193 protein-coding genes and 1 riboswitch (1 of these 194 running past the window's edge) are annotated in these 222,051 nt (G+C 60.8%); of the genes, 82 read left to right on the top strand and 111 right to left on the bottom strand.

Annotated features, from left to right (window positions below):
• The 4 genes from VHE12_05300 to VHE12_05285 form a co-directional block, all read right to left on the bottom strand.
• Positions 1–497, bottom strand: a 497-nt coding sequence (locus VHE12_05300; GenBank protein ID HVZ80205.1) for a hypothetical protein, incomplete at its 3' end; no start/stop codon positions are given.
• Between the two features lie 128 nt (positions 498–625).
• Complete coding sequence (locus VHE12_05295; protein HVZ80204.1) at positions 626–1,357, bottom strand: HAD family hydrolase; 732 nt, start codon at positions 1,355–1,357, stop codon at positions 626–628.
• Between the two features lie 219 nt (positions 1,358–1,576).
• Positions 1,577–1,951: a hypothetical protein gene (locus VHE12_05290; GenBank protein ID HVZ80203.1), complete on the bottom strand. Its 375-nt coding sequence runs from the start codon at positions 1,949–1,951 to the stop codon at positions 1,577–1,579.
• Between the two features lie 483 nt (positions 1,952–2,434).
• Positions 2,435–4,042: an FAD-dependent thymidylate synthase gene (locus tag VHE12_05285; protein HVZ80202.1), complete on the bottom strand. Its 1,608-nt coding sequence runs from the start codon at positions 4,040–4,042 to the stop codon at positions 2,435–2,437.
• Positions 4,043–4,269: 227 nt separating this feature from the next.
• On the opposite strand from VHE12_05285, the gene VHE12_05280 reads away from it, so the two are divergent.
• The 6 genes from VHE12_05280 to VHE12_05255 all read left to right on the top strand — a co-directional run bounded on the left by VHE12_05280 (position 4,270) and on the right by VHE12_05255 (position 12,979).
• Positions 4,270–5,964, top strand: coding sequence for a DUF2723 domain-containing protein (locus VHE12_05280; protein HVZ80201.1), 1,695 nt, complete (start codon positions 4,270–4,272; stop codon positions 5,962–5,964).
• A 68-nt stretch (positions 5,965–6,032) separates the two neighbouring features.
• A complete protein-coding gene (locus tag VHE12_05275; GenBank protein ID HVZ80200.1) occupies positions 6,033–7,460 on the top strand; it encodes a magnesium chelatase in 1,428 nt (475 codons plus the stop codon).
• Positions 7,461–7,602: 142 nt separating this feature from the next.
• Positions 7,603–9,351 (top strand): hypothetical protein, encoded by a 1,749-nt coding sequence (locus VHE12_05270; GenBank protein HVZ80199.1) that lies wholly within the window; start codon positions 7,603–7,605, stop codon positions 9,349–9,351.
• Between the two features lie 79 nt (positions 9,352–9,430).
• Positions 9,431–10,303: a DUF2167 domain-containing protein gene (locus tag VHE12_05265; protein HVZ80198.1), complete on the top strand. Its 873-nt coding sequence runs from the start codon at positions 9,431–9,433 to the stop codon at positions 10,301–10,303.
• Positions 10,304–10,338: 35 nt separating this feature from the next.
• Positions 10,339–11,226, top strand: a complete 888-nt coding sequence (locus tag VHE12_05260) for a DUF202 domain-containing protein (GenBank protein HVZ80197.1) — start codon at positions 10,339–10,341, stop codon at positions 11,224–11,226.
• A 31-nt stretch (positions 11,227–11,257) separates the two neighbouring features.
• Complete coding sequence (locus VHE12_05255; GenBank protein ID HVZ80196.1) at positions 11,258–12,979, top strand: ATP-binding protein; 1,722 nt, start codon at positions 11,258–11,260, stop codon at positions 12,977–12,979.
• Here the strand turns inward: VHE12_05255 and VHE12_05250 are convergent.
• Positions 12,959–15,112: a hypothetical protein gene (locus VHE12_05250; protein ID HVZ80195.1), complete on the bottom strand. Its 2,154-nt coding sequence runs from the start codon at positions 15,110–15,112 to the stop codon at positions 12,959–12,961. The genes VHE12_05255 and VHE12_05250 overlap by 21 nt on opposite strands.
• Positions 15,113–15,203: 91 nt before the next feature.
• Here VHE12_05250 and VHE12_05245 point away from each other — a divergent pair, with 91 nt between their 5' ends.
• From VHE12_05245 to VHE12_05225, 5 genes are all read left to right on the top strand, one after another.
• Positions 15,204–16,427 carry an MFS transporter gene (locus VHE12_05245; protein HVZ80194.1) on the top strand — a complete coding sequence of 408 codons (1,224 nt, stop codon included), beginning with the start codon at positions 15,204–15,206 and terminating at the stop codon, positions 16,425–16,427.
• Between the two features lie 145 nt (positions 16,428–16,572).
• Positions 16,573–18,417, top strand: a complete 1,845-nt coding sequence (locus VHE12_05240) for a carbon starvation protein A (protein ID HVZ80193.1) — start codon at positions 16,573–16,575, stop codon at positions 18,415–18,417.
• Positions 18,418–18,437: 20 nt separating this feature from the next.
• Positions 18,438–18,995 carry a hypothetical protein gene (locus tag VHE12_05235; protein HVZ80192.1) on the top strand — a complete coding sequence of 186 codons (558 nt, stop codon included), beginning with the start codon at positions 18,438–18,440 and terminating at the stop codon, positions 18,993–18,995.
• Between the two features lie 50 nt (positions 18,996–19,045).
• Entirely contained in the window at positions 19,046–19,786 is a 741-nt protein-coding gene (locus VHE12_05230; protein HVZ80191.1) for a methyltransferase domain-containing protein, read from the top strand.
• Between the two features lie 19 nt (positions 19,787–19,805).
• A complete protein-coding gene (locus VHE12_05225) occupies positions 19,806–20,792 on the top strand; it encodes an aldo/keto reductase (protein ID HVZ80190.1) in 987 nt (328 codons plus the stop codon).
• 6 nt (positions 20,793–20,798) lie between these two features.
• Here VHE12_05225 and VHE12_05220 read toward each other — a convergent pair whose 3' ends face one another.
• On the bottom strand, positions 20,799–21,290 hold the full coding sequence (locus VHE12_05220) for a FliG C-terminal domain-containing protein (GenBank protein ID HVZ80189.1): 492 nt from the start codon (positions 21,288–21,290) through the stop codon (positions 20,799–20,801).
• A gap of 191 nt (positions 21,291–21,481) precedes the next feature.
• Here VHE12_05220 and VHE12_05215 point away from each other — a divergent pair, with 191 nt between their 5' ends.
• Positions 21,482–21,640: a hypothetical protein gene (locus VHE12_05215; protein ID HVZ80188.1), complete on the top strand. Its 159-nt coding sequence runs from the start codon at positions 21,482–21,484 to the stop codon at positions 21,638–21,640.
• Between the two features lie 73 nt (positions 21,641–21,713).
• Here VHE12_05215 and VHE12_05210 read toward each other — a convergent pair whose 3' ends face one another.
• The 3 genes from VHE12_05210 to VHE12_05200 form a co-directional block, all read right to left on the bottom strand.
• Positions 21,714–22,676, bottom strand: a complete 963-nt coding sequence (locus VHE12_05210; protein ID HVZ80187.1) for an acyl-CoA desaturase — start codon at positions 22,674–22,676, stop codon at positions 21,714–21,716.
• A 348-nt stretch (positions 22,677–23,024) separates the two neighbouring features.
• A complete protein-coding gene (locus VHE12_05205) occupies positions 23,025–24,335 on the bottom strand; it encodes an FAD-dependent oxidoreductase (protein HVZ80186.1) in 1,311 nt (436 codons plus the stop codon).
• A 161-nt stretch (positions 24,336–24,496) separates the two neighbouring features.
• A complete protein-coding gene (locus VHE12_05200) occupies positions 24,497–25,423 on the bottom strand; it encodes an EamA family transporter (GenBank protein ID HVZ80185.1) in 927 nt (308 codons plus the stop codon).
• 57 nt (positions 25,424–25,480) lie between these two features.
• Here VHE12_05200 and VHE12_05195 point away from each other — a divergent pair, with 57 nt between their 5' ends.
• Positions 25,481–26,446: a PAS domain-containing protein gene (locus tag VHE12_05195; GenBank protein HVZ80184.1), complete on the top strand. Its 966-nt coding sequence runs from the start codon at positions 25,481–25,483 to the stop codon at positions 26,444–26,446.
• A gap of 303 nt (positions 26,447–26,749) precedes the next feature.
• Here VHE12_05195 and VHE12_05190 read toward each other — a convergent pair whose 3' ends face one another.
• A complete protein-coding gene (locus VHE12_05190) occupies positions 26,750–27,439 on the bottom strand; it encodes a DUF6498-containing protein (protein ID HVZ80183.1) in 690 nt (229 codons plus the stop codon).
• 152 nt (positions 27,440–27,591) lie between these two features.
• On the opposite strand from VHE12_05190, the gene VHE12_05185 reads away from it, so the two are divergent.
• Positions 27,592–28,935 carry a hypothetical protein gene (locus tag VHE12_05185; GenBank protein HVZ80182.1) on the top strand — a complete coding sequence of 448 codons (1,344 nt, stop codon included), beginning with the start codon at positions 27,592–27,594 and terminating at the stop codon, positions 28,933–28,935.
• Between the two features lie 23 nt (positions 28,936–28,958).
• On the opposite strand, the gene VHE12_05180 is transcribed toward VHE12_05185, so the two are convergent.
• The 7 genes from VHE12_05180 to VHE12_05150 all read right to left on the bottom strand — a co-directional run bounded on the left by VHE12_05180 (position 28,959) and on the right by VHE12_05150 (position 36,983).
• Entirely contained in the window at positions 28,959–29,690 is a 732-nt protein-coding gene (locus tag VHE12_05180; protein ID HVZ80181.1) for a succinate dehydrogenase/fumarate reductase iron-sulfur subunit, read from the bottom strand.
• A 1-nt stretch (position 29,691) separates the two neighbouring features.
• Positions 29,692–31,569, bottom strand: coding sequence for a fumarate reductase/succinate dehydrogenase flavoprotein subunit (locus VHE12_05175; protein ID HVZ80180.1), 1,878 nt, complete (start codon positions 31,567–31,569; stop codon positions 29,692–29,694).
• A 22-nt stretch (positions 31,570–31,591) separates the two neighbouring features.
• Positions 31,592–32,413 carry a succinate dehydrogenase gene (locus VHE12_05170; protein HVZ80179.1) on the bottom strand — a complete coding sequence of 274 codons (822 nt, stop codon included), beginning with the start codon at positions 32,411–32,413 and terminating at the stop codon, positions 31,592–31,594.
• 95 nt (positions 32,414–32,508) lie between these two features.
• Positions 32,509–33,498, bottom strand: a complete 990-nt coding sequence (locus VHE12_05165) for an NAD(P)/FAD-dependent oxidoreductase (protein HVZ80178.1) — start codon at positions 33,496–33,498, stop codon at positions 32,509–32,511.
• Between the two features lie 162 nt (positions 33,499–33,660).
• The gene (locus VHE12_05160) at positions 33,661–34,089 is read right to left on the bottom strand and encodes a 4Fe-4S binding protein (protein HVZ80177.1); all 429 of its coding nucleotides are present in this window, start codon (positions 34,087–34,089) and stop codon (positions 33,661–33,663) included.
• A 133-nt stretch (positions 34,090–34,222) separates the two neighbouring features.
• Positions 34,223–35,116 (bottom strand): 2-oxoacid:ferredoxin oxidoreductase subunit beta, encoded by an 894-nt coding sequence (locus VHE12_05155; GenBank protein ID HVZ80176.1) that lies wholly within the window; start codon positions 35,114–35,116, stop codon positions 34,223–34,225.
• 43 nt (positions 35,117–35,159) lie between these two features.
• A complete protein-coding gene (locus tag VHE12_05150; protein ID HVZ80175.1) occupies positions 35,160–36,983 on the bottom strand; it encodes a 2-oxoacid:acceptor oxidoreductase subunit alpha in 1,824 nt (607 codons plus the stop codon).
• Between the two features lie 408 nt (positions 36,984–37,391).
• Here VHE12_05150 and VHE12_05145 point away from each other — a divergent pair, with 408 nt between their 5' ends.
• Positions 37,392–38,915 (top strand): hypothetical protein, encoded by a 1,524-nt coding sequence (locus VHE12_05145; GenBank protein ID HVZ80174.1) that lies wholly within the window; start codon positions 37,392–37,394, stop codon positions 38,913–38,915.
• Positions 38,916–38,923: 8 nt separating this feature from the next.
• On the opposite strand, the gene VHE12_05140 is transcribed toward VHE12_05145, so the two are convergent.
• The 20 genes from VHE12_05140 to VHE12_05045 form a co-directional block, all read right to left on the bottom strand.
• Positions 38,924–39,385, bottom strand: a complete 462-nt coding sequence (locus tag VHE12_05140; protein ID HVZ80173.1) for a prepilin-type N-terminal cleavage/methylation domain-containing protein — start codon at positions 39,383–39,385, stop codon at positions 38,924–38,926.
• A 105-nt stretch (positions 39,386–39,490) separates the two neighbouring features.
• The gene (locus tag VHE12_05135; protein ID HVZ80172.1) at positions 39,491–39,796 is read right to left on the bottom strand and encodes an MTH1187 family thiamine-binding protein; all 306 of its coding nucleotides are present in this window, start codon (positions 39,794–39,796) and stop codon (positions 39,491–39,493) included.
• A gap of 29 nt (positions 39,797–39,825) precedes the next feature.
• Entirely contained in the window at positions 39,826–40,593 is a 768-nt protein-coding gene (locus VHE12_05130) for a hypothetical protein (GenBank protein HVZ80171.1), read from the bottom strand.
• A gap of 85 nt (positions 40,594–40,678) precedes the next feature.
• Positions 40,679–42,103 (bottom strand): NADH-quinone oxidoreductase subunit N, encoded by a 1,425-nt coding sequence (locus tag VHE12_05125; GenBank protein ID HVZ80170.1) that lies wholly within the window; start codon positions 42,101–42,103, stop codon positions 40,679–40,681.
• Positions 42,104–42,114: 11 nt separating this feature from the next.
• Entirely contained in the window at positions 42,115–43,641 is a 1,527-nt protein-coding gene (locus VHE12_05120; protein HVZ80169.1) for an NADH-quinone oxidoreductase subunit M, read from the bottom strand.
• Between the two features lie 40 nt (positions 43,642–43,681).
• Positions 43,682–45,661 (bottom strand): NADH-quinone oxidoreductase subunit L, encoded by a 1,980-nt coding sequence (gene nuoL, locus VHE12_05115; protein HVZ80168.1) that lies wholly within the window; start codon positions 45,659–45,661, stop codon positions 43,682–43,684.
• A 3-nt stretch (positions 45,662–45,664) separates the two neighbouring features.
• The gene (gene nuoK, locus VHE12_05110; GenBank protein HVZ80167.1) at positions 45,665–45,979 is read right to left on the bottom strand and encodes an NADH-quinone oxidoreductase subunit NuoK; all 315 of its coding nucleotides are present in this window, start codon (positions 45,977–45,979) and stop codon (positions 45,665–45,667) included.
• 2 nt (positions 45,980–45,981) lie between these two features.
• Positions 45,982–46,485: an NADH-quinone oxidoreductase subunit J gene (locus tag VHE12_05105; protein ID HVZ80166.1), complete on the bottom strand. Its 504-nt coding sequence runs from the start codon at positions 46,483–46,485 to the stop codon at positions 45,982–45,984.
• Positions 46,486–46,625: 140 nt separating this feature from the next.
• A complete protein-coding gene (locus VHE12_05100) occupies positions 46,626–47,171 on the bottom strand; it encodes an NADH-quinone oxidoreductase subunit I (GenBank protein HVZ80165.1) in 546 nt (181 codons plus the stop codon).
• Between the two features lie 95 nt (positions 47,172–47,266).
• On the bottom strand, positions 47,267–48,571 hold the full coding sequence (locus tag VHE12_05095) for a complex I subunit 1 family protein (GenBank protein ID HVZ80164.1): 1,305 nt from the start codon (positions 48,569–48,571) through the stop codon (positions 47,267–47,269).
• A complete protein-coding gene (locus VHE12_05090; GenBank protein HVZ80163.1) occupies positions 48,564–50,192 on the bottom strand; it encodes a 2Fe-2S iron-sulfur cluster-binding protein in 1,629 nt (542 codons plus the stop codon). The genes VHE12_05095 and VHE12_05090 overlap by 8 nt, the downstream gene beginning before the upstream one ends.
• Complete coding sequence (nuoF, locus tag VHE12_05085; protein ID HVZ80162.1) at positions 50,192–51,469, bottom strand: NADH-quinone oxidoreductase subunit NuoF; 1,278 nt, start codon at positions 51,467–51,469, stop codon at positions 50,192–50,194. Before nuoF ends, VHE12_05090 begins: the two co-directional genes overlap by 1 nt.
• 2 nt (positions 51,470–51,471) lie before the next feature.
• A complete protein-coding gene (locus VHE12_05080; GenBank protein ID HVZ80161.1) occupies positions 51,472–51,951 on the bottom strand; it encodes an NAD(P)H-dependent oxidoreductase subunit E in 480 nt (159 codons plus the stop codon).
• Positions 51,952–52,068: 117 nt separating this feature from the next.
• On the bottom strand, positions 52,069–53,316 hold the full coding sequence (gene nuoD, locus VHE12_05075; protein ID HVZ80160.1) for an NADH dehydrogenase (quinone) subunit D: 1,248 nt from the start codon (positions 53,314–53,316) through the stop codon (positions 52,069–52,071).
• Between the two features lie 43 nt (positions 53,317–53,359).
• On the bottom strand, positions 53,360–53,881 hold the full coding sequence (locus VHE12_05070; GenBank protein HVZ80159.1) for an NADH-quinone oxidoreductase subunit C: 522 nt from the start codon (positions 53,879–53,881) through the stop codon (positions 53,360–53,362).
• Positions 53,882–53,947: 66 nt separating this feature from the next.
• Positions 53,948–54,451, bottom strand: coding sequence for an NADH-quinone oxidoreductase subunit B family protein (locus VHE12_05065; GenBank protein ID HVZ80158.1), 504 nt, complete (start codon positions 54,449–54,451; stop codon positions 53,948–53,950).
• Positions 54,442–54,819 carry an NADH-quinone oxidoreductase subunit A gene (locus VHE12_05060; GenBank protein HVZ80157.1) on the bottom strand — a complete coding sequence of 126 codons (378 nt, stop codon included), beginning with the start codon at positions 54,817–54,819 and terminating at the stop codon, positions 54,442–54,444. Before VHE12_05060 ends, VHE12_05065 begins: the two co-directional genes overlap by 10 nt.
• Before the next feature lie 279 nt (positions 54,820–55,098).
• Positions 55,099–55,668, bottom strand: coding sequence for a porin family protein (locus VHE12_05055; GenBank protein ID HVZ80156.1), 570 nt, complete (start codon positions 55,666–55,668; stop codon positions 55,099–55,101).
• A gap of 127 nt (positions 55,669–55,795) precedes the next feature.
• Positions 55,796–57,229, bottom strand: coding sequence for an NADP-dependent phosphogluconate dehydrogenase (gene gndA, locus VHE12_05050; GenBank protein HVZ80155.1), 1,434 nt, complete (start codon positions 57,227–57,229; stop codon positions 55,796–55,798).
• Positions 57,230–57,317: 88 nt separating this feature from the next.
• Positions 57,318–58,154, bottom strand: coding sequence for a DUF1259 domain-containing protein (locus VHE12_05045; protein HVZ80154.1), 837 nt, complete (start codon positions 58,152–58,154; stop codon positions 57,318–57,320).
• A gap of 165 nt (positions 58,155–58,319) precedes the next feature.
• Between VHE12_05045 and VHE12_05040 the strand changes: the two genes are divergently transcribed.
• The 3 genes from VHE12_05040 to VHE12_05030 all read left to right on the top strand — a co-directional run bounded on the left by VHE12_05040 (position 58,320) and on the right by VHE12_05030 (position 62,356).
• Positions 58,320–60,098 carry an ABC transporter permease subunit gene (locus tag VHE12_05040; protein HVZ80153.1) on the top strand — a complete coding sequence of 593 codons (1,779 nt, stop codon included), beginning with the start codon at positions 58,320–58,322 and terminating at the stop codon, positions 60,096–60,098.
• A gap of 13 nt (positions 60,099–60,111) precedes the next feature.
• Complete coding sequence (locus tag VHE12_05035) at positions 60,112–61,581, top strand: ATP-binding cassette domain-containing protein (GenBank protein ID HVZ80152.1); 1,470 nt, start codon at positions 60,112–60,114, stop codon at positions 61,579–61,581.
• Positions 61,582–61,684: 103 nt separating this feature from the next.
• Positions 61,685–62,356 (top strand): VTT domain-containing protein, encoded by a 672-nt coding sequence (locus VHE12_05030; protein HVZ80151.1) that lies wholly within the window; start codon positions 61,685–61,687, stop codon positions 62,354–62,356.
• A gap of 14 nt (positions 62,357–62,370) precedes the next feature.
• Here the strand turns inward: VHE12_05030 and VHE12_05025 are convergent, their stop codons facing one another.
• The 6 genes from VHE12_05025 to VHE12_05000 form a co-directional block, all read right to left on the bottom strand.
• Positions 62,371–62,721 carry a 4a-hydroxytetrahydrobiopterin dehydratase gene (locus VHE12_05025; protein ID HVZ80150.1) on the bottom strand — a complete coding sequence of 117 codons (351 nt, stop codon included), beginning with the start codon at positions 62,719–62,721 and terminating at the stop codon, positions 62,371–62,373.
• A 33-nt stretch (positions 62,722–62,754) separates the two neighbouring features.
• Positions 62,755–64,566 (bottom strand): PorV/PorQ family protein, encoded by a 1,812-nt coding sequence (locus tag VHE12_05020; protein HVZ80149.1) that lies wholly within the window; start codon positions 64,564–64,566, stop codon positions 62,755–62,757.
• A 137-nt stretch (positions 64,567–64,703) separates the two neighbouring features.
• On the bottom strand, positions 64,704–71,270 hold the full coding sequence (locus VHE12_05015) for a fibronectin type III domain-containing protein (protein HVZ80148.1): 6,567 nt from the start codon (positions 71,268–71,270) through the stop codon (positions 64,704–64,706).
• Between the two features lie 69 nt (positions 71,271–71,339).
• On the bottom strand, positions 71,340–72,428 hold the full coding sequence (locus VHE12_05010; GenBank protein HVZ80147.1) for a type II secretion system protein: 1,089 nt from the start codon (positions 72,426–72,428) through the stop codon (positions 71,340–71,342).
• Between the two features lie 8 nt (positions 72,429–72,436).
• Positions 72,437–76,063, bottom strand: a complete 3,627-nt coding sequence (locus VHE12_05005; protein HVZ80146.1) for a type II secretion system protein — start codon at positions 76,061–76,063, stop codon at positions 72,437–72,439.
• Positions 76,064–76,082: 19 nt separating this feature from the next.
• Positions 76,083–77,933 carry a hypothetical protein gene (locus VHE12_05000; GenBank protein ID HVZ80145.1) on the bottom strand — a complete coding sequence of 617 codons (1,851 nt, stop codon included), beginning with the start codon at positions 77,931–77,933 and terminating at the stop codon, positions 76,083–76,085.
• Here VHE12_05000 and VHE12_04995 point away from each other — a divergent pair.
• Positions 77,926–78,249 carry a hypothetical protein gene (locus VHE12_04995; protein ID HVZ80144.1) on the top strand — a complete coding sequence of 108 codons (324 nt, stop codon included), beginning with the start codon at positions 77,926–77,928 and terminating at the stop codon, positions 78,247–78,249. The two genes, VHE12_05000 and VHE12_04995, sit on opposite strands and share 8 nt — an antisense overlap.
• A gap of 22 nt (positions 78,250–78,271) precedes the next feature.
• Here the strand turns inward: VHE12_04995 and xth are convergent, their stop codons facing one another.
• On the bottom strand, positions 78,272–79,132 hold the full coding sequence (gene xth / locus VHE12_04990) for an exodeoxyribonuclease III (GenBank protein HVZ80143.1): 861 nt from the start codon (positions 79,130–79,132) through the stop codon (positions 78,272–78,274).
• A gap of 13 nt (positions 79,133–79,145) precedes the next feature.
• On the bottom strand, positions 79,146–79,451 hold the full coding sequence (locus tag VHE12_04985; GenBank protein ID HVZ80142.1) for a Dabb family protein: 306 nt from the start codon (positions 79,449–79,451) through the stop codon (positions 79,146–79,148).
• Positions 79,452–79,605: 154 nt separating this feature from the next.
• Between VHE12_04985 and VHE12_04980 the strand changes: the two genes are divergently transcribed.
• Positions 79,606–80,415, top strand: coding sequence for an enoyl-ACP reductase (locus VHE12_04980; protein ID HVZ80141.1), 810 nt, complete (start codon positions 79,606–79,608; stop codon positions 80,413–80,415).
• Between the two features lie 3 nt (positions 80,416–80,418).
• On the opposite strand, the gene VHE12_04975 is transcribed toward VHE12_04980, so the two are convergent.
• The 3 genes from VHE12_04975 to radC form a co-directional block, all read right to left on the bottom strand.
• Positions 80,419–80,802, bottom strand: coding sequence for a hypothetical protein (locus VHE12_04975; protein ID HVZ80140.1), 384 nt, complete (start codon positions 80,800–80,802; stop codon positions 80,419–80,421).
• Positions 80,789–81,328, bottom strand: coding sequence for an ORF6N domain-containing protein (locus tag VHE12_04970; protein ID HVZ80139.1), 540 nt, complete (start codon positions 81,326–81,328; stop codon positions 80,789–80,791). The genes VHE12_04975 and VHE12_04970 overlap by 14 nt, the downstream gene beginning before the upstream one ends.
• A gap of 71 nt (positions 81,329–81,399) precedes the next feature.
• A complete protein-coding gene (gene radC / locus VHE12_04965) occupies positions 81,400–82,128 on the bottom strand; it encodes a DNA repair protein RadC (GenBank protein ID HVZ80138.1) in 729 nt (242 codons plus the stop codon).
• An 89-nt stretch (positions 82,129–82,217) separates the two neighbouring features.
• On the opposite strand from radC, the gene lexA reads away from it, so the two are divergent.
• Both lexA and VHE12_04955 read left to right on the top strand, forming a co-directional pair.
• On the top strand, positions 82,218–82,835 hold the full coding sequence (lexA, locus tag VHE12_04960; GenBank protein HVZ80137.1) for a transcriptional repressor LexA: 618 nt from the start codon (positions 82,218–82,220) through the stop codon (positions 82,833–82,835).
• A 78-nt stretch (positions 82,836–82,913) separates the two neighbouring features.
• Entirely contained in the window at positions 82,914–83,891 is a 978-nt protein-coding gene (locus VHE12_04955) for a radical SAM protein (GenBank protein ID HVZ80136.1), read from the top strand.
• 55 nt (positions 83,892–83,946) lie between these two features.
• Here the strand turns inward: VHE12_04955 and VHE12_04950 are convergent, their stop codons facing one another.
• The 4 genes from VHE12_04950 to VHE12_04935 form a co-directional block, all read right to left on the bottom strand.
• Positions 83,947–84,531: an NYN domain-containing protein gene (locus tag VHE12_04950; protein HVZ80135.1), complete on the bottom strand. Its 585-nt coding sequence runs from the start codon at positions 84,529–84,531 to the stop codon at positions 83,947–83,949.
• Between the two features lie 142 nt (positions 84,532–84,673).
• Positions 84,674–85,231 (bottom strand): NUDIX hydrolase, encoded by a 558-nt coding sequence (locus VHE12_04945; GenBank protein ID HVZ80134.1) that lies wholly within the window; start codon positions 85,229–85,231, stop codon positions 84,674–84,676.
• Complete coding sequence (locus VHE12_04940; protein ID HVZ80133.1) at positions 85,228–86,349, bottom strand: aldo/keto reductase; 1,122 nt, start codon at positions 86,347–86,349, stop codon at positions 85,228–85,230. The genes VHE12_04945 and VHE12_04940 overlap by 4 nt, the downstream gene beginning before the upstream one ends.
• Before the next feature lie 102 nt (positions 86,350–86,451).
• Positions 86,452–87,552: an AI-2E family transporter gene (locus tag VHE12_04935; GenBank protein ID HVZ80132.1), complete on the bottom strand. Its 1,101-nt coding sequence runs from the start codon at positions 87,550–87,552 to the stop codon at positions 86,452–86,454.
• A gap of 126 nt (positions 87,553–87,678) precedes the next feature.
• On the opposite strand from VHE12_04935, the gene VHE12_04930 reads away from it, so the two are divergent.
• The 3 genes from VHE12_04930 (at position 87,679) to VHE12_04920 (ending at position 89,543) form a co-directional block, all read left to right on the top strand.
• The gene (locus VHE12_04930; GenBank protein ID HVZ80131.1) at positions 87,679–88,287 is read left to right on the top strand and encodes a rhodanese-like domain-containing protein; all 609 of its coding nucleotides are present in this window, start codon (positions 87,679–87,681) and stop codon (positions 88,285–88,287) included.
• Entirely contained in the window at positions 88,284–88,826 is a 543-nt protein-coding gene (locus VHE12_04925; protein ID HVZ80130.1) for a DoxX family protein, read from the top strand. The genes VHE12_04930 and VHE12_04925 overlap by 4 nt, the downstream gene beginning before the upstream one ends.
• A 147-nt stretch (positions 88,827–88,973) precedes the next feature.
• Positions 88,974–89,543, top strand: coding sequence for a hypothetical protein (locus VHE12_04920; GenBank protein HVZ80129.1), 570 nt, complete (start codon positions 88,974–88,976; stop codon positions 89,541–89,543).
• A 9-nt stretch (positions 89,544–89,552) separates the two neighbouring features.
• Here VHE12_04920 and VHE12_04915 read toward each other — a convergent pair whose 3' ends face one another.
• Together VHE12_04915 and VHE12_04910 are read right to left on the bottom strand one after the other, a co-directional pair.
• The gene (locus VHE12_04915; protein HVZ80128.1) at positions 89,553–91,004 is read right to left on the bottom strand and encodes a tetratricopeptide repeat protein; all 1,452 of its coding nucleotides are present in this window, start codon (positions 91,002–91,004) and stop codon (positions 89,553–89,555) included.
• Positions 91,004–92,161: a tetratricopeptide repeat protein gene (locus tag VHE12_04910; protein HVZ80127.1), complete on the bottom strand. Its 1,158-nt coding sequence runs from the start codon at positions 92,159–92,161 to the stop codon at positions 91,004–91,006. Before VHE12_04910 ends, VHE12_04915 begins: the two co-directional genes overlap by 1 nt.
• Before the next feature lie 186 nt (positions 92,162–92,347).
• On the opposite strand from VHE12_04910, the gene VHE12_04905 reads away from it, so the two are divergent.
• Positions 92,348–93,304 (top strand): cytochrome P460 family protein, encoded by a 957-nt coding sequence (locus tag VHE12_04905; protein ID HVZ80126.1) that lies wholly within the window; start codon positions 92,348–92,350, stop codon positions 93,302–93,304.
• A gap of 6 nt (positions 93,305–93,310) precedes the next feature.
• On the opposite strand, the gene VHE12_04900 is transcribed toward VHE12_04905, so the two are convergent.
• The 9 genes from VHE12_04900 to VHE12_04860 form a co-directional block, all read right to left on the bottom strand.
• The gene (locus VHE12_04900; protein HVZ80125.1) at positions 93,311–98,083 is read right to left on the bottom strand and encodes a PAS domain S-box protein; all 4,773 of its coding nucleotides are present in this window, start codon (positions 98,081–98,083) and stop codon (positions 93,311–93,313) included.
• Positions 98,084–98,247: 164 nt separating this feature from the next.
• Positions 98,248–99,072, bottom strand: a complete 825-nt coding sequence (locus VHE12_04895) for an ABC transporter substrate-binding protein (protein HVZ80124.1) — start codon at positions 99,070–99,072, stop codon at positions 98,248–98,250.
• A 55-nt stretch (positions 99,073–99,127) separates the two neighbouring features.
• The gene (locus tag VHE12_04890; GenBank protein ID HVZ80123.1) at positions 99,128–99,775 is read right to left on the bottom strand and encodes a class I SAM-dependent methyltransferase; all 648 of its coding nucleotides are present in this window, start codon (positions 99,773–99,775) and stop codon (positions 99,128–99,130) included.
• Complete coding sequence (locus VHE12_04885; protein HVZ80122.1) at positions 99,772–100,617, bottom strand: alpha/beta hydrolase; 846 nt, start codon at positions 100,615–100,617, stop codon at positions 99,772–99,774. Before VHE12_04885 ends, VHE12_04890 begins: the two co-directional genes overlap by 4 nt.
• Positions 100,614–101,003: a metallopeptidase family protein gene (locus VHE12_04880; GenBank protein ID HVZ80121.1), complete on the bottom strand. Its 390-nt coding sequence runs from the start codon at positions 101,001–101,003 to the stop codon at positions 100,614–100,616. The genes VHE12_04885 and VHE12_04880 overlap by 4 nt, the downstream gene beginning before the upstream one ends.
• 9 nt (positions 101,004–101,012) lie before the next feature.
• Entirely contained in the window at positions 101,013–101,426 is a 414-nt protein-coding gene (mscL, locus tag VHE12_04875; GenBank protein HVZ80120.1) for a large-conductance mechanosensitive channel protein MscL, read from the bottom strand.
• An 18-nt stretch (positions 101,427–101,444) separates the two neighbouring features.
• Entirely contained in the window at positions 101,445–102,305 is an 861-nt protein-coding gene (locus VHE12_04870) for a DUF3078 domain-containing protein (protein HVZ80119.1), read from the bottom strand.
• An 88-nt stretch (positions 102,306–102,393) separates the two neighbouring features.
• On the bottom strand, positions 102,394–104,454 hold the full coding sequence (locus tag VHE12_04865) for a thioredoxin domain-containing protein (GenBank protein ID HVZ80118.1): 2,061 nt from the start codon (positions 104,452–104,454) through the stop codon (positions 102,394–102,396).
• A gap of 237 nt (positions 104,455–104,691) precedes the next feature.
• The gene (locus VHE12_04860; GenBank protein ID HVZ80117.1) at positions 104,692–105,150 is read right to left on the bottom strand and encodes a tRNA (cytidine(34)-2'-O)-methyltransferase; all 459 of its coding nucleotides are present in this window, start codon (positions 105,148–105,150) and stop codon (positions 104,692–104,694) included.
• Between the two features lie 57 nt (positions 105,151–105,207).
• Here VHE12_04860 and VHE12_04855 point away from each other — a divergent pair, with 57 nt between their 5' ends.
• The 7 genes from VHE12_04855 (at position 105,208) to VHE12_04825 (ending at position 118,567) form a co-directional block, all read left to right on the top strand.
• Positions 105,208–107,355 (top strand): hypothetical protein, encoded by a 2,148-nt coding sequence (locus tag VHE12_04855; GenBank protein ID HVZ80116.1) that lies wholly within the window; start codon positions 105,208–105,210, stop codon positions 107,353–107,355.
• A gap of 35 nt (positions 107,356–107,390) precedes the next feature.
• Positions 107,391–109,436 (top strand): hypothetical protein, encoded by a 2,046-nt coding sequence (locus tag VHE12_04850; GenBank protein HVZ80115.1) that lies wholly within the window; start codon positions 107,391–107,393, stop codon positions 109,434–109,436.
• Positions 109,433–111,538 (top strand): glycosyltransferase family 39 protein, encoded by a 2,106-nt coding sequence (locus VHE12_04845; protein ID HVZ80114.1) that lies wholly within the window; start codon positions 109,433–109,435, stop codon positions 111,536–111,538. The genes VHE12_04850 and VHE12_04845 overlap by 4 nt, the downstream gene beginning before the upstream one ends.
• On the top strand, positions 111,535–113,670 hold the full coding sequence (locus tag VHE12_04840; GenBank protein HVZ80113.1) for a glycosyltransferase family 39 protein: 2,136 nt from the start codon (positions 111,535–111,537) through the stop codon (positions 113,668–113,670). The genes VHE12_04845 and VHE12_04840 overlap by 4 nt, the downstream gene beginning before the upstream one ends.
• 66 nt (positions 113,671–113,736) lie before the next feature.
• A complete protein-coding gene (locus VHE12_04835; protein ID HVZ80112.1) occupies positions 113,737–116,031 on the top strand; it encodes a hypothetical protein in 2,295 nt (764 codons plus the stop codon).
• Entirely contained in the window at positions 116,028–118,163 is a 2,136-nt protein-coding gene (locus tag VHE12_04830; GenBank protein ID HVZ80111.1) for a glycosyltransferase family 39 protein, read from the top strand. Before VHE12_04835 ends, VHE12_04830 begins: the two co-directional genes overlap by 4 nt.
• Before the next feature lie 44 nt (positions 118,164–118,207).
• The gene (locus VHE12_04825; protein ID HVZ80110.1) at positions 118,208–118,567 is read left to right on the top strand and encodes a four helix bundle protein; all 360 of its coding nucleotides are present in this window, start codon (positions 118,208–118,210) and stop codon (positions 118,565–118,567) included.
• Here VHE12_04825 and VHE12_04820 read toward each other — a convergent pair.
• From VHE12_04820 to rffA, 3 genes are read right to left on the bottom strand one after another with little or no spacing between them, the layout of a single operon-like run.
• Complete coding sequence (locus VHE12_04820) at positions 118,564–119,337, bottom strand: sulfotransferase (GenBank protein ID HVZ80109.1); 774 nt, start codon at positions 119,335–119,337, stop codon at positions 118,564–118,566. The genes VHE12_04825 and VHE12_04820 overlap by 4 nt on opposite strands.
• Positions 119,309–120,262 (bottom strand): glycosyltransferase family 2 protein, encoded by a 954-nt coding sequence (locus VHE12_04815; protein ID HVZ80108.1) that lies wholly within the window; start codon positions 120,260–120,262, stop codon positions 119,309–119,311. Before VHE12_04815 ends, VHE12_04820 begins: the two co-directional genes overlap by 29 nt.
• Entirely contained in the window at positions 120,259–121,401 is a 1,143-nt protein-coding gene (gene rffA / locus VHE12_04810; protein ID HVZ80107.1) for a dTDP-4-amino-4,6-dideoxygalactose transaminase, read from the bottom strand. The genes VHE12_04815 and rffA overlap by 4 nt, the downstream gene beginning before the upstream one ends.
• Positions 121,402–121,487: 86 nt before the next feature.
• On the opposite strand from rffA, the gene VHE12_04805 reads away from it, so the two are divergent.
• Genes VHE12_04805 through VHE12_04785 form a run of 5 tightly spaced genes read left to right on the top strand, consistent with a single transcriptional unit; the run spans position 121,488 to position 127,607 of the window.
• Positions 121,488–122,054: a methyltransferase domain-containing protein gene (locus VHE12_04805; protein HVZ80106.1), complete on the top strand. Its 567-nt coding sequence runs from the start codon at positions 121,488–121,490 to the stop codon at positions 122,052–122,054.
• On the top strand, positions 122,051–123,298 hold the full coding sequence (locus VHE12_04800) for a DegT/DnrJ/EryC1/StrS family aminotransferase (protein HVZ80105.1): 1,248 nt from the start codon (positions 122,051–122,053) through the stop codon (positions 123,296–123,298). Before VHE12_04805 ends, VHE12_04800 begins: the two co-directional genes overlap by 4 nt.
• Positions 123,295–124,893, top strand: a complete 1,599-nt coding sequence (locus VHE12_04795) for a GMC oxidoreductase (protein ID HVZ80104.1) — start codon at positions 123,295–123,297, stop codon at positions 124,891–124,893. Before VHE12_04800 ends, VHE12_04795 begins: the two co-directional genes overlap by 4 nt.
• A gap of 3 nt (positions 124,894–124,896) precedes the next feature.
• Positions 124,897–125,562, top strand: a complete 666-nt coding sequence (locus VHE12_04790) for a class I SAM-dependent methyltransferase (protein ID HVZ80103.1) — start codon at positions 124,897–124,899, stop codon at positions 125,560–125,562.
• Positions 125,559–127,607 carry a hypothetical protein gene (locus VHE12_04785; GenBank protein ID HVZ80102.1) on the top strand — a complete coding sequence of 683 codons (2,049 nt, stop codon included), beginning with the start codon at positions 125,559–125,561 and terminating at the stop codon, positions 127,605–127,607. Before VHE12_04790 ends, VHE12_04785 begins: the two co-directional genes overlap by 4 nt.
• On the opposite strand, the gene VHE12_04780 is transcribed toward VHE12_04785, so the two are convergent.
• From VHE12_04780 to VHE12_04770, 3 genes are read right to left on the bottom strand one after another with little or no spacing between them, the layout of a single operon-like run.
• Positions 127,593–130,925 carry a UvrD-helicase domain-containing protein gene (locus tag VHE12_04780; protein HVZ80101.1) on the bottom strand — a complete coding sequence of 1,111 codons (3,333 nt, stop codon included), beginning with the start codon at positions 130,923–130,925 and terminating at the stop codon, positions 127,593–127,595. The two genes, VHE12_04785 and VHE12_04780, sit on opposite strands and share 15 nt — an antisense overlap.
• Before the next feature lie 18 nt (positions 130,926–130,943).
• A complete protein-coding gene (locus VHE12_04775; GenBank protein HVZ80100.1) occupies positions 130,944–131,732 on the bottom strand; it encodes a hypothetical protein in 789 nt (262 codons plus the stop codon).
• A complete protein-coding gene (locus VHE12_04770) occupies positions 131,729–134,971 on the bottom strand; it encodes a PD-(D/E)XK nuclease family protein (GenBank protein ID HVZ80099.1) in 3,243 nt (1,080 codons plus the stop codon). The genes VHE12_04775 and VHE12_04770 overlap by 4 nt, the downstream gene beginning before the upstream one ends.
• A gap of 186 nt (positions 134,972–135,157) precedes the next feature.
• Here VHE12_04770 and ispH point away from each other — a divergent pair, with 186 nt between their 5' ends.
• Together ispH and VHE12_04760 are read left to right on the top strand one after the other, a co-directional pair.
• Positions 135,158–136,000: a 4-hydroxy-3-methylbut-2-enyl diphosphate reductase gene (gene ispH / locus VHE12_04765; GenBank protein ID HVZ80098.1), complete on the top strand. Its 843-nt coding sequence runs from the start codon at positions 135,158–135,160 to the stop codon at positions 135,998–136,000.
• Positions 136,001–136,059: 59 nt separating this feature from the next.
• Positions 136,060–136,371 carry a ribonuclease E inhibitor RraB gene (locus VHE12_04760; GenBank protein ID HVZ80097.1) on the top strand — a complete coding sequence of 104 codons (312 nt, stop codon included), beginning with the start codon at positions 136,060–136,062 and terminating at the stop codon, positions 136,369–136,371.
• Here VHE12_04760 and VHE12_04755 read toward each other — a convergent pair whose 3' ends face one another.
• The 4 genes from VHE12_04755 to VHE12_04740 form a co-directional block, all read right to left on the bottom strand.
• On the bottom strand, positions 136,372–137,568 hold the full coding sequence (locus VHE12_04755; GenBank protein ID HVZ80096.1) for a PQQ-dependent sugar dehydrogenase: 1,197 nt from the start codon (positions 137,566–137,568) through the stop codon (positions 136,372–136,374).
• 15 nt (positions 137,569–137,583) lie between these two features.
• Positions 137,584–137,805 (bottom strand): hypothetical protein, encoded by a 222-nt coding sequence (locus tag VHE12_04750; GenBank protein HVZ80095.1) that lies wholly within the window; start codon positions 137,803–137,805, stop codon positions 137,584–137,586.
• Positions 137,802–138,764 carry an NADPH:quinone reductase gene (locus VHE12_04745; GenBank protein ID HVZ80094.1) on the bottom strand — a complete coding sequence of 321 codons (963 nt, stop codon included), beginning with the start codon at positions 138,762–138,764 and terminating at the stop codon, positions 137,802–137,804. Before VHE12_04745 ends, VHE12_04750 begins: the two co-directional genes overlap by 4 nt.
• An 87-nt stretch (positions 138,765–138,851) precedes the next feature.
• Positions 138,852–139,262: a hypothetical protein gene (locus VHE12_04740; protein ID HVZ80093.1), complete on the bottom strand. Its 411-nt coding sequence runs from the start codon at positions 139,260–139,262 to the stop codon at positions 138,852–138,854.
• 337 nt (positions 139,263–139,599) lie between these two features.
• Between VHE12_04740 and VHE12_04735 the strand changes: the two genes are divergently transcribed.
• Positions 139,600–141,123, top strand: a complete 1,524-nt coding sequence (locus VHE12_04735) for a HEAT repeat domain-containing protein (GenBank protein HVZ80092.1) — start codon at positions 139,600–139,602, stop codon at positions 141,121–141,123.
• Between the two features lie 309 nt (positions 141,124–141,432).
• On the opposite strand, the gene VHE12_04730 is transcribed toward VHE12_04735, so the two are convergent.
• Positions 141,433–142,434: a PD-(D/E)XK nuclease family protein gene (locus VHE12_04730; protein HVZ80091.1), complete on the bottom strand. Its 1,002-nt coding sequence runs from the start codon at positions 142,432–142,434 to the stop codon at positions 141,433–141,435.
• Positions 142,435–142,538: 104 nt separating this feature from the next.
• Between VHE12_04730 and VHE12_04725 the strand changes: the two genes are divergently transcribed.
• Positions 142,539–144,275, top strand: a complete 1,737-nt coding sequence (locus VHE12_04725) for a M3 family oligoendopeptidase (protein ID HVZ80090.1) — start codon at positions 142,539–142,541, stop codon at positions 144,273–144,275.
• A 16-nt stretch (positions 144,276–144,291) separates the two neighbouring features.
• Here VHE12_04725 and VHE12_04720 read toward each other — a convergent pair whose 3' ends face one another.
• From VHE12_04720 to VHE12_04690, 7 genes are all read right to left on the bottom strand, one after another.
• On the bottom strand, positions 144,292–145,035 hold the full coding sequence (locus VHE12_04720) for a phosphatase PAP2 family protein (GenBank protein ID HVZ80089.1): 744 nt from the start codon (positions 145,033–145,035) through the stop codon (positions 144,292–144,294).
• Positions 145,029–145,565 carry a DUF6691 family protein gene (locus VHE12_04715; protein ID HVZ80088.1) on the bottom strand — a complete coding sequence of 179 codons (537 nt, stop codon included), beginning with the start codon at positions 145,563–145,565 and terminating at the stop codon, positions 145,029–145,031. The genes VHE12_04720 and VHE12_04715 overlap by 7 nt, the downstream gene beginning before the upstream one ends.
• Positions 145,565–146,092, bottom strand: coding sequence for a YeeE/YedE thiosulfate transporter family protein (locus tag VHE12_04710; protein ID HVZ80087.1), 528 nt, complete (start codon positions 146,090–146,092; stop codon positions 145,565–145,567). Before VHE12_04710 ends, VHE12_04715 begins: the two co-directional genes overlap by 1 nt.
• A gap of 67 nt (positions 146,093–146,159) precedes the next feature.
• Positions 146,160–147,071 carry a phosphoribosylaminoimidazolesuccinocarboxamide synthase gene (locus VHE12_04705; protein HVZ80086.1) on the bottom strand — a complete coding sequence of 304 codons (912 nt, stop codon included), beginning with the start codon at positions 147,069–147,071 and terminating at the stop codon, positions 146,160–146,162.
• A gap of 14 nt (positions 147,072–147,085) precedes the next feature.
• Positions 147,086–148,042: an ADP-glyceromanno-heptose 6-epimerase gene (gene rfaD / locus VHE12_04700; protein HVZ80085.1), complete on the bottom strand. Its 957-nt coding sequence runs from the start codon at positions 148,040–148,042 to the stop codon at positions 147,086–147,088.
• 102 nt (positions 148,043–148,144) lie between these two features.
• Complete coding sequence (gene thiO, locus VHE12_04695; protein HVZ80084.1) at positions 148,145–149,284, bottom strand: glycine oxidase ThiO; 1,140 nt, start codon at positions 149,282–149,284, stop codon at positions 148,145–148,147.
• Positions 149,285–149,420: 136 nt separating this feature from the next.
• Positions 149,421–150,056: an SgcJ/EcaC family oxidoreductase gene (locus VHE12_04690; protein HVZ80083.1), complete on the bottom strand. Its 636-nt coding sequence runs from the start codon at positions 150,054–150,056 to the stop codon at positions 149,421–149,423.
• A gap of 196 nt (positions 150,057–150,252) precedes the next feature.
• Here VHE12_04690 and VHE12_04685 point away from each other — a divergent pair, with 196 nt between their 5' ends.
• The 4 genes from VHE12_04685 to VHE12_04670 are packed head-to-tail and all read left to right on the top strand — an operon-like array spanning position 150,253 to position 154,119.
• The gene (locus VHE12_04685; GenBank protein HVZ80082.1) at positions 150,253–152,148 is read left to right on the top strand and encodes a beta-galactosidase; all 1,896 of its coding nucleotides are present in this window, start codon (positions 150,253–150,255) and stop codon (positions 152,146–152,148) included.
• 8 nt (positions 152,149–152,156) lie between these two features.
• The gene (locus VHE12_04680) at positions 152,157–152,591 is read left to right on the top strand and encodes an SAM-dependent methyltransferase (GenBank protein HVZ80081.1); all 435 of its coding nucleotides are present in this window, start codon (positions 152,157–152,159) and stop codon (positions 152,589–152,591) included.
• Positions 152,591–153,175, top strand: coding sequence for a YdeI/OmpD-associated family protein (locus VHE12_04675; protein HVZ80080.1), 585 nt, complete (start codon positions 152,591–152,593; stop codon positions 153,173–153,175). The genes VHE12_04680 and VHE12_04675 overlap by 1 nt, the downstream gene beginning before the upstream one ends.
• A gap of 5 nt (positions 153,176–153,180) precedes the next feature.
• Positions 153,181–154,119, top strand: coding sequence for a methyltransferase domain-containing protein (locus tag VHE12_04670; GenBank protein HVZ80079.1), 939 nt, complete (start codon positions 153,181–153,183; stop codon positions 154,117–154,119).
• An 11-nt stretch (positions 154,120–154,130) separates the two neighbouring features.
• Here VHE12_04670 and VHE12_04665 read toward each other — a convergent pair whose 3' ends face one another.
• The 7 genes from VHE12_04665 to VHE12_04635 all read right to left on the bottom strand — a co-directional run bounded on the left by VHE12_04665 (position 154,131) and on the right by VHE12_04635 (position 163,879).
• A complete protein-coding gene (locus VHE12_04665) occupies positions 154,131–154,490 on the bottom strand; it encodes a nuclear transport factor 2 family protein (GenBank protein HVZ80078.1) in 360 nt (119 codons plus the stop codon).
• A 9-nt stretch (positions 154,491–154,499) separates the two neighbouring features.
• Positions 154,500–156,125 (bottom strand): SulP family inorganic anion transporter, encoded by a 1,626-nt coding sequence (locus VHE12_04660; protein HVZ80077.1) that lies wholly within the window; start codon positions 156,123–156,125, stop codon positions 154,500–154,502.
• 67 nt (positions 156,126–156,192) lie between these two features.
• Positions 156,193–157,914 carry a glycosyltransferase family 39 protein gene (locus tag VHE12_04655; protein HVZ80076.1) on the bottom strand — a complete coding sequence of 574 codons (1,722 nt, stop codon included), beginning with the start codon at positions 157,912–157,914 and terminating at the stop codon, positions 156,193–156,195.
• A gap of 384 nt (positions 157,915–158,298) precedes the next feature.
• Positions 158,299–159,501, bottom strand: a complete 1,203-nt coding sequence (locus VHE12_04650) for an HD domain-containing phosphohydrolase (GenBank protein ID HVZ80075.1) — start codon at positions 159,499–159,501, stop codon at positions 158,299–158,301.
• Between the two features lie 132 nt (positions 159,502–159,633).
• Positions 159,634–160,044 (bottom strand): thioesterase family protein, encoded by a 411-nt coding sequence (locus VHE12_04645; GenBank protein HVZ80074.1) that lies wholly within the window; start codon positions 160,042–160,044, stop codon positions 159,634–159,636.
• A 3-nt stretch (positions 160,045–160,047) separates the two neighbouring features.
• Positions 160,048–160,821: a DUF1186 domain-containing protein gene (locus VHE12_04640; protein ID HVZ80073.1), complete on the bottom strand. Its 774-nt coding sequence runs from the start codon at positions 160,819–160,821 to the stop codon at positions 160,048–160,050.
• A gap of 58 nt (positions 160,822–160,879) precedes the next feature.
• Entirely contained in the window at positions 160,880–163,879 is a 3,000-nt protein-coding gene (locus VHE12_04635; GenBank protein ID HVZ80072.1) for a DEAD/DEAH box helicase, read from the bottom strand.
• A 113-nt stretch (positions 163,880–163,992) separates the two neighbouring features.
• On the opposite strand from VHE12_04635, the gene VHE12_04630 reads away from it, so the two are divergent.
• Both VHE12_04630 and VHE12_04625 read left to right on the top strand, forming a co-directional pair.
• Positions 163,993–166,371, top strand: coding sequence for a hypothetical protein (locus VHE12_04630; protein HVZ80071.1), 2,379 nt, complete (start codon positions 163,993–163,995; stop codon positions 166,369–166,371).
• Positions 166,372–166,624: 253 nt separating this feature from the next.
• Positions 166,625–166,813 (top strand): hypothetical protein, encoded by a 189-nt coding sequence (locus VHE12_04625; protein ID HVZ80070.1) that lies wholly within the window; start codon positions 166,625–166,627, stop codon positions 166,811–166,813.
• A 77-nt stretch (positions 166,814–166,890) separates the two neighbouring features.
• On the opposite strand, the gene dnaN is transcribed toward VHE12_04625, so the two are convergent.
• Both dnaN and dnaA read right to left on the bottom strand, forming a co-directional pair.
• Complete coding sequence (gene dnaN / locus VHE12_04620) at positions 166,891–168,009, bottom strand: DNA polymerase III subunit beta (protein HVZ80069.1); 1,119 nt, start codon at positions 168,007–168,009, stop codon at positions 166,891–166,893.
• 388 nt (positions 168,010–168,397) lie between these two features.
• A complete protein-coding gene (gene dnaA, locus VHE12_04615; protein HVZ80068.1) occupies positions 168,398–169,786 on the bottom strand; it encodes a chromosomal replication initiator protein DnaA in 1,389 nt (462 codons plus the stop codon).
• 657 nt (positions 169,787–170,443) lie between these two features.
• Here dnaA and VHE12_04610 point away from each other — a divergent pair.
• Together VHE12_04610 and VHE12_04605 are read left to right on the top strand one after the other, a co-directional pair.
• Entirely contained in the window at positions 170,444–171,241 is a 798-nt protein-coding gene (locus VHE12_04610) for an ABC transporter ATP-binding protein (protein ID HVZ80067.1), read from the top strand.
• Positions 171,238–172,251, top strand: a complete 1,014-nt coding sequence (locus tag VHE12_04605; protein HVZ80066.1) for an iron ABC transporter permease — start codon at positions 171,238–171,240, stop codon at positions 172,249–172,251. Before VHE12_04610 ends, VHE12_04605 begins: the two co-directional genes overlap by 4 nt.
• Here VHE12_04605 and VHE12_04600 read toward each other — a convergent pair.
• Both VHE12_04600 and VHE12_04595 read right to left on the bottom strand, forming a co-directional pair.
• Complete coding sequence (locus VHE12_04600) at positions 172,248–173,168, bottom strand: cobalamin-binding protein (GenBank protein ID HVZ80065.1); 921 nt, start codon at positions 173,166–173,168, stop codon at positions 172,248–172,250. The two genes, VHE12_04605 and VHE12_04600, sit on opposite strands and share 4 nt — an antisense overlap.
• Complete coding sequence (locus VHE12_04595; protein ID HVZ80064.1) at positions 173,168–173,359, bottom strand: cysteine-rich CWC family protein; 192 nt, start codon at positions 173,357–173,359, stop codon at positions 173,168–173,170. Before VHE12_04595 ends, VHE12_04600 begins: the two co-directional genes overlap by 1 nt.
• Before the next feature lie 24 nt (positions 173,360–173,383).
• Between VHE12_04595 and VHE12_04590 the strand changes: the two genes are divergently transcribed.
• Together VHE12_04590 and VHE12_04585 are read left to right on the top strand one after the other, a co-directional pair.
• Complete coding sequence (locus VHE12_04590) at positions 173,384–174,265, top strand: helical backbone metal receptor (GenBank protein ID HVZ80063.1); 882 nt, start codon at positions 173,384–173,386, stop codon at positions 174,263–174,265.
• Between the two features lie 42 nt (positions 174,266–174,307).
• Positions 174,308–174,476, top strand: a riboswitch (cobalamin riboswitch).
• A gap of 92 nt (positions 174,477–174,568) precedes the next feature.
• A complete protein-coding gene (locus VHE12_04585) occupies positions 174,569–176,536 on the top strand; it encodes a TonB-dependent receptor (GenBank protein ID HVZ80062.1) in 1,968 nt (655 codons plus the stop codon).
• A 39-nt stretch (positions 176,537–176,575) separates the two neighbouring features.
• Here the strand turns inward: VHE12_04585 and VHE12_04580 are convergent, their stop codons facing one another.
• The 6 genes from VHE12_04580 to VHE12_04555 form a co-directional block, all read right to left on the bottom strand.
• Positions 176,576–176,968 carry a CbiX/SirB N-terminal domain-containing protein gene (locus tag VHE12_04580; protein HVZ80061.1) on the bottom strand — a complete coding sequence of 131 codons (393 nt, stop codon included), beginning with the start codon at positions 176,966–176,968 and terminating at the stop codon, positions 176,576–176,578.
• Positions 176,968–177,714, bottom strand: coding sequence for an adenosylcobinamide-GDP ribazoletransferase (locus tag VHE12_04575; protein ID HVZ80060.1), 747 nt, complete (start codon positions 177,712–177,714; stop codon positions 176,968–176,970). The genes VHE12_04580 and VHE12_04575 overlap by 1 nt, the downstream gene beginning before the upstream one ends.
• Position 177,715: 1 nt before the next feature.
• Complete coding sequence (locus tag VHE12_04570) at positions 177,716–178,258, bottom strand: TIGR00730 family Rossman fold protein (GenBank protein HVZ80059.1); 543 nt, start codon at positions 178,256–178,258, stop codon at positions 177,716–177,718.
• A 9-nt stretch (positions 178,259–178,267) separates the two neighbouring features.
• Positions 178,268–179,356 (bottom strand): nicotinate-nucleotide--dimethylbenzimidazole phosphoribosyltransferase, encoded by a 1,089-nt coding sequence (cobT, locus tag VHE12_04565; protein HVZ80058.1) that lies wholly within the window; start codon positions 179,354–179,356, stop codon positions 178,268–178,270.
• Positions 179,357–179,442: 86 nt separating this feature from the next.
• Positions 179,443–179,973: a bifunctional adenosylcobinamide kinase/adenosylcobinamide-phosphate guanylyltransferase gene (gene cobU, locus VHE12_04560; protein ID HVZ80057.1), complete on the bottom strand. Its 531-nt coding sequence runs from the start codon at positions 179,971–179,973 to the stop codon at positions 179,443–179,445.
• Positions 179,974–180,034: 61 nt separating this feature from the next.
• Positions 180,035–180,652 (bottom strand): hypothetical protein, encoded by a 618-nt coding sequence (locus VHE12_04555; GenBank protein ID HVZ80056.1) that lies wholly within the window; start codon positions 180,650–180,652, stop codon positions 180,035–180,037.
• Between the two features lie 432 nt (positions 180,653–181,084).
• Here VHE12_04555 and rpmH point away from each other — a divergent pair, with 432 nt between their 5' ends.
• The 6 genes from rpmH (at position 181,085) to mnmE (ending at position 186,219) form a co-directional block, all read left to right on the top strand.
• Positions 181,085–181,222: a 50S ribosomal protein L34 gene (rpmH, locus tag VHE12_04550; GenBank protein ID HVZ80055.1), complete on the top strand. Its 138-nt coding sequence runs from the start codon at positions 181,085–181,087 to the stop codon at positions 181,220–181,222.
• Between the two features lie 30 nt (positions 181,223–181,252).
• Positions 181,253–181,618 (top strand): ribonuclease P protein component, encoded by a 366-nt coding sequence (rnpA, locus tag VHE12_04545; GenBank protein ID HVZ80054.1) that lies wholly within the window; start codon positions 181,253–181,255, stop codon positions 181,616–181,618.
• Between the two features lie 2 nt (positions 181,619–181,620).
• Positions 181,621–181,842 carry a membrane protein insertion efficiency factor YidD gene (gene yidD / locus VHE12_04540; GenBank protein ID HVZ80053.1) on the top strand — a complete coding sequence of 74 codons (222 nt, stop codon included), beginning with the start codon at positions 181,621–181,623 and terminating at the stop codon, positions 181,840–181,842.
• A gap of 16 nt (positions 181,843–181,858) precedes the next feature.
• Positions 181,859–183,592 (top strand): membrane protein insertase YidC, encoded by a 1,734-nt coding sequence (gene yidC / locus VHE12_04535; protein ID HVZ80052.1) that lies wholly within the window; start codon positions 181,859–181,861, stop codon positions 183,590–183,592.
• On the top strand, positions 183,589–184,752 hold the full coding sequence (gene jag / locus VHE12_04530) for an RNA-binding cell elongation regulator Jag/EloR (protein ID HVZ80051.1): 1,164 nt from the start codon (positions 183,589–183,591) through the stop codon (positions 184,750–184,752). Before yidC ends, jag begins: the two co-directional genes overlap by 4 nt.
• Positions 184,753–184,851: 99 nt before the next feature.
• Entirely contained in the window at positions 184,852–186,219 is a 1,368-nt protein-coding gene (mnmE, locus tag VHE12_04525; GenBank protein HVZ80050.1) for a tRNA uridine-5-carboxymethylaminomethyl(34) synthesis GTPase MnmE, read from the top strand.
• A 72-nt stretch (positions 186,220–186,291) separates the two neighbouring features.
• Here the strand turns inward: mnmE and VHE12_04520 are convergent, their stop codons facing one another.
• Together VHE12_04520 and VHE12_04515 are read right to left on the bottom strand one after the other, a co-directional pair.
• Positions 186,292–187,281, bottom strand: coding sequence for a GGDEF domain-containing protein (locus VHE12_04520; protein HVZ80049.1), 990 nt, complete (start codon positions 187,279–187,281; stop codon positions 186,292–186,294).
• 115 nt (positions 187,282–187,396) lie between these two features.
• On the bottom strand, positions 187,397–188,104 hold the full coding sequence (locus VHE12_04515) for a histidine phosphatase family protein (protein ID HVZ80048.1): 708 nt from the start codon (positions 188,102–188,104) through the stop codon (positions 187,397–187,399).
• 248 nt (positions 188,105–188,352) lie between these two features.
• Here VHE12_04515 and mnmG point away from each other — a divergent pair, with 248 nt between their 5' ends.
• From mnmG to VHE12_04475, 8 genes are all read left to right on the top strand, one after another.
• Positions 188,353–190,257, top strand: a complete 1,905-nt coding sequence (gene mnmG, locus VHE12_04510; GenBank protein HVZ80047.1) for a tRNA uridine-5-carboxymethylaminomethyl(34) synthesis enzyme MnmG — start codon at positions 188,353–188,355, stop codon at positions 190,255–190,257.
• Positions 190,254–190,982 carry a 16S rRNA (guanine(527)-N(7))-methyltransferase RsmG gene (gene rsmG, locus VHE12_04505; GenBank protein HVZ80046.1) on the top strand — a complete coding sequence of 243 codons (729 nt, stop codon included), beginning with the start codon at positions 190,254–190,256 and terminating at the stop codon, positions 190,980–190,982. The genes mnmG and rsmG overlap by 4 nt, the downstream gene beginning before the upstream one ends.
• 250 nt (positions 190,983–191,232) lie before the next feature.
• Positions 191,233–192,345, top strand: coding sequence for a DNA replication/repair protein RecF (gene recF / locus VHE12_04500; GenBank protein ID HVZ80045.1), 1,113 nt, complete (start codon positions 191,233–191,235; stop codon positions 192,343–192,345).
• A gap of 82 nt (positions 192,346–192,427) precedes the next feature.
• Positions 192,428–192,754, top strand: a complete 327-nt coding sequence (locus tag VHE12_04495) for a DciA family protein (GenBank protein ID HVZ80044.1) — start codon at positions 192,428–192,430, stop codon at positions 192,752–192,754.
• A 9-nt stretch (positions 192,755–192,763) separates the two neighbouring features.
• A complete protein-coding gene (locus VHE12_04490; protein ID HVZ80043.1) occupies positions 192,764–193,444 on the top strand; it encodes a hypothetical protein in 681 nt (226 codons plus the stop codon).
• A 36-nt stretch (positions 193,445–193,480) separates the two neighbouring features.
• Positions 193,481–196,069 (top strand): DNA topoisomerase (ATP-hydrolyzing) subunit B, encoded by a 2,589-nt coding sequence (gene gyrB, locus VHE12_04485; GenBank protein ID HVZ80042.1) that lies wholly within the window; start codon positions 193,481–193,483, stop codon positions 196,067–196,069.
• A gap of 25 nt (positions 196,070–196,094) precedes the next feature.
• Positions 196,095–198,671 (top strand): DNA gyrase subunit A, encoded by a 2,577-nt coding sequence (gene gyrA / locus VHE12_04480; protein ID HVZ80041.1) that lies wholly within the window; start codon positions 196,095–196,097, stop codon positions 198,669–198,671.
• An 82-nt stretch (positions 198,672–198,753) separates the two neighbouring features.
• Positions 198,754–201,918: an ATP-binding protein gene (locus VHE12_04475; GenBank protein HVZ80040.1), complete on the top strand. Its 3,165-nt coding sequence runs from the start codon at positions 198,754–198,756 to the stop codon at positions 201,916–201,918.
• Positions 201,919–201,975: 57 nt separating this feature from the next.
• Here VHE12_04475 and VHE12_04470 read toward each other — a convergent pair whose 3' ends face one another.
• Positions 201,976–203,271, bottom strand: a complete 1,296-nt coding sequence (locus VHE12_04470) for a CapA family protein (protein HVZ80039.1) — start codon at positions 203,269–203,271, stop codon at positions 201,976–201,978.
• Between the two features lie 34 nt (positions 203,272–203,305).
• On the opposite strand from VHE12_04470, the gene VHE12_04465 reads away from it, so the two are divergent.
• The 4 genes from VHE12_04465 (at position 203,306) to VHE12_04450 (ending at position 207,417) form a co-directional block, all read left to right on the top strand.
• On the top strand, positions 203,306–204,367 hold the full coding sequence (locus VHE12_04465; GenBank protein ID HVZ80038.1) for a lysylphosphatidylglycerol synthase transmembrane domain-containing protein: 1,062 nt from the start codon (positions 203,306–203,308) through the stop codon (positions 204,365–204,367).
• A 243-nt stretch (positions 204,368–204,610) separates the two neighbouring features.
• Positions 204,611–205,462, top strand: a complete 852-nt coding sequence (locus VHE12_04460) for an RNA polymerase sigma factor RpoD/SigA (GenBank protein HVZ80037.1) — start codon at positions 204,611–204,613, stop codon at positions 205,460–205,462.
• Positions 205,463–205,511: 49 nt separating this feature from the next.
• Complete coding sequence (locus VHE12_04455; protein ID HVZ80036.1) at positions 205,512–205,832, top strand: MerR family transcriptional regulator; 321 nt, start codon at positions 205,512–205,514, stop codon at positions 205,830–205,832.
• Positions 205,833–205,884: 52 nt separating this feature from the next.
• Complete coding sequence (locus VHE12_04450) at positions 205,885–207,417, top strand: DegQ family serine endoprotease (GenBank protein ID HVZ80035.1); 1,533 nt, start codon at positions 205,885–205,887, stop codon at positions 207,415–207,417.
• Positions 207,418–207,478: 61 nt separating this feature from the next.
• On the opposite strand, the gene VHE12_04445 is transcribed toward VHE12_04450, so the two are convergent.
• From VHE12_04445 to VHE12_04430, 4 genes are read right to left on the bottom strand one after another with little or no spacing between them, the layout of a single operon-like run.
• A complete protein-coding gene (locus tag VHE12_04445; GenBank protein ID HVZ80034.1) occupies positions 207,479–207,892 on the bottom strand; it encodes a vitamin K epoxide reductase family protein in 414 nt (137 codons plus the stop codon).
• Positions 207,889–208,860: a membrane bound O-acyl transferase family-domain-containing protein gene (locus VHE12_04440; GenBank protein HVZ80033.1), complete on the bottom strand. Its 972-nt coding sequence runs from the start codon at positions 208,858–208,860 to the stop codon at positions 207,889–207,891. The genes VHE12_04445 and VHE12_04440 overlap by 4 nt, the downstream gene beginning before the upstream one ends.
• Positions 208,861–208,862: 2 nt before the next feature.
• Positions 208,863–209,267, bottom strand: coding sequence for a hypothetical protein (locus tag VHE12_04435; protein HVZ80032.1), 405 nt, complete (start codon positions 209,265–209,267; stop codon positions 208,863–208,865).
• A complete protein-coding gene (locus VHE12_04430) occupies positions 209,264–209,794 on the bottom strand; it encodes a ferritin-like domain-containing protein (protein HVZ80031.1) in 531 nt (176 codons plus the stop codon). The genes VHE12_04435 and VHE12_04430 overlap by 4 nt, the downstream gene beginning before the upstream one ends.
• 97 nt (positions 209,795–209,891) lie before the next feature.
• Between VHE12_04430 and VHE12_04425 the strand changes: the two genes are divergently transcribed.
• Genes VHE12_04425 through VHE12_04410 form a run of 4 tightly spaced genes read left to right on the top strand, consistent with a single transcriptional unit; the run spans position 209,892 to position 212,354 of the window.
• Positions 209,892–210,293 (top strand): hypothetical protein, encoded by a 402-nt coding sequence (locus tag VHE12_04425; protein ID HVZ80030.1) that lies wholly within the window; start codon positions 209,892–209,894, stop codon positions 210,291–210,293.
• Entirely contained in the window at positions 210,290–210,976 is a 687-nt protein-coding gene (locus VHE12_04420) for a TetR family transcriptional regulator (GenBank protein ID HVZ80029.1), read from the top strand. Before VHE12_04425 ends, VHE12_04420 begins: the two co-directional genes overlap by 4 nt.
• Positions 210,977–210,986: 10 nt before the next feature.
• Positions 210,987–211,892, top strand: coding sequence for a TIGR01777 family oxidoreductase (locus VHE12_04415; protein ID HVZ80028.1), 906 nt, complete (start codon positions 210,987–210,989; stop codon positions 211,890–211,892).
• 18 nt (positions 211,893–211,910) lie between these two features.
• A complete protein-coding gene (locus VHE12_04410) occupies positions 211,911–212,354 on the top strand; it encodes a hypothetical protein (GenBank protein HVZ80027.1) in 444 nt (147 codons plus the stop codon).
• Here VHE12_04410 and VHE12_04405 read toward each other — a convergent pair.
• Positions 212,296–212,910 (bottom strand): class I SAM-dependent methyltransferase, encoded by a 615-nt coding sequence (locus VHE12_04405; protein ID HVZ80026.1) that lies wholly within the window; start codon positions 212,908–212,910, stop codon positions 212,296–212,298. The genes VHE12_04410 and VHE12_04405 overlap by 59 nt on opposite strands.
• 231 nt (positions 212,911–213,141) lie before the next feature.
• On the opposite strand from VHE12_04405, the gene VHE12_04400 reads away from it, so the two are divergent.
• Genes VHE12_04400 through VHE12_04375 form a run of 6 tightly spaced genes read left to right on the top strand, consistent with a single transcriptional unit; the run spans position 213,142 to position 217,553 of the window.
• On the top strand, positions 213,142–213,633 hold the full coding sequence (locus VHE12_04400; protein ID HVZ80025.1) for a glycosyltransferase: 492 nt from the start codon (positions 213,142–213,144) through the stop codon (positions 213,631–213,633).
• A gap of 11 nt (positions 213,634–213,644) precedes the next feature.
• A complete protein-coding gene (locus tag VHE12_04395) occupies positions 213,645–214,949 on the top strand; it encodes a polysaccharide deacetylase family protein (protein HVZ80024.1) in 1,305 nt (434 codons plus the stop codon).
• Positions 214,939–215,724 (top strand): glycosyltransferase family 2 protein, encoded by a 786-nt coding sequence (locus VHE12_04390; GenBank protein HVZ80023.1) that lies wholly within the window; start codon positions 214,939–214,941, stop codon positions 215,722–215,724. Before VHE12_04395 ends, VHE12_04390 begins: the two co-directional genes overlap by 11 nt.
• A gap of 2 nt (positions 215,725–215,726) precedes the next feature.
• Positions 215,727–216,041: a thiosulfate sulfurtransferase GlpE gene (glpE, locus tag VHE12_04385; GenBank protein ID HVZ80022.1), complete on the top strand. Its 315-nt coding sequence runs from the start codon at positions 215,727–215,729 to the stop codon at positions 216,039–216,041.
• A gap of 11 nt (positions 216,042–216,052) precedes the next feature.
• The gene (locus VHE12_04380) at positions 216,053–216,535 is read left to right on the top strand and encodes an EVE domain-containing protein (protein ID HVZ80021.1); all 483 of its coding nucleotides are present in this window, start codon (positions 216,053–216,055) and stop codon (positions 216,533–216,535) included.
• 10 nt (positions 216,536–216,545) lie between these two features.
• Positions 216,546–217,553, top strand: a complete 1,008-nt coding sequence (locus VHE12_04375) for a YncE family protein (GenBank protein ID HVZ80020.1) — start codon at positions 216,546–216,548, stop codon at positions 217,551–217,553.
• Here the strand turns inward: VHE12_04375 and VHE12_04370 are convergent.
• Genes VHE12_04370 through VHE12_04360 form a run of 3 tightly spaced genes read right to left on the bottom strand, consistent with a single transcriptional unit; the run spans position 217,550 to position 218,990 of the window.
• Positions 217,550–218,182 carry a DUF2238 domain-containing protein gene (locus tag VHE12_04370; protein ID HVZ80019.1) on the bottom strand — a complete coding sequence of 211 codons (633 nt, stop codon included), beginning with the start codon at positions 218,180–218,182 and terminating at the stop codon, positions 217,550–217,552. The two genes, VHE12_04375 and VHE12_04370, sit on opposite strands and share 4 nt — an antisense overlap.
• Positions 218,183–218,216: 34 nt before the next feature.
• Entirely contained in the window at positions 218,217–218,426 is a 210-nt protein-coding gene (locus tag VHE12_04365; GenBank protein ID HVZ80018.1) for a hypothetical protein, read from the bottom strand.
• A 9-nt stretch (positions 218,427–218,435) separates the two neighbouring features.
• Complete coding sequence (locus VHE12_04360) at positions 218,436–218,990, bottom strand: DNA polymerase ligase N-terminal domain-containing protein (protein ID HVZ80017.1); 555 nt, start codon at positions 218,988–218,990, stop codon at positions 218,436–218,438.
• A gap of 148 nt (positions 218,991–219,138) precedes the next feature.
• On the opposite strand from VHE12_04360, the gene VHE12_04355 reads away from it, so the two are divergent.
• Positions 219,139–219,486, top strand: coding sequence for a hypothetical protein (locus VHE12_04355; protein HVZ80016.1), 348 nt, complete (start codon positions 219,139–219,141; stop codon positions 219,484–219,486).
• 76 nt (positions 219,487–219,562) lie between these two features.
• The gene (locus VHE12_04350) at positions 219,563–219,913 is read left to right on the top strand and encodes a hypothetical protein (protein HVZ80015.1); all 351 of its coding nucleotides are present in this window, start codon (positions 219,563–219,565) and stop codon (positions 219,911–219,913) included.
• Between the two features lie 94 nt (positions 219,914–220,007).
• On the opposite strand, the gene leuD is transcribed toward VHE12_04350, so the two are convergent.
• Positions 220,008–220,610: a 3-isopropylmalate dehydratase small subunit gene (leuD, locus tag VHE12_04345; protein ID HVZ80014.1), complete on the bottom strand. Its 603-nt coding sequence runs from the start codon at positions 220,608–220,610 to the stop codon at positions 220,008–220,010.
• Between the two features lie 122 nt (positions 220,611–220,732).
• Positions 220,733–222,051: the 3' portion of a 3-isopropylmalate dehydratase large subunit gene (gene leuC, locus VHE12_04340; protein ID HVZ80013.1), read on the bottom strand. Its footprint extends 88 nt past the window's final position; 1,319 of the gene's 1,407 nt are visible here — the last part of the coding sequence; the start codon falls outside the window, past its right edge — the gene reads right to left on this strand; it ends in the stop codon at positions 220,733–220,735.

Raw genomic sequence — 222,051 nt, 5'->3', positions numbered from 1 at the left:
GCCGTCACGGTGGAAGTGTCCGTAGGGGTCCCCGTCGCGATCGGCGTCCCGGTAGCGGTCGAGGTCAAAGTTGAAGTCGGCGTAAAGGAAGCGGTGGAACTGTGGGTGGCTGTCCCAGTAGCGGTCGAGGTACCCGTGTGGGTCGGGCTGAAGGTGGAGGTCGTTGTGGACGTGGGCGTAAAGCTAGGGGTCGTAGTGGATGTATCGGAGGGTGTAAAGCTGTTGGTCGGGGTCCCGGTCGCCGTGGACGTGAAGGTGGAGGTCGGAGTGCCCGTAAAGGTGGGGGTCAGGCTGGCCGTTGGCGTGGCGGTGACCGTGGAACTGTTCGTGGAGGTCGCGGTCGAGGTCAAGGTGGAAGTAAAAACGAGGGTGGCCGTCGGGGTCGCCGAAGGGGGCGGGGGCGGCATGGTCGGCATCTGGGGCCCCACATGAGGGCAACCCGCCAGGAAGGCGGCAGCGCCAATGAGTATTAAATAAGCGTAAAGGATCCGAGGCATCGTGTCCCCTGGTCGAAAGCCGGCAAACCTAAATACAGGGGAAAGGCGGAAATGTTACCGGGGGCAGGGGTATTTAAAGTGAAGGAAACCCAGGAAATGGCCCCAAAGACGGGCCAAGACCGGTCCCCCTAAGGATGGGGGATGGTCTCCAGGATGGCTTGAAGGACCTTTTCGGTCTGGGTCAGGTCTTGAAAGACGAAGTCCGGCTTTTCGGCGGCCAGTTCCTCCACCTTATAGGGACCGGTCGCCACGGCGATGACCCGCACATGCAGGTGCCGACCGCAATGGATATCGTTGGGGGTGTCCCCGATGAGCACGATCTCCTTGGCGGTGAAATGGTGCCCTTTGTGATGTTTGGCGGCGTCCACCGCCCGCTGCGGTAGTTCGGAGCGCTGGCGGGCATTCTCCCCGAAGGCCCCGAACCCGAAATAGTGGTTCAGGCCATGGACGCCCAGTTTGATGCGGGCCCCTTCCTCGAAATTGCCGGTCAAAAGCCCCAAAAGCATTTCGGGATGTTTGTGCAAGGCTTCCAAAAGTTCCCGGATGCCCGGCTTCAAGGAAACATATTCGGGATTTTCGGTCGCCACTTTCTTCAACAAACCGAGATAGGTCGTGCGGATCTTGGGTAAAAGGCCCTCGATCTCGCTTTCGGGGACCCCGTTCTGTCCCAGGATCTCATGGATGATCTGGGTGTCCGTCTTGCCGCCGGGACGGTATTTGGAGGTGTCGATCGCGCGGGGCCGGCCGATCTCCCGGAAGGCCGCTTCCATGGCGTCCTTGAAGGGGTTCTCCCAGGCCTTGCGGACCGTGGTCAGGATGGTGCCGTCGATGTCGAAGAGGACGAGCCGGGAAGGTTTCATGGGGAGGATTTTAGCCGCGAATCAGCGCAAATCAACGCAGAAGAAAAAGACGATTTAGCCACAGATGCATGGGATGCACATAGATAGATCAAAAATGGATTTTCTTTTTAGCCATCTGTGTTTATCTGCGTTCATCCGTAGCAAATTGGATTTTTCTTTTTTTGGGGCTTTAAGGTTATCCCATGAATCCCATGCATCTGTGGCTAAATGGGGTTTGGTTTATTTGAGAACGGTGCCATCGGTGAAGGCGATCATGGTAGGGATCCAGACCTGCCGCAGGTCCTCCAACTTGGCCTTTTTGAGTTTTTCGAATGCTTCCGGCTTGAGCCGGTCGGTGGGGACGTTCCAATTGACCCCGATCACTTGGCCCGGTTCGATGGCGGCAGTGGTCTCGATGGAGATATCGGCGACCACTTCATGGAACTGGGTGGTAAAGCGCAGGGTCCCCCGCACGCCGTGGATCTCCTTGCCCATTTGGTTCTTCAACTCGCACTTGAGGGTGATCTTCTGGGACTTGTTATCGAAGATCCCGGTCACGTCGTTCACCACGTCGGTACTTTTCTCATAGACGTAGAAGCGAAGAGCCTTCTGCATCGCCGTTTCGTTGGAAGTGGCAGGGGGTGCTGTTTTCTTGGTTTTCTTTGCGAAGCTAGGAACAGCTAAAATCAAAGAACAAAAAATAAAAACAAAAACATTGATTCGATTGAAGGTCATGGATTTTTTGACTCCAATCCGCAATTTGCACACCTTCTTCCCAATAACGCTCCAACACTTAACGATTGTTGGCCCTTTAAAAAAAACCCAACATGAAAGTTTTTTCCACATTTCGGGCACTTCATATACCGGAAAGACCAAAAACAATAAAACCCATAGACGAAAAGTGGGAAAAAGATCAAAACTTCTATTAACTTATAAATTACTGGGTTTTGACCTTCTAAAAATTTGGATGTAATCACCGACAAGGGAACCAATATCCAAAAAATTAATATCCGAATCGAAAGAGAATGGATCTTCCTATAAACAACCGTTGAATAATTTTCATTCATCTGAGTTCACCCGAAATCAAAAACAGACGTTTTAAATGACCCTCTGATACTCGGTCAGGTCCTTCTTCCACACCACCACCCCGCAGAAGCGCTCGCCTTCGGGGCATTTGGGCAGGGTGCCCGCGAATGCGCGGAGCGAACAAGGCGGCAGGAGCCATTTACCGATACGGGGCTGGACTTCCCGCACCTGCTTGGCTTCGTCCACCGAGGCCTGCCAGATCTCCTCCTGGGCGTTGTAGCAGAGCCGCATGGCGTGTTTGTGATGCAGGTTCAGCAGGTCCGCCGACTCGGTGAAACGCACCGAGACCGCGTTGGGCAATAGATAAGAAGCGAACTCATCCGGGACCCCCATCTTTCTCAGCTTTCCGATGGCTTCCCAGCTTTGGTCCATGACCTGGGCAAAACGGGCCTTCAAAGCCTTGTCCTGCTCGAAAAGGATGGGCACCAGGTAATCGGGCTCATCGAGGGTCAAGGCGTGCAGGATGGGCCGGGAGGCCGGGGTCATGCGGTGGCGCTGGTCCTGCGAATCAGCGGTGTGGGTGATCTTCTTGCGGAACGTGTAATGGGGATGGAACAGGGCCCGGGAGAGCTTGCTGTGGGTGGTGACGTTGAGCGTCTCGCCCAGGTAGCGGTTCTTGGAGGGGTCCAGGGCCAAGAGGATCGCCTCATCGTCCGATAACTGGCCGGAGGGCACGCCGAACACTTCCCGGACCGCCGAGGCCAGCATCTTTTCTCCGCCATGGGAATAGTCCACCAATTTGGAAGTGTAGCCCTCCAAGGACGCGTCGAACTCCTGCCGATAGGCCTTCTGGGTGGCGGCGGTGGCCCGGAAGCCCTCGAAGATCTGGGCCTCGGCCGTGGAATCGAAATCCATCGGGTTTTCCATGATGGCTTGGTACTCCGGGGAGACCTTGAGCACTTCCTCCACCATCTTCCCCACCACCAGCTTTTGCTCGAGCGGCGCGTCGAAGGTCTGGCAAAGGCGCCAATAGCGCAAGAGGGTGAGCCCGGAGACCGTGTGGTAGAGATAAGCGAAGGTCGCCACTGGCAACACATAGCGGGCCACTTCCTGCGATTTCTTCTGGACCGCGGTCAGCACCTTCTTGGACCGGGGGTCGCCGCCCTTGAACCGGGCCAGGTATTCCCTTTCCACCAGGGGCTTCAGGGCTTCGGTCAATTCCTCATAAGCCTTGGTCTGCAGGGTCAAACAATCCCGGTAGACCTTCTCGGCTTCGGGGGACATGGGGGGCACAGCCATCTGGTCCGGGTGGACCGTCACGTAACGCTGGGACACTTGTTCGGAGTTATAGAAGGGATGGCTGTGCAGGAAGCTCCAGATGAATTGCCGGGACACGTTCTCCAGGGCGAATTGGAAGTGGGCGTGCTGGAGGGTGGTGTGGTGCCCCGCCTTGTAGATGGAGCGGGCCAGGTCGTCACGCCGCTGGCGGCGCTCCGCTTGCTTGATCTCGTCCAACCCCTCGCCCGCCACCTGTTCGGTGGTCACGATGCCCTTGCTTGAATAGCAGGTGCGGGCGGTGGCCACCGCGTTGTCGAAGGGCTTCTCGAAGGCGTTGACCAGGGTGACCTTGGGGGCGGCGGAGAGGAAGGTGTCTTGGGCGATCCGGACCAATTCGGGCATGGGGACTCTTGGGGTTTTTTCGTGGGAGAAGGAAGGCGTGGGTTCATTCTAACTGAACGTCCCGCGGCGATGGAAGGACCCGGTCTATAATGGCCCCACTTTATCCTGCGAGGTGATCGTTGGGGTCCTCCAAGCCTGGGAGCCATCCGCCCCTTTCACCCTCTCCTCCCCTCCTCGTTCTTTGCGGCTTTTTTCTTCTTTATCTCACCACGCTTTGTCCCACCTTCATGGACGATGATTCCGCCGAAACCATCACCGCCGGGACCCTATTGGGCATCCAACACCCGCCCGGTTACGCCCTGGACACCCTTTGGGTCAGGCTTTTCGCCTTCCTTCCATTGGGCGGTGCCGCCTTCCGGGTGAACCTGGGTTCGGCTTTCCTGGGGGCGTTGGGGGTCTTCCTTTTCTTCCTTCTTTCACGGCGGGTGCTCGGGTTCCTGGACCCGGGCAAGGCCGGGTCCCTGCGGATCTGGATCCTCCCCGCTTCCCTTTTCGCGTCCTTCTGCCTGGGCTTCTCCCATACCCAATGGGAAAAAGCCTTAGGCGCCAAAGGGGGTATTTATTTGATCCAAGAGGTCCTGCTCTTGGGGATCCTCTATGTTCGCCTGTCCGTCCCGGGCCCCAAGGGGTTCCTGCTCGCCTGCCTGTTGTCCGGCATGGGTTTGGCGAACCATTGGGAGACCCAAGTGCTCTTCCTGCCCCTGCTGGCGGTCTTCTTTTGGCCCTTGGGCCCCGCCGACAGGACAGCCCTTCCCAAGGAATGGGCGCCGTACGGACCGCCTTTCCTGTTCCTAGGGCTTTCCCCTTTGCTCCTGCTCCCATTGCGCGCGCACTTGGATCCCTTGCCCGACCTGGGGCATCCCGACCATTGGGACCGGTTCCTTAAATGCATTTTTCGGGGCTACACCTTCGGCCGCGAACCCGGCCTCTTGGGTTCTCTTTGGGATATCGCGCGCGGCACCGGCTCGTGGGCGGTCTTGGGGTCGGTCTGGACCAGGATCTGGAAGGAACAGGTCTCTTATATACCTGTCCATTTCTGGAACAATCCGGGCCCGCTCGCCCTTGCCTTCGGGGTCCTAGCGATCCTTGGGGCCGGGAGAGCGGGTGCGCGAAAGATCCTGGTGCTGGTGTTCTTGCCCTTGGTCCCATTGCTGGCCGTCTTCACGGTCGCCCTTTGGGTCCCACTGAACGTCCCTCACGCCTGGCTGATGGACAATTACCTCTTACCGGCGGACGCCTTGGTCTGTTTATTGGCGGCCATGGGACTTGGGATCCTGGATCGCTTGAAGGAAGGCCCGACCAAACCCCACATCCTTTGGTTCTTCGCTTTGTTGGTCCTTTTCAACGGCGCCACGGCCTATCGGCTCATGAATGAAACGAAGCAGACCTTGCGTTACGACTACGGGACGAACCTCCTGCGTTCCCTTCCCAAGGCCTCCCTTTTCTTCGCCGAGGGCGACGAGGATTATTTCCCGCTTTACTACCTCCAGCTCGTGGAAGGACGCCGGCCGGATGTCCGGATGATCCCTTCCTTCACTCTTTTCGAGACCTGGGGCTGGGACCAGCTCGAGCGCTCCCATCCCGAACTGGGCCTGGGGTCCCGTGAAGGGGTACCGGACGACCCCTACCATCGCATCGAGACCGCCCTCGGGCGGTTGGTCTCCAAAGGCCGGGACCGGATCCCCATCGGCTACTCCTATTTCAGCGGGGCTTTCCACCATTACTACCTCCAGGGTCAAGGGACCGCGAAAGCGTTGCCATCCGGGAACCTCCTGCTTCTTGAAACCCGGGCCCTCCAGGGAGTGGATCTTTTGGCGCCCGGGGGCTTGCGGCTCCGCCATTTCACCGATTGCCCCTCCAACGCCCATCCTTCCTTGACGGGTATCTGGCGCGTCTACCGGGCCGTGGGCGTCGCTCCCTAAGCGGCCCTTGCTTCCTTTCTTTTGGGGACCGTAAGATTAGGGCTTAGTTCCCAAAACAAGGAAAGACCATGCCCTCCAAGCCCATTAATTTGAAGGAACTCCGCGCCTCCGGCTACCCCGACCGCACGGTCAAGGAAGAGATCGAGGCGAACCTCCTGGCCAAGCTGAAGAAGGGCGAACCCCTCTTCCCCGGCATCCACGGCTTCGAGGAGACCGTCGTTCCCCAGCTCATCAACGCCGTCCTTTCCCACCACGACATCGTACTTTTGGGGGAAAAGGGACAGGCCAAGAGCCGCCTCATGCGCTCACTGGTGAACTTCCTGGACGAGGAGATCCCGGTCGTGAAGGGATGCGAGATCCACGACCACCCTTACCACCCCATCTGCGCCTCCTGCCGTAAGAAGCTGGCCGAGCACGGGGAGAACCTGGAGATCGCCTGGATCGGCCGTGAGGCCCGCTACGGGGAGCGCCTTTCGCCCGGCACCAAGATCGCCGACTTGATCGGTGACCTGGACCCGGCCAAGGTGGCCGCCGGGAACCCGCTGGCGAGCGAGGAAGCCATCCATTTCGGCCTCATCCCCCGCATGAACCGTGGCATCTTCGCCGTGAACGAACTACCCGACCTGGAATACCTGGTGCAGGTCGCCCTCTTCAATATCCTGGAAGAACGCGACATCCAGGTGCGGGGTTATCCCATCCGCTTCGACCTGGACCTGTTGCTCCTTTTCACCGCGAACCCCGAGGAATACACCCGCGCGGGCAAGATCATCACCCAGTTGAAGGACCGCATCGGGGCCGAGATCAGGACCCACTACCCCTTGACCCGGGAACTGGGCCTTCAGGTCATCCATCAGGAAGCCCGCATGCCGAAGGATGGGGACGCGAAGCTGGTGGTCCCCGCCTTTATGGAAGAGATCATCGAGCAGATCACCATGGAAGCGCGTAAGAGCCCCTATGTGAACCAGAAATCGGGGGTTTCGGCCCGTCTTTCCATCGCCAACTTCGAGACCATGGTGGCCAATTCCCGCCGCCGGGCGGTGGTCTTGGGCGAGGCCGAGGCCGTCCCCCGCATCTCGGACCTGAACTATCTCTATACCTCCTCCGCGGGCAAGATCGACCTGGACCCGTTCCGGGAAGAGACCGTCACCGAGCGGCAGGTCTTCGAGAAGATCATGGATAAGGCCATCCTGACCGTCTTCAAGGAGCACATGGAGAAGGACCATCTGGAGCTGACCATCCCCGACATGTCGGGTGAGAAGCACATCCGGGTTTCGGACCTGACCCCCGCGGGCGACTACAAGAAGATGATCTCCCAGATGCCGCAGATCTGGGAGCCGGTCCAGCACCTGGCCGAGGGCAAGAGCGAGACCTATCAGGCTTCCTGCGTGGAATTCGTGCTGGAAGGCCTGCATTTGTCAGGCAAGCTCACCCGCAACAAGGTGGGGGAGATGATGGACTACCAGACTTCCGCCGCCCCGAAGAAGAAACCTGTCTAACCACAGAGAGCACGGAGAGCACAGAGAAAGGCCTTCTTTTGTTCACAAACTCCTTTTCTAAACGGACGATACGATCAAATTCTTTCACTCAAAATGGTTTCCTCTGCGATCTCTGTGCCCTCTGTGGTGAAAGGGCCTTAACTTGATAACCCACGACTATTCCGAATGGCACGAGCCCGAGGAACCGCCCTTCACCATGCAGGACCTGGTGAACGCGGTGAAAGAGCTCATGATGCGCTACCACGTCACCTTCGACGAGGCCCTGCGCCACCTGCAGGAGAAAGGCATCCCCTACAACCAGTTCCTCAAGACCAGCGGCCTCACCGACCTGGTGGAGGGCTACCTGAAGGAGATCGAGCGCCTGAAGAAAGAGATCCTCGAGAAATACCGGTTGGACAACGTCCTCAACCGGCTCGAGCAGGAGATCCGCCGCAAATCCGCCGAGCTGGAACAACAGGTCGCGCGCCTCAAGGATAAGGACATCGCCAAACGCCTGGACGAGGCCCTGGACAGCCGAAACCCTTCCCAGCTCTACAACCTGGACTGGCAGTTGTCCCGCCTCAAGAACAAGAACGCCGAGATCGCCCGGGACCTGCTCCAAGAACTGAACCTGCTCTGGCAAAAGATGGCCGAGCTGGAGGACCTTTACCAAAAACACACCTTCACCGGCCAACAGGACCCGAACCCCGAGGAGTCCCGCCGCCTGAAGGAACGCCTGGAGACCCTGGACCGGTTGGAACAGCAGTTGAAGGACGCCCTGGAGCACGGCGATCTCTTCAATATGGAAGCGGAGACCCTCAAGGACATCCTGGGCGAGGAAGCGGCCCAGGCGCTCCAGGCGAAACGGGACGAGCTCAAGAAGCAGTTCAACGAAGCCATCCAGGCCACCGGCGACGTGGACTACGACGAGGACAACGACATTTATAAGATCACGCCCGGGGCCGCCCGTAAGATCGGCGAGAAGACCCTAAGGGAGGTTTTCTCCCGCCTCTTCACCGACGGGATGGGCCGCCACCACGCCACCTACACCGGCGACGGCAACGTGGAGATGACCCCCACCCGCCCCTATGAGTTCGGCGATTCCCTGACCTCGCTGGACCTGTCCGGGAGCCTGCTCAATTCCGCCATCCGCCAGATGGGCACACCGGAGAGGATGAAGGACGGCCGCATCAGGATCGACAGCCGGGATTTCCAGGTCCACCAGACCAAGGGCGCCGCGGCCTCGGCCATCGTCATGCTGATCGACCAGTCGGGCTCCATGAGCCGCTATGGGCGTTTCTACAACACCAAGAAGCTGGCCCTGGCGCTGGATTCCCTCATCCACACCGAATATCCCGAGGACAAGCTCTACTTCGTGTGCTTCTCCACCTTCGCCAAACAGATCCCCGTGGGGGCCATCCCCGAGCTCGCCCCCAAGCCCATTTCCATCATGGGCGGCGCGGTCAACATGCGGGTCGATTTCTCCAAAGGACTCACCCAACGGGACCGGGATTCCATCCCCCAGCATTTCACCAACTTGCAGAAGGGCCTGGAACTAGCCCGGGTGCTCTTGGCCAACGCTGAAACGAGGAACAAGAGCATCCTCTTGATCACCGACGGCGCCCCCACCGCTTTTTACGAGGGCTCCCATCTTTACCTCACCTATCCGCCCAACGAACGGACCTATCAAAGGACCTTGCGGGAAGTCCGGGCCGTGACCGACGAGGGCATCACCATCAACACCTTCATGATGGGCAACGAGGTGGATATGGGCTATTTCGGCGAGGGGGATTTCCTGGAGGCCATGCATAAGATCAACCAGGGCCGGCTCATCTTCCCCGCCCCCGAGAAGCTGACCCAATATGTGCTCCGGGATTTCCTGGACCACAAGCGCAAGATCATCCAGATTTAACCTTCCCGGGCGGCTTATTTCCTTGGAGCCCGAAAAGCTCCCTTCCTATACTGGCTCCATCCCATTCGAAAGGTATTCCATGAAATCCTTCCTGGCCGCCCTATCCCTTTGCTTCCTCCTTTCCGCCCCCCTGCGCGCCGAACTCCATCCCCTGCAAGGTCCCGCCACCGGCCGGATCGGCGACATGGCCGATATCAAGGTTCCGGAAGGCTACGAGTTCTTCCCCAAGGACGACATGAAGGAATTCATGGAAAAGACCCACAACCTCTATTCCGGCGACGAGCTGGGTGTCCTCTACACCAAGGATGAGAACGGCTTCATGGCGCTCTTCACGTTCGAGGACACGGGCTACATCAAGGATGCCGCCAACGAGAAATTGGACCCGGACGCCATGTGGAAGCAGATGGTCGAGAACGAGAAGGACGCCAATGAGGAACGCAAGAAAAAGGGTTGGGAGGAGATGCACCTGGTCAAATGGGCCGAAGAGCCCCATTACAACCCGGACACCCAGCGCCTGGAATGGGCCGAAGTGATCGAGGAAAAGGGCCAGCAATTCGTCAACTTCAACACCCGCATCCTGGGCCGCAAGGGCGTCATGCGGGTCATCGTGGTGCCCCATGGGGAGGATTGGCAGGCCATGCTGGGTCCCTTGAACCATACGCTGGATGGCTTCGATTACACCAGCGGCAACAAATACTCCGAGTGGAAGACCGGGGACAAGGTGGCCGAGTTCGGGCTGGCCGCGCTGGTCGTGGGCGCCGCCGGGGCGGTCGCCGCCAAGACGGGGCTCCTGGGCAAGCTGGGCGGCTTCTTCGCCCTACTGGTCGCCAAGCTGGGCAAGCTGCTGATCGTGGCCTTGGCCGCGGTCGGGGCCTTCTTCAAGAAGATTTTCGGCGGCGGCAAGGGCAAGGATAACGACCAAAACCCGCCGCCCCCGCCGCCCCAGGTCTAGGTCCGGATCCTTAGAATTTTTCCTCCAGGCCGGCCATGAGCCATTTCCAGATCTTCGTCGTGCTCGCGTCGGCCATCTATCTGGCCGAGTGCCTGGTCTATGCCGGGGAGGCGGGCTGGATCCTGCTGGGTTGGGGCAAGGCCTTCACCCTTCACCGGGGACCGGGCCTGCGCTCGCGCAACCCTTGGCCGGCGGGCTTCTGCTATCGTTTCCCACCGTCCTCGCCTGTTCCCAACGGTCCCTCCCGGCTATCCCTCCCCGAGGCCAAGGACCGCTACCAGGATTTCCTGGCCTTCGACCGGACCCTTAAGTCCTGGTCCCGCATCCTGATCGGGCTGGGCGCCACCGCCTTCCTGCTGTTCGTCCTGCGGAAAGGTTTCTGGCTGGCCTGGGGCCTCTGGGCCTTCGCCTTCCTCTTCGTTCACCTGACCCTGGTCGTCGTCTTCTGGCGTGGGTTCGGAAAGCTCTATCCGGAAAAGAAATGGGCGCGCATCCGAAAGACCCTTCTTTGCGCCGTCTCACCCTGGCTCTCCTCCCGGGCCATGGACCTCCTGGCCGACCCGCTCTTCGATCATTTCCATCCACTGGTGGCGGGGAAACTGCTTTTGGCGGACCGGGACTTCGAGGGTTGGGCCCGGCGTTGGGTGCTGGAACTTCGCTATCCACCGGCCCTGGCGGGCGTGGCGGAGGTGCCCCTCCTTCTGGAAAAGGACCGGGAAGGGGAGGAACGGACGATCGTTCAGTGGCTTCAGGAATGCGGCCTTGAAACCGTCGGCTTATGGGCGCCGATGGCCCCCACGGGCCCCCAGGACCGGAGCTATTGCCCCCGTTGCGAGGTGGCGTACCGGTCCCTGGAAGGTTCCTGCAAGGATTGCGGCCGCGACCTGGTTCCTTTTGGGGATGCCCATTCCGGGGTAGGATAAGGACGCCTCTTTATCCCCCGAAGGACCCGCCTTGAGACCCACGCTTCGGCTGAAACTTTACGCCGGCTTCGGCATCCTCCTGGTCTTCATCTTTGCCATTGGGACCCTTTGTTATTCAAGCCTCAACCGCATGTTGGACGACGACCGTAGGGTGGACCATTCGGAGAACGTCATCTCCAAGATCGAGGCCTTTGAGATCAACCTCAAACGGGCCCAGGCGGATTACCGGGCCTATCTTCTCTCGGACCACTCCACGCTCCTTCAATTGGCCGAGTCCGAGATGAACCTGGCCTATAAGGACGCCTTGGAACTCCAAAAGATGACCGAGGATAACCCCAGCGAAAAGCAACGTTTCGAGACCCTCATGCCCCTTTTGCAACAGCGTCTGCAGAACTTCGAGGCCAACCGGAGCCTTTGCCTCTCCGGCCATTTTGAAAAGGCGGTGGAGCAATTCAAGGCTCTGCATCCCGTCCAGGCGATGGACCCCATCGACCACTTGACCGCCCAGACGATCGCGGAGGAAGAGAACCTCCTCATAAAACGGAGGGATTCGGAGACGAGCTCCTCCCACATGACCTCGATGATCGTTGTGGCGGGCGGTGTGGCCGCCACCCTTTTCGCCATCCTCGCCCTCTTCGCCATCGGCCAGGAGATCAAGAAACGCGAAGCCGCCCAGGAGTTGCTCCAGCTCAACGAACACCGCCTTTTCCAGTTCCTGGAGGCCATCCCCCTGGGCATCTTCGTGCTGGACGCCAAGGGGAAACCCTTCTACGCCAACCAGAAGGCCCGGGAGCTCCTGGGCAAGGGCATCGTGGCCTTCTCCGAATCCAAGGACCTTTCCACCATTTATTCCTCCTTCGTGGCAGGGACCGAGGATCCCTATCCCAATGAAAAGAGCCCGGTGGTCCGGGCCCTTAACGGAGAGCGTAGTTCGGTCGAGGATATGGAGATCCATCATCCCGATGGACGGATCATTCCCATCCAGGTCTGGGGCACGCCCGTCACCGACCTGAAGGGCAACGTGAACTTCGCCCTGGCGGTCTTCAGCGACATCACGGAGCGCAAGCAGGTGGAGGAGATGAAACAAAGCCTCATCTCGGTGGCGTCCCATCAGTTGAAGACGCCGGTGGCGCAGATCAACGGCTACATCGAGAACCTGTTGGACGGCCTGGCCGGGGAGTTGTCGGCTTCCCAGAAGGATTACCTCATGGACATGCGGGAGATCGGCGTGGCCAACTTCCGTCTCATCAGCGACTTCCTGAACCTCTCCAAGATCCAGCGGGGACTGCTGGACCCCTCGCTGGAGCGGGCCAGTTGGTCCACCATCGTGGAGTTCGGCCTGCGGGACTACAAGGAGATCATCTCCCGCAAGGGATTGGAACTGCGGCTGGAGGGACTGGAGAAGGACGTCTTCGTCATGGCCGACATGGACAAGACGGTGGAGGCCCTGCGGAACCTCATCAGCAACGCCGTGAAATTCACCGATAGGGGCTCCATCACCCTGCGGGTGGAAGTGAAGGCCCCCTGGGGGACACTGAGGGTCGCCGACACGGGCCCGGGCATCAGCGAGGCCGCCATGAAACAGATGTTCAGCCAGAAACGCATCCTGGGCGAGGAGGCGGGCCGGGCCGGCGCCGGGATCGGCCTTTACATCGTCAAACGCTTCCTGGATGTGCAGGGCGGGTCGATCGCCGTGGAGACCGAGAAGGGCAAGGGCACCTGTTTCGCCCTTTCACTTCCCCTGGCTCCCTGAGGTCCCGCGGTCCTTTCCCTCAAGGCCCGTCGGTCGGCGTTCTCCCCCGGCTTCCCCTTCCGCCGCCTCCCGTTCCGCGACCAAGGCCAGGGCCTCGGCGGTAGGACAAAGGTTCAAGGGCGCCCGCTCCGCCTCCTGAAAGGCCCATCGGGCTTCCTCAAGTTTCCCAAGCCTCAAAAGAAGGGCCCCGAGCCTGTAATAAAGATGGGCCGCGGGATAACCCTGGACGGACCGGCGGAGGGCGGTCTCCAACTCCCGGGGCGGGTGGCCCAAGAAATAATAGAACAGGCTCGCCATCCTTTCCCAAAAGCAGGAGACCAGATAGGGATCCCGGAGCACCAGGGGATAATGCCGGAAGGCCTCCTCAAGGACTTTTCCAGCCGGTTCGTTCTCCGTGGCGAGGAAACGGGCCCTCTCGATATCGTCGAAGCAGACGGAGGCGGCCAACCATCCTTCGATCCGGGGGCGGTCCTTCTCCCCCAAGGGCAGGAGCATCAAGGCGCTCGGCCCTCCCCCGGAACGCTCCTTCCCCAGGACATACCATCGGGCGTCGGGAAAGCCCGCGTCCAGGAAAGGCCGGTAGTGGAGGTTCGTCAAGGCCGCGGCCCAACGGGCCTTCCCGACGGACGTCGACGTTCCCGCGTTGCCCAGGGAGGAAGCGGCCCGGATGAAGGAAAGGTCGAAGGAATCGTCGGGACAAAAATCGGGGAACAGCACCCCCGGACCCTGTTCCTTCACTTGCTCCCGCAGGATCCGGTAAGCCCGGTATCGTTCGATGGATTTTCCCGTCCCACGAAAAAGATCGGGCCGGTCATCGATGTTCCGGTAGGGAAGGTTCAGCTGCCTCCAATCCATCCCCCCCGAGACGGCGAGGAAGGACAATAACAAGGGGACCCGCCATCCCGTGGGAAAGGTCACCAAAAAGGATCGAAGACCCAGGGCTGCCGCCCAAAGCACCCATGGAAGGATGGAGACCACCCGGTAGGGTTCCATGTTCATGCTCAAGTATCCGGGGGCCAAGAAGAGGAAAAAGACCGCCAGGAAGAGGTACAACCAGGCGCGGCGCGCCCGGTAAAGGACGGCCAAACCCGTCAGGAAAAGGGCCCCCAGGAGGGGATTGAAATAGCCCCCTTCCCCATCGCCCCCAAAAAGGATCCGCAGGTATCCGCCGAGTGAATCCAGGACCTGCCAGGAACCATCCGGACCTTTCCAAAAACCGACGCTCAGGATATGGCCACCGACCCTGCCCTGCGTCCATTCCCAGGCCAAGGGCACGACCGCCAAAGCCCCGGCCGCCAGGAAAATGGATCTTTCCTCGGCCGCTCTTTTCGACCGGCCCGAGACGAGGAGGAACCCGATCACCAGGGCCAAGGAGACGGGGGCAAAGGACGGGAAAGTCCAATAGCCCGACGCCGTCCAAAAACCCAGGATCACCGCCCAAACCCGTCGGTCCGGTCCCACGGTCTTCGAATATTTTCCCAGGAAATAAACGGCCATGCATTCCCAGGCCGGAAGCCAGACCCCCCAGATGCCGGTACGGCCCAGATAAAGCGGCCAATAGCTCACGGCCAGGAGGGATCCCAACAACCACCCTTGTCCACGTGTGGTCCAGATACGCAAAGCCGGAACGGCCGCGATCGGGATGAGAAGTGAGGACATGGCCGCTGGGAACCAGGTCGTCAGGAAGGAATCATGGCTGATGCGCCAAACAGCCGCGCAGGCCCAGATCCAGGGTGCCGGGATCTGCCCTCCGAAAAAACCCTTCCAGACGCCCATTTGCCCGAAATGCTCGGCCAGGTAGCCTCCCGTTTCCTCATCCGAACTGGGCCAGGCGGCCAATGTATCCAACCGCCAAAAACGGAGGAGGACCGCCACGGCCAACAGCAGGGCCGGGACCCACGATGGAAAAAAGAACTCCTCCCGGACCAGGGTCTTTCCATCCGGAACGGACCGGGAAGCCCTCCCCAAGAGGAAAAGAAAGGGAAGGACGATGCCGCCCAGGACCAGGGCCCAGGGCCACGGCCCGGAAAGGGTCCGATGGCCCAAAAGGAAGAAAGCGAGGATGAAGAGAGCCGCCGGGAGCCCGTCCAGGGGCGCGGGGAAAGGTCGGATTTTCTTCCTTTGAAAGGCCATAACGTTCAGTCTAAATGAACCCCTGGTATAAAAAAAGGAACGAAGGGCTGGAAGCCTCCGGCGATCGATCGGTTCCTGGTAAAATCCCCGGATGAAAGATCCATACCCCTCCGGCGGTATATGGTTGGCCGTCTTCGTGGCGGCCCTGGGTTACTTCGTCGACGCCTACGACATCATGCTTTTCTCCATCGTCCGCAACCAAAGCCTCGACGGGCTCGGCATCCCCGCGGACCAGGCCCTGGAAGTGGGCGTGCGGCTCTTGAACTGGCAGTTGGCGGGTTTCCTCCTGGGCGGTCTCTTCTGGGGCATCCTGGGCGATAAGAAGGGCCGGCTTTCCGTCCTTTTCGGTTCCATCATCCTTTATTCCGTCGCCAACATCGCCAACGGCTTCGTCCACGGCGTTGAAAGTTATTCCTTCTGGCGCTTCCTCGCCGGGGTCGGCCTCTCGGGGGAACTGGGCGCGGGCGTCACCCTGGTCAGCGAGCTGATGCCCCGGGAAAAACGGGGCTGGGGTACCACCCTCATCACCACCGTGGGGGTCACGGGCGTGCTGGTGGCCGCCTTGGTGGGCCAGCGTTTCGATTGGCGCACCGCCTATTTTGTGGGCGGGGGCATGGGACTGGTCCTGTTGGTGCTCCGGCTGGGAGTGCGGGAGTCGGGGCTTTTCCTGGCCCTGGAGAAGAAGACGGGCGCCTCGAAAGGGGATTTCTTCCAGTTCTTCCGATATCCCCGTAAGGGCTTGATCTTCCTAAGCCTCATCCTCGCCACCTTCCCGGTCTGGTTCATCGCGGGAGTGCTTCTGACCTTCTGTCCCGAGATCGGGAAGGGCATGGGGATGACGGAACTTCCCTCGCCCGGGCGGGCCATTTTCTTCGCCTACCTGGGACTCCCCCTGGGGGATCTCGCGAGCGGGACCTTGAGCCAGTTGTTCCAGAACCGCAAGAAGGTCATCGCCTCCTTCCTGGTCCTCAACGCCCTCTCCGTCACCTCCACCCTGCTCTGGGGCGGCACCTCCCTCACCGTCTTCTATGCCCTTTGCGGCTGCATGGGCTTCTCGGCGGGTTTCTGGGCGGTGGCCGTCACCTCGGCCGCCGAGCAGTTCGGGACCAACCTGCGGGCCACCGTGGCCACCTCCGGCCCCAACTTCGTGCGGGGATTGACGATCCCCGTGACCTTGGCCTTCAAGGCCCTCATCCCGGTCTGGGGCGTCCTGGGCAGTGCGTCGGCCCTCGCGGCCCTTGTCCTGGCGGCCGCCTTCTTCGGCCTGAGCAACTTGAAGGAGACCTACGGCATCGACCTGGATTACATGGATTGAGGCCCACCCTACTCCTTTACCCTGAAGTCTTGGGATCCGGCGATAAGGACCCCGAGTCGGCCTTTTTCCCTTCTTCTATTTTCTTGGTGAACTTGGTGCCCTTGGTGGTGAAAATGCTTTTACTCCATACCCGAGAGGAGTTTTCATGAACGTCCTGCCCCTCATCCTGACCGCCCTTCTGGTCATGATCATCGCCTACCGCTACTACAGCTACTTCCTGGCCACCAAGGTGGTGGTGCTCGACGACCGGCGCGCCACCCCCGCCCATCTGCTGAACGACGGGCACAACTACCACCCCACCAACAAATGGGTCCTGATGGGCCACCACTTCGCCGCTATCGCGGGGGCGGGCCCCCTCATTGGCCCGGTCCTGGCCGCCCAGTTCGGCTTCGTGCCCAGCTTCATCTGGCTGCTGGCGGGCGTCTGCCTGGCCGGCGCCGTGCATGATTTCATGATCCTGGCCGCTTCCATCCGCAGGAAAGGCCGCTCGCTCGTGGATATCCTCCGCCACGAGATCAGCCCCCTCTCGTCCGTGATGGGCGCCATCGCCATCTTCATCATCGTCATCCTGGCCCTGGCGGGCCTGGGGATGGCCGTCGTGAACGCCCTGAAGGCCAGTCCCTGGGGCGTCTTCTCCATCGCGGCCACCATTCCCATCGCCTTCCTGGTGGGCTTTTGGATGCGCAAAGGCCCCTCGGCCATCGTCCCGGCCAGCATCGTGGGGGTAGCCCTGGTCTTCTTCGCCGTGGTCTTCGGGGACCATATCCCCGGTTCCCCCCTCGCCCCCTACTTCACCTTCTCCCGGGAAGGCGTCATCGGGGCCCTGGCGATCTACGGTTTCCTGGCTTCCGTGCTCCCCGTCTGGATGCTCCTCACTCCCCGGGACTACCTGAGCTCTTATATGAAGGTGGGGACCATCGCCTTGCTGGTGCTGGGGATCATCGTCGTGGCCCCGGACCTGCATATGCCCGCCTTCGGCTATGTGGACGGCGGAGGGCCCATCATCCCGGGCAAGCTCTTCCCCTTCGTTTTCATCACCATCGCCTGCGGGGCCATCTCGGGTTTCCACGCCCTGGTCTCCTCGGGCACCACCCCCAAGATGCTCGATAAGGAATCGGACGCGCGGGTGATCGGCTATGGCTCCATGCTCATGGAGGGCCTGGTCGGCATCGTGGCGCTCCTGTCCACCAGCGCCCTTTTCCCCGGCGACTACTACGCCATCAACCTGCCCGCCGACAAGTTCGCCGCCCTGGGACTGACCCCCGTGAACCTGCAGGCCCTGTCCCAGGCGGTCGGCGAGAACGTGGCGGGCCGGCCCGGCGGGGCCGTGTCCCTGGCCCTCGGTTTCGCCCAGATCTTCAGCGGCTTCCCCGGCTTGGAGCGGCTCATGGGCTACTTCTACCATTTCATGATCATGTTCGAGGCCCTCTTCATCCTCACCACCATCGACGCGGGTACCCGCGTGGCGCGTTTCCTGGTGCAGGAATTCTTCGGGCGCTTCTACAAGCCCCTGGAGGACACCAACTGGATGCCCGGGACCGTCCTTTCCACCGCTTTGGTCGTCTTCCTTTGGGCCTGGCTCATCTGGGGCGGATCGGTCGCCACCATCTGGCCCATGTTCGGCACCGCCAACCAGCTCTTGGCCTCCATCGCCCTGGCCGCCTCCACCAGTGCCCTCATCAATTCGGGCCGCACCCATTACATCTGGGCGACCTTGGTGCCCATGCTTTTCGTGGCGGTCACCACCCTCTCGGCCTGCTGGCTGAACATCACCGATAACTTCCTGCCCTTGGCGGCCGCCCATCCGGACAAGGCCTTCCAGGCCTACGCCAACGTGGCCGCGACGGTCATCATCATGGTCTGCGCGGTGGTGGTGCTGTGGGAATCGGGCCATCGCTGGTACCAGATCCTGGCCTTGAAAAAACACCCCAAGGCCGTCCACGACAAGGCCCACAAGGGCCATGAATTGCCGGATTATGGATGTTGTTGAGATATCTTAAGGAGGATTCGATGAAAACATGCCTGAGGCTGTCCGCCGCCCTTCTTCTGGGCCTTTTCCTTTGTCTCCCCGCCCGATCGGATGCCGCCACCTCGCTGGCATGGCACCGCCACACCACCGACTATTACCTGGTGGCCCTCCCCCAAGGTTGGGAGGTCAACGAGAACATGAAGATGGGCCTTTACGCCATTTCCCTCGTCTCGGTCAGGCCCTTGAAGCCCAACGATGTTTTCCGGGAGAACGTCAACGTGGTGACCGAGAACGTGGACCCTTCCTTCGACTTGACGGAATACGTCAATACCAACGTCACCGGCATGAAAAAGGCCCTCAACCAGTTCCAGCTCATCAATTCCGGCGAGTTGCAAGGGGCCTATACCCCCTGCCGCTACATGACCTATACCCAGGTGGCGGAACAATACAACGGGACCCTCAAGGCCGTCGTGTTCTTCTACCTGTCGCATGGAAAGGCTTACTCCATGACCTGCACCTCGACCCAGGAGAGTTTCGCGGCTTGGTTCCCCACCTTCGTGCAGATCGGAAAGAGCTTCAATTTCCCCAAGGCCCAATGACGCCGGGTCACGAGGGCCTTTTCCGCTGATCCGTCATCCGGGAGTCCCAAATGCGGGAATGGCATGACAAATTCTTTGCCGGAACCTACACCCGGATCCTGGCGCATACCTTCACGAAACACGCCACCCGGGAGCAGGCCCGCGGCATCAAACACCTCCTGGGCCTGCGGAAGGGCCAAAAGGTCTTGGACCTGCCCTGCGGACAAGGACGGGTGACCTTGGCCCTGGCCCGGATGGGCATCCGGGCCATCGGCGTGGATCGCCAACCTCATTACATTCGCCGGGCCAAAACTTTGGGACACCGGGCCCACCTCAAGGCGGAGTTTCAGGTGGGCGATATGCGGGAAACGTCTTTTCAGGGCGAATTCGACGCCGCCTTCAATTGGTTCGGCAGTTTCGGTTATTTTAACGCCCGGCAGAACAAGAAGGTCCTGGCGAATTTCTTCCGGGCCCTGAAGCCCGGCGGTCGATTTGTCCTGCAGTGCCCCAATAAGGACTGGATCAAGCGGAACTTCAAGCCGGTCATGGAAGCCACCATCGCGGGCATCCGGATGACCCAAAGGAACCGTTGGGAAGCCAAGGACCGGAGCATCCGGACTTATTGGACTTTCCAATCGAAGACCAAGACCGATCGCTATGTCTCGGTCATGCATCAATACGATAAAAAGGATCTGGCCCGCTTGCTAAAAAGCGTCGGCTTCCGAAAAATAAGATTCTTCGGAGGCCTTTCGGGCAAGCCCCTCCACGAGGACTCCGCCGGGATCATCGCGGTCGCGGCCAAACCCAAGTGACTGGAATTGAAGGCGGAAAATGAAAAAACGCAAACTAGGCTCCCAGGGTCTCCAGGTTTCCGAACTCGGGTTGGGATGCATGGGCATGAGCTATGCTTACCATCCGGTCGAGGAGGCGGATTCCCTCAAGGTCCTGGACCGGGCTTTGGAACTGGGCATCAATTTCTTCGACACCGCCGAAGCCTATGGGCCTTTCAAGAACGAGGAACTCCTGGCGAAAGCCTTCAAGGGCCGCCGCGACAGGCTGGTCCTGGCCACCAAGGTGGCCTGGAAAGAGGGGAAGGCCGGGCCTGAGAACCTGGATGGTTCCCCCGCCGCCCTCCAAAAGGCGGTCGAGGGATGCCTTTCCAGGCTCCAGACCCCTGTCATCGACCTTCTTTATCTCCACCGGGCCGACCCCAAGGTCCCCATCGAGGAATCGGTCGGCGCCATGGCCCAATTGGTGAAGCAAGGCAAGGTCCGCTACCTGGGGTTGAGCGAGGTGGGACCCAATACGATCCGAAAAGCCCACGCGGTCCATCCCATCACCTGTCTGCAGAGCGAGTATTCCCTTTGGGAGACGGCCATTGAGGATGGGATCCTGCCGGTCCTGCGGGAATTGGGCATGGGCCTGGTACCCTTCAGCCCGGTGGGCCGGGGATTCTTGACCGGGGCCATCAAGAGTTATGAGGATCTGGGGCCCAATGATATGCGGCGTAACCTGCCGCGGTTCCAGGGCGAGAACTTCAAGGAGAACATCAAGCTGGTGGAGGAAGTGACGAAGCTGGCCAAGACCAGGGGGGCCACCGCCACCCAGGCCGCCTTAGCTTGGCTCATGAACCAGGGGGAGGACATTGTTCCCATCCCCGGCACGACCCAGGTGAAGCATTTGGAGGAGAATGTGGCGGCCTGTGACATCCCCTTCACTTCCGAGGACTTCAGGGCCATTGATGGGATCTTGGAAAAATTCCGGGTTTCCGGGAACCGCTACAATGAATCCATGGCGAAGATGGTGAATAAGGACTGATATCCCTTAGATCCTGTCCAAAATATCCTTCTTCCAAACCTCCAACCCCTCGACCTTCTTGAACAAGGTCCCTGTTTCCTGGCTCTGCTTCTTCCAATCCTCCAATTCCGCGCTGCTCTCCTTCACATGAAGGACGACGGCCCCATGGGCTTCCAGCTTCTTGATGATGCTCATCATCTCAAGCCGGGCCGTGCGGATGGCGGCCTCGCTGACGCCCAATTTCAGGAAGTAATGCACGTCGTCCTGGATCATCTCCCAGCTCTTCTTGGACATGGCCTTTTGGAGGTTCTTGAGGGCGGGGGTCTTGTAACCCATCATGGCCTGGGCCAGGACCTTGGCGTCCACCTCCCGCAGGATGGCCTGGAGGGTCATAGGCTCGAGCTTCTCGCAGAGTTCTTCCAGGATGGGCTCGGCGTTGGGCACATAGTAAACGCCTAATTTATGCTCGACGGCTTCCAGTCTCTCAAGGATCTCGTTCAATTCCGGTTGGTCCGCCATGGGCGCCTCCTGGGGTGGGCTTCCTGCATTATCCCCCCAACATCGGGAAAGAACGCCCTTTTTCCATGAGCCAGGTCATTGGAATCCCGCTCCCACCGTCTTACCTTAGAGGTGCTTCGGTCTCACCAAGTCTTCAAGGGGTGGACGGGATGGAAAAAAAGGAATGGTTCCACTGGGAAAGGCGGCACGAAATGAAAAGCGGAGCTTTCTACGGGTTGGGCATCATCGGTTCGGCGGTCTATTTCATCCAGCACAGCGACGGTTTTTGGATGGGCTGCCTAGGCGTCCTGAAGGCTTTGGTCTGGCCCGCCCTGGTGGTCTATAAGGTCCTGGGATTGCTCGGTCTCTGAACCGGCCTTAGCACAAATAAAAAAGCCTTGGAGGGAAAACCCTCCAAGGCTTTTGTTTTTTTACCCTGCCCTCTCAGGCTTTGGCGGTCTTCTGGAAAAGCTCCTTGGGGTGCTTCTGGATGTCCCAGACCAGCCCCACCCACGAGAACATCTTCAGGATGTAATGGGACATGTCGATCTCCCACCAATAGATGCCCTGGCTCTCGGCATAGGGGAACTTGTGGTGGTTGTTGTGCCACCCTTCGCCCATGGTGATCAAGGACAGCCAAAAGTTGTTCTTGCTGTCGTCCCCCGTCTCGAAGCGCTTCTTGCCGAAAACATGGGACAGCGAATTGATGGTGAAGGTGCCGTGGTAGAGCAGGGTGGTGGAGGTGAAGAAGCCCCAGGCCAGCATCTGCATGCCGTTGGTGTGGAGACCGGGCGCGGCGTGTTCCAGGAAGGCCCCGAAGAAGAAGATCAAGGTGGCCAGGACGAAAGGCGCGATGCCGTGGTGTTTGTTGATGAATTTCAGTTCGGGATACTTGACCAGGTCCTTGACCGCCTCCTCATTGGTGGGTGCGTAGCGCTTGCAGAGGATCCAGCCCCAATGGGACCACCAGAAACCCCGTAAACCGGGGGAATGGATGTCCTCGGGGGTGTCCGAATACTTGTGGTGGTGTCGGTGATGGGCGGCCCACCAAAGCGGGCCTTGCTGGCCGCAGGAAGTGCCCCAAAGGGCCATGACGAACTGGAACCAGCGGCTGGTCTTATAGGACCGGTGCGAGAAATAACGGTGGTAGATGCCCGTGATGGCGAACATGCGGAAGTAGTACATGAAGAAACACATGGCGACGGCCGCCCAGCTGATGCCGGTCAACCAGGCCAGAAGGCCCACTACGTGGACCCCGAAAAAGGGGATGCTTCCCCCCCAGTCGATCTTCTCTTCCTTGGTGAAGGTGCGCAGGAAATTGCGGTGGTAATCGGTGATGGGGGCGGTTTGAACGGGGGTGAGATTGGGGATGCCTTCGATGTTCGGATGGACTTCAGTTGGTTGCATTGAGACGGATACCTCTTCTTTTTTAGGATCGCATTGGGACGGCCCGAGACCATCCAAGGCCATGGACCGAACGACTGTCTTCAAGAACAGTTCTGGGGGACCCGTCCCCGTTCTTTCAGGAACTTCCGACGTTCATACGTCGGGGACCGGGTGCGGGAGGAATGCGGACCGCCCGCCTAGGAGGGATGATCTTCTGTTTCCCTGCCGTAATTATACCTTTGCTTTTTTGCGGAGGTCACCCCAAAAAAGCGCGGGCACTTACCTGCCTTGGGAATGATCGGGACAAAGAGCGGTCTTTTCCAGCCCCCGCATCCTGTGGAAAAAAGCCATTCCCCACCATGACTGGTGTCACAATTCGATCCCGAAGAGGCGGCCCACCTGCAAGGCCGAGCGGACCGCATCCTCCAGGGCGCCTTGGCCGAAATAGCTCCCGCAAAAATACGTGTGGTTGCGGCCGTTGAGGCCTTCCAACTCCGATCGGGTGCGCAGGGCCTCCAGGGTCGGGACCGGATGGGTGAAATAGGCCTCTTTCAGGGCATGTTTTTCCGGGATAGGGCGCACGCGGTTGAGGGTGATGAAATACTGCTCCCGGCAGGTGAGGCCCATCAGCCGGTTCAAGTGCCCCGTCACGGCCACCGGTTCGGATTTGGTGGTCTCGATCTCCCGGATGTAGTTCCAGGCCGCCCAGGACCGGCGGGAAGGGGGGAGGATCTCGTCGTCGGTGTGCAACAGGACGTGGTTCTTCTGGTAGCGCCAGGGGGACAAGAGCCTCTGCTCGTCCTCGGTGGGCTCGTGCAACAACCCCAGGGCTTCATCGGCATGACAGGCCAGGACCACCTTGTCGAAAACACTTTCCTTCCCGTCCCGGCCCCGCAGGATCACCTGCCCCTTGGGGTCGGCCTCATGGTCGGCGGTCTCCCCCGGGAAATGGATGGGGAACTTCCGCTTGATCCCCTCCACGGGCTCGGCGACCTTGACCCGGAATTTAAGCTTGTTCAAAAGCGCCGTGATGAACCGGGAGCTTCCCTTTTCGATGCGGCGCCATTGGTGCCTTTGGTGGGGAAGGTGGGCCGGCAAGCGGTCGGCGAAAAGTCCCGCGGGCATGTCCTCCATGGCCTTGACCGAAAGACCCCAGATGGAGGCACCCAGCGGCAGGACATAGTCCCGGAGGAACCCCGGCGAGTAACGGTTCTCCCGAAGGTAGGCGCCCAGGACCGCCCCTTCCAACCTTCCTCTTTCCAGGTCCCGGTGGATCCTGGAATGGAACCAGGCCCTTTCCCGGAGGAATTCGAGGAAAGCGGGGCTGGCCCATTGGTGGAGCCGGGTGAAATAGCCCGGCCAGCCGGTGAGGGCGTATTGATAGCGGGTCTTTTCATCGAAGAAGGCGAAGGACCATTCCGAAGAAGCGGTGGGAACCTCCAAAAGCTGGAGGAGCCGGACGAAGTTGGGGTTCTCCCGCAACCGGAAACCGAGGAAACCCAGGTCGAGCAACAGGCCCTTGTCCGGTCCACCGGGGATGGTCCAGGTGAAGCAGTGGCCGCCGGCCTGCGGCGCTTTTTCGAAGACCGTGACCTGGTGCCGGCGCTGGAGGAGATAGGCGGCCGTGAGCCCCGCGGGCCCGGCACCCACCACCGCGATGTTCAAGCTGTTGTCGCCCATGGTCTCCATCGAGGGACAGTTCGTGGTTTTTGGTCTTTCGACCCTTCCCCATCAACCCAAAAGCCCTTAGCTTCTGAACTATAGTACAAGGGCCGATCCGCCGATGGGCCGGGATGGTTGACCTGATTCTAGCCCATCGGCGCGCGCGACGGACCAAATGGTCACGGGCCTTTGCGGGATCCCCAGACGACGAGGGTGACCGCCGCGACGATGCAACCCGCCGCCAAAAAGAGGCCTCCGGTCAGCGTTTCTCCTCCGAGGGACCAACCCAGGAAGACCGCGATCACGGGATTCACGAAGGCGTAGGTGGAAGCCAGTTCCGGAGTGGCCTTTTGGAGGACCCAGATATAGGACGTGAACCCGACCAAGGATCCGATGAAGGTCAGGTAGATCCAGGCTTCCCAGGAAACTTGACTGATCCCGGAAAGATGGAACCCTCCGAACTCCCCCAAGAGGAGCGAAACAACGATCTGTCCCGCTCCGCCCAGGATCATTTCCAATGAGGTCCCCATGAGGGGTGAGGCCGGTAGGTCCGCCTTGCGGGCGTAAAGGGAGCCGATGGCCCAAGCCAGCGAGGTCCCGACCAGTCCCAAGGCCCCCCAAGGATCGACCTCGAAGGACCCATGGTGCCTTCCCGAGACCAATAAGACGATGCCCAGGAACCCCAGGAACAGGCCCGACCAAGTCGCCACGGATGGTTGGGTGCCCTTCGGGCCCAGGACCAATAGAAAGGCGATCCAAAGGGGGACCGTCCCCACCAGGAGGGCGGTCATGCCGGAGGGCACCCAGCGTTCCAACCAGCAAACCCCGCCGTTGGCCACCGTGATGAGGAGGAACCCCACGATCCCCGCGGAGCGCCATTGGCGAAGAGGGGGCGTTGGAACGCCGCGCAGGCTCATGAAAAGGAAAAGAAGGCCGCCTGAGACCAGGAACCGCGCCCCTGCCATTCCGAAAGGGGGCAGTGTGCGGATGGCGAAACGGATGGCCAGGTAGGTGGAGCCCCAGACCACATAAACCAGCCCCAAGGCCAGCCAGACATCCCAGGACAGGCTTTTCTTTGATGTTGGAGGGGTTCGGCGGGCTGGCATAAGATGAAAACCATCCGTTCGACCGTTTTAAGGGCTCAAGAAGGGGCAAAACCTACCATGAACGAACTACAACAAGCTACACCCCAGGTCAAAAAGAACGTATTCCTGATCCGTCTTCTATTGGCTTCCATCCTCCTGTGCCTTGGCTATTTCTACCTGATGGACCATTTGGACCATAAAAGCCTGGTCTTGGCCTATGGCATCGTCCTGGGGCTCAGTTTCGTACCCCTCCACCTGATCCAGGAAGACCGTTTTGAGAAGGTCCGCTTCCAATACATCGTTTTTTCCATGGATCTGGTGTTCCTTTTGGCCGGCCTTTACCTGTTCGACCATTGGGAAACCAACCTGATGATCCTCATTTTCCTCACCTTTTTCATGTCCGCCTTGAGCCAGTCGGTGGGGCGCAGCCTGGTGGTGGCCATGGCGGTGGTCGGCCTTTACGTTTATTTGATCTATTACAAGAGCGATGATTTCAATTACCTCGACCCCCTTCTTCTGCTTTCCTGCGCTCTTCTTTTCGTTGTTTCCATCCATTCCGGCTATCTGGCCTACCGGTCGGTCCAGGAGGAGCGGGAGATCATCCAATTGGCCCGGAAAGCGGCCCTTTTGAGCGAAAAAGTACGGGAAGGGGACCAAGCCGCCCTGGAATACGCCGCGACCCTCAAGAACGTCCTCGATAGCCTCCCCATCGGGGCCATCGCAGTCTCCGTGGAGGGAAATGTCCTTTTCGTGAACGCCCGCGTGGGCAAGATCCTGGACCTGAACCCCAAGGGCCTGGTGAACGCCCTGGTGACCGCCAAGGGGCAGCCCTTGGGCCCGATCGGGGAAAAAATGGCCGATTCCCTGAAAACCCGGAGGGAGTTGAAGCGGGAATACCTGGATGCCGAATGGAACGGACACGCAAAACGTTTTCGTTTGGACAGTTCTTCGGGCTCGACCCCTTCGGGAAAGGTCTGGGGAACCCTTTTCCTCCTGCAGGAAGTGCAGCATCCGGCGGAAGGGGCACGACCGGCTGCCGGCTAAAAACTTTTTCTGGCCGACGGCCGGTCGAAGTTATCCACAAAAACCTTTTCCCATTCTCAAGATCGTTCTCGGAACACGTGCCGGAGCGTGGCCCGCTTTATGCGTTGTAAAAATTCCGACGATCGGGCTTTCTTCTTGCCGGAAGATCCTTCCGGGAGAAAGATATGGATAGGTCGCACCGCCTATCAGAGTACGGGCCACTCTCACAACTTGATCGGGTGAGCCCCTGATCTCCGGATTACCGGAGCGTGCGACCACTTCACGATGAAAGCCCGGGCCGAAAGGTCCCGGGCTTTTTCTTTTTTAGGCCGGGTCCGCCGCCGGGTGTCCCGCGAAATTTTTACGGGTGTGGGCGCCCAGGTCCACGAAAGTCTTCAGGGCCACCATCAGGAAAAAAGCGGGTTTATCCATGTGCAGGGCCATGGACAGGAACCCGCCGAACAATAGGGTCATGTGCATCACGATCACCCGGCGGTAGGGCGCGGACATCATCCCCACCGGGTCCTGGTCCATTCGCTGGGACGACGGCGCCAGTCCGAAGTCCTGGTCCATTTTGGGCTTGAGATAGTTCAGGAAGAACGAGATGCCGTGGCTCAGGAAGAGGGCGAGGAAAGGAATCCAAAGGTTGGCCCCGATCAGGATATGGTCCACGTAATCCTTGACGCTGTGGACCTCGATCCCACGGCCCTTACCGAACAATGCCATCAAGAAGATGAAGTGTCCCGCCATGAACCCACCGAAATGGACGCAAAAGAACGGGACCAGGAAGAGGGCGAAGATCTTCGCTTCCAGGGCCATGCGCAGGATGTGCCAGAAACCGATGATGGCCGTCTCCGACCAGTAGAGCATCATGAGAAGGAAAAGATCCCAGCTCCAGAAGAGGACCCCTAGGAGCGGGATCAGGTTGGCAGCCAGGAGGAAAAGAGTGGAAGGGTCCCGTAAGGCACCGGGATGCCAGTGGGGAAGCCAGGGAGAAGCGCCGGTTCTTTCCAAATGAGGGCTCCTGGGGACCGGAAAGCCCGTCCGACCGTCCAAAAGAAGGGGCCGTTCGGGGATCCTATCCGGTCGGACGGCCGGATTATATCACCCCCACCCCAAAGCGGTTACAATGCGGCCATGGAGCGCCACCCACGAGGAAACGACGCATGAAAAGGTCCCTGATCCTCCTGTTCCTTTTCCTTCCGGCTTCCCTGGCCTGGGGCCAGTGCCGTCCCACGGGCGCACGGGTCTGCGTGGCCGGGGACGACATCACCCAGGTCTGGGTCAATGGGGCCTACCTGGGCCAACGCGAATTCTGCGACGGGCGGTCGGGTTGCGGCCCCGGCAAGCTCTGCCTCCCCATGGACCTGGACCTGATCCAGGGGCCCCTCATCTGCCTGACCCTCCGCACCGAGAACAACAACCCCACCCGGGTCTATACCTCGTGGGAACTGGAGGTCGACTGCGAGGGGCGGCCGCCTTTCGTCATGAACAGCTCCGATCCGGTCAAATCCCAGATCCGGCTCTACTGGGACCCGAACGGAGGCGGTTCCTGCGGAGCCGGGGCTGCACCCCTATCCGACGAGAGCGGGCACAGTTGGATGCTGTTCCAATACGACCCGGCCTCGAATCCCTTTTCCCGCACCGGGGTGCCGATCTCCGCCAATACCTATACCGCCGCCCAGATCCGAAGCGCCCAGACCGGCGACCTGCTCCCCTATCTCTCTTACGACACCTCAGCGAACGGCTCGGGCCCCTCCCAAGGTTGCGGGGTCCTCTATTGGCGCCAAGTGGCCGCACCTCCCCATTTCCTGCCGACCTATTCCCCGACCCCTTATCTGACGCCCACGCCTACCCGATCCACGACCCCGACCCCCACCGCCACCCGCTCCCCCACGCCTTTCATTCCTTGGACCCCGACCCGCACCTGGACCCGTTGGCCCACCTTCACCCCCTGGCCCCGGCTCGTGCCGACGGCCACCCCTTGGGCCCTTCCGACCCGCGCCCAAGCCTGGCCCACCTTGCCCCCCATGGTCATGCCCGCTCCGCGTCCGACCGATACGCCGATCCCCCTGCCGGCCGTCCCGGTCTATGCCCCACCCGTCTCCCTGCCGCGGGCCGCGGTTCCGACCCCCATGCCCCGGGTCCAGGCCGTCCCGACCCAGGTCCCCGTTCAAGCGCCCCAAGCCCGTCCGCAAGGCATGCCGCGCGGCCTCCCGCCGGCGGAAAGGACCGAGACCCTGGTCTTCAGCACCTTCCCGGCCGCTTTCCTGGTGACCTTCGACACCGGGCCAGGTCATTACCAGTTGGAAGTGGTGGACGCCAAACTGAAGGCGGTCGAGGTCATTTATGACCATAAGGTGACGAACGAACAGAACGCCTGGGTGGAGTGGGATGGGAAGAACAAGATGCGATACGACATGCCGGTGGGACAGTACTACGTGGTCTACTTCAAGGACAGGAAGCCCATCAAGACGCTCCCCATCGCCAAGACCAATCCCCCGCGCTAAGAAGGGCCCGGGCGGGCCCCCCCTTATTTCCCGAAGACCTTGGAGAGCAGGATCCTCAAGGGGTCGTAATAGCGGTCCACGACCCTTTCCTTCAGCGGGATGATGGCGTTGTCCGTGATGTGGATGGACTCGGGGCAGACCTCGGTGCAGCATTTGGTGATGTTGCAGTAGCCCAGACCGTGTTCGCCCTTGAGGAGCGGCACCCGGTCGGCCCCGTCGATGGGATGCATCTCGAGGGAAGCCACCCGCACGAAAAAGCGGGGCCCGGCGAACTTGCCCATCTTGTCGTGGTCGCGCAGCACATGGCAGGTATCCTGACAAAGGAAGCACTCGATGCACTTGCGGAATTCCTGCACCCGGTCCACATCCTCCTGCTCCCAATGCCAATCGGCCCCTTCCTTGGGAGTGAAAGGCGGGATGGTCTTGTTGACCTGGTAGTTGTAGGAGACGTCCGTGGCCAGGTCCTTCAGGATCGGGAAGGTCTTCATGGGGGTGATGGTGACGGTCTCCCCCTCTTTGAACTCGTTCATGCGGGTCATGCACATGAGGCGGGGCTTTCCGTTGACCTCGGCGGAACAGGACCCGCACTTGCCAGCCTTGCAGTTCCAGCGGCAGGCCAGGTCGGAGGATTGGGTGGCCTGGATCTTATGGACCACGTCGAGGACCACCATCCCCTCTTCGACCTCGACGTTGTAGTCCTTCAATTGGCCGCCGTTCGAATCGCCCCGGTAGACCTTGATGTTCACTTGGCCCATGTCAGCCCTCCCCGCGGAGTTGCTTGAGGATCTCGGGTTTGAAGAAATGCCCATCCACCAGTTCCTTTTCCAGTTCGGCGGGCATCTGGGGCAGGTCCTCCTGGACCACCTCCATCTTGCCGCCCTTCTGCCGGACCAGGACCCGTTTCTTGGCGAAATCCTTGGAATAACCGGTGTAATCCGTGCGGGTATGGCCCCCGCGGGACTCCTTGCGTTCCTTCGCTGCCCGGGTGATGGCCTCGGCCACTGCCAGCATGTTGCGAAGGTCCAACGCCACGTGCCAACCGGGGTTGAACATCCGGTTCCCCTCGGCGGAGACCTTGTCTAAGCGGGCCTTGAGGCCTTCCAGGTCCTTCAGGCACTGCTCGAGCAGGCCTTCCTCCCGGTACATCCCGGCCCCCTTTTCCATCGTGTGCTGGAGGTCGGCCAGGATCTTGTAGGACACCTCACCGCCCTGGGGATTATCAAAAGGTTTGTTCATTTCTTTGTTCAAGGCCGAAAGCTGGGACTCGTCCACCTTGGGCAGGTCCTTCAGTTTCTTGGCATAGGCCGCCGCGTGCTCCCCGGCCAGTTTGCCGAAGACCACTAGGTCGGAGAGGGAGTTACCGCCCAGCCGGTTGGAGCCGTGCATGCCGGCGGCGCATTCGCCGCTGGCGAAGAGCCCCGGCACATTGGTGGCCTGGGTGTCCGGGTCCACCTTGAGCCCCCCCATCATGTAATGGCAGGTCGGGGCGATCTCCATGGGGACCTTGGTGATATCCACATCGGCCAGCTGTTTGAACTGATGGTACATGGAGGGAAGCTTCTTCTTGATGTCCTCGGGCGTGCGGCGGGAGGCGATGTCCAGGAAAACCCCGCCGTGTTCCCCGCCCCGGCCTTCCTTGATCTCGGTCCAAAGGGCTCGGGCCACCACATCGCGGCTCATGAGCTCGGGGGGCTTGCGTTCCTTGACCCCTTCCTCTTTCTGTCCCTCCACCACGACCTTTTGGAACCAGGCGTCGGCCTCCGCCTCCGTGTCGGCGTACTTGCCCTGGTACTTGGGGGGGATGTACTTGAACATGAAGCGCTCGCCCTTGTTGTTCTTGAGCACGCCGCCCTCGCCCCGCACGCCCTCGGTGATGAGGATGCCCCGTACCGAAGGGGGCCAGCACATGCCCGTCGGGTGGAACTGGATATACTCCATGTCGGCCAATTCCGCCCCCGCCAGGTAGCCGAGCGCGAACCCGTCGGCGGTGCATTCCCAGGAGTTGGAATTGACGAAATAGATCTTCCCGATGCCGCCGGTGGCCAGGATGACCGATTTGGCGCGGAAGAGGACCGGGCGGCCCGTCTCGCGGAAATAGCCGAAGGCCCCGGCGATCCTCTCGCCGTCCTTGACGAGGGAATAAATGGTGCATTCCATGTGCACGTCGATGCCCGAGTGCACACCCTTGTCCTGCAGGGTGCGGATGAGCTCAAGTCCCGTGCGGTCGCCCACGTGGGCCAGGCGCTTATAGGTGTGCCCGCCGAAATGACGGACGTTCATGTTGCCCTTGCCGTCGGTGGTACGGTCGAACACCGCGCCCCACTTCTCCAGTTCCCGGACGCGGTCCGGGGCCTGTTGGGCGTGGATCTGGGCCATACGCCAATGGTTGCCCAGGTTCCCGCCGATCATGGTGTCCGTGAAGTGCTGTTGCCAGGAATCGCGAGGGTCCACCGTGGCCAAAGCCGCCGCGATGCCGCCTTCGGCCATGACCGTATGGGCCTTGCCCAGGAGGGACTTGCAGACCAACCCGGTCTTGCAGCCCGCCGCCGACGCCTCGATGGCGGCCCGGAGGCCCGCGCCGCCGGCCCCAATGACCAGCACGTCGTAATCAAAGGATTGATAGTTGTCGCTCATGGTCCCGCTCCGCTCCGTTCTTTTAGAAGATCCTGTAGTCGTGCCAGACGCCCATCGCGCACAGGCGGATGTAAAGGTCGGTGAAACCCACCCAGATCATGGAGACCAGGGCCCACTGCATATGGCGCTCGTTCAACTTGGTCACCACGCGCCAGAGGAGGAACCGCACCGGGTGGTTCTTCTTCACGCCGAGGAAATCGAGCCCGCCGCCCACCAGATGCCGGAAGGCGTGACAGCCGAGGGTATAGCCCCCCAGCAGGTAGGCGTTCAGGCACATGACGATCGTTCCCACCCCGAAACCGAATTGGTGGGGCCCGGGCAGGGATTCGTTCGTGATCGGGTTCACCCCCAGGGTGGGCCAGATCATGGCCAGGATGGCGTCCCCGGTCAGGATGAAGATGAAGATCAAGGCGACATAGAAAAAATAACGGTGGAGGTTCTGGAAAAGGAAGAAGCGAGTCTCGCCCCCGTATTTCACGCAGGGTTCCCCGACGGCGCAGCCCGGCGGGTCCATGAAGATGGAGCGGTAATAGGCCTTACGGTAGTAGTAACAGGTGCCCCGGAAGCCCGCGGGGGCCCAAAGGACCAGGAGGGCCGGAGTGGCCAGCCAGGCCGGCAGCCGGTGGAGCCAGGCAGGGTTGAAGAAGGGCGAGAACATGGGGGAAAGGTAGGGCCCCCATTCGTAGAGATGTTTTCCATCGGCCCCATAAGGGTTCAAGGCGGCCCAGGTGGCGTAGATCGTGAACCCGCCGAAGAGACACTGATAGAAGAGGGGTTCCAGCCACCAGGGATCCTTCCTGAGGGTGTAGAGGAACCCACGTTTAGTGCGGACATCGACGGACATGGACGACTCCTTGGACCGATTTCACAACAGCCTATAAAAGGACAGATTTTTTCGGGAGGTCAAAAATATCCCAATTTATTGACGCCGAACCGCTCCTACCACTTCAGGTTGGAGCTGTGACCCGGCTCGGCCTTTTCGTTGGGATTGATGTAGGTCTTGGCGAAATTGACCGCGGTTGCTCCCTCGGCGAAGCCGGTGGCGATGAGGTCCAACTTGCCCGGATGGGTCACGATGTCCCCCGCCGCGTAAATGCCCGGGATGTTGGTCTCCATCTTCTGGTTCACGGGGATCTTGTTCTTCTCCATCTGGATGCCCCAGTCCTTGAGGAACCCCAGGGAGGCCTGGAAACCGAAATTGAGGATGACGAAATCGACCGGCAAGGATTCGTCCTGGTTCGTGTGGTTCTCGTAGATCACGGCCTCTTCGACCTTGCCGTTGCCCTTAACCGTGCGAAGCTCGTACCAGAGCTTGATATCGACCTTGGAGGCCTTGAGCTTCCGCACCGATTCCTCGTGGGCGCGGAACTCGTCGCGACGGTGGATCAGGGTGACCTTGGAGCAGATGGGCTCCAGCATCAAGGCCCAGTCCAGTGCCGAATCGCCGCCGCCCACCACCACGGCCCGCTTGCCCTTGAAAGGTTCCAGGGAAAGGACGCCGTATTGGACGCCTTTGCCCTCATAGGGAACCAACTCCGGGTTCGGATGCTTCTTGGGGGTGAAGGACCCCATGCCCAGGGTGAGGACCACCGCCTTGGCGTGGTGTTGGGTGCCCTTGTCGGTCGTGAGCTCGAAGATCTTGTCCTCACGCTTCTTGAGCCCGGTGATCTTCTCGCCCAGGCCCAAGGGGGGGCGGAAACGCATCAATTGTTCTTCCAGGTCCTGCACCAGTTTCTTGCCGGACACCCGGGGGAATCCCGCCACGTCGAAGATGTCCTTCTCGGGATACATGGCGGAGACCTGTCCGCCCAGCTGCTCGAGGGAATCCACGATCTTGAACTTCATGCCGCGCAAGCCGGCATAGAAACCGCCGAACATGCCGGCGGGCCCCCCTCCGATGATGATGACATCGAATATCTCTTCCGACATGGCGACCTCCTAGTGGGTCGAAACGATTGGGCCCTCGCGGGTGGAGACTTTAGACGGGACGGACCGTGACCTCTATGACTTCCCGCATAAAACCCTTGGGAACAAAAAAAGAAAACGGACCGACGGTCCGTTTCCTGGGGGTAAGGCTTGGATCGGCCTGGTTCAGCGGTTCGGCTGGTAGCTCATCAACTCCGCGGGTCTCTCCACCGTGATGCTTCCCTTGATGCAGACCGTCTCGCAGAGCTTGCAGCTGACGCATTTTTTCTCGTCCACCACCGCGATCTTGAAGAATTCGGGATGATCGGTGCGGGGTTGCATGGAGATGCAATCGAAGGGACAGATATCGACACAAAACTCGCAGGCCGTGCAAAGGTCGGCCTCCACCTTCGCCTTGGGGATGGCGAGGGGCTTGATCTTCGGGACCACGACCCCGACGGCGTCCACGATGGCCTCGACGGGACAATGGATGCCGCAGACCCCGCAATCGATGCAAAGGTCCGGATCAATGTGGAACATGGACTTCTTAACGCCCGCAATGGCTTCCGTGGGGCACTTGACCTCGCAGAGGGTGCATCCGATGCAATTTTGCAAAATGGTGTGTGGCAAAGTTTCCCTCAGGAAGCCCGAACTGGAACGGGAGGCATTTTACCCACGCATCACCAAAAAAGAAAAGCCCTTCTTCCGGCCGGAAGAAGGGCTTTGTTGTCGCGTTTAAACTTTTTTCTTAAACGTACTCTTCGATCAACTTCTTGCGCACGTCGGCGCTCAAACCCAGCTTCTGGATCGTGGCCAAACCCTTGCCCTGAAGGGCCGGGTCCGCCGCGTCAATGGAAGGCTTGGGATTCGGGTTCTTGTAGAAGAGCCCGATGGGGATCTGGGCGCCCCACTCCTTGGAGCGCTCCATGGCGGAGTTCCAATCGGTGGCGTTATGGCCTTTGTCCTCCAGCTTGTACACGCGTTCCTTGAACCAGCCGAAGGTGTTCTGCTTGTTGAAGGTAACGCAAGGCGAGAACACGTCGATCAAGGCGAAGCCCGGATACTGGATGGCCTGGGTGTAGAGGCTCTTCAAGTGGTTGATGTCGCCGGAGAACCCGCGCGCCACGAACCCGCAGCCGGCGGCCAGCGCCAGGGCGATCGGGTTCAACTGCCCCTCGGGATTGCCGTGGGGGGTCGACTTGGTCTTCATGCCGGTCTCGGAGGTCGGCGAGGTCTGTCCGGTGGTCAACCCGTAGATCTCGTTGTCCATCACGATATAGGTCAGGTTCACGTTACGGCGCATGGCGTGGATGAAGTGCCCTTGGCCGATCCCATAGCCGTCGCCGTCGCCGCCGCAGGCGATGACGGTCATCTCGTGGTTGGCCATCTTGGTTCCCGTGGCCACCGGCAGCGAACGCCCATGCAGGGAGTGCATACCGTAGGACTTGAAGAACCCGGGCAGGTTGGAGGAACACCCGATGCCGGAGACCACCATCAAGCGTTCGTTGGGGATGCCCAACTCGCCGCAAGCGCGCTGCAACACCGTTAGGACTCCGTAGTCCCCGCAACCCGGACACCAATCGGGCGGGACTTCCGGCTTATAGAGTTTCGCATCTCGGGGGGTGGCTACCGCTGTCGACATATTTTCCTCCTCAGGTTGGCCCCTAGGGGCTTGGGTTGATCGATCAGTGAGCGGACGAAGTGGAAAGAACGCCGGGACCCGGCGGGTGCGGCGTGCGCCATCCAGGCTCCAAGGACTCGGCCTCGACGACCTTCTTGCCCTTCAGGCATTCCTTGATGCCGGCGACCACGTGCTTCGGCTCGTAGGGTTCGCCGTCGTACTTCAGGACCTTGCCGGTGGCGGTGATACCCGTCTCGGCCCGCAGGTGCCGGGCGAATTGCCCGCCCTTGTTCATCTCGACAACGATGATGTTCTTCTTGCCCTTCAAGAGCTCGGTGACTTCCTTCTCTTGGAAGGGCACCAGGAACTTGATGGAAAGGTGGTTGCACTTGATCCCTTCCTTGTTCAGGCGCTCGACCGCCTCGTTCACCACGCCCCAGGTGGAGCCGTAGGTCACAATGGTGGTGTCCGCATCGGCGGGGCCTTCCAGTTTGGGCTTGGGCAAGGCGGCCAGAACACCCGCCATCTTGCGTTCGCGCTTGTCGACCACGCGCTTGCGGGTGACCGGATCGGTGTAGACATCGGAGATGGTCACACCGTCGTCGTCATGCTCATCGGTGGCGGAGACGTAAAGGTGGTTGGGAATGCCGGGGATCGCCCGGGGGGACACGCCCGAAGGGGTGTCCTTATAACGGAAGTAATCTTTTCCCTTGCCGTCGTCCTCGAAGATCATCTCACCGCGGTCGATCTTGAACTCGCGGTCCAGGAAGGACGTCTCCAGAGTCATGTGGCCTTCGCTCATCAGGAGGTCGGAGAGGTAGAGCACCGGCATCTGGAATTTCTCGGCCAGGTTGAAGGCCTCTTCCATGCTGGTGTAGCAGTCCCCAATGGAGGTGGGGGCCATGATGATGCGCTGGAAATCGCCTTGGGAAGCGCCGATGGCCTGGTTCAGGTCGCCTTGCTCCTGCTTGGTCGGCAAGCCCGTCGAGGGCCCGCCGCGCATGACGTTGATCATCACCAAGGGGATCTCCATGATGGAGGCCATGCCGATGGCTTCGGTCATCAGGGCGAACCCGCCGCCGGAGGTGGCGCACATCGCGCGAACGCCCATCTGGGCCGCGCCGATGGTCATGTTGGCCACGCCGATCTCATCCTCGACCTGGCGCACGCAGATGCCGAGCGAAGGCCCGTGGGCCCCCATCCAGTGCAGCACGCCCGAGGCCGGGCTCATAGGATAGGCGCAATAGACCTTAAGGCCCGCGTTGGCCGCGCCCAGCGCGATCATGTTGTTGCCGTGGACCATGGCCAGCTTGGCGTCGGTCTTGCCCAGCGGCTTGGCGATCTTCTTATAGGTCTTCACCGCGAAATCGTAGCCGGCCTTGGCCGCGTCCACATTGGCCTTGACCACTTGGGGCTTCTTCTTGAAGGTGTGTTCGAAGACGGAGGCAAGGGATTCGAATTCGAGGCCCAGGAGACCGGTCAGAGCGCCGAGGGCGACGGTGTTCTGCATGATGGGGAGGGCGTCCTTGCCCGCCAGATCGAAGACCGGGAGGGGGCAGAGTTGCACGCCCTCGGGGGCTTTGCCGGGCTTCACCTTATCGCCGTTGTAGATGCAGATGCCGCCGGGAGCCAGTTCCTGCAGGTGGCGGTCCATGGAATCCTGGTTCAGGGCGATCATGGCGCTGACCTGGTCGTTCAGATTGTTGATTTTCTTGGTCGAGATGCGCAGGCGGATCCAGGAATGCCCGCCGCGGATCAGGGATTGATAGCTGGTGTAGACGTAGACATGGAGACCTTGGCGGGCGCTGGTCAGGGCCAAGTTGTCCGCAGTGGAAGCGCCGCCATCACCGGCCGCGCCGCCGATCCCTACCATGATTTCATTTTCCATTGAAAAACATCCTCCTTCTAAGATTTATGAATCGAAACGAACCGCCATTGGGCCGAAAAGCCGGGGACTATTTAGGAAGACAACAAAAGGAGCGGTTCAGGCCGAGCATGATACCGTTTCCGTCCGCACCATCGCAACCCCTTTGCACCGGTTCAATGCTAAAAATCATATTGCTCGGCGCAAAAAACGGAGGATGACAACGCCGGAATTTTCCAGGACCGACCCCACTATCGGTGGGGGGTTAAAACGTGAAATGCCACTACGAAAAAGTCGGGTGAACGATTTTGGGTGTCCGGCCGGTCAAAATCCCGGGGAGGACCGGATGCTTTTCTAGAAGCGGCCGATCGACCGTCCCGGCATCCTTTTGGAATAGGGTCGGCTTGGGAGGCTCCTATAATGGTCCTGCCTATGCGGAAATTTTCCTATCTTTCCTTTGCGCTCACTTTCCTACTGGCCGGGGCCTCCCCGCCCCGCACCTTTGCCTCGGAGACCCGGGTCAATGCGGTGGGCGGTTTGAACCTGGTGCTGGACGACGAGACAGCGGACCTTTCTCCCTTCAATTTGGGGAATCCCGCCGGCCTGGCCCTGCTTCCTTCTCAAAGCCGGTTCGACGCCTCGGGGGCCCTTTCCTTGGACACTCCCGCATCCGACGCCGCGGCCCAGGTCGAGACTTACGGTACCTTCTCCCATATCGGCTCCAACTTCCCCGCTTCCAATCTCCTTTCCAACAGCGCCTCTCCCTTCACCTACCAGGGCCTCCTTCTTTTCCCGGCCAAGGACCGGGCGGTCCAATTGAGCGGCGACCTGCTCCACACCACCCATCAAACCGATTCGGGCGCTTATGACACCTCTGCGGACCGGGTCCGCGGAACCGGCCGCATGGCCGCGGACCTGGATCCCTTGGTCTTGGGCACCGGGATCGATGCCGCCCAGGTCCAAAAATCGCTGACGAACCTTTACGGCCCTGGTCCCGACGGCCAAGCCGACAGCAGCCTACTTGTTTCCACTTCGGGATTGCTGCTGGACCTCCCTCTGGACCGGTCCAAGGAGCCCTCCCGGCTCCGGATCGGCGGCCTCTTCGGGACCCAGATCGCCCCATCCCAACAGAAGGAAACGATCACGGGGAATTCGGGCGGGACCCCCGTGGACCTCACCGTAACCATCAGCGTCCCCACTTACTTGAACTTCGGGCCCGATCTTTATCTGATGGTCCCGGGTTCCTTCCAGGCCTGTTTGCTGACCCGCGTGACCCACACCGAGTTGGATTACCAATTGGATTCCGGCAGCGGCCTTTTGATCCCTTCCATCGCCGAATATCACCTGGAGACGGACGATAGCCTGGCGGTCTTCGGCGGCATCAAAGGAAAGTTCCCACTGCCCGGGTCCCTCCGTCAAAAGCTGACCCTGAACATGGGAGCTTACAGCCTAGTGGGGAGCGCCCGGGCCAAACAGACCGACCCGGCCGGGGCGGAGGTCCAAACGACCGACGAATCCGACGTCCAATTCGGACTGGGAGCCGGCCTGGAGAACGCCGATGAATTCACCTTGGGGTTCCAGGCGGCCTTGGACACCCGGTCCGGCTCCTACGCACCCGTTTCTGGGACGGGCTATTCCCTGGACTATCTGGCCTATACCTTCGGCCTTGGCGGGGAAAAATGGCTGAATGAGCACTGGGCTCTGCGGGGAGGATTGAACTTCGAGGATGACTACAACGGGGGCGGAGAGGACGTCGTCAAGGTGCATTACAAGGTGCCACCCGGCACCCGGATCGTGGCCACCACCCTGACCATGGGAGCGAGCTTCAAGCAGGGAGCCTTCCGGTGGGACTTGGCCTTCTGGATGGGTCAGCCCTCGACCTACGACAGCCCGAACCCCAATGATTTCACCACCCAAGCCGGGGTGCAGGGCACCCTTTCGGTCCTGTTCAACTAGGAGGGACCTTACTCGAACCCGTAGAAGGAATAAGGGAGATACCGGGAATCCTTCACCGTGCTGTTCACGTAGACCCCCCCATTGGTGCTGTCATAAAGCCATCCTGTGCTGCTCCCAATAGGCGTACCGCTGTTGGCCGTCATGGCCACATTCGCTCCCGCCGGGTTGATAGCATTGGCGACGAAATGCCCCGTGACCTTCACCGGGTTCACGTTATCGAGGTATTGGCTGAAGGCGAAGGACACATAGGTGTTCAAGGTGGTCGGCCAGATGCCTTTTTGATCCCCGTAATAGATCATCATGGCCGAATGGATGCTGTTGAGGTTCCCCTTGGTCTGGCCTTCCCGGGACTTTTCGACCATTTCCCCGAACCGGGGGATCGCGATGGCGGCCAGGATGCCGATGACGGCCACGACGATCATCAATTCGACCAGCGTGAATCCGGCGGTCTTCCCGCGCCCTTGACCCATAGCTCACCTCGTGACCTTCTAAAGCCCCCCGACAAGGAGGCTTGACCCGCGGCTATTTTATCGCAAGAAGACCCGGGAAGGTGGCTTTCGGAAAAGACCCGGCTTTCAGCCCTTTTTCAGTTTCGCCCGGACGCTCTTCACCTTATCGGCCATGGTCTGGGACCTATCGGTCCGGGTGCCGAACTTGAGGGTGGTGGTGATGCGGGGGGCGCCCATCCGGTGGATCTCCTGGTGGCACCTTTTCACCGCGGCGAAGACCTTGTCCCATTCGCCCTCGATATTGGTGCCGTAAGCATGGAGCTGGATCTTGAGCCCGGCTTTCTTGAGGACCTTCTCGCAGGCGGCCACGTATTCGGAGACCGAGACCCCGACGCCCAGGGGAACGACGCAAAGATCGGCGATGACTTTCATTGAAGCCTCCTCTTTCTTTTTCCTTCCGGTTATTTGTTCACGTCCCATTGTAGGAAATCCCCCACGACAAAACCCAGACTGGTACTGCCGTTGGAAACCGTCGGCGTCTGATTTTGGATATCAATGAACTCGTTATAGGTGTAACCGGTATCGGGGTAGGGTGTCACCGGATCGATCGAAACCGGCGAGTCTTGATCGGGTGGCAAAGAATAGGTCGTGATAAAAGGAGCATGGCGAATATAGACATGGTCCGAATTGCCTTCCGTGGCCCAACTGGCGTAAGTAACGGCCCCACTCCCATCCGCGAGAACCGAAATATCGCCCGGAGCGGTCTGGGTTGCGGAAGTGGTCACACCCATCGCGATACAGGTCAGGGTGTAAGTTTCCCCGAGCTCATAAGTAAAGGTGTCTTGGCTGTGGTATTGCGCATAACCAACCCCTCCATAAGACACCGGCTTATCATAAGGCACCGTAACCGGCGAACTCAGATTGGAACCCGTCAGGATAACGACGGCGTCCGTGACCGGTGAATTGTTGACCAATAGGTCCAAATAGACGTCCCGCGTAAGTCCAACGGTGTAACCATAATCGATACGCCCCACAAGTCCGTCATACCAAAAGACGGCCGGAGTCGAGGTTGCCGTGGGTGTTTGCGTGGGAGTGGCGGAAACCGTTGAACTTGGGGCCGGAGTCATAGTCCCGGTAGGCGTGCCGGTTGGGGTGGAAGTGAACGTCAAGGCGTTGTCGGGCGTGACAGGGGTTTGAGTGTCCGAACAGGAAGATAGCCAAAGCGACATTGAGACGCAGGATAAGAAAACCAGGGATACAATCTGTCTTTTCATAGGACCCTTTAAAAACACCGTCCATACCTAGACCCATGGATCAAAAAGGCATCCTCAACAAACCCGCCACCAGGACCCCGAGCCCACAGAGGACCAGCGAAAGTCGCAGTCCCCAGGTCACCGGCAGGGCCCCTTCCTTCCCTTCCCCGGTCCGGGTGTAAAGGACGCCGACCACCTTCAAATAATAGTAGGCCGAAAGGAAGCTGTTCAAGACGCCCAGGATGACCAGTCCGGTCATCCCATGGTCGACCGCGGTCTTGAAGAGGAAATACTTCCCGAAGAACCCGGCGGTGGGCGTCATTCCGGCGAGCGAGAACATAAAGAACGCCATCACCAATCCCAGGATGGGATCGCGGAAGCCGAGCCCCCGGAGGTCGTTGAAGGCGACCTCCTTTTCCCCTTTTCCCGAGGCCCAAGCCAGCCAACCGAAGGCCCCGCCCGTCATGAGCGTATAAGCGAGAAGGTAGAAGGCCACACCGCGCTCGATCTCGTTGGCGGGGGCGACGGCCGCGACCGACAAGCCCACCATCAGGTAACCCGCATGGGCGACGCTGGAGAATCCGAGCATGCGCTTGACGCTGGATTGGGCCAAGGCGCCCAAGTTCCCCCAGGTCATGGTGAGGACCGCCAGCACCGCGAAAGCGCCGATCCAGGGGCCCGGCAGGCCGAAGGCCTCGGTGAAAAGGCGGGCCATGGCCCCGAAAGCCGCGGCCTTGATGCCCGTGGAAAGGAAGGCGGAAACGGGTGCGGGGGATCCATCATAAACATCGGGCGCCCAGCCATGGAACGGCACCAAACCCGTTTTGAACCCCAGGCCCACCAGGAGGAACGCCACCCCCAGGTAGGTCCAAGGGGAGGAGGCTCCCCCCTGGTCCATGAAGTGGCGAAGGTCCGGGAAATGGGTCATCCCGGACGCTCCATAAAGGACTGCGATGCCGTAGAGAAGGAACCCCGACGCGAAGACGCCGAGCAGGAAATACTTCAAGGCAGCCTCGGTGGATCCTTCCTTGACCCGCAAATAACCGGCCAGGATGTAGCCCGCCAACGACATGAACTCGATCCCGACGAAGAAGGTGAGGAAGTCGGCGGCCAGGATGAGGGTGAACATCCCCGCCAACGCCAGGAGCAGGAGCGCATAGAACTCGCCTGTCACGGCCTTCTCGCGGACCAGGTAAGAGGCGGAAAAAACACAGGCCAGCAGGGTCGAGAGGGTGCAGATCCCCATCAAGGTCAGTGAATAGAGGTCGACCACCACCGTCCCCTGGAACAAGGCCCCCGCCATGGGGCGCGTCAATTGGGCCAGGATATCCCAGAGGGAAAGCACCAAAAGGGTCCCGCAGGCGAGGGGCATGGCCTTACGCCCCTCCTCGCCCCCCAATACTTCCAGGAGCAAGAGCCCCAAGGCTCCCCCGCTCACGATCCAAAGGGGAAGAAGGGCGGTCCATTCGATGGGTAGGGCTTGCATTCAGGCCTCGGTCACTTTTTGTTCTTCTCTTTTTCCAATGTTTCCTGCCGGTGGCGCTGTTCGGCGGCGAAATCGGTCATCCGCGGGGGAGGCTTGAGCTTTTCGATGACCTTCATCTGCAGGGTCTTCTCTGCCGGGGCGATGAAGAGATTGGGATTCAGCCCCACCCAAAGGGCGGCCAGGCAAAGGGGCAGGAGGGCCAGGATCTCGCTCCAGGAAAGGTCGGAGACCTTCTGGTTCGGCTTCTTGGACAGGGGGCCCAGGAAGACCCGTCCATAGAAATGGAAGAGGAACCAGGCGGTCAGCACGAACCCGCCGATGGCCAGCACGGCCAAGAGGGGCCAGGCTTTATAGGTCGAAAGGAGGATCAGCACTTCCCCGGGGAACCCGGCGAAGGCCGGTAGGCCCGCCACCGACAGGAGGGTCCAAAGGAAGGTGAAGGCCAGGAAGGGCGCCACCTTGGCCAGGCCCCCGAACTCCTCGGCCTCATGGCTTTCGCGGCGGGTCCAGAGGGCCCCGATCAAAAGGAAGAAGGCGGTCATGGCCACTCCATGGCCGATCATCTCGATGAGCCCGCCCTGTAGGCCCATCAGCGAATAGGTGAAAACCCCGAGCAGGACCAGACCCATGTGGGAAAGGGAGGAGTAAGCGGCCATGCGCTTGAAGTCGGTCTGCAGGACCGCCATGAGAGCCCCATGGAGCACCCCGGCCAGGGCCAGCACCATGATCCAGGGCGCGAAATCCCTGGCCGCGACCGGGAAGAGCGGGATGCAGAAGCGGAGCAAACCATAGACCCCCAGCTTGACCATGACCCCCGAGAGAAGGGCGGTGGCGCCCGCCGGGGCCTCGGTATAGGCGTCGGGTAGCCAGGCGTGGAACGGGAAAAGCGGGACCTTGATCAGGAAAGCCATCGAGAAGGCCAGGAAGCACCAGAACTGGACGTCCTCGGGGAAGGTGTGTTCGAAAAGCTTGGTGTAATCGAAGCTATGGGCTTCGTGGGTGGCGTAGATCAGGGCCACCAGCATCAGGAGGGATCCCAGCATGGTGAAAAGGACGAACTTCAGGGTCGCCCGGCCCCGGTTCGGCCCGCCCCAGATCCCCATGAGGAAGAAGACCGGCACCAGCATGAGCTCCCAGAAGAGATAGAAGAGGAAAAGGTCGGTGGAAGCCAGGGTCCCGATCATGGCCGACTCCAGCACCAGGACCGAGGCCAGGTAACCCCGCAGGTTGATGCGGATCCAACCCCAGCTGGCCAAAAGCACCCAGGGGGTCAGGAAGGTGGTCAGGAGGATGAGCCAGAGGGACAGGCCGTCCATCCCCAGGCTGTAATGGATCCCCAGGGAAGGGAGCAGGTCCTTCTGCTCCTCGAATTGGAACCCGCCATCCGCCGGGTTGAAGCCCTGGACCAGGGAAAGGGAGAACACGAAGGTCGTGAAGGAGGCCAGGAAGGCCAAGGCCTTCGAGGCCCTTTCCTGGGGGAAAAGGGCGGCAAGACCGGCGCCCACCAGGGGTAGCGCGATGAGGATGGAGAGGATCAAAGCAAAGCCTTTCTAAAGCCGGGAATCTCCCGGGCCTTCGTTAATGCGTCATCCAATAGATCAGCAAGGCGGCGCCCAGGGCCACATAGGCCAGGTAAGCGCGGACCAACCCGGTCTGGGATCTCTGGACCCAGCGTGCGAGACCGGCGGCGGCACCGGTCAGGGCCTGCACCAGGCCGTTGACCAGGATGGTCTCCACCAAACGGTCCGAGACCCAGCTCGCCAGGGCTTTCACGCCTTTGACCGCCGAAGCCTCGTAGATCTCGTCCACGTAGTATTTCTTCTCCAGGGTCTGGGCCCCGCCGGGGATCAGCTTCAAGAGGATCGGGCTGATCTTGTGCTTCAAGCCATAGACGAACCAGGCGAAAAGGACGCCGCCGACGGCCACCGCCCAGGAAACGATCATGAAGAGGGGCTCCATGCTCTTGGGGAGGCTGGTCGGTTCCACCGTGGAAAGATGGAAGATGGGCTCAAGGAACTGTCCCAGGCTGTCACCGCCTCCGATGGCCTGCGGCATGCCGATCCAGCCCGACACCAGCGACCCGGCCCCCAGGATGAGGAGAGGCACCGTCATGATCCGGGGCGATTCATGGACATGGTCGAAGATCTTCTTGTCCCCCCGATAGTTCCCGAAGAAGACCAGCACCACCAGGCGGGTCATATAGAAGGAGGTCAGGAAAGCCGTCAGGAGCCCGATGCCGTAGAGCACCTGGGGTAGGAAGGGCAACACGGAGTTAGGAACGGCCAGGGCGTTCCACAGGATGGCGTCCTTGCTGTTGAACCCACCGCAGAAAGGCACGATCCCCGAGATGGCCATCCAGCCCAGGAGGAATCCCACGCTGGTCAGGGGCACGTGTTTCAAGAGCCCCCCCATCTTGCGGATGTCCTGTTCCCCGCCGAGGGCGTGGATGACGGACCCGGCCCCCAGGAAGAGGCAGGCCTTGAAGAACCCATGGGTGATGAGGTGGAAGACCCCGGCACCGTAGGCGCTGACCCCCGCGCCCAGGAACATATAGCCCAACTGGGAGATGGTGGAATAGGCCAGGACCTTCTTGATGTCCTGCTGGACCACCGCCAGGGTGGCCGCCAAAAGGGCGGTCAGGACGCCGATGACGGCCACCACCGTGGAGGCCCAGGGCGCCAGCACGAAGAGGAAGCTCAGGCGGGCCACCAGGTAGATCCCGGCGGTCACCATGGTGGCCGCGTGGATGAGGGCGGAGACCGGCGTGGGGCCCGCCATGGCATCGGGCAGCCAAACATAAAGGGGGATCTGGGCCGACTTGCCGGTCGCCCCGAAGAAGAAGCAGAGGCAGATGAGGGTGGCCGAAAGCTCGTTGATGCTGTGCTTGCCCATCTGAAGGTCGGCGAAATTCACGGTCCCGGTCAGGGTGAAGAGCAGCAGGATGCCCAGCAGGAACCCGGCGTCCCCGATGCGGTTGTAGATGATCGCCTTCTTGCCCGCGTCGGCCTTGGCCATGTCCTCGAACCAGAAGCCGATCAATAGATAGGAACAGAACCCGACCCCTTCCCAGCCCAGGAACATCAGGATCAGGTTCTGGGCCGTGACCAACACCAGCATGGAGAAAAGGAACAGGTTCATGTAGGTGAAGAACCGGCCGAAACCCGCGTCCCCTTTCATGTATCCGATGGAATAGAGGTGGATGAGGCTGGAGACCAGGGTGATGAAGACCGTCATGGTGATGGAGAGGGCGTCCAGGTGGAACTTCAAGAAGACTTGGAAGTCGGTCGATTCGATCCAGGTCCCCAGGTTCTGGGCCAGGATGGTGCCCGGTCCGCCGTCCTTGAAGTGGAGGTAGGCGGTCCAGGCGAAGCAAAAGGAAAGGATGGCCGAACCGCAGGACAGGGTGGCGTAAAGGGCTTCCGGAAAGGGGCGGCCCCGGCGCGCGGCGACGAGCACCAACAGGCCGTTCAGCACCCCTCCGAAAAGAGGCGCGGCGAAGATGAGCCAGATCCAATCGTATTGGATCAGGTTCACGGCTTGGATGGTCTCGATGCCCATGGCCTATCCCTTCAAGCTCTTGAAGATGTCCAGATCGACCGATTCTTTCAGGCGGTAGAGGGCGATGACGATGGCCAAGCCCACGCAGGCCTCGGCGGCGGCGATCGCCACCACGAACAGCACGAAAAGATGCCCCGTCATGTCCCCGTGGACACGGGAAAAGGTCACCAGTGCCAGGTTCGCGGCGTTCAGCATGAGCTCCAGGCTCATGAGGACGATGAAGAGGTTCTTGCGGGCCAGCACCCCGGCGGCCCCGATGGCGAAAAGGACCGCCGAGAGCGCCAGGTAGTGGGCCGGAGTGATGGGTGATAGGTCCATGGTCACAACTTCCTTTTCGAGAGCACTAGGGCACCGACGATGGCGGTCAAAAGCACGAAGGAAAGCATCTCAAAGGGGAAAAGATATTCGCTGAAAAGCTTGGCCCCCACGGCCGAGATGCTCCCAAAACCGGGTTCCAGGGACGCCATCATGGGTTTCCAAGAGGGTGCCAAGCCCATCCAAATGGGCCCCACCACCAGGACCAAAAGGGCGGCCAAGGCCGCCAGGAAACTCCCGGCCCGCGCCTTCATGGGCTCCAATTCCTCCTTGCGCAGGTTCAAGAGCATGATGACGAAAATGACCAGCACCATGATGCCGCCCGCATAGACCAGCACCTGCAGGATGGCGGCCAGGGACGCCGACAGCATGGCGTAGAGCCCCGACAAGGCCGCGAAGGCCGCCACCATGGCGATGGCGGAAGCGATCGGGTTGGTCCGGGTGACGACCAATAGGGCCGTCCCGACCAACACCGCGGCCAGGAAATAAAAAAGAACGCTTTCGATCACCCGATCCACCTTAAAGCAAAGTCTTTTGCCGCAAATGAGCGCAGATCTTCGCAAATAAATCCTAAGTCTTTAAGCCTTTAATCCATTCCTTGCCTTCATCAGCGCTCATTCGCGCTGATTTGCGGCCAGGACTTTGTTTCTCAGGGCCTCGCGTGCGGCCCGTGGGTCCACTGGACGGGACGGGGCGGATTATAGTCCGCCACCACGTCCTTATTATCGTGATCCATCAGGAATTCCTTGTGGTACACCAGGCTGTCGCGGGTGTAGCCCGCCACGGTCACCTCGGGGATGTCCATGCGGATGGCGTCCAGGGGGCAGGCCTCCACACAATAGCCGCAATAGACACAGCGCAGCATGTCGATGTCGAACTTCGCCGGGAACTTCTCGATGTTCGGGTCCGGCGACTCTTCCGCCAGGATATGGATGCACTCGGCCGGACAGGCGGTGGCGCAAAGCATGCAGGCGGTGCAACGGGGTTCGCCGTCCTCGCGCTTCATGAGCCGGTGCCGGCCCCGGGTGGTCGGGGGCAGGTCCTTCTTTTCCTCCGGGAAGGACACCACCGGCATGTCCTTTGGTTGGAGGAGATTGTGCAGGACATGGCCCAGCGTGAGCCAAAGGCCCTTGACCACTTCCACCACATAGATCTTTTCGGCGCCCTTCATCCCGGGCCTAGGAACAACCTTCATCGGCTCACCTTTTTGCCGTCATTGCGAGGAATGACCGCCGAATAGGCGGTCGTCAATGACGAAGCAACCTCAGTTTTAATAAAGCTTCAGGCCTTTTACTTTTGCGTCAGTACGATCACGCCCGTCACCAACAGGTTCAGCAAAGCCAGGGGCAACATCACCTTCCAACCCAAGTTCATCAATTGGTCATAACGGAACCGGGGCAAGGTCCAGCGCACCCACACGAAAAGCCAGCAAAAGAAGAGGACCTTCAGGGTGAGGCTTAAGAGCTGCAAAAGGGCCACCAGGATGCCCGTAAAGTCGGGTGAAAGGTCCTGGCCCGCGCCCCAGATCCAGAAACCCAAAGCCGCCACCGCCGCCAGGAAACCCAGCGCCGCCAGAATGAAGGGTTCGGCCCTTTGGACGCCCTGGTAGAGATGCTTTTGTTGCTCCGCCCTCTTATAGAGGAGATACCCGGCGGTCCCTTTGAGCAGGGCCACGGTCCCGCAAAGAAGCCCCAAGGTCAAGTGCGGGTCCTGGCGCAGGGTCTCGGTGGAGGCGAAGGGCACTTGGTAGCCGCCCAGAAAGAGCGTGGCGATCACGAAGGCCGCCACCACCATGTTGCAGTATTCGGCCATGAAGAAGAGGGCGAATTTCACGCTGGAATATTCCACATGGTAACCCGCCACCAGCTCCGATTCCCCTTCCGCCAGGTCAAAAGGATTGCGGTTCGTTTCGGCGAAGGAGGCTACCAAGAAGAGGAGAAAACCGACCGGTTGTAGGAAGATCCCCCAGTTGGGGATGGGCAAGGTCGCGCCCCAGGCGGCGAGGGAATGCCCCTGGGTCTCCACGATCGAACCCAAGCGCACGTCCTGATAGACCATCAAGAGTCCGACCATGGCGAGCCCCATCGAAAGTTCATAGGAGATCATCTGGGCCGAGGAACGAAGCCCGCCCATCAGCGAGAATTTATTATTGGAGGACCAACCCGCCAGGATGATGCCGAAGACCCCCATGCTGGTGATGGAAAGCACGAAAAGAACGCCTACGTTCAGGTCCGCCGCCTCGAACTGCACCGGCCGGCCGTTGAAGGTCATGGGGGCCGCCAGGGGCACCACCAGCAGCGGCAGCAGGCTCATGGTCATGGACCAGAAAGGCGCCATGAAGAAGTAGAGCCTGTTCACGCCGGCGGGCACGATGTTCTCTTTCATCAAGAGCTTCACCACGTCGGCGAAGTTGTGGATCATGCCGAAAAGGCGGATCCCCAGGATGTTCGCGCGGTTGGGCCCGATGCGGTCCTGAATGATGGCGCTTCCCTTTCGTTCCAGCCAGATGAAGACCGGGATGAATTGAAGGGGGATGAGCCAAGCGACCACGGTCATCACCGCGATATTGATGAGGGTGAAGGTCTGGTTATCCAAGGACCACCTTCCCGCACACGTTCGGCTGGGCCTTGACGCCCTGGAAGGGCTCGGCCGCCATGGGTTTTAGGTCCAGTACTTTGCCCGTTGCGGGGATGCCGTTGAAGGTCAGCCCCTTGAGCAACTCCACTTCCTTGGCCATGGCATTGAAGATCGAGGCGGTGTCCGGATAATCGAACCCTTCCACCTTCAGGGCCTTCGCCAGCTTGGCCATCCAGAGGGAAGCCTCGATGATGTCCGCGTTCTCCGGTTCGATGGCCTGCCGGACCCGTTGCAAGCGGCTGGTGGCGTTCACGAAGGTCCCGTTCTTCTCGATGAAGGTGCGCATGGGGAACACCATGGACCCCTTCTCGGCCACCTTGGTTTTGTGGACCGTCAACACGATCAGGGCCTTCACCTTTCCATAGACCTGGTTCGCCCGGGCCTCGTCCTGTCCGAAGGGATTGTTGTGCATCATGATCACGACCTTGATCTCGCCCTTCTCGATGCGGGAAAGCAGGTCGGCTCCCTCAGGGTCTATGCCAAGCAAGGCCAAACCCTGGGAATTGGGGGTTTTATCGGCCAATTTCAGGATGTTATCGCCCTCGCCCTTCTTGCCCCAGAAGGGGGCGGCGAGGTTCTTGGGGTTGAAGCGCTTCTCAAAGAGTTTCTTCATCATATAGAGGTCTTCCAAGGCCGCGAAGGGGGAGGCGATCCCCGCCACCTCGTCCTTGTTCAGGCCTTCCAGGATATGGGCCAACTGGGCGATGCCCTCGTTCAAGTTCGCGGTGGAATGGCCCAGGCGTACCTCTTCCTGCCGGTTCTTCTGGTAATAGTCGAAGGAGAAACGGCCCTCGTCGCAGATCCAGGTCTTGTTGAGTTCGGCGTTCTCGCGCGGCATGAAACGGTAGATGCGGCCCTTGTTGTGCTCGACCGTGATGTTGCAGCCCCGCGCGCAGGAATGGCAGACGGATTCGGTTTTCTTCAGGAACCAGACCCGTTGCTTGAAGCGGAACTCCTTCAAGGTCAGGGCCCCCACGGGGCAAACGTCGGTCACGTTGCCGGAATAGGCGTTGTCCAATCTCACGCCCGGGAAGATGTCGAGCTTGGATTCATGGCCGCGGTTCACGATGCCGAGCTCGGAGGTCTTGGGGACCTCGTCCACGAAACGGATACAGCGGGTGCAAAGCACGCAGCGTTCCTGGTCCAGGATGATGTGTTCGCCGATGTCCTCGGCCTTGCCGCCCTTGAAATAGCGGGGTACGCCCCGGCGGAAGTCGTAGAGGCCGTATTCCATGTATTGGTTCTGGAGCTTGCACTCCCCCGCCTTGTCGCAGACCGGGCAATCCAGGGGATGGTCCAGCAGGAGCATCTCGATGGCGCTCTTCTGGGCCTGCTTGGCCTTGGGGGAAAGCGTATGGACAACCATGCCCTCGGCCACCTTGGTGTTGCAGCCCACCGTCAGCATGGGGCCCTTGGGCCCCTCGATCTCCACCATGCAGGTACGGCAGTTGCCCGCCACCGGCAGGTAAGGGTGATAACAGAAATGCTCCAGCTTCATGTCATTATCGAGCACCGCCTGCAGGACGTTGGTGCCGTCCTTGACCTCGAGTTGTTTGCCGTCGATGGTGATCTTGGGCATCAGGACACCGCCTCGGGCACGGACACGGAAGCGGGTTTGCAGTACTTCTCGAAATCGCCGCGGAATTTCTTGAGGAAGCTACGCACCGGCATGGCGAGGGCCGCCGAGAGGACGCAGATGGTCTTCCCTTCCATGTTGTCCGCGATCTCCAGCATCAGTTCCAGTTCCTTGGTGGTGGCTTCCCCGTCCAGGATCTTCCGCATCAGGCGGTCCTCCCAAGCGGTCCCTTCCCGGCAGGGCGTGCATTGCCCGCAGGACTCGTGGGAGTAGAAGTGGGTCAGGTTCTTCAGCACTTTCGTCATATCGACCGTATCGTTCATGATGATGGCGCACCCGGTGCCGAACATCGTCTTGTGGTCCCGCATGCTCTCATAGGTCAGGGTCAGGTCCTGGCATTCCTCGGCGGTGAGGACCGGGCAGGAGGACCCGCCGGGGATGACGGCCTTGAGCTTTCCCTTCACGCCCTTACCGTAGTTGTTGATGAAATCCATCATGGGCAACCCGAAGGGCATTTCCCAGTAGCCGGTTTGGTTCACATGGCCCGAGAGACCGAAGACGTGGGTGCCGGTGGATTCCTTGGTGCCGATGGCCGCATAGGCCGCCGCGCCGTTCTCGACGATCCAGGGGACCGACGAGAGGGTCTTCACGTTGTTGATGATGGTCGGGCAACCGAAGAGCCCCACCACCGCCGGGAAGGGCGGTTTGATGCGGGGTTTGCCGGGCTTTCCCTCGAGGGATTCCAAGAGCCCCGTTTCCTCGCCGCAGATGTAGGCCCCCGCGCCGCGATGAACGTAGATCTCCAGGTCGAACCCGGAACCTTGGATGTTCTTGCCCAGGTAACCCGCTTGCTTGGCCTCGTCGATGGCCGCGTTCAGGCGTTGGATCTGTTCGTAGAACTCACCCCTTACATATATGTAAGCCGTGTGGCTGTTGATGGCGTAACAGGCACAGAGAATCCCCTCCAGGAGGAGATGCGGGTCGTAATACATCATGTAACGGTCGGAAAAGGTCCCGGGCTCCCCTTCGTCGGCGTTGACCGCCAGATAGATGGGCTTTCCCGTGTTCTGGGGCACGAAGGACCACTTCATCCCAGCCGGGAACCCGGCCCCGCCCCTACCTTTAAGGCCTGACGCCTTCACTTCTTCGATGATCTCGGCGGGCTTTTTGGCGAAAAGGTTCTTCAGGGACGCGTAGCCGCCCGTGGCCAGGTAGCCCTTGAGGGTATGGCCGTCCTTCACATTGAAACGCTTGGTCAATTGGGGCTGGAAATCGGCCATGGTTATTTCTTCCTCAGTTCATCGATGAGCTTTTCGGTCTTTTCCGGCGTCAGGTTCTCGTGGTATTCGTCGTTCACCCGCATGCAGGGCCCGGTGTGGCAGGAGGCCAGGCATTCGACCCTCTGATAGCTGAACTGCCCGTCCTGGGTGGTCTCCCCGTCCTTCAGGGAAAGCTTCGTCTCGATGGTCTTCTTGATCTCCTCGGACCCAGCCAGGAGGCAGGAGATGGTCTGGCAGACCTGGAGGTGGTATTTGCCCGGTTTCTGTTTCTGGTACATGGTGTAGAAATTGGCCGTTTCCAATACTTGGGCGGGCGAGCAACCCACCAGGTCCGCCACCGCACGCATGGCGTCGGTGGAGATGAAGCCGAATTCCCGCTGGGCGAGCCAAAGGGCGGGCAAAAGCGCGGCCCGGCGCACGGGATAGCGCGCGGCGATCGCCTCGAACTCTTGTTTGACCTCAGGTTTGAATTGAACCGGCATCGGATCCTCTTTTTTCACCGCGAAGAAGCGAAGTCCGCGAAGAAAATCATTTAATTTTCCATTCCTACTTTGGCTTACGTCTTATTTCGCCCTCTTCGCATCTTCGCGATAAAGCCTTTATCTATCCAATTCCCCGGCGATGATGTTGATCGATCCCAGGTTCGCCACGGCGTCGGCCACCATCCGTCCCTCGATCATCTCGTGGAAGGCGGCGAAATTCATGAAGCAGGGCGGTCGGCACTTCACCCGGTAGGGATTCTTGCCGCCGTCGGAAACGATATAGAAGCCCAGTTCCCCGTTGGCCGCTTCGGTGAAGTCATAGACCTCGCCGGCGGGCGGCAGGATGCCGTGCATGATGATCTTGAAGTGGTTCATCAAGCCTTCGATGTTGCCGTAGGTCTGCTGTTTCGGGGGCAGGGCCACCCGCTTGTCGTCGGTCATGACGGGGCCCTTGGGGATCTTCTTCAAGGCCTGTTCGATGATGGAGGCCGATTCCTCGATCTCCAAGAGTCGCACGAAGATGCGGTCGTAGATATCGCCCGTGGTGCCCACCGGCACGTCGAATTTGTAGTCCTCATAATGGTAATAGGGTTCGGCCTTGCGCAGGTCGTACTCGACCCCGCTCGCCCGGAGCGTCGGCCCCGTCCAGCCATAAGCGATGGCCATTTCTTTCGGGACAATGCAGAGGCCCTGCGTGCGGTCGAGGAAGATGCGGTTCTTCCCGATGAGCTTCTGGATCTCCCCTGTGTTGTGGCGGATGTCCTTGAGGACGGCCTTCACGTCGTCGGCGAAAGAGGGGTAAAGGTCACGGGCCAGGCCGCCGATACGAAGATAGCTGGAGGTAAGCCGCGCCCCGCAGAGCTTCTCGAGGATGTCATAGACCTTCTCGCGGGCGTTGAAGGAATACCAGAAATTGGTCAGGGCCCCGATGTCCACCAGGTTCGCCCCCGCGCAGACCAGGTGGTCGATGATGCGGTTGAGCTCGCAGGTGATGAGACGCACCGCCATGGCCCGCTCGGGGATAGTGATGTCCAGCATCTTCTCCATGGCCTTGCAATAGCCCACGTTGTTCATGATGGCCGACACGTAATTGAGCCGGTCGGTATAGGGAATGACCTGCTGGTAGGTATGGACCTCGCAGTCCTTCTCGAAACCCCGGTGCAGGTAGCCCATTTCGGTGACCGCCGCCACGATGGTTTCGCCGTCCAACGCGCAGAGGGCCCGCAAAGTGCCGTGGGTGGCCGGGTGGCTGGGGCCCAGGTTCACATAGACCAGGTCCTTCTTGCGCTTCCCTTCGGACGACTCCAAACCGGCGGAGCTTTCCGGTGTTTTGGGAAGCAAGGTTTTTGTGTCCAAGTCGCTCATGCTATTCTTTATGCCCTTCGTGTCTTCGTGGTTCGATTCCCGCTTATTCGTAGCCCTTTTCTTTTAACCGCACGTCCATCTCGTCCATCAGGGATTCGTTGGCCGACAGCCATTGCCGCCGCGTGATGGGATAGTCCTTGCGAAGCGGATGCCCCACGAACTCATGGTGGTTCAAGAGCCGCTTGAGGTTCGGGTGGCCGGAAAAACGGATGCCCATCTGGTCGAAGGCTTCCCGTTCCAGCCAATCGGCGTTCTTATAGAGGCCGCTGATCGAGGGAACGACCGCGTCATCCTCGGGAGCGGTCACCTTCAATTGGAAACGGTGCCCGTGGGTCAGGGATTTCAGGATGTAAGCCACCCCAAAGCGGTCCCCGGTACGCTCAGGCATTAGAGAGTAATCGATGGAGACTAGGTCGATAAGCATGTCGAAGGCCAGGTCCTTTTTATCGCGCAGGGTCTTCACCACGTCCGCGATGGCCTTTCGATCGATCAATACCTCTAAAACCCCGTAGCGATCCGTTGAAGCCTTGACGGCCCCCGAATGCTTCTCTTCGATTTTTTTCAAGATCTCGGTTTGTTCCACGTTTTGCCTTGCTCTGTGATCTCTGTGCCCTCTGTGGTTCGAATGCCTTTAATAATTGAAATGCGGTTCTTTCGCTTGGAACTGTGCGGGCGGCGTGGTCTTGGGGTTCTCGATCTTGTGCTGGAGCTTCATCACCGCGTCCAGGATGGCCTCGGGGCGCGGGGGGCAACCGGAGATATAGACGTCCACGGGAATGATCTGATCGATGCCCTGGACCGTGCAGTAGTTGTTATAGAAACCGCCGGCCGAAGCGCAGACCCCCATGGAGATGACCCACTTGGGCTCGCACATCTGCTCATAGATCTGCTTAAGGATAGGCGCCTGCTTGAAGGTGACGGTCCCGGCCACTAGGAGCAGGTCCGATTGGCGCGGTGAGAAGCGGACCAGTTCGGCCCCGAAGCGGGCCAGGTCGAAGACCGAGGACACCACGCCCATGAACTCGATGGCGCAACAGGCGGTGCCGAAGGGCATGGGCCAAAGGGAGTTCTTCTGCCCCCAGGCGACCACGGCGTCACGGCGGGTGGTGAAAGCGGGAAATGTTTCTACTCCCATTCCAAGGCTCCTCTCTTGAGCAGGTAGAACCAACCAAAGGCCAGCACGAAAAGGAAGGCCAGCATGGTGAGGAAGCCGCCCCAGGCCAGTTTCTGGAACAGGACCGCCCAGGGAAAAAGGAACACCACCTCCACGTCAAAGACCAGGAAGCACATGGCCACCAGGTAGAACTTCACGTGGAAAGGGTGCCTCGCGTCGCCCGACAGGGCGGGCGTTTGGATGCCACACTCATACGAGGAAAGCTTGGTGGCGTTGTCCTTGCGGGGGCCCAAGAGGGCCGAAAGGAGGTACATGGCGGCGGGCACGGCCAAGGCCAGGAGCAGCCCCAAAGCGATGGGGAGTAGGATCTCGATCTGGTCGAAGCTCATGCCGACCTCTTGAAGGGGAAATACCGGCGGGAAGGACGGGGGCGAAAGGCCGGAATAGGCCGAATTATAGGTATTTTTGGGACTTTAACGCAATGTGAAATATTTCACAAACTCAGGTTTTACACCGGCATTCAAGGGGTTCCTAAACCCCCAAAAGGCCTTTTGGCAAATTTAGATGTGAAATCTTTCACAAGCCCTAGAAGGTCCCCAGCCACCCCCACAACATCTGGAAATAAAAAAGGCCCGGGGGATATCCCCGGGCCTTTCTGGATCGCCTTCTTACATGAAGGAATAACCCGCCAAGAAGGTCAGGGTCCCGTTCTGCACATTGACGTTCTGGGACACGTTCTGGAGGCCCAGTTCATAACGGGCGCTCACGAGGAACTTATCGATGTCCAACTCGACCCCGCCCACAAGACCGATGTCCGAGCTGTTGAGGTTCGGGATGTCGTTGCCCCCGTTGTCCTTGGCCAACATGTTCCAGCTGAACGCCGGGCCCAGAAGAAGAGCCGGGTTCAGGACCGGCGTCCCCAGGGAGAGCTTGGCGAGGATCGGAACCTCGATGTAGTCCAATTGGGTGGTGGTGCTGGTGCCTGAAATGGCATTCCCCTTTTGTTCATAGAGGATCTCGGGACGAACGGCGAAGGATTGGCCGAAGTTCAGGCAAAGGAACCCGCCGCCCACGAACCCCAATTTGGAATCGTTGGCACTGCTGACCATGCTCAGGTCGCTTCCGACCAGGTTCGCGAAATTGGCTCCCGCTTCCAAACCGATATTGAAATTCTGCGCCGACGCGGCCCCCGCCAGGGTCGCCAAGCCTAAAGCCAAAACCAGGGTCTTGATCTTCATGATGCCTCCCTCTTCTCGACAGTTTGGGACCTCGGGGCCGATGGCCCGAAGGGATCCTTCCTTAAGACGCACCCATCCTCGACCGGGTTCCGCCTCTTTTTCAAGCCGGAACGGCCAAAAAGGCCTGTTATTTCGTCTTGGAAAGCCAGTCGGTATGCAGGAACCCTCGTTCCGGATGGTCCACCCGCTCGTAGGTGTGGGACCCGAAGAAATCCCGCTGGGCCTGGGTCAAGTTCTGTGGCAGGTCCGCGGTGCGGTAGGCGTCGAAATAGGCCAGGCTCGCGCTCATGGCGGGCGTCGGGATGCCGTTCGCCACCGCCACCTGGACCACCTTGCGCCAATTGGCCTGAGTGGATTCGACCTGCTTCTTGAAGGACTCGTCCAGCAGGAGCGACCCCAGGTTCGGGTTGCGCTCATAGGCCTTCATGATCTCGTCCAGCAACTTGGCGCGGATGATGCACCCGCCCTTCCAAATGCGGGCCATCTCGCCCAGGTTCACGTTCCACTTGTATTCGTCCGAAGCGGCCTTGATGAGGCGCATGCCCTGGGTATAGGAACAGACCTTGGAGTCATAGAGGGCGTCCCGCACCGCATTGATGAGCTCTTTCTTATCGCCCGAGTAGGAAACAGCAGGGCCCTTGATCTGCTTGGACACCGCCACGCGCTCTTCCTTGATGCTCGACATGCCACGGCCGTCCAAGGACGCCACGATGGTGGGGATCTGGACCCCCAGATCGAGGGCGATCTGGGCCGTCCATTTGCCCGTTCCCTTTTGCCCCGCCTTATCCAGGATCATGTCGACCAGCGGTTTGCCCGTCTCGTCGTCCTTCACGGTGAAGACCTTGGCGGTCAATTCGATGAGGAAGGAATCGAGGATGCCCTTGTTCCATTCGGCGAAGATGTCGGCCAATTCGGAGGCCTTGAGTCCCAGGACCTTGCGCAGGATGTCGTAGCTCTCGGCGATCAACTGCATGTCGCCGTACTCGATGCCGTTGTGGACCATCTTCACGAAATGGCCCGCCCCGTCGGGACCGCAATGGGTCACGCAAGGGCCCGAGTTGGTCTTGGCCGAGATGGCCTCGAAGATGGGCTTCACGAACTCATAGGCCTTGGGGGAGCCGCCCGGCATGATGGAAGGCCCGAACCGCGCGCCTTCCTCGCCGCCCGACACGCCCGCGCCGAAGAAATAAAAGCCTTCCTTGGTCAGCTCGGCCTCGCGGCGCTGGGTGTCCTTGAACCAGGAATTCCCGCCGTCGATGATGATGTCGCCCTTGGAGAGCAGGGGCTTGAGGAGCTTGATGGCGTCGTCCACCGGATCGCCCGCCTTCACCATGAGCATCACCCGGCGGGGGGATTTGAGGGCCTTCACGAAATCCTCGAGGCTATGGGCCCCGATGAACTTCTTGCCGGCGTTGCGCTTCATGAAGGGGGTCACCCGGTCGCTGCGCAGGTTGCAGACGGCCACCGAGAAGCCGTGGTCCTCGATGTTCATGGCCAGGTTCTCGCCCATCACCGCGATGCCCAGCACGCCGAAATCGGCCTGCGTCAATTGGTCCGCCATGGAAGCCTCCTCGTTCGGATTTTTCGGAGCGCATTCTAACATGGACCCTGCGTTTAGTTAGGAAGGGACGTCAGGTCGCAACGGAACTTTAGGGGGCCGACACGCCGGATGCAAAGCCGGGATCTTTCAAAAGACTCGCCAGGCTCTTTATCGCCTTCTTTTCATCGTTCAAACACCAAAAATCGATCCAAACCCCGGGCCTTTCATCGTTGCGGCGCGTCACGGTCGTGACCTGGAAGCCCTTTTGGGAAAGGGCCTTCACCCATTCGTCGGCCTTTTGCGGCAAGGCTTGGAATTCGCCCCACAGGACCAGGTCGTTCCCTTCCTTCTGGAGAGTGACCCGCAGTTCCAAGGGGAAGTCTCCCCATTGATAAAGAAGGTCCTCTCCCTCTTCCTGGCCTGCCCCCAAGGCCGCCCTTGCATCGGCCCAAGGGTCCTTCTGGGCGGTGGGACGCGGGGACGGAGTGCCGAGGGTCATGGGTGTGCCGGTCGAATCCAAGACCAGCTTCAGGCGCCAAGCCAGTTCCTTGGGGGGACCCAAGCCCCCCAGGCGCAGGCACCGGACCTCCGGGGAGGCCTGGGGAAAAGGGGAATAGAGGCCGATCACCTTCAGGCCGTTGCGCGCGGCCTGGGCCAGGACCCGGCCCGTCTCCGATTCGAGGATGAAAAGGCAGGCCTCCATCCGGAGGCCTTTGTCCTCCTGGCTGAAGGAGACCCTGGAGATCAGCATTCCCCTGGCGTCCAGGGGGACCCCTTGGACCAGGATATTCAGGTCCGTCCGTGGGAACTCGAACCAGGTCCCGTTCCCCACGGTCATGCCGGGACGCCCCAAGGTGCTTTCCAACCCGGCCCAGGGGGACGCGGCGAAAACGGACGGCCGAAGGGCGAACAAGAGGGTCAGCAAGAGGAGAACTTGAGGGGTCATGGGGGCATTCTATACCCCGCTTCCGTCGGGCCTTTCCCGAAAACTTTTTACTTTGTGGCCTTTTCGCCGGGGCCTATCATTGGCCCAAGCGGCGTGGATCCCCCATCGCGTAAGGGCCCAGGCCCCCACGTCCTCCTTCCCACCAGCCCCTGAAAGCGACGCTCGATGGCTATCAAAAACTTCCTGGGCGACCAGGCCCCGAAACAGCTCCGCAAGGTCTGGGGCGAGGCCACTTCCTTCCTCTCCTTCTACCAGAAGATCTGGTGGGTGGACCTGGTCCTGCTTTTCGGGCTCATCGGCCTCCTCCTGGGCATCATGACCGTGGCTTCCGAGTGGACCGGCATCCACCGGGCCGCCATCGAGATCGACCTCTCCCCCTGGGCGCTGCCCAAATACACCTTCTTCTCCCTTTGCCGGGGCCTGCTGGCCTATTCCCTCTCTTTCGTCTTCACCCTGGCCTACGGCTACTGGGCCGCCAAGGACCGCATGGCCGAGAAGGTGCTCATCCCGCTGTTGGACATCCTGCAGAGCATCCCGGTGCTGGGCTTCATGCCCGGCCTGGTCCTCGCCCTGGCCGCCCTTTTCCCGAACAGCAATATCGGCCTGGAGCTGGCTGCGGTCCTCATGATCTTCACCGGCCAAGTCTGGAACATGACCTTCAGCTTCTACCAGTCGCTTCGTTCCATCCCCCAGTACCTGCTGGAAGCGGCCGCCGTCTACCGCTTCGACGCGGTCACCCGGGCCCTGAAGCTGGAGATCCCCTTCTCGGCCATGGGGCTCATCTGGAACAGCATGATGAGCATGGCCGGGGGCTGGTTCTTCCTGACGGTCTCCGAGGCCTTCCAGCTGGGGGACAAGGACTTCCGGCTTCCCGGGCTGGGTTCCTACATGAGCGTGGCCGCCGACAAAGGGGACAACGTGGCCCGCCTCTGGGGCGTGGTGGCCATGGTCGTCATGATCACGGCCCTGGACCAATTGCTGTGGCGGCCCCTGGTGGTCTGGGGGCAAAAGTTCCGGGTGGAGGAGGGCGGGGCCGAGGAAACCATGCGGTCCTGGTTCCTGGACCTGCTCAACCAGTCCCAAGTGCTGCGGCGTCTGGGGCGTTTTTTCAGGCCCAGGCCCGAGGGAACGGAAACCGAGTCCCCCGTCCCGGCCGCCCGACCGGCCGCGCGGCCCGCCGGATCCCCCAACCCCTTCACCCGTATCGTCTCGACCCTTTGCTTCCTTCTATTGCTCGGGGCCATGCTCTTCGGCGCCTTCAAGGTCGTGGAGCTCTTCTCACGGGTGCGCCTGGACCAATGGATCCTTATCATCGAGGAGGCCCTCGCCACGCTCGCCCGGGTCATGGCGGCGGTAGGCCTTTCGGCCCTTTGGACGGTCCCCGTGGGCCTTTGGATCGGACTTTCCCCCCGGCTCTCGCGCGTTAGCCAGCCCTTCGTGCAGGTGGCCGCCTCTTTCCCCGCGCCCATGCTCTTCTCTTATCTATTGGTGGCCATGGCCTTCCTGGGCATCCCGCTCAACTGGGGCAGCGTCGCCCTCATGATCCTGGGCGCCCAATGGTACATCCTCTTCAACGTCATCGCCGGGGCCATGGCCATCCCCTCGGACCTCCTGGAAGCCTCCCGCATGTACCGTATCTCGGGCTGGCAGCGCTTCACCAAGGTGCTCCTGCCCGGCATCTTCCCCTACCTGGTGACCGGCATGGTCACCTCCGCCGGCGGGACCTGGAACGCTTCCATCGTCGCCGAATACGTGACCGACAAGGGCAAGACCCTCACCGCCTTCGGGCTCGGGTCCCAGATCAGCGAGGCGGCCTCCCGGGCCGACTTCCCCATGCTGGCGGCCAGCGTCGTGATGATGTCCCTCATGGTGGTGGTCTTCAACCGCCTGGTCTGGAAGAGGTTGTATCGGCTGGCCGAGGGGAAGTATTCTTTGAGCAAGTGACGGAGGGAACGGGATGGCGGCGGAAACGGCGACGGCGAACGGCCAAAAACTGATCGAGCTCAAGGGCGTCTGCCAGGAGTTCAAGCTCCCCAGCGGCAAGGAACTGAACGTCCTTCAGAACATCAGCCTTTGCATCGAAAAGCGCGAGGTGGTGGCGCTCCTGGGCCCCTCCGGTTGCGGCAAATCGACCATCCTGCGCATCCTGGCCGGCCTCATCGCCCCCACCAAGGGCGAGGTCTTCTACCACGATCAGCCGCTCCACGAGCTCAATACGGGTGTTTCCATCGTGTTCCAGAGCTTCGCCCTCTTCCCCTGGATGACGGTGGCGGAGAACATCCAGACCGCCCTCGAATCCCGCGGCTTCCCCGCCGCCGACATCGAGGAGCGGGCCCAGAAAGCCATCCAGATGGTGGGCCTGGCGGGCTTCGAGGAGACCTATCCCCGGGAACTTTCCGGCGGTATGAAGCAGCGGGTCGGCATGGCCCGCGCCCTTTCGGTGGACCCCGAGATCCTTTTCATGGACGAGCCCTTCAGCCACGTGGACGCCCTCACCGCCGAGTCCCTCCGGGCCGAGGTCATCGACATCTGGGCCTCCCACGACAAGAACCCCTCCTCCATCCTCCTGGTCAGCCACGACATCCCCGAGGTCGTCTATATGGCCGACCGCATCGTGGTGCTGGGCGCCCATCCGGGCCGGGTGCTCAAGATCGTGGAGAACAAACTGCCCCGTCCCCGCGATTACCGGTCCCCCGAGTTCATGAAGATGGTGGACCAACTGCACGAGGTCATCACGGGCCACGAGATCCCCGACGCCCCCGAACCCGTGCTGGCCCCCAACGAGGTCCCGCCGCCCGAGCCCATCCCCGACACCCTGCCCAGCATCATGGTGGGCTTGCTCGAATACCTGGATGCCCGCGAAGGGAAGGAGGACGTCTTCCGCATCGCCGCCGAGACCGACAAGGAGTTCGGGGAGGTCATCAAGATCGTGAAAGCCCTCGAGCTGCTCGACTTCGTCGATACGCCCAAGCGTCAGGTGGTGTTGACCGCCGATGGGAAGCGCTTCGTCAAGGCCACCTCGCAGGAGCGCCAGACCATCTGGAAGGAACAACTGCTGAAGCTGGGCCTCTTCAAGCAGGTCAACGACATGCTGTCCAAGCATCCCCGCGCCAGGCTGGACGAGGAGCTGGTGAAGGAGGTCATCATCCTCAACCTGCCGTCCGAGAACTACGAGAGGACCTTCGAGAACTTCGTCCATTGGTCCCGGTTCGGGAACCTTTTCGCTTACGACGAGGAGACCCAGAAGGTCTTCTACCCCCGCAAGCGGGCCTATAAACCCAAGCCCAGGTCCGCCACTACCGACACCCCGGCCGAATCCGCCCCGGACACTCCCGCGGAGGCCGCCGCTCCCGGATCCCCTGCCTCCCCGGCTCCGGCCGAGCCGGAGAAGACGGAAGGCCAAGAACCGGGCGCCGAGAAAAAATAAGTTTTCATCAAAAAAGCCTTACTCCGCGCGCTCGGTGCCCCCTGGGGTTCGAATTCCTTTCGTGCTAGATTGTCGCGGCTTTCATCCCCGTTAAAGGAACCCCATGGACCTGCACGCCTATCTCGACCATATCCTGCACCTGAACCAATACCTCCCCGAATTGGTCCAAACCTACGGCACCCTCATTTACGCCATCCTCTTCGCCGTCATCTTCTGCGAGACCGGGTTCGTGGTGACGCCATTCCTCCCCGGGGACTCGCTCCTCTTCACCGTCGGTGCCCTCTGCGGGAGCGCCCAATTGAACATCGGTTTTTCCTGGGCGCTATTGACCGCCGCGTCCCTGATGGGCGACCACAGCAACTATTGGATCGGCCGTTTTTTCGGGCCCAATGTCTTTGGGAAGTTCGTGAACAAAAAGTATTTGGACAAGACCCACGAGATCTATGAGAAGCATGGGGTGCAGACCCTTGTTCTCTTCCAGTTCGCCCCCATCTTCCGCACCTTCGCGCCTTTCGTAGCGGGTATCGGGCACATGACCTACGCCAAGTTCTTCCGCTACAACCTCATCGGGGTCCTGCTTTGGACCACCATCTGCCTGGGCGCGGGTTATCTCTTGGGGAACCTGGAATTCTTCCAGAAGCATTTCGAGCTGGTGATCTTGGTGATCATCTTCGTGTCGCTCATCCCCACCTTCCTGCAGGTGGCCAAGGCCTTCATGGGCACCCGAGGCGGCACAAGCAGGTCCCAAGCCGGGGCCAAGAAGCGGAAGAAATAAGGGAAAATCGCGGCTTATTTTTCGAGGAGCTTTTCGATCTTGGCCGCGCAGATGAAGTCGTTCTCGGAAAGACCCTGGATGGCGTGGGTGCTGTAGCGCACCCGGCACTGCTTATAGGAGACCTCCAGGTCTGGGTGGTGGTCCTCCCGATGGGCGATGAAGGCCACCGCGTTCACGAAGGCCATGGTCTCGTGGAAATTGTTGAACTTGAAGGTCTTGGCGATCTCTTCCTTATCCCCCGCCTTTTCCCAGCCCGGCGATTGGGCCAGGTAACCCTCCACCATCACCCGGTTCAGGGGCTTCATGCCGCCCTCGCAAGGGACACATTTCTTCTGGGATAGGTCTTGGGAAGGTTCAGGGCTCAAGGGGCACCTCGTTCTGCGGGGAGAGAACCCCGGTCAGGGATTGGCGGAATTGGTCTGGACGACCTTTTCGCTTTCCTTGCCGTCGGCCTTCACGGAGGTCACCCCAAAGGTATAGGACTGCCCCGCTTTCAAGGGCCCCAAGGTGGCGGAGGTGCCTTCCACGGGTTTGGAGGTCAGGAGGCGGAATTCCTTCCCGTCCTTCGAGACATAGACCTTGTATTGGATCCCTTCCCCGGCACTATCCCAGCTCAAGCGCACCTTGGCGCCCTTCGGCTCCAGGATCAGATGGGCGGGCGGTGGCGGCAAGGCGGCCGCTTCGGCGGCTTTCTTCAGGTCGCTATAGAGGACGGTCAGGAGAGCCGCGGGGCTCTCGTTGCCCGCTTGGCCCTGGGCGGTCACCAGGAACCGATAAGTCTTGTCCGGGTCGACCTTCTTGAGGGTGACCTTGGGGTCCACCATCAATTGGGGGTTCAACTTTTTCCCGGGTTTGCCCTCGGCATCGGCCAAGTAAAGGTTGTAGCCGGCCACTTCGCTGGAGAGGGCCCGATCCCAGACAATATCGAACCCGACCTGGTTCAGGACCGCCTTCAGGCCCGTTGGGGCCGAAAGCTGGGCGGCCGGGGGCGGGGTGGAGACCGCCGAGGCGATGGAGGCCTGGGGCATGGCCGAAAGGGTGATCAGGCCGCTTTCGCGGCCCGCCGGGCTCACCGAAGCCAGCCCGAAGGTATAGGTCTCGCCATTGGTCAAATGGCTCAATTTGACACTGGTCTCCGAGGCGCTCAAGGGATGCTTGGTCACGCGCACCAGGCTCGTGGCGTTGGGCTTGCGCACATAGATGTTGTAACCCGAGATCGATCCGGACGGGGCGGGTTTCCAGTTGAGGGAAACGAACCCGTCCCCGGGATTGGCCGTGGCCCCCAAGGGCGCCGCCAGATTTTCCCCCTCGGCCCCGAACCGCACGATGAGGGAAATGCGATGGCTGTCCCCCACCGTGCCCAAGGGCGCGTAGGCGTAATCCACCTCGAAGGCGTCCAGGCTGAAGCCGGTCCCCGCCGTCCAATGCTGTTGGTAGGCATCGCCGGTGTAGCCCGCCCGAAGGGCGAAGACGTTCTCCAGCCAGAACTCGGCTCCCACCGAACCCGAATACATCGAGGCGTTCAGGTCATAGGCATTGTCCAATGCCAGGGTCAAGCTGTCGTGCGGCTCGTCCAACACCTTGTAGGCGAGCCCCAAACGGCCGGTCAGGGGCAAAGGGTCCCCCTCGGAAATGAACTCAACCTGGGTCCCTAGGTTGAAGAGCCCGAGGCCGATATGGAACTGCGGAATGGGGGAGATCAGGACGCCCAGGTCGCCCCCGAAAGCGCTGGCGTTGTAACCCGCCAGGTTGCGTAGGATGAACTTGCCCGTCAACCCGAAGGCCACGATGTCCTTCACCCGGTAGGCCGCGGAAAGGGAGAAGGCGTTGTCCCCCGCCGAGACCGCCGGCGCCAGGCCCAGGGTACTGTCGAAGCTGGGGGAACCCAGGTTCACCACCGCCGCGCCCAACCCGAGTGTGTCCTCCCCTGCCTGGATGGGGAAAGCCACCCCGCCGAAGTTATAACCGATATCGCTCAGGTAGATCATGCGCAGATAGCCCACTTCGGGCTGTTTAAGGAGGGCGAGGCCGGCCGGGTTCCACGTGAGCGCGTTCACGTCGTCGGCGACCGCCGTGAAGGCGCCGCCCATGCCCTGGCTGCGGGCGCCCGAATCGATCTTGAGGAAATCGGCACCGCTGGTGAGGTTCTGGGCGGAGGCATCAACGACCATCAACCGCCAAGACGCCAAGGCGCCAAGAACGACTTTCATGAAAAAGGACCGGAAGAAAGGATCTTTCCGTTTTACGGACAAAACAACCGTTCCTTGGTTCGCGACTAGATCCGAGATCGTATCCATCCCCCGGGATATCGCCTTTCTGGGCGGCTTGGCGGTTTGGTGGTTCATCATCACTTCACCACGATCACTTTCCGTACCAGGTGGATGCCCGGGCCCTTGATCTCGATGAGGTAAAGGCCGGAAGCGACCGTTCGGCCATTACGGTCCTTCGCATCCCAGCTTAGGTTCACCTGGGTCCCGGCCACGGCGGTGGCGTAAAGGGCCCGGATGGGATTGCCCGAAATATTATAGATATCCAATTCGACGGGCCCGCTTTGGGGCGCGATGAAGTAGATCCCCAAGGTCTGCCCGGTGTTGGGCAGGACCACGTTGGCGTCGAAAGCCATCACACCGGTCGTGACCGGCGGTGGTCCCGACGCGGGCGTATTGGTCGTGACGGAAGCATGGTTCGAATTGGGGCTCGTATTTGAGGCCGCTCCCGACGGGACCAATCCATAAACGGCCTGGACCACATAGTAATAAGTGGTACTGGGAGCCAACCCTGCGTCGGTGAAAGTCGTCACGGGACCCAAGGCGCTGGGCGGACTGGCCACCTGGGTCAGGGGCGATCCAAAGGTGGTCTGGAAGGAACTTGACCGGTAGACATTGAAGGCGGTCACCGGATAACCCAGGTCGTTGGGGACCGTCCAGACCAATTGAACGCTGGAAGTGCTCAGAGCCGTGGCGGTAAGCCCCGTAGGCGGATTGATGTTGTTCGGGTCTGTGATGGCCGGGGCGGCCCCGGCTAGGGTCACGCTGTGGTCCGCCGACTGCTGACCGCTGGCATCTATGACGGTCAGGGAAACCGTAACCGTCGCAGGGTCCGTAAGCCCACTGTCCAGGTACCAGGTCTGGCTGGCAGGAAGGGTCACGGGGGTCCCGTTGACGTCCAAAATATAGAAGGAAACAGGCAGAGAGCCCGACACAGCAGCGGAAGCGGGCCAGTCGATGAGAACTTCCTGGCTCCCGGCCGTGAGCAGGATGGTCGCGGGAGCGGTAGGCGGGTTGGAAATACCGTCGGTAACGGCGTTGGAGGCGGCGCTCATGTGCCCCTTATTGTCCAGAGCGACCACACTGTAGCTATAAAGGGTCCCCAAGACGCCCGTCGTATCGGTCACCGGTGAGCTCGGCCCGCCGGGGATCAGGACGGAAACCCCCGTGGAAACAACGGTCCTCAGGATATCGAATTCGGTCACAGGCCAAGAAGGCGACCCGGCCGGGGTAAAGTTCAAGGTCACCCCCGTGGAGGAGGACAAGTGGCTGGTGACGGTCGGCGCAAAAGCTTGATAGGGAAACCCGGTCACTGGAGCGGAGAAAGCCCCCAAGGTGCCGTTCGAATTGACCGCCGCAACTGCGTAAACCACAGTCTGGCCATCATTGGATGCGTTATTGTCCACATAGGTCGTGACAGCGCCTCCCAAGGTCGCCAAGGCCGAAGGAGCCCCCGGCAAGACCGCCTGGGTCAGGACATAGTTCGAGATCGTGATGGACCCTTGGGGGGGCGAGGGACTCCAGGACAAGGAAACCTGGTCCACTCCATCGACGGCCAGGAAGGTGGCCGGGGCCGTCGGCGGCGCCGAGGGGACGCCGAAGACCGTGGCGCTGTTGGCCGACACCGTGGTCGCCGAGGCCGCGACGATGAAATAAGCGTAGCTGACCCCGTTGGACAGGGATGTTTCAGTGACCGACTCGGTCGCACCGGACGGCAGTTGTGTGCCGATGGTCGTGAAGGCGGCCCCGCCAACGGACTGAACGATCCTATAAGAAACGACCGTGGCGGCACCTGAAATGGTCACCGAATCGGTCCAATTCAAGATCACCTGCGCGTTCCCCGCCTGGAGGGTCAAATCGCTGGCGGGATTGACCTTGGCCGAGACGGGACTTCCCGAGAATGCCGTGAAATTACCGGCATGGACCCCTGTCGTGACACCCGAATTGTCCACCGCGTTCACGACGTAGGTATAGGTAACCCCTGAGTTGGAAAGTCCCGTAACCAAATAACTATTAAGGGTTGCGGGGGCGGACCCCACATAAGTGGTGGTAGGCCCTGCGGTAACGGAATAAACATTGTAAGCACCGATGGGAAGCGTCCCAGGAACAGCCGGATTCCAGGTCAAGAGCAACTGGGTGTCACCAACGGACACGTTGGGACTCAAGGGGGCTCCGGGCGGAGCCAGGGGAACGGCTGTCACCGGCGCAGTGGCCGTGCTCAAGTGGCCTTGGTTGTCCCCCGTCCTGATCGTATAAGCGTAAGTCACCCCATTGGTCAGGCCACTGTCATTGAGGACCGTGGCCGGACTGATCACCGTCACCGGCGCCAGGGTGACTCCGTTGGCGGTCCGGGAAACGGCATAGAAGGACACGGGGTAGCTGGTGGCAACGGCCGACGTCCAGGTCAGGGTCACGGAACCTGTGGCGGGGACCGCCGCCGGCGAAGTCGGCGTGTTGGGTTGGTAATAGGCCGTCACCGCCACGGCATTGACCGTGGACTTGAAGGATTCCTGGGGCACGTTATTGGTCGCCGTGATCAAGTAATAGTAAGGCGTCACATCGGACACCGTCGTGTCGGAATAATTGAAGGTCCCGGACCCTACGGTGACCAAAGCCGTATAGGAGAGGGTGGAGGCGTTGCTGGAGGACCGATAGACCGTATAAGCCGTCACCCCTTGGGCACTCTCATTGGGATCGGCCCAGGCGAGGTCCACCTGCAAGGCCGAGGGACCGATGCCCGAAGCCGCCGTCACGCTGACCGGGGCCGAGGGCAAGGAACTGAAGGAGCGGATATTCGACTCGGGTCCGAGGCCCGTGGGGTTCACTGCCACGATCTTGTAATCATAGACCTGGCCCGGGTTAATGGCCGTGGTCGTGGTCACCGGACTACCCGCCACGCTGGCCGGGAAGGAGGCGGTGTTGATCCAGTTCCCCGACCCTTGGATCTCCCGGTAGATCAGGTATTGGGTCACACTACCCGAAGGGACCGGGGCCGTCCAATTGAAGATCCGGGAAACGCCATCATTCGCCAAGGCCACCGGACCAAGGACGGGAGCGCCCGGGTAGGTCAGTTGGCTGACCGGACTGGTCAAGGCACCGGACCCGAAGGGGTTCACGGTCTGGAGCCAATAGAAGAAGGTCGTGCCCGCCGATTGGCCGGCCAAAACCTGGGAGACCGCCGAAGCCGCCAAGGAGGTCGTGACCGCCGTGGACGAACTATTGGTCGTGTTGACCAAAAGATTGACGCCGGTCGCGTTGGGATCTTGGGAAGTCACGGTCACCGACGACCAGGAAACGGTGATGTCGTTGGAGGTATTGATCCCGGAGACGATCAAACCGGCGGGGATCAAGGGCGTCAGCCCGGTGGTCACGGAGGACGACGCCAGGCTTTCCCCGCCGGGAATGCCCGGTCCGCCGCCCGGGTTGGTGGCCGTCACGTAATAAACGTAAGTCGCTCCCCGGGACAGGCCGGTCGAATCGGTGAAGGAGTTCACCGTGGAAACGGCGGAGCCCGCCACGGTCGTCGTGGGTCCCGCCAGATTTATCCGATAGATGGTGTATTGGGAGACCTTCTCCGAGGCCGGACGGGCCGTCCAGTTCACGGTGACGTTGCTGGTGGTTGGGGCCGCACTGACACCCGTCGGCGGGTTGGGAGGGAGTTGTATTCCGGTAACCGGCCGAGTTCCTAGTCCTCCCGGATCCAAACCCCGAATTCCATAAAACAGGGTCGTTCCCGCTGAAGAAAGGGGCTGCGGATCGGTATATGGGGGGGCAAAACTAAATGTAACAGATGCAAAAAAACTTAAGCTCGTCGAAGTGACTCCACGACTTAGATTGTAATTCGTCACGTTCGCATTCGAGCTGTTCACAGTCGCGTCCCAGGCCAGGTTCACATTGAACGAAACCCCCGTTTGCTGGACCGTCACGGCAAAACTCTGGGGCGCCAAGGGCAACAGGGCCGAGGTGACCGCGTTGGAAAGGCCGCCTTCCACCGCGTTCTGGTCCACCGCCGAGACCTGGTAAACATAGTTGGTCCCCTGAAGCAAGGGTCCGGGATCCACATAGGTCATGGCCGCGGCCGCGGTGGTCACCGCCGAGGCGATGGAAACCGGCGATCCAACCCCCTGGACCCCCCGGTAGATGCTGTAGCTCGTGACGGTTTCCCCCGCGCTATTGGCGACCGCGGTCCAGGTCAGGGTCACACCGGCCGAGGCCCCGGCCTGGGCCAGACCCGTCGGGGTATTGGGCCCCACCGTGCCGGTGACCGGCCCGACCACGTTGGAAAGCACCCCTGCCCCGTCGAAGGCCTTCACATTGAAGACATAGAAGTGCCCGGCGGTCACCACGCTGTCGTTGTAGGAAAGGGTCGGCGCGGCAATGGTCACAAAACTGCCTCCCGAACCGTCCGGCAGTATCTGCAATTGATACGCAGTGGCCGGTCCCGTCAACATTTGGGCGGGATCGGGAGCGTTCCAGGAAACATGGAGGACCGGTGTAGCACCCGGTGTCAGGACCACGGCCAACCCGGTAGGCGGGTTGCCCGGCGGCTCCCCGGAGGCCTGGGCCGTTTCATTGGTCAAACCCCCGATGTGGGGCGACAAGGGGGCCGCTGTCGAGGGTGGATATTGGGTATCGAAAGCGGCTACTTGATAATAATAGGTCGTGCCACTGGTCGCCAGGGAAGGGCTGGTAAAGCTGGTGGCCGAGGCCCCGGTCACCGTGGCCAACAATGTTTCCGCACCCGAGAGTCCCATGAAGACCTGATAACCGCTCACCGGGTAAGAACCCGCCACGGAGACGGGCGCGGTCCATCTCAGTTGGATGGTGGTCCCGCCGGTCAGGGCGGTCACCGCAGTGGCCAAACCCGGGTTGGTATAGGGGATGATGTTCGAGACGGTCACGGGCGGCGACTGGGCGATGGCGTTGGTGGTCACGATGGTGTAATCGTAAGAATTGGGGTTATTGGAGACCGTCGTGTCGGTGAAATTGAGGATGCCGTTGGAACCCAGGACCGTCAGGGGCGCGAAGGCCCCGCTGCCGCTGGGGCTGCGCCGGGAAATGATGTAGCCGTTGGCCCCTTCGGTGACGACCTGGCTCCAGCTCAGGTCCACATTATTCCCCCCGCTATTGATGTATGCGGTGACCGAAGCGGCAAAAGGCGTCGGGGCGGGCGGCACGCCCAGGGTGCCGATGACGGCCCCGGATGAATCGATCGGGGGCGTGATCCCGTCCACCGTGCCGGCATCCAGGATCTTGAAGTTCCAGGCACTGAAGGTCTTATCGGTGGCGGTGACATTGATGGTCAGGGTCACGCTGGCATTGACCGCCAGGGTGGAAGGGGCGCTGTAAAGGATGGTCCCGGGCCCGCCGGCCGAGGCCTGGGCAATGGGCGTGGCCGAACCGGAGCTGGCCGTGATGCTGCCGATGCTCCAATATTGGGAGGAAGGGGCGGGACTATTGGGAACTTGGATATCCACGCTGGTCACGCCGGCCGAGTATTGGTTCTTGATGACGTATTTCAGGACCGTAACACTGCTATCGGGGACCACGGTAACCGCGGAATCGAAAAAGCCTCTCACGGGGAGATTGTTCTTGTCCGAATAAGGAATGATGACGGAGGAAAGGGCGGAAAGACTGCTGCCGGCGGTCTTGTACACCATGAACATGGTGTTGGAAGAATCGGCCAGGGGTTCGGCCCAGACCCTTACGATGACCTTCCCATTGGTCATGAAATCCGGGAAGGTGACAGGACCGCTAACATAGGTCACCGCATCAAGAGCCGTAAGGCCGCTGATATTGCCCACATACCCTTCATAAACCGTGTCCCCGGGACCCGGGTTGTCATAATCCGAAAGGGTCCCATCATAGTTCACGATGATCCGCGCATGCGCTTCGGGAAAAGAAGAAAGGTTCAAGGTGTTGAACTGTAGGTTCGAAAAAATATCCGCGCCTCCATGGGCGTAACCACCGCTCAATCCCGTGATGGCGTAGGACGCCGAACCCGCCGGTCCGGTCAGGTAGGGGATGGTGACCGATTGGTTCGAGGATTGGGTCAACCCGGCCGTGTTGGTGGTATCGACCAAAAGGTCCGAGGTCGGTGGATAGGAAGCCGGCGAATTGTCCCCATTGGCGTCCTTGGCATAAAGGGTCACGCTCAACCCCTTCACCTTGAAGGAGGTCCCGGGCGTGATGCTCACGGGATAATTGTTGTTGGCCGTGACCGTGGGGTTGCTCAGCAGGATCTGCTCTGAATCGTTACCGGCCCCAAAGGTGATGGACACCGCCAGGGTGCCAGCCGTGAAATTCAAGGGGCCTATCCCGGTGACCGATTGGCCCCCACTTTTGAAGATGGCCTGGGGATCCGAGACCAGGGCGGTACCGGTCTTGACCAGGCTGAAAGTGACCGGCCCGGTGAAAGACGGATCGACGGCGTTGGCGTTATCCGCGTCGCGCACTTCGACGTTCAAGGTCACGGAGCCGCCCACGCTATAGGTCACCCCGGCGTTCGGGGTTGGCGCAGGAAAAGCGAAATAAGGGGAATAGGCCAAGGAGCGGGCCGGGAGGAGAAACAAGAACCCAAGGAGCAGGAGAGCGAATGCCCGTTCACCGCTAAAAGACCATTTTTTATCGCGAACGTGAAAGCGCATGTCATCCTTAAGAACATTAATGGATCAGGGAAGGACGCCCCCCATTCCCCGCGATGGCCAGGAACCGCCCTACCAGACATCCTTCGTATTATGAATGGTCGTCAAGTCGTTCCACACGATCCGCGGGGCGTTCCCTTTGGCGACGGTCAAATAGCGGGTCAAGACTTGCACCCCAGCGCCTTTGCCCATGATGCCTACCTCGAATCCCCCAGGATAATTACCGGAAGCGGTCGCGTAAATAGGGACCGTCGGCGGCGGTTTGTCCTTCCAACTGGAATTATTACCACAGATGCCATAGAGGAACCCCCCGCTCAAAATACCCGAGGGGGTCTTGGTCAGGTAATTACATCCATTGGATTGGGCGATGATGGTAGCTCCGGCGACGCCGAATCCTCCTGCGGTGGTCAGGTTATAGAAGGCGTTCGCCGGGTTCGATTGGGCCGGATCCCAAGCCCAGGTGATGGGACCTCCCGAAAAATTACCCGCGTTGGCGATCCAGGAGATCGCACGGCTCTTGAGGGTGGAATCCCCGATATTGCTCAATTCGTAGAAATCAGCGTATTGAATGCTTTTCCATTCCACCAGGCCGTAGGATTGGACACCCGTCAAGGGATGGGTGCTGGTGGTCAGGTAATAGTAATAGAAGCGGTAAACATCGATCAAGAGCGTCGCGGGTAGGCTTCCGTTACTGGCACCATAGGTGATACTGGCCCCCTTCACGGTCAGGGGCGCGACATAGGACTGGGTCCCAAAAGTGGCCGGCTGGTCGAAGGCGGCGAAAAAGAGGCTGTTGCCGAAACTCGCCGGGATGGACCCGGAGGATGGTGAAAAAGAACTCACCGTGGAGGGTTGGGTCATGGCCAAGTGAGTCCCCGAAATGGTGGCCGGCGCTCCTGTGCCCAGGCCCACCTTCGAGAAATAGCTCACTCCCGAAGCGTCGTTCTGGAACATGTGTTTATTGGAAAGAAGCCGTATATGGAGCCGGAGATTGGTCTCTTCGTTCAGTTTCTTGAGCTGGTTATGCATTTCGTCGGCGCCCATCCCTTGCCCCACCTTGATGAAAAGCAGGGTCATGGGTGGGACCACAAGACCGATCAGGGCCACCACCAACATCAACTCCACCAGGGTCCAGCCTCCCTGTTTTGGATCCTTCCGCATGATGACCCTTACCTGTCGATGGTGAGCACTACGGTGTGATAAGCATAGTGCTGAGGAATGTTCTGCCGGTAGACTTCCGCGCTGACCCAATAATCGCCTTGGGGGAACTTCGCGGCGTTGGAAACGTCCCAGTTATAGACGACATTGGTGACAGGGAGGGAGTTGGAGATGGAGTAGGCCGAGTTATAGACCCCTTGATAAGCGGTCACCGCTTGGGATGCATCCTGGATATAGAACCAGGTCTTCCCCGTGTCCTTGGAATATTTCAGGTTATAGACAAGGGCCGTGTTCTCGGCATAGGTACTGGCGGTGACCGCGCTCCCGTAATTGGGGTACTCCTCGGTATAGTAATTCGCATTGGTCGCCGTCCCGCCGGGATATCGGAACCAGACATTGGCCAGGGGTTGGGTCCCCGCTGCGTTGAGGTTGGGACCGCCGATCATGAGAATGATCGTCTGGGGATTGGCGAATTGAGGAACAGGATTGATGGTCAGGTCCGACTTAACGGGATAAACCTTGATGAGGGGGATCTGGCTGATATGCCCCACCGCTCCGGTGACAGCCATCTGGCCCCCGTCCAAGAAGGTCCGCAAGCCGAATAAAAGGGTGGTCTTGGCCAATTCCGCCGTACCCACGTTGGCCGAAGGCGAAGTTCCCGTCTCGACCACGTAAGCCGCCTGGCTCGGAGAGCTGGTGCTCATCTTGACCACCCCGGCGGTGTTATAGTTTGAATTTCCCGTGTTGTCGTAGAAGATCCGGTCCTGCCCACTCACCTGTGGAATGGATAAGGTCGTGCGAACCGGAGCGGTGTTGTAGGGAGCGATCCCCCACTCATCGGTCGGACTGGTGGAGCCCGAAAGGTCCCAAGGACGCTGGGCATCCACCAGCACCGGCATCGGATATTGAAAGATGCCATAACAAGTGGTCGCCAAGCTAAGGACATCCCCGCTCCAACTCCCCGAGTTGTGGCGGAAGGAATTGCTGCCGCTCACACCATCGAAGAATGCCGGGGCGCCATCGCCTTGGGCACGGTGCATGAGAACGTGGTTTGGGCTATAGAGCGATCCACTGGAATAGATCGAGGTAAGTTCAGACCGGAAAAAGGTCATGGGAAAACTGCTTGTATTGTCCAAGGTCGGGATATTTCCCACTGTGGCCCAGCAGGAGTAAAGGCTGTCCGGATACAGTTCCCCCAGCCAGCTCTTGGCATACCATTGCTGGGTCGTACCAGCATTGGCGATGGAGGCGATCCATCGGGTATGGTTCTGTCCTGAACCGGCCGAATCGATGATTTCGCAGACCCGGGTCAGGTTCGTGACCGACCCCGCCGTCGTCGACCAGGGCCGGTTGTTCAGGAAGGTCAGGCTCCCGCTGAAGGGCGGATGGTCGAACCCGAATTCGCCTCCGATCCCGTAATAGTAGAAGCTCCAGCCGTTGGTGGTGGTCCAGATGGACGTGGTACCCAATAATCCGTTACGAATCATCTCGTCATAACGGGGAATGTCGATCTCGGCTTGGTCCGGTCCCCAACCGTCGTTGGTCCCGGCCTGGCCAAAACCCGTATAGCCGTCGGTGGTGCCGTTCAAGTTCCTGAACCACCAGTTGTACCCATTCGCCTCGATCGTGGCCGATCCCCCGCCGATACCGCCCACCTTGACGTCCAGGTAAGGGCAATCCCGGGGATCCCCCATGAATTGATAACGTTCGGTATAAGGTGGCGGGAAGGCGTTCCCCACCCAAACATAGGAACGGGAAAGATTGGGGGGAGGGTCGGCAGGGAAATCGGTATTGGCTTCCCCGATCCGCGTCTCGATGATGTGCTGTCCCTTGAAAGTGCTTGCCCCCGAATAGGTCTGTCCCATGATCGTGACGGGGGACGTGAAAGTGAGGACCGAGGTAACGGGCATGGGGAAAGAAAGAACGAAGCGCGCGGTGTTCTTGGGACCAGCCCCGGCCCAGGTCAGATCATGGGCAGTAAAGGCGGTCCCCGAGGTCTTTTCGGGACTGGAAGGGATATATTCCAACTGATAAAGCCGGTTGGTCACAGGCAATCCGGCGCTGACCGGACCGGACGCGGTCGGCGGAGCCGAAGGGCAGCGCAGGGGGATGTTATAGAGGGTGATGAGGGTCTGAGTATTCCCGGGACCAGGATTGGTGACGGCGACCCCCATTGCACTGGAACCCGAGAAAACTGTGGTGCCACCGGCCGTCGCAACCAGGTTGACCGGCGCATAGGTGACCCCGTAATCGGCGGCGGTCCCTCCCCCCTGGATGGCGGTGGCCGTGACCGAACCGAGGGTCACATCGGGAAGGAAGATACTGGCGGTCACCGATCCGCCGGAAGGGAGGGAGGAAGGATTGTTCAATCCATCGTAGTAGCCATAGACCCGGAGGCTGACCGCCGCGCTGTTGGTGGCCGGATAATAAATGAACTCCGGATGGGTCACGACCCTCACGTTGGGGGTATCGACCGGGTCCTTGGCGGGATCCGAATAGTTGCGCATGGAAGGAAGGGGCAGCAGTTCGCCGTGCAGGTTGACGATGATGGAATTGGTGAAGGATTGGGGTGAAGAAAGCATCCCCTCGATGAGCATGCGTTCACTGATCTCGGGGACCGTGGCATTGGCCGCGGCCGCGGCCGCGGTAACCGCCTTGTAAGTGGCCAATTCATCCGGGTAGCGCATCCCGTTGTTGAACTGGTCGGCGGCGGTGAACCGGGGACAACCGGTGAATTGGGAAGTATCCACATTGATGATGGACCCGTCCACGTTCAGGTTTCCGTCCTGCTGGACGCCCGTGGTCCCGGGGTCGTAAAAGGCCGTGTCACACCCGCAACCGTTCCCTCCCCCCTCCTGCATGGTCATGCCGGCATAGAGATAGACCCAAGGGAACCGGGTGGCTTCCGTCCCGGCGGCCTGGTTGATGAAGGGAAGATATTGGCTGTCCCGGCCGTAGGCGCTGCGGGTGATGTAGTGGACCCTCAGCTCAAGACCAGGGTTCCGGCTTTGGATATCGCTCAAAACCCCCTGCATCGTGTTGCTCAAGGAAGGCAAGACCGCCCACCAAGCCTGGATATTCGCGATGGCCAAGATATAGACATCCATGACCTGGGTGGGCGGGAAAAGGGATGTGATCGTGCGCATTTCCCCTCCCACCGTGGCCAAAAGTTCGCCGGGAGAATTGGGGTTCTTGTCCGAGGCGTAACGCCACACCCGGATCACGACCTGTCGGATGTAGGGATCGTTGGCGACCTTGCTGACCTGGACCTGGCGTAAATAACGCCAGTTGCCGTTCGATTTGATGTTCCCGCTCAAGTTATCGCCCGGGTTCGGCGTCCCCGGTGCCGGGACATCGATGGTCTTGTCCGTAGTGAGGACGGTGTTGTACACGCTGCCGTCGCTGTAATCGTCCAACACCGCGACCCCGGCCTTCTCATTTCCGTTCACGAGAGCCCGGAGTTCCTCGTACATCTGGATGGCCTTTTGGGTGGCGAAAGCCTTGTCCGTATTCCGGACCGTCTGTTTGGCCATAAAGGAACGGGCCATTAGGACCGCCGAGGCCATGGCCCCCAGGATCAGGACGGCGATGGACAGCTCGATGATTGTGTAACCTTTTTGATTCATCAGTTTGCGCATGGCACAGCTCCGTGGGCCCTCAAAGATTGGGGACCGCCAAAAGGGTCTTCCTCGCCGAAGTATTCTCCCGGTATTGGGCCACCAACTGCATGGCCGTTTGCACCAAGTTGTAGTTCAAATAAATGGTGCCCTTGTTCCCGCCGCTCCCATTCAAGGTCAAGGTATTGCCGGAGGCGGAGCCGGATACAGAGGATTTGCCCATGATGACCGCGCCGCTCAGCTCACTACCGTCGTTCACCGTCAGGTTCCCCAGCACGAAAATAATGCCGCCATAGGAACTGGCCAGGATGGTGCTGCCGTTCCCTCCGTTCAATGTCAGGTCCCCGTTCACGATAAGGATCCCGTTGGAATCCAACCGCTGGTAATTGGGATTGCTCTGGCTGGCCCCATAGGTCAGGTTCCCGTCGAAATAAGAAAGTTTCCAATCGCTGGTGATGATCAGGTCGTTCGAACTGTCTCCCCGATAGTCCGAGATGAGCTTCAGGTCATTGATGTTCATGCCGAAGACCGTGGTGTCATCGAGGCTGGAAGCCGCCAGGCCGCAGGTGACGCTCCCTTGCGTGTTATAGCTGTCCGAGCCCACGGGAGTGGGACAAGGAGGGCAGACCGACTGCTCCTCCAGGCTGAAACACTTTAAATAGGCGTTCGATTGGTTCCCGCTCCAGACCACCGTATAGGTCCCGGCCGGGAGGCTCCAATTGCGGGTCCCCGATCCTCCCGTGACGTCCTGTTCGGTGTACCAAGTGTTGCTGCTCCCGGAAATACTATAGGTATCGGTCGTTACACCCTGGGTATCCGCCACACCCTGGATCGCCACATCCCACCTCCTATTGCTGCTCCCCGACCGGCGGACATCGGCGGTCATCTTATAAACACCGCAGGAACTAATGGTCACGGTAAAGCTCTTGGAGCCATTGCCATTGGTGGAATAGATGCAAGCGACCCCCCCCACCGTCCCTTGGGTAATCGGAGAGCTCTCGCCGCCCGACGTAGCATCGTATTGGCAGGCCACGGGGGAGACCAATGTAGCGGCGACAGCGGCGTCCATGCTGGCGGCCGCGAACGAGTTGGTGTTGGACCCGAAAAGCAATGCTTGGTCCGTTGGAATATTGATGTTGGTCATGGCCTCGGCATAGACCGCTGCGGTCACGGCATTCCCCGAACTGTCCGTGGGAAGGTTGAAAGTCATTTTGCGGAACTCGGTGGCCATCCGGGCCGTCGCCAGGACTTTGTTGGGGGATTGATTGTAGGGAACGATCCAATTCCCACTCGAGTCCATCCGGTGGTCCATCCGCTTGTAAACATAACCTGTGCTTTGGGCCAGCCAGACCAGGCCGTCCCCATTGAGCAGTTTGGTGATCCGTTGGCCGGTGATGTCATGGACCGCGTTCGGATTGGGCGTGGAGGTGCGGGTGGCGGTGGTATAGGGCGTAGCGGTCTGGGTGGCATTCGGATGAAAGGGATCCGCCTGGCGCGGTACCTCGTACCGGCCCATGATGACGGCGGTAAGTGACGTTCCCTTGGCATCCAAGGGGAATTCGTTCACAAGCCCGACATAAGCGTCCATCGTGTCCGAATTCTGGGGGTTGGTGGCGTTGTAAACGGGTTGGAAGGGCTGATCCACGTAGGAATACCCGCTGGCGAATGAAGGGCTTTGATTGGTGTAAAAATTACTAGTATAGGCTTCGACGAGTGCGTTCTTCCGACGGAACCATCCTAAGGCATCCACCAGGCCCGCTTGGGCGACGTTCGCAGCCTCCCCCACTTGGACGTCCATTTGCCGGGCTTCTTTGGCCGAATTGGAGACCAGCTTGACGCCCGTCGTGATCAAGACGATGGCCACGATCATGAAAAGGGAGGCAATGATCAAGGCCGAGCCTCTTTCCGAAGCCAAAGCGGCCTTGAAAACCTTGGAACCGGAATTCAAGGAGATAAAAAGCCTGGAAAAGAACATTAAAATGGGTGACTGTTTCGGCATGGGATGGACCGCTCCTGGGTGTCGTTCAAACGTTCAAAAACGATTGGTTTCAATGGATGGAGCGGCAACTCCGGGAGGACACTTTCTTATGGATCTGCCTGGATTGATTATCCCGCCCTTCTTTTTAATAGTCAATGAAACGGGGCCTTGTTCAAAGGAAAACGAGGGGCAAGACCTCCCAAAGCTGGGGTCAAGCCTATCGGCTTAGCCCTCGCCCTGGGGGATAAGGGTCAGACGATGAATTCCGACACCAAAAAGGTGTGGTCCGAGGGCCGCTCCAACCCCCGGGGCTTGGTATCGATCCAGATATCCTTCAAACGCGCGACCATGGGCGGGGTGCCCAGGATCAGGTCGATCCTCCATCCCAGGTTCTTCTTGAAGGAACTCGGGAAGCGCATGTCCCAAAAGGTGTAATGCCCACCTTCCTTCACCCGCTCCCGGAATAGGTCCGTCCACTTCCCCTCCAACACTTCTTCGAAGGCCTTGCGGGCATCGATGTGGAAACAGGGATGGTCCTGGTTGCCCTTGGGGTTGTTCAGGTCGATCTCGGTGCGGGCCACGTTCATGTCCCCCATCCAGAGCGCCGGCATCGCGTTCGGGACATTTTTCGCGAAGAATTTCTTCAGGTCGGCCAGGTATTGGAGTTTGTAGCGGTACTTGTCCGAATCGATGGCGTTCCCCTGCGGGATATAGGTATTGAAGAGCCGCACGCCCTCATAGGTACCGGCGATGAACCGTGCCTGCTCGTCGGCCTTCTTGTAAAAACCCGCGTCGACCTTTTCCATGGGCCTCTTCGAGATGAAGGCCACCCCGTTGTAGCTTTTCTGGCCGTGAAAGACCACTTTCCAACCCGCGCCTTCGATCACATCTCTCGGGAACTCGATGTCTTGGACCTTGGTCTCCTGCACCGCCAGCACGTCGGGCTTCTCCTTCTTCAACCAATCCAAAAGGATGGGCATGCGGGCCCGGATGGAATTGGCGTTGAAGGTGGCGATCTTCAGGGTGGCGCCCCCCTTTCGAACGACCCCTTTCACGACCTTGGGAGCCTTCACTGCTTTCGGCTTTTTCTTCACGCTCGGAGTCTTGGGCATGGCAGCCTCCTGTTCATCCTTGGGTCTCATAATCCGAAACGCGGCGCTCGGAGGTCAGGCGTTTGACCACCTCCACCACCTTCAGGTGGTCGGGATGCTTCTGGTAAAGGTCCAGGTCCGCTTGGCTGTCGAAGACGGTATAGAGGGAAACGTCGCTGGCGGTGTCGGCGGGGTTGAAGTTGATCCCGACCTCGAGCGAACGGACCTGGGGCACCTTTCCCTTCAGTCCCTCCAAGGCTTCTTTCAATTCGATCGCGGCGGCCTTCTTGGCGCCGGGGTCCGTCGCCTTCAATTTCCACATCACGATATGTTTGATCATGGCCTATCCCGGGAAGGTTCTAAGGATCGCGCCATTATTCGGGACCGGCCGGATTAAATAAAGGCCCTGTCCCGGGCCCCTTTTCTGCTTTAAAGGCCCCAGGAAACAGGCTAATTTAGTTCGCTGTTGCTCATGTCCAACTTGGAGGAAGTCCATGGGTCTCTTGTCCGGAAAGAAAGCCTTCATCTTCGGGGTCGCCAACGACATGTCCATTGCCTGGGGGATCGCCAAGGCTTTGCACGCGGAAGGTGCCGAACTGGGCTTCAATTACCTGGGCGAGGCCCTGGAAAAACGGGTCCGCCCCCTGGCCGAGTCCGTCGGCTCCAAGCTCATCCTGCCCTGTGATGTGTCCAAGGACAACGAGATCGAGGCCTTATATAAGGAAGTGGAGAAGACCTGGGGCAAGTTCGACATCCTGGTCCATTGCATCGCGTTCGCCAACCGGGACGATCTGAAGGGCACTTTCACCAATACCAGCCGCGCCGGCTTCCACCTGGCCATGGACATTTCGGCCTATAGCTTGATCGCCATTACCCGCCCGGCCGTCCCTCTCCTGAACGACGGCGCCAGCATCATCGCCCTGACCTATTACGGTTCGGTGAAGGTGATCCCCAATTACAACGTGATGGGCGTGGCCAAGGCCGCCTTGGAGGCCAATGTGCGCTACCTGGCTTATGACCTGGGCCCGAAGAACATCCGCGTCAACGCCATTTCGGCCGGCGCCATCAAGACCCTGGCCTCTTCAGCCGTCGGCGGCATCAAGAGCATGCTGAAGGCCTCCGAAGAGATGACCCCGCTGCGCCGCAACGTCTCCCAGGACGAAGTGGGCGGGACCGCGACCTACCTGGCCAGCAGCCTGTCCTCGGCGGTGACCGGGGAGATCCTTTATGTGGACGCCGGCGCCAATATCGTGGGCATGAACCTCGACATCAAGAAGGAAGAACCCGCCGCACCGAAAGCTTGAGCCTCAAGCGGACAACCGGGCGGCCGAGGGGCCACCTTCCTGGACGAAACAAAAAGACCTGGACTCCACCTTTTGGGGTTCCAGGTTTTTTATTTCCATCTGAAGGGGCAAGGTATCCGCGGCCTCGGCGGCGGGAATCCGCATCTCCATGATCCCCCGGGGGGCCCAACCCTCCTCCGACGGCGAGAGGCAGAAATCCAGGACCAGTTCTTGGTTCGATTTCACCACGAAACGGCAACGGTGGAACTGGGTCAGGTCCAGGGACCGTCCCAGTTCCAGGGCGAAACCCTGCAGTTCGGCCGCATGCAGGGGCCATTTCTTCTTTTCCAAGCGGAAGATACCCGTCACTTTCAGGATCTTCTCCAACGACGATTTAATTTCTTGCATGATCCCCTCCATATTTCATTTGTGGTTCCGATAAAAATCCGATCTTCCGGGTTTTGGAAGCCGGGACAGCGACCAACTCACGAATGGCCTCGAAAACCACCGTAAAGTGACCGTCATATTTCCGCTCCAGTTCATCGATTTTCTTGGCAAGATCCGCATTGGAAGCCATGAGCTGTCGAAGTTTCACGAAAGTCCGCATGATCTGGATGTTCACTTGGATTGCTTTGGGACTATTGAGAACACTGGAGAGCATAGCCACACCTTGTTCCGTAAAGGCATAAGGAGGATATTTCGAATATTTTCCCTTACCTTTCTCTAAGGTCACAAATTGTGACCTTAGAGAAACCATTTCTTGATGGGTCAATTTGAACATGAAGTCGTGAGGAAAACGGCGGATGTTCCTTTTAACGGCCTGAATGAAAACTTTTGGAGGAACCCCGTATAAAATGGCGAGGTCTGTGCTTAATAAAACCTTGAAACCCCTTATAAGAAAAATCGAATTTTCAACTTTCTCGATATAGGTCATTTCAATCCTTTGTTTGAGATCACCATTTTTGATCTTTGGATCGCACCTCTTTGAGGTGGCAAAATGCAACCTCAAACCAACAACCCCGCCTGGCGGAACGAGAAATGCCCCTCGGTGGTAAGGATCAAATGGTCATGCACCGTGACCCCCAAAGCCCGGGCCGCGGTCAGGACCTGCCGGGTCAATTGCTTATCGCCCTCGGAAGGTTCCAGGCTCCCCGCCGGATGGTTGTGGGCGAGGATCATGCCGGTCGCGTGCAGATCGATCGCCCGGCGCAGGATCTCCCGGGGATAGACCGCCGTATGGTCCACCGTCCCTTCCTGCAGGTGCTCGAAGGCCAACAGGTGGTTGCGGTGGTCGAGGAAAATGATCGTGAAGACCTCCCGGGGACGTCCTCCGATCTGTTCTTGAAGGAAGGAAGCCACGTCCTGGGGGCTGGTAATGGCGCGGCCCCGCTTGAACTCCTCCCCCTGGGCCGCCCGGAAGAGGTCTCCCATGGCCTTGAAGTGCAGCGCGCTTTGGGGGGGCAATTCCCCCAAGGTCTCCAGGGTCGAGATATCCGCTTCCAGGATGCGACGCAGGCTTTGGAAGACCGACAAAAGCTTCTTGGCGTAGGGCTTGGTATCCCGATGAGGGATGGAATAGGTCAGCAGAAGCTCCAACAGCTCATGGCGGGCCAGGGCTGCGGGCCCCTGGGCGGCATAACGCTCCTTCAAGCGTTTCCGGTGCCCCGCGTGGTAGCCGACGGGCCCTTCCTGGGCCTTGGTTTTCATCTCTTTTTGGATGTCCATCTCGACCATGGGAGCCTCTTTTTTCGCTGGACAAGAATACGGCTGTATACTAGTATACGGTCGTATTCCTTGCAACAACATTTTCCTTGGAGGCTTCCATGGCGCCCAGCGACGAACCCCTGACCGACATCCAGCGCAGCGTCCTGAAATACGTGCAGGACCATCTCATGGAGGATCACCGTCCCCCCACCGTGCGCGAAGTGATGCGCCACTTCAAATGGAACTCCCCCCAGAGCGCCCGCAAACATTTGCTGGCCTTGGAGGAAAAGGGCTACTTGGAACGCGAGGACCGCACTGCGCGGGGTTTGCGGGTGGTCGAGGATTCTTCCGTCGGCATTTCCATCCCTGTGCTGGGGAAAGTCGCGGCGGGACTTCCTTTACTGGCGGAGGAGAACCGGGAAAGCACCATGGTGGTGGACCCTTCCATGGCCCGGGGCGGCCGCAACCTTTTCGCCCTGACCGTACGCGGGGATTCCATGTTGAACGCCCATATCCTGCCGGGCGACAAGGTCATCGTGCAGCAGACCACCCACGCCACGCCCGGGGACATCGTCGTGGCCCTCATCGAGGGCGAGGCCACGGTGAAGACCTTCAAGAAGAGGTCCAACCTGGTCGTGCTGGAACCGGCCAACCCTAAATACGAACCCATCGTGGTCAACGAGAAGCAGGATTTCCGGATCATCGGCAAGGTCGTCGGGGTCTTCAGTCCCCGCTAGGGGGCATTCGCCCCTTCGTCCTAGGACCCGCCATCCGCCGGGACCCGTTCTTCGTTCGCCTATTCATGGTAGATCCCCATGCGTCCACACGTACCCGCCCCCAGGCTGGACTCGTCGCTCACCCCCGTTTATACGGAAGTGGACGACGACCCGCGCCAGGTCGAATACATCGAGATGAAGGTCAAGACTGCCCTTCATCACACCCGTCTTCCCTACCGTCCCAAGCCGTCCTATTACACCCTGAACCTCTACCGGGGATGCCGGCACGGCTGCCCTTTCTGTTTCGCCCGCTACACCCATTGGTTCCTCGGTTTCCAGAACACCTTCGACTTCCAACGCAAGATCCAGGTGAAGGTGAACCTTTTGGAGGTGCTGGAAGGGGAACTTTCCAACTCCCGCAAACACAAGGACTGGGTGAGCCTGGGCGCCGCCACCGACCCTTACCAACCCGCCGAGAAAAAGTATGGCTTGGCCCGGGGTGCTTTCACGCTCCTGGCCAAATACCGTTGGCCTGCGGTTTTTTCCACCAAATCGGACCTAGTGCTGCGGGACCTGGACGTGTTGGAGAGCTTAAGGGACCGCGCCCAAGTCGGGGTCGCCATGACCCTGACCACGCTGGACCCGGCCTTGAAGAAATTCCTGGAGCCCCACGCCGCGCCTATCGAGCGCCGGGTGGAGACCTTGCGGGCTTTGAAGGCCCACCGCATCCCCTGTGGCATCCACTTGATGCCGATCATCCCCTTCGTGACCGATTCGGACGAAGCCATCGGATCCATCGTGCGGCTGGGGGCCGAGGTCGGGGTGGATTACTTCATCTATAACGTCCTGCAGCTCAAGGGCGCGGTCGTACGGGATTATTATTTCGCCCGGCTTCGCCAATGGAACCCCGAGGCCTGGGAAAAGACCAGGCGTCTCTACGGCTCCCGAAGCTATCCGAACGAGGCCTATTTACAGGCACTTCGGGGAAAAGTGGACAGTTTTCGGGCAGTTTATGGTGTTCAAGGCCGCTGGCGGAGGATCTTCGGGGAGAAACAGGGTGAGCTCTTCGAGAAATGAAAAAGCGGCCGGAGGTTCCCCTCGGGCCGCTTCGGTCCTCGTCCTTCGCTTTGGGTCAGACCCCGAAGGCCATCTCCACGTCCTGGGTCCGGTCCTCGGATGTTTGCGCCGGAGGGAAGATCAGCGCGGCGCTTCCATGGACGACCTCATCGAGCCCCAGGACCCGGTCCGCGGCCCGCACCATCTCCCGGTTCTGCGCGTCGGGGAATGCGGCCAACTCCACATGCTTGCCCAGTTCCTTGACCAACCCCATAGAGGGGGCGAAGTCCTGGTCCTCCGTGACGACGATCGCGGTATCGTAGAAATCCCGGGCGGCGTAATAGACCATGTCGCCGGCCATGCGGACGTCCACGCCCTTCTCCATGCGGTGGCCCTCCCGGTTCTGGATGATCCGTCCCAAGCGAAGTTCCAGGTAAGGCGTGCGGTCGAGCGAGTCGAAGAAGGACTGCTGGCTCTTGGCCTTGTCGGAGAAATGGTTCGAGTCGAAGGTCGCGTTGTAATAGAAGGTCCGGACCAATTGCCGGTCCTTGCCCGCCAGGGCCAGGGAGAACTGATAGTAGTCCACCCGGGTCATCTTGTTGTTGCGCTTGAGCGCGAAATAAAGATTGCTGCCGTCGATAAATACGCAAACTCGGGACATCCTTGCACCTCTTTCGGTTCCATTCGGGAAGGATTGGCGTTCTTCTTACGACTTGAAGCTACACTTTTTCAAAACCCGCCGCAAGAGGATGCCATAGGAATTGGGGTCCGGGCTGGAACGCTTGTCGCCACCCTTATGATTTTCAAATTTTGCCCGGATTTTTCGCCTTAAAAAGATCCAGGAGAAGGAAGGCGGCCAAGACAAGGGAATGGTGGATCCGTCCGCTTTGTACAAGCCCTGGGATGCGTTCCAGATCATGCAGGCTCACCTCCAGCTCCTCCGCCTCATCCAAGCGCAGTTCCCCGGCCGGCCGGGCCCCCAGGGCCAGGTAAAGGTGGCAATGGTTGTCCAAAATGGCCGGGTTGGGGCGTACATCCCCCAGTAAATGCCATTCGTCGGCCTCGTAGCCCGTTTCCTCCCGCAGTTCCCTCTTGGCCGCCTCCAAGGGGCTTTCCTGGGGATCCACCGCGCCGCCGGGCACCTCCAGGCTCAGGGCCTGGGAGCCATGTCGGAATTGTTCGACCATCAACAGTTTCTTCTCCGGCGTCAACGCGATGACATTGGTCCAATTCCGGGTGGAGAGCACGTAAAAGGGATGCTCCTTGCCCGTGATGGGCGAGGCACTATGCTGGACGCTCACCTGGAAGAATCCGCAGTCGTAATCGGTCCTCTCGCGGTTCTTTTTCCAAGGTTGGATCATTTCCTTTTGCCCTTTCCCTTCTTGACGGGACGCCGAACGGGTTTGCGCGCCGTCCTTTTCCCGGCCTTCTTTTTCACGGATGGGACCTTCCCCGCTTTGAACCCGGAGATGAGCACCGCGGGAACGCCTTCCAACGAGGCCGCAGGCTTGACCGGGAGGCCGAAGTTCTTCGTATAGAGGGCCTGGGATTTTTTGACGGCAAGGGAGGGGAGCGGCGGCAGGTCGCCCACCCGGCAGTTCGTCCTGGCTTGGGATGGGTTGCGGATCCCGGGAATGGACGTGGAGACCGCCGGATGGGCCAGGGTCCAAAGGATGGAAGCGTCGGCCAGGGACCGCGAACGATCCTTCAGGAAATCCAGCTTCTTCACCTTCTTCAAGGTCGTGGTCATCCCTTCGCCCGTATAGAGCCGGGCCCGGTGGTCGTCCCCGAGGAAACGGGTCTTTTCCGTGAACCTCCCGCTCAAGGCGCCGAAGGCGAGTGGCACGCGCGCGATGACGCCCACGTTGTAGGTTTGCGCCAGGGGGAAGACCTTCCGGATGGGTTCCTGGTAGAAGAGATTGAAGAAGATCTGCAGGCTGTCCACCTGACGCCAACGGATCAGGTCGTTGGCCTCGTCGCTCCCTTTGTCCCGGAGCGAGATCCCGAAGGCCCGGATCTTCCCCTCCCGTTTCAGTTCGCCCACCGCCTTGAGGAGCGGCTCGGCCTGGCGGTTCCAGTCCCCGTGCCAGGTGTGCAGTTGAAGGACGTCGATCCTTTCCAAGCCCAGGTGCGCGAGGGATTCCTCGGCCTTTTGTTTCACCCAGTCCCCGGGAAAGGTGGAGGAAAGCGGCGTGCCGGGCGCGTTGTCCCACTGCCAGTTCTTCGGAGGGACCTTGGTGGCCACGATCGGGCTCTCCCGGCGTTCCTTCAGGACCTCCCCGATGAGCCTTTCGCTATGGCCGTCGCCATAGACCCAAGCGGTGTCGATGAAATTGCAGCCCATATCGAGGGCCTGATGGAGCGCCAGCCGGGAGTCGCTGTCGTCCTGAGGGCCCCACCATGCGCCCCCGATGGCCCAGGCCCCGAAGCCGATCTCACTGACCTTCAATCCTGTATTGCCCAGCCATCGGTAACGCATCGGGACCTCCGATCTCTTATGGAAAAAAGGTAAAGGGAACGATCCATTCTGAAAGGGGCCACGGGGGCATTGCAACCTCCCGGCGGGACTGGAAGGGCTTTTTCAGCGCTTCGCCCGCGCCGGGGCCTTGCGGACGCTCAGGTAAACGTCCCGGTAGATGGTCAGGAAAGCCAGCCCCATGGAAAGGATGATCGGGCCCAGGAAGATGCCCAGGATGCCGTAGACCTTCAGGCCTCCCAGGGTCGTGAAGAAAAGCCAGAAGAGGGGCAGTTGGGCCCGGTTGCCGATGATCCAGGGCTTGAGGACGTTATCCACCACGCTGATGACCCCGCCCCAAAGGAGCATCCCCACCCCCGCGGCCACTTGACCGTTGTAGAAGAGCCACAGGCTGACCGGGATCCAGACGGAGGCCGCCCCCAGGAAAGGGATGAAGGAATTCACGAAGGCCACCAACCCCAGCAGGATGGGAACGGGAACGCCCGCCACCGCGAAGCCGATCCCCGACATGACGCCCTGGGCCACCGCGGTCAGGAAGATGGCCCGTACCACCGCCGTCACGGTGTCGGAGAATGTCCGGGCGACCTTTTCGCGGTGGTCTTTCTCCAGGGGGAGCATCTCGACGGCCCGATGGGCCAGGCGGGCCCCATCCCGGAAGAAGAAGAAAAGGGCCACGCAGACCAGCACCACCTCCAGGGCGAAGCGGGCGATGTTGGCGAAGACCTCGGAGAAACGGGTCAGCAGCGTCTTGGAGAGGTTCTCCAGGGCGCCCGAGACCTGCTTTTGGATGACCGCGTCGTATTGGGTCGGGTCGATGCCCCAATCCTTGAGCCAATCGCCCAAGTGGATGCTCTGGATCTGGGTGAGGACCATCTGGCTTTTCTCGTCCCATTGGGCGGTGGAAAGGAAGGCGTAGGCCCGGGGGATCTCCCGGCCCAGGTTGACGGCTATGAAGAATCCGGGCAACGCCAAAAGACCCATGACGAAGAGCGTGGAAAGGAAGGCCGCCAGGGTCGGCCGCTTCCCCGTGGAACGGAAGAGGAAGGAATAGACCGGGTAAAAGACCATCACAAAGATGGTGGCCCAAACGAAGGAACGTAGGAAAGGCTCCAATAGCGAGAAGAGCAGGCTCAAGAGGCCCAGCAGGAGGGCGAAGAAGGCGATGACAAAGATGTTCTGCCGCGAGATCTTGATCTGATCGGCCACGGGCTCCTCCTTTCCTTGCATCGAGTGCGACCATTCTATAGGGAAAAGGTCCGGGCCGAGGGAAGAAGCGGCGGTCGTAGGTCCCTTCCTTGAAATATGGCCCCCGGCCCTTAGAATAGAAAAACCATGCGGACCAAACCCACGAAGGGTGTTTCCTCCCCCTCTTTCCCCCAGGCCCTGGCCGGGTCCTGGAAGGGTGCGGCCGTCCTCTTCCTCGCCGCCTCCGCCTTCGGGGTGTTCTTCAACGCCTTCTACGCCGACGGGATCGAGCTCAAGGTCCAACCCCGCAAGGCTTCCCCTCCCCCGGACTCCCATGCGCCCGTGACCTATGCCGGCCTGGGGACATCCCCCACTCATCCGTCCTCCACGCGGGATGTTCCCCGGCCCTCCTCCATTCCCCGTTTGAGCCTTCAGGGCACCTTCGCGCGTTTTCAAAAGGGTACGGCGGTCTTCCTGGACGCCCGCAAACCCGAGGAATACCAAGAGGGCCATATCCCCGGCGCCCTGAACTTCTACGGCAACGAACTGGATCTTTTCGCGCCCCGGGTCATGCCCCAGCTCCCCGACAAGGCGAAGGAGATCGTGGCCTATTGCCATGGGGGCGATTGCGACCTTTCCCTGCAAGTGGCCGAAACGCTGCGGGCCCAGGGATACACGAACGTGAAGGTTTTCCAGGACGGCTGGCCCGCCTGGACCAAGGCCGGTTACCCCGCCAAGCAAGGGGAGGACCCGTGACGGCCGCCGATCTGTTGAACGACCGCAACCTGGTGCTCCTCAGCGCCGCCCTCACGGCCTTTTCCTTTTGGGCGGATCGGCGATTCCCCAAGGCCGTCGCGCTGAAGGGAGAGACCTGGGGCGCCTTGATCCTTCGGGTCGCCGCCGGGCTCATCCTCGCCGGCGCCAGCCTGGACAAATTGGGGGACCCCTTGGGTTTCTACCACCACATCCAGGAATGTTTTTATTTCGTCCCCAAGGACCTTCAACCCCTGACGGCGGTGGCCATCCCTTGGGTCGAATTCTTCACGGGGGTCCTCCTGCTCGTCCGCTTCCAGTGGCGCCCCGCGGCCCTGGTCTTTTGCGTGCTGATGGTGCTCTATACCCTCTCCATCACCTGGGACGTGGCGCATGGCATCGATTGCAACTGCAGTTGCTTCGACAAGACCTCCACCGAGAAGATGACCTGGCTCACCGTGGTCCGGGACCTCTTCTTCCTCGCCATCGGATCCAAGGTCCTCCTGGCCTCCGACCCGGCTCCCTCCCACAAAAACGTTTAAACCAACTCCGAAAAATCGCGCGAGAAGGTCGTTTGTCCGTTAAACCATGATCGGGCCCCTGAAACCATTCATGGGCCCATGCTAAGATTGGTCCGTCGGTCCTTCGCTCTATGAACGATCGAACGCTCACCGCCAGTCGAGGCTTTTATGCAAATGGACCACATGACCCCGGAACAAGTGGATGCCCTGGGGAGGATGAACAAGAAGATCCACGATGAGTTCCGCAACCTGGGCTATTCCGGGCTCACGCTCGATCCGGTCCGCTTCCTGGCCTTCCGCACCCAGACCCACAACGACCGCTTCACCGAACTGGTGGTCTCCGACGCCGGGGTCTTCTTCCTCGACCCGGTGCGCAAGGTCAAATACCGCTTCCATCCCGATTACTTCTTCGTCTATCACGAAGGGCTCCACGCCACCGAGGAACAAAAACTCAAGGGAATGGAAGGACCGGTCCTGGTCCTGGAGAACCTGTTGGAGTTCTGGAAACGGCAGGGCACGGGTTTCTGCCTGGTGGCGGACCATTTGAACAAGCTGGACTTCCTGGGCCCCGCCCAAAGGGCCGAATTGGACCGGGTGCAGAGGATCTATTCGTCCCAGGACCTGGTCATCAACCCCATGCTCCAGCGCAAGGTCCGGGAAAGCCCCGCGGCCCCGCCGCAGCCCCAACCGCTCCCGCAGCCGCGCTCGCAAACGCGGGTCATTTCCCTGGACGACTGACGGCCCTCTTCAGGCGGCGGGCCCGGCCTTGGCGAATTCGGCCAGGATCCTTTCGACCCTTTCCTTCTCCAGGTTCCCCAACCCGGGCCTTTGCCGGTAGGCCTCCAGCAATTCCTTACCCCGCGCGGACCGGCCTTCTTGGCTGTGCGCCAGGGCCAGGTTGATGGTGAGCGAAAGGGGGAGTTTCCCCGCTTGGGGTTCCAGGAGGCGGACCACTTCCTCCCTTTCCCCCCGCTTGCCCAGTTCGGCGGTCAGGAAAAGGAGCACTTCCTCCTGGTCCGGGGCCAGCAACCGGGCCTTTTCCAGTTCGACCCGGGCGGCGGGCCAGTCCGCTTCCGCCAGGGCCCAGGCCCGGGCCAGGTGGGGCGCGAAACTCTCCGGCTTTTCCTTGGACAATCCCTCGAACCAATCCAGGGCCTCCTCCCGCCGGTCATCCTGCAGGAAAAGCTGGTAGAGCTGGCGCAGGGCATCCAAACGCTCGGGCTCACTGCGCACCGCCGCCTGGATCTCCTCCCAGGCCAGGTCCATTTCCTCCTGGGCCAGGTAGACCTTGAAGAGGTTCAGGTGGGCCGGGGCGGAGTCCGGATGTTCCTCCAGGTATTCCTCCAGTGAGCGCTCAGCCTCGGCGAAACGCCTCGCCTCGGCCTGGACGATCCCCAGGCCCAGCAGCGCGTCCTTCCGGCCGGCGGCCTTGGCCCTTTCGAAGGCCTCCCCCGCCAGGTCCAGGAGCCGGTCCTGGAGCAGTTTCCATCCCAAGGCCAGGATATTGTCCGGGTCCTTCTCCTGTCCCAGCCCCTCGCGCATCTTCTTCTCATAATCGGAGCGTTTCACGAAGAAGGGCGGGTCCTCCGGGCGGCCCGAAACCGGCGGCAACAGGAACAGTTCGCCCAAGGCCATCAGCTGGTCCAGCACGAAGGGGTCGCCCGGCAAAAGCTCGAGGGCCTTCCAGAAGGCCTGCGCCGCTTCGGCCTTTCGGTCCATGGCCAGGTAGGTGCGGCCCAGGTTGGGATAGATCCAGCCCGCGGCGGGGGCCATGCGCAGCGCCTTCTTATAGAAGGACTCGGACTTCTCCAGTTCACCCGTGGCCCGGAAGCAAAAACCGAGTTGGAAGGAGGTGAGGGGGCACTCCGGGTCGATGTCCAGGATCTCCACCAGCTTGGGAATGGCTTCCGCGATCCTCCCGGAAACGAAGAAGGGTTCCACTTCCTTGAGCTTGGGCCACTTGTCCACGAAAAGATGGAAGAGGTAGGCCCCCGGGACGGCCGGGGCTTCCTTCAGCAGTTCCTCCATGACCCGCGCGCCCTCGGCGAAGTCATAACCCTTCTTTTCCACCTCTTCCTGCCGGTAGGCCTCGATGGGCACATGCTGGGGCAGGTGGTGGAACTGGGCCAAGCCTTTGGGAAGGGAGACGAAGGAGAAGCGGGGAGGGACTTGGGACGCGGGGTTCTCGGGCTTGGCCATTAGAAGAAATAATAGTCCAAGGAAAGCGCCACTTCGACCCCCGTGAGGTCCATGGTGAGGAACTTGTTGTGGGTCGTATTATTGATGGTGGCGGTGTCGGCCACCCCGATGAACCCATCGGGCATGGAAATAAGCCCGTAGACCGGCGTGCTTCCGTCGGGATTCTTCGGGCCGTTCACGGTGAACTGGGAAAGGGTGGCGTAACGCGCCAGGATGGAGAGTTCCAGCCCCAGGTGGTCCTCCAGCCTCAGCTCATAGCCGCCGCCCAGGTTCAGGCCGAAATCCCCGCTGCCCAGGGTCCCCGAGTAGGTCCCCGGCAGGTTCCCCCACAGGGTCGTGACCGGCTGGTTCCTCTGCTGGAAGCCGATGAAAGAATAGTAGTAACCGAACCCGCCTTTTATATAGAAGCGGTAGTCGTCATGGGGCCAAAAAAGGCAATAATCGGCCTCGACGGCGGTGACCAGGGGATTGAAATCACTGGTCAAGGTGGCCGGGGCGGCGCTGCGGGCGGTCCCGTGGAAACCGTCCTCCGCGAAGGCCGACAGGGTCAGGGTCAGGCCGTCCCAGGCATCCAAGCCATAGCCGAACTCCATCTTGCCCCCGAAGCCGCTGTTCCCCGCCGAGGCGTCATAGACCGTGGCCCCGTTATTGGGGGCGGCCGTCTTCCAGCCGTTGACCGCCTGGTTGAAATCCGATTCGAAGGAATAATCGTATTTGAGCGCACCCTTGACCCAGAACTGCGGGGCCAGCATGGGGCCTTCCTGGATGACCCGGCCTCCCTGTACCACCTTGCCCGGGCCCTGGACCACCGGCATGGGGGGCTTGGCCATCCGGGGGCCCAGCCTTTGGTTGATGGCCTGTAGCATGGCGCTTTCCGGATAGAGGACCAACCCCTTTTGGCAGGCCTCATAGGCTTGGTCATATTGGCCCAGGCGGTAATAGCATTCGGCCAGTCCCTCATAGGCCAGGGCATGGTTGGGGTCCAGGTTCAGGACCGCCCGGAAATAAGGAACGGCCTTGTCGTAATGGCCCTGGTGCAGGTAAAGGTTCCCGGCGTTGTAATAGGCGTCGGGCGTGGCGGCCCGGGAAGGCGAAGCCGGGAAGAAAGCCAGGAGGAGCAGGACCCAGACGGGGACCGCACGGAAGGGGTTTCTCATGGGGCCATTATCACCCGGCCGAATGTCGAAGGCCAGTTCCAGGACACGGGAATCTCCCTTCAGGGCTTCCGCTCGGGCGAAAGATTAGGATAATGAACGGGGTTCGGAAACCTTTCCGCCGGGCCCGGTCTAGTTCAGGATGGGCTCCGATATGGATCCCCGGTCCTTTATCCCCAAGGAGGGAAGATGGAAACTTTGAGCCACTGGTTCGGCCCCCTGCATCCCCCCGTCACCCATTTCCCCATCGCCTGTTCCCTGCTGGCCCTCCTGGCCTATCTCTACGGCCGCCTTCATTCGGAGGACTGGGTCCTGCGGGCCTCCGGCGCCCTTTGGCTCCTGGCCCTGATCGGAGGCCTGACGGGCCTGGTGACCGGCCACCTTTTCGCCCACCACCTGGCCATGCTGGACGAGTGGACCTTTTTGCCTCCCGAAACCGCCATGAAAGGCAAGCTGCGCGAGCATGTGGAACTGGCCCTGACCGGCACCCTCTTCTGCGCGGCGGGCGCGGTCTTCGCCTGGGCCTTGCTCCGGGGGCGCAAGCCCAACCCCTGGGCGGTAGGACTGCTGCTTTTGGGTTCGGCGGCCTTCTTGGGGCTGGCCGGGCACGAGGGAGGGGAAATGGTCTATGAGGACGCCGGCCCGGTGGCCATGGCCGAGGAGGAGCCGGCCGCGACACCGGGGGCCCCCGAGGCCGATGGCCTCTGGAAAAGAGTGGGTAATTACCGCCGCGATCTGGTCTTGATGGATTCCTCGCCCTGGAACAGCCGCACCCATGGGCATCGCTGGGTCAACACCTACGTTTCCCCTGAAGCCGCTCAGGCTTACCGGGACACCGAGGCCATGCCCGAAGGCGCCCTGGTGGTCAAGGAATCCTTCGAGGACTCCGGGGAGGACGGCCCCTCCAAGGTTCCGGGTCCCCTCTATGTGATGGAAAAGGGAAAGAGGTCCGAGTCGCCCCGCACCGGGGGCTGGCGTTATGCCCTCCGCTGGGACCATCCGGTGGAAGGGAACCCGGAGAGGATCAAGGGGCCCGTGACCTGGGTCTCGGGCGATCCCCACCTGAACTCCTGTGTGAAATGCCACGGCCGCTTCAAGGACACCGACTATATGGCGGGTGTCCCCGAGGGCCACGATAATCCCTAGGACCGGTCAATCCTTGCGGGGCAGGACCACCGTGAAACGGGTGCCGTGGGGCCTCAATCTTTCCAACTCGATCCTCCCGCCGTGGGCCTCGACGATCTTCTGACTGATGGAAAGGCCCAGGCCCGACCCCCCTTTCTTGGTGGTGAAGAAGGGTTCGAAGAGATGGGACATTTCCGTGTCCCCGATGCCCGGCCCGTCGTCCTCGACGGTCAAACGGGTCTCGGCCTTGGTCTGCCTGGCCCCCAGCTTCAGGCTCCCCTTCTCCCCGACCGCCTGGTAGGCGTTGGTCAGCAGGTTCACCAGCACCTGCTGCAGCCGGTCCCGGTCGGCGGAAAAGACCGCCCATTTCTTCCCGACGGGCATCTCGACCCGGATGAGGTCGGCCCGGCCTCCCACCTGGGCCTGGGCCGCGGTCAGGGATTCCTGGAGCAGGACCTCCAGGTCCACGGGACTTTTGCGGATCTCCAGTTCCTTGGAATAATCCAGGATATCGTTCATGAAGAAGCGCAGGCGCTCGGCCTGGGACAGGATGGTCTTGAGCTCCTGGGAATATTCCTTCCGCCCCTCCATCTTGGCGTTCATCAATTGGATCATGCCGGTCAGGACCGCCAGGGGATTGCGGACCTCATGGGCGATGGCGGCGATGACCTTGCCCACCGCGGCCAGCCTTTCGTAGCGGAGCAGGGTCTGTTGGGACCTATGCCGCTCGGTCACGTCCCGCACGATGGTCAGCACCGCCGGGACCCCTTTGAAGAGGAAGGGCGTTCCCTTGGTCTCCCCGAAGAATTCCCCGCCGTCCAACCGCCGGAGCTTCTGTTCCATCCAATCGGTGGGTTCGCCCGTCTCCTGGATCCTCCGGACCCGCTCCATCGCCTTCTCCCTGGTCTCCGGATGGAGGAAGTCGGCCAATTGGACCTCCCGTAGGTCCCTTCCCTGCCCTCCAAAGAGCTCCAGTCCCGCCGGATTGACATAGAGGATCTCGCCGCCCGAATGGACCACGACCGCGTCGGGGGAAAGCTCCACCAGCCGCCGGTAGCGTTCCTCGCTCTCGGTGAGGATCCGTTCCGCCGCCTTGTTCCAGGTCATGTCCCGCACGCTCATGACCCTGAGGTCCCTGCCTTTGAAGGGGAAATTCCGGCCCCGCAGTTCCACCGGGAAGGTCGATCCGTCCTTGCGCAGGGCCAGGACCTCATAGGGCTGGGAGGAGCCGGAGACCATGTGTTTTCGAGCGATCGGATGGGATTCGGGCGCGATGAAGTCGAACCCGGGGCGGCCGATCATCTCCTCCACTTCGTAGCCCAGCATATGCGCCAGGGCCGGGTTGGCGTCCACCACCCTGGGATTCTCGTGCAGCAAGATCCCCTCGTTGGTCACCAGGGCGAACCGCTCGAAACGCTCCTGGCTCTCCCGCAAGGCCTCCTCGGCCTTTTTACGCTCGTCGATGAAGGTCAGCGAGAAACAGACCGCCTCCACGCCCCCGGCGGGGTTCAGGGCGGGCTGGTAGCGCACCTCCACCCAGCGTTCCTGGCCCCGGGCGTCCCGGATCGCCCGCTCGGCCTTGTTCTCCTTGCCCGCCAGCGCGGCCTGGAAGCTCTCGTGGAACTGATCCTCGCTGGCCCCCCGGGGCAGGGTCTCGACGAATTTCATGCCCTTGGTCAGCGCCTTCCCCTGGACCCGCTGGGCCATCATGGCGGCGAACTGGTTGAAGTCCTGGATGGTCCCGTCGGGATTGATCAACACCATCACCTGGGAGCCGCTGTTGAAGACCGCCCGCAGTTCCGCTTCCGAGCGGCGCAGGTCCTCCTCGGCCTTCTTGCGCTCGTCGATCCTCTGGGAGACGAAGCAGATCCCGGCCACCTTTCCGTCGGCCCCGGGGACGGGATAATAGCCGAACTCGAACCAATGCTCGACGCCGTCGGGGGTCCGGTAGGCCCTTTCCCGCGTCATGCGTTGCCCCTCCAGGGCCTTCTTGAAGCTCGCCTCGTAAAGACCCATGTCCGCAGGCCGGATGTAGTCCCGGAAGAAGTTCCCGCGGCGCAATTCCTTGTCCGTGGCCATCCGGAAGGACTCCTCGGCGCGCGGGTTGAAGGATTGGATCCGCCCCTCCGGGGTCAGGAGGACGACCGCCTGGTCCACGTTGTCGAAGACCGCGCGCAGGTCCGCCTCCGACCGGCGCAGGGCCTCCTGGGCCAGTTTCCGTTCCTGGATGTTCTCCACCAGGACCAGGGAATAAAGGACCTGGCCTTGGGGGTCCCGGATGAGGGTGCCGAAAAGATGGACCCAGACGCTCTCCCCGTTCTTCCGAAGGTAGCGTTTTTCCGATTCGAACCGGTCCTGCTCGCCCCGATGCACTTCCCGGGAGATCTTGTCGCTCTCGGTGCGGTCCTCCGGATGGGTGATCTCCAGCAGGTGGCGGCCCAGGATCTCCTTTTCCTCGTATCCCAGCAGTTCACGAAAGGCCCGGTTGACCTTCAGGTAGCGGAAATCGGAGACCATGGCCATGGGCATGGCGGCGTCCTCGAAGACCCGGCGGAACTTCTCCTCGCTCTCCCGGATGATGGCCTCGGCCTTCTTACGTTCGTCGATGGAGTCGGCCACCATGCAGGCGCCCTGGACCTGGCCCATATGGTCGAGCACGGGGTAATAGTGGAAATCGAACCAAAGCACGGTCCCGTCCGGCGCCCGGACGGACCGTTCGATGCGGGTCACTTTTCCCTCCAGGACCAGTTGGAACCTTTTACGGAAATCCTCCAGGTGCTCGGGCTCGACGTAGTCGGCCATGGCCCGTCCCTTTTCCAGTTGCATACCCCGGGCCGCCTTCAGGCCCTCCAGGGCCCGCCGGTTGAAGTCCCGGATCCGGCCATCCTTTCCCACCAGCACCAGGCTCTGGTGGCTGCTCTCGAAAATGGCCCGCAGGTCCGCCTCGGACTTCTGCAGGGCCTCTTCGGCCATCTTGCGCTCGATCACATTGGTGGCGATGAGACAGACACCCTCGATCTCGCCCTGGTCCCCGAAGACCGGATTGTAGGAGACCTCCAGCCACTGCTCCTCCCCGCCCTTGTGGTAGCGCTGTTCGTGGGTCACCACCTCCCCCTGCAGGGCCTTCTGGAAACGCGCGCGGAAGAGGGGTTTGTTCCCTTCTGAGACGAAATCCACGATCGAGCCCCCCGCCTTGAGGTCCTGGCCGGTCCATTGGCGGTTGTTGAGCAGTGCGTTGTTGTTGAAGGCCCGGATGCGCCCTTCCCGGTCCACCAGCACGATGTTCTGGAAGGTGTTGTTGAAGACCGCCTGGAGGTTGGCTTCGGACTGCCGCAGGGCCTCCGAGACCCGGCGCCGTTCGGTGACATCCCTCACGATACCAAGGCCCCCCAGGATCTCGCCTTTCGCGTTCTTGACGGGCATGTAGTAGGCCTCGAAATAACCCTGCCGGCCCGCGGGGGTCCGGTAGGGCCTCTCCTGGGTCACGGGACTCTCCCCTTTGAGGGCCGCGTAAAAATGGACGTCCTCGCCGATCTGTTTGAGGAAGGGGAACACATCGAAGGCCACTTGGCCGATGCATTCCTCCCGGGAATGCCCGCTGATCCTCTCCATGGCCGGGTTCCAGAGGGTGTAGCGGCACTCATGGTCGAAGGCCAGCAGGCCGTCCACGCTGCTGTTGATCAGGTTCTGGGTGAACTCCTTCTGCCGGACCACTTCTTCCTCGATCCGCTTACGTTGGGTGATGTCCCGGAAATAGACCAGCCGGACCCGGCGCCCCTGATAGGTGGTCATGCGGGGGGTGATCTCCACCGGGAACCGCAAGCCGTCGGAACGCAGGCCCATGATCTCGTAGGTGGCCTCGGACTCCTCGGTCATATGCTGCAGGATGGTCTCGCGGAACTCGGGGGCGGTGAATTCCAGGGCGTTGCGCCCGATGAGTTCGGGCAGTTCCCGACCCAGCATCCGGGCGAGGGCGGGATTGGCCATGAGGATGACCCCTTTTTCGCTGACCGCGATCCCGTCCTTGGAGGCATCGGCCAATTTGCGGAACAGCTCCTGGCTCTCGAAGAGTTCCTGTTCCCTTTTCTTCGAGCGCGTGATGTCCAGGAAAGTGGCGACCCTCAAGGACCGGCCCTGGTATTGCATCGCCCGGCCCTGCACCAGCGTGTTGAACCGGGTCCCATCCCTCCGGATCCCCACGATCTCATAGGGTTCCTCGCTGCCGGAGCGGATCTGTTGGGTCACCAGCTCACGGAACTCGGGGGCCACGAAGTCCAAGCCGTTACGGCCCAAGACCTCCTCGGGCCTCTCGAAGCCTAGCAAACGGGCGAAGGAGACGTTCGCCTCCACCACCACCCCCTTCTCGTGGATGGCCACTCCCTCGCCGGCCGCGTCGCTGAGCCGGTCGAACTTGGAACGGCTTTCCTCAAGGGCCGCTTCCGCTTCTTTCAGGTCCTGGAGGGAACGGCCCACCAGGGAGAAGGTCCGGGAGGCGCTGTCGAACTCGCCGTGCCATTGGGTCCAATGCCATCCTCCCTTCGACGTGCGGACCCGAAGTTCCAATGGGAAGGGCCCGGCCCCCTGCCCTGCTTTTAAAAGAACGGGTTGGGCGCGCACCTGGTCCTCGGGATGCACCAGGTCCAGGAACGGCGACCCGGTCAATCGGTCCGGGTCCTGACCCAAAAGGACCGCCCAGGCGCCTTGGGCCGTTTGGACCAGGCCCTTTTCATCCAGCAGGAGCATCAGTTCCCGGGAAAGCCTTGAAAAAATGGAAGTGGAAGTTCGGTCAGGAGGGTTCATCGGGAAAAACCTTCATGGACGTCGTTATTTTGAGGGACCTATCTTACCGAAGCGGAAAAGTCGTGAACAAGGGAACAGGCGGGATGGACCACCGGGGGAATCATCAAGGACCGGCTTCACCGCAACCGGGAGCAATCCTTCGTAATTAGACCGGCTTCTTTATCTCAATCCACCACCCGACGTGCATAGGCGGATTGCACCAGGGGCCAGCCCCAGAAGGCCTCGCCCAAGATCCACTGCACCACCTTGGCCCCCTCGATCATGCGGGGCCCCGGGCGGTTGAGGAGGCTTTCCTCGATGCTGAAGATACGCCTCTTGCGCACCGCGTTGAGGTTCTCCCAGCCGATGCGTTTCAGGGCCTCGTCGGGGTTGAAGGCCAGGCCCTGGCCATAGACGGCGAAAAGGATGATCTCGGGGTCGAACTTGATCATCTCCTGGATCTTGACCGTCCGGCTCAGCTCCCGGGTGAGCATGGGGAAATAATGGGCCCCCAGGAAGGGCATCAGTTCGGTGTACCAGCCCCCGGCGGCGGACGGCGGTTTGGGCCATTGCTCCACATAGAGCTTGGGGCGGTAGGCCTTGGGCGGGATCTTGGACTGAAGGGCGGTGAGGCCGCCCATGAAGTCCTGGGCCAGCATCTTGGCCCCGGCCAGGTTGCCGGTGGCTTTGCCGATCTGCAGGAAGGAATCCTCCACTTCCCTCAGGGAACGGGGGTCCAGGTGAAGCACATGGAAGCCCTTTTCCTTGAGCCGCTTGTAGAGGTCCTGCTGGGAGATGGAGTAGGTGATGCAAAGGTCGGCCCGAAGGCTTTTGACCCGCCCCTCGGCCATGGTGAACCAGTATTCGGGGCGGTCCCGGTCGCTGGAGGGGGGCTCGTCCTCGCAATATTCCTTCAAGGTGGTCACTTGGTCGCTGAAACCCAGGTAGGCCAGCACCTCGGTGGCCGCGTGGGAGAAGGACGCGATGTGCTTGGGCGGTTGGAAGGGCATGGGCCAAGTCTAGGGGAAGGCCAGGGTCGATTCTAGGGATTTTTCCGGGAGCGCCCTACCGGTAAAGAAAAAGGGTCAGGTCCATCGGATGATAGTGGTCCAGAAGCCCGACCTTCGACACATCCAGTTTCCTCCCGAAGGACACCAGGTCCTCGGAACGGACCGTGAACCGGTCCTTCTCCTTCAACCCCGCCTCGGCGTTGAGCACATTGAAGGCCACCGCCTTCCGCGTTTGCTTCAGGACGCACTTGAGGAGCGACCGCATGTAGGCCCAGTTGTCCTTCACCTTCACGTTGAAAACGCCCGAGAGGAAGGCATAGTCGAAGGATCGGGCCCGATAGGGCCGGGCCGTCAGCACCCGGGCCTCGAACCGGGCGCCGGGATAGTGCCGCCTGGCCTCGGCGATGACGTTGGGAAAAAGGTCCACGCCCGTGTAGTCGGCTTGGACCCGTTTCTTTTTCAGGTAACCCCAGAAGGCCCCCAGGCCGCAACCCACGTCCAGGATCGTCCGCCCCCTCAGGTCCCCCACCAAGGCCAGGGCCTCGAAACGGACCTGCTGGCTGTGGGGACCGTTCCATCCCACCCGGCGTTCAGGGGCCGCGTGGCCTTCCAACTGGGCGCGGTAATAAGCTTCCAGGCGGGTGAGGTCCTTCCGGGAGAACCCGGGAAAATCCTTGAGCCGGAAAGGATGGATGGTCTTCATGGGCGTCCGCCCCGGACCGACTCGAAAAAAGCCAGGGTGCGCTGGAAGGCCGCCTCGAGCGCAGGGGAAGGCCCTGGGAAGGGATGGACGCTGTTGAACTTATGGTCCGCGCCCGCCAGGATGGCGAGTTGGGCGGAGGGGTGCAACGCCGCCAGGCTTTCGGATTCGTCGGGCTTCACGCTCACGTCCTCGCTTCCGTGCACCAGGAGCACCGGGGCGGTGAGGTGATGGAGATAAGTGGGGATGTCCCCCTCCCGGCCCCAATGCTCCGCGTCCTCCAAAAAAGCGATCCCGCTTTTGAGGACTTGTCCCGTGCGGGAGCTCTCGAAGGGGTAATAGCCCTTCTCTTTCCAGGTCTTCTTCATCTCATATAAGTAACGGTTCACCCGGGAAAGGGTGGCCCAGGTGGCGATCCCCAGGACCTCGGGCCGGTTCACCGCGGCCAGCAGGCTCACGCCCCCTCCCCGGGAATGGCCCCAAAGGAAGGCCCGGGGAACCGCCGGAAGGTCGGGCTCGAAACCGCCCGAGACCACCGCGCCCAGGACCCGTTTGAGGTCCTCCACCTGGCGGGTGATGGTGTCGGCCTCGAAGGCCGCCAGGTCCTCGAAGGGCCCGTCCGCCTGGGGACCCATGCCCGAGCCGGAGAAGTTGAACCGCACCACCGGGTAGCCGGCGGCGGCGAGGGACCCGGCGACCCACGGGAAGAAGGACCAGTCCTTGAAGCCCAGGAACCCATGGCTCATCACGACCGGGGGTTTGGCCGGGTCCCCTTCGGGCAGGGTCAAGGTCCCCCAGATCTCCCGGGGACCTTCCAGGCAGAAATCGACGGTGCGCAGGGTCATCCCCAACCCCGGGCCTTCAGTTCCTTCTCGGTGAAACCGAAGAAGTGGCCCAATTCATGGATCAGGGTGGCCCGCACTTCCCGACGCAGGTCCTTCGGATCGGGAAAATCCCGGCGCAAGCATCCCTCGAAGAGGATGACGCGGTCCGCGCCTAAGCGGGGTTCGCCCGCCGGAAGGGACTTGAGGTCCCAGCCCTCGAAGACGCCGTAAAGGATGCTGCCCGGGGGAAGGCCCAGTCTTTTCAAAAGGGCCGGGGTCGGGCGCCGTTGGACGGAAATGGCCACGGTCGCCAGGGCGCCCTTCAAGTCGGTCGGCAGTTCTTGAAGGACCCTTCGAACGGTCCGATCGAAGGGGCTTGGGGCCTGGGGGCGGGTCTTGTGGGGCATCGCGTCCCTCTATTTTTTCTTCAATAGATCCCGGATCTCGGTGAGGAGCTCTTGATCCTTGGTGGGAGGCGGGGGGGCGGCCGGCGCCTCGGCGGCCTTGCGTTGCAGGCGGTTGATGGCCTTCACCATCAAGAACACCGCGAAGGCGATGATGGTGAAATCCACCAAGGACTGGATGAAATTACCGATGTTGATGGTCACTTCCTGGACCTTTCCCGCCAGGTCCAGGGACGGGGCCTTCAGGTGGATCTTGATGTCCGTGAAATTCATTCCCCCGATGAGATAGCCCAGGGGCGGCATCAGGACGTCCGACACGATCGAGGAGACCACCTTGCCGAAGGCCCCGCCGATGATGATACCCACCGCCAGGTCCACCATGTTCCCCTTCACCGCGAATTCCTTGAATTCCTTCCACATGCCCATGACGCCCTCCTTCCAGGGTCACAAAAGGTTGTAAGCGAAGCCCAATCCCACGGTCTCCTTGATCTGCCAGCCCAGGTAGACCTTGGGGTCGTAACGGTAGTCGTTCTCGATGTTCACGCTGAGGACCTTGTTGAGGCCGATGGAGAGCAGGTTGTCCCACTCGGCCACGGTGCGGTCCAGGCCCTTGCCGTTCCAGAAGAGGTCCAGCTTGGACCCGAACTTGGAATCCTCGGAGAACTTCAGGTTCAGCTCCGACACCCAGCCGGCGCCCAACTCGGTCAGCACGCCTTGCAGCTTCCCCGTGTCCGGGTCCACCGTGTAGATGGCCTGGAACTTGTCGGCCACCGTCTCCTTGACCGCCAGTCCCAGGCGGGTATTGAACTCGGGACCCGGAACGTACTTCAATCCGGCGGTCTCGGTGAAATAACCCGGGTCCAGGAAGGCCGAGGTCTGCACGGCGGGGTCCTGGCTGTAGTCGAAGCCCGCGTCGAACTGGCTCTTGGCCGAGAAGGACACGAAGGGATTCACCTGGGGCCAGGTCTTCCAGGCGAAGACGCTCTCCAGGTCGAGGTTATCCGCCGATTTCCGGGTGCCCTGCCCGTCGATGTAGGTGAGGCCATATTCCAATTTAAGGGTATTGAGCCAGTTGGAGGCGGCGTTGTCGTTCTCCAGCCTGGCGTTGAAGGCCGCCTGCCAAGAAATGAAGTTGGTGCCGCCTTGCTGCCAGTCGCTGAAAGCGCCCTGGTTCAGGTTGAGGCTGGCCACCACTTGTTTTTTCCAACTGTCCACCGGAGGCGTGGCGGCGGGCGCCGCGTCCTCCCCCCAAACGGCCTTGAAGGCCGCCAAGAACATCAAGACCAGCCATGGCATCCGTTTCATCCCAAGCTCCTTGAGCGGTGTTCCAGGCCCCCCGGGGCCCAAGCGGGCACCATGATAACCGGAGCTTTCCCGCCTGCGGGGCGGGGCTTCATTTTTTCTTCAGGAGTTCGAGCGCCTTCTTCGGATCGGCCACCGGCAGCTGGCATTGGTAGTTCCGGCAGACATAAATGGCCGTCCGGCCGCCTTGGCTGGATCGGCCTTCCGCCCAGGGAACAAGACGGACCATTCCCTTCACCTGGGCGTCCTCGCAGGCGACCAGGACCTTGCTCGGCAGGAAAGCTTTCCAAAGGACCTTCAAGGCAGGTTCCCGGTCCGGGCCCACCACGAACACCTCGGCGGGACCGTCATGGTCGAATTGGAAGGCCTGGAGCATCTTGCAGAAGTTGGAGCCGCCCCTTTCCAGGTAACCGGAGAAAGCGGAAAGGATCGCGTCCGAGCGGTCCCGGTGGGATTTGTCACCCGTGAATTCCGCCAGGCGGTAGCCGTTCAGGACCGCCACCGAATTGCCCGAGGGGATCACCCCGTCGTAGGCTTCCTTCGTTCGGGCCAAAAGGCGTGCCGCATCCTTCTGATCGGAGCCGGTGAAGAAGTACCCCTGGGCCTTTTCGTCCCAGAAAAGCCGGTCCATGTCCTTCTGCAGGTCCAACGCCCGTTGGAGGTATTTGAGGTCGAAAGTGCTCTCATAAAGGTCCAGTTGGGCCTCTTGGAGGAAAGCATAGTCGTCGATGTAGGCTTGGATATTGGAGGGACCTTGCCTGTAGGAAGCCAACAGGCGCCCCTGGTGGAACAGGTCCCGATAGAGGAAATCCGACGCTTTCTCCGCCAGGCGGAGATATTCGGGATCACCCAAGGCCCGGTAACCCAGGGAAAGGGATGAGATCATCAGCGCGTTCCAGGCCGTCAGCACCTTATCGTCCAGGTGCGGCCTGGGGCGAAGACCCCTCGCCTGGAGCACCTTATCCCGGGTCCTTTCCCACCAGGCCGGGTCCCGTCCGATGTCCCGGAGGGCTTCCGGCAGGTCCTTCCTCAGGTGGAGGATCGTGCGGCCCTCGAAATTGCCGCCTTCGGTGGCGCCGTAAAGGGAACAGAAGTCGGTCCCGTCCTTCTCCCCCAACAACTTCTTCAATTCCTCCGGGGTCCAAACATAGAACTTCCCCTCTTCTCCTTCGCTATCCGCGTCCTCGGCGCTATAGAAGGCGCCTTCGGGGCTTGTCATGTCGCGCTTCAAATAGGTGAAGGTCTCGCGGGCGATGCGCGCATATTCCTCCTTCCCCGTCACCTGGTAGGCTTCCAGATAGGTCCGGGCGAGGAGCGCGTTGTCGTAGAGCATCTTCTCGAAATGCGGCACCAGCCAGATCCCGTCGGTCGAGTAGCGTGAAAATCCCCCACCCACCTGGTCGTAGATCCCTCCTTGGGCCATCTTGTCGAGGGTTTTCTCCACCATGGCGAGCGCCTTCACGTTCCCCGTGGCCGAATGGACCCGGAGCAGGAATTGGAGCTGGAGGGAAGGAGGGAACTTGGGCGCTCCCCGGAACCCGCCGTCGCGGGCGTCGAAGCCACGTTCCAGTTCGGCCAACACCTGGTCCGTGACCCCGGGCTTGACCGGACCGCCTTCGGCCCCCGTCCCGGCCCGGCCAACGACCTGGGCCAACTGGGTGCCCGCCTTCTCCACCTCGGCGCGCTGGGTCTTCCAAACCCGGGCCAGGTCCCTGAGCACCTGGGGGAACCCCGGGCGGCCGTAGCGGGCGTCGGGCGCGAAATAGGTGCCGCCGTAGAAGGGCTTGAGGTCGGGGGTCAGGAACACGTTCAGGGGCCACCCGCCCTGGCCGGTCAGGGCCATGACCGCGTTCATGTAGATCTGGTCCACGTCGGGCCGTTCCTCGCGGTCCACCTTGATGCAGACGAAGTCGTCGTTCAGGAGCTTGGCCGTGGCCTCATCCTCGAAGCTCTCGCGTTCCATCACGTGGCACCAGTGGCAGGTGGAATAGCCGATGGAGAGCAGGATGGGCTTGTCCTCCTTCTTGGCCTTGGCGAAGGCCTCCTCGCCGAAAGGGTACCAGTCCACCGGGTTGTGGGCATGTTGGAGCAGGTAAGGGCTCTTCTCGTGGATGAGACGGTTGGTGTGTTCGAAATGCTCGGATGAGGTCACGGAACAGCCTCCCAGGAAGGCCACAAGGGCCAGGAATGGCGGCCAATGAAAGGAACGACCCATAAGGAGGGCATGATGAATGCTGAAAGGATCTGGAATCAAGGAGTAACGGAATTTTGAACCGCCAAGGCGCCAAGTCCGCCAAGAACAGCGAAAGTCGTCATCCTGCCAAGATCTCCAACCAGGTTCTTCAAGCCTTTCTTGGCGAGCTTGGCGTCTTGGCGGTGAATAGGGTCGCTATGCCTTTTGGTTTTGGCGCAAGGCCTCGAAGAGCACGATGCCCACCGCCGTGGAGAGGTTCAGGCTGCGGATGCCTTCCTCTTGTTGGGGGATGCGGTAGAGCCTTTCCTGATAGAGGTCGTAGAAATGGGCGGGAAAACCCGCCGTCTCCTTGCCGAAGATGAGATAGGCCTCGTCGGGAAAGGCCGCATCCCAATAGGCCTTGGGCCCCTTGGTGGAAAGGAAGAAGAGGGCCGCGTCCCGGGGGACGCTTCCCAGGAACTTCTCCCAGGTCCCGTGATGGACCGGGTCCACCTTCTCCCAGTAATCGAGTCCCGCCCTTTGGACCTGCTGGTCGTCCAGGCGGAAGCCCAACCGGCCCACCAGGTGCAGCTTCGCCCCTGCCCCCAGGCAGGTGCGGCCGATGTTCCCCGTATTCCAGGGTATTTCAGGTTCGATGAGAACAACGTGGAACATGGCGCCTCCTTGGGGAATCATAAGGAAGTCTCCAGCCTCCTCCAATAAAATTGGGCCATGTTCCCCGCCCAATCCTTCCTCAAGACCCACCGGCCCTTGGTCCCCTTCCTTGCCATCACCTTGGGGAACGCCTGGCGGGTCTTCGGCCCGGCGGGTCCCCTAGGCATCCTCCCGGCCGCCCTGCTCTTGGGGGCGGGTCTTATCCTTATCTTCCGCATGGAAAAACCATCGCCGGCCGGAGATATTCCCGCGCCGGTCGCCCGATGGATCTGGGCCTTCCTGCTCCTTTCGGGCCTTGGCCTGAGGCTGTGGCACCTGGAAACCTACATCGGATTCCCTCTTTTGGACGAGGGATTGAACGCCTTTTACGCCTTGGGTCTGACCCGTCATTGGGGCTGGCATCCCTTTTTCTTCACTTCTCAGCTCCCGCCCTTTTATATCTGGCTTCTGGCCTTGGCCTTCAAGATCTCCCCCTCCTTATGCAGCCTTTGGCTGGTGCCCGCCCTTCTTAGCTGGGGGGCGTCGCTCCTGGCCTATGCCGCCGCCCGTTCCTTTTTTTCCAGGTCCCTTTCCCTGGCCCTCTTCTTTTTCACCAGCATCGGCTTTTGGCCCCTTTATCTGGGCCGGTTTTCCCATCAAGCCGCCTTGGGATATTTTTGGGAATGGCTCGCCCTCTGGGTCCTGGCGAGGTTCCTTGGATCCACTCCCCCGCGGAGCGGGCTTTGGAGGGCGGGCCTGGGGTTGGTCCTCGGATCGGGTTTTTACACTTATTTCGCGTGGCCCCTTTTCGCCGGTCCCCTTTTTCTCGCTTCGGTCCTTTGGGAACCCGCCCGAAAAGAAAAGACCCGCGTATGGAAGAACATCCAATTGGCGTTTTGGACCCTGGTCCCATTGTTCCCGGTGGTTCCGGTGGCCTGGCGGGAACATTTCGGCTCTTATTTCCACGGCTTATGGGCCCAAGGAACGGACCCCGGAACCATCTTCTTCCAGGGGGCCGCGTCCTATCTTCGTATCATCTTCGGAGGAGATCCGGTCGGTGGATTCACCTATGGATCGGCCTTGGGCGGTTATTTGAACCCTATCGGCGGGGCGCTGTTCTTCCTGGGTGCGGCGGCGGCATGGAAGGTCCAACCGCGCCTTTTTTCCATTTTTTTGGCGGTGGTTGCCGCTCTCGCCCTCCTGCCCCTGGCTTTTACCCGGCCCATCAACGGCTTGCGTTTGATCCCCTGGATGCCCTTGGCGGCCTATCTCTGCGCCATGGGCATTGTGTCCCTGCCCCGTGGGGTGAGTGGTGGCAGGATCGGGTGGATCGCGGTCCTGGTGGGATCGCTCTCTTTCGGGATGGACCTGCGATGCCTATCGGCTTCGGGACAAGCCCTGCGTAACGCCTTTCCGACCCAAAGACCCGCTGAATTCGCGAGGGCCGCGGAGCTCTTGCGGGATAAAGCGGCGAAGGATGGGCCCGGGTTGATCTTCGACGGTTTCTTTTTGGGGGGGCCCCGCCTTTCTTATTTTCCTGCGTGCGTTTACGATCTCAACCTGTTGGAAGATCCCCGATCATCGCCCGGCCAGGCCCATTGGGCCGCCTTGTTGACCAATCCCAACTACAAACCATGGCTCGACTCCCGTTTCCCAGGAGGTCGGGCGGTCTGGCTGGATAAGGGAACCCGGCCTGCCGAGGGTGGCCTGATGGTCTGGATCTGGGACCTGCCCCCGGGAGGGGCCAGTTCCTTCGACCCTTGGATCCAGGCTTCACGAAGCCTCCGGTCCTGGAACCGCATGGAAATGGAAAAGCGGCCGGGGGAGGACCCTGACCGCTTGCAAGGGGCTTGGATGGCCCTGGCGCCCGTCTTCCAGGGGGATCCTTTCCTGCGTGCTTTCTATTGGGAAAAATCCTCGCGCCTGCGTTTCGAAGCGGCCCTCGGTGCTTCCCAGGCCCAAGGCGCCGGAAGGGCCCTGGCCGAACCCGTCAATGGGGCCCTAGTGCCGGGCGCCTTGCCGAAGGAAGATCTGATCGCCTCCCTGGACGACCTGCAGCGGGCCATCACCCAAGGGATCCCCGCGGCGCACCTTTATTACCGGCGGGGCGCCCTGGAGTCCCTTTTGGGCCGCCGAGCCGCGGCCCAAAGGGACTTCCGACGGGCGGTCCACACGGCCCCCGCCATGACGGGGGCCGCCCTGTTGTTGGAGCCCTCGGGGGAATGAGGCTGGGTCCGTCCTTTATAGGCTAGAATGCCCCGATGGCACCCGCGCCCTCCTCCAACAAACCCTTTTCCCTGCATGGGCCATTCCTGTCCTTCCTCTTTTTCAATTCCCTCTTGTCCTTCGGGTCCGGCCTGGGTCCCTGGCACTGGATCGTCGGCCTTTCGGGCCTGGGGCTCACCTGCCTTTGGGATGGGCGAAGGCCCATCCCGGCGCCCGGGCCTGGCCCTTTCCATATTCCCGGATGGGCCGTCATGGTCGTCTTGATCTTGGGGCTGGCTTTCCGTTTTTTTCGTTTGGATTCCCTCTCGGTGTGGCCCTGTTACGATGACGCCCTTTGGGGATGGATGGCCCTTAAGTTCCATGAGGCCGCGGTCTGGCCGCTCTTCCTGGATTCGAACTTCCCCACCACCCACCTTTGGGGATTGGACCTTCTTTTCCGGACGGCCGGCCCGTCGCTTTTCTCCCTCTGGGCCTATCCGGCCTTCCTGTCCGCCTTGACGGTCGGGATCGGCTATTGGGCGGCCCGACAATTCTTTCCACCTTTCCTCTCTTTCTTGGCTTGCCTTTTCCTGTCCTTTGGATTTTGGCCTCTTTTCATCGGGAGGTTCGCCGACCAAATGGTTTCAGTATCGCTTTGGGAATGCGCCTACTTCGGACTTTTGGGCCTTTATATAAGGAAAGGCGCACTGTCCGGATGGGCGGCTTTCGGGATGGGAATGGCCACCGTTTCCGGGCTTTATATCTTCATTTCCTGCGGGCCCATTGGTTTCTTGGGCGCCTGCACGCTTTTCGTGATCTGGTCGGCCCCAAAACGCCGGGACCTGGGACCCGCCCTGTGGTTCCTCGGCGGCGCCTTGGTCCTGTTCCTGCCTTTGCTCCTGGCGGGTTGGATGGAGGCCTGGCGGACCTACACCCAAGCGGGGGCCTGGCATTCGCCGCACCCGGACCTTTCCATTCCCCTTTCCTATCTGACCACCCTGTTCTGGGGAACGGACCCGGCCCAAGGTCCCTACCGTCCGGTCTGGGGCGGGTTCCTGGACCCGGTCCTATCCTCCTTTGTCCTGCTGGGGATCGGAACGCTCCGGACGCGGAAGGATTCCCTGGGCCTTTGGACCCTTTGCGCCTTGGTCCTTTTCCTTCTTCCTGGGATGGCGACGGACAGCCTGGAGCCTTTCCGGGTGCTGCCGGTCCTGGCGCCCTTGGGTCTGCTCGGCGCCCTGGGTTGGGAACGATGGCTCACTTCTTTCCCCGAAAAACGCGCGCTCGCGGCCCTCATCCTTTCCGCTTTGGCCTTCGCCGCCCTGGATCAATACCATCTTCAAACAGCCTATGGAGGGTTCTGCCGAAGGCCCGAAGGCTGGAAAGCCTATTCCCGGTCGCCCGAGAGGTCCCGGGCCTTTGAAAGACTTACGGCCCTGGCGGCGCAAAAAGGTCCCGGACTGGTCTTCACCCGCTTCATGCCCGGCCTTTGCGATGTGAGCCTGGAAGTCCTGGATCGCCCTTTCAACGCCCTGGAAAATCCCAGGTTGGACCCGGCCCAATCCTCCTGGGCCGCCGTGCTGGCCAACGTCAACTACCGCCCTTTCCTCCTCCGGCGTTTCCCCAAAGGGAAGGCCTATGCCTTGTCGCAGGACCTCGACCGGCCCGACGGCGGATCGATGCTTTGGGTCTTTCCCGTGGAAGAAAGGGACCGGCCTGCGCTCCAACGGTGGATGGAAGCATCCCAAGCCGACTCTCCCCATCCCCAATGGGACCCGCCCTATCAACTGCGCGCGTTGCTGGAAGTCCGTTCCGCTTTCGAAGAGGATCCCTTCCTCAGGGCGGTCTATGCGGAGAAATCCGCGGACCTGGTCTTCCGTTCCTCGGGCTTCCGGGACCCGCGTTCCGCCCGGGAGGCCCTGGACCGGGCGATGACGGAAGCCTTCCCCGCGGCCAACCTGCTCTGGCGCAGGGGGGTCTATGAGGAACTCGCCGGGGACTCCCGATCCGCCCTGCGGGATTATGCGGCGGCCCATCGGGCCCCGCTCGACCTCACCCATGCCGCCCTGGACCTGGCGCGTTTGAAGGGGGTGGCTCCATGAAACATTCTTTCCCGCTCTTTCTGGTCCTGTGGATGGCCAATGGCTTGCTGTCCTATGTCCCCCTTTCCATCGGCTGGAAGATCGGGATACTCCTCCTGGGGGTTCTGCTCCCCTGGCTTTGGGCCTTTCGCCAAAGGGACCTCCCGGTGCAAGCCCCGGCGGGGAAAAAGGACGGTTTCCAGCCCGGCTGGATCGCCTTCGCCCTCCTGGGTCTCCTGGCCGTCGCCGCTCGATTTTCCGGACTGACGACCCTGTTGGTCTGGCCCAATTTCGACGAATCCTCCTACGGCTTCGATGCTTTCCGCCTGGCTTCGGGCGAAGCGCCGCGCTTCCTCTACGGCGTCAGCCAGGCCCCGCCCCTTTTCATCTGGGGCCTGGCGGCCTTCTTCAAGCTCTTCGGCTGTTCGCTCCCGGCCTTCTGGGCCTTCCCCGCGCTGGTCTCGCTGAGCGCGGTCCCCTTGGCCTACCTGGCCGCGCGCACCTTCTTCCCCCGGCCCTTCGCCTTCCTGGCCGCGGGGCTGACAGCCCTTTCCTTCTGGCCCCTTTTCGTGGGGCGCTTCGCCCTCATGACCGGGCTGGTCCTGCCCGCCGAGCTCTTGGCCTTCTATTTCCTGGGGCGTTTTCTCACCGCCTTGGACGCCGGCGCGCGCCGTAAAGCCGCCTGGGGGCTCGGCGTCGCCTGGGGGCTGGGTTGTTACACCCATCTTCATTGGCCCGTGGTGCTGGCCGTGACCTTTCCTCCCTTCGCCCTTCATCTTTGGAAAGGACGCCGACAACGCCCTTCTTCCTCCGGACAACTGCTTGGCGCGGCCCTGTTGCCGGCCCTGATCCTCGCCCTGCCCCTGGGGATCGCCGCCTGGCGGGGCCATTTCGGCGGCTACCTGGCCCATCTCTTCGTGGCCCATCCTGGTTTTTCCTGGTCCCGGCAATGGGCCGTCTGGAGTTCCTGCCTCACGTCGCCCTTCTGGGGCATGGACCCGGCCGTTCATACCTACCAGCCGGTCTGGGGCGGCTTCCTGAACCCCGTGCTCACCTCCCTTTTCTTCCTGGGATGCCTGCGCCTGGCGCGGCGCCGGAAGGAACCCTTGGAACGCTGGGTGATCTTCGGCCTTTTGGTCTCGCTGCTGCCCGGGCTGCTCACCCAGGACCAGGAGACCTTCCGGCTTTTTCCCATGGTCCCCTTCCTCATCCTCACCTGCCTGATGGGGCTCGGGATACTGGCCCAGGGTTTTCCCGCCAAGCGTTCGTTGGTCCTGGTGCTGGCCCTGGCCGTTCCTTCCCTGGCCTTGGACGGCCATCATCTCTTCGGCGTTTTCCACCGGGTCTGGGACGACCCCCCGACCTGGTCCTCCTATACCAAATCCTTCGGGCGTTACCACGCCTTCGGCCTCCTGGAGGAACAACGGAAAGCCGAAGGACCCGGCCTGATCTTTCCCGATTTCGTCGGGGGGCTTCCCGACCAGTCCCTGGCGGTGGCGACCTTCGACTACAACGCGGTCTTGAACCCGCGGCTCCAGGCGTCCCAAGCCCGTTGGGCGGCGGTGCTGACCAACGTGAACTACCAACCCTTCCTTAAGAAGCGGTTCCCTTCCGGCAGGGCCTATGCCCTCACCCGGGAACTCCCTTCGGGGGACGGCGGCTGGATGCTGTTCCTCTTTCCCACCCAAGGGGTCCCGGCGGGGACCCTGCGGCACTGGGTCGAGGCCCAACAGGCCCTGGAACCTTTTCTGGACCGGCATCTTTGCTACGTGATGGGAAATCCGATGGAAGGGGATATCCGGGCGCTTGAAAAGATCGAGCCCGCCTTCCAGGGCGACCCTTATCTGCGGGCCTGCTACTGGGAAAAATTGGCCGACGTCCGCGTCAAGGGAGGGACCGGCGGATGGACCGAAGCCGTCCAGGACCTGGAAAGGGCCGCGCGGGAAGGCTACCCCGCCGCCCATCTTTTGCGGGAGGGAGGCGTGCTGGAAATGCTCCAGGGCCGCCCAGCCGAGGCGAAAGCCCTCTTCCAAAAGGCCCGTCGCGCGCCGCTGGACCTGACCGACGCGGCCCAACGCCTCCGCGACCTGGGCGGGGCCAAGACCGGCGGAGCCGCCCCATGACCCTTTCCCACCGGACCCTTAGGACCGAATGGATCTTCCTCGGACTGGCCGCCCTCCTGGCCTTTCGGGCCTGGGTCCCGGTCCCTTTCATCATCCAAGTCCTTTTGGAGATCGGCGTCCTGGGAATTTTCCTTTTCGGTTGCCGGACGCCGGCAACCGACAAAGGGCGCAAGGATCCGGAACCCTTCCGGGCCATCCCCCTTGGGACTTGGGGTGCCCTGTTCTTAAGCGGCCTGCTCCTGCGGCTCCACGGCTCGGGCGACCTCTCTCCCTGGCCCAACCTGGATGAAGGCCGCACCGCCTATTTCGCCCTGCGGCAGGACCTTCATTGGGACTGGAAACTTCTTTATGGATACAACCAGCTGCCCCCTCTCTTTTACTGGCTCTTCTCCCTTTTCCTTCGTCTCGTTCCCCCCTCCCTCCCGGCCATCGGCGGTTTCGCGCTGGTGCTGTCGCTGGCGGCCCTGGGACTGGGAGCCCTGGCGGCCCGCCTGGCCCTGGGCCGATCACAAGCCTTCCTGGCCGCGGCCTTCGGCGCGTTGGGCTTCTGGCCCCTCTATGCGGGACATTTCACCGTGGAAGGCCTGCTGGTGCTGGTCTGGGAACTTTTGGCCTGGGTCGCCCTCGCCTTCTTCCAACGGCGCCCGGGAATTTCCCGCGCCCTGCTCTTGGGCGGGGTCGTAGGTTCGGGTTTCTACACCCACCTGCACTGGCCCGGCGTGGCGCTCCTCACGGCCTTGGCCTTCCTCAAGATCCTGCGGGGTCTTCCTTCCCGCGAGCCCAGGACGCCGATCCTTGCGGGTTTCCTGCTGCCCGTCCTTTTGATCCCATTCCCGTTGTTTCTCGCCGTCCTGCGCTCGTCCTATGGCGATTACCTTCATGACCTCACGGCACCGACCGCCGGGAGCGGCGGACCTTTCCACTCCATGGGCCTCTATCTGGACGCCCTTCTCTGGGGACTTCATCTGGACTACTTCGCCTACAAACCCTATTGGGGTGGATTGCTCGATCCCCTGACCGGCGCACTCGCGCTTTTAGGGCTGGCCGGAATGCTCCGCGAACGCCGTGGCCTGGCCCTTTGGGTGCTCCTGGGCATCCCGATCTTCCTCTTGCCCGGCCTGCTCACCCACGACCTGGAGACCTTCCGGATCATCCCCCTGCTTCCCCTCCTGCTCGTGGCCGCGGCCCGGGGGGCTTCGGTGCTTTTGGCCGGCCGCCCGGCCGTTCAAAGGCCCTGGCTCCTGGCCGCCCTTCTTTTGGCCATCACAAGTCTCTCCGCCTTCCACCTTTTCAAGGTCTATCCTTCCGCCTGGGGAAATACGGGGGATTGGGCGAAGAACTTCAAGACCTATCCCTTTTACGAGGCCTACCAGGCCCTGGCGCCCCTGGCGAAGGAGCAGGGTCCCGGCGCCGTCCTCTTCGCCGACCGGATCGCCTCCAACGACCGGACCCTGGCCGTGGCGGCCTATCCCTTCGACGCCTGCGGGAATCCGGCTTTGGATCCCGCCCAGGTGCGGTGGATGGCCTTCTTCCAATGGGACGATGAGGACACCTACCTTTCCCGGCGCTTTCCCCGATCCTCGGCGGCGGACCTGGGGCCCTGGCCCGAGGACCTTTCGGAGGGACTCCAATGGGTCCACCATTTGCGGCTACGCCTGGTGCGGGTCGGCGGAGGCGAGCGGACCTCCCTGGCGTCATGGATCGCCGCAGAACGCTGCCTGCGGGAAGCCTCTTTCCAGGAATTGAACCGGCCCGCCCAGGGGGACCGGACCATGGTGCTGGAGGCCTTGCGGGAGGGGCGGACCTATTTCCAGGACGATCCTTGGAAGGTCTCGGTCTATGGGGACCAATTGGCCGCCTTCGAACTGGAGGCCGGACAGGCCGGGGCCGCCCGTGGGACCCTGGAAAGGACCCTTCGCTCCGGCCTCCGGCGCGCCGCGTTGTTGCACCGCCTCGCCGTGCTGCAGGTGAAGGGCGGCGAATACAAGAAGGCCTGCGGGAATTTCCTGGAAGCCGGGCGCCTCGATCCCCTCTTCAAGCCCCCGCCCGGATTGCTCGACCGGTTACGGCGCGGCTCTCCGCCTCCGGGCTCCGTCCCGGAAAAGGAGCAAAGTCCGGGGACCGCTCGGTAGAATAGGGGAATGTCCCGCCTCCCCCATCGCCCTTCTCGGCCGTCCCACTCATCGGTCCTGGAACCTATGGACCTTCGTGCCGAGGCCCTGGCCGCCGGGATCCTGCTGGCCCTGGTCCTGTTCCTTTTCGGCGATGTGCTTTTTTCCCCCGCCCAGGATCGGATCCTTTCCTCGCTGCAGGGGGACCTGGCCGACCAGTTCTACGCCTGGCGTGGATTCGGCGCTTCGATGATGAAAAAAGGCATCCTGCCCCTATGGGATCCCTACATTTTCGGGGGTAGCCCCTTCTTCGCCGGTTTCCAATCGGCCCTTCTTTACCCGCCCAATTGGCTTTTCCTTGTCCTGCCCCTGGCTCCCGCCCTCAACCTTTCCATCGCCCTTCATTTCTTCCTGGCCGGCTATTTCCTCCATCGTTGGCTGGGCCGTTATCCCCTGGGAATGGGTGCCCGGCTATCGGGAGCGGCCACCTTCCTGCTGGGAGGGGCTTTCTTCCTGCATCTTTACCCGGGCCATCTTCCCAACCTCTGCACCATGGCTTGGATCCCCTTGGTTTTCGAACGGACGGAAGCCTTGGCCGTGGAAGGGCCCGACAGGAAAAGGATCCTGGGCGCCACGGCCGCCTTGGCCCTTCAACTGCTTTCCGGTCACATCCAGTATTTCTTCTATACGGTCCTTTGCGCCGGGCTCTACGGCCTGGTCCGCATGGCCTTGTCGCCCTCGGGCCGTTGGAAAAGGGCCGGGGGGCTCCTGGCCGCCCTGGGCGGCGCCCTGGCCTTGACCGCGATCCAATGGCTCCCGGGATCGGAAGCCGGCTTGGAAAGCCTCCGGGACATTCCCCTTTCAGGGCTTTCCCAAAAAGAGTTCTCCTTGGAACCCCTGAACCTCCTGAGCTTCCTGTCCCCCGGCTTGAGTTCCGGGGATCCTCCCCTTTTCGGCTGGGGCGACCGGGCCATCTGGTGGGAGGCCTCCTTGTTCCTGGGAGGCGGTTCCTTCCTTCTGGCCCTCTACGGGGTGATGACCGACCGTTCGGGCCGCTCCATCCGCATCGGGTCGTTGCTCCTGGTGCCCGTCCTGCTGGCCTTGGGGTCCTACACCCCGCTCTATCCTTTCCTTTACGATCATCTTCCTTTCTTCCGGTTCTTCCGGGGGACCTATAAGTTCGGGATCTTCATCCATTTGGGGCTCTGTTTCCTCACCGCTTTCGGGGTCGAATCCTGGTCCCGGCCCCGGCCGGAGGAAAAGAAGCTCTTTCCGACCGCACTGGCCCTGTCCCTCCTGGCCCTGGCCACGGCCCTTTTCCTGGCGTGGCACTCGGGCCTCGGACTTTCCAAGGCCTGGCATCTCAACGGGCTACAGGCCATCCATCGGGAACTGATGGACCAGTGGGAAGCCCAAAGATCCGCTGTCCGCGTGGTCGCCCTGGCCAAGCTTTCGATCTTCCTGGCCCTGGGTGCCCTGCTGGCTTTGGCGGGCTGTCATCTCCCCCGGTGGCGTTTCGCCCTTCCGCTCGCGGCGGCGGCCGAACTGTTCCTTTTCGCCTTTTCCCACCGGCCGACCTTCGACCGCCAAGGGATCCAGGAACAAAGCGCCCTCGTCCAAAAGGCCATGAAGGACAGGCCGGAAGCCTCCCGGATCTATTGGATCGACCACGATGACCGGGCCCTGGCCTTAGGGATACCCGACATCCTCGGGGACGATCCGGTCCTTCCCCGGCGCTACGGCTATTTCATCGCCTATTCCCAGGGCTTGCCCCTGAGCGCGGTGCACCCTTCCGTCCCGGTCCTGTTCCAGTTCCCGCCCTGTTACCGGCTGCTCCGCCTCCAATGCCTCGTGAGCGACCTCAAGGGCGGCTTCAAGGTCATCCCGGTCCCCTTTCCCTCCTTCCCCCGGATGCTGCTTTTGGACCAATGGCGGGAAGTCGTAGGGGACGAGGGTTTGTTGGCCGCATTGACCGATCCCCGCTTCCAGCCCGGCTCCGAGGTCCTGCTCGAATCGCCGCCCGATCCCGCACCCCGGCCGGGGAAGGACCCGGGGCGCCTGGAATGGAAGGAGTGGGATCCGGACCACATCGAGGTTCGGGCCGCGACGGACCGTCCCCGGATGCTCCTCATGACCGACAACCTCCTCCCCGGCTGGCGCGCGAAGGCCTTTCCCGACAGCTCCCAACGGTCCTATTCGATCCAACCCGGGGATTATCTTTTCCGGGCGGTCCCTTTGGGCGCCGGCTACCACCACTTCTTGTTCTCCTACGAGCCCAATTCCTTCCGCCTGGGCGCCGGGATCACCTTGATAGCCGCGGCCTTCGGGTCCTTCCTTCTGCTGATACGTTGGAGACATGGACCCAGGAAGGCCCGGCCATGAACCCACGGGCCCGGGTCCCGAACTCCCGGTCTTTAGGTCTCTTGTTCCTGATCCTCGTCCTGGGCAATGCCTTCTTGTCCTGTGTTCCTTTTCCATTCCCCTGGAAGATGGTGGCGGGTCTCCTGTCCGTGATGATCCTTCTGGGCCGGGTCCCGAAGGGTTGGGTCCGCCTCTCCGGGAGGGACAAAGGCCCGGCCCCTGCCGTTTGGGCCTGGATCCCGCTCCTGCTGGCCTCCGCGGCCATTCGGTTCTACCGCCTCGACTCGCTCTCCCTCTGGCCCCTGACCGATGAAGGGACCGGGAGTTTTTTCGCCTGCCAACTGGACCATGAATGGCGGTGGAACCTCCTCTTCTCCTTCGATCATGTTTCCCCGGCTTCCTATTGGATCCAAGCCCTCTTTTACCGGATCTTCCCGCCTTCCCTCGCCCATCTTTGGGCCCTTCCCGCCCTGGTCTCCCTGGCGGCGGTACCGATGGCGTATGGGGCCGCCCGGGTCTTCTTCCCGGCACCTTTCGCCTTCCTCGCCGCTTCATTGGTCGGCCTTTCCTTTTGGCCCTTTTACCTGGGCCGCTTCAACGTACCCGCCACTTGGCTCCCCCTTTGGGAACTCCTTGGCCTGGCCCTGCTGGGGGTCGCCCTCAAAGGACGGCCATGGACCTGGGCCCTGGCCGGCGCGGCCCTGGCGGGAGGGCTCTACCTTTTTTGGAACCAAGGCCTTCTGATCGGGGCCGTGATCGGGGGAACGCTCCTTGGGCGTCTTCGGACGGTCCCGCGCCGGGAACGGCTTCCCCGCTTCCTGGCCTTGGCCCTTCCCGCGGGGCTGATCGCCCTTCCCCTGGCTGAGGCCCACCTTGCCCTTCCCCGGGAGGATTACTTGGCCAGCATCTGGGCTTTCCAGGACGGCTTCTCGTGGTCGCATTATGCAAGGGTCTTGGGCTCCTACCTGGGCGCGATCTTTTGGGGGAGCGATCCGGCTTTGGGCACTTTCTCCTATCGGCCCTTTTGGGGGGGCTTCTTGAATCCCCTGCTCGCTTCGGCATTTTTTTTGGGCCTGCTCGAGTGTCTCGGGGATCCACGGCGGGCCTGGGCCCGTTGGATGGCTTTCGCCGGCACGGTCTTCCTGCTGCCCGCTTTCCTGACATCCAACCTGGAGATGTTCCGTCTGGGATGCCTGATGCCCCTGGTCCTTTTGTTGGCCGCCCGGGGCCTTTGGCTCCTTTCGGGATCGTGGAAGGGTCATCGGCGATGGGCCCTTCTGCTGGCCCTTGCCTTGCCTTCCCTGGCCCTGGATCTTTACCACTTGACCGTGGCCTATCCGGCCTTCTGGGAAAAAAATCCGGGGCTTTGGGACCGATACGCAAAACAACGTCCCTGCTTCGAGGCCTACCGCATCCTGGAGGCCTTCCAACGGGAGCACGGTCCCGGATGGGTCCTGAACGGATTCCCCGCCTCCCTGGAAAAGGACCCCAAGGAACAAAGTCTGGAGGTGGCTTGCTTCCCCTTCGATGCGGGGCGCAATCCGGCCCTAGGCCCGGACCAAGCCCGATGGGCCGCTTTTTTCGCTGAAACGCCCGAGGTCCCGCTCTTGGGCCGGACATTCCCCAAAGGTTCCTGGTATCGGCTGGGCCCACCCCTCTACCCGGTCCAGGAAGGCGTCTCCTATTGGATGGAGGTCGTGGATCTGGAAGGGGCGGCCCGGGCCCAGGCCCATCGGTTCCTGGAAGCGAATGCCTTTCTCGATCGAATGCTTTACGAAAGTCTTTGCTTTCCCTCGCCACGGACCCGGGAGCGGGTCCGTTCCCTCCTGCAGGACAGGCAGGACCTGGCCGTGGGCATTCCTTTCCTGGAAAGCCGTTGGGGGCACATGCGGGCCGTCAGCTTCCTTCGGGACGGTGACTTGGGCGGGGTCCTGGCCAGTTTGGAAAGGGGCTGGGGTCGAGGGGATGAGTTCCGCGAATTGGGCGAACTGGCCCGTTACCACCTGGATTTCATCACCGCCGAAGGCGCCTATCGTCAGGCCGAGGCCCATGGCGTTCCCTGCTGGAGCCCCGCCCAATGGAAGATCCTCCACCGTAAGGCGGACCTTCAGCGCCGCCTGGAAACGGAAGGGGCGCCCGTCCCAGGGCGTTGACCGGCCCCCTCCCCGGCGGCCCCCGGTCCGGTTAGAATGGCCCCATGGCCCATTCGGATTTCATGGAAGTGGACGTGAACGCCCTCTGCGACGACCTGGCGGGGGAGATCAACAAGACCTACCAGAACCTGCCCTGGGCCTTGAAGCACGAGGCTGTGTCGCGGCTCAAGCGCCAGGTCCACGCCCTTTCCCAGGCGGTGGCCGGGGCGAAAAAATCCGCCAGCCAGGCCCGTACGGAAAAACTGCTGGAGGAGGCCACGTCCCTGGCCCACGAGTGCGTGCCCTTGATGAGCCTGGCCCTGAAGAAGAACCTTCTCTCGGCCGAGCTGCAGGAACGCTGGGCCAAGCGCCTCACCCTCATCGACCGCTATCTGGAACAGTGGAAGAAGGCCAGTTCCCGCTAGGGCCGGGCCTTCCAGGCGTCCAGCGGCCTTCCCAGGAATTTTTCCAACCGCCGGTTGGGCTCCTCGAAATGGTCCCTCAATCCTTTCAACAGTCCCGGCGGGATCTCCGGCATGGGCTCCTGCGCGGCGTTCACGATCCGTCCCAGGTCCTTCGGCCGGTGGGGCGGGAGCCCCAGGAAGGACCAAACCCCGTTCAAGGCCCCATCCCCTCCGGTGAGTTCCTCGAAGAGGAGCACGTGCAAACGGCCCTTCGGCACCTTCGCGGCCCAAGCTTCCAGGTATTCCACGTAGCGGCCCCGCTCCAGGTAGGCGAAAGGGGAAGCGGAAAAGCGGGAGCGGTCATAGTCCCGGGCCGGGCGTTCGGGATCCAGGGCCTTCTCCAAGGGGAGCGTCTCCACCCCGTTGTCCTTGCTGAAGCGGTAATTGGAGACCGCCCGGGCGACGGGTTCGCGCAGGATCGCCAGGAAGCGGGCTTCGGGAAGAACGGAGAGGATGGCGGACGCCGCCTCGGGGTGCTCCAGGTAGCTGGTCCCCTTCTCGCCCGACCAGGGTCCCGGTCCGTCCGGAAAGAGTTCCTTCTCCCAGGCTTGGGGCCCCAACGCCGCCTTGGCCTGGTCCAGGAACCACTTGGGCTCGGGACGCTTGGGCCGGGCCAGCCGCACTTGGGGGTGCCCCTCCATCATTTCATAGAGATAGGTGGTGCCGCAGCGCTGGGCGCCGATGATGAAGAACCGCCCGCCCTTAGGGGGCGGTGACGACGTCGGTGACATTGTAGGTCTCGATGTTGGAGGACTGGTTGAGGATGCGCACCACGTATTCCCCCAGCATGGAGAGCATCAGGATGGTCATGCCGTTGAGGAAGGACAGCAGCACCACCACCGTGGTCCAGCCGGGCACCTGCACCTCGTGGCGGAGCCCCTGGGCCAGGAAGACCAGCCCGGTCAGGAAGCTTCCCACGGACACCGCCAGCCCCACGCCCGCCAGGAACCTCAGCGGAAAACTGGAATAGCTGAAGAGGATGGTCATGACCAGTTTGGCGATGCGGAGCGCCGAATAGTTGCTCTTGCCCACGCGTCGGGGTTCGTGCCGGACCTCCACGTTGGCCCGGTCCTTCGAATTCATCAAGGCCAGTCCCGTGATATAGGGAAAGGCCGCCCGGTAGGCGCAGATGCGGTCCACCACGTCCCGCCGCAGGATGCGGAAGTTGCTCACCGTCAGGTCCCGGGGCTGGTGGAAGACACGGCGGTTCAGGAGCCCGATGGCACGGCTTCCCCAGGCCCGGTAAAAGGGGGCGGCCTTGGTCTTGAATTTCCCGAAGACCAGGTCGTGGCCTTCGGCGGCCTTGCGCACCAGCTTGGCGATCTCCTCGGGCGGGTTCTGGCCGTCATCGTCCATGGTGATGACGTAGTCGCCCTTGGTGTGGCGGAAACCGCAGAGGTTGGCGTTGTGCTGGCCGTAGTTGCGCAGCAGGTTGATGGCCTTGAGGCGCGGGTTGGCCAACGCCTTCGAACGGATGACGTCCCAGCTTCCGTCCCGGCTCCCATCGTTGACGAGGATGATCTCGTAGTCGAGTCCCTGGGACTTGAGGAAAGCGGCCGTGCGGTCCACCGTCTCGCCCACCAGGGATGCGCTGTTGAAGACCGGGATGACCACCGAGTATTTCGTCCGGCGGGAACGGGGGGGCTTCAGGTTCATGGTCTCTCCAAGGCCTCCAGGAAGGTGGCGGCGACCCGGCGGACCTGGTCGTCGGTGAGGGCGTTGTGGAAGGGAAGGCGCAGCAGCCTCCCGCTCACTTCCTCGGTGACCGGGCAATCGGTGGGACGGGCCAGGTGCTTCTTGGCACCCGGCGCCGAATGCAGCGGGGTGTAGTGGAAGGTGGCTTGGATGCCCTGGTCTCCCAGGGCCTTCAGGACCCGGTCCCGTTCCGAACGGTCCTTCAGCAACACGTAGTACATATGATAAGGCTGTTCCCGGTCCGGCGGTACACGGGGCACCTGGAAGCCCAGCCGGGCCGCCGCGGGTGTCAAAAGCGAGTGGTAGAGACCCCAGAGGGTCTTGCGCCGGGATTGGATGGCGTCCCGCTGTTCCAACTGGGCCCAAAGGGCCGCGGCCAAAAGGTCCGAGAGCCCGAAGGAAGAGCCTTCATCCACCCAGGAATACTTGTCCACCTGGCCCAATTGGAAGGCCCGGCGGTTGGTCCCCTTGTCGTAAAGCAGGTGGGCGCGGTCCAGATCGGCGGTCCGGTTGACCACCAGGGCCCCGCCCTCGCCACAGGTGAGGTTCTTGGTCTCATGGAAGCTCAGGGCCGAGATCCGTCCCCGGCTCCCCAGGGGCTTGCCTTGATAGGAGGCGAAGAGGCCCTGGGCGTTGTCCTCCATCAGGTCGATGGGGCGTCCCCCAAGGACCTTCTCGATCCCCGCCAGGTCGCAGGCCACCCCGGCGTAATGGACCGGCACGATCACCTTGACCTTGTCGTCGAGGAGTTCTGCCACATGGGCCGGGTCCAGGCCGAAGGTCTCCCGCTCGATGTCGGCAAAGATGAGTTTCACCCCCCGGCGCACCAGGGCCAGGGCGGTGGAAACGAAGGTGAAGGAAGGCAGGATGGCGATGTCCCCGGGCTCCAGGCCGAGCAGAAGGACGCCCATTTCCAGGGCGTCGGTGCAGGAGGTGGTCAGGAAGACCTCGGCGGCTCCCAGTTGCTCCCTCAGAAAGGTGGAAGCCTTCTTGGAGAAGGGGCCGGAAGCGGCCAACCGGCCGCTCTTCAGGGACTCCTCGACGTAACGAAGTTCGTTCCCGGCCAGGATCGGTTGATGGAAAGGGATGGGAGCGTTCATGGGGCCAGCCGGGGGGCGTTCTCTCCTCGTGGCCTCAGGGGATCTGGAAAGGCCGGTGCTTTCCAAGATAACGCCTTCCCAAGGCCTTGCCCATCCAAAAGAGCCCGGTGGACGGGCTTTCCCGTCCTATCGGCCCGCCCCTAAAATGGGGCGTGACCCTTTATTCCGGCCTCTCCCAACTCTATTTCCGGAGCCTTCTTCGCGCGGTCATCCGGGTGGGGGAGCTTCACAGGCCGGGCCTGCGGATCCTCGATTTCGGCTGTGGCGGGGGCGAACTGAAAAAACTCCTCCCTGGGGCCCTGGTCACAGGCTATGACATCCGTCCCGACCTGACCGAGGTGCCCGACTGGCGGGCCGTTCCTTTCGACGTGCTGGTGGCCAACGAGGTCTTCTACTCGTTCCAGGAAGGGGACCTCCGGTCCCTGCTGGAGGAACTGAAGGGGCGGTCCCCTCGACCCCGCCTGGTGGTGGGCATCAGCCGCCGGGGTTTTCTCAACAAAATGGGCATGGTCCTTTTGGGCCGCCCCCAAGCCCACGCCGCCGCCCGGCTCGCGCCCATGAGGGAACTGGCCGTCCTTCAGGAATATGGCCGCATCCTGGGGCACCGCGGCGTCCTGGGCCTGGCCGACGCCTACTCCCTGGAGTTCCGATGAACCCTTTGCGTAAAAAGATCCCCCGCGGGGTCATCTACCATTCCCTTTCCCAAAGCTTCCGTTACCTCTTCCTTTCCCTCTTGGCGCCACTGGAGGAAAAGGACCGGGTGGAGGATTGGGAAAGGACCTTCACGGGCTACATCGGCCGGCGTCACGCGGTGGCCTTCCCCTTCGCCCGCACCGCCATCCATGCGGCCCTGAAGACCCTGGACCTTCCCGAGGGTTCCCAGGTCCTCATGCCCCCCATCACCATCAAGGGCATCCTGGACGCGGTGGTGGACCTCGGCCTGGTCCCCGTCTACGCGGACCTGGACCCCGCCACTGCCTGCTTCCGCCGGGAAGGCTTGGAGGAAAAACTCGGGCCCCAGGTGCGGGTGGCCCTGGTGACCCCGCTCTTCGGCCTGGTACCCGACCTGGAGGACCTTTGCGCCTTCCTGAAGGGGCGGGGCCTCTTCGTCATCGAGGATTTTTCCCAATGCCTCAACGGACGCCTGAGCGAACGGAAGGTCGGCACTTTCGGCGACCTTTCGGTCTATAGTTCCTCCTCCATCAAGACCCTCGACACCTTGGGCGGCGGCATGGCCGTCACCGACGACGACGCCCTGGCCGCGAAGTTGCGGCGGGCGCAGGAAGGCCTCGCGCCGCCCAGCCGGGGATGGCTCGTCCGGAAGGCCTGGACCAATCTGGTCCGGAACCTCGCCACCACCCAGCCCTTCTTCTCGATCTTCACCTTCCCCTTCCTGCGTTTGCTGGAATGGAAGGACCCGGAAGCCGCCCTCAAGCAAACGGGCCACCGCGCCAAAGGCCGTCTGAAGGCCCTGCCCGACCTTTGGTTCCGGCGTTACACGTCGCTCCAGGCCCGCATCGGGAAGGAGCGCCTTCCCTGGGTGGAGGCCATTGATCGCTCGCGCGTAGCCCACGTGGACTTCCTCAAACGCCATTGCCCCGGGGCGCCCTTCCCGGCGACCACGCCCGTTTCCCGCAACGTCTATTGGCAGCTCATCCTGCCCGTCCCCGACGCCCGCGCCGCCCAACGGGCCCTGGCCCGGGAAGGCATCGACTCGGCCACCTCCAGCCTGGAACTCATCAGTGACCTCCCCGACTATCCCAACGCCGCCCCCATGCCCGAGGCCGAGAGGCTCTATCACCACGGCCTCTTCATTCCCTGCTTCCCGCATTTGACCGATGAGGACATGGAACGCATCGCCGGGGCCGTCCGGTCCCTTTTCAAGGATCGGTCATGAACGCCAACATGGAAGGGACCCTCCGGGTGGCGGTCATCGGCAGCGGCCTGGCGGCGCTCGGGGCCGTGAAGGGATTGATCGCGCGAGGGATCAAACCCGTGGTCCTGGACCGTGGCGAACGCCTGGAGAAGGACCGGGAGGAAAAGGCCGCCCAAATGGCCGCCGTGGAGCCTTCCCAATGGACCCCCGAACAGCGCGTTTGGCTCACGCCCGACGGGACCCCAAAGGACGGGTCCGGGATCCCCAAGAAGCGGGAATTCGGGTCCGAGTATTTCTACGGCCGTAGCTTGGCCGGGGCGCCGGTCAAGTCCAAGGACACCATGCCTCCCTTCAGCTACGCCCTGGGGGGATTGAGCGCGGGTTGGGGCGCAGCGGTGCTTCCCCCGCAGGCTTGCGACCTGGAAGGATGGCCCGTCGAAGCCGGGGAACTGGCCGCCTACGGCGCGAAAGCGCTCGAGGGGCTTCCTTATTCGGCCGAGGACGACGGATTGAGCCTGGATTTCCCCCTCCTTTCCCCCGGCACCGGGACCCTGCGCTTGGGCGTGGCGGGTCGGTCCTTGCTGGAGGCCTTGGGACGGACCGGCCTGCTTCAAAAGGGTAGGACCGTCTTCGGACGGGCCCGCCAGCTCATCCAGGCGCAAGGGGAGAAGGCTTGCCGCTACTGCGGCCACTGCATGTCGGGTTGCGTCTATGGCTCCATCTTCCGGGCGGGTGACGAGATCCTCCGGCTCCAAAAAGAGGGCAAGCTGGATTATGTCCCCGGTTGCCTGGTGGAAGGTTTGGCGGAGGAAGGCGGGAAGGCCCTGGTCACCTACCGGAACGCCCAGGGCGCGGTCCGGACCGAACCCTTCGACCGGATCTTCCTGGCCGCGGGCGCGGTGAACAGCACCCGCCTGGTGGCGGCCTCGAAGGGGAATTTCGGCGCGTCCATGCGCCTTCGAACCCGGGGCGGTTTCGTGCTCCCGGCCTTGAGCCTGAAAGGCCTGCCGGCCCAATGGCCCGACTGCAACACCGAACCCGGGATCTTCCTCGACCTCAAGGGCGGGGGCCTGAAGCACTGGGTCCATGTGCAGGTCTCCACCGAGAACGAATTGGTCCTGAAAAAACTGGGGCTCCTGGGGAACGCGAAGGGGCCCTGGACCGCCCTGAAGCGCTTCCTTTCCCGCCACCTCTTCCTTTTGTTCGTTAATTACCACTCGGACCACTCGGGGACCTACGAGATGTCCTTGGAGCCCCTGCAGGGCGACGGGAAACCGGCGACCCTGGTCTCCCGGCACGTGAAAAAGTGGCCCTCCTTCGGCGTGCTGGGGGCCACCGTCTGGCGGCTTTTGGGCGTCTTCGGCCGCATCGGGTGCCTTCCCCTTTTTCCCCTGGCCCGCCTCAACAGCGGTTCCTACCACGTGGGCGGCACGATGCCCATGACCGAAGGGGAACCCCGCGGCTTCCGGACGGACCGCTTGGGAAGGGTGGCCGGATGGGAGAACATCCATGTGGTGGATTCGTCCATCTTCCCGTCCCTTCCGGGCACCACCATCGGGCTCCTGCTCATGGGCAACGCCTACCGCATCGCCGACCAAGCTTTCGGAAAGGACTGACCCATGGGCCCAGGCCTTTATGCCATCCTCGATATTCCCTGGGTCTATCGCCTTTCCCAGACCCTGCTCGCCCCCGGCAAACCCTGGATGATCCAAAAGGTCTTCGACCTGGCCTTTCCGCATTCACGCGGCAAGGTGCTGGACCTGGGCTGCGGCCCCAAGCTGGTCACCCCGGAACCCAAGGGGCTGCTGGTCGGAGTGGATATCAATGAGGCTTTCCTCAGGGATTACACCGGCGGTTCCCTCGATCGGGATCCGCGCCTCGTGGCGCGGCCGCCGAAGGGAAGGACCCGGCTGGGATACCGGGCCTCGGTGGACCATCTTCCTTTCGCCGCCCATACGTTCGATGAGATCCGCGCGGTGGGCTTCCTGCACCATCTACCGGACAGGGTTTTGGAACAGGCGGTGAAGGAGATGCGTCGCTGCCTCAAACCCGGAGGCCGGGTGGTGGTGCTGGAGGATGTCTGGCCCCGGAACGGTTGGACCCGGCCGATGGCCTGGTTCATCCGCCGCTTCGACCGGGGGGCCCACATGCGGGACCAGGAAGGGCTCTTGCGGATCTTCACGAAAGCTTGGCCTGGAAAATGGGAGACCAGCCGCCACACCTATACCCTGACCGGCTCCGAACTGCTTTACCTCACCCGCCGGAAGAGGGAAGGCGGAAAATGAGGACTTCCTGGGGGGCCATCCCTCGTGGACCTTGGGTCCCTTTCCTGGGCTTTTTCCTGACCAATTCGTTGCTGGTCTATCCTCCCGCCTTTCCATGGAGGCCTCTCGTCCTGGCGGTCGGCTGGGGGCTTCCCGCCTTCTACCTCTGGAAGAAATGGCCCTCCGCCAAGTCCGGCGGCCCCAAAGGTCCCTTGGACGCCGAGTCCTTTTCGGTCCCATGGCCCCTGCTTCTCCTTCTTTTTTCCATCGCCTTCGCGCTCCGGATGTCCGGCCTGACTTCCCTCTTCCTCTGGCCGAGCCTGGACGAAGCCACCCGGGGGTTCCTGGCCCTTTGCGGGAACATGGGATCGGAGGGGGGCTTCTTCCGGGGATTCAACCAATCCCCACCGACCTATATCTCCCTGATCGGCCTGCTGTTGGGCTGGACCCATTCCCCTCTTTTCAGCCTCTGGTTCCCCCCCGCCTTGGCTTCAGCGTTATGCGTGCCCATGGGTTATTGGGCGGCCCGGACCCTTTTTCCCCGTTCGCTTTCGTTCCTGATCGCCTCGGGATTCACCCTGGGTTATTGGCCCCTTTTATCGGGGCGGATCGGTTTGGATTGGTCCCTCCTGCTCCTATGGATCTGCCTGTCCTGGTGGTGCTGGGGCTGGTTCCAAGGCGTGCCGCGGGAAAGGATCCTTTCCCGCCTTGTCCGGGCTTTCCTGTTGGGATCGGTCCTGGGGGCCGGTTCCCTGGTCTGCACCACCTGGTCCATCTTCGCTTTCGGCATGACCTTGCTGGTCCTTGGCTCGACCCTAAGGGAACGGTCCGGCCGGGGGCCCCTTGGGGCTTATGCGATCGGTTTTCTATTGGCTCTGACGCCCTTCCTACGGGCCCTTACACGGGAGGAATACGGCGGCCATATCCTCGCTTCGTCCCTTTCGGGGGGGACCGGCCTCCTGGGTCCACTGCGAATGGCCAAGGATTATTTCGGCTGCTTTTTCTGGCCGGTCCCGGCGGCTTACATCCCCCAGGAGATGGGTTTCTTGAACCCCTTGGCGGGAAGCCTTTTTGGGGTGGGGCTCCTGGCCCTCGCCAGGAATTGGAAGGACGTCCGGGGAAAGGTCTTTTTCCAATTGGTCCTTCTCTGGACCCTTCCGGCCCTTTTCTTCTCCGTGGTGGAGCCCTTCCGTCTTTTTCAACTCCTGCCCTTGATCCTGCTGGCCATTGCCGTGGGGATCCAAACGCTGTTGGGATCCATCCCGAAAGCGGGGAAAGGGTGGGTGGCCCTGGCCTTGGTGGCCGTCTCCGGGGCCTGGGACCTGGGCCGTTTGATCCGTCCTTACCGGGACGTCCCCGGCCATCCGGGACTTTTTTCCACGACCGGGAAAAGCCTGGAGAAATTCCAGGCCTTCTGGATGGTTTCGGACCTTTCGGCGGGTTCGGGTCCCGGTTTCTTCTTCGCCGAGCTGGTCCCGGACTCGACGGATATGTCCCTGGCCTATATGACCCTCCCGGCGGACGCCCGGGAATTCCCCGTGGAGCCTTCGCCGTCGATCCGTTGGTTGGCCTTCCTGGCCCCGGTGCATGACCTTCCATCCATGGTCCGGGAATTCCCGGGGTTGAGGGGGAATCCCCTGCCATCCCAGGTCCCGGGCAGGATGAGTGACCGGTTCCTGGCCGTCCTTCCCCTCCACGACGGCGACCTGGCTTCCTATAAGGATTGGTGGCCGGCCTTCCGGGTCTTTTGGCAGGCCGATTTCCTGGTCACCGACCTTTCGAATGGGAGGTCCAGGAAGGGGATCCTGGACCTCTTGAAGAGATCCTATCCCGCCCTTCCCAAGGAACCCTTCCTGCAGTCCTGCTTCTTTGAAAAGCTTCTTTACCATTACGCCTGGGAAAGGACCTTCCATCCGGAGGATTCCTGGGCTTCGTGGGAGAACTTCTCGGGGGTCTTCACATCGGCTTACCGGCAAAGTTATCGGGATGATGTTTTACGGAAGAAATTCGGCGAATTGATGGCAATGGAAGGCCGCCCGGGCCCGGAAACCTCAAAGCTTCCTTAAGAACAGAAGCTCCGTCGCCTTGACCTTCTTGTTCGTGAAGGCCTCCAACATCGTTCCGTAATAGCCCAACTGTTCCTTATATTTGGCCTCGAGCCTCTTGGGGTCCTGATCGGTCTTGTAATCCACGATGACCCATTGGTCGTCCTCGAGGAAAGCCAGGTCGATGACCGCATTGAGGTAGGACCCGTCCTCCTGTCGGCCCGTGATGGGCAATTCCCGGAAAGCCTGTCCGGACTTCTTGGCCCTTTTCACCAAGTCGCTCTGGAGGGCTTTTTTCACCCAATCCAAGGCCAGCTCCGCTTGCTCGGGGGTGACCCCCATCCTTTGACGGTAATGGTCCGCGCTCTTTTCCAAGGTCGCGTCGTCCCAATCCCACCCCTTTTCCAACAGCAGATGGGCGAAAGAACCCAGGTCCTTGCCGCCCCAGGGGGAGGAGGTTTCCGGTTCCTCGAGGACCCTTTCTTCCCGTTCCTGTTTATCGGCGTCCACCTTCAGGACCGAGGTCACCGACTTGAATTGTTTCGCGCCGCGCAACGACCCGAGTTTTTTCCGACGGGCCTCTTGTTCGACCTTGAGCTTTTCCTTTTCCTGGTCCAAGGCCTTGCCCGGTCTTTCGTCCAAAGGCACCACCCAGGCGGGCGGGTCGCCCAGGGAAGCATCCGTTTCCTTTGCGTCCGCCCAAAAAACCGGGGCACCCTTCTCTTCCAGCGCCTTCAGGAGCGGCCCGGCGAAAAGGTTCTCGTTCTGGATCTTAGCCCCGACGGGAAATTGGAAAAGGGGCAGGAGCAGGCAGTCCCGGGCCCGGGTGGCGGCCACATAAAGGAGGCGCGTGTCCTCGGCCTTGCGCTGGTTCTCCTCTTCTTCTTGCACGGCATCGTAATTCATGGTCTTTAAACCCAGGTCCACCTTGCCCACCTTGAAGGCTCCCGCCAGGTGCTTGCGGTCCACCAAGCTCCCCGAATCCTTCGGGTCGGCGGCGATCCCGGACACGAACACCAAGGGGAACTCGAGCCCTTTGGCCTTGTGGATGGTCATGAGGGTGATACGGTCCGCGCCGAGGCCACCCGCCGAGGCGCTGGATTTGACGGTGCCGGTGTCATTCAAGGCACCGGTACGGTCTTCGGTGGAGTCGGGCCCTGGGGCCTCGCCCTCCATGGTGCCTTCCTCCTGCTGGGTGGTGAGCCATTTCACGAAGGCTCGGTAGGTGAAGTGTTGGGAAGTCTCCAGTTCGCGGGCCTGGTCGAGCACCTTCATCAGGTTCGCCACCCTCTGTTCCCCATGGGGCTGGCCGGCGGTGATGGCGAGAAGATCGGTGCTCTCATAGAGCTTGGCCAGGGTGTCCGAGACGCCCAAGGTCCGGGTGGCCTCCAGCCATTCCCGCAGGAACCTAAAGGCCTCTCCGACCTTTCCCTTCGTATGTTCCAAAAAGTGGAAGCTTCCGCCCCCGGCTCGGTGCAGGAACAGTTCCTCGTCACTGAAGCCGAAGAGAGGCCCCCGGAGCACCGCCACGCAGGCCGCTTCGTCGGCGGGCGAGGAAAGGCAGGTCAGAAGGGTCGAAAGGGCCACGATCTCGGGCCGGTTGTAGAAGCGTTTGCCGCCCACGATCTGATAGGCCAGGTCCCGCTTGCGTAGGGCCTCTTCCCAGAATTCCTCGTTGTCGTTGGAAAGGTCCCGGAAAAGGATGGCGATGTCGCCCTTACGCACCGGACGCTTCTCGTGGGTCTTGGGATCGGACACCGTGAACCCGCCACCCAGCACGTGCTCTCTCAGGAAGGTAGCCACCGCTTCCGCCTCAAGTTGCCGGAGCAGGGCCTTGCTGGGCTTTTCTTCCTTGGGAACCGGGATCTTCATGCCCCACAGGATGGGGAGCGTTCCTTCGGTCTTTCCCTTCTCCCGGCTGGCGTTCAAGGGGCTGTAACCGATGCCCGTACCTTCAAATTGGGACGTGAACCGGTCATTGACCCATTCCACCAGTCCCCCCACCGTGCGGAAGTTCTCGGTCAATATCTCGACCTTACCCCCATTGGCGACGATCCGTTCTTTCGTCGCCTCATAAATGGCCACATCCGCCCGGCGGAACCGGTAGATGCTCTGTTTAGGGTCGCCCACCAGGAACAACTTCCCCGGCTCCAACTGCACTTTCTTCCAATTCTTCTCGACCCTTTTGGGGGCCTCGCATAAGAAAAAAACGATCTCGACCTGCAAGGGGTCGGTGTCCTGGAACTCATCGACGAAAAGATAGTCGAGCCGGCCTTTGATCTCCTCCCGGGCTTCCGGGTGATCCCGGAGGAGGTCCCGGGTCTTCAGGAGCAGATCGTCAAAATCCAGGAACCCGCCCTGGGCCTTCTTCTCCTCCCATTCCTTGAGGTAATCCCCGATCCAATGGACCAGATTCAGAACTATTGCTTCTTTGAAGGGAGCAAAGGCTTTGGTGTGGTCATCCGCCAGCCTCACAAATCCGTCCCGAAGCGCCGCCAAGCGGTCCTTCCCCCAATTTCCCTGGGCACCTTTGTTCCCTACCTTGGGAACCTTGAGGTTCGCCAAGGCGAAGTCGATATCCTTGGCATCCCCCTCGATCGCCTCGCATTGGCTCCAAAAAGCTTCCAGAGCCTCATAAAGCGTGTCCTCGTGCTTGGCGCATTGAGCGGCTTCCCGCTTTGTCATGGCCACAAAGGCTGTCCATTGGTCCCGGAATGCTTTGACCGAAGGCAATGGCTTGGGCGGTTGGGGGCTCAGGAGGGTTCGGTTGCGTTTCAGGAACTGCTTCAGTTCATCCAAATGCTCAAAGGTGCCGCCCAAGCGCAGGAACTGGAACAGAGGTTCGACCGGCTTAGCTAGGTTCTTCTTGAGCCAATGGTCCCAGGCCTGGTTCTCGAAGGCCCCCGATTGCACCTCGTCCATAAGGGTGAACTGGGGGTCCACCCTGGCTTCCACCGGATACTCCCGCAAAAGCCCCGCGCAGAAGGAATGGATGGTGGAGATAGGCGCCCGTTCCATATCTTCGAGAGCCTTAAGAATAATAGTTTTTCTGGCCAAAACCGCTTCTTGGCTTTGGTCACCCTGAGCGAGCGAAGCGGGACGAACGGGCCCCAGGGCCTCCTCCAACTTGGAACGGAGCCGCTCCGCCAACTCGGCGGCGGCCTTTTCGGTGAAGGTGATGGCCGCAATGCGGCTTAAGGGTGCCTGCTTTTCGAGCAGGAGCGCAATGAGCCGGGATACCAGGAGCGTGGTCTTCCCTGTGCCCGCCCCCGCGTCCACCGCAAAGAGGGTGTCGTGGTCATGGATGACCGATTCTCGGACGGATTGGTCGGAGATCATTGATAAATTAATTCAATTTTAATAATCATTCATGTACCTAACATCGCCAAAAGCTTTTTTTCCTGGGGAATCCGGAATGTGAAGAACAACTATTCCCTTATTTAATAATTCTTCGTCTTCAAAATTGACCAATTGGGCCCAACTTTCCATTTTATCGCCTTTTATAAATCGACAGTTTTTATCAAAGTGTTTCACAAAGACTTCTTCTTCATAATCGTTGCAGAGCTTTTGGGCAGAATCTTTTTTTCCTTTGAAATCATAAACTAAAAATTCACTCCCATATCCAGTGGCATCATCGCCATGGCCATCCCCACATTGATAATTAGACGCCTTGCCGCCCAAAATATAATTTGGCTTTTTATTAAGAAAAGAAATAACTTTTTGACTTAACCCATTGCTAATTAGGCCATCAGATATAAATCCCAGATTTTCAATTTTTATTATTTCGGCTACTTTTATTTTTGTTTTTTTATTTTCCATGGTGGCATAAAAGTTAAACGGATATTTTACTTTTTGGACGTGGCTATAAAATTTCAGTTCGTCCTCATTCTCAAAAAAATAAGCCATGTGATTCGCTCGAAGAAATTTTAGCAATTGAGAACCGCTATACTTTTCAAACTTTTCTTCTCCTCCTAAATAACATTCGAATTGTTTTCCGTTTTTTAAATATACTTTTACTTTGAAAGTTTTTGATTTGATAAATTCCATATCAGCTTTGGAATAACCGGCGAATAAAAGGAAATTCAGAAAAAAAACGGGCAAAACTAAACTCGTCCAAACATCCCACCACTGTTTTTGAGGTGTCATTTCAGCTCTTTCAGCTCGAAATATCTCTCTACTTTCACATCATCTCGCTTCCTTTCTTCCCTTTTCTCCACTCCCGGTCCACAAAGTGTCCGGTAATCACACCGGTCACAGGCCTTGGCGGCGGCCGGGAACAGGCCCTGCTCCACCGCTTCGGCGGCCGTGGTCAGAAGCGCCTTCAGCGGCTCCTCAACGGTCTTCCAGTCGCTCGCGTTGAACCCGACCGACCCATAATCCCCCTTGGCGGTCAGGAACTCATAGACCGCCTCCTTCGGGGTCACCCCCGGGTAAAGGGTCCGGCAGGCCCAGAGGTAAAGGGGCATCTGGATCTTGGTGCCTTCCTTCACGCTGTCCTTCTTGAACCCTTCCTTGCTCCCTGATTTGTAGTCCACCACCCTCAAGGCTTTGCCGTCCGCCGACAGGTCCACCCGGTCCATGAAGCCTTCCAAGCGAAAGGTCTCCCCCGGGGTTTCGAAAGTGACCTCGGGCTGGCCCTCGCGGCCGAAGGCCTTCTCGAAATCCACCGGGGTCCATTCCTGGTCCGCCAGGACCTTCCTCAAGGTCCGTTGCAGGTCGCGCCGGAGGCTGAACTGGCTCCATTGCCAAAGGGCCTGGGAACCCGTGACCCCCTCTTTCTCGAAGCTTTTGAATGCCTTTTGGGTCTCCTCTTCCAGCGTCCGGGCGGCCTTTTCCCCGTCCCGGTCCTTGAGCCAGCCTTCCTGTTTGCCCCGGGAGAGGGTCTCTTCCAGGATCGAATGCATCAGGTTCCCCTTCTCGGCCGGGTCCAACTGGAAGACCCGCTCGGGTTCGGGATGCACCTTCAGGCCCAGCACATAGCGGTAGAAATAGCGCAGGGGACAGGCGGCGTAGGTCTCGAGCCGCGAGGCCGAGAGGGTCTTATCCTTCAGGGAATGGGTCTGGCGCAGGGCCTCGACGGCCTGTGGGTCCCCGAAGACGCCGTCATAGATCGTGAACTTGCGGCTTCCCTGGCGTTCCTTGAGAAGCCGGCGGGCCTCGTCAAAGAAGGGTTTCTGTCCCGCGTAGGCCTGGGCAGGCAGGGGGTTCCCTTCCCGGGCCTCCTGGAAACGGCTGAGCACCTCTTCCAGGTCGTCCACCCGCTCTTCGCCGCCGTCCCGGACCCAATCGGACACCGCGACCTTGCGCACATAGGGGGAATCCTCCCATTTCGCCTGCCGCCCGCCCGTGACGGCCCTCAAGGCTTCGTGAAGATAGCTGGAAGGAACGCGCGGCGCCCCACTGCCGGGGTGCAGGTGGGAGGCGGTGAGGATGACGCCTTGCCGGGCGCTCCGCACGGCAAGGAGGAAGAGCATCTTTTCTTCCAGCCTCCCCTCGGCCTTTTCCGGGATACGCGCCTGGCCCAAGTGGCGTTCGTTGAGGATGCGCCTCTCCTCATCCAACAAAAGCGGGTCGGGCCGGGGCACCCGGGGAAAACCCTGTTCCACCAGGCCGGGAAGGACCAGCACGTCGAAGGGCACACCCCGGGCCTGCATGAGCTCCGACACCTCGACCCCGCCCGCTTCCGGCGCCTTCCAGGGGATGCGCACTTCCTCCATGAGACCGGTGAGGAAATCCTTCAGCTCGTCGGGGGCGACCTTGAAGGAGCCTTGGGACAGGATCTCCACGCCGCGCCTCAAGGTCTTGAGCTCGTCCTTGGCGTCCGACTTTCGGAAGACCTTCTCGGCGAGCTCGAAAAGGACGCCGGTCTTGCCGGCCCAGTCCTTCGTCCTCTCGAAGGCCTTCTTCGCGTCGAAAAGGGTCTGGAGCACTTTCATCCGGAAAGCGACAAGGGAGGTCACTTCCCCGGACGCGGGTCCCTCTTCCTCGAAGGAGCCCTTGCCCGACCTGGGTTTCTCGGCTTCCTTCATGCGATCGATCCAGGAGGCCTCCCCTTCCACCACCCCCGCCTCTTTCGAGACCTGGTCCCAAAGATGGGGATTCCAATCCTCCTCCCCCACCCCGAACCCGTCGTGGGAAAGGTTGGGACTGGCGAGGAGGTCCATCAGGGTTTCTCGGGGGAATTCGGACTGGAAACATTCGAGCAGGAGCAGGAAGGCCTTGGCCTCGGGGGTTTCCATGAGATAGACCGACGGTTTCTTGGCCACCGCGACCCCCTGTCCTTCGAAGGCGGGGGCGATCATGCGGCGGTAGGTCTCCAACTGCCGCAGGAGCAGGCCGCATTGGGACAGGTGGGTCCTGCGCCTTTCGGCCTCCCCGGTGATGGCCCGCACCACCTCCCGCATCTCCCGGGGTTCGCCGGGGCAAAGGAGGATCTTTACGTCCGAATCCTCAAATTTCAAATGGCCGTCATTGCGAGGAGCCTCGGCCGAATAGGCCGATGATTGCGACGTGGCAATCTCAGTCTCAAATAAATGGTCCTGGAGCCGTCCCAAAGCCGTGGTCTTCCCGCTCTTGAAGCTTTCCGACTTTTGGACCTTCCCCAATCCCTTCGCCCATTCCACGAAGGGCTTGGCATAGTCGAAGGCCGGATGGTCCTCATAAGGGATGAACCAATGACCCTCTTTTCCGGTCTCCGGGTTCTTAGCGTCTTGGCGCCTTGGCGGTGAACAAAAATGCATCAGGACCTTCTGTTGCAGGGCCGAGGCGTCATAGAAGCCATAGGTCCAAATAGCGGCTTGAGGGGGCGCAAGGGTCAGCGCGTCCTCATAAAGGTCTTCCCGGTCCTTCCAATGATTCTTGGCTTTCCAGGCCCGGTTCTTGGTCAAAAGCCCGGCGAATTCCTCCAGCTTCTGCGACAGACGCTTGCGGTCCCGGGCCTTGCCGATGGCCTGGGCCGAGACCTTCAATGCTTGGGGATCGAACCCTCCCTGGCGCAGTTCCGAAAGGGTGGCCCGAAGGGTTTTCGGGAACCCGGGGGTCTTCTCCACCGCCGCGAAGGGGCCGCCGCCCTTGGGCCGGAGCTCCTTGGCGTTCTCGCGCAAGACCCAGGGCACAATGGACTCCGGCAGGAGCCGGAAGCCTTCCTGGATCCATTTTTCCTCGGTGAACTCGATGAGGTATTGGTGCAGGGTCAGGACCCGAAGGTTGACCACCGACCCGTTCTTGCGGGCCAGGTCCTCCCGCAGGTGGCGCACCAGGGCGCGGTTGGGGACGAGGAGGACCAGGGGGGAAAGGGGCTCAACGGACCGGAAGGACCGGACCCGGGAGGCGAGTTCCTCCTCCAGGAATGGCTGATAGGGACCCAAATAAAGGGAAATGGCCACGAAACGTCCTAAAGAAAAATTAACCGCCAAGGCGCCAAGACGCCAAACAAGACATTGGCAAAAAGGCTCTTAGGCTCGCGGCCGATTGGATTATGCGTTGAAATTCATTATATATATATTCTGTTTCCATCAAGACTTTGCCGTACTTGGCGCCTGGGCGCCTGGGCGGTGAAGATCGGGGTTTGAATGGCTCGGGAGATCCAGATCGCGAATGCCGCCGGGTTCTGCTTCGGCGTGAAGAAGGCCATCCAAAAGGCCGAGACCATGGACCGCGCCTTCATCTTCGGCTCCCTCATCCACAACCCCCAGGAAGTGGCCCGCCTGGCCTCCCTCAACAAGAAGATCGTGCATAAGCTCGAGGACGTGGAGGACAACAAGGTGGTCATCACCGCCCACGGCCTGGACATCAACGTGATCGGCCAGATGAAGGAAAAGAACCTGGAGATCGTGGACACCACCTGCCCGCTCGTCACCAAGATCTACAACGAGGGGCTCAAACTGCAGTCCCAGGGCCTGCGGGTGGTCATCGTGGGCGACCCCAAGCACGTGGAAGTGAAGGGCATCGCCAGCCGGATGAAGGATCCCCTGATCGTTTATCACGAGGAGGATATCCTGACCATCCCCGAGGGGTCCCGGGTGGGTGTGGTCTGCCAGAGCACCCTCTTGATGGAGAAATTCGACAAGTTCGTGGACCTGATGAAGGCCCGTTGCGCCGAGGTGGTCCCGGTCAACACCATCTGCAAGCCCACCAAGGACCGCCAGACGGCGGCCACCGCCCTCTCGAAGAACGTGCAGGTCATGATCGTGATCGGCGGGCGCAACTCCAGCAATACCCACAAACTGGCCGACACCTGCAAGATGAACCTGCCGAACGACACCCACCATATCGAGACCGCCCAGGAATTGGACCCCCAATGGTTCGAGGGGCGCAACAAGGTGGGCATCACCGCCGGCGCTTCGACCCCCGACTACCTCATCGAAGAGGTCATCGCCAGGATCCGCACTTACGACGAGCTGGTCCCCGCCTGAAGTGGTCCTTTCCTGATCCAGATCCTATGGATGCTCCCGACCCGGGTTAAAATAAGGTCATGGACTTCGACCGGCACATCCTGAAGAACCTGAAAAAGAAGGGTTCCAATTTCCGCAAGACCCACGCGGTGGAGTTCTACGTCTATTGCCCCACCAAGTCCTCGGCCAAGAGGGTGGCGGCCCGGGCCAAGAAAGCCGGATTCCATTGCGCCATCATGAGCGACCGCTCGGCCAAACGCTGGGTCTGCCTGCCCATTCGGGAGATGCTCCCCCGGTTGAAGGAGATCCAGAAGGCCAAGCGGCTCCTGAACCGCCTGGCCAAGCCCTTGGGAGGCCATTGCGACGGCTGGGGGACCCAGATCGAACGGTAGTCAGGGTCCCTTTTTTTGAAGGTGATAGAGGACCCCGTTGAAGTCGTCGGTCAGGAAGAACCCGCCCCGGCCGTCCTTCAGGATGTCGCAGGGCCTGCCGAAGACCTTGCCCCGGGGACCCTGGCCCCGGAAACCCGTGATGAAGTCCTCCCCCTTCTCGCCTTTCAACATCCTGACCACCCGGTAACCATGCCCCAGGGTCTTCTTCGAGGAGCCATGGAACGAGACCAGGTAATGCCCGGTCAGCGGCGCGCCATAGGAGGCGTCGAAATACTCAAGACCCAATGGGGCGGCGTGGGCCAGGTAGGTCCAATAGGGCGCGGGGGCCCGCTCACAAACGCCCGCCGGCCTGTCCTGCGGCGCGTATTTGGGGTCCGGCCGGTAGCCGTCAGGGGAGTTGTAGCAAAAGGGCCAGCCATAGTTCGCGCCGTCCTGGATCGAATAGACCGCCTCCAAGGGAAGGTCGTCCCCCAGCTTGTCGGCGCCCATGGCGGTGACGATCAACCGGCCCTCGGCCCATTTCATCCCCACCGCGTTCCGGATGCCGGAGGCATAGACCCGTTCATTGCTCCCGTCCGGGTCCATCTGGAGGATGCAGGCGCGGATCTCCCCCTTCTTCTCCGGGCAGGAATCGCAACTGCTCCCCACCGAAACGTAAAGTTTCCCGTCCTCCCCCAACAGAACGGTGCGAGTCAGGTGCCACCCACCGTATTTATAGTTCAGCCCGTAGGCGGGAAAGGACGCGAGGGTCTGGGGGGCACCGGAAGGCGCCAGGTCCCCCGGGCGGTAGGGATAACGGAGAAGATCGTCGGTCAAGGCCACGTAGATCCAAGATCCGCCTTGCGGGTCGGTGAAGAAAGCCACGCTATTGGGATTGCGCTGCTTGGAAAGGTAGGCCGTCCATTTCCCGAAGCGGCCCTGGGCCGGATCATAATCGTCCAGCACATAGACGTGCCCCAGCCGGGTATCGCCCTTGTTGTACATATCCCCCAGGAAAAGCCGGCCGTCGGGACTGAAGGCCATGAAGCGGGGGCGTTTCATGCCCGTGGCCGCCACGGTGATGTCCCAGCCTTGGGGCACGGAAAGGGTGATGGCCTTTCCTGAGGACAGTTCCAGGCGATGGGGCTCCAGGGTGAAGGCCCGGCCTTGGGCCATCATCATCCAAAAGGATAGGACCACAAGCCAGGTTCCCCTCATCGGCAAGGCTCCTTCCTAGGTGTTGATCTTTTCCTGCAGCAACGTGGCCAACTCACTGCAACAGCAATCGAAGGACATCTTTTGCCGTCCCGGTCCCGAATCCTCGGAGAACTTGAGTTTTGGGTTTTGGCCATGAACGGGGCACGTAAGGCCTGCGATCTTGGCCTCAATGGCCTTTACGGTCGCTTCCAGCACTTGCTTTTGGAGATCATCCTGGAAGCTTTCGTCCACGGTCACGGCACCAGCACGGTCTTGCCGAAGGCCCCGGGTTTCATGAGAAGTTCGTGGGCCTGGGCGGCGGCGCTCAGGGGAAGTTCCTTGCCGATGACAGGGCGTAATTTCTTGGTCTTGAGACCCTGCACCAGGTCCTTGTGGATCTTGACCCGTTCTTCGGGGGTCACGTTGAAGAGAGTCATGCCGTGGATGGACGCTTCGCGGCCCATGCTATCGCGCGGGTTCACCTCCACCGGGCCCCGGGAGCCGATCACCACCACCCGGCCGTATTTCGCGAGCAAGGTCAGGTCCTTCCCCAGGTTCAGGTGGGCCGCCATTTCCAGGACGATATCCACGCCCTGGCCCCGGGTAAAGGCCATGAGCTGTTTGAGGTAGTCCGGGTCCTTGTGGTCCAGGGCCAGGACCGCGCCTTGTTCCCGCACCAGGGCCAGGCCTTCGCCGCTACCCGCGGTGCCGATGACCTTCAAACCCGCCCGCACGGCCAATTGGACCGAAGCGGTCCCCACCCCGCCGGAGGCCCCATGGACCAGGAGGGTCTCCCCTTTTTTTGCTTTGGCTTTTCCGAAAAGGGCCCGGTGGGCCGTGCCATAGGGGACACCCATGGCGGCGCCCTGGGCACAGGTCACGAACGAGGGGAGCGGGTGCACATGATGGGCTTGGACCAGGCAGGCCTGGGCGTAGGTACCGGTCAAGGCGGCCTCCACATAGACACGGGAGTTCACCTTGATCCCCCGGACCCCCTGGCCCAGGGCCGCCACCACCCCCGCGCCATCGGCGCCGGGCGTATAAGGCAAAACGGGTTTTTGAGCGTAGGTCCCGGTACGGATATAAGCTTCCACCGGGTTCACGCCCGCGGCCTCCAGGCGCACCAGCACCTGGCCCGCTCCCGGCTTGAGATCGGGTACTTCCTCGAGCTTCAGGACCTCGGGGCCCCCGAATTCCCTGACTTGGATGGCTCGCATCGCTTTTCCCTTTCCCGGACCCCGGGGGGCGGAAAACAAAAAAAAAAGCCCGTTCCCGAAGGGGAACGGGCTCGGGTACGGCCTAGATCAGAAGTAGTCCAAGGGAAGGGTTTCCCGCGGGCTGGAGTGGGGAACGTACTTGGGCGTCTTGGAAGCCAATTTCTTGGCGTTGGCGACGTCCTCGCTGGCCACTTCCTTCTCGATCATGAAGTTCTGCTTGGGGTAGATGAGGTCCGGATCCTTGATGGAATCCCGGTTGGCCTTGAAGATCAAGGGCCATTGGAAATTGTCCCCGTAAATATCCGACTTCCCGGCGATGCCCCAGAGGGTATCGTGGTTGGCCACGGTGTAGTGGTCCGCGGACTTCTTTTGGGCCACGGCCTTTTCGGGGGCCTGCTTGGGCACTTCGGTGGATTCGATCCGTTTCGTATTGCCGCAACCGACGACCAGGGTCCCAGCGGTCAGAAGGACTGCCGCCATCCAAAGATTGAGTTTCATGGTCTTTCTCCCTTCAAGATCTCTTAATCTGATTGTGCATCCTCCTTTAGGACGTGACAAGGGGTGAAATGTGTTTTTCCCCTTAAAATTGGGCCGAAAAGGCCCAAGAACGAAAAGAAGTTGACAGGGACCGAAGGGATAGGAAAAACGGTTGACCCCGTCATTTGCGGCCTTTTTAGGGGGTTTTAGAGGCGTTGGGGGAAAACGTCGTTCCTTTTGGTGCCCGCTTTAGCCTTCTTCCGCAATGACACAGGTGTTAATTTTTATTCAAGAAAGATCCTCCACAACCGATCCACCGTTTGAAATTCGGTCCCATTCCCCATGAAACGGAGATGACATGACCGAATCCCAAGAAGTCCCTTTCCCGCAGGAACCCGCCGACCGCACCCCCGAGATGCTCCTGAGTTTCCTGGCCGAGGCCTGGCAATTCGCCCAACTCCAGAAAAAGAACCTGGGCGAGGGCTCGGATCCCGGCTTCATGATGCGGTCCTTCGACAAGCTTTTCGACCGCCTCTTGGACCGCGTCGAAAAAACCTCCCCCGAACTGGCCAATATCGCCCAATGGTTCCGCACCCCGGAGGGTCAATTGCTCGACACCGAGACCATCCAGGCCATGTTCCCCCTTCTGGAGGTGGCGGTGCGCAACCACTGGACCGCGGTGCTCTACGATCCTGCCACCGAGGGTTTGGTCAACGAGTGCCTGGCCTATTGGGACTCGAAGGGCCGCAAGGACCTGGTGGAAGGCACCGTGCGGTGCCTCGCCCAGGGCCTTCAGGGCAGCCGCCTGGAAAAGCACCTGGCCCTGACCCACCTGATGGATGCCCGTCCCTGGTTCAAGAACCCGGATCTTTCCCGGGAAGTGCTGGGATCCTTGACCCGTCTCCTGGGCGAGGAGAAGGTTCCCGGCCATTACCAATCGGCCCTTCTTTTGGCGTGGGACCTTTTGGAGCCCGCGCTCGCCGCCTCCCATGACCGGGAGGTCCTGGCGCTGCTGACCACCCTGCACTTCCACGCCGAAGAGGACATCGCCGATTTCCCTGAACGCGCCGGCATCGCCCGTCAATGGATCTATGGCCGCTCCACCCCCGACATGGTCCGCCGTTTCGCGCGCCTGGCCCATGAGGGCGGGCAATTGGCTATCCTTCCCCAATTGGCCGAGATGGCCGCCCCGCTCTTGATGCAGGATTATTTCAAGAACGGCGGGAAGGACCGCGAAGTGATCCTGTCCATGCTGGCCGAGATGAAGGAGGCCACCCGGTCGGTGCTGGCCACCTGGTTGGCCGATTCCCAGCAGGAGGAGAACCTGAAGGCCCTCATTCCCATCCTCAAGGTCAGCGGTTGGGACGCGCCGCTCGCCCTGCAGGTGGCCGCCTGGACCGCCAAGGCCAAGCGGGAACTGAAGCTGAACCTATTGGGCGTCATCGAGGAGATGGCGGACCCGGCGGGGGGACCGGCCCTGCGGTTGGCGGTGCTGGACGATTCGGAGGAGATCGCCGCGCGGGCGGCGGACGTGATGGGCCGCATCGGATTCTCGGCGGGGCTGCCCCTGCTCCTTAAGTCGGCCAAGATCCGGGAATCCCGGGGCCCGGGTCATGAGGAATTCCTCATGGCGGTCTGTCGGGCGGCGGGCGAACTGAAAGGCGAGGGCGCCTTGGAATTCCTCGAGGAGATCGCGCGCAAGAAATCGCTCCTGCGCGGCAAGAACTACCCCCTGCCCATGCGCCTGGAGGCCATCAAGGCCCTGGCCAAGCTGGACCGGCCCGAGGTTTGGACCTTCCTGGAATCCATGATGGAGGAGAAGAACCAACCCCTGCAGGAGACCTTGGACGGCATCATCCACGAAAGGATCCAGGCGATGTAAGCGGGTCCCGGATCTCGTTCCGGCGGAGGGACTGCCCATCTTCCGCCGGGGGAAATCCCCTCCCTCGCGACAGCGGGGGAGGGTTTTTTATTTCCGCCCCCGGGTTTTTAAGGGGGCTTGGCCCCCTTAAGGTTTGTCCAGGGGTCCATAGGGGGAACTTCCCCTATGAGCGGCAGCGGAACCGGTCGTTTTATTTTCGGGACCGGGGGTCCAAGGGGCTCTGCCCCTTAAAGGTTTGTGAGGGGGTCCATAGGGGGAACTTCCCCTATGAGCGGCAGCGGGGGAGGGTTTTTTATTTTCCGGGACGTTCTAGAAGAGCTGAAGCTGATCCTGGGAGACCACGGCCTTCCCCTTCTTCTTGGGAAGAAGGGCAGGGGCGGCGGCCAAGGCCGGCACGGGTGTTTCGGCCGGTAGGGCCGGAATGACGGGCGCGGCCGGCAGGGCTTGCTCCTCGGGCGGGGCGCCCGGGGCTCCCTCTTCCTTTTTCTTCTTCCGGTTGGCCACGGCCTGTTGGCCGTCGGGGCAAAGGCTTAGGAACTCGCACCAACCGCAGAGGGCGCTGGTCTTGGTCGGAAAACTACGGGCGCTTTCGATGGTCTTGATCTTGCCGATATAGCGTTCCTGGAGCTTGGCGATGGCTTCGGGGCCCCGTTCGTCCACCACCTGGTCCTTCTCGAAGGCCACGAAATGCCAGACCTGGCGGAACTTGGCCTTGGGCCCGAACTTGGGATTCTGGAGGAGTCCGGCCTGGTAGAGGGCCAATTGGTCCTCGAACTTCACGTCCTCCGCCGACATCTTGCGGGAACTGGTCTTGTAGTCGTGGATGACGTAGGTCCCATCCGGTTCCCGGGCCACGCGGTCGATGTAACCCTGCATCTTGTACTGGCCCTTGGGGTCCAGGTTGAAGATGACCTTCATTTCGATGCCCTCGGTCACGTCCTGGTCGAAGGGCTGGTAGTTATGGTAGTAGTTCTCGACGAAAAGCTGGCCCTTCTGGAAATAGTCCTCGATCGACTGGCCCTCGTTCACGATGCGCAAAGGAGCGTCAAAACCCTTCCGTTTTTGGGTGTCCTGGGCCTCGACCAAGTGGTTCTGCCAGTGCTTCTGGAAGAAATTAAGCAGTTCGTTGACCGTCGGCACCCGTTCCGGGATGAGGCCATAGAGATGCTCCATGGTCTCGTGGAAACGGCTGCCCAGGAAGAGCTCGATGCCCTCCGGGACCGGGGAAGGGGTCCGTTTGATGTAGCGGTGTTCGAATTGCGAGGGACAGGTGAAGAAGGTGTTGATGCGGGAATAAGAATAAAGGGTCACGGGTCGATTATATCGGGCATGATTTGGAAAGTCGAACCAAGGCACCCCTCCTTTTTTCCCCCGCCCTCTGTTAGAGTTGCCCAACCCCGCACCAAGGAAATCCCATGACCCTTCTCGATCCCAAGACCCTGCCGCACGAATTCCCGCGCGCCTATGTCCCTTCGGGCGCGGACCTGGGCGACTGGAAGCAGGTGGAGCCCCTCTTCGATGAACTGCGGGACCGGTCCCTGGGCTCGGTGGAGGATCTGAAGCGCTGGCTCAAGGACTGGGGCGAGTTCCAGGACTGCCTGGGCGAGGCCGGATCCATCCGTTACGTGCGCATGACCTGCGCCACCGACGACCCGGCTTGCGAGAAGGCCTACCTGGAATTCCTGGAGAGGGTGGAGGAGCCCGCCAAACCCCGGGGTTTCGAGCTCCTGCGCAAGTACAAGGAATGCCCTTACCGCGCCGAGCTTCCCCGCGACGATTTCTTCCTTTTCGACCGTTCGGTGGAGAACGAGTTCCAGCTTTACCGGGAAGAGAACATCCCCTTGGAGACCGAACTGGGAAAACTTTCCCAGCAATACCAAAAACTGACCGGTTCGCTGATGGTGCATTACGACGGCCGTGAACAGACCCTCCAACAAATGGGCCGCTACCTGGAATCCACCGACCGAAAGGTCCGGGAGGAGGCCTGGAGCCTGACGGCCGAGCGCCGGCTGCAGGAAAAGGACGCTTTTGAGGACCTTTTCGACGCCATGCTCAAGCTCCGGGTCCAAGTGGGCAAGAACGCCGGGTTCGAGAATTACCGGGATTACGTCTTCCGCCGGAAGGAACGCTTCGACTATTCCCCCAAGGATTGCCAGGCCTTCCATGAAAGCGCCGAAAAGGCCATCCGGCCCCTGGTCCTCAAGATCCAGGAGAAGCGCGCGAAAAAACTGGGGCTCTCCGTCCTGAAACCCTGGGACCTGTCGGTGGACCCCAACGGGAAGAACCCCCTCAAGCCTTTCGAGGGAACGGACCGCCTGGTGGAGGGTTGCGGAAGGATCTTGGAGAAGGTGGACCCCGAATTCGGCAGGAATTTCCGGCAAATGCGGGACCTGGGGTTGCTCGACCTGGACTCCCGCAAGGGCAAGGCCCCCGGCGGCTATAACACCACGCTGGAAGAGACGCGCCTCCCCTTCATCTTCATGAACGCGGTGGGGTTGGACCACGATGTGCGGACCTTGCTTCACGAGAGCGGCCACGCCATGCATGGGGTCGCTTCCCGGGGCCTTCCCTTTTCCTTTTACCGGCACGCCCCCATGGAATTCTGCGAGGTGGCGTCCATGAGCATGGAGCTGATGGGCAATCCTTATTTGAGCGAGTTCTATCCCGATGCCAGGGAAGCGGCCCGTTCCTGCATCACCCACCTGGAGAACGTCATCGGCCTGCTACCCTGGATCGCCACGGTGGACGCCTTCCAACACTGGATCTATGCGAACCCCGGCCATGGCCGCCAAGAGAGGACCGACGCCTGGGTATCGTTGCGCAAGCGCTTGGGCGGGGCCGAGGATTGGACCGGATTGGAGGAAGTGCGGGCCTCCCTCTGGCACCGCCAGCTCCATATCTTCGAGCTTCCCTTCTATTACATCGAATACGGCATCGCCCAATTGGGGGCGCTCCAGGTCTGGAAGAACTATCGGAAGGATCCCAAGGAAGGCGTCCGGCTCTATAAACAGGGTCTTTCGGTGGGAGGCAGCCGGACCCTGCCGGAGATCTTCAAAACCGCCGGTATCCGCTTCGACTTCAGCCTGGCGATCATCGAACCGCTGATGGAAGAGGTCGGGAAGGAACTGGACCGTCTGGAGAAGCTGGCCTAGCCCGCGGTCCGCAAGTTCAATCGAATCTCCAGGTGACCTGGAAGGCACCGGGGGCCAGGCCCAGTTGGAGGTCCTTCGGCCGATGGACCACCGCTTGGCCGATGAGGATGCCCAGCGTCGCCCCGCCGATCACATCCGATAGGTAGTGGTGGTATCCCTCCACCCGGGCGAGGGCCGTGACCGTCGCCAAGGCGTAGGCGGGCACTCCCAGTTCCCATCCCCCATATTGCGCCACGACGGGCGCGAAGCAGAAGGCCGTGATGGAATGCCCCGAGGGAAAGGAAAAGGCGTTCGAACCGTCCGGCCTTTCCCGGCCCACGGGATATTTCAGGACGGTCACCACCACGGTCGCCATCAAGAGGGATTCGCCGGCGTCCCGCCCGAACTCCTGGAGCCGGGGATCGTCCGTCAAGGCTCCCAGGCCCCATCCCCCGACCGCCGTCCCACCCTCCACCCAGCCTTCCCCATAAAAATTCCCGAAGTCGAAAAGGCCCGGCGTGTCCCAGTCCCTCAGATCTTGGGCAATGGCGTTCTGTGGGTCGAAGAAGACCCAGTCGCCGGCGGTCAGGACAGCTCCCACGCCCAGGACCGGGATGTTCTCCGGCGCCAGGAGGTTGGGAAGGTCGTCGAGACACTTGGCCGGGAAATGGGCCAGGCTGGTGTCCGGATCGGGGGAACGGAAAGGCTCCGCGCCGAGCGCCAGGGGAAATAGAAGGAAAAAAGCGGCCAGCAGGAAATAAGGGAGGCGGATCTTCAGCAAACCTGTTCTTTGTTCGAGGACGGACCCTTGAATTTCTGGTAGGCCCAGACCCCCGCCACGATACCGGCCACGGTGAAGAAGGCCACGACCTTGCCCTCGCCGACCTGCGCCAGGGCGGTGCCCGGGCAGACCCCGGACAGGGCCCAACCGGCGCCGAAAACGAAGGAGCCCAGGATGCGGTCCGGGTTCCAGGTCTGCGATTCCCAGTCCAGGGGTTTCCCGGTCCAGGTGGGTTTTTTCGAGCGCTGGAGCAGGAAGAGCCCCAAGGCGATCACGGCCACCGCCATCCCCAGGACGCCGTAGAGCCGGAGGGCCTCCAGGTGCCAATACCAGCCCGAGGGCGTGCGGTCCACATGGAGATTGGTGGGACGGAACATATCGATGATGGTGTCGTAGTCGGTGGCGCTGGCCTTGGAGAGCATATAGCCAAAGAGGCCTCCGAAAAGGAGGAAGACCCATTTGGACCGGCTGTCGGGACCGGCGGCCTTCTTCGTGGCCTTTGGTTTGGAGGTCGTCTTTTTAAGGGCCATCAGAGGATCCTTAAGTAGGTGAACAGGAGGTTCGTGACCACGATGCCGGAAGCCAGGAAGCCCAGGGTGACCACGATGGACATCTTGTTGCCCTGGGGGATGCCCATGAGGCTATGGCCGCTCACGCAGCCGCCGGCCCATCGGGCGCCGAAGCCCACCAGGAAGCCGCTCACCAGCAGCCAGACGATCTTCAGGGGAAGGATGCCGAAGGTGACCGCGTCCAGGCGGCCATAGGTGAGGGTCCAGCCCCAATGGCCGATATTGGCCAAGAAAGCCCCTAGGGGAATGCCCAGGATGAACCAGAACTTCCAGTCGCCGGACTGGGGCTTGTCCAAGCCGGCCTTGGAAAGTCCGGCCGCGTAGCCGCCGGTCACGCCCAACCGGGCGCCGGTGAACCAAGCCAACCCCAAAGCCGCAAAACCGATCCCCGCCCCGGCGGCCCACCAAGGCCAAGGTTCGGAGACCAAAAGGGCCCAAAGATGGGTCAGGAACGCATGGAAATTGAACGGTGGGCCCGGTGGGTTCAAAGCTTGCCTCCTGGTCTTGGAACGGTTTTTATTCTACCCGCTTTTGCGGCTTTTGGAACGCCGGAAGCTAAAAGTTGAAGTTCCCGAACTTGTTCCCGGTCACCCGCTCGAAGGCCTCGACGTATTTCTCCCGGGTCTTTTGGACGATCTCGGCGGGCAATTCGGGTCCCGGCGGGGTCTTGTTCCAATCCTTCAAGGTCTCCAAATAATCCCTCACGAACTGCTTGTCGAAGCTCTTCTGGGACACCCCTTCCTTGTAATCGGCCTTGGGCCAAAAGCGGGAGGAGTCCGGGGTCATGACCTCGTCGATGAGGATGAGGTGGCCGTTCAGGAGGCCGAACTCGAACTTGGTATCGGCGATCAGGATCCCCTTGGCGTCCGCCAGGTCCCGGCCCCGGCGGTAGATCTCCAGGCTCACTTCCTTCACCTTCTCGGCCAGCCCGTCATCGTTCAGGATCTTCCTCATCTCGTCGAAGGAAATGTTCACGTCGTGGCCCTGTTCGGCCTTGGTGGAGGGGGTGAAGATGGGCTCCGAGATCCGGGAGGACTCGACGAGGCCCTTGGGCAACTCAATGCCGCAGACCTTGCCGGTCTTCTGGTATTCCTTGAGGCCCGACCCGGTCAGGTAGCCGCGCACGATGCACTCGGCCGGCAGGGGCTTGGCCTTCTTCACGATCATGGAACGGCCTTCCAACTGGTCCTTGGCCTTCTGGAAGGCCTCGGGCAGGGTGGAGATGTCCATGGAGATGATATGGTTGGGAACGACCCCCTCCATTTTCTTGAACCAATAGGCGGAGATCTGGTTCAGGACCACGCCCTTGTCGGGGATGCCGTTCGGCAGGATGACGTCGAAGGCCGAGATGCGGTCCGTCACCACGATGAGCAGCTTATCGCCCAGGTCGTAGATGTCCCGAACCTTGCCCCGTTTGGGAGCGAGCACGCCCGGGATATTGGTCTGAAGGACGACGTTCGAAGCCATGGTCTCTCCTAATTTCAGTTCTGGTCTTTCTTCAACCATTGAACGTATTTCGCGACCCCTTCTTCCACCGCCAGGAACGGGTCCTGGTAACCGGCGGTCCTCATCTTGCTCATATCCGCCTGCGTAAAATACTGGTAACCCGCCCGGAACTTCTCGGGGGTATCCACCCATTCGATCCTTTGCTCCAACCCCAGGGCCTGGAACAGGGCCTTGGAGACGTCGAGGAAAGTACGGGCTTGGCCCGTGCCGCAGTTGTAGATGCCCGAAGCCGGGGCCTTTTCCAGGCAGAAAAGACAGAGCTTCACGATGTCGTCGACGAAGATGAAATCCCGCTTCTGCTCCCCGTCGCGGATGCCTTCCTTGTGGGACCGGAAAAGGGTCTGCTTCCCGGTCTTCCGGATCTCGTGGTAGCCGTGGAAGATGGGCGAGGCCATGCGGCCCTTATGGTTCTCATCCATGCCATAGACATTGAAGAACTTGAGCCCGTACCAACGGGGCGGAGCCGCCTTTTGTTCCAAGGCCCAAAGGTCGAACTCATGCTTGCTCTTACCATAAACATTCAGGGGTTGGTAGCGGGGAATGTCCGGGTGGGCGTCGGAGTAACCCTCGTCGCCCTTGCCATAGGTCGCGCCGGAGGAGGCATAGACCAGCGGAACCCCATTCTTCGCGCACCATTCCCAGACGGCCTTGGTGTAGTCCGTGTTCATCCGCCACATATAGGCCTGGTCATGGTTGCCGGTGTCGGTGCAGGCGCCCAAGTGCAGGATGGCGGTCACGCCTTTGAGATGGGGGAGTTCGGCCAGGAACTTCTCGCGATCCAGGAAGGGCAGGTTTTCCAGGCCCTTCGCGCAGGAACGGGCGCGGTGGTCGGCCTTATCGACGAGGATCAGGTCCTTCTGGCCCTTGTCCAGGAGGGCCCGCACGACCCGGGCTCCGATGAAACCGTAGGCTCCGGTAATGATGAGGCTCATGGTCTTCCTTCGGAGGGGGTGAAGCGGAAAAGCGCATTATAGGCCAAGCTTTTTTGAAGTTTGAATTCTTGTTTCGTGATTTAGGCTGGAACCAGGTCTTTTTTAAAGGCCGGCGACCGGATGGGGCTCCCGGTCCAAGGCATAGGGGCTGAGGTCCAGGTCGGTCCTTTCGCCCGAAAGGGCCTGGGCCATGAGGCGCCCGGTCACCGCCGAGAAAAGGAGTCCATGGGTGAAATGACCCGTGGCGGCCCAGAGATTATCGAAGCCCGGCACCCGTCCCAGGTAGGGCCAGCCATCGAGGGACCCGGGCCGCAGGCCCGCCCATGTATCCTCGATCCATTGTTGGGAGAGGCCCGGCACCAGCTTGTGGGCCCCGGTCTTGAGCTTGGTGAGGCCCTCCGGCGTGGTGGTCTTTTCGAAGCCGGCGTCCTCCAGCGTGCTTCCCACATAGATATGGCCGTCGGCCCGGGGCACCATATAAGTGAATCCCTTCTCCACCCCCGTGAAGAGGATGTGCTTCAGGGTGCCCGGCTGGGCCCGGTACATGACCACCTGTCCCCGAAAAGGTTTTTGGACCAGGTCCTTCCCGGCCTCCCGGAGCAAGCCCCCCGACCAGGCGCCCGCCGCCAAGACGATGCTGTCCCCTTCCAGGATCCCTTGGGACGTTTTGACCCCCGTCACTTTCCGGCCTTGGGTCAGGAACCGCTCCACGGGTTCCACTTCCCGCAGGATGGCGCCCCCTTTTTGCAGGCTTTGGACGAGGGCCCGGGTGAGGCGGGGCGGCCGGACCTGGCTGGTCTTCGCGAAAAAAAGAATGGACCGGGCTTCCGCGGAAAGGGCGGGTTCACGCTTGCGGACCTCAGCCGGGGACCATCGTTCCCCCTGCAGGTGGAAAGCGCGGAGGTTGTTCTCCATTTTTTGGAGGGCGGCCTCCTCGGCGTCGTTGAAGGCCACGTCCAGGCTCCCGGAGTGGATCAATTCGGGATCGGTGCCGCTCTCCTTCTTGAGCCGGGCCGTCCATTCGGGGAAAAGATCGTAGGACGAGCGGCAAAGCGAGAAGAATTCGCCGCCCACCCGCGCGGCGCTGCGCAGGTCGAGGAACCCGGCGCCGGCCCAGGAGGCTTCCCGGGCGAAGGGACCCCGGTCCAGGAGGACCACCGAATGTCCCTTGAGACGGCAATGGTCGGCGATGGAAAGACCGATGACCCCGCCGCCCACGATGACGATGCGTTGCTTGGACAAAGCGCCCCCCGCTTGGGTCTGTGAAAGAGGAGCATTATAACGGGAGGGGGTCCTGAAAATGGTGGGGGGCGTCAAGGTGGGGAAAATAAAAAAGCCCCCTCCGGTGACCCGGAAGGGGCTTGGAAGCCGACTAGGTTTACTTTTTTTCCTTGTCCAGCGCCGGGGCGTCCTCGGCGGGCGGAGCGGTGATGTCGGTGGCCGGAGGAGCGGCGGGAGCCTCGCCCATGGGAGCGGCGGCCGCGGCGGGAGCGCCCGGCATGGGGGCGTAGATCGCCGGACGGGCGGCCCTCATTTGCCAAACGCCCGTGCGGTTCACGACCACGCCAAAAACGTGAAGCTTCACGTCGGGAGCCGGATTGCCCGCGGGGTCCTTCAAGCCCGAGACGGTCCCATCGCAATCGACCAGGTACATATTGCCCATGATGCGGACGAACTTGAAATTATCGAAGACGTGGGTCGTGCCGTTGGCGATGGTCTTATTCTCTGCCTCGAAGAGCTTCTCGATCTCCCCGCGGCCGTTGGCGGCCACACCAAAGGGATTGATCAAGGTCGCATCGGTGGTGAAACAGGCGGCGCGGGCCTTGGCATCTCCGTCGGCCCAGGCCTTGGAGAATTTCTCGAAGGTGGCCTTGATACCGGCCTCTTCGCTGCCGGCGCTCGACTTCTTCATGACCTTCTGGGCCACGGGAGCGGCAGCGGCAGGGGCGGCGTCATCGGCGGCGAACAAAGGCGAAACGGCGAACAGGACGGCCAAAGCGAACCATTTCTTCATGTCGAACTCCTTAAGGGTTTTTCCGGTCCTTCGTCCGTTGAAATGAGTGGAAGGCCCGGGATGGCCAAGGCCCCTGCAGCGGGGCCCCGGAAAAGCGGCCCATTATCCCCGCCCCATCCAGGGCCGTCAATTGAACCGGGAAGGCCGGGAAGAAGAGGGAAAGGTTTATACTGCCCCTAATTCCTTGGAGGGCCCCATGCGCAAACTGTTAACGTTTTATTTACTCCTGGGCTGTCTTTTCATCCCCGATCCGGTGCCGGCGGCCTCTTTTTTCACCGTCAACTGGGAAAAGGGCAAGGCCTGGTTCGTCACCCCCTCGGGCAAGCCTTTCCTCTCCATGGGCGTCAACGCCATCGGGGACCAATCCTACCGGGCCCCCAACGACGACTATTACAACCCGGTCCCCAACCAGTACCACGGGGACAAGAAAGCCTGGGTCCGGTCCGTCTTCACCCGGCTCAAGGAATGGGGATTCAACTCGGTGGGTTGCTGGTCCGACGAGGCCGTCCTGAAGCAAAAGTTCCCCTATACCTTCATGCTCTATATCGGCCGTGGAAAGATCTGGGACGACGTGCTGCTCTCGGTCTTCACCCCCGATTTCGAGCGGACCGCCCGGGCCAACGCCCAAAAGGCCCTTCCTTATAAGGAGGATCCCTACCTGATCGGTTATTTCCTGGATAACGAGATGCCCTGGTGGGGGGATTTCGGCTGGAAGGCCGAGGGACAAAGGTCCCTCTTGGAAAAATACGCCCTTTCAGGGATCGACAACGAGAACAAGCAGGCCCTCAAAAAGTTCTTTGAGGACCGTTATCACCAAAATATCGACGCCTTCGATGATGCCTGGGGACTTAAGCTCAAGTCCTTCGATGGATTGGAAGGGCCCGTGACCCTGTCGGTGAGGACCCGCGCTCAAAAGACCGAGGCCGACGCCTGGGCGGGGGTCGTGGCCGACCGTTATTTCGCCGTGACGACCCAGGCCCTGCGGGAAGTGGACCCACACCATCTGGTCCTGGGCGTCCGCTTCGCCGGCGAAAATCCCTGGGAGGTGGTGGAGGCCTGCGGCCGTTACTGCGATGTGGTCTCGGTGAACGTCTATTCCAAATCGGGGGACGTTCCACAACAGCTTTTGGACAACTTCCACGCCATGACCAAGAAGCCCCTGCTCCTCACCGAGTATTCCTACAGCGCCATGGAAAACCAGAGCGGGGACCCCAATACCCATGGCGCCGACGTATCCGTCCCCACCCAAAAGGACCGGGTGGAGCATCTGGAGCGCTTCGCCAAAGGCGTCCTGGAGCTTCCTTATATGGTGGGAATGCACTGGTTCGAGTGGTCCGACGAGTCTCCGCAAGGGCGCTTCGACGGCGAGGACCAGGACTATGGCCTGGTCGATATCCACGACAAACCCTACGACCTGCTGACCCGGGCCCACGCGAAGCTCAACCAACGGGCGACCGCCATCCACAAAGGGTCGAAGGTGCCCCTTCCCACCGCCTTCGTGGAACCCAAGGGACCCGAATACCGAAAGGCCGACCCGAACGCGAAAGTTCCCGATGTCCGGGATTACCTGAGGATCGACACCACCGCCCACGTGGACACCTGGGGCGACAACGCGACCGGCGGGAAGGCCGTCGCCAACACCACCTCCGGGACCATCGAGCTGGAATATTCGACCGGCACGGGTTGGGGTTGCGGGGCCTCCATCCCCAGCAACATCGAACCCCTGGTGGCTTGGGGCACGGTGGACCTTCGAGGCTACCACCATTTCACCTTCCAGGCCTTCGTCCCCAAGGACGTGCACTTCTCGGTCTTTATGAGCGAATCGGGCTGCGCGGCGCCCGGACAGGCCCAGTATGACGGGAAGAGCGGGGCCGATGGCGAGTCCTACTCCTTCCCCGCCTTCACGGGTACGGGCAAGTGGGCGGACTACGGGGTGGACCTGTCCGAATTGGAATTGCGGAATTCCTGGGGCAACCAGAAGGGAAACCAGGTCCTGGACCTGCAGGCCCTTTCGGACGTGCAGTTCTATCTTCCCGGGAACCAGGGCACGGGCAAGATGCTCATCAAGGACCTGAAATTCCGGGTGAAATAGGAGGAGCTATGAAAACAAAACGGTCGCCCTTAAAACCCATCGGCCTGGCCCTCCAGGGCCGGATCCTGGTGGACCCAAAGTGGGCGAAAGGGCTCACGGGCCTGGAGGGCTTTTCCCATATCCTCGCCCTCTTCTGGATGGATCGGGCCCACAAGCCCGACCTGCTCATCAAACCCAAGAGCCGTCTGAAGTTCCCTTCCATCGGGTTCCTCGCCACCCGCACCGCCCATCGACCGAATCCCCTGGGCCTCACCGTCCTGAAGCTGGTCAAGCATCAGGGGAACGTCCTATTCGTCGAAGGGCTCGATGTCTGGGACGGAACGCCGGTGCTGGACCTGAAACCCTACACGAAGAGGGATTCGGTGAAGGGGTTCAAGATCCCCCATTGGGTCAGGAAATTGGACAAGCTGGAAACCGACCCGCTTCGGAGATACGGGTCCTGATGAGGATCACCAAAACCCTCTACGTCCATAAGGTCAAGGACTGGCGGTCCTGGCTGAAGAAGCACCACGGGACCGCCCGGGAGATCTGGCTCATCTATTACAAGAAGCACAGCGCGAAACCCCGCATCTCCTACAACGACGCGGTGGACGAGGCCATGTGCTTCGGCTGGATCGACTCCACGGTCAAGACCCTGGACAAGGACCGCTACTGCCAGCGCTTCTCGCCGCGCAAGAAAGGCTCCCCCGTCTCGGAGCTGAACAAGCACCGGGCCATGCGGCTCATCCGGGAAAAGCGCATGACCCCGGCCGGGTTGGCCTCCCTGGAAGGGACCTTGCGGGGCGGGGCCAAGCTCCACCGGGGCCGGATCAAGCATGTGGAACCCTTCCGGGTCCCCGCCTATGTGAGGAACGCCCTGGTCCGGGCCGGGGCCTGGAAGAATTTCGAGGGATTTCCGTTGGCTTACCAACGCATCCGGGTAGGCTGGATCACCATGACCCGCTTGCCCCACACCCGCAGGACCCGGTTGGCCTATTTCGTGAAGATGACCGCCCAGAACAAGCGTTTCGGGATGGTCCAGGGATGAGGACCGTGGCTTCCACCAAGACCTGTCCCGCCTGCGACTCCAAGATCGCCCCCAGGGAATACTGCCCCACTTCCTTCTTGAAGGGGGACAAACGCCGGATCGTGGAATGCCCTTCCTGTGGTTTCTCCTGGATCGATCCCATGCCCACCCAAAGGCAGATCGAGGCCTATTACCATTCGGGCTATTACAACTTCAACCGCCGCAACGAAGAAGGCAAGGGCTGGTACTGGGCCCGGACACTGCGGGCGATCAAGCCCAAGGGGCGCTTCCTGGACATCGGTTGCGCCACGGGTTTTTTCTTGAGCGGCATCCGGCAAAACTGCGGATGGGAGTTTTATGGACAGGAGATGGGCCGGGACGCCGCCGGATACGCCCGCCGGGAGCTGGGCCTGGACGTGCGCAACAAGCCCCTGGAAAGGACCCGTTTCCCGAAGGATTTCTTCGACTTCATCCATTTCAACAATGTCCTGGAACACGTGACCGACCCGGCGGTGGCCCTGAAGGAAGCGGGGCGCATCCTCAAGCCCGGAGGGACCCTCTACCTGGCCGTGCCCAACGGCGCCGTGAACCGCCGCAGTTTCAAGAACTACTTCGACGCCACCGGACAACGGGGCGCCAGCGTGGACGGGCACCTTCTCTTCTTTTCACCCCGCTCCTTACAGGCCCTGACTGAAAGGTCGGGCTTGCGGATCCTGCGGACCTACGGCACGGGATTGAAAAGGGCCTTCCGCGTGCTGGGCTATTGGCCCCAAAAGAAGGGTTGGGAGGGAGAATTCCAGGGACGCCGCCACGGGGAAAGCTCGGTGGAAAAGGCGGTGGAGGAGGGCCGGCCCCGTCCCAAGCTTTACTATCTCTTCAAGCATGGCCGGGAAGGCCTATTGCGTTTCCCCGGGCTGCCTTCCTTCACCTACGATTACAATCTTTACCTGACCAAGGATGCCTGATCCCGCCCTGGTCAGGCGTTGTAGTGGGCCACGACCCGTTGGACCAATCCCTTCTCGTTCAAGAACATGACCTCGGCGGCCATTAGACCCTTCACGCTTTTATAGTAGAGGGTCACGCTGGAAACCCCTTCCAAGACCTCGGCCAACTCGAACTTCAGGTCCGGATAGGCCTTTAAACCCTTCTCAAAATAGGGTTTCAGCTTATCCTTGCCGTGGATGGTACCCGTCGGTTCGTTCATCAGCCGCACGATGAAGGGCGACGTGAACTGAACATCCTCTGCGTAATGGGAGAGGATGGCGTTCAGGTCGTGGCTATTCCAGGCCTTGATCCAATCCTTGGCGAATTCCTGGGCGTTCACATGGGGATACATGGTTCTACCTCACGCCGGATGGGCGGCCAGGTCTTCCAGCGCCTTCCTCAAGCTTGGTTTGAAATTCTCCCGGCCGATCTTCTCCACCTTTTTCGCCTTGGTCAGAACTTCATAGGGTTGGGATTGCACCCCGGCCAACAGGAGCCGGGTCCCCCGCGATTGGCATCGTTGTCGGATATCCCGCACCGTCTTCAACCCCGTGGCGTCCATATAGAAAACGCCGGCCATATCGAGCACCAGGGCTTTCGGTGCTTTGAAAAGGGACTGTTCCACGTCCATCATCCGCTCCGCGGCCCCGAAGGAGAAACTCCCGTTGACCGCGTAAACTTCCACCCCCGGCGGAGCCGGGAATTCTTCGCTGCGTTCCGCCTCGTTCTCATGGGTCAAAGCCTTCACCTGGCCCAGGGCCGCCACGTTGCGCATGAAAAGGAAGGCCGCCAGGACCATCCCGACCCCGACCGCGACGGTCAGGTCCACGAAGACCGTCAAGAGGAAGGTCGTCAGGAGCACCAGGATGTCGGTCGAGGGACCGGTAAGGATGAACTTGAAGGAATGCCATTCGGACATGTGGTAACAGACCACCACCAGGATCCCCGCCAAGGCGGCCAAGGGGATATGGGCGGCCAAGGGCCCCGCGGAAAGCAGGATGAGGAAAAGAACCACCGCGTGGATCATGCCGGCCATGGGGGTGCGTCCGCCGTTCCGCACGTTGGTGGCGGTGCGGGCGATGGCGCCGGTCGCCGGGATCCCGCCGAAGACCGGGGACAGGCAGTTCGCGACCCCCTGGGCCACCAGCTCCATGTTCGACTTGTGTCGGCTCCCGATCATGCCGTCGGCCACGACCGCGCAGAGGAGCGACTCGATGGCGGCCAGGGCCGCGACCGTGAAGGCCGAGGGAAGGAGCGCCTTGGCCTGGGCCCAGGAATCGAAGACGAACTGGGGATGGGGCAAACCCTGGGGGATCCCGCCGAACCGGGTGCCGATGGTCTCCACCGGCCAATGGCCCCAGGCGGCCGCCAGGGAAGTGGCACCCAGGGCCACGACGGATCCCGGCACCTTCCATTGCCTGGGCCAGAGAAAGACACAGAGGATGGTGAAAAGACCCAGGCCCACCGCGAAGGGGTTCAGGGTCGGGAAAGCCGCCGCAAAGGCCGTCCATTTCTCCAGAAAATCGGCGGGGACCGAGGTCATGCGTAGCCCGAAGAAGTCCTTCACCTGGGTACTGAAAATGACCACCGCGATGCCCGAGGTGAAGCCGGTGATGACCGGGTAGGGGATGTATTTGACCAGGGTGCCCATGCGGGCCAGGCCCATGACGATGAGGATGAGGCCCGCCATACCGGTGGCCATGGCCAGGCCGCTATAGCCATATTTGGCGACGATGCCCGCCACGATCACGATGAAAGCGCCGGTAGGGCCGCCGATGGCCACCCGGCTCCCGCTCAAGGCCGAGATGAGGAACCCCGCCACCACCGCCGTATAAAGACCCCGCTCCGGCGGCAGGCCGCAGGCGATGGAGAAGGCCATGGCCAGGGGCAAGGCCACCAATCCGACCACGATGCCGGCGGCCAGGTCCGAGCGGAATTGTTTCCAGGAGTAGTCACGGAGGCAGATGATGGATTTGGGGATGAACATTTGGCGTCTTCCCGGAGGAAAAGGATTCAATAGATTGTATCAAAATGAAATTCGGGTGGATATTCGCTCAGCGTTGGACGAAGGAAAGGTCCTCGGAAATGAACCGATGATGGGGGGAGGGCTTCTTGGCCTTCTCAAAAGCGGCCTTGGCATCGTCGGTCTTCCCTTCCTCCTCCAGGGCCAACCCCATGTTCCAGAATAGGTGGCGTGCCGGATAGCCTTCCTGGATCGATTTCCGGTAAGCCTCCACCGCCCGGGAATAGTGCTGATCGGAAAGTTCGTACATCGCCACCCTTTCCCAAAGGACCGACCTCAGGAAGGGATCCCGAAAAAAAAACCGTCCGGAGGAGGAAAGTTCCATTGCGATATCGTCCCAATGGACCGATAGGGTCTTATTTTTCGATTCGATATTGGCCCGATGGAAGACCGACAGGGCCTTTTGCCATTCATCCAATGAACCATCCGTGAATCCGGAAACAGGGATGAAGCCCAAACAGAAATTCGATTGGAAATATTGGGTTCCGGATTTGAGCCAAATCCATTGGCTCCCGGGAAAACGCGCCTTCAGGAATGGGCTGTAATAAAGGTTGGTCAGGAGGGCCAAGGTCTTGACCCTGGATCCGGAAAGGTTCTTGTTTTGTTCGGCGTCGAAGGGATAACAGGCCAGATCCAATGTTTTGTTGTCGTAATCCAGGTTGAGGTCGTTCATCACATAAAGCGGCCCTTCAGACCTGCTCCGCTCCTTTAGATAACGGTAGGCGTTCGCATATTCGACCGACCTCCACTGTTTTTTATCCTCCGGTAATACGGAGGTGTCCACGTAAGGGCCCGTATAGTGGTAAAGGTCCAATGCACCGGATAAAAGGACCCAACCTACGAATCCGGCCCAACGCCAGGTCCCCATCCTTTCAGGAATAAGGGACAGCGACCCCCAAAAAGCCAGGAGCATCACGGCCGGGAAAGCCAACTGGATCCGGTTCATGTCCATTCCTGATGCCAGGATCCCAGGAAGTAAACCCAGAAGGATGGAACCGACCAAACCTCCCAGCCACCCATAACGTTTCTGCGAAAAAAGTTCGAGGGAACCGGTCAAGGCAAGGGAGCCCATGACGCTGTTCAACATCCCTCCCCAGGCCGGTCCATAGGGGACCGTCCCGAATCCATACCAGAAGAGACCGATCAGGTATTTCGCCAGGCCCTGTGCCAAATGACCCGGAGAAAAAATACTGCCGATATAAGCCATTCCAGCGGGTGTCAACCGCGCACCCAGCAAGGGCAAAAGGATCAAAATCATCGGTGTGAAGTAACAGGCCAAGGATAAAAACATCCTTTTTTTCCAACCATATTCCCAGGCCACGAAACATGACATCCCCAGGACCAAAGCCCCCCAAGCGGTATAGCTCCAAGCCCCGATCCCCACGGTCAGGCCCAGGAGGAACAACCACCGTTCTCTCGCGCCAGGACCGGACCGGAGGACCCGGCCCAGGAACAGGAAAACCAGGGCCATTAACGGGAACACCAGGTCCTCGGTGATACAAAGCCTGGCATAGATCAAGGACCAAAATTGGAACGCGGCGAAGGCTGAAAAAAGAATGCTCAAGGAACGGGGAAAAAATTGCCGAAGAGCGGCATAACCCAGGAGCACCGTCAGGACCGAACAGAACGCCGGGATCATCCGGAGCAGCTCCAGCGAAGGTCCAAAGATCTTGAACAATAAGGCCAGGATCCAAACAAATAACGGTTCGATCTGGCCTTCTCCCCAAAGCAACCGGCCATCCCACCTGTCCATTAATTGCCGAGCGAACGATCCTTCGATACCTTCGTCACCCACCAGCCAAAAAGGGAAGGAGGTCAAACGATAGAACCGGGTAAAAAAAAGTAGGCCCAAAAGGAACAAAAGACATCCCATGGGAAGGACGGGGACCAGGGACTCCCGGAAGGATCCTGTGCCCGGAGCACGTTCATCCCGGTTTTCGTCCCGAATAGCCTTGATGGCAACGAAAAGGGGCAGGATCAGCCCAAAGACGAAGACCGCCAGTTTCACGGTCAGTGAAAGGGATGAATAGGCTAGGACCGAATTAGAAGCCAGGAAAAAAAGGAAAAAAGGCCAAGCGTTATATCGGATCCTGGCTTTGAAGCCGGTCGAAGGATCGGATCGCACGTTGGGTTTCAATCAATTGCCGAACTGGGCCTTGACCGCCAGGATCTTCTCGATGCTATTGGTGAAGGCCGTCACCACGTTCGGGTCGAAATGGCGGCCGTTCCCTTCCTTGATGATCTTCATGGCCTCTTCCAGCGGGAAAGCCGGTTTGTAGCATCTTTTGGAAGTGAGGGCGTCGAACACGTCGGCCAGGGCCACGATACGGCCGCTCAAGGGGATGCCCTCGCCCCGTAGGCCCCGGGGATAACCCGATCCATCCCACTTCTCGTGGTGGGTGAGAGCGATCTCCTCGGAGATCTTCAAAAGCTCGGCCTTGGCGTTCTCGAGGATCTTGGCGCCGAAGATGGTGTGGTTCTGCATCTCCTTGAACTCCTCCGGCGTGAGCTTGCCGGGTTTCATGAGGATCGAGTCAGGCACGCCCAGCTTCCCGATGTCGTGCATGGGCGAGGCGTAGCGGATGTTCTCCACCTCGGCCACGGAAAGCCCCAATCCCTCGGCCAGGATGGCCGAGTAGCGGCTCATGCGGTTGATGTGGGCCGCGGTGTCGTCGTCCTTGTATTCGGCGGCCACGGACAGGCGAAAGATGGTGTCCAGGTAGGCTTCCTTCAGTTCCTGGGTCAGGAGGGTGTTCTTGATGGCGATGGCGGCCTGGCTGGCGAGGGATAGCACCAGGTTCTCGTAGTGCTTATCGAAGGGAACGATGTTCTTCTTCTTGCGGGCGTTGAGGAGCTGGATGACCCCTACCACGTTTCCCTGGGTGTCCTTCATGGGCACCACCAACTGGCTCTTGGTGCGGTAGTTGTTCTTCTCGTCGAAGGAACGGTTGAACTTGTATTCCTTGGAAGAGGGGATCTTGTAGGAGTCGGGGATGTTCAGCACCTTGCCGGTGGTGCCCACGTAGCCCGAGATGGAGCTCTTGTCCAGGGAGACATAGAAACCGGTGAAGGTGGCCGGGACCACTTCCAAGGGCTTCTTCAAGGCCTTCATCTCCGCCTTTTTGCGGGCCTCCAGAACTTCGTTCTGGGACACGGCGAAGCGCAGCTGGTTCCCCTCGCGCACGTAAAGGCTTCCCGCTTCGGCGTTCGTGAATTGGCGGCTCTCGGAAAGGATGAGGGTCAGGAGCTGGTTGAGGTCCTGCTCTTTGGAGAGGGCGATGCCGATCCTATTGAGGGCCAGGAGTTGCTCTTGGAGGCCTTTGGCGTTGATGGTTGCCATGATGGGAGCCTTTGGATGGGATGGACCGGAAGGCGAAGGAAGAATGTCCGGGGACGAGGTTTAAAATACCCTTGAAGCATGGGCCTTTACAAGGGCCGGAAAGCCCAATTAACGGCGGCTTTCCAGGGAAGGTCAGAGCTTGCGGCGGAGCTTTGGCGGGATCGGGGTCGGTTTGAGGTGCACCGTGTCCACGAAGACCATCACCTGCTTGGCATCGGCAATGAGCCGCCGGGTGCCTTTGAGCCGGAACTCATAGCCCAAGGTCAGGGAGCTCCGCCCGACCCTTTCCACCCAACCGGTCCCGACCATCACATCCTCGAAACGCCCCGGGGAGACGTAGTTGATCTCCACCCGGGCCATGACCGTCCAGAGCTTGGCTGAACGGACCTGCTTGAAGGTAAGGCCCAGTTTCTTGGAGAGGGCATAGCGCACCCTCTCGATGAAACGGACGAACTCCGTGTTGTTGACGATGCCCTGGTAATCGGTCTCGAAGGACATGATGGGAAGGTCGACCGAGACCCTGGTGCGTGCTTTTTTCGCCATGGCCTATTCCTCGCGGGCCTGTTGGCCCGCTTCCTCTTCCCAAGGCCAGAATTCGATCTCCTCGAAAACGTCCTTGATGAGCCCGCCACTTTCCTCGGCCAACCGCTTGCGGCTCTCCTCGGGCGTCAGGGCCCATTCCTTGAGGACTTCCTTCATCGAATAGGCGTTCGCGTCCAGCAGCCCTTCCTCGTAGGCGCGCAGCACATCCCGGCGAAGATCTTTGACGTGCAGGGCCGCGCAACCGGCGATGAGCGAGGTCCAGACATAGGACCGGCGGCGGGGAAGGCTCCCAAAAAGCTCCCGGAAAAAGGCCTGGGCCTCCTCCATCGGCACCGTGCCGACGGAAGCCTGGAGGGTGTAACCCCAAAGGGCCGATGCGCGCACCGCGTCGTGCATGGTCCCGTCCCCGATCAGGTCCTTCAAGGGGGTTGGATCGTCATGGGTCAGGGTGGCGAGGAGCCTGGGCAGGTCCTCCGCCAGGATGTCCCCGAAGAGGCGGTCCAAGTGCTCGGCCGGCAAGGAGAACTGCTTCAGGAGGATGGGTAGGGCCCTTTTGTCGCGGAACTGGGCCAAGAGATAGGCCGCCAGGAACCAGGACCAGTCGCTCAAGGCCACCGGCGCGCTCACGGGCACGGCCAACACCTTTTCCAGGATGGCCAAAAGCTCCGGCGACGCCTCGGCGGGGTTCGCGGTCAGGGCCCGCAGGGCTTGCTCACGGCGCTCGGCCAGGGGGGACGAAAGGTCCTTCACGGCTTGGAGGATGATCGGGTTGGTCATGGGGTTTCCTTGAAAAGAGGAACTTAGGGTATCACAGATGCGCCATGGGCTTGAAGCCCTACCAGGAAACCGGGCATTTCACGATCTCACCCGATTGCTTGTGTTTGAAGAGGACGTAGCCCTTTTCCTTGCCGAATTTCCAAAGGTCATGGGTGAGCTGAACGTCCTGCCGGCAATAGTCGATGACCATGTCGTATTTCCCCTCCCTCCACCATTTGACCGCCAGGAGGCCGTCGGCGCTCTTTTCCGCTCCGCCCAACGTGTGCTCGGCCAGGTGGGCCAGGGAAAGACGGTGCTTGAGCTTCTTGTGGAGGTCCTGCATCAGGTCGAGCGAAGGAAGGTCCTTCAGGTTGGAATGGGTGTAGCCCTGGAGCACGCCGTAATCGAAGTGGATCGAATTGAACCCGATGACCCGGTCGGCGGCCTTCAGGTGCAGAATCAGGTCCTGCACCGTGTCCTCCAGGTAGGTATAGAACTTCCCCTGATCCACGTCGTAAAGCACCGCGCAGGAGACCCGCATGCCCGGCAGGTTGTTCCAACCCCCGCTGATCTCGCTGGAAAGGAACTGGGTCTCGATGTCGAAGACCACGGGACCCGTCCTGGCGGGGGGAGGGCCCTGGTCGATGCGGGGTCCCGGTGCGGCCTTGGGCGGGGGAGGGGCCGATCGCTCCCGCGGGGCCTGCGGCCTTTCCGGGACGGGCGCGAACGAGGATGGCTCCCCGGACCCCAGGGCCCGGGGTTTGAAGTCGGAGCGGCCCAGGAGGTGCCCCAGAATCAAGAGGGCCCCCCGCTTGTCGAGCGGGTGGTTCCCGCTCCCGCATTTGGGGCTCTGCACGCAGGAAGGGCAGCCTTCCTCGCATTCGCAGTCCCGGACCATCTCGAAGGTGGTCGTGAGCAGTTCCTCCATGGTCTCATAAGCCCTCTCGGTGAGCCCCACGCCCCCCGGATAGCCGTCATAGATGAAGATGACGGGCTGGGGCACCTGTGGATGGGCGGGCGTGGAAATACCGCCCAGGTCCCATCGGTCGCAGACCACGTGGAGGGGCATCATGGCGATGGTGCCGTGTTCGGCCGCGTGGAGGCCGCCCATGAAATGCACCTTCTTCTCCCGGTCGGCCAGGTTCCGTTGGATCCAATCGGGTAGGACCATCCAGAGGGCCCGGGTCTCGAAGGTGAGGGGCGGCAGGGTCAGGGGATAGGTGGAGACCAGGGACCGGTCAACGATGCGGTGCACCTCATAATTGATGAAGCGTTGGGTGATGCGGACCTTTCCCCAGTGGATCGTGGATTGGGAGGCCGTGGGCCCCAAGGGCCGCTTCTGGATGTCCTCCAGGATCTCCGTCTCTTCCTCATAATTGACCTGGGTGTAGTAGTCCACTGGTTCGTCCGAGACCAGGATCTTGTGTTGTTCCCACTGGAAATCCTTCACCACATACTGCACGCCCTGGTGCAGGTAGACCGCGCCCGGATGGCAGTCCCGGAAGGCCCGGTGCCCATCGATGGTACCGATGAGTTCCCCCGCCTCCTGGGTGATGATCTGATAGCCTTCCCCCATGTCCCGGATACTGATACCCCGCTGGGGGTTCTTGTCCGTCACCAGCCACTTTCCCCCCTGGGCCGACTCCAGCACCTCCCCTTCTTTCACCATTTCAGGCAGCAGCTGGTCCATCAGGACCTTTCCATAGTAACTGCGGTCCTCGGGGGTCAGGGGGATCTCGGAAGCCGCGCAGCGCAGATGCGAGCGGGCGATGGATTCGTTCTCGAAGCCCACCATGAGGGACTCGGGCTTCATGGTGAAGAATTTCTTCGGATGCTTCATCCAATACTGGTCCATGGCGTCGGCCATGCCGACGAGGAAGACCACGGACGGGGTCTCGCCGCGGCCCACCCGCCCGGACCTCTGCCAGGTGGAGATCATGGTTCCCGGATAACCCACCAGGATGCAGGCATCCAACCCGCCCACGTCGATCCCCACCTCCAAGGCGGAGGTGGAGATGACCGCCTTGAGCTCGTCCTTGAAAAGCTTGGCCTCGATCTCGCGCCTTTCCTCGGGCAGGTAGCCGGCCCGGTAGCTCTTGATCTGGGCCGCCCATTCGGGCCGGGCCTGGGTGATCCAGAGACTGATCAATTCCGTGATCTTGCGGGCCTTGGTGAAAACGATGGTCTTCATCCCCGCCTTGAGGCATTCGATCAGCAGCGTCACCGCCTCGGTGTAGGGCGAGGCCGTGTCAGGGTTCCAGAGCACGAAGGTCTTGGGGTTGGTGGGGGCCCCGGTCTCGCTCACGATCTCGAAGGGCAACCCGGTCAGGCGGGTCAGGAATTCGTCCGGATTCCCCAGGGTCGCCGAGCAGGTGATGAACCGCGGGTTCGCGCCGTAATGGGCGGCGATGCGCCGTAGGCGCCGGAGCACGTGGGCTACATGGGACCCGAAGATGCCCCGGTAGCTGTGGGCCTCGTCCACCACCACGTATTCGAGGTTGCGGAAGAACTCCGCCCAGCCGTCATGGAAGGCCAGGATACCCAGGTGCAACATGTCCGGGTTGGTCAAAAGGATATTGGGTGGATTCTTGCGGATCTTGGCGCGCACCCCGGTGGGGGTATCGCCGTCGTAGATCTCGGCGGAGAAAACGGGGAGCTTGCCCGCTTGGAGCCGTCCCATCCATTCTTGCAAGGTCTTGAGCTGGTCCTGGGCCAGGGCCTTCATCGGATAGAGGTAAAGGGCCCGGGTCTTGGGCCTTTCCAGGAACGATTGAAGGACGGGCAGATTGAAACAGAGCGTCTTGCCGGAAGCCGTCGGCGTGGTGATCGCTACATGGGAACCTTTTTGGATCAGCTCGAAAGCTTTCGCCTGGTGGGTCCAAAGAGCCCCGTAGCCGGACGCCTCCAGGACCTTGACCAGGTCCTTGGAGAGGCCTTGGGGCCAGTTCTGGAATCGAGCGGGCAGGGCCGGCAGGCTCTCCACATGCTGGATGCGGTCCTTGAGATCCTCGCGGGACCTTAACCGCTGGAGAAGGTCGGAAAAGACATCGTTTTTCTTGGGAAGAACTCGGAAAGTCATGGGCGGATTTTAAGGTTTTTTCGGGGGTTCTTCCAATCAAGGAACTTCCTTTCCTCCGTAAGAAAAGGCGTATTTCCCGTCTATAACCCAGAAAAGAGGAAGGACTTTCACCCATGCGGCGCTTGGGTCCTCGGGCCTGCATCCTATCGTTGCCGTTCGTCCTGGCGGGGACTTTACCCCTGCATGCCCAGACCATCACCACCATCGCGGGATCGGGCCCTTCCACCCTGCTCAACTGGTACTCCGGGGACGGCGGGCCGGCGACCTTGGCCCAGTTCAGCACCCCGGACGACCTGGTCTTCGACTCCAAGGGAAACCTCTACATCGCGGACGCGAACAATTGCGTGATCCGGAAGGTGGCGGCCGGGACCGGCACCATTACCACCTATGCCGGGTCGACCACCCTCATCGGCGGTACGCTCTGGGGTGCCTGCGGTTTTTCCGGGGACGGGGGTCCCGCCGACCAGGCCATGCTCAACTACCCGGCCGGGCTGGCGGTGGATTCGAACGACAACCTTTATATCGGGGACTACTACAACAACGTGGTCCGGATGATCGATTCCCTCACCGGGGATATCTCCACCGTCGCGGGGACCGTTTCCATCTCCGGCGGCGTGACCAACGGGATCGCGGGTTATTCAGGGGACGGGGGTCCCGCCCTTTCGGCCGAACTTTACGGACCCTACGGTCTGGCCTTCGACACCGCCGGGGACCTTTTCATCGCCGATTCGTCCAATAACGTCGTTCGGGAGATCGTCAAAGGCACGAACACGATCACGACCGTGGCCGGGACCGGGGCTTCGGGGTTCACCGGCGATGGGGGCCCGGCCATACTGGCCACGTTCGAACTTCCCCAGCGCCTATCCTTCGACCCGGCAGGGAACCTTTTCATCGCCGATCCGGGGAATTACGCCGTGCGGGAAATGATGGTGGGCACCCACGCCCTCCGAACGGTGGCCGGCACGGGCCATTCCGGTTTTTCCGGCGACGGCGGACCCGCCACCCTGGCCGACAACAGCGGGCCCGATGGCATCGCCACCGGCTGCGACGGGAACCTTTTCCTGACCGATGACCTCAATAACCGGATCCGGATGGTGGACATGACGACGGGCATCATCACCACTGTCGTGGGCAACGGGAGCCCGGGTTATACGGCGAACGGTCCCGCCCTGACCTCCAGCGTCGGGCATCCGGAGGCTTTGACCTTTTACCATGGCGAACTTTACGGCGTGGACTATACGGGAGGGGTCGCCCAGGTCTTCACCGGATTGTGTCCCATCACACCCACGCCGACCCACACGGCAACGAAGACCCCGAGCCCGACCCCCACCGATAGCCCCACGCCCACATCCACTCCGACCCCGTCGGCAACCAACACCTCAACACCCAGTCCCACTTGGACGACAACAACGACCCCGACCGCAAGTCCCACCGATTCCCCGACCAGGACCCCGACCTTTACTTCGACAGGGACACCCACATCCACGGGAACCTCCACCCCGACCGGTACACCGACCCCGACCGCCACCCGGACCGGGACTTCCACCCCGACAGGGACCGCCACCGCGACCCCCGGTGCTTATCTCGTGAAGATCGGCGTCTATAACGAAGCCGGGGAATGGATCGAGGACCTAACCTCTTTCCGGGCCCCTGAACCCATCGACCGTTTGGACCTTTTGGGCGGACCCATCCGCCGTCTGGCGGGGGACGGCAGCTGGATCGACCTTTACAGCCAAGGCACCTACTTGGCCTCTTGGAAGGGCCTGAACGCCCAGGGCGATCCCCTGACCAATGGGGTCTATCACATCAAACTGGAGAACGTGGATCCCATGGGATCGGTCACGACCGTCACCCGGGAAGCCCGGATCAGCCGCTCCCTGGCCCGGGTCTTGGTGCAGGTATTCAACGAGGCCGGCGAATCGGTGCGGCATCTCCTGGCTTACACCGATGACGCCACGGGAGCCCAAATGACCGGCTTCACCCTGAGCGCTTCGGTAGTGGATCCCCATGGAACGGATGGTTCGAATAGCGCCGTCACCCTGATCGTGTCCAGTTCCACTTCTCCCGTCACCCTCATCTGGGATGGGACCAATGACGCCGGGGTCGGGGTATCCGCGGGACATTACGAGGTCCAAGCCCATTGGTCCGACGGAACGGGGGGTTCCAGCGACATCACCCAGGGCATCCTGGTCGCCCCTCATGGGGACCGGACCGGGGATTGGGTCTGGGCGCAACCCAACCGCCTTCCAAGTGTCGGCGGGGACAACCATGCGGTCTTTTCATCCAGCCATCCCGATTGGACGCTGACCCTACGTGTTTACGACCTAGCGGGAGAACTCGTGGCCCAAAGACAGGGTCTAGCGGGGACCCAGGACACGGCCTGGGATTGTTCCGCGGTGGCCAGCGGTCTTTATCTGGTCCATGTGGAGGGACGCAATGCCCAAGGCGTTTTGGAAGGCACCAAGACCCTCAAGTTGCTCGTGATCCACTGATCCCCTTCTGTCTGAACTTTTACGCTTTTGGCAGTTTTGAATTTCCCCTTTCCCCTCTTTGCGACCCAACAGGCCGAAAAAAGCCCATGGAAGTGATTTTCGGAAGGTTTTTAGGCGGAAGTCCGCCCGGAATATCCGGGTTGCACGTTCTTCGAGCAAATGGCACAGGTAATGCCCTTTTATGGGGTGGGTCGACCGTTCTTTCCGAGGATAGAACGGCTTTTGTTCGTTGGTTCCGTTCACGAGGTGGGTCATGGAAGAGATGAGATGCAAAGAGGTCCGCGCCAAATTAGCGGATTTCCGGGAGAAAAAGATCAAGCATCCGGAAAAAGGGATGATCGAACGTCATCTCTACTATTGCCCGGACTGCATTTTCCACTTGGCCCTGATCACCGCAAAAAGCTTGGATCACGATCGGGTCCCGACCGGATATGAAAGCTGACCTTCGGTCGAATGCCCTGAAATAAAAAAGCCCCGGGGATACCAGGGCTTTTCTTTTTTCCGTTCAAGTTTTTGCGTTCAGACCCTCATGGGCATGATGACACAAAGATAATCCGTATCCCCCTTGGGCCGGATGATCCCCGGGCTCAAGGGCTGTGTCAGCTCGAGTTGAATGGTGTCGGTCCCCACGTTTTTCAGGACATCCAGGACATATTGGGCGTTATAGGCGATGCTGATCTCGTCCCCCTTGAAGTTCACGTCCATTTCTTCCTTGGCCTCGCCCATATCCGGCGTCTTGGAGGAAATGGTCAACTTGGACCCCTTCAAGTGGTAGCGGACCGAATTGGACTTTTCGGAGGTCAGGACCTTCACACGGCGCGTCGCGGCGGAGAGCTCACCCGTGGAAGCCTCGATCTTCTTGTCCGTTTCCTTGGGGATGACCTGCTCATAATTGGGGAATTGGCCTTCGATCAGGCGGGAAACGATCTCGACCCCTTCCACGATGAATTTGACCTGGTTGTCGGTGGCCACGATCTCGACCATCAAGTCGTCCTCTTTATCCTTGCCGAGGTCCGAAATGACCTTCGTTAATTCGTTCAGGGTCTTGGTCGGGATGATGACATTGCATTTTTCATCGGTCTTACCTTCGAGTTTCTTCTGGATGAAGGCCAAACGATGGCCATCGGTGGCCACCATCCGTATCTTTCCCCCTTCCACCTGGAAGAAAACCCCATTGAGGACATAACGGGTCTCGTCGGTCGAAACGGCAAAGATGGTCTTTCGGATCATTTCCTGGAGCAGGGCCCCTTTCAACTTGAAGATCCTGTCCTTTTTAACATCCGGAAGGATCGGAAAATCATCCTTGGGCAATCCATGAATCTTGAAATTGGATTTTTGGCAGACCAGTATCATCTTGTGGTTGTCATCGATCTCCAGGTCGACCGAAGCTTCCGGCAATTCCCTCACGATATCCGATAGCTTTTTCGCATTGATCGTAATACTTCCTTTTTCGACCACCTCAGCTTGGACACTACAACGGATCCCCATATCCAGGTCCGTCGCTACGAATTCCAGTTTCTTATCCTTCGCTTCCAAAAGAACGTTCGCCAGGATGGGCATGGTGTTCTTGGCCGCGACCGCGCTTTGAACGGTCGAAATGCCTTTCAAAAGATCCGCCCGATTCAGGACAACTTTCATTTTTGAAGCTCCTTTGGACCCCGGTTAAGAGGCTTCTTCTTTTTAAAAGATTCAATGATCTTAAAAGAGTAGTAGTAGTTGGCTTGGTGGAAATGTGGGCGAAGACCCGTTTTGACCGAAAAATATGGGAAGAAACGGGTAAAAATCCTGGGAATAAATTGTGGGTATTATAGGCCAAATCCACATGCCCGCAACCACAATGCGGGTTTGTCCCCGGTGTTCCCAACCTATCCCGGACCTTTTTGGATAACTCGGTGGAAAACCCGTGTCATGACCCTTCCCTCTATCGGGTCCTTCCGCGAGAGAAAGGGAATTTCCGGATGGAATGTGGACAAGGGAAGGACTTGGATCGCGGGAAAGACGTGAAGAAGGAAAAAACGGCGGGGATCTAGAGGGAGTAATTGCCTTCGAGAAGTTGTTTCTTGAGGCTGTTGACCTCGGCCAGCAGGGTAATGTCGGTCGTCAGCAGGTCCTCGATCTTTTCATAGGCGTGGATGATCGTGGTGTGGTCCTTACCGCCGAAAGCCGCGCCGATCTCGCTCAGGGAGTGGTGGGTCAGTTCCCGGGAAAGGAACATGGCGATCTGCCGCGGGAAAGCGATCTGTTTGGTACGCTTCTTGGACTTCATATCGCTGTATTTGCAGTGGTAACGGTCGGCGACGACCCGTTGGATGGAATCCACCGAGATGGGGCGTTCGTCCTTGGGAAGGGAATCCTTCAGGACCTCCCGGGCCAGGTCAATGGAGATCTCCTGGCGGGTCAAGGACCCGAAGGCGATGACCCGAAGGAGGGAACCTTCCAGTTCCCGGATATTGGCCTTGGCGTGATTGGCGATGAAGGCGGTCACCTCGTTGGGGACCAGGATGCCCTCGGTCTCCGCTTTCTTGCGGAGGATGGCGATGCGGGTCTCCAGGTCGGGTTCCTGGATGTCGGTGATCAGGCCCATTTCGAAACGGTTCTTGAGCCGCTCCTCCAGCTTGATCTCCTTGGGATGGCTGTCGGAGGTGGCCACGATCTGCTTTTGGGCCTCATAGAGCACGTTGAAGGTGTGGAAGAACTCTTCCTGGGTGGCTTCCTTGCCTTCCCAGAACTGGATGTCGTCGATCAGGAGCACGTCCACTGTGCGGTATTTGTTGCGGAAGTCCTGTTGACGGCCCGATTGAATGGCCTGGATGAAGTCGTTCATGAATTTTTCGGAGGAAATATAGAGGACCCGGATCTGGGGGTTCTGTTCCACGACGAAATTGCCGATGGCCTGTAAAAGATGGGTCTTGCCGAGCCCTACTCCTCCATAGATGAACAAGGGATTGTAGGAACGGGCGGGAGACTCCGCTACGGCTAGACAGGCGGCGTGGGCGAAGCGATTGCTGTTGCCCACCACGAAACTTTCGAAATTGAACTTATTGTTGAGGACGAACTCCGAATCCCCCGCCGGACGGGAACCGGTAGGCATGGAAAGCCTGGGTTTTTCGATGATCTCCAATTGGGCCGAAGGGGCGACAGGTTCGGCAAGGGTCTTGGAAGGGGAGGTCGGTTCGATCTCGAATTGGATCTCCAACTGGACCGGGTGGAGGGTTTCCAGGGCCTTGCGGATCTGGGGCTGGTAATGGTCGCGGATCCAATCCCGGAAGAACTCATTGGGAACGATGACCTTAAGGGTCTTCTCTTCAGAAACGGTGCCTTTGGTGGGTTTGAACCAAGTCTCGAAACTTTGGCGATTCAGGTCTTTTTTAAGGTTCTCGAGACAACGGTCCCAAAGGTCGGCTGAAGTAGTCATCCACAAACCTCCTAGGGGCTCAAAAGCCCTGAAAACCCTTATATTGGTGGGTTTTCCAGAGAACCTGAAATTTTATCCCCTGCTTATCCCCAGGGGTCTGGGACTCCCACGAACCGGGGAGGAGGAACATTATTCACATCGGTGCATAATCTTGTGGATAAATTTGCCCCAAAACGGGCCCGGATCGTCCGTTAAATCGAGGAAAAAAAGACCCATCGATAAATGAAGACAAGGCCCCCTCCCTTGCCCCTGGAAGGAGGCTTGGGATTTCACCTTGAAGCATCGGTCTTTTTACCCCGGTCCAAGGACCGGCGCACAAGCTATCCACAGGAATCCACAAAATCACAATCGCGTTCCGCCCGAGACGAAAAAAATTTTTTCGCGCTCCCAGGACAGCGGGATCTGCGAAAAAATTTTTGGGTTGGGGTCGTAAGTTTGTGAGGATCGCGACTGCTTCACCTCTTTTAAATCTTTTTTATTTTTAGTCAAGGGAATTGTGGTTCGCGGGCCCAAAAAATCCATCAACAGAAACGTCGAAAGACAAAATTTTTTTCTTGAACCCTTTCAATGTCCTCCGGCTCCGGACGGAGGAAGAACTTGACTTTCGTTCTTCACCGACCTGAACTGGCCGGGAATTTACGGACCCTTCGAGGGAACATGACGCGTCGCATCGAACTCAACAAAATTTCCTTTCGCTATCCCGCCGCCGGGGCGTTCGGACTAGGTCCCCTTTCCCTCACGGTCGCCGAGCGGGAATTGGTCGGGCTCTTGGGCTCGAACGGTGCCGGAAAATCCACTCTCGTCCGTTTGATGGCGGGTCTCCTTCATCCCGACCGGGGCGAGGTCCTTTGGGAGGGAAGGTCCCTGCGGGACCTGAGGGCGCGGGAAAAGGCCCAGCGCATCGCCTATGTCCCCCAATCCCACCACTTCCCGTTCCCCTTGAAGGTGTTCCAGATCGTGGAGATGGGCCGTCATCCTTATTTGGGATCCTTCGGTCCGATGGGAACGAAGGACCACGAGATCTGCGAAAGGGCCCTGGCGCTCTGCGACGCCGCAAAGTTCAAGGATCGTTGGTTCCAGGAGCTATCCGGGGGCGAGCGGCAACGGGTCCTCCTGGCTTCCGCCCTGGCCCAGACGCCGCAGCTCCTCCTCCTGGATGAACCGACGCTTTCCTTGGACCTCTCCCATCAGGTCCTGCTTTTCGAGATCATCCGGAAGCTCCACCGCGAGGAAGGGTTGACGGTCGTCGTGGCGACCCACGAGCTCAACATGGCCGGCCGTTTCCTGGACCGGTTGGTCCTGATGAAGGAAGGAAAGATCCTGGCCGATGGCGGACCGCGAAAAGTACTGACGGCTTCCTTGATCAAAAGGACCTTGGGGGTGGAGGTGGACCGTCTTCGCCATGGCAAGGCCATTCCGGTCTTTGTCCCCAAATATAAGGAAGCCCGCTCATGATCCATTCCCACCATCCCGGCCGGGTCCTCCTTTTCACGATCCTTCTTTTCCTGATCGTGCTGGCGGTCTGTCCTTTCATCGGGCCGACCACCCTGGCCTATGGAAAGGTCTTCCTGACCTGGCCTCCGGCCCCGGACAACCAGGATGCCCAGGTCTTTTTCAGCGTGCGTCTTCCCCGGGAACTCTTGGCGGCCCTGGCGGGAGCGGCCATGGCTTGCGCGGGTGTTGTGTTCCAGGCGGTGCTCCGTAATCCCTTGGCCTGCCCCTTCACGCTGGGGGTCGCCGGCGGCAGTTCCTTCGGCGCGGTGTTGGCGATCCTCCTGGGATGGACCACGACGGTCCACGGTTTCTCCTTCATCACCTTTTTCTCGTTCCTGGGGGCGATCCTTTCCCTTTTCCTGGTCCATTCGATGGCTTCGGGCCTGCGGTCCTATTCGACGGTGACTTTTTTGTTGGCGGGAGTGGCGGTGAACTATTTCTTCAACGCCCTGGTGCTCTTGGGTTACTACATCGCGGACTTCACCCAGGCCTATGCCATGATTCATTGGATGATCGGGAGCCTGGACATGGTGGAAATGGCCACCGTGGGCCGCCTGGCCAGCTGGCTTTTCCTGGGTTTCCTGACGCTTTTGGCCCAGGCCCGGGGCCTCAACCTGCTTTCCGCCGGCGAGGAGTGGGCCAGGGTGAAGGGGGTCCGGACGGACCTTTTGATCGGGGCCAGCTTGGGAATGGCGTCCTTGATGACCAGCGCGGTGGTGGCCCTGACCGGCCCCATCGCTTTCGTGGGGCTCATCGTTCCCCATATCTACCGGCTTTGGATCGGCAATGACCACCGCTACTTGATGCCCTGTGCGACCTTGGGAGGGGCGGCTTTTTTGATGGTCTGCGACACGGTGGCCCGGTCCTTCTTCGGCCCCACCGAGGTGCCCGTGGGGGTCCTGACCGCCCTCTTGGGCGTGCCGGTCCTTCTATGGCTTTTGTTCAACCGCAAGCCCATGAAAGGGATCTAAAGAAGGGGGAAGAAAGCCTCCGCCGGACCCGTCCAGGGCACGGAGAAGGGATGGAAAAGATGGCCCAGGAGCTCCACTCCGTCCGCGAGCCGCGGACCCGGTTTGGCGAAATAGCTGTTGGCGTCCACGGCGAAGACCCGTTTGTCCTGGACGGCTTTCAATTCTTGCCATCCTTTTCTATCCGTCAAAAGACGCGCTTGCTCCAAGGCCTGACGGGCATTGAAACCGCAAGGCGAGACGACCAGCACTTCCGGGTCCCATTCCAGGACCTTTTCCCAGGTGATCCGGACCGAATCCATTCCAGCCTTCGCGATCTCGTCACGGCCCCCCGCCCATTCGATCATCTCGGGCACCCAATGGCCGCCACAAAAAACAGGGTCCAACCATTCCATGAAGAAGACCTTCACGGGCGGCAGGTCCGAGGTGGCGCGTTGGACCGCTTGGACCCTTTGCCGCATCTCCCGCACCAAAGCCTGGGCCCTATCGGCGGTCCCGGTCCTTTCCCCCAAGGCCTGGGTGTCGTTCAGGACATCCTGGAAGGAATGAGGCGTCTGCCAGAGGAACTCCGGCTCGGGGGAAAGGGCCCGGAGGACCTGGGTGGCTTCGTTGCCCGAGGGGGCGCAGACTTGGCAAAGGTCCTGGGTGATGATGAGGGTGGGGGAAAGCTGCCGTATGGCGACCTCATCCACGGCGTAAACGCTCCCGCCCTGTCCGACCCTTTTCCGGACGGTCTCGTCGATCTGTTTTAGGTCCAAGGAAGCCAGGTCCATGGCGCATCGCACCACGACCGGTTTTTCCTTGGCTTGGGGCGGATAGTCGCATTCATGGGAGACACCGACCAACCGGTCACCCAACCCCAGGGCAAAGACCATCTCGGTGGCGGCCGGAAGAAACGAGGCGATGCGCAAGGGTCCCATCAGGGCCTTTCGGTCCCCTGGGCCTTCAATTCCTTCTCCAGGCAGGCGGGACAAAGACAGTCGCAATCGGGGATGCTTTTGGGAAGGGCCGGAAGCTTTTCGCACCAGCATCCGCCGGTCTTGGCGTGACAGGGGAATTTTCCGCCGCAACGGCCGCAGGTCTTGGTCTCGGGCTGGTTTTGCAATGCCATAGGCCGGATTGTACACTGGGCCCCATGAAAATCCCATTCACGCTCCGGATGGCCCTCGCGGCCTGGCTCTCTCTGGGCGTCGCGGCCCTTGGCTGGGCCAAGGAACCGGCCCCTCTTCCCCGACGCATCATCTCCATGGCGCCCAACCTGACCCAGATCGTTTATGACATCGGCGCCCAGGACCTCCTGGTCGGTGTCACCGACTTCTGCAAGTTCCCGCCCGCCGCCCGTCAAAAGGAGAAGGTCGGGGGATGGATCGATCCCAACTATGAGAAGATCGTCTCCCTCAAGCCGGACCTGGTGCTGGCCCTGAAGTTCCACGGCAAGGCGGTGGATAACCTGAAGGTCCTGAAGGTGCCGGTGCTGGTGCTGGACTGCCAGACCATCGAGGATGTGCTGGCCGCCTATGACCTTTTGGGAAGGACGCTGGGCCGGGAGAAGGACGCCGAGCGCGCGAAGGACCGCCTTCAAAAGAGGTTGGAGGCGGTGAAGCGGCGGGCGGCGGGGCGCGAACCCATCTCGGTCCTTTTCGTGGTGGACCGGAACCCGGGGAGCCTGCAGCAGATCTACGGGGTGGGCCCCAGGAATTTCGTGGACGAACTGATCGGATGGGCGGGAGGCCGGAACATCCTGTCCGATGCTCCCGTCGTTTATCCCCTTGTCTCCAAGGAACAAATGATCAAACGGGACCCGGAGGTCATCGTCAACGCCCTGGCCGAGGCGCATCTGAAGTCCGGCGGGGTCGAGGACGAGACCCGGGTGTGGGACACCCTTCCTGTCCTGAAGGCCGTGCGTGAACACCGGGTCTATTGTTTCACCAACGAGGATTACCTGATCCCGGGGCCCACCATGGCGAACCTGGCCGAATATCTTTGCGATATTTTCGAGAAGGCCCGCCAAAAATGACGGGACGGATTTTTGTTTGACAAGTCTTTCCGCCAAGCGTAGAACAAGCGCACATCACAGGGTGTTCGGGAAGCCGGTGTGAATCCGGCACGGACCCGCCACTGTAAGGGGTGAAGTTTTCCTCCCAAGTCACTATCCGCGTCGCGGATGGGAAGGCCGGGAGGGTGGGATGCCCCAAGTCAGGAGACCGGCCCTGGGAAATTTCGACGGCTTCTTCGGGAATAAGAAGCGGAAAACCGGTCTTTCCCCGTTTTTCCTCCCTTTTGCCCTCCCGATCCCGCCGTCCGCCTCGGGGAGTGGGCCATGCATCCAGTTCTTCGCCGTGCCGTGCTGTCTTCCGTTCTTCTGACCGCAGTTTCTTCCGGCCTTTGGGCCGATCCCGCCATCGAACCCATGGGCGATACCCTTCCCTCCGCGGCCGTGCTGCCGGAAGTGGTGGTCACCGCCAACCGGCTGGATACGCCCGTGTCCCAGGTCGCCAACTCCATGACCGTCATCACCGCCAAGGACATCGAGCAACGCCAGGCGGACACGGCCCTCAAGGCCTTGGAAGGGGTCCCGGGCTTGACGCTGCTCCAGAATGGGGCGCCGGGCGAGAACGTGGGCCTTTTCACCCGGGGCGCCGACGCGGGCCATACCCTGGTGCTCCTGGATGGCATCCCCCTGAACAATCCCATGTCCATCGGGCGCCAGTTCGATGCTTTGGACCAGTTCTTTTGCGACGACATCCGCCGCATCGAGGTGGTTCGGGGCCCTTTGAGCACCGTTTACGGGTCCAACGCCACCGCGGGGGTGGTCAACATCATCAGCGAAATGGGGGAAGGCGCGCCCAAGGGTTCCTTCCTTTTCGAGGGAGGGGCTTACCACAGCTTCCGGGAGGCGGCCAGCGCCTCGGCGGGCAATGACCTGGGCACCGCCGCCCTCTCGGTCTCCCGCTTCGATACCCAGGGTTTTCCTTCCGCCGACCGGTCCGACGGGAACAGCGTGAACAGCCAGGACGCCAACACCACGGCCTCCTTGAGGCTGGGATTGAACGGCGTCCAGGACCTCAGGGACGGATTTACCGCCCGTTACAGCCAGTCCCGCACCAATGTGGCGGCCACCAGCGGTCCTTTCGGCGACGATCCCAATTATTTCGTGGAGGAGCGGCAATGGACGCTGGGTGACCAGGTCCATCTCAAGCTGTTCCAAGGAGCTTGGGAACAGGAGCTGGGGGCTTCCTATACGGATGACCTGCAGAAATTCACCGATGACATCGTCGATCCGGTCGCTTATCCCAATTCCCATTATGAACGGGGCGTCTTCGAGGGGCAGATGGTGGAGGCCCATTGGCAGAACAATGTGGAGGTCGTGAAAGGCGAGACCCTGGTGGCGGGGATCCAGGGCCAACAGGAATGGGGCCGGGAGGACGACACCACCGATTATGGCTACGGCCTTTCCAACACCTTCATCGACCAGGTCACGACCACCGGAAGTTATTTCGCCGAGAGCCAAACCTCGATCGATGGGCGTTTCTTCGCCACCTTGGGCGGGCGATTGGACGCGGTCAGTTCTTTCGGCCAAAAGCTCACCTACCGCGCCGCGGCCTGTTATTTCGTCCCGGGCCTGGGGACCAAATGGAAGGCCACCTACGGCACCGGGTTCAAGGCACCCTCCATCTACCAGCTTTATTCCCCCTACGGCAACACGGGGCTCCTGGCCGAGACCAGCGAGGGATGGGACCTGGGCGTGGAACAGCCGATCGCCCATGACTCCCTCAAAGTGGGAGTGACCTATTTCCATACGGACTTCTCGGACTTGATCGACTTCGAATCCACCGCCACTCCGCCCTATGGGGAATATTTCAACGTGAGCAAGGCCCAGACCCTCGGATGGGAGACCTTCCTTTCGTCCGAGCCGTTGAAGGACCTGCACCTGCGGGCCGATTACACCTATACCTGGGCCGTGGACCTGGACACCGGGACCCAGCTCATCCGCCGTCCCCAGAGCCGTGCGGACGTGAGTGCCGATTATCGGTGGAGCGCCCTGGAGACCGGGATCAATGTGGCCTATGTGGGCGAACGCCCGGACCTGGACTTCTCCTTTTATCCGGCCAAAACCGTCGTGATGTCGTCCTACGCGCTCGTGAACCTGGCCGCTTCCTATGCGGTGGACGAACATCTCAAGTTCTTCGGCCGGGTGAACAATCTCTTCGACGACAGGTACGAGGAGATCCTGGGCTATGGGACCCCGGGTCTTTCGATCTATCTGGGGACCAAGGTTTCCTTATAACAGGGTGGTGGCTTCCAAGAGGGGGATAAGCCGGAAGGGTCAGCCCTTCCGGCTTTTGTTTTTGCGGGTCGGCGGGAGGCGTTGATCGAGGATATGCAATAAACGAGGATCGTCCCCAAGGGGCTTTGCCAAATGGACCTTGATCCCGGGCCGCTCTTTTTGGAAAGCCGCGAGGATGGCCGGGATGTCCTTCTTCACATGCTTGGCCCGGAAAAGAAAATAAGGAAGGACTTCGATGGTCCCTTTCTCCATATCGTGGGCCAGATGGGCCAGTCCCTGGTGGATCGTGGGGCCCACCACATCCAGATAGGCGTGGCCGACCTTCCAACGGGGATGGCGTTCACGGTACTTCGCCACCAACCGGACAAATTCCCGGTTGGCGGAGGTTTCCCGGCTGCCGTGGCTGACGATGAGAACGGTCCTGGGGCCCATCAGAAAGGCATCCATCCTTTCGAGAAATTGGCGCAGGCCAGGAAAAGGAGGGCGACCTCCGAGGTCTCGATGATGGCACCCATGCCGTCGCCTGTGAGCCCTTGGATGCGGGCACGGGACAGCAGACCGACCGCCATGGCCACCAGACCGGCGGCCAGGAAATATCCCAAGGACGGCGCCCGCAAAAGCCACCAACCGCCGGCCAGGCTCACGAAGGTCGGGATCGCGAGGCCATAGCCCTCCAAGCCGAGCACTTGGGAACCCAGGCCCTTGTCCCCGGGCGGGGATCGGAAGAAGGTACAGGCCAAGGTCACGCCCCAACGGGCGGCCCAGGGGATGAGGATCAGGTACTTCCAATCGCCGGGTTCGGAGAGCAGGCGGGACAGGAGCATCGCTTTCAGGACCAGCACGAGGACGATCCCGGTCACCCCATAGGCGCCGACGGAGGGGTCCTTCATGATGCGCCGGCGGTCCTTGGGGTCCCTGCCGCCGAAGAATCCGTCCAAACAATCGCTCAGCCCATCCAAATGGAAGGCACCGGTGGCCAGCACCCAGGCCAAGAGGACCAGGATGGTCCTCAGGTCATGGGCGAGTTGGACCTTGGAGGCGAGGGCGAAGAGAGCCCCCAAAAGGGCTCCGACCAAAGGATAAAAAGCGGCCGACAGCCGGACTTCCGAGGGCCGCCATTGCTTGGGGGAGACGGGAAGAAGGGTCAGGGTCGAGAGCGCGAGGAGTAAGGGGTTCATGTCACCCCATTTTCGTCAGTTTCCCCACCAACGCCAGGGGATCCTCGGCGATGACGCAGGAATAAAGGAAATCCCGGCTCAAGAACCCCTCCCGGGCGGCGTGTTCCAGGAAATCGAAGAGGCGCGAGTAATACCCGCCCGAATTGAGGAAGCCCACGGGTTTCTTCTGGAGGCCCAACTGGCTCCAAGTGGCCTGCTCCAGGACCTCTTCCAGGGTGCCGAAGCCGCCGGGAAGCGCGATGAAACCCTCCGCCAGGTCGCACATGCGCCGCTTTCGTTCGTGCATATTGGCGACCACTTCCAACTCGCTCAAGGAAGGATGGGCCCTCTCCTGGTCGACCAAGGTCCGGGGGATGACCCCGATGACCCGCCCGCCGTTCTCAAGGGCCGAGTCGGCCAACAGTCCCATGAGCCCCAGGTGGGAGCCGCCATAGACCAGGGTGATCTTCAGGAGGGCCAGGACCTGGCCCAGTTTTTGGGCGTGGTGGGAATAAAGGGGGTTCGACCCCGGGTTGGAGCCGCAATAGACGCAGATGCTTTTCATCGGAAACCTTCAGCTTCGTTTCTTTTCCACGGCCGTTCGTTGGGCCTTATTCTTCCCGGGCACCTTGGCGCTTTGGAAGGTCGCCATCTCGGCGTGGGCCCGCAAGGCGCTCTCCAGGAGGTTCAGGGCCAAGGCCCCGCCGGTCCCCTCGCCCAGCCGCATCTTCATCTCCAGGAGGGGTTCCACCCCCAGCATTTCGTAGAACTTGGAATGACCCGGTTCCTCCGAACGGTGGGAGAAGAAGGCGAAGTCCTTGACCTTGGGGTTCGCACGGTAGGCGACGAGGAAAGCCGAGGAAGTGATGAAGCCGTCCACCACCACGGGGATGCGGGCCTTGGCGCAACCCAGGACCACTCCGGTGAGGGCGGCGATCTCGAGCCCGCCGACCCTTTGAAGGGCTTCCAGGGGATGGTCGGGCATGGGCCGGTGGCGCTTGATCGATTCGTGGATCACCCGGCATTTGTTGAGCCACTGGGTGCGGTCGATGCCGGTGCCGAAGCCCGTCACGTCCTCCACGGCGCAAGGAAGGAGCCCCGCCATCAAGGCGGCGGCCGACGTGGTGTTGCCGATGCCCATTTCACCGAGCACGACGAAGGTGACCTTGTCCTTTTTGGCCTGGGCGGCCAACTGAAGGCCGACGGCCAGGGCCTTTTCACACTCCGCCGGGGTCATGGCAGGACCTTGCCGGAAGTTCCGGGTCCCCGGGGCGATCCTCTTGGAAAGGAGTTTGGGATGCTTGGGCAGGTCCGAGGCAACGCCCAGGTCCACCACTTGGACCTCCGCACCCGCCTGCCGGGCGAGGGCGTTGATGGCCGCGCCGCCGGCAAGGAAGTTCAGGACCATCATGGGCGTCACGGCCGATGGAAAAGCGGAAACGCCTTCTTGCGTCACACCGTGGTCGGCCGCGCAAAGGATGACCCTTTTCTTCCCCAGGGTGGGGACCGCTTGACGGGTGATGCCCGCCACCTGGATGGCGATAGCCTCCAGGCGGCCCAAGCTTCCGGCGGGCTTGGTCAGCTGGCTTTGCCGATGCTCGGCCTTTTTCATGGCCCGGGCATCGAGGGATGGGATGGAGGAAAGGATCTTTTGAAGGTTCATGGCTCGTCCGTCCTGGGTGGGGTGATCGAAAGGACCATTCTAAGGACGGCGAACCATGGAATTGAAAATATTTATGGGTCTAAATGTCACTTCAATTTTTGGGGGATCCCTGCGGTGATCAGGAAGACCTCGCGGGCCGCCTTGGCCACGTTTTGGTTGAAGAGGCCTTGCAGGTCCCGGAATTGGCGTCCCAATGGATTGTCCGGGACCAAACCCAGCCCGACCTCATTGGAGACGATCCGCAAGTTCCCTTTCAAGGACGACAAAGCGCCGAGCAAAGCCACGACCTCGGATTCGGTTTCGGCGGCGGTCAACTTTTTCCCGCCCATTCCACAAAGGAGGTTGGAGATCCAAAGTGTTACGCAATCCACGACCACCAAACTGTCCTCATGGGAAGCGGACCGAACGAGCGCCTTCTTTAGGTGGTAAGGTTCCTCCAGGGTCGTCCATCCGGAGGGTCTTTCGCGTTTGTGCCGTTCGATGCGGGACGACATTTCCTCGTCACCGGCGGAAGCGGTCGCGAGGAAGATCTTTTCCGGGAAGGCGTCCTCCCCCCCTTGGTGCAGGGCAAAACGGGATTTTCCCGAACGGGCGCCGCCGAGGATGAGTTGGAGCATAGGGGCCATGGTTTTTTTTACCACCGGCCGCCGGAATTTTCATCCGAGAAGAAAAGGAAACTCAACGCCCCTTGCGGCGCGAAAGGACCGTGCGGTAGCGGCGGGAATAGACCTCTTCCACCTTCGGCCGCAGGGGCGAGAGCCAAAAGCCGTCCCGGCTCTTGGGGCGAAGGACATGGCTGAGCAAACGGGCACGGTGCCGGTAGGAATAGCCCAACTTTCTTTGGACCCAATCCTTCGGCTTCTTGGAACGGATGGCCCAAAGTAGGTAATGGGGGGTGAGGGTCTTGAAGGGGAACTTGATCTGCCAAAGGTCGACCAGGGCCGAGTTCTCGGCTGGCGAGAATTGAGGACGTCGTCCGACTTGAACGTAGAACCGGTTGAACCTGGCCTTGAAGTCGGCGCCTTTTCGGTCCGTCAGGACCTGCCAGGCATGGCGGAGCTTGACCGATCGTTTGGAATAGCCCAGGTCGAGGAAGTGGCCTTGAATGGTGTTGCGGTGGATATCCAGGGCCTTCGCTGTCTGGATGATGTTCCCTTGGTAGGTCACGAACCAATGAAGGAAGTAATGTCGCCGCAAGTCGTCGGGGAGAAGACCTTTTTGCCAAAGCTTGGACAAGGTGGACAGACCTTGGGTCCACTGGGACCTGGGAACAGCGGAAGGGATTTTGAAGGCCATATTTGGACCTCCACGAATGAGGGTGTTTAAAACGTTTTAAGTTTCTCTCCAGGTTAATCGTTTTTCAAGCGTTAAAACCCAAATTTTAACCATAAATCAATTGTTAAATAATATGAAAGACAAAATAGATGCCAAATAGAGAACCTAAAGTGGAAAGGCATCCTTTTGGCTTGAAGGATCCGATGAGCCCGACCAGAAGTCCTTCCGGGCATCGCCAGAACGGATCAGGAATGAAAAAAGGAAAAATGCGCTTCCCGCTTCTGTACTCCACCAGGGATGGTGGTCGAGAGAGGATCCTTCTTTATTATCGTTCCCTTTCGCGCCCTTTCGTTAGCCATTTCGAAAAGCATGGGATAGAATCAGCACTCTTTCGTCGGTCTCACTTCCCGGGCTTTGTGCCCCTCACTATCTTTAAGGATCGGTCTTTCATTCATGAAAAGAACTTACCAGCCGAACCGTCGTAAGCGCCAGAAAGTCCACGGTTTTCGCAGCCGTATGAAGACCGTTGGCGGCCGCCGGGTCTTGAGCTCCCGCCGTAAGAAGGGACGCGCCAAGGTCAGCGTTCAGTAACCGGGTCTTCCCGGGAGGAACGGTCCTTCTTTGCCGAAATTCGAGAAAGCGGAACGTCTGAGGAGTTCCAGGGATTTCAGGGCCGTTTTTCAGCAGTGCCGCAAGTTGGAAGATGGGAATTTGATCTTTTACGTACAGTTCAAAGAGGATGCCGCCCTTCGGAAATTCGGCGTTTCGTTGAGTCGGGCCTTAGGCAAGGCCTACCTGCGCAACCGCCTCAAGCGGCGTCTTCGAGAACTATACCGGGTGGAAAAGGAGAGGTTCCGCGGGGGTTATCAGGTCGTCCTGATCCCCAAACGCGGTAGCGCCCTTCGGTCCTTTGGCGAGCTCAAGCAGTCCTTCCTCGCCCTGGCCGTGCGGTCGGGCCTCCTTCCCCGGACGAAGCAGGGAACTTAAGCATGGACAAACTCTTTCAGCAGGGGCTTCTTCTCCTCATCAAGGGGTATCAACTCGTCGTTTCGCCTTACCTCCCCCCTTCCTGCCGGTTTACGCCCACTTGCTCGGAATATACCCGCCAAGCTGTTGAACGCTATGGTGCCGGGAAAGGCCTGTGGATGGGCCTGAAGCGTTTGAGCCGTTGCCACCCCGCTTCCTCCGGAGGATTCCACCCCGTTCATTAAATCCGGGGGGATCTTTTTGGATAACAACACGCGCCTCGTTCTGTTCCTCATTTCCTGCATGGCCGTCCTGGCGATCGGCCAGTTCTTCATGCCCCAACCGTCCCCGTCGGCCGCCCACCCTGGGTCGGCGACCCCTTCGGCGGGCCAGACCACTGGCCACTCCTCCACCCAGGCGGTCCTTTCGACTTCAGCGACCGCCGAGAAGGGCTCCTTCCAAAAAACGTCCCCCAAGGCCGTCGATGTCCCCGCCCGGTCGGTCACGGTCGAGACCGACCTCTATACCGCGGTCTTCTCCAACGAGGGCGCGGTACTGACCTCCTTCGAGCTCAAGAAGTACCCCAACCGGCTGACCAAGAAACCCGTCGACCTGGTCAACAACGACCCGGCCCGCCCCAAACCATTCTCCGTGGTCTATGGCAACGGCGATTGGAACAAGGTCCGGTTCCAGGTGGAAGGTGGCGAGGGGAAGCTTTCCAAGGGATCCGAACCCTCCCGGCTGGTCTTCCGCGGGCGGGACGCCTCGGGAGCGGTGTTGACCAAGACCTTCTCCTTCAAGGACGGCAGCTACCTGGTGGGATTGGACATCGCCGCCGACCAGGCGGGGAGCCAGGCCCTGGCCGCCGGGCCCTTGGCCATCCAATGGGCGGACAACATGGGCACGGAAGAAGCGACCGGCACCAATTCCCGCACCACGGGCCTTCGGGTGACGACCTTGACGGGCAACAGGATCGATTCCCAGAACGCGAAGAAATCCAAGGAGTCGGTGGAGATCGCCGGCCCGGTCGAATGGACCGCCTTGGCCAATCAGTTCTTCATGGGGGCCCTGATCCCGGACCCTTCCTCCGGCAGCGCTTCGGTGAAGGTGGTCCGCGAGTTCAATGCCTATAAACTCCCCACTCCTGACGATCCGCACCCGGGGTTGGACCCCAGCCTCTATGACCCCAGGCCCCAGCTCATCTTCAACGCCCCGGCCCTTTCCAAGGGTCAAGGCTTCCATGTGAAGCTACAGGCCTTCATCGGCCCGCAGGAATACGAGTTGTTGAAGAGCCTGAACCTCCACCTGGAAGGCGTGATCGATTTCGGCACCTTCGGGTTCATCAGCGTCTATATGCTCAAGCTCCTCAAGTGGTTCTACACCATCGGCCACAATTGGGGCTTGGCCATCATCTTCCTGTCGGTGGTGGTCAAGCTGGTCCTCTGGCTCCCCACCCACAACAGCTACAAAAGCATGGCCATGACCTCCCGCAAGATGAAGGAGGTCCAACCCAAGATCGACGCCTTGAAACGGAAGTATCCCGACGACAAACAAAAACAGCAGCAGGAACAGATGCGCATCTTCCAGGAGGCCGGTATCAATCCCCTGGGCGGATGCCTGCCCATGCTGTTCCAGATCCCGATCTTCTGGGCCCTTTACGCGACCCTGGGCCATTGCATCGAACTGCGCGGGGCGTCCTTCCTCTGGTTGCACGACCTGACGCTCAAGGATCCGTTCTTCGTGTTTTCCCTTCTGATGGGTGGGACCATGATCATCCAACAGAAGGTGTCGGGCCAGATGGCCACCCAGGCCGCCGGCCAACAAAAGATGCTGATGTGGATGATGCCGGTCGTCCTCACGTTCGTCTCCAAGGATTGGCCCTCCGGGCTGCTGGTCTATTGGGTGGTGACCAACGTGCTTTCGATGATCCAGCAAAAAGTGGTGAACCGGGAGATCCAACGAGCATTGAAGAAAGAAGAGGGTGGAAAAGCATGAGAAATTATTCAAATCAACAGGGTATCGGCAGGTCCTCGGGCGGCAACCGGGGTGGTGGTTATAAAGGCGGCCAGGGGGGCCATGGCGGCAACCGCCACCGGGACTCCCAGGACCGGGGCAACTACCGCGGCGGGAATTCCCGCCACGAGTCCGGTGAACACCGTCACAGCGAACCCCGCCGTAACGACCGGCCAGGCTATGGCCGCAGCGACCGGAGCCACTCGGGCGGGAATTACGACCGGGGGAACCGTTCCCACGGAGGCGGGAGGCCGGAACGGCACGAACGCCATGAAAGGACCGAACGTCCCGAAGGAGCTCCCCGGGGCAATTCCTGGGTCGAAGTGAGCGGACGCAGCGTCGAGGAGGCCTTGGAAGAGGCTTCCCGCCGTTTCAACGTGAGCCAGGCCGACCTGAAGACCGAGGTGAAGGAAGAGGGAAGCCGCGGCTTCCTGGGGCTGGGTTCCAAACCGGCGGTGGTCCGCATTTCGTTGAAGCCCCAAGCGGTGCCGGCCTTCGCCGAAGGGGTCCTGAGCCGCCTGCTGCGCGGTATGGGCCTGCCCGATAAGGTGAGGATGAGGAAGGACGAGGACGGGAACACGGTCCTGAATATCGAAGGACCGTCCAGCGGCACCCTCATCGGGCGCCACGGGCACACGTTGGAATCCCTCCAATACCTGGTCTCCAAGACGACCCAACGCATCACGGGCGATGAGAAGAGCATCGTGGTCGTGGACGTGGAGAACTACCTGGAACGCCAGAAGGACAAGCTCCGCGAACTGGCCCAGAACCTGGCCCAGAAGGCCAAGGAGACGGGTGTGGAAGTCCCGATGAGGCCCATGAGCTCCAAGGACCGCCGCATCGTGCACTTGACCTTGAAGGACCACGAGCACGTCACGACCGAAAGCCGCGGGGAAGGCCTGCGCCGCAAGGTGGTGATCGTCCCCAAGGTGAAGGCCGAGCCCAAGCCTGAAGGGGTTCCCTCCACGGAAACTTCGAAGGCTTCGGTCGACCTGGACGAGACGCAACCGGTCGTGCCTAATCAGCCGGTGGCGGCCGTAGCCCAGATCGAGGAACCGGCCCACACGGACGACCAGCCACAACCGGGTAACATGGTGCCCAAGGAACCGGACCTGGACGATGACATTGGGAATCGGGTGTAAAGGCGGATACAAGCCCGCAGCCGACTCTTGGTCGCAGGACTTTAAAGGCTTCCGGCCCCAAGCCGGAAGCCTTTTGGTTTTTAGAGGTGAAATGGGCCCATGTATGAATTGAACGACACCATTGCTGCCATCGCAACACCGCCGGGCATGGGAGGCTTGGGCGTCCTGCGCCTGTCGGGCTCCCGGGCGTTCGCCATTGCCGGGAAGGTCTTCGCTTCCAAAGGGCCGATCGAAGCGCGGCGTCAAATGCTCTTCGGCAAGTTCAAGGACCCCCGGACCGGCGAGATCCTGGACGAGGGCCTGCTCCTGGTCATGCCCCAACCCCACAGCTATACCGCCGAGGACGTGGTGGAGCTACATGCCCATGGGAGCCCTTCCCTCTTGCGGGGGCTCTTGGACCTTCTCCTTCGGGAAGGGGCCCGGGCGGCGGATCCGGGGGAATTCACCTATCGCGCCTTCCTGAACGGCCGGATGGACCTGACCCAGGCGGAGGCCGTCGAGGCCTTGGTCTCGGCCCAGGGGGATTCGGCGCGGCGCCAGGCCCTGAGCCAATTGACCGGGGGCTTGGCCGCCCACCTGGAACCGATGGAGGAGGCGCTGAAGTCCCTCTATCTGAAGATCGAAGCCAGGCTCGAGTTCTCCGAGGACGGCATCCCACCCTTGGACCGGTCCAAGTTCGAGGAAGAACTCCAAAAGGTCCATCGGGACCTCGGCAAGCTCCTGCTCAGTTACGCGCAGGGCAAGGTGCTGAAAGAGGGATTGAAGGTGGCCCTGGTGGGGCCGCCCAACGCCGGGAAGTCGAGCCTCTTGAACGCCCTCCTCGGCGTCCAACGGGCCATTGTCACCCCGGTGGCAGGGACCACCCGGGACGTGGTGGAGGGGGACCTCTTGCTCGAAGGGGTCCGGGTCCGGCTTTTCGATACGGCGGGTATCCGGGAAGCTGGGAACGAGGTGGAGATCGAGGGCATCCGCCGCAGCCGCCAGGTGATCGAGGAAGCCGACATGATCCTTTGGCTCCTGGACTCCTCGGACCCGGGACCCGCCCTGGAGGAGTTGAGCCGCTCTTCCCTCCCCCGGGACAGGGCTTGGTTCGTTTTTAATAAGAAGGACATCTCAAAGGCCCAGGACCCTTGGGCCGGGGCTGGCCTTGAGAAGGAGCGATGCCTTTTTCTCTCGTCCAAGACGGGGGAAGGGCTGGAAGGGCTCCTGAAGCTCCTAAGCCAGGCCGTTCGCGCCCCCCTTTCGGCCGGGGAGATCCTTTTGACCTCCTCCCGCCATCGCGCCGAGACCCAAAGGGCCTTGGAAGCCCTGGAAAAGCTCCAGGGTCTGATGAAGGCGGGGGAACCCTATGAGCTTTGGGCGGAGGAACTTCGGGAAGCCGCCTTGGCCGTGGGCCGCATCCGGGGCCGCAACCTACCGGCGAGCGCCTTCGAGGACATCTTCACGAAGTTTTGCATAGGGAAATGATCCGGGAGGATCACCCGGACCCACCGGGACACTCGAAGGGTCCTGCATCGGGAACTGGGGAATCCTCCCACCTTACTTCTTGAGGACGGGAAGTCCTTCCTGGTAATAACGGAAACAATTGCGCTGTTGCTTGGCGTGATAGACCGCCGTGTCGGCCTTTTGGATCAAAAGATCGATGTTCTCCCCGTCCCGGGGGTAAAGGCTTGCTCCGATACTGCAGGTGATGCCTACCTCCTTTTCGCCCAATCGTAGGGGTTGGGAAAGCACCTGGAGGATCTTGGCCGCGACCCTCTCCACGTCCTGGGCCTCGGCCAAATTCGTCAGGATGACCGTGAACTCGTCCCCGCCTTGCCGCGCCACCGTATCCCCGCTCCGGAGGCAATTCTGGATCCATTGGGCCATTTCCCGAAGGAGCAGGTCCCCCACGGGATGCCCCAGACTGTCGTTGACCTGCTTGAAATGATCCAGGTCGATGAAAAGCACCGCCAGTGTCTTGGAGGTCCGTTCGGCCTGGGAAAGGGCCTGGGTCAGCCGATCGTAAAAGAGCAGGCGGTTGGGCAGGCCGGTCAAGGGGTCGTGATGGGCCAAATGATAGAGCTGGGCCTGCTTGCGGTCGGTCATTTCCTTGATGAGCCTTTGGCCCGTGCCGATCCCCAGGTATTTCCCTTCGCGGGTGATGATGAAGCCCTCGAAAAGGTACTTCTCCTCCTCATCGGCGATGATGGAACTCAGGTCGTCCAGTCCGATGGTGTCCTCCACGATGAGCGGGGCCTGTTCCATGACCGTGGAAATGGGTTTGCGCTCATAGAGCTCCCGGAAGAAGCGGCGGGAGAAACGGTCGATGAGGGCGAAGCGATTGACCAGCCCGACGGGTACTTCGTCCTCCACCACCGCGATGGACTGGATGGAGGGGTCGTTGGCGAAGATGCCGTAGACGTCCTCGCAGCGCATCCTGGGGGGGACGGGTTCCACCGGGACCAGGAGCCTGTGGATGAATTGGTCGATGCTGGGCTTGGACCGCTGGAGAAAGACCTGGGAGAAGTGGCCGGGATTGGGTTCCATCACTGACCTCGGGCAATGGACCAATCTTAGGACCCCCACCCCCCTAAAGGTTTCAGGTGTGTAAATCTTTGTGTTAAAAAAGGTTTTTAGCGCTCCAAGGAAAAACCCTTGGGCCTCAATCGAAATTGGCCTTGATGCCGTGGGTGGAGGGCTTCACTCCCGCCATATGCAGGTGGGAAAGGTCGCAGAAACCCAAACAGCGCGGCGTGGCCCATTGGACGGAGCGCTCGTCGAAAAGGACGGTCGTGACCGAGGAAGGGGCCATCCAAAAGCCCGACCACATCAGGGGCAGGGGGATCTCCAACAAATGGGAGAGCCAGGTGAGCCCAAAGCCCCCGTGGCAAAAGACCGCGATGCGGTCCTTGTTCTTTCTAAGGATCCGGTAGCGGCCGCCTTGGCGCCGATAGCCGTGCCCCTTGAGGAAGGTATCGGAATTCCGTCCGACCCGGGCGATCTCGGACCGGAAATTCTTTTGATCGAAAAGCGGGATGCGGTGCCATGTCCTGTGGGTCAGTTGCTCCCGATCAAGGCGGATGACCTCGCCCGCCAGGTCCCAGGCCATCAGGTTCCCCCAAGGCGGGACCGGGGCCATCTTCAGGTCCGATAATTCGCGGGTCCAAGGCAGGACGACGGGTTTCATGCCGATGGCCTTCGCGGTGTAACGCGCGGTGTCCACCGCCCGTCCCAAGGGTGAACTATAAAGATGGGTGAGGCCCTCACCCTTCAACCGGCGCGCGAGGGCCTTCGCTTCGCGGTGTCCTTGGGGAGTGATGGTGTTGTGTTCGTAGTCGGGTTCGGCGTGACGGATGATGTAAAGGCGCATCGCTCCCCCTTTTGGTGGCCCAGCATGGCCTTAAAAGCCCTTGATCCAAAACCCTTTTTAACACAAAGGAATACAAGCGTATTCCTTTGTGTTCCATGTGGAACATGGACCCAGCCCTAGGGTCTGGGCGTTCCCCAGGGACAAGGAGAAGTGTTCGGCGAGCGGTCCTTTCCGCGCGGACCCTTCGTTGCCCCACCCTCCCGCCTGTGTTATAAACACGCACAGATTTTTTCGCGGGAGTTTTCGCCGTGTCTTTTTCCAATTCCTCTTTCGATGTGGTCGTGGTCGGCGCGGGTCACGCCGGCTGTGAAGCGGCGCTTGCCGCGGCCCGTATGGGTTTGTCCACCGCCCTTCTCACCATGAACCCCGACACCGTCGCCAAGATGAGCTGTAACCCGGCCATCGGGGGTTTGGCCAAAGGCCACCTGGTCCGCGAGATCGATGCCTTGGGCGGTGAGATGGCCAAGGCCACCGATGAGACCTCCATCCAATCCCGTATCCTCAACCGAACCCAAGGTCCGGCGGTCTGGGGCTACCGTGCCCAATGCGACAAGGAACTTTATAACCAACGCATGCGCAACACCGTGCTTCGCCAACCGAACTTAAGCGTTCGCGCGGCGCTTGTCGAGCGGCTCATCGTGGAGAGCGACCAGGTCCAAGGCGTTCTCACCCAATATGGCGAGGAGATCCGGGCGAAGGCGGTCGTCATCACGACCGGGACCTTCCTGAATGGGCTCATGCATATCGGGGAGACCCGGATCGAAGGCGGCCGCACCGGAGAACTTTCCGCCAAGGGGTTACCACAGCATTTGCGGGAGTTGGGCTTCGAGGTGAAGCGCCTGAAGACCGGGACCAACCCACGGGTCCGCCGGGAATCCATCGACTTTTCCAAGACCGAACCCCAATGGGGCGATGCCGAACCCCTTCCCTTCTCCCATTTCACGACCCAGTTCCCCCTGCAACCCCAGATCGCCTGCTATATCACCTATACCAATGGCCAGACCCACCAGGCCATCCGGGACAACATGTCCCGTTCGCCCCTTTATTCGGGGGTGATCAAGGGCATCGGGCCCCGTTACTGCCCCTCGATCGAGGATAAGGTGGTCAAGTTCCCGGATAAGGAGCGCCACCAGATCTTCCTGGAGCCCGAAGGCCTTTCCACCAACGAGTTCTACCTCAATGGCCTCTCCACTTCCCTGCCCTTGGATGCCCAATATGCCTTCCTCAAGACCATTCCGGGGCTGGAACGCGCGGAGATCGTGCGCCCAGGCTACGCCGTGGAATATGACTTCGTCCCTCCGACCCAGGTTTCCCATAGCCTTCAGACCCATCGGGTGAGGAATCTTTTCTTGGCGGGCCAGATCAACGGGACGTCGGGCTATGAAGAGGCGGCCGCTCAGGGCTTGATGGCGGGGATCAACGCCGCTTTGGCCGTGAAGGGCCAGTCGCCCTTGGTCTTAGGGAGAACCGAAGCCTATATCGGGGTCCTGGTGGATGACCTGGTGACCCTCGGGACCGATGAACCCTATCGGTTGTTCACCTCCAAGGCCGAATACCGGCTTCTTTTGCGGCCTGATAACGCCGACCTACGCCTGATGGAAAAGGGTCATGAGCTGGGATTGATCCCCCGGGAGGCCTATGAGGGCCTTTTGGACAAGAAAGCCAAGGTCGAAAAGGGCCTCCAAGGCTTTCGGACACGGCTTTTGCCCGCGGAAGCGGTCCCCCATGAGGGGTTGAAGCTCACTTCCCAGGACCGAGGGCTCTATCTGGACCAGATCCTGCGCCGCCCTTGGGTCACCTATGAGCAAATGCGGCCTTGGCTGCCTGAGGACCTGCAATTGGAGCCAGAAGTGGCCTTCCAGGTGGAGGTGGAGCTCAAGTACGAGGGTTATTTGCGCAAACAGCGCCTGGAGATCCAACGCCAGGACCGCAACGAGACCCAGCCTATCCCCCATGATTTCCCCTATCTGGAAGTCACCGGTTTCTCCCGGGAAGCCCGGGAAAAGCTCCATAAGATCCGGCCTGAGACCTTTGGCCAAGCCACCCGTATCCAGGGGGTTTCTAAATCCGACCTAGCGGTCCTCCTACTGGCTTTGAGCCGTTTTTCCAAACAAAGAGGGACCGTGACCCCTAGCCCGGAAGAGACCCATTGAGCCTAAGCTTCGAACGGTTCCAGGAGACCTTACAAGGAGCGGGTCTTTTAGGGGCCTTTCCTCCCGATTCTCTTCCCTCCTTGGTCCAATTCTCCCAAAAGATGCTCGATTGGAACAAAAGCCTGAACCTGACCCGCTGGACCCAGGATGAGGATTTCCTGCGTTACCACCTCTTGGATTCGGCCTATGCGGTGCCTTTGGCCAAGGATCTTCTTCCGGGACCCGCCCGATGGTTGGATCTGGGGACCGGTTGTGGTTTCCCAGGTGTGGTTTTGGCCGCTGCGGACCCCCATCGTGAGGTCGCTCTTCTGGATTCGGTCGCGAAAAAGACCAAAGCTCTCGACGATTGCCTCCAAGGGACGGGATGGAAGGCCCAAACTCTGACCGGCCGGGCGGAAGACCTAGGTCGTGATCCCATGGCCCGGGAAGCGCTCGATGGCGTGAGCGCCAGGGCGGTCGCGGACCTGCCGGTCGTCCTGGAATACGCCCTGCCTCTTTTGCGTGTTGGTGGATATCTTGTGAATTGGATGACCGCCGACCAGCTTTCGGAGGAAGCGAGCGCCCAAGGGGCCCTGGAGACGCTCCAAGGCCGGATCGTTCAACGGGTCCCCTATAGCCTGCCCGGACTTTCCCAACCACGCGTTTTGCTCGTTGTGGAGAAGTTGGGGAAAACTCCCGAGGCTTTTCCGCGAGCCGTCGGGGTCCCTTCCAAGAAGCCCCTCTGATCCCCTGTTCCACATGGAACATTGGGGAGTTGAAGTCCCCCTCTTTACCCGGTTGTTCCTCTAAAGCCAGATGGGTTTCCCTGTTCCCCTTGGGTCCATTTCGCCTGGAAATGAAATGAAAATCGCCTCCTTAGCGATTATAATGAAACCGTCTTTTTTCCATATTTTCCCTGGAAATCGGGGCATTTGGGGTGCCTGGCCCCCGCCCTACCGGCGCTCTAACAACGTTATTTTTTAATGAGGCTGATGAGTGCATGTTTGCTCCCTGCGGCTTTCCCAGTTTCGCAATTACCAAACCCTGGAGGTGGAGTTCCACCCGCAACTGAACCTCCTCCTGGGAGCGAACGCCCAGGGCAAGACCAACGTGCTCGAGGCCCTCTACTGTCTTTCCACGACCAAGTCGTTCCGGGCGGCGTCCGATGAGGAGATGATCGCCTTCGGTCAGGAAACGGCCGTGGTCGAGTGTCTCCTCCAACGGGAAGAAGGCCAGGAGCAGGTACGGCTCGATCTGCAAAAAGGAAAGAACAAGACGCTCTGGGTGAGCGGGAAAAAACAAAAGAAGCTCTCTTCCCTTCTCGGACGGATCCCGGCGGTGGTCTTCTCGCCGGACGATCTCTTCCTGGTCAAGGGTGCCCCGGCCCTCAGGCGCCGTTACCTGGACCTTTCGGTCCTCCAGGTGGATCCGGGTTATGTCGCGCATCTGCAGCAGTACGAAAGGACCTTGAAGCAACGCAACGCCTTGCTCCGTCAAAAAGCGGCGGGATTGGATCAACAGCTTTTGGTCTGGGACTCGGCCCTGGCCCAACACGGCGCGGCCTTGACCGAACGACGGCTCCAAGTGGCGGAGCGCTTGAGCGCCTTCGCCGGACAAGCTTTGAAGGACCTGACCGGCGGCCAGGAACGCTTCGAGGTCCGCTACGAACCGTCGCTCCCTTGGAGCGGTGATCCGGAGAGCTGGCGGGAAAAATTCCGTGAAGGCCTCGCGGCTTCGCGGCGTGAGGAGATGGCCCGCGGGACCACGGTGCTGGGCCCGCACCGGGATGACCTGGGGCTTTTCGTGAACGACCGGCCGCTACGCAAGTTCGGAAGCCAAGGGCAACAACGGACCGGCGCCCTGGCCTTGAAGTTGGCGCAACTTTCTTTTTTGACGGAAGGATGTGGGACCCGGCCCTTGATCCTTTTCGATGACGTGATGGCCGAGTTGGATGACAAGCGCCGGGCTTTTTTTTTGGGACGGCTCCAACAAGGGGGCCAGGCGGTCCTGACGGGCACGGGCGCGGCGGATTTTTCCGCGGCCCTCGGAAAGGCCCGGGTCTTCCGGGTCGAGACGGGAAAGATCGCGATGGAGAGGCCGGGGCCTTGAGGGAAGGGAAGCGGGCCGCGGAACAAAGCACATATTTTGTCATTAATGTCCCGGCCCGGTCCGGATCGGGCCCGGTGGGAACATGAGACGAAGGAAAAAACCGGAAGGCGGGACGTTCGAGCTGGGGCAGCTGCTGGAAGGCGCCTTGAAGCAATTGGGCGTGAAGGGGGATTACGATCGTTTCCGCGTCGAGCAAAAATGCCGCGCCGCGTTGGGGGAGAAGGCCGCCCGGGCGCTGACAAGGGTGGACCTAAGGAAACGGACCGTACACCTGGAGTTCAACCACTCCATCTGGCTGCAGGAGATGAATTACCGAAAAGGCGAGGTCCTGAAAATGCTCCAACGGGACCTGCCGGAGTTGGGTATCCAAGGACTGTCCCTGGGACTTTCCCGGGGCGGCCGGATTTAGAGGGGTTCCATGGCAGGAAAGAAATCAAAGTCACAGATCGAAGGCCCCCTAGGGTTCTCCATTGGGGAAGCCCTGGGTTTCGCCTGGAACGCCGCCGCCAAGCATTTGGGCCTGATGGTGGCCATCGCGGCGATCCTTTTCGCTTTGGACCTGCTGGGCGGCGGGTTCGAGCTTGTGGCCAAGCGCGCCGAATATACCTGGCTCAAGGTCGTGGCGGAGCTGTTGCGGCTGATCCTGATGCTCCCTGTGACCTATTGGGTGACGGCCGGCATCATCGTGGTGGCCCTCAAGTTGGTGGCCGAGGAGGACGCGCGGTTCGAGGACCTTTTCCCCGGGTTGGGGAAGACCTGGGCCTATTTTTTCGGGAGCCTGGTGTTGGGTCTCGTTTTCGTATTCGGCCTTTTACTGCTGGTGGTGCCGGGGGTCATCCTGGTCCTTCGTTACATGTTCGCCCCCTACCTGATGTTGGACCGGGGATTGAAGCTCCGGGAGGCCTTCGACCTGAGCGCCCGGATGACCGATGGCCAAAAGGGCCATTTGTTCGGCTATGGTTTTGTTTGTTTGGGGGTGATGATCGCGGGCCTTTGCGCCTGTTGTATCGGCGTCTTCTGGTCCGTCCTGTTGGTGCAGATCGCGTCGGTCTTCATTTACCGGAAGTTGTTGGTGCAGACGGACCCTGAGTTGGCTTGAACGAGAGACGCTAAAACCCTATCCCAGGTGGTCAAAGTGGCAAAAGGAAAAGACAAGAAACCGGCGAGGTCCAAGGCGCCGGAGCCTAAAAAGGACGCCAAGCCCCCGAAGGAAGAAGCCCCCGCGGCCGCCAAGGGAAGCGGCTATACCGGCGACAAGATCACGGTCCTGGAGGGCTTGGAAGCGGTCCGTAAGCGGCCCGCCATGTACATCGGTTCCACCTCCTCCGCCGGCCTACACCACCTGGTCTATGAGATCGTGGACAACTCCATCGACGAGGCCATGGCCGGCCATTGCGACTCCATCGAGGTCGTGATCCATTCGGATAATTCCATCTCCGTCACCGACAACGGCCGGGGTATCCCGGTCGACATGCACCCCACCCAGAAGGTCTCGGCGCTCGAAGTGGTCATGACCAAGCTTCACGCGGGCGGCAAGTTCGACCATCAGACCTATAAGGTCTCGGGCGGTCTGCACGGCGTGGGCGCCTCGGTCGTCAACGCCTTGTCCGAGTGGTTGGAGGCGGAGGTCCGACGTGAAGGCAAGATCTGGTACCAGTCCTACAAGCGGGGGACTCCTGACGCCAAGGTGAAGCCCACCGGCGAAGCCAAAAAGACCGGGACCAAGATCACCTTCTTGCCGGACCGGCAGATCTTCACCGAGACCGAGTATTCCTTCGACATCCTGGCCAAGCGCCTGCGGGAGCTGGCTTTCCTCAACAAGGGCATCTACGTCAAGCTGACCGACGAACGGGGGAAGGGCAAGGAGGCGGTCTTCCAGTTCAACGGCGGCATCGGCCAGTTCGTGAAGGAGATCAACCAGAACAAGGAAGTGCTCTTCGCCACCCCGGTCTACTTCGAGAAGGACAAAGACCACATCATGGTCGAGGTGGCGATCCAGTACAACGACTCCTACGCCGAGAACGTCCACTCCTTCGTTAACAACATCAACACCGTCGAGGGCGGCACCCACTTGCAGGGTTTCCGTTCCGCCTTGACCCGCACGATCAACGAGTACGCCAAGAAGAACGGCCTCATCAAGGATGCCGATCCCCCGATCTCGGGAGACGACGTGCGCGAGGGGTTGACCGCTGTCATCTCGGTCAAGGTCCCGGACCCGCAGTTCGAGGGCCAGACCAAGACCAAGTTGGGGAACGGGGAAGTGGAAGGCATCACCCGTCAGGCCTGCAACGACGGGCTTGGGACCTTCTTCGAACAGAACCCGACGGTGGCCCGCCGCATCGTGGGCAAGTGCCTCATGGCCGCCAAGGCCCGCGAAGCCGCCCGCAAGGCGCGCGATCTCACCCGCCGAAAAGGCGCCTTGGAGATCTCGGCGCTCCCGGGAAAACTCGCCGACTGCCAGGAGGAAGATCCGGCCTTGAGCGAGATCTACCTTGTGGAGGGCGATTCGGCCGGCGGCTCGGCCAAGCAGGGCCGCAATCGGAAGTTCCAGGCCATCCTTCCCTTGAAGGGAAAGGTCCTGAACGTCGAGAAGGCCCGCATCGACAAGATCCTGAACAACGATGAGATCCGGACCCTCATCACGGCCATGGGCACGGGTATCGGCGAGGACGACTTCAACGTGGACAAGGCCCGCTACCACCGCATCATCATCATGACCGACGCCGATGTGGACGGCTCCCATATCCGGACCCTACTTCTCACCTTCTTTTACCGGCAGATGAAGCCCCTTTTGGAAAAAGGCTATATCTATATCGCCCAGCCTCCCCTCTATAAGGTGAAGCGGGGCAAGAAGGAGATGTACCTGCAGACGAACACCGACATGACCCGATTCCTGCTCCAGGAGGGCATGGAAGGCGTCCGTCTTTACCGCTTGAAGGGGAAATCCCGTTCCGAATTCCCCCAGGAAAGGATCAAGGACCTGGTGTCCGACCTGGTGAAGCTGGAGGGGATCGGCTCATCCCTGAAGCGCGCCGGCCTCAACTTGCGCCAATTCCTGGAAGCGTCCGAAGGCAAGAAGAAGAAACCCCTCTATGAGATCGAGACGCCGCTGGGCGTGGAACACGCCTATACCGAGGGCGAGAAGGACGACAAGGTCGACCGCCTCAAGCAGAAGCTCAAGGACATGAAAAAGGCAGCGGAGAAGGGCAAGTCGGCCCAGGAGGGCATGGACTTCGTCTATGACACCTCCCGCGATGTGAAGGACATGATCACGGTCAAGGCCATCAAGGATATGGCCGAGACCAAGCAGCTCGATGAGATCGTCAAGCGGATGACCTCCCGGGGCGTGGAATTGGACGAACTCTTCCCGAAAGAGGAGGAAGAGGACCATTCGGGCAAGCCCAAGGAACCCAAACCCCAATACGTGATCACCCACGGGTCCCACGAGTATTTCCTCGAATCCATGTACGAGGTGGTCGAGAAGGTGAAGGAATTCGGCAAAGAGGGCATGAACATCCAGCGCTACAAAGGTTTGGGGGAGATGAATCCCGAACAGCTTTGGGAGACCACCATGGACCCCGAGCGCCGTACCCTGCTCCAAGTGAAGCTGGAGGATATGGTCGAGGCGGACAAGACCTTTGACATCCTCATGGGCGACCAGGTGGAGCCCCGACGCAATTTCATCCAGACCTACGCGAAACAGGTCCGGAACCTCGATATCTAACCCTTAAAGGATCCAAAGGAACGACATGGCAAGGCCCAAGAAGAAGAGCGAGAAGGAATCCAAGAAGGACGTTCCCGAGACCCCGGTGAAGGGGAGCGGGGAAGTGCCGCCGCCCGACCAAGGCGGGAAAGGCGCGTCCGCCGATGGCGCCGATGGCGGGGACATGAACCGCGGCCATATCGTTCCCACCGAGATCGAAAATGAGATGAAGGATTCCTACCTCGATTACGCCATGAGCGTGATCGTGGGACGCGCCTTGCCGGACGTGCGGGACGGCTTGAAGCCCGTCCATCGCCGCATTTTCATGGGCATGCACGACCTGGGGCTGACCTCCCGCAAACCCTACCGTAAATCGGCGAAGGTCACCGGCGACGTGACGGGGAACTACCATCCCCACGGGACCGTGGCGGTCTATGACACCATCGTGCGCTTGGCGCAGGATTTCTCCATGCGCTACGTGCTGGTGGATGGACAGGGGAACTTCGGGTCGGTGGACGGCGATCCGCCCGCCGCCGAACGTTACACCGAAGTGCGCATGTCGGCGCTGGCCGAAGAGCTCCTGAAGGATATCGACAAGAACACGGTCGAATTCGTCCCCAACTACGACGGCACCCGGGAAGAACCCCTCGTCCTTCCTTGCGCTTTCCCCAACTTTTTAGTCAACGGTTCCACGGGCATCGCGGTCGGGATGGCCACCAACGTCCCTCCCCACAACCTGGGCGAGGTCATCGACGGACTGCTCCACCTCATCGACCACCCCGAGGCCACCATCAAGGACCTCATCAAGTTCATCCAGGGGCCTGATTTCCCGACCGGAGGTTACATCCTCGGCCGGGACGGCATCGTGGACGCCTATACCTCGGGACGGGGGAGTGTGCGCCTACAGGCCAAGGCGGGCATCGAGGTCGACAAGAAGGACCGGGAAAAGATCATCATCTCCGAGCTCCCCTACCAGGTGAACAAGGCCCAGCTCATCGAAAAGATCGCCGAGCTGGTCCGTGACAAGAAGATCGAGGGCATCTCGGACCTGCGCGATGAGTCGGACCGGGACGGCATGCGGATCGTCATCGAGGTCTCCAAGAACGCCAACGGACAGGTGCTCCTCAACAACCTTTTCCAGCAGACGAACCTGCGCACGTCCTTCGGCATCATCATGCTGGCCCTGGTCAACGGCCAGCCGCGCGTCCTGAACCTCAAGGGCCTCCTCCACCATTACCTGGAACACCGCAAGGATGTGGTCATCCGCCGGACCAAGTTCGACCTGGACAAGGCCGAGAAGCGGGCCCATATCCTCGAGGGCCTGCGCATCGCAGTCGACAACCTGGACAAGGTCATCAAGACCATCCGCGCCAGCAAATCCACCGAGGAGGCCAAGGCCTCCCTCATCAAGCTCTTTGACCTTTCGCCCGTGCAGGCCCAGGCCATCCTGGAAATGCAGCTGCGGCAGCTCACCAACCTCGAGATCAAGAAGATCGAGGACGAGTACAAGGAGCTGCTCAAGACCATCGAGATCCTCAAGGGTATCCTGGGGTCCGAGAAGAAGCTCTGGCAGGTCATCAAGGACGAACTGGCCGAGATCAAGGCCAAGTTTGCCGATCCGCGCCGTTCCGAGATCATCGGGAAGGCCCAGGACATGAAGATCGAGGACCTGATCGAGGACGAACAGGTGGTCATCACCCTCTCCCACGCAGGCTACATCAAGCGCCTGCCGATCGACACCTATCACAAGCAGAAACGGGGGGGGAAGGGCGTGGCCGGGGCCACCATGCGCGAGGAGGATTTCATCGAGCGCATGTACATGGCCTCCACCCACGACTACCTGCTCATCTTCACCAGCTTCGGCAAGGTGCATTGGCTGAAGGTCTATGAGATCCCGGAGGCCTCCCGTTACGCCAAGGGAACGGCCCTGGCCAATGTGCTCAAGCTCGGGGAAGGGGAGGCCATTTCGGCGGTCCTTTCCGTGAAGGAATTCAATGAAAAGAGCGCGGTCTTGATGGCCACCGAACAGGGCCTCATCAAGAACACGCCGCTCTCCGCCTTCGACAAGCCGCGGGCTGGCGGCATCATCGCCATCACCCTTGGCAAGGGAGACAAGCTGGTCTCCGCCGAGATCACCGATGGCAAACAAGACATCTTCTTGGCCACCCGCCAGGGCATGAGCATCCGCTTCCAGGAGAAGCAGGTGCGGGAAGTGGGCCGCACGGGCAAGGGCGTCCGGGGCTGCCGTTTGGGCAAGAACGATTCCGTCATCGGGATGGTGGTAGTGGAGGACGGCAAAACGCTCCTCACGTCCACCGAAAAAGGCTACGGCAAACGCACCCAAATGAAGCAATACCGCCGGCAGGGGAGGGGGGGGAAGGGTATCCTCAACATCAAGACGACCTCCAAGAACGGTTTGGCGGTCGGCATCGCGGTGGTGGGCGACGGGGACGAGATCATCGTCATGACCAAGGAAGGCAAGGTCATTCGCCAGCGGGTGAGGGAGATCAAGACCACGGGACGTTTGGCCCAAGGCGTCCGTTTGATTAAAATGAGCGACAGTGACCGCTTGGTCGCGGTCGTGAACGTACCCAAAGAGGAAGAGGGTAACGGGGAGAAATAAGGCGGCAAAACCGTCTTTCCCCGGCCCGTCCAACGACACCAAAGCCGGGGGCCATCCCCGGCCCACTCGAAAAGGACTTTAAGTGAAAAGTAAATATTTCCTGACGCTCTTCCTCGTGGCGATCCTTCCGATCTGTGCCCTGACCGGCGTCTATTTCTTCATGGCCTCCCAGGAGAAGCCCGTGGAGACCGCGCCCCCCGTGGACAACGCGGCGGTGGGGGCCTCCATCTCGGCGCTTTCGGCCAACCTGGGCACGCTGGCTTCGAGCCTTCAGAACAACATCCTGAGCACCTACAAGAACCTGCCCACCCTGGTGGCCAACCACGGCGACGAGGACCTGGACCGCTTCTTCAAGACGGCCAATGGGCTGGAATGCGTGGCGGTCTTCAGCTTCGACGGCAAACGCGAGAAGATCTTCCCCTCCACCGTCCAACTGGCCGACACCAGTTACGGCACCTCCGACGAGTTCAAGAAGATCGTGGAAAAATTCCACGCGAACCCGGGCAAGGAGGACCTTTTCTACACCACCCGGTTCAACTTCCCCGCTTTCGTCTTTTCCGTGGCCCTGGACGGCAAGACCATGGTGCAGGCGGTGATGAACCTTTCCCGCTTCTTCCCCAATACCGACCCTTACAACGGCGAGATGCTCTTCCTGGACGGGGAGTCGGGACAGATCTTCTTCGATACCATTCCGACCAAGAACCAGACCACTTTCAATCCCACCCAGGACCCCTGGCTGGACAAGATCCAAAAATCCCTCGCGGCCAAGGAAAGCGGCCGGGACACCAATCCACCCTCCTCGGCCGCGGTGTGGAATTCGGTGGGCATCAAGGCCTGGGGGCTCGTTCATTCCGTCCCTTTCAGCGCCCTTCAGCCCAAGGCGGCGCCGTCCGCCCGGCCCAAGGGTGAAGCGGAGGGGTTCCAGCGTGTGTTCCAAAGCGATACGGGACGTTATGTACTCCTCGCCGCCGCCGCTCTGTTGGGTTGGATCCTGTTGATGGGCACCCTCGGCTTGGGGATGATCCTGGGACCGCTTAAGAAGGCGGGTGCGGTCGTCCTGAAGGCTGCCGAAGGCCAGGCGGAATTGACGCCCCAGACCGCCCAATCCTTCGGCAAGGATGAGGTGGGTCAGATGGTCCAAGCCGCTGCGGCATTGCTGCAGAAACTGGAGAGCGACCGCCAGGCCGCGACCCAAGAAAAAGAAGAAGCCATCCGCCGGGCCCGGAGCGAAGCCGATGCCAAATCCCGCGAGGCGGCCACCCAGGTCTCCAGCGCCCAGCAAGCCGCCTCCGCCGCGCGCAACGAGGCCAATGAGAAGAACCAACAGCTCAACGACAAGCTCAAGGAACTGGACGCCTTGAAGTCCATGTCCGAGGGGCTGCGCAACCAGACCGAGCAGGCCAAGGCCGAGATCGGGAAACTCAAGGGCCAGGTCACCGCGGCCGAACAGGACAAGGCCAACACCCAGCTCCAACTCACCCAGACCCAGTACAAGCTCGAGGGTCAATTGAAGGAGATGGAGGCGAAGCTCCTTTCCGCCGTGGCCGCTTCCTCGGCCATCCAGGTCTCCCAGGTGCGCGCCGCCGCCATCCGCACCATGTCGGAGGAACTCAAGACGACACTTGGCATCATCAAGGGCTATGTCTCCTCGGCGCTGGGCACGGCCCAGGGCGGCATCAACGAGAAGCAGCAGGAATTCCTGGGAATGGTCATCAACCGCTCCGCGCGGCTGGAAAAATTCATCAACGACCTGCTGGACATCTACCAGGTCGAGATCGAGCAGGCCACTTCCACCCACGAGGAGGTCAACCTGGCCGCCGAGATCGAGGGGCTGGCCTTCAACTTCCAGGCCCAGGCCGACGTGAAGAACATCAAGCTCAAGGTCGAGCCCAAGGGTTCCATGCCCAAGGTCCCGATCGTGCGCCGCCGTTTCAACCAGCTTTGGAACATCCTCTACTTGCAGATCATCAAGGACGCCCCTCGTGGTTCCAGCATCACCATCGGAGTGGAACCCCTGGGAGACAGCGTGAAGGTCACCGTGCAGGACCCGGGGCTCATTGTGGCCACCGAGAACCTGCCCAAGTTGTTCGACGAGTTCTACGACCCGAAGCATCCGGCCTCGCCCCAATTGGCGGGAACGGGCCTGAAGTTCGCCCTCATCAAGACCATCCTGGCCGCCCATGGTGGCGGCGCGGTCGCGGAGAAGGTCGATCCTGGGACCCAGCTCACCCTGACCTTCCCGACGCAGATCAAGAAACCCGGGGAAACGCCCAAATCGGTGGCGATCCCGGCCTCGCCTTCCCTCAGCGCCCCCGGCGCCAAGATGCCCACCACCGCGATGCCGGCCAGCGGGATCAAGCCCGCCGCTCCGGTCGTTCCCGGCGCCAAGCCCGCGCCTCCGGTCACGCCCGGCTTGGTCAAGCCTTCCGCGCCCGCCGTTCCAGGAGCGATGCCGGCGGCTCCCAAGCCCGCTGTTCCTGGCGCTCCGGCCGTCCCCGGCGCCAAGTCGCCCGCGGCGGGGTTCCTGGACTCCCTGATCTCGAAATCCCAACCCGTCAATGTAACGCCCGGCGCGGTCAAACCCGCTGTTCCTGGCGTTCCGGCCGCTCCTGGCATCGCAAAACCCCCGGTCCCCGCTGCGCCCGCTCCAGCCCCTGGAGCCCCTGCGGCACCGAAGCCTCCCGTTCCCGGCGCTGGTCCAAATATCCCGGCCGCCCCGCCGACGTCCGGTGTGACCGCGCCGCCCAAACCGAGTTCTTTGGATTCATTGCTCGATAAGAAGCCGACCGTTCCAGGCGCAGGTCCCACGGTCCCACCCGCTCCGGCCCCCGTGGTTCCCAAGCCGCCTGTGCCTCCTGTTCCGGGCGCGGCCGCGCCTACCGTTCCCAAACCACCCGTGCCCGGAGCCCCGGCGGCCCCCGCGATCAGGCCCCCGGTCCCGCCCGCCCCAGGTGCCCCCCCGGCTCCTGGTGCTCCAGCGGCGCCCAAGGTGGTCCCAACGACCATGAAGCCGACCGCACCCCCTCCAGGGATCTTGGACATGGACAACGTGGATGGGATGAAGACCTCGGCTCCCCCCAGACCCGCAGCCCCTCCCATGCCGCCGAAGCCTCCCATGCCGGGCGCTCCCGGCGCACCCATGCCTCCCGCGGGTGCCCCGAAGCCGCCCGCACCCGGTATACCGCCGGGCGGACTGGACGCTTCCAAGGCGCAAAAGCCGAAGGATGACGGCGACCTGATCGAATAGTCGGTTCGAAGAGCGAAGAGAAGGAAAAGCCCCGGAGACCCCGGGGCTTTTTTATTTTCAACGGCCGGTGGATCCGCCTACGCCCGGGAGGGATCCTTGCGGGTTCCCGGCCGGGTCCATGGTGGGAGTGGGGGACGGAGGCGCCGGGGTCGGGGACGGTCCATGACGGGTTTCCCGGACCGGTTTGAGGTCCTCCACATCGGGCGCGAGTTCGCCTTCGGGTGTGGCCCAGCGGATGAGGGGGAACTCGTCCTTGACCAGCCTCAAATCGGCGTCCTTCGATAACTTCTTCAAATAGAGGAAGAACCGTACCGAGTCCTTGTCGCCCATGGGCCTCGGGGTGAAAGCCACCTGGTGATTGTAGACGTTCAAGGGGAGGACCTGCCCGCCGGTCCAGCGGCCCTTTTCATCGAAGGTCAAATAGAGGATGCCGCTGTCCCGGATGGAGGTCAGGGTCCCAAAGGCGAAGTTGCCGATCGCATAGGCGATGGGTTTTCCTTTATAGACCTCCAACCCTTGCCAGATGTGGGGATGGTGCCCGACCACGGCGTCGGCCCCGGCATCGATGGCCAGGTGGGCCAGCGTCGGCTGGTAATAACGCAGTTGGGTGTGCTTTTCCTGGCCCCAATGACAACAGACGATCACCAGGTCGGCGCCCGCCGCCCGGGCGGCCTGGATATCCTCTTTCATCAGGTAGCCATCGGCAGGAGCGCAACCGGGCCGGTCCTTGGTGGCCCAGAATTCCTGTGGGTAGGTCAGCGAGTAGGCCAAGACCGCGATCTTCCGTCCTTTGACCTCGACCCAGGCCGGCCGCCGAGCTTCGGCCAGGTCCTGCCCCGCGCCGGCGTGTCCCAGGCCCTGTTCATCCAGGGCCCGGAGGGTGCTTTGAAGGGCCTCGAGGCCGAAATCCATCGTGTGATTGTTGGCCAAGGTCAAAAGGGTGTAACCCGCGTGGGCGAGGCCGAGGGCCGAAGAAGGATCCACCAGGAAGGTGTATTTCTTGCGGACGGTGTTCTTGCCCGTCAGGCCCAAAGGGCCTTCCAGGTTGCCCATGACCACGTCGGCTTGCTTCAAGAGGGGCGCGGTCTTCGCGAAAAAAGAATCGGGCCCTTCGGTTTTCAGTTTGTGGGCCGAAGAACCGCCCATCATAATGTCCCCGGTGAAGGCCAGGGTCACCAGGCCTTTCGCCTCGCCGGAAACCGGCCGCGGGGTCGGGGATGGGGAAGGGGCGGTCATGGTTTCGCCGGGAACACCGGCCTCGGACGGTTTGGAGCCGTTCTTCAGCGTGGGCGCGCAGCCCAGGACCCAGCCTAGGGCCAAGAGGATCGGAACGAGGGATCGACGAGGGAACATGGCCGTATCCTAACAAACTCCTCCGGAGCCTGTCTTGAATAAACCCAACCGTAAGATCCTCCTGGCCCTCTCCCTTTTCCTGATGGGGTTCATGGTCCTGGCCCTGGTCCTGGCCTTTTTCACCGATCTCCCCAAGCTCTTCCACAATATCCAGCAGATCCACGTCGAGCATCTGATCTTCGCCCTCCTTTGTACGGGAGCGGCCTATCTCTCCTTCACCCTTTCCTTCAACGGGCTTTTTCTGATGACCCCTCATCGGGTCCCTTTTCCCCGTTTTTTTTCCATCATGTTCATCTCCTATACCATCAACTTCGTGGTTTCCTCCGGTGGATGGGCCGGGATCGCCTTGCGTTCCTACCTCCTCCGGCACGACAAGGTTCCTTATTCGGTGACCGTGCCGATCTCCTTCGCCCAGAACATGGTCTTCAACCTGGTCTTGGCCTGTTTTTCTTTCGGGGGATTGATCTTCCTCAGGGAGCACCCGGAATTCGTGGGAGGGGGCAAAGAGGCCATCGTCCTGGGATTCATGGTCTTCCTGGTGGCCCTAGTGGCCGTAATGCTGCTGCTTTTCATCCACGGAGCCTTCCGCAAATGGGTCTTGCGGTCCATGATCAAGGCGGGCAGTTGGGGGGGGAGGGTCGTCCTCCGAAAGAACACGAGCCGTGAGCGACTGGTGGAGATCCGGAACGACTTGGAAAGGACCATCCAATTCCTGCACCGGGGATGGCTCCAGCTTTTCGTGGTCTTTTTCTGGTGCGCCATGGATTGGACCTTTACCGCCTTGACCCTTTATTTCTGTTTCCGTTCGGTCGGGGTGGTCCTGCCCTTGGGGCAGACCATGTTAGGATTTACGGTGATGTTCCTGACCTCCACCATCAATCCGGTGCCCGCAGGACTAGGGATCAGCGAAGCGGCCCTGGCCGGGGTCTTTAGTCTTCTGGGGGTCGAATTGGAAAAGACCCTGGTGGCGGCCCTGCTCTTTCGGTTCATCTTCTTCTTATTGCCCATGGCGGTTTCCTTGGGCCTTTATCTGGATACCCTCCGGACCTTCCTCAAAAGCGAAGAACAGATCGAGAAGGCCGTCCGGGAAGAGTGATCCGGACGCCCATCCAGGCTCCTGAGCCGGTGTTCAAAGGCTTTTCCGACCCCTTTTATCCTCCCTTGCGTCTATACCTTGAGGGCCAGCCCCAATAAAATCGGCCTATTTATTGGGTAATTTGGATTAACCAAATAATTCAATTGACTTGATATGAACTGGCTCATACTATCTTTATAAGATTAGAAAGATATATAGATAATTGATTAGCAATTATCTAATCGTGTCTTGAAGGAGACGATCATGGAAAAGCTACCTTTCGCGACCGAAGAAAAATCGGTCGGAACCTACTTAAAGGAGATCGCCCGGGTCTCCCTGCTCACCCCGGAAGAAGAGAAGGCCTTGGGCCGAAAGGTCCAAAAGGGCGATGAAGCGGCTTTGAACCATCTGGTGGAGGCGAACCTGCGGTTCGTGGTCTCGGTCGCCAAGGGCTACCGCAATCGCGGCCTGTCCTTCCTGGACCTCATCAACGAAGGGAACCTGGGCCTCATCAAGGCCGCCAAGACCTTCGACCCCGAAAGGGGAGTGCGGTTCGTTTCCTACGCGGTTTGGTGGATCCGCCAGTCGATCCTGGCGGCCATCCTGGACAAGGCCGACATGGTCCGCATTCCGCAGAGCCAGACCAAGAAGATCCGCAAGATCACCAAGAGAATGGAAGCCATGCGGACGAAGGCCGGAGGTGATGTCTCGGACATGGAGGTCATGAAGAAGGCCGACATCGACCGGGAAACCTTGAACGAGGTCCAGCAGTTCGGCCATGGCTACCTGAGCCTGGACACCACCCGGGTGGGGGACAGCGAAACACCCATCGGGGAATTCTTGAGCGACCCGAAGGACGTGGAGCGCTTCGAGAAGGAGTTGATGGACAAGGCCCTGACCGACCGTCTGAAGGAGGCCCTGGGCACGCTCGACCAAAGGGACGGCAAGATCCTCACCTGGCGCTACGGCCTCGACGGGGCCGGCATCCAGACCTTGGACGAGATCGGCAAGCGCCTGAAGATCTCCAAGGAACGCGTCCGCCAGATCGAGGAGCGCGCGATGAAGAAGATCCGCGGGTCCAAGGAAGCGGAACTGCTCCGGGAGTTCGTCGCTTAAGGCAAGTCAAAGCCCGCCCCAAAAGGCGGGCTTCTTTTTTGGGGGCACCATGGAAGTTCCACCGGACCATCCGGCCTATACCATCAGCGTTGTGGCCCATTTGTTGGGGCTGCACGAGCAGACCATCCGCCAGTATGAGCGCTGGGGCTTGGTGTCGCCTTGCCGTACCATCCGGAAGACCCGCCTCTATTCCCACCGCGACATCGAACGGCTCGAATGCATCAATTACCTCGTCAAAACCTGCGGCGTGAACCTCTCGGGGGTCAAGATCGTGATCACCCTTTCGGCCCATCACCCCGAGATCGGCGAGATGCTCCGCCAAAAACGCTTCAACCTGGAAGATCCGGGCAACCCCTTACGGGGTCTTTGACCCGGTATCCGACCGCTGAAAAAATATCCGAATCCGATCGAGGAGGGATCCTATGCTTTCCATGAACCGTTTCGGCAGCTCCCCTTGGGCCTGGCCCTTGCGCATCCTGATGGCGGCCCTGTTCTTCACCGGAGGCCTGGTCACCGGCTTGAAGGCGGCGACCCTGCGGCTTCCCGTGGCCGGCGGCACGGTCCCCCTGGCGGCCAATAGTCCCGCTTTGGCGCTCCAGAACGCCTTCACCGATGTGGCCGCCAAGGTGGGGCCGGCCGTGGTCAACATCAGCGTCGAATGGACCGAGAACGTCCAGGGATTCGACATGAACGATCTTTTCGGCCAGTTCTGGGGGAATCCCTACGGCATGCAACACCCCCATCCCCTTTATAAGCGTAAACAACGTTCCTTAGGGTCGGGCGTGATCATCACCCCGGATGGTTACATCCTCACCAATGCCCACGTGGTCGATAAGGCGGAGAAGGTCACGGTGACCTTCGAGGACGGCACGACCTATCCCGGGAAGATCATCGGAAAGGACCAGCGGACCGACATCGCGGTGATCAAGGTCAGCGACGGGAACAAGACCTTCCCCTACGCGGTGCTGGGGAATTCGGACGACATCAAGGTGGGTCAATGGGCCATCGCCATCGGGAACCCATTCGCGCTCGACCATACGGTGACCACGGGCGTGATCTCGGCCAAGGGCCGCAATGTCCCCAGTCCCGAGTCCGCTCAATCCCTTCAGAACTACATCCAGACCGATGCTTCCATCAATCCCGGCAATTCGGGAGGACCTCTGTGCAACATCCAGGGAGAGGTCATCGGCATCAATAACATGATCTATTCCCAGTCGGGGGGGTCGGTGGGGATCGGGTTCGCCATTCCCGCCAACATCGCCCGCAAGACGGCCGAGGACCTGATGAACGGAGGTAAGGTCGTCCGGGCGGGCTTGGGCGCCATCGTCCAGGGCCTCTCGTCCGAAATGGCCAAGAGCTTCGGCCTGGCCAATACCGAAGGGGCCTTGTTGGCCGGCATCAACTCGGGGAGCGCCGCTGAAAAGGCCGGGCTCAAGGCCGGCGACATCGTGCTTTCGGTGGACGGGGACAGGGTGCAAAGCTCCAATGACCTGGTCTCCAAGCTCTACACCCACAAGCCAGGGGACAAGGTCCAGTTGGGCATCTTCCGCAATGGCCAACGCTCAACGGTCCCGGTCATCCTCCAAAAGCTCGACGAGAACGCCTTAAAATCCAAAAGCGAAGAAGGCGGGAGCGAAGGGAATGGCCACAACAACATGGGGAGCGACCGTAATCTCGGGTTCGGTTTCCAGGATCCGAACGACGAGATCCGTTCCCAATTGCCCAGCGGCGCGCCCAAGGGACCGGTGGTGACGGAAGTGACCCCCGGAAGCGCGGCGGCCCAAGCGGGCCTTCGCCCCGGGGACGTCATCCTGAAGGTGGGGAACACCGCCATCGCCTCGGCCAATCAGTTGGGCGTCGTTCTGGGCAAGAGCGACCTGAAGAACGGGGTCCGGATCTACCTCTGGCGGGACGGCACCAACCTGTTCACGTTCCTGCAGACCGGGGACGAATAACGGCGATTTTCAGTCATCCATTCTTGATCTTGAATGAAAGCCCCGGGGTTCCGGGGCTTTTTCATTTCCAGGCATGTTGTAAGAACAAGATGGCCCAGATCACCGCATTGCAAGCATGTCCCGTCCAGCAGACCCTACATTCCAAGCGGTCCCGCATGAGGATCCAGGCCAGGATGAGGGTCATGAGAAAGGCGGAACTGGCGCCGGAAAAGAGCAAGATCCAAGGCCAGTGGAGCAGGATGCCGGCCGCGAGTGCGGGATAGTAAAAGACCGCCAAAAGGGAATTCGGCACGCCTAAAAGCGCCGCGTTCTTGGTTCGGAAGAGGACCTGGCAGCCACCGGCTTCCAACCGGCAGATGGTGGGGCCGGTCAGCCACGGGGGAAGGGTCCGGTAACGCCCGTAAAGGGCGGCGATGGCTCCCAAGAAGCCGGTCCCCATGGCCAGCCAGAGCATCCGATCGAGTATTCCGTTCATCGCGCGCCTCCCATGAGCGGCCAAATGATGCCCCGCAGGAAAGGTCCATGAAAAAGGATGGGAAGGGGGGCGATCAACCAGAAGAAGGTCCATATCCTTCCCCAGATCCCGCGGACCACCAAGCCTTGTTCCGCCCCAAGTTTTTCACCTCCCACCAAAATTCCCTGGAGCAGGAAATACAGAAGGGGCAGGCCGAATCCGCCCCGCACAGGGACGCTGATGGCCACCTCATGAAAGAGACCCGACAAGGCAAAGGCGAGAAAGAGCGCCAACCCGGGCCCCAGCTTCCCCTTCAAGGGCCGGTAGACCGCCAAGGCGATCATTTCCCGGTAAGCCAGGTTCCAATATTTTCCCCAGAAATCCGTCAAGTTCTCTACCGTCAAAGGGTTCCGGAACAGGGGTTCACAATTGAATCCCCGGGCCTTCCAAAAGGCGGCCCCCAAGGTGAAAAGGCCGTAATGGACCAGAAGGCTGGAACCGATGAAGAAAAAGACGGTCACCAGGAATAGGGACCCGGTCGAGCGCCAAAGAGGGCCCGCGGCCAGCATCAAAAGGGCGCCGACGAGGGCGCAGCCCAAGCCTTGGAGGGCCATCCTCTTCCAGGGTTTACCCGCGATGGGATGGTCCGAGAAGAGGACGGGCCGCATCCCGGCCCAAAAAAGAGTGAAGATGGACCAGCGGGCCAAGGTCAGGGCTTTTTCCCCAGCGGCCCGGGCGCTCACCCCCACCACCGCCTTCATGCCCAGGAACAGGGCGGCGATGAGGGCAAGCATTCGAAAGCCCGCCGGTTCCTTAAGCGCAAGGAGATGGGCGGCCAAGGTGGCCGAAGCCATGCCGGCCCAGGCGAATATTTTGGCCCAAAGGGCCGGCTCCTCTTTCTGCAGGGCGTAACCACCGGCCAGTTCCGCCAATAGAAGAAGGGTCAGCCAAACCGGCGAGCCAAGATCATGGGGAAGAAAAGCCGCCATGGTCAGCCTCCCGTCAACGCAATGTGTCCATAGACCCCGGTCAGGTAAACAAAGAGGCCAACGAGCGACCATTCCGCCACCATCCAAAAAGTCCCCGGGGGACGGACCGACTGGTCATAGTAGAAGAATTGGATCATGAGCCTGGCTCCCCAATAGAGGGTGATGAATCCGGCGACGGCTCTGGCGAGTGGACTCCCGTCCAACAGCCATTCCGGATGGAAAAGGGAAAGGAGGCCGAAGGAAAGGTTGGTGGCCCAGATATAGATCGCGTAGGTCTGGAAGATCTGGCGGGTCAAAGGGCGCATCTTCTTCATATCAATGGACCATTTCAGGACATGGGGGATCGCGATACTAGCGAGCGCCAGTCCCAAGTTGCCCAACCCGGCAAGGATGAGAAGGGTCCTCATGGCGCCACCTCCTGGGTGTTCTTCCGCGCATCCGGCCCCCAGCGCAGGATGAACTGGACCAGGGGAAGGAGGGGATGGCCTTCCACCTTTTTCATGAAGAAGATCTCATGTTCCCGTTCGGTGCGGGTCATGACGTGGAGTTCCTGGGCCATGTCCTTGAGCCCCAACCGGGCGGCGTGGTGGGCCGCTACTTCGTATTGGTCCACGTTGCCGAACTCGAGCCGGCCCGCGAAATACATGGGGAAGAACCACCCCGAGACGGGGCAGAGGGTCCCCAGGGTCTTGCCGATGGTCCCGATCAGGAGTTCATAAGGAGGGCGGGGAGCCGCCCCTAGTTCGGCCAGCATCCGCCGAACCTGGGCCCGGTGCTTCCATTCATCCTGCTCGATCCGTCGGATCCCTTCCACCTCGTCGGGGGCGGTCACGGTCTTCCAATGGCCTCGGTAGGCCGAAGCGGCCCCCAGTTCCCCCGCGTGGGCCCATTGGAGGATCCGGACCAGTTCCTGGCGGTGCTTGGCTTGTTCCATGGCGGGCCTCCTTTTTTGAACACGTTCAAATTATCACTTGACCCGGTGTGGGTGTCAAGGTATATTTTGAACGCGTTCGAATTTAAAGGAGGAAGTCATGAACACTCTTGTAGAGACTTATTTGGCCTATCTCTTCATCAGCATCACATTGACGGTCTGGGTGGCGAGGGTCCTATTCAAACATGGAGGGCGTTTCCTGGTCGATGCGATGAGCGGGGATGTGGCTCTAGCCGATTCGTGGAACCACCTGTTGGTGGTGGGTTTTTACCTCATCAACTTTGGATATGTCGCTTTCAACCTGAAAGTCGAGAAACCGGTGGAGACGATCCAGCAAGCGATCGAGGTCTTGGCGGCCCAGATCGGATTGGTGTTGATGATGTTGGGGATCATGCATTTCTTCAATTTATATGTCTTCAATAAGGTCCGTCGCAAAAAGGATCTGAACCCCGAGTTGAACCGGAAGCAACAAAAAGCGGTCCTTCAGGAGGCGGCCGAATGAGGACACCCAAAGACCCGAACGAAAAGAACCAAAAGGCGGACAAGACCCGCCAAAGGATATTGGACGTGGCCTTGGGACTTTTCCTCAAGCACGGCTACGAGAAGGCCACCATGCGGGAGATCGCCAACGCGGCGGGGCTGGCGCCCGGCGCGGCCTACTACCATTTCGACTCCAAGGAGCATCTCATCCAGGCCTACTACGAAAGGTCCTATGAGGAGCACCTGATCATCGTGGACAAGGTTCTGGAGAAAGAGAAGGACCTCAAAAAACGCTTGGCGGGGGCAGTGAAAGCCCACATGCAGATCGCCGAGTCCTATCACGGCATCTCCAAGGCTCTTTTCGCCACGGCGGTGGATCCGGACCACCCTCTCTCCCCCTTCAGTCCCGAATCCAAAGAGGTCCGGGACAAGAACATCGCGGTCTTCAAGCGGGTCCTGGAAGGGACCAGCACCCCCATCCCGGAGAAGTTGAAGGTCCGTCTTCCCGAGATCCTTTGGATGTTCAAGATGGGTATGATCCTTTATTGGGTCTATGACAAGTCGCCCCGGCAACGGAAGACCTTCCAACTCATCGACCAAAGCTCCATCCTCATCGCCAGGCTCATCCAATTGTCCAACCTGCCGATCCTCAAGGGCTTCTCCGAGCAATTTGTTCGGATGTTCTACAAGTACAAATTCTATTGAGGAGGGGGACATGGGAAACATCGTCATCGCGGGAGGGAATGGATTTATCGGCCGGGCCTTGGTGAAGCGGTCGTTGGAAGAAGGGGACCGGGTGACCATCCTGACCCGTGGCCGGGAGTCGAAGGAAGGGATGGTCCGGGAACTGCACTGGGATGGCCAGACCTTGGGCGATTGGGCCCAAGCCCTGGAGGGCGCGGATATGCTCATCAATCTCGCGGGAAAAAGCGTGGATTGCCGTTACAACGCGAAGAACAAGAGGGCCATCCTGGATTCCCGAGTGGAACCGACCCGTGTTTTGGGTGAGGCGGTCCAAAGGGCGGAACGACCTCCCAAGCTTTGGATCAATGCCAGTACTGCCACTATCTACCGGCACGCGGAAGACCGCCCCATGGACGAGGAAACAGGAGAGATCGGGGAAGGATTTTCCGTCGACGTGGCGACCTCCTGGGAAAAAGCATTCTTCGAGCAGTCCTATCCAGGCGGCCGCCGGGTCGCCCTTCGTTCGGCCATCGTTCTGGGGAAAGAGGGAGGTGTTTTCAAACCCTTTTGGACCCTGGTAAGGATGGGCCTGGGAGGGGTCCAGGGAAATGGGCGCCAGATCTTCAGCTGGGTCCATGAGGATGACCTATTCAGGATCATCCGATTCATCCAAGCCGGGACCCTTGAGGGTGTCGTGAACGTTTCTTCGCCGGGGCCCATTTCGAACCGGGAATTGATGGCGACTTTTCGGAAGGCCCTTCACATGCCCTTTGGCCTGCCCTTGCCAGGCTGGTTGATCGCCGTCGGAGCCTGGATCGCTCGCACCGAGCCGGAACTCCTCTTGAAAAGCCGATGGGTCGTTCCGACCAAGTTACTGAAGGCGGGTTATCGGTTCCAGCATTCTACGTTGGGGGAGGCCCTGACAAGCTTGGCTTGATGGGGTTATTCTAATCCCATGCTCCGGAAGATCAGCCTTACCGCCATGACCTTCACCTATTTCTTCGCGGGGTTGTCCCATTTCACCCGGTTCGATTATTTCCGTTCCCTGGTCCCGGCCTTCATGCCGCATCCCTGGGTGGTCGTCAACTTGGCCGGGGCGGTCCTGCTCGTGATCAGCTTTTTACTGCCCTTCAAGAGCACCACGAAGCTGGGTTGTTACCTGGCCTTGTTGATGATCGGCATAAGCCTGCCCATCGATGCCTTCGTGCTGGTCGAAAGGGGAGCGGGGATCCCCCTCCCTTCCTGGACCCTGGCCGCCCGTATCCCATTCCATTGGGCGCTCCTGATCTGGGCCTGGTTCCATCTCAAAGTGCCAAAACCCATCCGGGAAAAAATCCGGTTCAGGGACGTTGATAGTGGGCCCGGAAACGCCGGACCGGCGGGTTCTCTTTATCCATGAAGTCCTCGGAGGATTGGATCGAGAGCCCCTGCCGTGCAAAGTTGGAAAGGTCGTCCTGGGTCAAGGGCCAAGGCGGCCCATCCGGGAATTCGTTGGCTTCCTTCCCCCGCGCTACCACCAAAAGATCCCCCTTGGGGGCCAGCAGGCCGGCGATCCTTTGGATGGCCTGCTCCCGCAAGGGGGACTGCATGGACTGCAAGGTGTAACCTTCGAAGATGAATCCGAAATATCGTTCCCAACCCTGCGGCGCATGGAACAGGTCCATGACCTCGTATTTCACTTGGCTCAAGGGAAAGCGCCGCTTCGCCCAGTGAATGGCGGTCGGCGAAATGTCGAAGGCGGTCACGGACAATCCCCGCCGCGAAAGTTCCTCCGCATCGTCCCCCAACCCGCAGCCAACGACCAGGGCCCGCTTGCCGTCCGGAAAGGGATGGCGGTCCAACCATTCGGTCAGCCATGGGTTCGGACCCAGGTTCGCCCAGGGCACCATCAATTCATCCCCGTTGGCGGCCGCATAGACCGATTCGAACCAACCCAAAGGGTCGGATTTTTTCATGTGTTCTTCAGCCTTCATTTGAACGAGAATACGGGTGACTTCCATCGGTGAGCCTCCTCGCCTTGACGTTCCTTGATTCAAAGCAAAGGAAATGCCACGAATTCCTTGGTTTTCAGGGCCCTGTAAAGTGTGGAACGACTTATTTGGTGGGAACGGGGGACCGGGAGACAATTTTGTCGCTCCTCCGGCAAGCCTGGGCCAACATCACGTAACATTCGGGGAAAATCATCCGTGAACATCCTGCACGTCCTGAGCGGCGACCTGGTGACGGGATCGGAAACCTCCACCGCCGCCCTCATCCGCCGCCAAACCGCCCAAGGGCACCGGGTCTTCATCGCCGCCGGGTCCTTCCAGCAAAAAGTGGACGCCCGATTCATTCCGGTACCCATCTACCGCCGCTCGCTTTTTTCCCGGTTGATGAACATCGTGGCCCTCCGAGGGATCGTCCGGCGTGAGAGGATCGACCTGATCCACGCCCATTCCCGCGCGGCCAGCTGGGTGGCCCATTGGGCTTGCCGCCTCACCCATACCGCCTATCTTTCGACCTTGCATGGACGTCAGCATCTTCATTTCAGCAGCCGGCGGTCCAGGATCTACGGTCCCCGGGCCATCGCCGTTTGCGAGGACATCCGCGATCAAATGATGACCCAAACCCGGGCTTTCGAGGAAGGGAAGCTCGAGGTCATCCGTAACGGCATCGAAATTCCCCGATCCCGTTCTTGAGGATGGAGCCCATGCCGAAACCCACCGTCCTGATCGTCGGCCGCCTTTCGGGGCCCAAGAACCGGGTCATCCTGGACTATCTTCGCGCGGTCGCGCCGACGGTTGCCCGGAAGTTCCCCCAAGTGGGTTTCATCGTGGTGGGTGGGCCGGTCGGGGAAGAGCACCGGGCCCTTTCCCAACAATATCCTTTCGTCCGATTCGAAGGATTCCAGAAGGAACTCGCCCCCTATTACCACCGGGCCGACGTGGTGGTCGGAGCGGGCCGGGTGGCCTTGGAGGCCATGGCCCTTTCCAAACCGGTCATCGCCGTGGGTGAGAAACTCTATGTGGGCCCCCTTGCGCCCAAGAATGTCGAAACCGCCAAACGAAGCAACTTCGGGGATTGCGCCGAGAAAGAGCACCTCGATTGGGCCCAAGCCACCCGGGATCTGCTGTCCTTGCTTTCCAACCGCACCCTTCGGGTCCAGGTGGCCAAGACGGGAAGGGGACTCCTGACCTCCGACTATGCCATGGACCGGATCTTTCCCCGGACCGAGGACCTCTACCGACGGGTGATCCTGGAGGAGAACCTACGGCGTTTCCATGAATTGCCGGTGCTCATGTACCACCGGGTCACGGACCAGGCCCCGACAGGGTCGAAATACAACATCTATGTCACCCGGGCGAACCTTGAAAAACACCTGCAGTTCCTCATGGTGCGGGGTTTCCAGACCATGACCTTCGAGGACCTTTGCGCCCGCCGGGTGCCGGAGAAGCCGGTCATCCTGACCTTCGATGACGGTTACCGGGACAATTACGAGAACCTCCTGCCCCTCTTGCGGAAATACAGGATGAAAGCCGTCGTCTATCTTCTGGGGAACCGGAAACACCGGACCAATTACTGGGATGTCCCCAAGGGCGAGATCGAGGCGCCCTTGATGGGCGATGCCGAGGTCCGGGCCATGGCACGGAGCGGCCTCGTGGAATTCGGATCCCATGCCATGGACCACGTGCGGCTCACGGACCTTCCCCCGGCCCAGGCACGAAAACAGATCGTCCGGTCACGCGAGGTCCTGGAGGCCCTGGTGGGGAAACCCATCCTGTCCTTGGCCTACCCCTACGGCGTCTATGATGAGAGGGTCAAGACCATGACCCGGGAATCCGGTTATACCTTCGGCGTCTCGGTGGGCGGGCGTTTTACCCACTTCGGAGAGGACCTTTTCGAGATCCGGCGGGTCCATATGTTCCCCCATTCCTCCGTCCTCGACCTTTGGAAGAAGACCACGGGGTTCTATCACCGTTACCGCAAGCTCATGGGGAAATTCGATGTCGCCTAAACCCTTCGACCGGCCCAAGGGGGCTTCCTTATCCGTTGTCATCATCACCTTGAACGAAGAGAAGAACATCGGGCGTTGCCTGAAGAGCCTGCGGTTCAAGGCGAAGCCGGAGATCCTGGTGGTGGACGCGGAAAGCCGGGACCGGACGGTGGCGACCGCGCGCCGATTGGGCGCCAAGGTCCTCACCCGCAAATGGAAAGGTTATGCCGACCAAAAGAATTGGGCTTTTGGAAAGGTCCATGGGGACTGGATCCTGTCGCTGGACGCGGACGAGGCACTGACACCGGACCTGGTCCGGGAGATCGAGCGGGTCATGGCCGGTGCTCCGAAGGGTTTGGACGGGTTCTTCATCAAACGCCGGGCCTTCTTTATGGGGAAATGGATCCGCCATTGCGGCTGGTGGCCGGACGCCCAACTGAGGTTGATCCGTCGGGGCAAGGGCCGGTTTTCCAACCGCCCGGTCCACGAGGGGCTGGAGGTGAAGGGGGAAACCCGGTCCTTGGGATCGCCGATGGACCATTACACCTACGATTCCATCGCCCAATATCTCGAGAAGATGGAGCGCTATTCGGACCTTTTTGTCCGAAGCGCCCCGGCCAAGAAGAGGAATTTCTGGCTGGCTTACCTCTTGTTCCAACCCAGCTGGGTCTTCCTGCGCATGTACCTTTTCAAGTTGGGTTTCTTGGACGGTTGGCGGGGTCTGCAGGTCTGTTGGCTCTCCTCTTACCATGAATACGTGAAATACGCTAAGCTGGGCCTGAGGAGGGCCCGCTGAACATGGATGATTTCAAGGAAATATCGGTGGATGAGGCCCGCAAGAAGCTGGAATCCGGGCTGGCGGTCTTCGTGGACGTGCGGGACCCGGCTTCCTATGAGGCGGCCCACGTGCCCGGAGCGCTGCTGCTCAACGACGCCAATGTCCAGAAGTTCGTGGACCAGACGGACAAAAAAAAGCCGGTGGTGGTCTATTGTTACCACGGCCATACCAGCCAGGGCGCGGCGGCCTACCTGCTGGACCAGGGGTTCGAGGAGGTCTACAGCGTCATCGGCGGCTTCGAGCGCTGGAAACAGACCGAGAAGTTCGAAAGCTAAGGAACGGCACCATGGGCGTTTGGGACAAGGAATACCGGCATTGGCTCATGAAGGCGGAGCCCGATGTTTACCCCGTCGAGCAATGGAAGAAGGAAAAGGTCACCTTCTGGGACGGGGTGCGCAACTACACCGCCCGCAACTTCATGCGGGACAAGATGAAGAAGGGCGACGGGATGCTCTTCTATTATTCCGGCGCCAAACCCAGCGGCATCATGGGGGTGGGGGAGATCGTCCGCACCGGCTATCCGGACCACACGGCCTTCGATCCCAAGGACGTCCATTTCGACCCCAAGAGCGACCCGAAGAAGCCCACCTGGTACATGGTGGACGTGAAATTCGTGAAGGCCTGCAAGAGGATCCTGCCGTTGGACTTCCTCAAGAAGGTCCCGGGCCTGAAGAACATGGCCTTGTTCAAATATTCCCGCCTCTCGGTCCAACCCGTGACCGAGGCGGAATGGAAGATCATCCAAAAGCTCATCGATTCCCAGGAATGAGGAGAATCCCTTGAAGACCCATCCCCTGGCTTGGGGGGCGTGGCTGATATCGTTCTGGTCGGCCCTTTCCCTTTGGGCCGACCCTTCATCCTTCCTCCAACCCCAACAGGACATCCCCCTGACCGGTGGGACCTCCCGATTCGACTACCAGGCCTTCGACCCGGATACGGGGAGCCTCTTCATCGCCCACATGGGCGCCGGACAGATCGTGGTCTTCAACACCCGCACGAACCGGGTGGAAGCCACTTTGGCGGGCTACCCGGGGGTCACCGGCCTCCTTTATGTACCGGAGCTTCACCGGGTCTATGCCAGCGTCACCCGGTCCCATCAGGTCGTGGTCCTGGATACGGAACACTTGAGGGAGATCGCCCGTGTTCCGGCGGGGAACTTTCCCGACGGAATGGCCTATGTGCCCGACACCCATGAGATCTATGTCTCCGATGAGATCGGGGGGGAAGAGACGATCATCAACGTCGTGAAGAACGTCCGGGTCGCCTCCATCCCCTTGGGCGGCGAGGTCGGCAATACCCGATTCGATCCCATCAACCATTGGGTCTGGACAGCGGTCGAGGCCAAGAACGAGCTGGCCGCCATCGATCCGAAGACCCGACAGGTGGTGAAAGTGGTCCCCCTCCACGGCGGGGACCATCCCCACGGGCTCTATCTGGACGGGCGCTCCCATCTGCTTTGGGCGGCGTGCGACAAGGATGACAAGCTGGTGACCCTGGACCTGGATCATTTCGAGGAAGGGCCGGCCTATGACCTGGCCCACGATCCCGATATCTTGGACATGGACCCGGACCTTCACCTGCTCTATGTCGCGTCCGAGAGCGGGATGGTTTCCCTCTTCCGGGAAAAGGACCGGAAACTATCCAAGCTCGGGGACATTCCGATCGGCCAAGGGGCCCACTCGGTCCAGGTGGACCCAGGGACCCATTCGGTCTATTTCCCGGTACCCAAAATGGGCAAGGGGCCCGTGCTTCGGATCCTGCGGCCCGCCTCGATCCAGTACCCTTAAGACCTTTTTCTCGGTAACGCGGATATCTGGCGGTCGTGGACCTTGGGCAGGAGCCAAAGGGCCATCAGGGCCCCGAACCAGGCGGTCGCCATGTCCTCCTGGGTGTCCCAAGGGTCACCCTGGGTCCCGAGGAAAGCATCCGCCGCGGAACCGGTGCCCACCGCTACCCGCCATTCCAAAAGCTCATAGGCCGCGCTCAAGGCCAGACAGAAGCACATCACTAAAAAGAAAAGCCATTTTCCCTTTTTTAAGGGGGAAGTCCGGATGATGACCTCCCGGGCCACGATGGCCGGGCCGAACCCTTGCCAAAAATGCCCGACCCGGTCGTAATCATTGCGGGCCAAGTGGAAGGTGTCCCGGATCCAATCGAAGAGGGGAACCTCGGCGTAGGTGTAATGGCCGCCCACGAAAAGGATCACGCAGTGGACGGCGATGACCGAGTAGGCCAGGATCGTCAGTGGGAAACGACGGTAGGTGGCGGCCAGGACGGCCAGACCGATGAAGGCGGGGAAGGTCTCCAGGGACCAGGTGAAGAGGTCATGGGGATGGACGACCGACCAGAGGGCGACGATCAGCACTCCGGTCAAAAGAAGAAGGTGGGAGGTCGGTATCCTTGGGTGCCGGTCCATAAGGTCCTTTATACCATTTCCTTGATGGGAAGTTTCAGCGCAGGAAAAAAAGCACCAGGCCCAAGATCAAAAGGATCCAAACGGTCCATTTCATCCAACGGTTCGGTTTTTGCAGGACGGTTCGGGACGGTTGCTCCTCTTCCGGCTCTTCCCAAGGCTCCGGGGCCTTCCAGCCGCAATGGGGGCAGGGCGCCCAGTCGTATTCCACCTCTTTCCCGCATTGAAGGCAGACCGTATCGCTCATGCCGATAGTTTAGAAAGATCCACGGTTTTGAAAAGCGGGGAACAGGTCCAAGTTTGTGGTGTCCCCGGAACGGCTTTTTTTCGCCGTCAATTCGAGGATCTTTTCCGGTGTCAGGACGTTCGGGAAACACCTGGGGGGATCGGCAAAACCGTCCCATTCCTTTTCGAGGGCCCATCTTTTCCATTCGGGACCGACCCACCGCAAGCGGAACTTTCCTTTCAATCTCGATCCGAACATCTCGACCGCCACGTGGCCGCAGGAAACCTGGAATTGGACGCTTTTCTCTCCCAAGGCCCGGTAAAACCCGCGATCCCAAAGGACCGTAGGCCCGGCGCCCGGACGTCCCGGCGGGATCACCCATTCCTTGAACAGATGCTCCAGGTTGTGGTCCGCCACCTTTATGGCTATCAGGGGCCGGTCGGGATCCAGATTGGGGGGAAGGTGGAGAGCGAAGGACAACAGACTTTTCCCGGAAAATTGGAGACGAAGGTCCCAATGAAGGGAACGGGCGTGGTGTTCCTTCACGGCGAAGTGGTGGAGATCGAAAGCGGACATCCTGGACATACCGATCCTCCCGGGATCCGGAAATAGGTGGACGAAGGAATGGAGGTGGTATACACTTGTATTCTTTTTAAGATCCCTGTCAAGAAGCGCAAGCGGCCTCCCAAGAAAAACACGGGACGGCACAATCGGTAGGGAAGGTCGTTCATGGGTGGCCACAAGGGATGGAGCGGAAAGCCGGGACCAAGGGACCACCCCGAACGTCCGGCAGGAGGGGATCATGGGCAAATGGAGAATTCGATTCATCGATTTCGATCCGGAGGTGGAAGCGGCCCTCCGGGATTTCATCGGAAAAAACCCGGTCTATAAGAGGATATTGGACGCCCGGCTCAACGATCTTTTGAATTTTCCCGAGCTTATTTGGGCAACGGCGGTCTTCGACCAAGCCGATTCGAACGAAGGGGAATTCGTCACCAAACACCAGCAAATGGAGTTGGCGGGCAAGGTTTACCGAAGATCAAGAACGGTCTATATCACCCATTTTTCCTTCCATCGATGACAGGGGCCGCTGGCCTTCGTTGACAAGGCACTGGTAATACTTTAGTATTACTTCATCGGTGCTTCCGGAGGGATCCATGGGCCCCCAAATCCCCATTTCCTATAAGCCGTCCATCGAACGGGACCGGCTTTTCCATCTCATCCTCAAGAAACTCCATTACAAGGCGGTGAACCGTTTTATCGATGAGGCCGTCAAGGAAAAGCTCAATCGCGAGCTTGTCGCGACCACCGATCCGGAAATGACCCGGCTGATCAACCGTTTGACGGAGGTCCTGTACGAACATCGGGGGTGGAAATTCATGAAGCCTTCCAAAGAAGCGACCCGGAAGATCAACGAAAAGGCGAAGCGCTACGAAAAAGGGAAAATAAAGGCCACGCGTTGGAAAGGGTCTTTTGACCGGACGTTCAAGGACAAAGACCCCCAATAGTGCCCCCAGATCCCGATCGGGAACGAGGACCCCGCAGGAGAGGATCCCTGCGGGGTTTTTTGTTCTTAGGCCGGTCGTAGGCGGGCTTTAAAGGTCAGAACCCGCTCACATAAGGGAGTTTCTTGGCGACCTCGGCGGTCTTGCCCGCATTGGCCAGAAGAAGTCCCGTCGAGTCCCAGGTGCCGTTGACCAAAGCATTGCGCTTGGACTCGTGGATTTCGAACTTCAGGTGTTCCTTCCCGTCGCTCAAAAGGACCTTCTTGTCCAGGTCCAGCGTGAACTTCGTGTCCGGCTTGGATTTGACCAGGGCCTGGAGCTTTTCCATCTCCTGGCGGGCCACGGTGACGGTCGGTATCCCCAACATGGTGCAGTTGCCCGCGAAGATCTCGGCGAAGGATTCCCCGATGATGGCCCGGATGCCCCAGCGCATCAGGGACTGAGGGGCATGTTCCCGGGAGGACCCGCAGCCGAAGTTCTGGTTCACGAAGAGAAGGTGGGCCCCCTGGAACTGGGGCAGGTCGAAAGGATGGCCCTTCGGTTTCCCCTCAGCGTCGAAACGCTCGTCGTAAAAGGGGTATTTGCCCATGTTGGTGAAGGTGATCTCCTTCAAGTAGCGGGCCGGGATGATGCGGTCGGTGTCGATATCGTTGCCCTCGACGGGTACGGCCTTGCCTTCGATCTGGTTGATCTTGCTCACGAAAAACCTCCTAGCCGCGAATTAGCGCTCATCTACGCGGATTTTAAAATTCAGACGGAATCTTTTAGTCGTTCCTCATTTTTTATCTTCATCAGCGCTCATTCGCGCCGATTTGCGGCCCATTATTTGATCAGTTCACGGACATCGGCTACTTTTCCTTCGATGGCCGCGGCGGCCACCATGGCGGGGCTCATCAGCATGGTCCGGCCGTCCTTCGAACCCTGGCGCCCGATGAAATTGCGGTTCGACGATGAGGCCGAGATCTCCCGGCCCTTGAGCTTGTCGGGGTTCATGGCTAGGCACATGGAACAGCCCGCCTCGCGCCATTCGAAACCCGCCTCCCGGAAGATCTTGTCCAACCCTTCCTTCTCGGCGGCGGCCTTCACCTGTTGGGAACCGGGGACCACGAAAGCCCGGACCTTCGAGGAGACCTTGCGGCCTTTGGCGACCTTGGCGGCCTCGCGCAGGTCGCTCAAACGTCCGTTGGTGCAGGAGCCAATGAAGGCCACATCGATGGGGGTTCCCTTGATGGGCTGGCCGGGTTTCAGGTCCATATGTTGGTAGGCCAGCTCCACGGTCTTCACCTCGTCCGCGGAGAATTTACCGACCGCGGGCAGTTGGTCGTTCACGCCCACCGACTGGTCGGGCGTGATGCCCCAGGTCACGATGGGTTCGATGTCCTCGCCCTTGAACTCGACCACGTCGTCATATTGGGCGTCCTTATCGGAGGCGAAGGACTTCCAGTAGGCGACCGCCTTGTCCCATTTATCGGCGGCCGGCGAATATTTGCGGCCTTTGAGGTAGTCGAAGGTGGTCTGGTCCGGGTTCACATAGCCTACCCGGGCGCCCCCCTCGATGGCCATGTTGCAGACGGTCATACGCTCTTCCATGGTGAAGTTGTCGAACACATTCCCGCCGTATTCGTAGGCGTAGCCGATGCCGCCCTTCACCCCCAGCTTCTGGATGATATAGAGGGTCACGTCCTTGGCGGTGACGCCGGGCTTGAGCTTGCCCGTCACATTGATCCGCCGGACCTTCAGGGCGTCCATGGCCAGGCATTGGGTGGCCAGCACATCCCGCACCTGGGTGGTGCCGATACCGAAAGCGAGGGTCCCGAAGGCCCCGTGGGTGGAAGTGTGGGAATCGCCGCAGGCGATGGTCATGCCGGGTTGGGTGAGGCCGTTCTCCGGGCCGACGATGTGCACGATGCCCTGGAAACCGGACTTGAAGTCGAAGAAGGGGACCCCGAAGTCACGGACGTTCTTCTCGATGGCGCCCATCATCTGCTCGGCCTCGCCGTCGGCGAAGGGCCGGGCCTGGCTTTGGGTGGGGACGATGTGGTCCACGGTGGCGAAGGTTCGGCCCGGGTAGGCCACCTTCAGGCCCTTTTCCTTGATCATGTCGAAGGCCTGGGGGCTGGTGACCTCGTGGATCAGGTGCA

The organism is bacterium (assembly GCA_035549195.1).
In the GTDB taxonomy this organism is placed as follows: domain Bacteria; phylum Oederibacteriota; class Muellerivitia; order Muellerivitales; family Muellerivitaceae; genus DASZRK01.
Note: the sequence above shows the minus strand (reverse complement) of the source record. Positions and strands in the feature narration are given on the sequence as shown.

Excerpts from the sequence above, each read along its gene's own strand:
- VHE12_04445 (HVZ80034.1), bottom strand. The coding sequence starts at position 207,892 with ATGAACGGAATACTCGATCGGATGCTCTGGCTGGCCATGGGGACCGGC.
- VHE12_04605 (HVZ80066.1), top strand. The coding sequence starts at position 171,238 with ATGATCCATTCCCACCATCCCGGCCGGGTCCTCCTTTTCACGATCCTT.
- VHE12_04955 (HVZ80136.1), top strand. The coding sequence starts at position 82,914 with ATGCGTCCACACGTACCCGCCCCCAGGCTGGACTCGTCGCTCACCCCC.
- VHE12_04980 (HVZ80141.1), top strand. The coding sequence starts at position 79,606 with ATGGGTCTCTTGTCCGGAAAGAAAGCCTTCATCTTCGGGGTCGCCAAC.
- VHE12_04395 (HVZ80024.1), top strand. The coding sequence starts at position 213,645 with ATGCCGAAACCCACCGTCCTGATCGTCGGCCGCCTTTCGGGGCCCAAG.
- VHE12_04835 (HVZ80112.1), top strand. The coding sequence starts at position 113,737 with ATGGACCTTCGTGCCGAGGCCCTGGCCGCCGGGATCCTGCTGGCCCTG.
- VHE12_04655 (HVZ80076.1), bottom strand. The coding sequence starts at position 157,914 with ATGGACAGGTGGGATGGCCGGTTGCTTTGGGGAGAAGGCCAGATCGAA.
- yidD (HVZ80053.1), top strand. The coding sequence starts at position 181,621 with ATGGACAAACTCTTTCAGCAGGGGCTTCTTCTCCTCATCAAGGGGTAT.
- VHE12_04610 (HVZ80067.1), top strand. The coding sequence starts at position 170,444 with ATGACGCGTCGCATCGAACTCAACAAAATTTCCTTTCGCTATCCCGCC.
- VHE12_05230 (HVZ80191.1), top strand. The coding sequence starts at position 19,046 with ATGCGGGAATGGCATGACAAATTCTTTGCCGGAACCTACACCCGGATC.
- mnmE (HVZ80050.1), top strand. The coding sequence starts at position 184,852 with ATGTATGAATTGAACGACACCATTGCTGCCATCGCAACACCGCCGGGC.
- VHE12_05130 (HVZ80171.1), bottom strand. The coding sequence starts at position 40,593 with ATGTCGCTTTGGCTATCTTCCTGTTCGGACACTCAAACCCCTGTCACG.
- VHE12_04470 (HVZ80039.1), bottom strand. The coding sequence starts at position 203,271 with ATGTTCCCTCGTCGATCCCTCGTTCCGATCCTCTTGGCCCTAGGCTGG.
- VHE12_04405 (HVZ80026.1), bottom strand. The coding sequence starts at position 212,910 with ATGAAAAAATCCGACCCTTTGGGTTGGTTCGAATCGGTCTATGCGGCC.
- VHE12_04705 (HVZ80086.1), bottom strand. The coding sequence starts at position 147,071 with ATGGCTTCGAACGTCGTCCTTCAGACCAATATCCCGGGCGTGCTCGCT.
- VHE12_04370 (HVZ80019.1), bottom strand. The coding sequence starts at position 218,182 with ATGGACCGGCACCCAAGGATACCGACCTCCCACCTTCTTCTTTTGACC.
- rffA (HVZ80107.1), bottom strand. The coding sequence starts at position 121,401 with ATGAACGCTCCCATCCCTTTCCATCAACCGATCCTGGCCGGGAACGAA.
- VHE12_05060 (HVZ80157.1), bottom strand. The coding sequence starts at position 54,819 with ATGAGCTTCGACCAGATCGAGATCCTACTCCCCATCGCTTTGGGGCTG.
- VHE12_04855 (HVZ80116.1), top strand. The coding sequence starts at position 105,208 with ATGTTCCCCGCCCAATCCTTCCTCAAGACCCACCGGCCCTTGGTCCCC.
- VHE12_05010 (HVZ80147.1), bottom strand. The coding sequence starts at position 72,428 with ATGCGGAAGGATCCAAAACAGGGAGGCTGGACCCTGGTGGAGTTGATG.
- VHE12_04895 (HVZ80124.1), bottom strand. The coding sequence starts at position 99,072 with ATGCCCTTCCAACCGCCCAAGCACATCGCGTCCTTCTCCCACGCGGCC.
- xth (HVZ80143.1), bottom strand. The coding sequence starts at position 79,132 with ATGCCCAAGACTCCGAGCGTGAAGAAAAAGCCGAAAGCAGTGAAGGCT.
- dnaN (HVZ80069.1), bottom strand. The coding sequence starts at position 168,009 with ATGAAAGTTGTCCTGAATCGGGCGGATCTTTTGAAAGGCATTTCGACC.
- VHE12_05145 (HVZ80174.1), top strand. The coding sequence starts at position 37,392 with ATGCGGAAATTTTCCTATCTTTCCTTTGCGCTCACTTTCCTACTGGCC.
- VHE12_05295 (HVZ80204.1), bottom strand. The coding sequence starts at position 1,357 with ATGAAACCTTCCCGGCTCGTCCTCTTCGACATCGACGGCACCATCCTG.
- VHE12_04995 (HVZ80144.1), top strand. The coding sequence starts at position 77,926 with ATGATCAAGGCCGAGCCTCTTTCCGAAGCCAAAGCGGCCTTGAAAACC.
- VHE12_05140 (HVZ80173.1), bottom strand. The coding sequence starts at position 39,385 with ATGGGTCAAGGGCGCGGGAAGACCGCCGGATTCACGCTGGTCGAATTG.
- VHE12_04665 (HVZ80078.1), bottom strand. The coding sequence starts at position 154,490 with ATGTATCCCCATGTGAACGCCCAGGAATTCGCCAAGGATTGGATCAAG.
- VHE12_04410 (HVZ80027.1), top strand. The coding sequence starts at position 211,911 with ATGCTCCGGAAGATCAGCCTTACCGCCATGACCTTCACCTATTTCTTC.
- VHE12_04800 (HVZ80105.1), top strand. The coding sequence starts at position 122,051 with ATGAACCCTTTGCGTAAAAAGATCCCCCGCGGGGTCATCTACCATTCC.
- VHE12_04840 (HVZ80113.1), top strand. The coding sequence starts at position 111,535 with ATGACCCTTTCCCACCGGACCCTTAGGACCGAATGGATCTTCCTCGGA.
- VHE12_04595 (HVZ80064.1), bottom strand. The coding sequence starts at position 173,359 with ATGGCATTGCAAAACCAGCCCGAGACCAAGACCTGCGGCCGTTGCGGC.
- VHE12_04725 (HVZ80090.1), top strand. The coding sequence starts at position 142,539 with ATGACCCTTCTCGATCCCAAGACCCTGCCGCACGAATTCCCGCGCGCC.
- VHE12_04920 (HVZ80129.1), top strand. The coding sequence starts at position 88,974 with ATGCAAATGGACCACATGACCCCGGAACAAGTGGATGCCCTGGGGAGG.
- VHE12_04425 (HVZ80030.1), top strand. The coding sequence starts at position 209,892 with ATGAACACTCTTGTAGAGACTTATTTGGCCTATCTCTTCATCAGCATC.
- VHE12_04460 (HVZ80037.1), top strand. The coding sequence starts at position 204,611 with ATGGAAAAGCTACCTTTCGCGACCGAAGAAAAATCGGTCGGAACCTAC.
- VHE12_04675 (HVZ80080.1), top strand. The coding sequence starts at position 152,591 with ATGAGGATCACCAAAACCCTCTACGTCCATAAGGTCAAGGACTGGCGG.
- VHE12_05020 (HVZ80149.1), bottom strand. The coding sequence starts at position 64,566 with ATGAAAGTCGTTCTTGGCGCCTTGGCGTCTTGGCGGTTGATGGTCGTT.
- VHE12_04985 (HVZ80142.1), bottom strand. The coding sequence starts at position 79,451 with ATGATCAAACATATCGTGATGTGGAAATTGAAGGCGACGGACCCCGGC.
- VHE12_04825 (HVZ80110.1), top strand. The coding sequence starts at position 118,208 with ATGGCCCATTCGGATTTCATGGAAGTGGACGTGAACGCCCTCTGCGAC.
- VHE12_05100 (HVZ80165.1), bottom strand. The coding sequence starts at position 47,171 with ATGAAGGTTGTTCCTAGGCCCGGGATGAAGGGCGCCGAAAAGATCTAT.
- VHE12_05055 (HVZ80156.1), bottom strand. The coding sequence starts at position 55,668 with ATGAAGATCAAGACCCTGGTTTTGGCTTTAGGCTTGGCGACCCTGGCG.
- VHE12_05185 (HVZ80182.1), top strand. The coding sequence starts at position 27,592 with ATGAAAAGGTCCCTGATCCTCCTGTTCCTTTTCCTTCCGGCTTCCCTG.
- VHE12_04635 (HVZ80072.1), bottom strand. The coding sequence starts at position 163,879 with ATGACTTTCCGAGTTCTTCCCAAGAAAAACGATGTCTTTTCCGACCTT.
- VHE12_04745 (HVZ80094.1), bottom strand. The coding sequence starts at position 138,764 with ATGCGAGCCATCCAAGTCAGGGAATTCGGGGGCCCCGAGGTCCTGAAG.
- VHE12_04830 (HVZ80111.1), top strand. The coding sequence starts at position 116,028 with ATGAACCCACGGGCCCGGGTCCCGAACTCCCGGTCTTTAGGTCTCTTG.
- VHE12_04740 (HVZ80093.1), bottom strand. The coding sequence starts at position 139,262 with ATGAAACTCAATCTTTGGATGGCGGCAGTCCTTCTGACCGCTGGGACC.
- VHE12_04685 (HVZ80082.1), top strand. The coding sequence starts at position 150,253 with ATGCGCAAACTGTTAACGTTTTATTTACTCCTGGGCTGTCTTTTCATC.
- nuoK (HVZ80167.1), bottom strand. The coding sequence starts at position 45,979 with ATGGACCTATCACCCATCACTCCGGCCCACTACCTGGCGCTCTCGGCG.
- VHE12_04735 (HVZ80092.1), top strand. The coding sequence starts at position 139,600 with ATGACCGAATCCCAAGAAGTCCCTTTCCCGCAGGAACCCGCCGACCGC.
- lexA (HVZ80137.1), top strand. The coding sequence starts at position 82,218 with ATGGCGCCCAGCGACGAACCCCTGACCGACATCCAGCGCAGCGTCCTG.
- VHE12_05030 (HVZ80151.1), top strand. The coding sequence starts at position 61,685 with ATGGACCTGCACGCCTATCTCGACCATATCCTGCACCTGAACCAATAC.
- rfaD (HVZ80085.1), bottom strand. The coding sequence starts at position 148,042 with ATGAGCCTCATCATTACCGGAGCCTACGGTTTCATCGGAGCCCGGGTC.
- VHE12_04415 (HVZ80028.1), top strand. The coding sequence starts at position 210,987 with ATGGGAAACATCGTCATCGCGGGAGGGAATGGATTTATCGGCCGGGCC.
- VHE12_04780 (HVZ80101.1), bottom strand. The coding sequence starts at position 130,925 with ATGATCTCCGACCAATCCGTCCGAGAATCGGTCATCCATGACCACGAC.
- VHE12_04570 (HVZ80059.1), bottom strand. The coding sequence starts at position 178,258 with ATGAAAAGCATCTGCGTCTATTGCGGCTCCAACCCGGGGTCGAACCCC.
- cobT (HVZ80058.1), bottom strand. The coding sequence starts at position 179,356 with ATGAACCTTCAAAAGATCCTTTCCTCCATCCCATCCCTCGATGCCCGG.
- VHE12_04975 (HVZ80140.1), bottom strand. The coding sequence starts at position 80,802 with ATGCAAGAAATTAAATCGTCGTTGGAGAAGATCCTGAAAGTGACGGGT.
- VHE12_04430 (HVZ80031.1), bottom strand. The coding sequence starts at position 209,794 with ATGGAACAAGCCAAGCACCGCCAGGAACTGGTCCGGATCCTCCAATGG.
- VHE12_04585 (HVZ80062.1), top strand. The coding sequence starts at position 174,569 with ATGCATCCAGTTCTTCGCCGTGCCGTGCTGTCTTCCGTTCTTCTGACC.
- gyrA (HVZ80041.1), top strand. The coding sequence starts at position 196,095 with ATGGCAAGGCCCAAGAAGAAGAGCGAGAAGGAATCCAAGAAGGACGTT.
- VHE12_04450 (HVZ80035.1), top strand. The coding sequence starts at position 205,885 with ATGCTTTCCATGAACCGTTTCGGCAGCTCCCCTTGGGCCTGGCCCTTG.
- VHE12_04755 (HVZ80096.1), bottom strand. The coding sequence starts at position 137,568 with ATGAGGGGAACCTGGCTTGTGGTCCTATCCTTTTGGATGATGATGGCC.
- cobU (HVZ80057.1), bottom strand. The coding sequence starts at position 179,973 with ATGCTCCAACTCATCCTCGGCGGCGCCCGTTCGGGAAAATCCCGTTTT.
- VHE12_04600 (HVZ80065.1), bottom strand. The coding sequence starts at position 173,168 with ATGGGACCCTTGCGCATCGCCTCGTTTCTTCCGGCCGCCACCGAGATG.
- VHE12_04930 (HVZ80131.1), top strand. The coding sequence starts at position 87,679 with ATGCGGACCAAACCCACGAAGGGTGTTTCCTCCCCCTCTTTCCCCCAG.
- VHE12_04455 (HVZ80036.1), top strand. The coding sequence starts at position 205,512 with ATGGAAGTTCCACCGGACCATCCGGCCTATACCATCAGCGTTGTGGCC.
- VHE12_04775 (HVZ80100.1), bottom strand. The coding sequence starts at position 131,732 with ATGACACCTCAAAAACAGTGGTGGGATGTTTGGACGAGTTTAGTTTTG.
- VHE12_04820 (HVZ80109.1), bottom strand. The coding sequence starts at position 119,337 with ATGTCACCGACGTCGTCACCGCCCCCTAAGGGCGGGCGGTTCTTCATC.
- radC (HVZ80138.1), bottom strand. The coding sequence starts at position 82,128 with ATGGTCGAGATGGACATCCAAAAAGAGATGAAAACCAAGGCCCAGGAA.
- VHE12_05280 (HVZ80201.1), top strand. The coding sequence starts at position 4,270 with ATGGACGATGATTCCGCCGAAACCATCACCGCCGGGACCCTATTGGGC.
- nuoD (HVZ80160.1), bottom strand. The coding sequence starts at position 53,316 with ATGAGCGACTTGGACACAAAAACCTTGCTTCCCAAAACACCGGAAAGC.
- VHE12_05015 (HVZ80148.1), bottom strand. The coding sequence starts at position 71,270 with ATGCGCTTTCACGTTCGCGATAAAAAATGGTCTTTTAGCGGTGAACGG.
- VHE12_04870 (HVZ80119.1), bottom strand. The coding sequence starts at position 102,305 with ATGAAACGGATGCCATGGCTGGTCTTGATGTTCTTGGCGGCCTTCAAG.
- VHE12_05080 (HVZ80161.1), bottom strand. The coding sequence starts at position 51,951 with ATGCCGGTTCAATTCAAACCTGAGGTCAAACAAGAGTTCGAGGCGATC.
- VHE12_04760 (HVZ80097.1), top strand. The coding sequence starts at position 136,060 with ATGGACTTCGACCGGCACATCCTGAAGAACCTGAAAAAGAAGGGTTCC.
- VHE12_05150 (HVZ80175.1), bottom strand. The coding sequence starts at position 36,983 with ATGGAAAATGAAATCATGGTAGGGATCGGCGGCGCGGCCGGTGATGGC.
- VHE12_04690 (HVZ80083.1), bottom strand. The coding sequence starts at position 150,056 with ATGAAGAAATGGTTCGCTTTGGCCGTCCTGTTCGCCGTTTCGCCTTTG.
- VHE12_04680 (HVZ80081.1), top strand. The coding sequence starts at position 152,157 with ATGAAAACAAAACGGTCGCCCTTAAAACCCATCGGCCTGGCCCTCCAG.
- VHE12_04860 (HVZ80117.1), bottom strand. The coding sequence starts at position 105,150 with ATGTTCCACGTTGTTCTCATCGAACCTGAAATACCCTGGAATACGGGG.
- VHE12_04815 (HVZ80108.1), bottom strand. The coding sequence starts at position 120,262 with ATGAACCTGAAGCCCCCCCGTTCCCGCCGGACGAAATACTCGGTGGTC.
- nuoF (HVZ80162.1), bottom strand. The coding sequence starts at position 51,469 with ATGGCCGATTTCCAGCCCCAATTGACCAAGCGTTTCAATGTGAAGGAC.
- gndA (HVZ80155.1), bottom strand. The coding sequence starts at position 57,229 with ATGGCGGACCAATTGACGCAGGCCGATTTCGGCGTGCTGGGCATCGCG.
- VHE12_04580 (HVZ80061.1), bottom strand. The coding sequence starts at position 176,968 with ATGGGCCCCAGGACCGTTCTCATCGTCAGCCACGGCAGCCGGGAAACC.
- VHE12_05265 (HVZ80198.1), top strand. The coding sequence starts at position 9,431 with ATGAAATCCTTCCTGGCCGCCCTATCCCTTTGCTTCCTCCTTTCCGCC.
- VHE12_04650 (HVZ80075.1), bottom strand. The coding sequence starts at position 159,501 with ATGGCAACCATCAACGCCAAAGGCCTCCAAGAGCAACTCCTGGCCCTC.
- nuoL (HVZ80168.1), bottom strand. The coding sequence starts at position 45,661 with ATGGGCATCGAGACCATCCAAGCCGTGAACCTGATCCAATACGATTGG.
- jag (HVZ80051.1), top strand. The coding sequence starts at position 183,589 with ATGAGAAATTATTCAAATCAACAGGGTATCGGCAGGTCCTCGGGCGGC.
- VHE12_05245 (HVZ80194.1), top strand. The coding sequence starts at position 15,204 with ATGAAAGATCCATACCCCTCCGGCGGTATATGGTTGGCCGTCTTCGTG.
- VHE12_04890 (HVZ80123.1), bottom strand. The coding sequence starts at position 99,775 with ATGAAGACCATCCATCCTTTCCGGCTCAAGGATTTTCCCGGGTTCTCC.
- VHE12_05215 (HVZ80188.1), top strand. The coding sequence starts at position 21,482 with ATGAAAAGCGGAGCTTTCTACGGGTTGGGCATCATCGGTTCGGCGGTC.
- VHE12_04915 (HVZ80128.1), bottom strand. The coding sequence starts at position 91,004 with ATGGCCAAGCCCGAGAACCCCGCGTCCCAAGTCCCTCCCCGCTTCTCC.
- VHE12_04490 (HVZ80043.1), top strand. The coding sequence starts at position 192,764 with ATGGCAGGAAAGAAATCAAAGTCACAGATCGAAGGCCCCCTAGGGTTC.
- VHE12_04880 (HVZ80121.1), bottom strand. The coding sequence starts at position 101,003 with ATGCCCCACAAGACCCGCCCCCAGGCCCCAAGCCCCTTCGATCGGACC.
- ispH (HVZ80098.1), top strand. The coding sequence starts at position 135,158 with ATGGCTCGGGAGATCCAGATCGCGAATGCCGCCGGGTTCTGCTTCGGC.
- VHE12_05260 (HVZ80197.1), top strand. The coding sequence starts at position 10,339 with ATGAGCCATTTCCAGATCTTCGTCGTGCTCGCGTCGGCCATCTATCTG.
- VHE12_04420 (HVZ80029.1), top strand. The coding sequence starts at position 210,290 with ATGAGGACACCCAAAGACCCGAACGAAAAGAACCAAAAGGCGGACAAG.
- VHE12_04660 (HVZ80077.1), bottom strand. The coding sequence starts at position 156,125 with ATGTTCATCCCCAAATCCATCATCTGCCTCCGTGACTACTCCTGGAAA.
- VHE12_04625 (HVZ80070.1), top strand. The coding sequence starts at position 166,625 with ATGGAAGAGATGAGATGCAAAGAGGTCCGCGCCAAATTAGCGGATTTC.
- VHE12_04950 (HVZ80135.1), bottom strand. The coding sequence starts at position 84,531 with ATGTCCCGAGTTTGCGTATTTATCGACGGCAGCAATCTTTATTTCGCG.
- VHE12_04435 (HVZ80032.1), bottom strand. The coding sequence starts at position 209,267 with ATGAGGACCCTTCTCATCCTTGCCGGGTTGGGCAACTTGGGACTGGCG.
- dnaA (HVZ80068.1), bottom strand. The coding sequence starts at position 169,786 with ATGACTACTTCAGCCGACCTTTGGGACCGTTGTCTCGAGAACCTTAAA.
- VHE12_04905 (HVZ80126.1), top strand. The coding sequence starts at position 92,348 with ATGGAAACTTTGAGCCACTGGTTCGGCCCCCTGCATCCCCCCGTCACC.
- VHE12_04845 (HVZ80114.1), top strand. The coding sequence starts at position 109,433 with ATGAAACATTCTTTCCCGCTCTTTCTGGTCCTGTGGATGGCCAATGGC.
- VHE12_04970 (HVZ80139.1), bottom strand. The coding sequence starts at position 81,328 with ATGACCTATATCGAGAAAGTTGAAAATTCGATTTTTCTTATAAGGGGT.
- VHE12_04785 (HVZ80102.1), top strand. The coding sequence starts at position 125,559 with ATGAGGACTTCCTGGGGGGCCATCCCTCGTGGACCTTGGGTCCCTTTC.
- VHE12_05290 (HVZ80203.1), bottom strand. The coding sequence starts at position 1,951 with ATGCAGAAGGCTCTTCGCTTCTACGTCTATGAGAAAAGTACCGACGTG.
- VHE12_04945 (HVZ80134.1), bottom strand. The coding sequence starts at position 85,231 with ATGATCCAACCTTGGAAAAAGAACCGCGAGAGGACCGATTACGACTGC.
- VHE12_05090 (HVZ80163.1), bottom strand. The coding sequence starts at position 50,192 with ATGCCCAAGATCACCATCGACGGCAAACAACTCGAGGTCAAGGACGGC.
- VHE12_04715 (HVZ80088.1), bottom strand. The coding sequence starts at position 145,565 with ATGGCCCTTAAAAAGACGACCTCCAAACCAAAGGCCACGAAGAAGGCC.
- VHE12_05285 (HVZ80202.1), bottom strand. The coding sequence starts at position 4,042 with ATGCCCGAATTGGTCCGGATCGCCCAAGACACCTTCCTCTCCGCCGCC.
- VHE12_04365 (HVZ80018.1), bottom strand. The coding sequence starts at position 218,426 with ATGAGCGATACGGTCTGCCTTCAATGCGGGAAAGAGGTGGAATACGAC.
- VHE12_04350 (HVZ80015.1), top strand. The coding sequence starts at position 219,563 with ATGGGCCCCCAAATCCCCATTTCCTATAAGCCGTCCATCGAACGGGAC.
- glpE (HVZ80022.1), top strand. The coding sequence starts at position 215,727 with ATGGATGATTTCAAGGAAATATCGGTGGATGAGGCCCGCAAGAAGCTG.
- VHE12_05040 (HVZ80153.1), top strand. The coding sequence starts at position 58,320 with ATGGCTATCAAAAACTTCCTGGGCGACCAGGCCCCGAAACAGCTCCGC.
- VHE12_05240 (HVZ80193.1), top strand. The coding sequence starts at position 16,573 with ATGAACGTCCTGCCCCTCATCCTGACCGCCCTTCTGGTCATGATCATC.
- mscL (HVZ80120.1), bottom strand. The coding sequence starts at position 101,426 with ATGGGCATGTGGAAGGAATTCAAGGAATTCGCGGTGAAGGGGAACATG.
- VHE12_04360 (HVZ80017.1), bottom strand. The coding sequence starts at position 218,990 with ATGTCCAGGATGTCCGCTTTCGATCTCCACCACTTCGCCGTGAAGGAA.
- VHE12_05175 (HVZ80180.1), bottom strand. The coding sequence starts at position 31,569 with ATGAGCGACAACTATCAATCCTTTGATTACGACGTGCTGGTCATTGGG.
- VHE12_05235 (HVZ80192.1), top strand. The coding sequence starts at position 18,438 with ATGAAAACATGCCTGAGGCTGTCCGCCGCCCTTCTTCTGGGCCTTTTC.
- VHE12_05220 (HVZ80189.1), bottom strand. The coding sequence starts at position 21,290 with ATGGCGGACCAACCGGAATTGAACGAGATCCTTGAGAGACTGGAAGCC.
- VHE12_05165 (HVZ80178.1), bottom strand. The coding sequence starts at position 33,498 with ATGTCGGAAGAGATATTCGATGTCATCATCATCGGAGGGGGGCCCGCC.
- VHE12_04940 (HVZ80133.1), bottom strand. The coding sequence starts at position 86,349 with ATGCGTTACCGATGGCTGGGCAATACAGGATTGAAGGTCAGTGAGATC.
- VHE12_04555 (HVZ80056.1), bottom strand. The coding sequence starts at position 180,652 with ATGGCCTTCAAAATCCCTTCCGCTGTTCCCAGGTCCCAGTGGACCCAA.
- VHE12_04795 (HVZ80104.1), top strand. The coding sequence starts at position 123,295 with ATGAACGCCAACATGGAAGGGACCCTCCGGGTGGCGGTCATCGGCAGC.
- VHE12_05125 (HVZ80170.1), bottom strand. The coding sequence starts at position 42,103 with ATGCAAGCCCTACCCATCGAATGGACCGCCCTTCTTCCCCTTTGGATC.
- VHE12_04910 (HVZ80127.1), bottom strand. The coding sequence starts at position 92,161 with ATGAGAAACCCCTTCCGTGCGGTCCCCGTCTGGGTCCTGCTCCTCCTG.
- VHE12_05205 (HVZ80186.1), bottom strand. The coding sequence starts at position 24,335 with ATGGGCGACAACAGCTTGAACATCGCGGTGGTGGGTGCCGGGCCCGCG.
- VHE12_04885 (HVZ80122.1), bottom strand. The coding sequence starts at position 100,617 with ATGACCCTGCGCACCGTCGATTTCTGCCTGGAAGGTCCCCGGGAGATC.
- VHE12_04850 (HVZ80115.1), top strand. The coding sequence starts at position 107,391 with ATGGCACCCGCGCCCTCCTCCAACAAACCCTTTTCCCTGCATGGGCCA.
- VHE12_05225 (HVZ80190.1), top strand. The coding sequence starts at position 19,806 with ATGAAAAAACGCAAACTAGGCTCCCAGGGTCTCCAGGTTTCCGAACTC.
- VHE12_04515 (HVZ80048.1), bottom strand. The coding sequence starts at position 188,104 with ATGCGCCTTTACATCATCCGTCACGCCGAACCCGACTACGAACACAAC.
- VHE12_05155 (HVZ80176.1), bottom strand. The coding sequence starts at position 35,116 with ATGTCGACAGCGGTAGCCACCCCCCGAGATGCGAAACTCTATAAGCCG.
- VHE12_05210 (HVZ80187.1), bottom strand. The coding sequence starts at position 22,676 with ATGCAACCAACTGAAGTCCATCCGAACATCGAAGGCATCCCCAATCTC.
- VHE12_04440 (HVZ80033.1), bottom strand. The coding sequence starts at position 208,860 with ATGGCGGCTTTTCTTCCCCATGATCTTGGCTCGCCGGTTTGGCTGACC.
- VHE12_04900 (HVZ80125.1), bottom strand. The coding sequence starts at position 98,083 with ATGAACCCTCCTGACCGAACTTCCACTTCCATTTTTTCAAGGCTTTCC.
- VHE12_05195 (HVZ80184.1), top strand. The coding sequence starts at position 25,481 with ATGAACGAACTACAACAAGCTACACCCCAGGTCAAAAAGAACGTATTC.
- VHE12_05045 (HVZ80154.1), bottom strand. The coding sequence starts at position 58,154 with ATGACCCCTCAAGTTCTCCTCTTGCTGACCCTCTTGTTCGCCCTTCGG.
- VHE12_04380 (HVZ80021.1), top strand. The coding sequence starts at position 216,053 with ATGGGCGTTTGGGACAAGGAATACCGGCATTGGCTCATGAAGGCGGAG.
- VHE12_05250 (HVZ80195.1), bottom strand. The coding sequence starts at position 15,112 with ATGGCCTTTCAAAGGAAGAAAATCCGACCTTTCCCCGCGCCCCTGGAC.
- VHE12_04520 (HVZ80049.1), bottom strand. The coding sequence starts at position 187,281 with ATGGAACCCAATCCCGGCCACTTCTCCCAGGTCTTTCTCCAGCGGTCC.
- VHE12_05135 (HVZ80172.1), bottom strand. The coding sequence starts at position 39,796 with ATGAAAGTCATCGCCGATCTTTGCGTCGTTCCCCTGGGCGTCGGGGTC.
- VHE12_04640 (HVZ80073.1), bottom strand. The coding sequence starts at position 160,821 with ATGACCAACCCGATCATCCTCCAAGCCGTGAAGGACCTTTCGTCCCCC.
- VHE12_05170 (HVZ80179.1), bottom strand. The coding sequence starts at position 32,413 with ATGTCCGTCGATGTCCGCACTAAACGTGGGTTCCTCTACACCCTCAGG.
- VHE12_05035 (HVZ80152.1), top strand. The coding sequence starts at position 60,112 with ATGGCGGCGGAAACGGCGACGGCGAACGGCCAAAAACTGATCGAGCTC.
- rpmH (HVZ80055.1), top strand. The coding sequence starts at position 181,085 with ATGAAAAGAACTTACCAGCCGAACCGTCGTAAGCGCCAGAAAGTCCAC.
- VHE12_05200 (HVZ80185.1), bottom strand. The coding sequence starts at position 25,423 with ATGCCAGCCCGCCGAACCCCTCCAACATCAAAGAAAAGCCTGTCCTGG.
- VHE12_04575 (HVZ80060.1), bottom strand. The coding sequence starts at position 177,714 with ATGAACCCCTTACTCCTCGCGCTCTCGACCCTGACCCTTCTTCCCGTC.
- VHE12_04630 (HVZ80071.1), top strand. The coding sequence starts at position 163,993 with ATGCGGCGCTTGGGTCCTCGGGCCTGCATCCTATCGTTGCCGTTCGTC.
- VHE12_04495 (HVZ80044.1), top strand. The coding sequence starts at position 192,428 with ATGAGACGAAGGAAAAAACCGGAAGGCGGGACGTTCGAGCTGGGGCAG.
- VHE12_04590 (HVZ80063.1), top strand. The coding sequence starts at position 173,384 with ATGAAAATCCCATTCACGCTCCGGATGGCCCTCGCGGCCTGGCTCTCT.
- VHE12_05180 (HVZ80181.1), bottom strand. The coding sequence starts at position 29,690 with ATGGGCCAAGTGAACATCAAGGTCTACCGGGGCGATTCGAACGGCGGC.
- VHE12_05065 (HVZ80158.1), bottom strand. The coding sequence starts at position 54,451 with ATGGGAGTAGAAACATTTCCCGCTTTCACCACCCGCCGTGACGCCGTG.
- VHE12_04390 (HVZ80023.1), top strand. The coding sequence starts at position 214,939 with ATGTCGCCTAAACCCTTCGACCGGCCCAAGGGGGCTTCCTTATCCGTT.
- VHE12_05275 (HVZ80200.1), top strand. The coding sequence starts at position 6,033 with ATGCCCTCCAAGCCCATTAATTTGAAGGAACTCCGCGCCTCCGGCTAC.
- VHE12_04790 (HVZ80103.1), top strand. The coding sequence starts at position 124,897 with ATGGGCCCAGGCCTTTATGCCATCCTCGATATTCCCTGGGTCTATCGC.
- VHE12_04645 (HVZ80074.1), bottom strand. The coding sequence starts at position 160,044 with ATGGCGAAAAAAGCACGCACCAGGGTCTCGGTCGACCTTCCCATCATG.
- VHE12_05005 (HVZ80146.1), bottom strand. The coding sequence starts at position 76,063 with ATGCGCAAACTGATGAATCAAAAAGGTTACACAATCATCGAGCTGTCC.